At 70.9% G+C, this 227,961-nt stretch carries 202 protein-coding genes, 2 tRNA genes, 5 pseudogenes and 3 riboswitches (2 of these 212 running past the window's edge); of the genes and pseudogenes, 134 read left to right on the top strand and 75 right to left on the bottom strand.

Translation table 11 applies throughout. The annotated features are described in order from the left end of the window. The 9 genes from recF to CFK38_RS02755 all read left to right on the top strand — a co-directional run. Positions 1-1,187, top strand: the 3' portion of a protein-coding gene (gene recF / locus CFK38_RS02795) for a DNA replication/repair protein RecF (RefSeq protein WP_096801705.1). 73 nt of this gene lie to the left of the window's left edge; only the last 1,187 of its 1,260 coding nucleotides appear in the window; the start codon falls outside the window, past its left edge; its stop codon occupies positions 1,185-1,187. Then, on the top strand, positions 1,184-1,996 hold the full coding sequence (locus tag CFK38_RS02790) for a DciA family protein (RefSeq protein ID WP_096801704.1): 813 nt from the start codon (positions 1,184-1,186) through the stop codon (positions 1,994-1,996). The genes recF and CFK38_RS02790 overlap by 4 nt, the downstream gene beginning before the upstream one ends. A gap of 184 nt (positions 1,997-2,180) precedes the next feature. Further along, a riboswitch (FMN riboswitch) is annotated at positions 2,181-2,310 on the top strand. 124 nt (positions 2,311-2,434) lie between these two features. Next, positions 2,435-3,496 (top strand): bifunctional diaminohydroxyphosphoribosylaminopyrimidine deaminase/5-amino-6-(5-phosphoribosylamino)uracil reductase RibD, encoded by a 1,062-nt coding sequence (gene ribD, locus CFK38_RS02785; protein WP_096801703.1) that lies wholly within the window; start codon positions 2,435-2,437, stop codon positions 3,494-3,496. Between the two features lie 15 nt (positions 3,497-3,511). After that, positions 3,512-4,126 (top strand): riboflavin synthase, encoded by a 615-nt coding sequence (locus CFK38_RS02780; protein ID WP_096801702.1) that lies wholly within the window; start codon positions 3,512-3,514, stop codon positions 4,124-4,126. After that, entirely contained in the window at positions 4,123-5,373 is a 1,251-nt protein-coding gene (gene ribB / locus CFK38_RS02775) for a 3,4-dihydroxy-2-butanone-4-phosphate synthase (RefSeq protein WP_096801701.1), read from the top strand. Before CFK38_RS02780 ends, ribB begins: the two co-directional genes overlap by 4 nt. Beyond that, the gene (gene ribH / locus CFK38_RS02770; protein ID WP_096801700.1) at positions 5,370-5,861 is read left to right on the top strand and encodes a 6,7-dimethyl-8-ribityllumazine synthase; all 492 of its coding nucleotides are present in this window, start codon (positions 5,370-5,372) and stop codon (positions 5,859-5,861) included. Before ribB ends, ribH begins: the two co-directional genes overlap by 4 nt. A gap of 461 nt (positions 5,862-6,322) precedes the next feature. Then, positions 6,323-8,440 (top strand): DNA topoisomerase (ATP-hydrolyzing) subunit B, encoded by a 2,118-nt coding sequence (gyrB, locus tag CFK38_RS02765; protein ID WP_420835792.1) that lies wholly within the window; start codon positions 6,323-6,325, stop codon positions 8,438-8,440. A gap of 87 nt (positions 8,441-8,527) precedes the next feature. Continuing rightward, entirely contained in the window at positions 8,528-11,380 is a 2,853-nt protein-coding gene (gyrA, locus tag CFK38_RS02760) for a DNA gyrase subunit A (RefSeq protein ID WP_096801698.1), read from the top strand. Positions 11,381-11,383: 3 nt separating this feature from the next. Further along, a complete protein-coding gene (locus CFK38_RS02755; protein ID WP_096801697.1) occupies positions 11,384-11,980 on the top strand; it encodes a DUF3566 domain-containing protein in 597 nt (198 codons plus the stop codon). Positions 11,981-12,015: 35 nt separating this feature from the next. On the opposite strand, the pseudogene CFK38_RS02750 reads toward CFK38_RS02755, so the two are convergent. Continuing rightward, positions 12,016-12,432 (bottom strand): annotated as a pseudogene (locus CFK38_RS02750) (aminoacyl-tRNA deacylase); the annotation flags it as partial. Between the two features lie 17 nt (positions 12,433-12,449). On the opposite strand from CFK38_RS02750, the gene CFK38_RS02745 reads away from it, so the two are divergent. Then, complete coding sequence (locus CFK38_RS02745; RefSeq protein WP_096801696.1) at positions 12,450-13,256, top strand: hypothetical protein; 807 nt, start codon at positions 12,450-12,452, stop codon at positions 13,254-13,256. Positions 13,257-13,268: 12 nt separating this feature from the next. Here the strand turns inward: CFK38_RS02745 and CFK38_RS02740 are convergent, their stop codons facing one another. The 4 genes from CFK38_RS02740 to CFK38_RS02725 form a co-directional block, all read right to left on the bottom strand. After that, on the bottom strand, positions 13,269-14,837 hold the full coding sequence (locus CFK38_RS02740) for a molybdopterin-dependent oxidoreductase (protein ID WP_096801695.1): 1,569 nt from the start codon (positions 14,835-14,837) through the stop codon (positions 13,269-13,271). Then, positions 14,834-15,733 (bottom strand): anti-sigma factor, encoded by a 900-nt coding sequence (locus tag CFK38_RS02735; RefSeq protein WP_096801694.1) that lies wholly within the window; start codon positions 15,731-15,733, stop codon positions 14,834-14,836. The genes CFK38_RS02740 and CFK38_RS02735 overlap by 4 nt, the downstream gene beginning before the upstream one ends. Continuing rightward, positions 15,730-16,362: an ECF RNA polymerase sigma factor SigK gene (gene sigK, locus CFK38_RS02730; protein ID WP_096801693.1), complete on the bottom strand. Its 633-nt coding sequence runs from the start codon at positions 16,360-16,362 to the stop codon at positions 15,730-15,732. Before sigK ends, CFK38_RS02735 begins: the two co-directional genes overlap by 4 nt. A 91-nt stretch (positions 16,363-16,453) precedes the next feature. Then, positions 16,454-17,155 carry a fasciclin domain-containing protein gene (locus tag CFK38_RS02725; protein ID WP_096801692.1) on the bottom strand — a complete coding sequence of 234 codons (702 nt, stop codon included), beginning with the start codon at positions 17,153-17,155 and terminating at the stop codon, positions 16,454-16,456. A gap of 241 nt (positions 17,156-17,396) precedes the next feature. Here CFK38_RS02725 and CFK38_RS02720 point away from each other — a divergent pair. From CFK38_RS02720 to CFK38_RS02700, 5 genes are all read left to right on the top strand, one after another. Further along, positions 17,397-17,470 (top strand) — tRNA-Ile (locus CFK38_RS02720). A 21-nt stretch (positions 17,471-17,491) separates the two neighbouring features. Next, the gene (locus CFK38_RS02715; RefSeq protein ID WP_096801691.1) at positions 17,492-17,674 is read left to right on the top strand and encodes a DLW-39 family protein; all 183 of its coding nucleotides are present in this window, start codon (positions 17,492-17,494) and stop codon (positions 17,672-17,674) included. A gap of 12 nt (positions 17,675-17,686) precedes the next feature. After that, a tRNA-Ala gene (locus CFK38_RS02710) sits at positions 17,687-17,762 on the top strand. A 291-nt stretch (positions 17,763-18,053) separates the two neighbouring features. After that, the gene (locus CFK38_RS02705; RefSeq protein ID WP_096801690.1) at positions 18,054-18,833 is read left to right on the top strand and encodes a CHRD domain-containing protein; all 780 of its coding nucleotides are present in this window, start codon (positions 18,054-18,056) and stop codon (positions 18,831-18,833) included. A 1-nt stretch (position 18,834) separates the two neighbouring features. Continuing rightward, positions 18,835-19,626 carry a class F sortase gene (locus CFK38_RS02700; RefSeq protein ID WP_096801689.1) on the top strand — a complete coding sequence of 264 codons (792 nt, stop codon included), beginning with the start codon at positions 18,835-18,837 and terminating at the stop codon, positions 19,624-19,626. Between the two features lie 21 nt (positions 19,627-19,647). Here the strand turns inward: CFK38_RS02700 and CFK38_RS02695 are convergent, their stop codons facing one another. Further along, entirely contained in the window at positions 19,648-20,076 is a 429-nt protein-coding gene (locus CFK38_RS02695; RefSeq protein ID WP_096801688.1) for an Lrp/AsnC family transcriptional regulator, read from the bottom strand. A gap of 170 nt (positions 20,077-20,246) precedes the next feature. Here CFK38_RS02695 and CFK38_RS02690 point away from each other — a divergent pair, with 170 nt between their 5' ends. Beyond that, on the top strand, positions 20,247-20,858 hold the full coding sequence (locus CFK38_RS02690) for a LysE family translocator (RefSeq protein ID WP_157773323.1): 612 nt from the start codon (positions 20,247-20,249) through the stop codon (positions 20,856-20,858). Positions 20,859-20,917: 59 nt separating this feature from the next. Next, positions 20,918-21,076, top strand: a pseudogene (locus tag CFK38_RS17870) (hypothetical protein); the annotation flags it as partial. A 93-nt stretch (positions 21,077-21,169) separates the two neighbouring features. On the opposite strand, the gene CFK38_RS02680 reads toward CFK38_RS17870, so the two are convergent. From CFK38_RS02680 to fdxA, 3 genes are all read right to left on the bottom strand, one after another. After that, entirely contained in the window at positions 21,170-21,556 is a 387-nt protein-coding gene (locus CFK38_RS02680) for a YciI family protein (protein ID WP_096801686.1), read from the bottom strand. An 88-nt stretch (positions 21,557-21,644) separates the two neighbouring features. Further along, entirely contained in the window at positions 21,645-22,034 is a 390-nt protein-coding gene (locus CFK38_RS02675; protein ID WP_218192338.1) for a MerR family transcriptional regulator, read from the bottom strand. Between the two features lie 52 nt (positions 22,035-22,086). Then, positions 22,087-22,416, bottom strand: a complete 330-nt coding sequence (fdxA, locus tag CFK38_RS02670; RefSeq protein ID WP_096801685.1) for a ferredoxin — start codon at positions 22,414-22,416, stop codon at positions 22,087-22,089. Between the two features lie 84 nt (positions 22,417-22,500). On the opposite strand from fdxA, the gene soxR reads away from it, so the two are divergent. The 5 genes from soxR to CFK38_RS02645 all read left to right on the top strand — a co-directional run bounded on the left by soxR (position 22,501) and on the right by CFK38_RS02645 (position 26,934). Further along, positions 22,501-22,989: a redox-sensitive transcriptional activator SoxR gene (soxR, locus tag CFK38_RS02665; RefSeq protein ID WP_096801684.1), complete on the top strand. Its 489-nt coding sequence runs from the start codon at positions 22,501-22,503 to the stop codon at positions 22,987-22,989. 81 nt (positions 22,990-23,070) lie between these two features. Continuing rightward, a complete protein-coding gene (locus tag CFK38_RS02660) occupies positions 23,071-23,700 on the top strand; it encodes a superoxide dismutase (protein ID WP_096801683.1) in 630 nt (209 codons plus the stop codon). 253 nt (positions 23,701-23,953) lie between these two features. Next, positions 23,954-24,847, top strand: coding sequence for an SRPBCC family protein (locus tag CFK38_RS02655; RefSeq protein WP_157773322.1), 894 nt, complete (start codon positions 23,954-23,956; stop codon positions 24,845-24,847). Between the two features lie 90 nt (positions 24,848-24,937). After that, positions 24,938-26,272 carry a sensor histidine kinase gene (locus CFK38_RS02650; RefSeq protein WP_245851202.1) on the top strand — a complete coding sequence of 445 codons (1,335 nt, stop codon included), beginning with the start codon at positions 24,938-24,940 and terminating at the stop codon, positions 26,270-26,272. Continuing rightward, complete coding sequence (locus CFK38_RS02645; RefSeq protein ID WP_096801681.1) at positions 26,269-26,934, top strand: response regulator; 666 nt, start codon at positions 26,269-26,271, stop codon at positions 26,932-26,934. Before CFK38_RS02650 ends, CFK38_RS02645 begins: the two co-directional genes overlap by 4 nt. Positions 26,935-27,039: 105 nt before the next feature. Here CFK38_RS02645 and CFK38_RS02640 read toward each other — a convergent pair whose 3' ends face one another. From CFK38_RS02640 to pdxS, 3 genes are all read right to left on the bottom strand, one after another. Continuing rightward, entirely contained in the window at positions 27,040-27,588 is a 549-nt protein-coding gene (locus CFK38_RS02640) for an AMIN-like domain-containing (lipo)protein (RefSeq protein ID WP_096801680.1), read from the bottom strand. 239 nt (positions 27,589-27,827) lie between these two features. Then, positions 27,828-28,430 carry a pyridoxal 5'-phosphate synthase glutaminase subunit PdxT gene (gene pdxT / locus CFK38_RS02635; protein ID WP_245851201.1) on the bottom strand — a complete coding sequence of 201 codons (603 nt, stop codon included), beginning with the start codon at positions 28,428-28,430 and terminating at the stop codon, positions 27,828-27,830. Then, entirely contained in the window at positions 28,427-29,332 is a 906-nt protein-coding gene (gene pdxS, locus CFK38_RS02630; RefSeq protein WP_096801679.1) for a pyridoxal 5'-phosphate synthase lyase subunit PdxS, read from the bottom strand. The genes pdxT and pdxS overlap by 4 nt, the downstream gene beginning before the upstream one ends. Positions 29,333-29,515: 183 nt before the next feature. On the opposite strand from pdxS, the gene CFK38_RS02625 reads away from it, so the two are divergent. Further along, positions 29,516-30,835 (top strand): aminotransferase class I/II-fold pyridoxal phosphate-dependent enzyme, encoded by a 1,320-nt coding sequence (locus CFK38_RS02625; protein WP_096801678.1) that lies wholly within the window; start codon positions 29,516-29,518, stop codon positions 30,833-30,835. A 9-nt stretch (positions 30,836-30,844) separates the two neighbouring features. On the opposite strand, the gene CFK38_RS02620 is transcribed toward CFK38_RS02625, so the two are convergent. Then, a complete protein-coding gene (locus CFK38_RS02620; RefSeq protein WP_096801677.1) occupies positions 30,845-31,447 on the bottom strand; it encodes a sugar O-acetyltransferase in 603 nt (200 codons plus the stop codon). A 65-nt stretch (positions 31,448-31,512) separates the two neighbouring features. On the opposite strand from CFK38_RS02620, the gene CFK38_RS02615 reads away from it, so the two are divergent. Beyond that, the gene (locus CFK38_RS02615) at positions 31,513-32,319 is read left to right on the top strand and encodes a sulfite exporter TauE/SafE family protein (RefSeq protein WP_245851200.1); all 807 of its coding nucleotides are present in this window, start codon (positions 31,513-31,515) and stop codon (positions 32,317-32,319) included. 21 nt (positions 32,320-32,340) lie between these two features. On the opposite strand, the gene CFK38_RS02610 is transcribed toward CFK38_RS02615, so the two are convergent. Next, on the bottom strand, positions 32,341-33,252 hold the full coding sequence (locus CFK38_RS02610; RefSeq protein WP_096801676.1) for a LysR family transcriptional regulator: 912 nt from the start codon (positions 33,250-33,252) through the stop codon (positions 32,341-32,343). Between the two features lie 194 nt (positions 33,253-33,446). On the opposite strand from CFK38_RS02610, the gene CFK38_RS02605 reads away from it, so the two are divergent. From CFK38_RS02605 to CFK38_RS02570, 8 genes are all read left to right on the top strand, one after another. Continuing rightward, the gene (locus CFK38_RS02605; RefSeq protein WP_096801675.1) at positions 33,447-34,574 is read left to right on the top strand and encodes a tartrate dehydrogenase; all 1,128 of its coding nucleotides are present in this window, start codon (positions 33,447-33,449) and stop codon (positions 34,572-34,574) included. Positions 34,575-34,719: 145 nt separating this feature from the next. Continuing rightward, the gene (locus CFK38_RS02600; protein WP_096801674.1) at positions 34,720-35,700 is read left to right on the top strand and encodes a tripartite tricarboxylate transporter substrate binding protein; all 981 of its coding nucleotides are present in this window, start codon (positions 34,720-34,722) and stop codon (positions 35,698-35,700) included. Between the two features lie 66 nt (positions 35,701-35,766). After that, the gene (locus CFK38_RS02595; protein ID WP_096801673.1) at positions 35,767-37,332 is read left to right on the top strand and encodes a tripartite tricarboxylate transporter permease; all 1,566 of its coding nucleotides are present in this window, start codon (positions 35,767-35,769) and stop codon (positions 37,330-37,332) included. A gap of 1 nt (position 37,333) precedes the next feature. Next, entirely contained in the window at positions 37,334-37,807 is a 474-nt protein-coding gene (locus tag CFK38_RS02590; protein WP_096801672.1) for a tripartite tricarboxylate transporter TctB family protein, read from the top strand. A gap of 62 nt (positions 37,808-37,869) precedes the next feature. Further along, positions 37,870-38,949, top strand: coding sequence for a tartrate dehydrogenase (locus tag CFK38_RS02585; RefSeq protein WP_096801671.1), 1,080 nt, complete (start codon positions 37,870-37,872; stop codon positions 38,947-38,949). Continuing rightward, positions 38,946-40,112, top strand: coding sequence for a mandelate racemase/muconate lactonizing enzyme family protein (locus CFK38_RS02580; protein WP_096801670.1), 1,167 nt, complete (start codon positions 38,946-38,948; stop codon positions 40,110-40,112). Before CFK38_RS02585 ends, CFK38_RS02580 begins: the two co-directional genes overlap by 4 nt. Positions 40,113-40,327: 215 nt before the next feature. Further along, positions 40,328-41,347, top strand: a complete 1,020-nt coding sequence (locus tag CFK38_RS02575; protein ID WP_096801669.1) for a Gfo/Idh/MocA family protein — start codon at positions 40,328-40,330, stop codon at positions 41,345-41,347. Next, positions 41,341-42,348 (top strand): Gfo/Idh/MocA family protein, encoded by a 1,008-nt coding sequence (locus CFK38_RS02570; RefSeq protein WP_096801668.1) that lies wholly within the window; start codon positions 41,341-41,343, stop codon positions 42,346-42,348. The genes CFK38_RS02575 and CFK38_RS02570 overlap by 7 nt, the downstream gene beginning before the upstream one ends. Before the next feature lie 21 nt (positions 42,349-42,369). On the opposite strand, the gene CFK38_RS02565 is transcribed toward CFK38_RS02570, so the two are convergent. Further along, complete coding sequence (locus tag CFK38_RS02565; RefSeq protein WP_096801667.1) at positions 42,370-42,840, bottom strand: Lrp/AsnC family transcriptional regulator; 471 nt, start codon at positions 42,838-42,840, stop codon at positions 42,370-42,372. Between the two features lie 178 nt (positions 42,841-43,018). On the opposite strand from CFK38_RS02565, the gene CFK38_RS02560 reads away from it, so the two are divergent. The 8 genes from CFK38_RS02560 to CFK38_RS02525 all read left to right on the top strand — a co-directional run bounded on the left by CFK38_RS02560 (position 43,019) and on the right by CFK38_RS02525 (position 53,319). After that, on the top strand, positions 43,019-44,155 hold the full coding sequence (locus CFK38_RS02560; RefSeq protein ID WP_096801666.1) for a thiamine pyrophosphate-dependent enzyme: 1,137 nt from the start codon (positions 43,019-43,021) through the stop codon (positions 44,153-44,155). Continuing rightward, a complete protein-coding gene (locus tag CFK38_RS02555) occupies positions 44,152-45,147 on the top strand; it encodes an alpha-ketoacid dehydrogenase subunit beta (protein WP_096801665.1) in 996 nt (331 codons plus the stop codon). The genes CFK38_RS02560 and CFK38_RS02555 overlap by 4 nt, the downstream gene beginning before the upstream one ends. Next, positions 45,147-46,682, top strand: coding sequence for a dihydrolipoamide acetyltransferase family protein (locus CFK38_RS02550; RefSeq protein WP_096801664.1), 1,536 nt, complete (start codon positions 45,147-45,149; stop codon positions 46,680-46,682). The genes CFK38_RS02555 and CFK38_RS02550 overlap by 1 nt, the downstream gene beginning before the upstream one ends. Positions 46,683-46,685: 3 nt before the next feature. After that, positions 46,686-48,287: a carboxyl transferase domain-containing protein gene (locus CFK38_RS02545; RefSeq protein WP_096801663.1), complete on the top strand. Its 1,602-nt coding sequence runs from the start codon at positions 46,686-46,688 to the stop codon at positions 48,285-48,287. Positions 48,288-48,294: 7 nt separating this feature from the next. After that, on the top strand, positions 48,295-50,343 hold the full coding sequence (locus tag CFK38_RS02540; RefSeq protein ID WP_096801662.1) for an ATP-binding protein: 2,049 nt from the start codon (positions 48,295-48,297) through the stop codon (positions 50,341-50,343). A 287-nt stretch (positions 50,344-50,630) separates the two neighbouring features. Further along, positions 50,631-51,092, top strand: coding sequence for a MaoC family dehydratase (locus CFK38_RS02535; RefSeq protein WP_096804182.1), 462 nt, complete (start codon positions 50,631-50,633; stop codon positions 51,090-51,092). Further along, entirely contained in the window at positions 51,089-52,084 is a 996-nt protein-coding gene (locus tag CFK38_RS02530; RefSeq protein WP_245851199.1) for an HpcH/HpaI aldolase/citrate lyase family protein, read from the top strand. The genes CFK38_RS02535 and CFK38_RS02530 overlap by 4 nt, the downstream gene beginning before the upstream one ends. A gap of 65 nt (positions 52,085-52,149) precedes the next feature. Beyond that, a complete protein-coding gene (locus CFK38_RS02525) occupies positions 52,150-53,319 on the top strand; it encodes an acyl-CoA dehydrogenase family protein (RefSeq protein ID WP_245851271.1) in 1,170 nt (389 codons plus the stop codon). Between the two features lie 39 nt (positions 53,320-53,358). Here the strand turns inward: CFK38_RS02525 and CFK38_RS02520 are convergent, their stop codons facing one another. Together CFK38_RS02520 and CFK38_RS02515 are read right to left on the bottom strand one after the other, a co-directional pair. Then, positions 53,359-54,261, bottom strand: a complete 903-nt coding sequence (locus CFK38_RS02520; RefSeq protein ID WP_245851198.1) for a hypothetical protein — start codon at positions 54,259-54,261, stop codon at positions 53,359-53,361. A gap of 156 nt (positions 54,262-54,417) precedes the next feature. After that, a complete protein-coding gene (locus CFK38_RS02515) occupies positions 54,418-55,815 on the bottom strand; it encodes an MFS transporter (protein ID WP_096801660.1) in 1,398 nt (465 codons plus the stop codon). 225 nt (positions 55,816-56,040) lie between these two features. Between CFK38_RS02515 and CFK38_RS02510 the strand changes: the two genes are divergently transcribed. From CFK38_RS02510 to CFK38_RS02500, 3 genes are read left to right on the top strand one after another with little or no spacing between them, the layout of a single operon-like run. Next, the gene (locus tag CFK38_RS02510; protein ID WP_096801659.1) at positions 56,041-57,261 is read left to right on the top strand and encodes a thiolase family protein; all 1,221 of its coding nucleotides are present in this window, start codon (positions 56,041-56,043) and stop codon (positions 57,259-57,261) included. Next, a complete protein-coding gene (locus CFK38_RS02505) occupies positions 57,261-58,067 on the top strand; it encodes an enoyl-CoA hydratase/isomerase family protein (RefSeq protein ID WP_096801658.1) in 807 nt (268 codons plus the stop codon). The genes CFK38_RS02510 and CFK38_RS02505 overlap by 1 nt, the downstream gene beginning before the upstream one ends. Beyond that, a complete protein-coding gene (locus CFK38_RS02500; protein ID WP_096801657.1) occupies positions 58,064-58,927 on the top strand; it encodes a 3-hydroxyacyl-CoA dehydrogenase family protein in 864 nt (287 codons plus the stop codon). Before CFK38_RS02505 ends, CFK38_RS02500 begins: the two co-directional genes overlap by 4 nt. 12 nt (positions 58,928-58,939) lie before the next feature. On the opposite strand, the gene CFK38_RS02495 is transcribed toward CFK38_RS02500, so the two are convergent. Then, positions 58,940-59,359: a PaaI family thioesterase gene (locus tag CFK38_RS02495; protein WP_096801656.1), complete on the bottom strand. Its 420-nt coding sequence runs from the start codon at positions 59,357-59,359 to the stop codon at positions 58,940-58,942. Positions 59,360-59,469: 110 nt separating this feature from the next. On the opposite strand from CFK38_RS02495, the gene paaZ reads away from it, so the two are divergent. The 4 genes from paaZ to CFK38_RS02475 all read left to right on the top strand — a co-directional run bounded on the left by paaZ (position 59,470) and on the right by CFK38_RS02475 (position 64,664). After that, a complete protein-coding gene (paaZ, locus tag CFK38_RS02490; protein ID WP_420835787.1) occupies positions 59,470-61,614 on the top strand; it encodes a phenylacetic acid degradation bifunctional protein PaaZ in 2,145 nt (714 codons plus the stop codon). Beyond that, positions 61,595-62,656 carry a 3-hydroxyisobutyryl-CoA hydrolase gene (locus CFK38_RS02485; RefSeq protein ID WP_096801654.1) on the top strand — a complete coding sequence of 354 codons (1,062 nt, stop codon included), beginning with the start codon at positions 61,595-61,597 and terminating at the stop codon, positions 62,654-62,656. The genes paaZ and CFK38_RS02485 overlap by 20 nt, the downstream gene beginning before the upstream one ends. Before the next feature lie 155 nt (positions 62,657-62,811). Beyond that, positions 62,812-64,086, top strand: a complete 1,275-nt coding sequence (locus tag CFK38_RS02480) for an AAA family ATPase (protein WP_096801653.1) — start codon at positions 62,812-62,814, stop codon at positions 64,084-64,086. A gap of 14 nt (positions 64,087-64,100) precedes the next feature. Next, a complete protein-coding gene (locus tag CFK38_RS02475; RefSeq protein ID WP_157773321.1) occupies positions 64,101-64,664 on the top strand; it encodes a hypothetical protein in 564 nt (187 codons plus the stop codon). 46 nt (positions 64,665-64,710) lie between these two features. Here CFK38_RS02475 and CFK38_RS02470 read toward each other — a convergent pair whose 3' ends face one another. From CFK38_RS02470 to paaI, 3 genes are read right to left on the bottom strand one after another with little or no spacing between them, the layout of a single operon-like run. Then, positions 64,711-65,325: a TetR/AcrR family transcriptional regulator gene (locus CFK38_RS02470; protein WP_096801651.1), complete on the bottom strand. Its 615-nt coding sequence runs from the start codon at positions 65,323-65,325 to the stop codon at positions 64,711-64,713. Positions 65,326-65,355: 30 nt separating this feature from the next. Next, positions 65,356-66,672: a phenylacetate--CoA ligase family protein gene (locus CFK38_RS02465; RefSeq protein ID WP_096801650.1), complete on the bottom strand. Its 1,317-nt coding sequence runs from the start codon at positions 66,670-66,672 to the stop codon at positions 65,356-65,358. Between the two features lie 43 nt (positions 66,673-66,715). Continuing rightward, positions 66,716-67,114, bottom strand: coding sequence for a hydroxyphenylacetyl-CoA thioesterase PaaI (gene paaI / locus CFK38_RS02460; RefSeq protein WP_096804179.1), 399 nt, complete (start codon positions 67,112-67,114; stop codon positions 66,716-66,718). Between the two features lie 272 nt (positions 67,115-67,386). Between paaI and paaA the strand changes: the two genes are divergently transcribed. Genes paaA through CFK38_RS02430 form a run of 6 tightly spaced genes read left to right on the top strand, consistent with a single transcriptional unit; the run spans position 67,387 to position 72,082 of the window. After that, entirely contained in the window at positions 67,387-68,373 is a 987-nt protein-coding gene (paaA, locus tag CFK38_RS02455) for a 1,2-phenylacetyl-CoA epoxidase subunit PaaA (protein ID WP_096801649.1), read from the top strand. Positions 68,374-68,375: 2 nt separating this feature from the next. After that, a complete protein-coding gene (gene paaB, locus CFK38_RS02450) occupies positions 68,376-68,678 on the top strand; it encodes a 1,2-phenylacetyl-CoA epoxidase subunit PaaB (RefSeq protein ID WP_096801648.1) in 303 nt (100 codons plus the stop codon). 23 nt (positions 68,679-68,701) lie between these two features. Beyond that, the gene (gene paaC, locus CFK38_RS02445; RefSeq protein WP_096804178.1) at positions 68,702-69,538 is read left to right on the top strand and encodes a 1,2-phenylacetyl-CoA epoxidase subunit PaaC; all 837 of its coding nucleotides are present in this window, start codon (positions 68,702-68,704) and stop codon (positions 69,536-69,538) included. A gap of 17 nt (positions 69,539-69,555) precedes the next feature. Next, positions 69,556-70,053 carry a 1,2-phenylacetyl-CoA epoxidase subunit PaaD gene (gene paaD, locus CFK38_RS02440; RefSeq protein WP_172895758.1) on the top strand — a complete coding sequence of 166 codons (498 nt, stop codon included), beginning with the start codon at positions 69,556-69,558 and terminating at the stop codon, positions 70,051-70,053. Then, positions 70,050-71,255, top strand: coding sequence for a 1,2-phenylacetyl-CoA epoxidase subunit PaaE (gene paaE / locus CFK38_RS02435; RefSeq protein ID WP_096801646.1), 1,206 nt, complete (start codon positions 70,050-70,052; stop codon positions 71,253-71,255). The genes paaD and paaE overlap by 4 nt, the downstream gene beginning before the upstream one ends. A gap of 23 nt (positions 71,256-71,278) precedes the next feature. Next, positions 71,279-72,082 carry an enoyl-CoA hydratase/isomerase family protein gene (locus tag CFK38_RS02430; protein ID WP_096801645.1) on the top strand — a complete coding sequence of 268 codons (804 nt, stop codon included), beginning with the start codon at positions 71,279-71,281 and terminating at the stop codon, positions 72,080-72,082. Between the two features lie 33 nt (positions 72,083-72,115). On the opposite strand, the gene CFK38_RS02425 is transcribed toward CFK38_RS02430, so the two are convergent. Continuing rightward, the gene (locus CFK38_RS02425; RefSeq protein ID WP_096801644.1) at positions 72,116-72,565 is read right to left on the bottom strand and encodes an Lrp/AsnC family transcriptional regulator; all 450 of its coding nucleotides are present in this window, start codon (positions 72,563-72,565) and stop codon (positions 72,116-72,118) included. Positions 72,566-72,869: 304 nt separating this feature from the next. On the opposite strand from CFK38_RS02425, the gene pdhA reads away from it, so the two are divergent. From pdhA to CFK38_RS02400, 5 genes are all read left to right on the top strand, one after another. Beyond that, positions 72,870-74,126: a pyruvate dehydrogenase (acetyl-transferring) E1 component subunit alpha gene (gene pdhA / locus CFK38_RS02420; RefSeq protein WP_096801643.1), complete on the top strand. Its 1,257-nt coding sequence runs from the start codon at positions 72,870-72,872 to the stop codon at positions 74,124-74,126. Beyond that, entirely contained in the window at positions 74,123-75,199 is a 1,077-nt protein-coding gene (locus CFK38_RS02415; protein WP_096801642.1) for an alpha-ketoacid dehydrogenase subunit beta, read from the top strand. Before pdhA ends, CFK38_RS02415 begins: the two co-directional genes overlap by 4 nt. Before the next feature lies 1 nt (position 75,200). Then, the gene (locus CFK38_RS02410) at positions 75,201-76,577 is read left to right on the top strand and encodes a dihydrolipoamide acetyltransferase family protein (RefSeq protein WP_096801641.1); all 1,377 of its coding nucleotides are present in this window, start codon (positions 75,201-75,203) and stop codon (positions 76,575-76,577) included. A 256-nt stretch (positions 76,578-76,833) separates the two neighbouring features. Then, a complete protein-coding gene (locus CFK38_RS02405; RefSeq protein WP_245851196.1) occupies positions 76,834-77,337 on the top strand; it encodes an NAD-binding protein in 504 nt (167 codons plus the stop codon). 149 nt (positions 77,338-77,486) lie between these two features. Continuing rightward, a complete protein-coding gene (locus tag CFK38_RS02400; protein ID WP_096801640.1) occupies positions 77,487-77,816 on the top strand; it encodes a hypothetical protein in 330 nt (109 codons plus the stop codon). Positions 77,817-77,894: 78 nt separating this feature from the next. Here the strand turns inward: CFK38_RS02400 and CFK38_RS02395 are convergent, their stop codons facing one another. Beyond that, complete coding sequence (locus CFK38_RS02395; protein ID WP_096801639.1) at positions 77,895-78,683, bottom strand: SDR family NAD(P)-dependent oxidoreductase; 789 nt, start codon at positions 78,681-78,683, stop codon at positions 77,895-77,897. A 220-nt stretch (positions 78,684-78,903) separates the two neighbouring features. Here CFK38_RS02395 and CFK38_RS02390 point away from each other — a divergent pair, with 220 nt between their 5' ends. Genes CFK38_RS02390 through CFK38_RS02370 form a run of 5 tightly spaced genes read left to right on the top strand, consistent with a single transcriptional unit; the run spans position 78,904 to position 83,411 of the window. After that, complete coding sequence (locus CFK38_RS02390) at positions 78,904-79,779, top strand: fumarylacetoacetate hydrolase family protein (RefSeq protein ID WP_157773320.1); 876 nt, start codon at positions 78,904-78,906, stop codon at positions 79,777-79,779. Further along, positions 79,776-81,164: an enolase C-terminal domain-like protein gene (locus CFK38_RS02385; protein WP_096801637.1), complete on the top strand. Its 1,389-nt coding sequence runs from the start codon at positions 79,776-79,778 to the stop codon at positions 81,162-81,164. Before CFK38_RS02390 ends, CFK38_RS02385 begins: the two co-directional genes overlap by 4 nt. 12 nt (positions 81,165-81,176) lie before the next feature. Then, the gene (locus tag CFK38_RS02380) at positions 81,177-81,512 is read left to right on the top strand and encodes an L-rhamnose mutarotase (protein ID WP_096801636.1); all 336 of its coding nucleotides are present in this window, start codon (positions 81,177-81,179) and stop codon (positions 81,510-81,512) included. Further along, positions 81,509-82,546: an aldo/keto reductase gene (locus CFK38_RS02375; RefSeq protein ID WP_096804177.1), complete on the top strand. Its 1,038-nt coding sequence runs from the start codon at positions 81,509-81,511 to the stop codon at positions 82,544-82,546. The genes CFK38_RS02380 and CFK38_RS02375 overlap by 4 nt, the downstream gene beginning before the upstream one ends. Further along, positions 82,536-83,411, top strand: coding sequence for an amidohydrolase family protein (locus CFK38_RS02370; RefSeq protein WP_245851195.1), 876 nt, complete (start codon positions 82,536-82,538; stop codon positions 83,409-83,411). The genes CFK38_RS02375 and CFK38_RS02370 overlap by 11 nt, the downstream gene beginning before the upstream one ends. 131 nt (positions 83,412-83,542) lie before the next feature. On the opposite strand, the gene CFK38_RS02365 is transcribed toward CFK38_RS02370, so the two are convergent. The 7 genes from CFK38_RS02365 to CFK38_RS02335 all read right to left on the bottom strand — a co-directional run bounded on the left by CFK38_RS02365 (position 83,543) and on the right by CFK38_RS02335 (position 91,128). Further along, a complete protein-coding gene (locus CFK38_RS02365; RefSeq protein WP_096801635.1) occupies positions 83,543-84,235 on the bottom strand; it encodes a FadR/GntR family transcriptional regulator in 693 nt (230 codons plus the stop codon). A 37-nt stretch (positions 84,236-84,272) separates the two neighbouring features. Then, entirely contained in the window at positions 84,273-85,496 is a 1,224-nt protein-coding gene (locus CFK38_RS02360; RefSeq protein ID WP_096801634.1) for a toxic anion resistance protein, read from the bottom strand. A 51-nt stretch (positions 85,497-85,547) separates the two neighbouring features. Beyond that, complete coding sequence (locus CFK38_RS02355) at positions 85,548-86,546, bottom strand: hypothetical protein (protein ID WP_096801633.1); 999 nt, start codon at positions 86,544-86,546, stop codon at positions 85,548-85,550. Positions 86,547-86,885: 339 nt separating this feature from the next. Beyond that, the gene (locus tag CFK38_RS02350) at positions 86,886-87,797 is read right to left on the bottom strand and encodes a carbohydrate ABC transporter permease (protein ID WP_096801632.1); all 912 of its coding nucleotides are present in this window, start codon (positions 87,795-87,797) and stop codon (positions 86,886-86,888) included. After that, complete coding sequence (locus tag CFK38_RS02345; protein WP_096801631.1) at positions 87,794-88,789, bottom strand: carbohydrate ABC transporter permease; 996 nt, start codon at positions 88,787-88,789, stop codon at positions 87,794-87,796. The genes CFK38_RS02350 and CFK38_RS02345 overlap by 4 nt, the downstream gene beginning before the upstream one ends. A 2-nt stretch (positions 88,790-88,791) precedes the next feature. Continuing rightward, on the bottom strand, positions 88,792-90,081 hold the full coding sequence (locus CFK38_RS02340; RefSeq protein ID WP_096801630.1) for an ABC transporter substrate-binding protein: 1,290 nt from the start codon (positions 90,079-90,081) through the stop codon (positions 88,792-88,794). A gap of 51 nt (positions 90,082-90,132) precedes the next feature. After that, the gene (locus tag CFK38_RS02335) at positions 90,133-91,128 is read right to left on the bottom strand and encodes a carbohydrate kinase family protein (RefSeq protein ID WP_096801629.1); all 996 of its coding nucleotides are present in this window, start codon (positions 91,126-91,128) and stop codon (positions 90,133-90,135) included. Between the two features lie 202 nt (positions 91,129-91,330). Here CFK38_RS02335 and CFK38_RS02330 point away from each other — a divergent pair, with 202 nt between their 5' ends. From CFK38_RS02330 to CFK38_RS02305, 6 genes are read left to right on the top strand one after another with little or no spacing between them, the layout of a single operon-like run. Further along, a complete protein-coding gene (locus CFK38_RS02330; protein ID WP_157773319.1) occupies positions 91,331-92,152 on the top strand; it encodes a DeoR/GlpR family DNA-binding transcription regulator in 822 nt (273 codons plus the stop codon). Next, the gene (locus tag CFK38_RS02325; RefSeq protein ID WP_096801627.1) at positions 92,149-93,534 is read left to right on the top strand and encodes a family 4 glycosyl hydrolase; all 1,386 of its coding nucleotides are present in this window, start codon (positions 92,149-92,151) and stop codon (positions 93,532-93,534) included. The genes CFK38_RS02330 and CFK38_RS02325 overlap by 4 nt, the downstream gene beginning before the upstream one ends. A gap of 13 nt (positions 93,535-93,547) precedes the next feature. Then, complete coding sequence (locus tag CFK38_RS02320; RefSeq protein WP_096801626.1) at positions 93,548-96,649, top strand: alpha-mannosidase; 3,102 nt, start codon at positions 93,548-93,550, stop codon at positions 96,647-96,649. After that, positions 96,646-97,674 (top strand): alkaline phosphatase family protein, encoded by a 1,029-nt coding sequence (locus tag CFK38_RS02315; protein WP_096801625.1) that lies wholly within the window; start codon positions 96,646-96,648, stop codon positions 97,672-97,674. Before CFK38_RS02320 ends, CFK38_RS02315 begins: the two co-directional genes overlap by 4 nt. Then, positions 97,664-98,332 carry an HAD family hydrolase gene (locus CFK38_RS17345; RefSeq protein WP_096801624.1) on the top strand — a complete coding sequence of 223 codons (669 nt, stop codon included), beginning with the start codon at positions 97,664-97,666 and terminating at the stop codon, positions 98,330-98,332. The genes CFK38_RS02315 and CFK38_RS17345 overlap by 11 nt, the downstream gene beginning before the upstream one ends. A 31-nt stretch (positions 98,333-98,363) precedes the next feature. Then, positions 98,364-99,203 (top strand): endonuclease/exonuclease/phosphatase family protein, encoded by an 840-nt coding sequence (locus tag CFK38_RS02305; RefSeq protein WP_096801623.1) that lies wholly within the window; start codon positions 98,364-98,366, stop codon positions 99,201-99,203. Positions 99,204-99,279: 76 nt separating this feature from the next. On the opposite strand, the gene CFK38_RS02300 is transcribed toward CFK38_RS02305, so the two are convergent. From CFK38_RS02300 to iolD, 4 genes are all read right to left on the bottom strand, one after another. After that, positions 99,280-100,431, bottom strand: coding sequence for a Gfo/Idh/MocA family protein (locus tag CFK38_RS02300; RefSeq protein ID WP_338025024.1), 1,152 nt, complete (start codon positions 100,429-100,431; stop codon positions 99,280-99,282). 71 nt (positions 100,432-100,502) lie between these two features. Continuing rightward, entirely contained in the window at positions 100,503-101,468 is a 966-nt protein-coding gene (locus CFK38_RS02295; protein ID WP_096801621.1) for a TIM barrel protein, read from the bottom strand. Between the two features lie 85 nt (positions 101,469-101,553). Continuing rightward, positions 101,554-103,050, bottom strand: a complete 1,497-nt coding sequence (locus tag CFK38_RS02290; RefSeq protein ID WP_096801620.1) for a CoA-acylating methylmalonate-semialdehyde dehydrogenase — start codon at positions 103,048-103,050, stop codon at positions 101,554-101,556. A 70-nt stretch (positions 103,051-103,120) separates the two neighbouring features. Continuing rightward, on the bottom strand, positions 103,121-105,049 hold the full coding sequence (iolD, locus tag CFK38_RS02285) for a 3D-(3,5/4)-trihydroxycyclohexane-1,2-dione acylhydrolase (decyclizing) (protein WP_096801619.1): 1,929 nt from the start codon (positions 105,047-105,049) through the stop codon (positions 103,121-103,123). Positions 105,050-105,466: 417 nt separating this feature from the next. On the opposite strand from iolD, the gene iolC reads away from it, so the two are divergent. From iolC to CFK38_RS02260, 5 genes are read left to right on the top strand one after another with little or no spacing between them, the layout of a single operon-like run. Beyond that, positions 105,467-106,495: a 5-dehydro-2-deoxygluconokinase gene (iolC, locus tag CFK38_RS02280; protein ID WP_096801618.1), complete on the top strand. Its 1,029-nt coding sequence runs from the start codon at positions 105,467-105,469 to the stop codon at positions 106,493-106,495. Further along, positions 106,492-107,451, top strand: a complete 960-nt coding sequence (locus CFK38_RS02275) for a Cgl0159 family (beta/alpha)8-fold protein (protein WP_245851194.1) — start codon at positions 106,492-106,494, stop codon at positions 107,449-107,451. Before iolC ends, CFK38_RS02275 begins: the two co-directional genes overlap by 4 nt. Positions 107,452-107,491: 40 nt before the next feature. Next, complete coding sequence (gene iolB / locus CFK38_RS02270; protein ID WP_096801617.1) at positions 107,492-108,388, top strand: 5-deoxy-glucuronate isomerase; 897 nt, start codon at positions 107,492-107,494, stop codon at positions 108,386-108,388. Continuing rightward, the gene (locus CFK38_RS02265) at positions 108,385-109,470 is read left to right on the top strand and encodes a Gfo/Idh/MocA family protein (RefSeq protein ID WP_096801616.1); all 1,086 of its coding nucleotides are present in this window, start codon (positions 108,385-108,387) and stop codon (positions 109,468-109,470) included. The genes iolB and CFK38_RS02265 overlap by 4 nt, the downstream gene beginning before the upstream one ends. Continuing rightward, a complete protein-coding gene (locus CFK38_RS02260) occupies positions 109,460-110,248 on the top strand; it encodes a GntR family transcriptional regulator (protein ID WP_096801615.1) in 789 nt (262 codons plus the stop codon). Before CFK38_RS02265 ends, CFK38_RS02260 begins: the two co-directional genes overlap by 11 nt. 24 nt (positions 110,249-110,272) lie before the next feature. On the opposite strand, the gene CFK38_RS02255 is transcribed toward CFK38_RS02260, so the two are convergent. Beyond that, the gene (locus CFK38_RS02255) at positions 110,273-111,175 is read right to left on the bottom strand and encodes a cation-transporting ATPase (RefSeq protein WP_096804174.1); all 903 of its coding nucleotides are present in this window, start codon (positions 111,173-111,175) and stop codon (positions 110,273-110,275) included. Positions 111,176-111,418: 243 nt separating this feature from the next. Here CFK38_RS02255 and CFK38_RS02250 point away from each other — a divergent pair, with 243 nt between their 5' ends. Continuing rightward, positions 111,419-111,775 carry a GntR family transcriptional regulator gene (locus CFK38_RS02250; RefSeq protein ID WP_096801614.1) on the top strand — a complete coding sequence of 119 codons (357 nt, stop codon included), beginning with the start codon at positions 111,419-111,421 and terminating at the stop codon, positions 111,773-111,775. Positions 111,776-111,777: 2 nt separating this feature from the next. Then, positions 111,778-112,776 carry a DUF1648 domain-containing protein gene (locus CFK38_RS02245; protein ID WP_096801613.1) on the top strand — a complete coding sequence of 333 codons (999 nt, stop codon included), beginning with the start codon at positions 111,778-111,780 and terminating at the stop codon, positions 112,774-112,776. A 42-nt stretch (positions 112,777-112,818) separates the two neighbouring features. Here CFK38_RS02245 and CFK38_RS02240 read toward each other — a convergent pair whose 3' ends face one another. After that, complete coding sequence (locus tag CFK38_RS02240) at positions 112,819-114,450, bottom strand: M81 family metallopeptidase (RefSeq protein ID WP_245851193.1); 1,632 nt, start codon at positions 114,448-114,450, stop codon at positions 112,819-112,821. A gap of 50 nt (positions 114,451-114,500) precedes the next feature. Continuing rightward, complete coding sequence (locus CFK38_RS02235; protein ID WP_096801612.1) at positions 114,501-115,673, bottom strand: ROK family transcriptional regulator; 1,173 nt, start codon at positions 115,671-115,673, stop codon at positions 114,501-114,503. Positions 115,674-115,982: 309 nt separating this feature from the next. Between CFK38_RS02235 and CFK38_RS02230 the strand changes: the two genes are divergently transcribed. From CFK38_RS02230 to CFK38_RS02200, 7 genes are read left to right on the top strand one after another with little or no spacing between them, the layout of a single operon-like run. Beyond that, positions 115,983-117,770, top strand: a complete 1,788-nt coding sequence (locus CFK38_RS02230) for a peptide ABC transporter substrate-binding protein (protein WP_218192337.1) — start codon at positions 115,983-115,985, stop codon at positions 117,768-117,770. Between the two features lie 56 nt (positions 117,771-117,826). Beyond that, a complete protein-coding gene (locus CFK38_RS02225; protein ID WP_420835786.1) occupies positions 117,827-118,849 on the top strand; it encodes an ABC transporter permease in 1,023 nt (340 codons plus the stop codon). Beyond that, positions 118,846-119,778: an ABC transporter permease gene (locus CFK38_RS02220; protein ID WP_096801610.1), complete on the top strand. Its 933-nt coding sequence runs from the start codon at positions 118,846-118,848 to the stop codon at positions 119,776-119,778. Before CFK38_RS02225 ends, CFK38_RS02220 begins: the two co-directional genes overlap by 4 nt. Before the next feature lie 4 nt (positions 119,779-119,782). Further along, entirely contained in the window at positions 119,783-121,903 is a 2,121-nt protein-coding gene (locus tag CFK38_RS02215) for an ABC transporter ATP-binding protein (protein WP_096801609.1), read from the top strand. Beyond that, complete coding sequence (locus CFK38_RS02210) at positions 121,900-122,895, top strand: ROK family protein (RefSeq protein ID WP_157773318.1); 996 nt, start codon at positions 121,900-121,902, stop codon at positions 122,893-122,895. The genes CFK38_RS02215 and CFK38_RS02210 overlap by 4 nt, the downstream gene beginning before the upstream one ends. Before the next feature lie 5 nt (positions 122,896-122,900). Next, positions 122,901-124,361: a sulfatase-like hydrolase/transferase gene (locus CFK38_RS02205; protein WP_157773317.1), complete on the top strand. Its 1,461-nt coding sequence runs from the start codon at positions 122,901-122,903 to the stop codon at positions 124,359-124,361. Beyond that, positions 124,358-125,695, top strand: coding sequence for an alpha-L-fucosidase (locus tag CFK38_RS02200; RefSeq protein WP_096801606.1), 1,338 nt, complete (start codon positions 124,358-124,360; stop codon positions 125,693-125,695). The genes CFK38_RS02205 and CFK38_RS02200 overlap by 4 nt, the downstream gene beginning before the upstream one ends. A 23-nt stretch (positions 125,696-125,718) precedes the next feature. On the opposite strand, the gene CFK38_RS02195 is transcribed toward CFK38_RS02200, so the two are convergent. After that, positions 125,719-126,471 (bottom strand): TSUP family transporter, encoded by a 753-nt coding sequence (locus CFK38_RS02195; RefSeq protein ID WP_096801605.1) that lies wholly within the window; start codon positions 126,469-126,471, stop codon positions 125,719-125,721. A gap of 256 nt (positions 126,472-126,727) precedes the next feature. Here CFK38_RS02195 and CFK38_RS02190 point away from each other — a divergent pair, with 256 nt between their 5' ends. Both CFK38_RS02190 and CFK38_RS02185 read left to right on the top strand, forming a co-directional pair. Further along, complete coding sequence (locus CFK38_RS02190) at positions 126,728-127,561, top strand: aldo/keto reductase (protein WP_096801604.1); 834 nt, start codon at positions 126,728-126,730, stop codon at positions 127,559-127,561. A 261-nt stretch (positions 127,562-127,822) separates the two neighbouring features. Further along, complete coding sequence (locus CFK38_RS02185; protein WP_096801603.1) at positions 127,823-131,059, top strand: endo-alpha-N-acetylgalactosaminidase family protein; 3,237 nt, start codon at positions 127,823-127,825, stop codon at positions 131,057-131,059. Between the two features lie 81 nt (positions 131,060-131,140). On the opposite strand, the gene CFK38_RS02180 is transcribed toward CFK38_RS02185, so the two are convergent. Further along, on the bottom strand, positions 131,141-132,655 hold the full coding sequence (locus tag CFK38_RS02180; RefSeq protein WP_096801602.1) for a family 4 glycosyl hydrolase: 1,515 nt from the start codon (positions 132,653-132,655) through the stop codon (positions 131,141-131,143). A 16-nt stretch (positions 132,656-132,671) separates the two neighbouring features. Further along, entirely contained in the window at positions 132,672-133,442 is a 771-nt protein-coding gene (locus CFK38_RS02175; protein ID WP_096804171.1) for a DeoR/GlpR family DNA-binding transcription regulator, read from the bottom strand. A gap of 160 nt (positions 133,443-133,602) precedes the next feature. Here CFK38_RS02175 and CFK38_RS02170 point away from each other — a divergent pair, with 160 nt between their 5' ends. The 9 genes from CFK38_RS02170 (at position 133,603) to CFK38_RS02130 (ending at position 143,275) form a co-directional block, all read left to right on the top strand. Further along, a complete protein-coding gene (locus CFK38_RS02170) occupies positions 133,603-134,961 on the top strand; it encodes an ABC transporter substrate-binding protein (protein WP_096801601.1) in 1,359 nt (452 codons plus the stop codon). A gap of 127 nt (positions 134,962-135,088) precedes the next feature. Next, entirely contained in the window at positions 135,089-136,012 is a 924-nt protein-coding gene (locus tag CFK38_RS02165; RefSeq protein ID WP_245851191.1) for a carbohydrate ABC transporter permease, read from the top strand. After that, positions 136,009-136,812, top strand: coding sequence for a carbohydrate ABC transporter permease (locus CFK38_RS02160; protein WP_096801599.1), 804 nt, complete (start codon positions 136,009-136,011; stop codon positions 136,810-136,812). The genes CFK38_RS02165 and CFK38_RS02160 overlap by 4 nt, the downstream gene beginning before the upstream one ends. Then, positions 136,812-138,056: a carbohydrate kinase family protein gene (locus tag CFK38_RS02155; protein WP_245851190.1), complete on the top strand. Its 1,245-nt coding sequence runs from the start codon at positions 136,812-136,814 to the stop codon at positions 138,054-138,056. Before CFK38_RS02160 ends, CFK38_RS02155 begins: the two co-directional genes overlap by 1 nt. A gap of 86 nt (positions 138,057-138,142) precedes the next feature. Further along, positions 138,143-138,634 carry a MarR family winged helix-turn-helix transcriptional regulator gene (locus CFK38_RS02150; RefSeq protein ID WP_096801598.1) on the top strand — a complete coding sequence of 164 codons (492 nt, stop codon included), beginning with the start codon at positions 138,143-138,145 and terminating at the stop codon, positions 138,632-138,634. Further along, positions 138,631-140,334, top strand: a complete 1,704-nt coding sequence (locus tag CFK38_RS02145; RefSeq protein ID WP_096801597.1) for an MDR family MFS transporter — start codon at positions 138,631-138,633, stop codon at positions 140,332-140,334. The genes CFK38_RS02150 and CFK38_RS02145 overlap by 4 nt, the downstream gene beginning before the upstream one ends. Before the next feature lie 231 nt (positions 140,335-140,565). Next, positions 140,566-141,507 carry a metal ABC transporter substrate-binding protein gene (locus CFK38_RS02140; RefSeq protein WP_096801596.1) on the top strand — a complete coding sequence of 314 codons (942 nt, stop codon included), beginning with the start codon at positions 140,566-140,568 and terminating at the stop codon, positions 141,505-141,507. Continuing rightward, positions 141,504-142,238 carry a metal ABC transporter ATP-binding protein gene (locus CFK38_RS02135; RefSeq protein ID WP_096801595.1) on the top strand — a complete coding sequence of 245 codons (735 nt, stop codon included), beginning with the start codon at positions 141,504-141,506 and terminating at the stop codon, positions 142,236-142,238. Before CFK38_RS02140 ends, CFK38_RS02135 begins: the two co-directional genes overlap by 4 nt. Continuing rightward, entirely contained in the window at positions 142,235-143,275 is a 1,041-nt protein-coding gene (locus CFK38_RS02130; RefSeq protein ID WP_096801594.1) for a metal ABC transporter permease, read from the top strand. The genes CFK38_RS02135 and CFK38_RS02130 overlap by 4 nt, the downstream gene beginning before the upstream one ends. 14 nt (positions 143,276-143,289) lie before the next feature. On the opposite strand, the gene CFK38_RS02125 is transcribed toward CFK38_RS02130, so the two are convergent. Beyond that, positions 143,290-143,967, bottom strand: coding sequence for a metal-dependent transcriptional regulator (locus CFK38_RS02125; RefSeq protein ID WP_096801593.1), 678 nt, complete (start codon positions 143,965-143,967; stop codon positions 143,290-143,292). A gap of 88 nt (positions 143,968-144,055) precedes the next feature. Between CFK38_RS02125 and CFK38_RS02120 the strand changes: the two genes are divergently transcribed. Beyond that, a complete protein-coding gene (locus CFK38_RS02120; protein ID WP_096801592.1) occupies positions 144,056-145,276 on the top strand; it encodes a cation:proton antiporter in 1,221 nt (406 codons plus the stop codon). A 38-nt stretch (positions 145,277-145,314) separates the two neighbouring features. On the opposite strand, the gene CFK38_RS02115 is transcribed toward CFK38_RS02120, so the two are convergent. From CFK38_RS02115 to CFK38_RS17725, 8 genes and pseudogenes are all read right to left on the bottom strand, one after another. Beyond that, positions 145,315-145,818: an SRPBCC family protein gene (locus tag CFK38_RS02115; protein ID WP_096801591.1), complete on the bottom strand. Its 504-nt coding sequence runs from the start codon at positions 145,816-145,818 to the stop codon at positions 145,315-145,317. Then, positions 145,815-146,507: a DUF899 domain-containing protein gene (locus CFK38_RS02110; protein WP_096801590.1), complete on the bottom strand. Its 693-nt coding sequence runs from the start codon at positions 146,505-146,507 to the stop codon at positions 145,815-145,817. The genes CFK38_RS02115 and CFK38_RS02110 overlap by 4 nt, the downstream gene beginning before the upstream one ends. Before the next feature lies 1 nt (position 146,508). After that, positions 146,509-147,060 (bottom strand): dihydrofolate reductase family protein, encoded by a 552-nt coding sequence (locus CFK38_RS02105; protein ID WP_096801589.1) that lies wholly within the window; start codon positions 147,058-147,060, stop codon positions 146,509-146,511. A gap of 378 nt (positions 147,061-147,438) precedes the next feature. After that, complete coding sequence (locus tag CFK38_RS02100; RefSeq protein ID WP_096801588.1) at positions 147,439-148,176, bottom strand: sulfite exporter TauE/SafE family protein; 738 nt, start codon at positions 148,174-148,176, stop codon at positions 147,439-147,441. Positions 148,177-148,204: 28 nt separating this feature from the next. Next, positions 148,205-149,254, bottom strand: a complete 1,050-nt coding sequence (locus CFK38_RS02095) for a helix-turn-helix domain-containing protein (protein WP_218192335.1) — start codon at positions 149,252-149,254, stop codon at positions 148,205-148,207. Beyond that, positions 149,251-149,862, bottom strand: a complete 612-nt coding sequence (locus CFK38_RS17490) for a hypothetical protein (protein ID WP_245851189.1) — start codon at positions 149,860-149,862, stop codon at positions 149,251-149,253. Before CFK38_RS17490 ends, CFK38_RS02095 begins: the two co-directional genes overlap by 4 nt. 157 nt (positions 149,863-150,019) lie before the next feature. Beyond that, a pseudogene (locus tag CFK38_RS17865) lies at positions 150,020-150,622 on the bottom strand (amidohydrolase); the annotation flags it as partial. 189 nt (positions 150,623-150,811) lie between these two features. Continuing rightward, on the bottom strand, positions 150,812-150,946 hold the full coding sequence (locus CFK38_RS17725; protein ID WP_275542285.1) for a hypothetical protein: 135 nt from the start codon (positions 150,944-150,946) through the stop codon (positions 150,812-150,814). Between the two features lie 278 nt (positions 150,947-151,224). Between CFK38_RS17725 and CFK38_RS02080 the strand changes: the two genes are divergently transcribed. Further along, on the top strand, positions 151,225-151,407 hold the full coding sequence (locus tag CFK38_RS02080; RefSeq protein ID WP_096801584.1) for a hypothetical protein: 183 nt from the start codon (positions 151,225-151,227) through the stop codon (positions 151,405-151,407). Positions 151,408-151,559: 152 nt separating this feature from the next. Here the strand turns inward: CFK38_RS02080 and CFK38_RS02075 are convergent, their stop codons facing one another. From CFK38_RS02075 to CFK38_RS02065, 3 genes are read right to left on the bottom strand one after another with little or no spacing between them, the layout of a single operon-like run. Then, a complete protein-coding gene (locus tag CFK38_RS02075) occupies positions 151,560-152,489 on the bottom strand; it encodes an SDR family oxidoreductase (protein ID WP_096801583.1) in 930 nt (309 codons plus the stop codon). Continuing rightward, positions 152,479-153,087, bottom strand: a complete 609-nt coding sequence (locus tag CFK38_RS02070; RefSeq protein ID WP_096801582.1) for a TetR/AcrR family transcriptional regulator — start codon at positions 153,085-153,087, stop codon at positions 152,479-152,481. The genes CFK38_RS02075 and CFK38_RS02070 overlap by 11 nt, the downstream gene beginning before the upstream one ends. A gap of 12 nt (positions 153,088-153,099) precedes the next feature. Next, a complete protein-coding gene (locus CFK38_RS02065; protein WP_157773315.1) occupies positions 153,100-153,303 on the bottom strand; it encodes a hypothetical protein in 204 nt (67 codons plus the stop codon). A gap of 141 nt (positions 153,304-153,444) precedes the next feature. Between CFK38_RS02065 and CFK38_RS02060 the strand changes: the two genes are divergently transcribed. Beyond that, positions 153,445-154,215, top strand: coding sequence for a glycerophosphodiester phosphodiesterase (locus tag CFK38_RS02060; RefSeq protein ID WP_218192334.1), 771 nt, complete (start codon positions 153,445-153,447; stop codon positions 154,213-154,215). Positions 154,216-154,246: 31 nt separating this feature from the next. On the opposite strand, the gene CFK38_RS02055 is transcribed toward CFK38_RS02060, so the two are convergent. Beyond that, positions 154,247-155,050 carry an IclR family transcriptional regulator gene (locus CFK38_RS02055; RefSeq protein ID WP_218192333.1) on the bottom strand — a complete coding sequence of 268 codons (804 nt, stop codon included), beginning with the start codon at positions 155,048-155,050 and terminating at the stop codon, positions 154,247-154,249. 305 nt (positions 155,051-155,355) lie between these two features. On the opposite strand from CFK38_RS02055, the gene CFK38_RS02050 reads away from it, so the two are divergent. From CFK38_RS02050 to CFK38_RS02040, 3 genes are read left to right on the top strand one after another with little or no spacing between them, the layout of a single operon-like run. Next, on the top strand, positions 155,356-156,363 hold the full coding sequence (locus tag CFK38_RS02050; protein ID WP_096801579.1) for a DUF1177 domain-containing protein: 1,008 nt from the start codon (positions 155,356-155,358) through the stop codon (positions 156,361-156,363). Positions 156,364-156,365: 2 nt separating this feature from the next. Further along, positions 156,366-157,745, top strand: a complete 1,380-nt coding sequence (locus CFK38_RS02045; RefSeq protein ID WP_096801578.1) for a purine-cytosine permease family protein — start codon at positions 156,366-156,368, stop codon at positions 157,743-157,745. Beyond that, complete coding sequence (locus CFK38_RS02040; protein ID WP_096801577.1) at positions 157,738-159,084, top strand: M20/M25/M40 family metallo-hydrolase; 1,347 nt, start codon at positions 157,738-157,740, stop codon at positions 159,082-159,084. The genes CFK38_RS02045 and CFK38_RS02040 overlap by 8 nt, the downstream gene beginning before the upstream one ends. A 32-nt stretch (positions 159,085-159,116) precedes the next feature. On the opposite strand, the gene CFK38_RS02035 is transcribed toward CFK38_RS02040, so the two are convergent. Next, positions 159,117-159,776 (bottom strand): class I SAM-dependent methyltransferase, encoded by a 660-nt coding sequence (locus CFK38_RS02035; RefSeq protein WP_096801576.1) that lies wholly within the window; start codon positions 159,774-159,776, stop codon positions 159,117-159,119. 165 nt (positions 159,777-159,941) lie between these two features. Between CFK38_RS02035 and CFK38_RS02030 the strand changes: the two genes are divergently transcribed. Further along, positions 159,942-161,243, top strand: coding sequence for an acyltransferase family protein (locus CFK38_RS02030; RefSeq protein WP_096801575.1), 1,302 nt, complete (start codon positions 159,942-159,944; stop codon positions 161,241-161,243). 45 nt (positions 161,244-161,288) lie between these two features. Next, positions 161,289-162,251 carry an HNH endonuclease gene (locus CFK38_RS02025; RefSeq protein WP_096804168.1) on the top strand — a complete coding sequence of 321 codons (963 nt, stop codon included), beginning with the start codon at positions 161,289-161,291 and terminating at the stop codon, positions 162,249-162,251. Here the strand turns inward: CFK38_RS02025 and CFK38_RS02020 are convergent. Together CFK38_RS02020 and CFK38_RS02015 are read right to left on the bottom strand one after the other, a co-directional pair. Beyond that, complete coding sequence (locus tag CFK38_RS02020) at positions 162,232-162,726, bottom strand: (deoxy)nucleoside triphosphate pyrophosphohydrolase (protein ID WP_096801574.1); 495 nt, start codon at positions 162,724-162,726, stop codon at positions 162,232-162,234. The two genes, CFK38_RS02025 and CFK38_RS02020, sit on opposite strands and share 20 nt — an antisense overlap. A gap of 340 nt (positions 162,727-163,066) precedes the next feature. Further along, a pseudogene (locus CFK38_RS02015) lies at positions 163,067-163,632 on the bottom strand (transposase); the annotation flags it as partial. A 117-nt stretch (positions 163,633-163,749) separates the two neighbouring features. Here CFK38_RS02015 and CFK38_RS02010 point away from each other — a divergent pair. Continuing rightward, positions 163,750-164,784 carry an IS30 family transposase gene (locus CFK38_RS02010; RefSeq protein WP_096801573.1) on the top strand — a complete coding sequence of 345 codons (1,035 nt, stop codon included), beginning with the start codon at positions 163,750-163,752 and terminating at the stop codon, positions 164,782-164,784. 17 nt (positions 164,785-164,801) lie between these two features. On the opposite strand, the pseudogene CFK38_RS17860 reads toward CFK38_RS02010, so the two are convergent. Next, positions 164,802-165,585, bottom strand: a pseudogene (locus CFK38_RS17860) (transposase); the annotation flags it as partial. A gap of 524 nt (positions 165,586-166,109) precedes the next feature. Here CFK38_RS17860 and CFK38_RS02000 point away from each other — a divergent pair. The 5 genes from CFK38_RS02000 (at position 166,110) to CFK38_RS01980 (ending at position 173,075) form a co-directional block, all read left to right on the top strand. Further along, positions 166,110-167,642: a reverse transcriptase domain-containing protein gene (locus CFK38_RS02000; RefSeq protein WP_096801572.1), complete on the top strand. Its 1,533-nt coding sequence runs from the start codon at positions 166,110-166,112 to the stop codon at positions 167,640-167,642. Between the two features lie 234 nt (positions 167,643-167,876). After that, positions 167,877-168,680, top strand: coding sequence for a protein NO VEIN domain-containing protein (locus CFK38_RS01995; protein WP_157773314.1), 804 nt, complete (start codon positions 167,877-167,879; stop codon positions 168,678-168,680). A gap of 331 nt (positions 168,681-169,011) precedes the next feature. Further along, the gene (locus tag CFK38_RS17340) at positions 169,012-169,980 is read left to right on the top strand and encodes a hypothetical protein (RefSeq protein ID WP_177370998.1); all 969 of its coding nucleotides are present in this window, start codon (positions 169,012-169,014) and stop codon (positions 169,978-169,980) included. A 596-nt stretch (positions 169,981-170,576) separates the two neighbouring features. Continuing rightward, complete coding sequence (locus CFK38_RS01985; protein ID WP_096801570.1) at positions 170,577-172,112, top strand: purine-cytosine permease family protein; 1,536 nt, start codon at positions 170,577-170,579, stop codon at positions 172,110-172,112. Positions 172,113-172,199: 87 nt separating this feature from the next. Further along, on the top strand, positions 172,200-173,075 hold the full coding sequence (locus CFK38_RS01980; protein WP_096801569.1) for an arginase family protein: 876 nt from the start codon (positions 172,200-172,202) through the stop codon (positions 173,073-173,075). Between the two features lie 89 nt (positions 173,076-173,164). On the opposite strand, the gene CFK38_RS01975 is transcribed toward CFK38_RS01980, so the two are convergent. Continuing rightward, positions 173,165-173,989 (bottom strand): N-acyl homoserine lactonase family protein, encoded by an 825-nt coding sequence (locus CFK38_RS01975; RefSeq protein ID WP_096801568.1) that lies wholly within the window; start codon positions 173,987-173,989, stop codon positions 173,165-173,167. A 172-nt stretch (positions 173,990-174,161) separates the two neighbouring features. Then, complete coding sequence (locus tag CFK38_RS01970) at positions 174,162-175,142, bottom strand: LacI family DNA-binding transcriptional regulator (protein WP_096801567.1); 981 nt, start codon at positions 175,140-175,142, stop codon at positions 174,162-174,164. 128 nt (positions 175,143-175,270) lie between these two features. Between CFK38_RS01970 and CFK38_RS01965 the strand changes: the two genes are divergently transcribed. Further along, positions 175,271-176,023 (top strand): glutamine amidotransferase, encoded by a 753-nt coding sequence (locus CFK38_RS01965; RefSeq protein ID WP_096801566.1) that lies wholly within the window; start codon positions 175,271-175,273, stop codon positions 176,021-176,023. Between the two features lie 3 nt (positions 176,024-176,026). After that, positions 176,027-176,980: a ribokinase gene (locus tag CFK38_RS01960; RefSeq protein WP_096801565.1), complete on the top strand. Its 954-nt coding sequence runs from the start codon at positions 176,027-176,029 to the stop codon at positions 176,978-176,980. Positions 176,981-177,199: 219 nt separating this feature from the next. Here the strand turns inward: CFK38_RS01960 and CFK38_RS01955 are convergent, their stop codons facing one another. Beyond that, a complete protein-coding gene (locus tag CFK38_RS01955) occupies positions 177,200-177,346 on the bottom strand; it encodes a hypothetical protein (RefSeq protein WP_245851185.1) in 147 nt (48 codons plus the stop codon). A gap of 173 nt (positions 177,347-177,519) precedes the next feature. Here CFK38_RS01955 and CFK38_RS01950 point away from each other — a divergent pair, with 173 nt between their 5' ends. The 4 genes from CFK38_RS01950 to CFK38_RS01935 all read left to right on the top strand — a co-directional run bounded on the left by CFK38_RS01950 (position 177,520) and on the right by CFK38_RS01935 (position 184,476). Beyond that, the gene (locus tag CFK38_RS01950) at positions 177,520-181,065 is read left to right on the top strand and encodes a beta-galactosidase (RefSeq protein ID WP_096801564.1); all 3,546 of its coding nucleotides are present in this window, start codon (positions 177,520-177,522) and stop codon (positions 181,063-181,065) included. An 89-nt stretch (positions 181,066-181,154) separates the two neighbouring features. Continuing rightward, positions 181,155-182,075 carry an NADP-dependent oxidoreductase gene (locus CFK38_RS01945; protein WP_096801563.1) on the top strand — a complete coding sequence of 307 codons (921 nt, stop codon included), beginning with the start codon at positions 181,155-181,157 and terminating at the stop codon, positions 182,073-182,075. Positions 182,076-182,211: 136 nt separating this feature from the next. After that, on the top strand, positions 182,212-182,775 hold the full coding sequence (locus tag CFK38_RS01940; protein ID WP_096801562.1) for a hypothetical protein: 564 nt from the start codon (positions 182,212-182,214) through the stop codon (positions 182,773-182,775). A gap of 57 nt (positions 182,776-182,832) precedes the next feature. Further along, positions 182,833-184,476: a glycoside hydrolase family 31 protein gene (locus CFK38_RS01935; protein WP_218192332.1), complete on the top strand. Its 1,644-nt coding sequence runs from the start codon at positions 182,833-182,835 to the stop codon at positions 184,474-184,476. A gap of 63 nt (positions 184,477-184,539) precedes the next feature. Here the strand turns inward: CFK38_RS01935 and CFK38_RS01930 are convergent, their stop codons facing one another. Further along, positions 184,540-188,433 carry a hypothetical protein gene (locus tag CFK38_RS01930; protein ID WP_157773312.1) on the bottom strand — a complete coding sequence of 1,298 codons (3,894 nt, stop codon included), beginning with the start codon at positions 188,431-188,433 and terminating at the stop codon, positions 184,540-184,542. 128 nt (positions 188,434-188,561) lie between these two features. Here CFK38_RS01930 and CFK38_RS01925 point away from each other — a divergent pair, with 128 nt between their 5' ends. Then, a complete protein-coding gene (locus CFK38_RS01925; protein WP_096801559.1) occupies positions 188,562-190,001 on the top strand; it encodes a sulfatase family protein in 1,440 nt (479 codons plus the stop codon). Between the two features lie 72 nt (positions 190,002-190,073). Here CFK38_RS01925 and CFK38_RS01920 read toward each other — a convergent pair whose 3' ends face one another. Beyond that, on the bottom strand, positions 190,074-193,352 hold the full coding sequence (locus CFK38_RS01920) for a glycoside hydrolase family 2 TIM barrel-domain containing protein (protein ID WP_245851184.1): 3,279 nt from the start codon (positions 193,350-193,352) through the stop codon (positions 190,074-190,076). A 122-nt stretch (positions 193,353-193,474) separates the two neighbouring features. Here CFK38_RS01920 and CFK38_RS01915 point away from each other — a divergent pair, with 122 nt between their 5' ends. Both CFK38_RS01915 and CFK38_RS01910 read left to right on the top strand, forming a co-directional pair. Then, a complete protein-coding gene (locus CFK38_RS01915; RefSeq protein ID WP_172895757.1) occupies positions 193,475-194,530 on the top strand; it encodes a LacI family DNA-binding transcriptional regulator in 1,056 nt (351 codons plus the stop codon). 258 nt (positions 194,531-194,788) lie between these two features. Further along, complete coding sequence (locus CFK38_RS01910; RefSeq protein ID WP_096801557.1) at positions 194,789-196,240, top strand: sulfatase family protein; 1,452 nt, start codon at positions 194,789-194,791, stop codon at positions 196,238-196,240. A gap of 79 nt (positions 196,241-196,319) precedes the next feature. On the opposite strand, the gene CFK38_RS01905 is transcribed toward CFK38_RS01910, so the two are convergent. Beyond that, on the bottom strand, positions 196,320-196,994 hold the full coding sequence (locus tag CFK38_RS01905; protein WP_096801556.1) for a histidine phosphatase family protein: 675 nt from the start codon (positions 196,992-196,994) through the stop codon (positions 196,320-196,322). 98 nt (positions 196,995-197,092) lie between these two features. On the opposite strand from CFK38_RS01905, the gene CFK38_RS01900 reads away from it, so the two are divergent. The 3 genes from CFK38_RS01900 to CFK38_RS01890 all read left to right on the top strand — a co-directional run bounded on the left by CFK38_RS01900 (position 197,093) and on the right by CFK38_RS01890 (position 199,719). Further along, positions 197,093-198,091 carry a dihydroxyacetone kinase subunit DhaK gene (locus CFK38_RS01900; RefSeq protein WP_096801555.1) on the top strand — a complete coding sequence of 333 codons (999 nt, stop codon included), beginning with the start codon at positions 197,093-197,095 and terminating at the stop codon, positions 198,089-198,091. Between the two features lie 10 nt (positions 198,092-198,101). Next, entirely contained in the window at positions 198,102-198,770 is a 669-nt protein-coding gene (locus tag CFK38_RS01895) for a DAK2 domain-containing protein (protein ID WP_096801554.1), read from the top strand. A 130-nt stretch (positions 198,771-198,900) separates the two neighbouring features. Beyond that, the gene (locus CFK38_RS01890) at positions 198,901-199,719 is read left to right on the top strand and encodes a sulfite exporter TauE/SafE family protein (protein WP_096801553.1); all 819 of its coding nucleotides are present in this window, start codon (positions 198,901-198,903) and stop codon (positions 199,717-199,719) included. 357 nt (positions 199,720-200,076) lie between these two features. Here CFK38_RS01890 and CFK38_RS01885 read toward each other — a convergent pair whose 3' ends face one another. Continuing rightward, the gene (locus CFK38_RS01885; RefSeq protein WP_096801552.1) at positions 200,077-201,066 is read right to left on the bottom strand and encodes a helix-turn-helix transcriptional regulator; all 990 of its coding nucleotides are present in this window, start codon (positions 201,064-201,066) and stop codon (positions 200,077-200,079) included. 40 nt (positions 201,067-201,106) lie between these two features. Here CFK38_RS01885 and CFK38_RS01880 point away from each other — a divergent pair, with 40 nt between their 5' ends. The 5 genes from CFK38_RS01880 (at position 201,107) to CFK38_RS01860 (ending at position 205,656) form a co-directional block, all read left to right on the top strand. After that, positions 201,107-201,760 (top strand): mycothiol transferase, encoded by a 654-nt coding sequence (locus CFK38_RS01880; protein WP_245851183.1) that lies wholly within the window; start codon positions 201,107-201,109, stop codon positions 201,758-201,760. A 46-nt stretch (positions 201,761-201,806) separates the two neighbouring features. Continuing rightward, entirely contained in the window at positions 201,807-202,424 is a 618-nt protein-coding gene (locus CFK38_RS01875) for a DinB family protein (RefSeq protein ID WP_096801551.1), read from the top strand. A 91-nt stretch (positions 202,425-202,515) separates the two neighbouring features. After that, positions 202,516-203,229 (top strand): hypothetical protein, encoded by a 714-nt coding sequence (locus CFK38_RS01870; RefSeq protein WP_096801550.1) that lies wholly within the window; start codon positions 202,516-202,518, stop codon positions 203,227-203,229. Between the two features lie 4 nt (positions 203,230-203,233). After that, entirely contained in the window at positions 203,234-203,800 is a 567-nt protein-coding gene (locus CFK38_RS01865) for an SRPBCC domain-containing protein (protein WP_096801549.1), read from the top strand. Between the two features lie 74 nt (positions 203,801-203,874). Next, positions 203,875-205,656 (top strand): gamma-glutamyltransferase family protein, encoded by a 1,782-nt coding sequence (locus CFK38_RS01860; protein WP_096804165.1) that lies wholly within the window; start codon positions 203,875-203,877, stop codon positions 205,654-205,656. Between the two features lie 36 nt (positions 205,657-205,692). On the opposite strand, the gene CFK38_RS01855 is transcribed toward CFK38_RS01860, so the two are convergent. Both CFK38_RS01855 and CFK38_RS01850 read right to left on the bottom strand, forming a co-directional pair. Then, positions 205,693-207,012 carry an MFS transporter gene (locus tag CFK38_RS01855; protein WP_096801548.1) on the bottom strand — a complete coding sequence of 440 codons (1,320 nt, stop codon included), beginning with the start codon at positions 207,010-207,012 and terminating at the stop codon, positions 205,693-205,695. 108 nt (positions 207,013-207,120) lie between these two features. Further along, positions 207,121-207,570: a MarR family winged helix-turn-helix transcriptional regulator gene (locus tag CFK38_RS01850; RefSeq protein WP_096801547.1), complete on the bottom strand. Its 450-nt coding sequence runs from the start codon at positions 207,568-207,570 to the stop codon at positions 207,121-207,123. A gap of 140 nt (positions 207,571-207,710) precedes the next feature. Between CFK38_RS01850 and mgtE the strand changes: the two genes are divergently transcribed. Beyond that, positions 207,711-209,069: a magnesium transporter gene (mgtE, locus tag CFK38_RS01845; RefSeq protein ID WP_096801546.1), complete on the top strand. Its 1,359-nt coding sequence runs from the start codon at positions 207,711-207,713 to the stop codon at positions 209,067-209,069. A 20-nt stretch (positions 209,070-209,089) separates the two neighbouring features. Here mgtE and CFK38_RS01840 read toward each other — a convergent pair whose 3' ends face one another. Further along, positions 209,090-210,178 carry a Gfo/Idh/MocA family protein gene (locus CFK38_RS01840; protein ID WP_096801545.1) on the bottom strand — a complete coding sequence of 363 codons (1,089 nt, stop codon included), beginning with the start codon at positions 210,176-210,178 and terminating at the stop codon, positions 209,090-209,092. 220 nt (positions 210,179-210,398) lie between these two features. Between CFK38_RS01840 and CFK38_RS01835 the strand changes: the two genes are divergently transcribed. Together CFK38_RS01835 and CFK38_RS01830 are read left to right on the top strand one after the other, a co-directional pair. Next, positions 210,399-211,079, top strand: a complete 681-nt coding sequence (locus CFK38_RS01835; protein WP_096801544.1) for a maleylpyruvate isomerase N-terminal domain-containing protein — start codon at positions 210,399-210,401, stop codon at positions 211,077-211,079. Between the two features lie 172 nt (positions 211,080-211,251). Further along, entirely contained in the window at positions 211,252-212,823 is a 1,572-nt protein-coding gene (locus CFK38_RS01830) for an aspartate:alanine exchanger family transporter (RefSeq protein ID WP_096801543.1), read from the top strand. 33 nt (positions 212,824-212,856) lie between these two features. Here the strand turns inward: CFK38_RS01830 and CFK38_RS01825 are convergent, their stop codons facing one another. From CFK38_RS01825 to CFK38_RS01810, 4 genes are all read right to left on the bottom strand, one after another. Continuing rightward, positions 212,857-213,936, bottom strand: a complete 1,080-nt coding sequence (locus CFK38_RS01825) for a Gfo/Idh/MocA family protein (protein ID WP_096801542.1) — start codon at positions 213,934-213,936, stop codon at positions 212,857-212,859. Beyond that, positions 213,933-214,706 (bottom strand): ThuA domain-containing protein, encoded by a 774-nt coding sequence (locus CFK38_RS01820; RefSeq protein WP_096801541.1) that lies wholly within the window; start codon positions 214,704-214,706, stop codon positions 213,933-213,935. The genes CFK38_RS01825 and CFK38_RS01820 overlap by 4 nt, the downstream gene beginning before the upstream one ends. Further along, positions 214,703-215,920 (bottom strand): Gfo/Idh/MocA family protein, encoded by a 1,218-nt coding sequence (locus CFK38_RS01815; RefSeq protein ID WP_096801540.1) that lies wholly within the window; start codon positions 215,918-215,920, stop codon positions 214,703-214,705. Before CFK38_RS01815 ends, CFK38_RS01820 begins: the two co-directional genes overlap by 4 nt. Before the next feature lie 182 nt (positions 215,921-216,102). After that, the gene (locus tag CFK38_RS01810) at positions 216,103-217,317 is read right to left on the bottom strand and encodes an ROK family protein (protein ID WP_096801539.1); all 1,215 of its coding nucleotides are present in this window, start codon (positions 217,315-217,317) and stop codon (positions 216,103-216,105) included. 164 nt (positions 217,318-217,481) lie between these two features. Between CFK38_RS01810 and xylA the strand changes: the two genes are divergently transcribed. The 4 genes from xylA (at position 217,482) to xylB (ending at position 223,026) form a co-directional block, all read left to right on the top strand. Beyond that, entirely contained in the window at positions 217,482-218,675 is a 1,194-nt protein-coding gene (xylA, locus tag CFK38_RS01805) for a xylose isomerase (protein WP_096801538.1), read from the top strand. A gap of 75 nt (positions 218,676-218,750) precedes the next feature. After that, on the top strand, positions 218,751-219,908 hold the full coding sequence (locus tag CFK38_RS01800; RefSeq protein WP_096801537.1) for a MalY/PatB family protein: 1,158 nt from the start codon (positions 218,751-218,753) through the stop codon (positions 219,906-219,908). Positions 219,909-219,997: 89 nt separating this feature from the next. Beyond that, on the top strand, positions 219,998-221,518 hold the full coding sequence (gene nhaC, locus CFK38_RS01795; RefSeq protein WP_096801536.1) for a Na+/H+ antiporter NhaC: 1,521 nt from the start codon (positions 219,998-220,000) through the stop codon (positions 221,516-221,518). 116 nt (positions 221,519-221,634) lie between these two features. Continuing rightward, a complete protein-coding gene (gene xylB, locus CFK38_RS01790; protein ID WP_096801535.1) occupies positions 221,635-223,026 on the top strand; it encodes a xylulokinase in 1,392 nt (463 codons plus the stop codon). A gap of 45 nt (positions 223,027-223,071) precedes the next feature. Here xylB and CFK38_RS01785 read toward each other — a convergent pair whose 3' ends face one another. From CFK38_RS01785 to thiO, 4 genes are all read right to left on the bottom strand, one after another. Next, complete coding sequence (locus CFK38_RS01785) at positions 223,072-224,274, bottom strand: ThiF family adenylyltransferase (protein ID WP_096801534.1); 1,203 nt, start codon at positions 224,272-224,274, stop codon at positions 223,072-223,074. Then, a complete protein-coding gene (locus CFK38_RS01780) occupies positions 224,271-225,077 on the bottom strand; it encodes a thiazole synthase (protein WP_096801533.1) in 807 nt (268 codons plus the stop codon). The genes CFK38_RS01785 and CFK38_RS01780 overlap by 4 nt, the downstream gene beginning before the upstream one ends. Before the next feature lie 3 nt (positions 225,078-225,080). Next, positions 225,081-225,323, bottom strand: a complete 243-nt coding sequence (gene thiS / locus CFK38_RS01775; RefSeq protein ID WP_096801532.1) for a sulfur carrier protein ThiS — start codon at positions 225,321-225,323, stop codon at positions 225,081-225,083. Next, positions 225,320-226,483: a glycine oxidase ThiO gene (gene thiO / locus CFK38_RS01770; RefSeq protein ID WP_096801531.1), complete on the bottom strand. Its 1,164-nt coding sequence runs from the start codon at positions 226,481-226,483 to the stop codon at positions 225,320-225,322. The genes thiS and thiO overlap by 4 nt, the downstream gene beginning before the upstream one ends. After that, positions 226,476-226,579, bottom strand: a riboswitch (TPP riboswitch). (Overlaps the previous gene by 8 nt.) A gap of 118 nt (positions 226,580-226,697) precedes the next feature. Beyond that, positions 226,698-226,789: riboswitch (TPP riboswitch) on the top strand. 194 nt (positions 226,790-226,983) lie between these two features. Here thiO and CFK38_RS01765 point away from each other — a divergent pair. Together CFK38_RS01765 and CFK38_RS01760 are read left to right on the top strand one after the other, a co-directional pair. After that, a complete protein-coding gene (locus tag CFK38_RS01765) occupies positions 226,984-227,787 on the top strand; it encodes a 3-oxoacyl-ACP reductase (RefSeq protein WP_096801530.1) in 804 nt (267 codons plus the stop codon). Further along, positions 227,787-227,961: the 5' portion of an LLM class flavin-dependent oxidoreductase gene (locus CFK38_RS01760; RefSeq protein ID WP_096801529.1), read on the top strand. 1,136 nt of this gene lie beyond the right edge of the window; the window shows 175 of its 1,311 coding nt (coding positions 1-175); it begins with the start codon at positions 227,787-227,789; its stop codon lies off the right edge, out of view. The genes CFK38_RS01765 and CFK38_RS01760 overlap by 1 nt, the downstream gene beginning before the upstream one ends.

Here is a 227,961-nt window from a genome sequence, read left to right as displayed (position 1 = left end):
TCACGGTGCTCGTCGGCCAGAACGGCCAGGGCAAGACCAACATCGTCGAAGCGCTGTGGTACCTCGCGACGCTGTCCAGCCACCGGGTCCCCCACGACGCGGCTCTCGTGCACCGCGGGGAGAGCACTGCGATCATCCGGGCGAGCTTCGTGCGCGCCGGCCGGCCCCTGCAGGTCGACCTCGAGATCACCCCGGGCAGGTCCAACCGGGCGCGGCTGCAGGGGCAGAACGTCTCCCGGCTGCGCGATCTGCTCGGTGAGGTGCGGGCGGTGCTCTTCGCTCCCGAGGATCTGGGCCTGGTCAAGGCCGATCCCGAGGGACGGCGCCGCTTCCTGGATGAGCTGCTGTTCGAGATCGCCCCCCGCTTCGCCTCCGTCAAGGCTGATTATGACCGGGTGCTCAAACAGCGCGGCAACCTGCTCAAGCAGATGCGCTCCCTACGACGCGGCGGCAGCGGTCGCAGCGTGGCCGGTCTGGATCCGGCCGACTCCGCGGCCTCGACGCTCGAGGTCTGGGACCAGCAGCTGGCCCGCTTCGGTGCCGAGCTGCTGCGCGCCCGGCTCCATCTGGTCAACCGGCTGAGCCCTCATCTGGGCTACTCCTATCTGCGGGTGTCGACCGATGAAGGCGCCGATCCGGGGCTCGACCTGCCGCCTGACCAGCGCGGCGACGTGAACTCCCCGGCCTCGATCCGCTATCGCTCCTCGGTGCTCGAGGAGCTGGGCGCGCCTGTCGGCTCCCTGCCCGGGACCCGTGAGATCCAGGACGCGATGCTCGAGATGCTGGTGACCGGCCACGACGAGGAGATCGACCGCGGCGCGACCCTGACCGGGCCGCACCGCGATGACATGGAGATCCGGCTCCACGACTTCCCGGCCAAGGGCTACGCGAGTCACGGCGAGTCCTGGTCGCTCGCGCTCGCGCTGCGGCTGGCCTCCTACGACCTGCTGCGGCTCGAGGAGGGGGACCTGGGCGACGGCGAACCGATCCTCATCCTCGACGACGTGTTCAGCGAGCTTGACACCCGCCGGCGCGAGCGCCTGGGCCGGATCGTCACCAGCGCCTCGCAGGTCCTGATCACCACCGCCAACGACTCCGACATCCCCGACTCCCTCGACGGCGAGATCCATGTGATCGAGGTCAGTCTCGGCGACGCGGTCCCCCGCGGGAGCGGATCCCGGTCATGACCGGCAAGGGGGGTTCGCGCGCCGGCGAGGGCGGACGGGTGCGGCCGACCCTCGCCAATCCCTATGGCCTGGGCACCTGGTCCGGGACGGGCGCACCGGCCGAGGCAGCGCCGGAGCCGCCGCGGTCGACGGAGACCGGATCGACGGATCCCCGATCGCCGGAGCACCGGCCGGCAGAGGCGCGGCCGCCGGGCGAGCGGAGGAGGCGGGGACCTCAGGTCGATGCCGATCGCGGTGGGCCCTCGCCCGTCCCGGGAGAGGTCCTCTTCGATCCGCCGGAGCTGCCCTCGCTCGCGGATCCCTTCGAGCTCGCCCGCCGCACCGTGAATCGCTCCCGGGCGGCCGCCCGCGATCGCGGACTCTTCCCCATCTCGGCGAAGACGCAGGCCAGGGATGTGAGGGACCGTTCGGGCCGGGCACCTGGCTATTCCGGATCGCGCCCGGACCCCCGCGATCCGCAGGGCATCGAGAACGTGCTGAAGAAGGTGCTGGGCAACCTCGGCTGGAACGCAGGGATGAGCGCCGGGAGGGTGCTGGAGGAGTGGGACGACATCGTGGGTGAACGGCTCGCGACCCACTGCCGGCCGGTCTCCTTCGACGAGGGCGTGCTGGTGGTCAGTGCCTCCTCCTCGGCCTGGGCCGCGCAGCTGCGGATGCTCACCCCCCAGCTGATCACCACGATCGAGGAGCGCGTCGGCTCCCACGTGATCTCCGAGCTGACGGTCACCGGTCCGGCCGCCGCCCAGCGCAGCTGGAAGAAGGGCCGCCGCACCGTGACCTGGCGCGGCCCCCGGGATACCTACGGCTGATCGACGTGCTGCGAGGGACGAGCGGCAGGAGACCAGCGAAGGGGGTGCTGGCTGATCGACGTGCTGTGAGGGTCGAGCGGCAGGAGATCAGCGCAGGGGGCGCCGGCTGAGGTGAGGCGCCGGTCATATGAGGACATCGCGGCACCGCGCCCTGCTACGGTATGGCCAGACGAGCTGATGCAGCTCGCGTGCACTGGGGTCGGTGAAATTCCGAGCCGGCGGTGATAGTCCGCGACCCGATGGCCTCTGGCCCTCGGCTGACCAGGTGGAACTCCTGGACCGACGGTCAGAGTCCGGATGGGAAGCGCACGCGAACGACGTCCTCGGGCGCACCGTCGCCGCGCACGCTCTGCGCCGCACGACGACCCCCGGTGATGTGGTTCCCGTACCTCCTTCCTCTCCCTCCGGGTCCGCGAGCAGCGGAGTGGAGGAGAGACCATGTTGGACGCTGCCGAGCGGTGGGCACTGCGCCGTGCCCTCGAGATCGCGGCCGACCCCGCCGTCCCGCTGGGTCCGAACCCGCGGGTGGGCTGTGTGCTGCTGAGCCCGGCCGGTGAGGTCCTCGCCGAGGGCCATCATCGGGGTGCCGGCACCGCGCACGCCGAGGCCGATGCCCTCGCTCGGGCCCGGACCGACGGGGTCACCACCTCCGTGACCGGTGCCACCGCCGTGGTCACCCTCGAACCCTGCGCGCACCGGGGTCGCACCGGCCCCTGCGCCGATGCCCTCCTCGAGGCCGGCATCGGCCGGGTCGTCATCGCTCGGCAGGACCCGAACCCCGTCGCGACCGGCGGCATCGAGCGGCTGCGCGAGGCCGGGATCGAGGTCGACCTCGACGTCCCGGAGGAGCTCGCCGCGGCCGCGGAGACACTGAATCGAGGCTGGGAGCACGGGCTGCAGCATGCCCGCCCCCTGGTCACCGCCAAGATCGCCCTCACCCTCGACGGTCGTGCCGCCGCCGCGGACGGCACCAGCCAGTGGATCACCGGCCCGGCCGCGCGGGAGGAGGTCCACCTCCTGCGCACCACCTGCGACGCCGTGCTGGTGGGCACCGGCACCGCCCGCGCCGACGATCCCACCCTCACCGCCCGCCGACCCGAGGGCGCGCTGTATCCGCGCCAACCGCTGCGGGCCGTCATGGGTACCTCCACCGCGCCCTCGCTGCCCGATATCGACGGTGCCGGGGAGCAGGTCCGTCTGCTCACCCATGACCCGTCGGCCGCTCTGGAACTGCTGTTCGACCGCGGGATCCGGCACGTGCTGGTCGAGGGCGGACCGATCGTCACCGCCGCCTTCCTGCGCGCCGGCCTGGTGGACGAGCTGATCGTCCACCTCGCCCCGACCCTGCTGGGCGCCGGCCGCCCCGCGGTCGAGGACCTCTCGATCACCACCCTCGCGAACCGCCTCGACCTCGACCTGGTCGACGTCGTGATGCTGCCCTCCCCGGGCGGAGCCACCGACCTCCGCCTCCTCCTCCGCCCCCGCCGCCGCACCGCCTGACCAGGAAGGACCACCATGTTCACCGGCATCATCGAAGAGCTCGGCACCGTCGAGCAGCTCACTGCGGGCACCGATCCCACCCGCCTGCGGATCCGTTCCCCGCACGTCCTGGAGGGCATCGCGCTCGGTGACTCGATCGCCGTCAGCGGCTGCTGCCTGACCGTCACCGCGGTCGAGGGCGAGCACTGGACCGCCGACGTCATCTCCACCACGGTGGCCGCCACCTCCCTCGGGGACCTCACCCCCGGGGACACCGTGAACCTCGAGCGCTGCGTGCGCGCCGATCGGCGCCTGGACGGCCACATCGTCCAGGGCCACGTCGACGGGGTCGGCGAGATCACCGGCCGGGACGAGGAGGGTGGCACCACCCTGCTGCGTCTCACCCTGCCGGACGGCCTGGCCCGCTATGTCGTCGCCAAGGGCTCCCTCGCCGTGGACGGCGTGAGCCTCACCGTCGCCGCGATCGCCGGTGACGAGGTCACCCTCGGGCTCATCCCCGAGACCCTCGCCCGCACCACCCTGGGCCGCCGCAGGATCGGCGATCGGGTGAACCTCGAGGTGGACGTGCTGGCGAAGTACGTCGAGAAGCTCACCGCCACCCTGCTGCCCGCTGCCGAGGAGATCCGATGAACACCCTGCGACTGGACCCCATCGAGGACGCGCTCGCTGCGATCGCCGCCGGTCGCCCCGTCGTCGTCGTCGACGACGAGGACCGCGAGAACGAGGGCGACCTGATCCTGGCCGCCTCCGCCGCCACGCCCGCCCTGATCGGCTTCGCCGTGCGCCATTCCAGCGGACTGCTGTGCGCGCCGATGAGCGCCACCCGGGCCGATGCTCTCGAGCTGCCGCTGATGGTGCGGGAGAACGCCGACCCCCTGCGCACCGCCTACACGGTGAGCGTCGACGCGAGCGCGGGCGTGACCACCGGGATCAGCGCCTCCGATCGTGCCCGCACCCTCCAGGTGCTCGCCGGCCGGGACACCGTGCCCACCGACCTGATCCGTCCCGGGCACGTGCTCCCGCTGCGGGCCAAGGACGGGGGCGTGCTCGAGCGCCGCGGCCACACCGAGGCCGCCGTGGACCTCACCCGTCTCGCGGGTCTGCCCGCGGTGGGGATGATCGTGGAGCTGGTCCACGACGACGGCGAGATGATGCGGGGCCCTGCGCTGCGCGAGTTCGCCGACCGCCACGAGCTGCGGATGATCTCCATCGAGGACCTGGCCGCACACCGTCGGCGCACCGACCGCCCGGCCCTGGAGATCACCGCGCCGGTCCCGCTGCCCACCCCGCACGGCACCTTCGAGGCGCTCGCCGTGCGCGAGGGCACCGCGGAGCATCTGGTGCTGGTGCGCGGGGACGTCACCACCGCCGCACCGGTCCTGACCCGGGTGCACTCCGAGTGCGTGACCGGTGACGTGTTCGGCTCCCGCCGCTGCGACTGCGGTCCGCAGCTCCAGGAGTCCCTGGCCCGCATCGACGAGGCCGGTCGCGGGGTGCTGATCCTGCTGCGCGGGCACGAGGGCCGCGGCATCGGTCTGGTTCAGAAGCTGCGGGCCTACGCCCTGCAGGACGCCGGCCGGGACACGGTCGACGCCAATCTCGACCTCGGCCTGCCCGTGGACTCCCGCTCCTTCGCGGCCGTGCCCGGCATGCTCGCCCACCTCGGCGTGAGCGCGGTCGAGCTGCTCACGCACAATCCGGAGAAGGCCCACGCGCTGGTCGGCGGGGGCGTCGAGGTGGCCGGGACCATCGATCTCGACACCCATCCCACTCCGGAGAACCTCACCTATCTCACCACCAAGCGGGACCGACTGGGGCACCGTCTCCGTGATCTCCCGGCCCTGCCCACCATCCCCACCGAAGGAGAGACCGCATGAGCGGCCACGGAAGCCCCACCGCCCCGATCCCCGACAGCAGCGGCACCCGTCTCGCGATCGTCGCCGCGACCTGGCACGAGCAGGTCATGGACGGACTGCTCGCCGGTGCGCTGCGCGGCGCCGCCGAGGCCGGCATCGCCGAGCCCACGGTGGTGCGCGCGCCGGGCTCCTTCGAGCTGCCGGTCCTCGCCGACGCCCTGGCCCGCGATCATGACGCCGTGGTGGCGCTCGGCGTCGTGATCCGTGGCGGCACCCCGCACTTCGAGTACGTGTGCGCCGCGGCGACCGACGGATTGACCCGGGTCGGGCTCGACCACGGCGTCCCTATCGGGTTCGGTCTCCTGACCTGCGATGACGAGAAGCAGGCGCTGGATCGTGCGGGGTTGCCCGGCTCCGTCGAGGACAAAGGATATGAGGCTGCGTCCGCGGCGCTGACCACGGCGCACGTGCTGGCGGGCCTCGCCGCGAGGCGCGAGGGAGGAGCCTGACGGGCTCGAGCGGAGCGGCACGGGGGCCGACGACGCGCGAGCGCGACGGGATCATCACGAGAGAAGGCCCCTGTGCCGTCCGAACACCCCGGGCGGGGTACGGGACCTCGTCCCACGGCCCCCGGAGCCGGATTCGCGGCATCTCCGGGCCGCCTGAGGGGGATTGCACGTCGCGCCATCCACAGCTGTGACGGGTCGAATAGGTTCGGCGAGCGTTCTCCGCTAGAATCGAGGAGGTTCGGCCGACGTCTTCCGACGTCCCCGCGGACTTCTGCCGTCGGCATACTCGTCGGATCCGGTCAGTCGCCGCTCGCGCGCGTACGCGCGCGCGGCGATGAGTGGGTCCCGTGCGTTCGTCGACGCTCCTGCCCGTGAGGTCCTGCCGAACCGCCCCGCCGCATTCCGAGCGGGGGACCCTGGACTGCGAGGAGCCACATCAGGTGAGCGACAGCGACCGCCCCATGCCCGATCAGGACGTGCCCACCGGCACCCCCGACCCGTCCCCCGGAGCGGGCGAGGCAGCGGCAGCACCCTCGATCACGCCCACCACGGCCGGTGAGCGTGCGGCACATGCCCCGGAGCACTACGACGCCTCGGACATCACCGTCCTCGAGGGCCTCGAGGCGGTCCGCAAGCGCCCCGGCATGTACATCGGCTCCACCGGTGAGCGCGGCCTGCACCACATGGTCCAGGAGATCGTGGACAACTCGGTCGACGAGGCGATGGCCGGGCACGGGGACAGCATCGAGGTGACGCTGCGGGAGGACGGCGGCGTGCGCTGCGTCGATCACGCCCGCGGCATCCCGGTGGCCATGCACCCCACCGAGGGCAAGCCCGCCGTGGAGCTGGTGCTCACCGTGCTGCACGCCGGCGGCAAGTTCGGCGGCGGCGGCTACGCGGTCTCCGGCGGCCTGCACGGCGTGGGCTCCTCCGTGGTCAACGCCCTGTCCATCCGCATGGACGTGGAGATCCGCCGTGACGGGCACGTCTGGCGCCAGAGCTACTCCCGCGGCGTGCCGACCATGGAGCTCGAGAAGGGCGAGGCGACCGACGAGACCGGCACCACCATCACCTTCTGGGCCGATGACGAGATCTTCGACGAGACGATCTACGACTTCGAGACGCTGCGCAAGCGGTTCCAGCAGATGGCGTTCCTGAACAAGGGCCTGCGCCTGACGCTGACCGACGAGCGCACCCCCGAGGGCGACGAGGCCGAGGACGATGATCTCGACCCCGTCGACGTCGAGCACGAGGAGACGACGAAGGACTCCGGTCCCCGCACCGTCTCCTACCTCTACGAGCGCGGCCTGCAGGACTTCGTCGAGTTCATCAACACCACCAAGCGCGCCGAGGTCATCCACCCCGAGATCATCTCCTTCGAGTCCGAGGACACCGAGGCGAAGATCTCGGTCGAGGTCGCGATGCAGTGGACCGGTGCCTACTCGGAGTCGGTGCACACCTACGCCAACACCATCAACACCCACGAGGGCGGCACCCACGAGGAGGGCTTCCGCTCCTCGCTGACCTCGATCGTGAACCGGTACGGGCGGGCCCAGGGCCTGCTCAAGGAGAAGGACGCCAACCTCACCGGCGAGGACATCCGCGAAGGCCTGACCGCGGTGATCTCCGTGAAGCTGGGCGAACCCCAGTTCGAGGGCCAGACCAAGACCAAGCTCGGCAACACCATCGCCCGCACCTTCTTGGTCAAGGTGATGACCGATCAGCTGCAGGACTGGTTCGCCTCCAATCCCCAGGAGGCCAAGTCCATCGTCATGAAGGGCCAGGCCGCCGCGGCCGCCCGCGAGGCGGCCCGCAAGGCCCGCGACGCCACCCGTCGCAAGTCCCCGCTGGAGACCGGCGGGATGCCCGGCAAGCTGCGCGACTGCTCCTCCCGCAATCCTGCCGAGTCCGAGATCTTCATCGTCGAGGGCGACTCCGCCGGCGGCTCCGCGGTGATGGGCAGGGACCCGCGCACGCAGGCGATCCTCCCCATCCGCGGCAAGATCCTCAACGTCGAGAAGGCGCGACTGGACCGGGCCCTGGACAACCAGGAGGTCCGCTCGCTGATCACCGCCTTCGGCACCGGGATCGGCGAGGACTTCGACGCCACCAAGCTGCGCTATCACAAGATCGTCCTGATGGCCGATGCCGACGTCGACGGCCAGCACATCTGCACCCTGCTGCTGACGCTGCTGTTCCGCTACATGCGCCCGCTGATCGAGCTGGGCCACGTGTTCATCGCGATGCCGCCGCTGTTCCGGCTGAAGTGGACCAACGCCCCGCACGAGTACGTCTTCAGCGACGAGGAGCGCGACGAGCGCCTCGAGGCCGGCCGCGCCGCCGGCCGCCGCATCCCCCGGGACAACGGCATCCAGCGCTACAAGGGTCTGGGCGAGATGGACTGGAAGGAGCTGCAGTCCACCACCATGGATCCGACCACCCGCACCCTGAAGCAGGTCACGGTCGACGAGGCCGCCGACGCCGACACCATCTTCTCCGTCCTGATGGGCGATGACGTCGAGTCCCGCCGCCGCTTCATCCAGGAGAACGCCAAGGACGTCCGCTTCCTCGACATCTGACGACGGCCCCCGGGGCGGTGCCGGCCCGCCCGCGCACCCCCGGGGACCCCACGAATCCTCGGCCCCAGCTGAAAGGCCTCTTGCCCCATGAGTGACACCCCGCAGGACCCCACGAATCCCGGATCGACCCCGGAGGAGAGCACGAGCTCCGAGGAGACCCCGACGCCCGCGCAGAACGTCGGCGTCGGCGGCCAGGAGACGCCCGAGGGCGCCCACGAGATCTCCGCCGACGAGGCGGCCTCGCGCACCGTGACCCTGGTCGATCCGCTGGACGAGGACGAGATCGACCGCATCACGCAGGTCGACCTCAATCAGGAGATGCAGCGCTCCTACCTCGACTACGCGATGAGCGTCATCGTCTCCCGCGCCCTGCCGGACGTGCGCGACGGCCTCAAGCCCGTTCACCGCCGCATCGTCTACGCGATGTTCGACGGCGGCTACCGTCCCGACCGCTCCTTCTCGAAGTCCGCGAAGGTCGTCGGCGAGGTGATGGGCAACTACCACCCCCACGGCGACTCCGCGATCTATGACGCCATGGTGCGCCTGGTGCAGCCCTGGTCGATGCGCTACCCGCTGATCCTGGGCCAGGGCAACTTCGGTTCCGCCGGCGACGACGGCGCCGCGGCCCCGCGATACACCGAGTGCAAGATGGCGCCGCTGGCCCTGGAGCTGGTGCGGGACATCGAGCAGGACACCGTGGACATGCAGGGCAACTACGACAACACGGTCGACGAACCCTCCGTGCTGCCCGCCCGCTTCCCGAATCTGCTGGTCAACGGCTCTGCCGGCATCGCCGTCGGCATGGCCACGAACATCCCGCCGCACAACCTGCGCGAGGTGGCCGAGGCGGTCCAGTGGCTGCTGACCAACCACGAGGCCACCAAGCCCGAGCTGCTCGAGGCCTGCCTGCGCTTCATCAAGGGCCCGGACTTCCCCTCCGGCGCGACGATCGTGGGCACCTCGGGGATCGAGGACGCCTACCGCAGCGGCCGCGGCTCCATCACCCAGCGCGCCGTGGTCTCCACCGAGGAGATCAATGGTCGGATGTCGCTGGTGGTCACCGAGCTGCCCTACCAGGTCAACCCCGACACCCTGGCGCGCAAGATCGCGGAGATGGTGAAGCTGGGCAAGATCAGCGGCATCGCCGACATCACCGATGAGACCTCCGGCCGCACCGGTCAGCGCCTGGTCATCACCCTGAAGCGGGACGCCGTGGCGAAGGTGGTGCTGAACAACCTCTTCAAGCACACCCAGCTGCAGGAGAACTTCTCCGCGAACATGCTGGCGCTCGCCGGTGGGGTGCCGCGCACCCTGTCGATCGACTCCTTCGTGCGCGAGTGGACCAAGCACCAGATCGACGTCATCGTGCGCCGCACGAAGTACCGCCTGCGCAAGGCCGAGGAGCAGATCCACATCTTCCGCGGCTACCTCAAGGCGCTCGATGCGCTGGACGAGGTGATCGCGCTGATCCGCCGCTCGCCGGACGTCGACCAGGCTCGCACCGGGCTGATCGAGCTGCTGGAGATCGACGAGGTCCAGGCCAATGCGATCCTCGCGATGCAGCTGCGCCGCCTGGCCGCCCTGGAGCGCCAGAAGATCATCGAGGAGCACGACCGTCTGCAGGCCCTGATCGAGGAGTACACCGCGATCCTCGCCGACCCGCAGCGGCAGCGGGACATCGTCTCCGAGGAGCTGCAGGAGATCGTCGACAAGTACGGCGACGACCGCCGCACCGAGATCCTCCCCTTCGCCGGGGACATGGCGATGGAGGATCTCATCCCCGAGGAGGACATGGTCGTCACCATCACCCGGGGCGGCTACGTCAAGCGCACCCGGGAGGACCAGTACCGCGCCCAGAAGCGCGGCGGCAAGGGGGTGCGCGGCGCCTCGCTCCGCGAGGACGACGTGGTCGAGCACTTCTTCACCACCACCACGCACCGCTGGCTGCTGTTCTTCACCAACCAGGGCCGAGTCTACCGCGCCAAGGGCTACGAGCTGCCCGAGGCGCCGCGGGATGCGAAGGGCCAGCACGTGGCCAACCTGATGGCCTTCCAGCCGGACGAGCACATCGCCTCGGTGCTCGCGATCGACAGCTACGAGGATGCCCAGTACCTGGTGCTGGCCACCGAATCCGGACTGGTGAAGAAGACCGCCATGCCGGCCTTCGACTCCAGCCGCACCGGCGGCATCATCGCCATCAACCTGCGCGACATCGACGGCCCCGACGGCACGCAGCCGGACCGCGTGATCGCCGCCCGCGCCGTCGACGCCGACGATCAGATCCTGCTGGTCTCCCGCAACGGCCAGTCCGTGCGGATGCCCGCCGACGACGGCACGCTGCGCCCGACCGGACGTGCCACCAGCGGTGTCACCGGGATGAAGTTCCGCCACGACGACCGGCTGCTGGCCATGGACGTGGTGCGCCCGGACAGCTTCGTGGTCACCGTGACCGACGGCGGCTTCGCCAAGCGCACCAGCATCGACGAGTACCGCCTGCAGGGCCGTGGTGGCCTCGGCATCCGGGTCGCGAAGCTGCCGGACGACCGCGGTCACCTGGTCGGTGCCGCCGTCGTGGAGGAGTCCGACGAGCTGCTGGTGGTGATGGAGCGCGGCCGCGTGGTCCGCTCCAAGGTCTCCGAGGTGCCGGCCAAGGGCCGCACCACGATGGGCGTGGTCTTCGCCAAGCCCGACAAGCGCGACCGCATCCTGCTGGTCACCACCGGCCAGGAGTCCGAGGTCGACGAGGACGAGGCGGAGACGCCGGAGATCGTCGACACCGATCCCGCTGACGGCGCAGCGACTGCCGGCTCCGAGAGCGAGGAGGGTGTGGAGATCTCCGCTCATGACGCACCTGAAGGTGTGAGCGACGGGGACGATGTTCTAGGCTCTGACGAGTCCGACCAGTCGTCGACCGACGACGCCGACCCGAACGAGGAGTGATCCGTGAGCACCAGTGACTCCAGGACCACCTCCGGGCCCTCCAGCCCGGCAGAGTCCACGTCCACGCTCCCGGCCTTCACGGAGAAGCCGTCGCCGGAGTCCCCGACGTCGGCGGAGACCTCGACGACGGACGCCGGGGAGCAGACCATCGGCGCCGGCCGGGGCTCGGCGGCCCGGGGCGCCAGCCGCAGCCCGAAGAAGACCACCGGCATCGCCGACCCGGCGGAGACGGAGCGTCGCGGGCCGCGCCGCGTGCGCCTCACGCTGGCCCGCCTGGACCCGTTCTCGGTGATGAAGCTGTCCTTCCTGGCGGCGATCGCGATCGGGATCGCCACCGTGGTCGCGGTGATCCTGCTGTGGAACCTGGTCGAGGCGATCGGCCTCTGGGCCAAGATCGATCAGCTGGGCCGGGATCTCAACGGCGGCGAGCCGCTGCCGTTCATGGAGTTCTTCACCTTCTCGAAGATGACCAGCTACGGCACCATCGTCGCGGTGGTGAACGTCGTGATCATCACCGCGCTCGGCACCCTGGGGGCCTTCCTGTACAACCTGGTGGCGGCGCTGCTGGGCGGGCTGAAGATGACCTTCACCGACGAGTGAGGTGCGGACGGGCCGGTTCCGCGGAGTGATCTGCGCTCGGTGATGTCGGCGATCCGGGCGTCGAGGTGGACGAGGGTCGCCTCGGGCGGGACCGTGACGGCGACGCCATGGGCTCCGGCTCCGAGGGAGATCCTGCGCTCGGGATCGCCGGAGAGGTCGCTGTCAGCGACCACCGGCCAGGCGGTGCTCGCCCCGAAAGGCGTGATCGTGCCGCGCTCGTAGCCGGTGACCTCCTTCGCGACCTCCTTGTCCGGCATCGACAGTCGGTTCACGCCCAGCAGCGCGCGCAGCTTCGGCCAGGAGATCTCGCGGTCGCCGGGCACCAGCACGAAGAGGAAGTCGCCCTCCGCGCGCCGCACCACCAGAGTCTTGAGGAGGTCCCCGGGCTCCACGCCGCGCGCGGCCGCGGCCGGGTGAGGGTGGTCGCGGTGTCCTGGGACCGCTGGGGCGATCTCGCTAGGGTGAGGGGATGGCCTCCTCCTCGTCCGCCGCTGTCCTCGCCCGTCCCGATGCCCCGGCCCACCCCAGCGCACCTGAGGACTACCCGTGGCTGGGACCGGCGATCCGGTCGGCGCTGCTGCTGAGCGAGGAGATCGTGGATCTCGACCCCAGCGGCGGTGTCGACGCCCCGACGGAGCAGGTCGACGACGCGCTGGTGGACATCGCCGCCATCGAGCAGGCTCTCGCAGCGGAGGGGGTCGCGCCCCTGGCGGAGCGCACGCTGGTGCTTGCCGTCGGCTCCAACCAGACTCCGGAGACCATCGCCCGCAAGTACCGTCGCTCCGGCCGTGACATCCCGGTGACCACGCCATTCGTGCGCTGCACCGTGCACGACCTGGCCGTCGGGCATGTCGCGAGCATCGCCGCCCCCGGCTACCTGCCGGCCGCCCCGTACCGGGCCGAGGGGGAGCGCATGGAGCTGGTGGCGACCTGGTTCGACGAGGAGCAGCTGGCCGTGGTCGACGAGACCGAGCCGAACTATGACCGTCTCCGACTCTCCGCCGAGGAGTTCCCGCTCCATCTCGCCACCGGACAGGAGCCGGCGCACTTCGACGTGTATGCATCGCTCTGGGGCGTGATCGCCCAGGGGGACCTGCCGATCCCGCTCCGGCACCGCCAGCAGGAGCTGTTCGACGAGCTGGTGGGTCTGACCGGCTCCTCGTTGACCCGCGGTGATGCCGCGGAGGTCTGCGCCGCCCTCGCTGCGGCACCGTCAGCACTGCACGAGCTGGTCACCGGGCACGGACTGGTCGCGCCCGATGGGCTGCCGCGCTGAGCGGAGCGCTGCTCAGACCACGCTGAAGCGCACGGTGTGCCAGCCGCTGGCCCCGTTCGGTGCCGGGTTCGCCCGCTGGGAGGTCTGGAGCTCTCCCTCACCATCGGTGGCACGGACCGTGACGGAGTGGTCGCCGGGCGCGGCGTCCTCCCAGCGCAACGACCACTGCACCCAGGTGTCCTCGGTGACCTCCGCGCCGAGATCGGCCTCGCGCCAGTCCCCGTCGTCGATCCGCACCTCGATCTTGGCGATGCCGCGCTGCTGCGCCCAGGCGGTGCCGCCGAGCATCACGGCTCCCTCGCCGTCCGGACTCAGCTCCCCGAAGGAGCGGGGCACGTCCACGCGGGAGGCGATCTTGATCGGCCCGCGCTCGGACCAGCCCCGGGTGGACCAGTAGGCGACGTCGTCCGCGAAGCGGGTGACCTTGAGCTCGGTGAGCCATTTGGTCGCCGAGACGTAGCCGTACAGGCCCGGCACCACCATCCGCACCGGGTAGCCGTGCTGGGCCGGCAGCGGCTCGCCGTTCATGCCCACGGCGATCAGCGAGTCCCGGGCATCGGTCAGCGCCTCGAGAGGGGTGGAGGCGGTGAACCCGTCGATCGACCGGGACAGGACCATGTCCGCCCCGTCCTTGACCCCGGCCCGCTCCAGCAGAGTGCGCACGGGGACCCCGAGCCAGGTCGCATTGCCCGCCAGATCTCCGCCGACCGGGTTGGAGACACAGGCCAGCGTCAGATGCTTCTCGATCATCGGCTCCGCGAGCAGCTGCGCGAAGTCCATCGTGAGCTCCTGGTCCACCAGACCGTGGATCCGCAGCTGCCAGGTGGTGGGGTCCACGCGCGGTACCGCGAGGGCGGTGTCGATCCGGTAGAACTCGCCGTTCGGGGTGACGAAGGGCGGCATCCCCTCGAGCTGGACCTGGGCGTCCGGCGGGATCGGTGCCGCGGTGCTGCGGGGGGTCGGCAGCACGTACTGCGCGGTCCGCCGGGCGAGCTCGCGGCTCGCGGTGATGCTGCGCGCGGTCGCAGCGGCGACCACGGCGAGCAGGCCCACAGCGCCGATGCCGAGCAGGGAGCGACGACGGGTCCAGGCGGCGCCGGGGTCGTCCACGGCGGCGGGGGCGCGGACGGTGCGCAGCAGGAGCAGCAGGGTCGGGACCGCGACCACGGTGCCGATCAGGGTGGGCACCACGTCGAGCGCTGTGTTCTGGGCGCGGGTGAGCACGAGGACCATCGCGAGCACGCCGAGACCGGCGAGCAGAGCGGCCGCCGGGCGGGGTCGGGTGGCCCCCAGCCGGCCGATCAGCGCGGTCAGCGCCGCGTACACCACGATCATCGAGAGGAACAGCACCAGCTTGTCCCGGGTGCCGAACAGGCTGATCACCAGGTCCTTCACCCCGGGCGGGACGATGTCCACGAAGGCGCCGCCGACGGCCACGAAGGGCGCGGAGGAGGAGCTGAAGGCCAGCGAGAGCAGCTCGGCGACGGCCACCAGCACCAGCCCCGCGACCACCCCGGAGACCGCCGACCAGCCGGAGGCGGAGCGACGGGCCGGGGCGAGCCGGTGGGACGGGGAGCTCATGACAGCACCCCGGCCGCGATCGGATCCATCGTCGGCTGTGCCGAGCCGCCGGCGGGCTCGATGGTCAGACCGACGGTCACGCCCTCCGGGATCGCGCCGTCATGGATGACCGCGGCGGCCGGCTCCTCGAGCATCCCGGCGCTGGCGATACCGGAGTCGTCGATCATCCACAGCTGGTACGCCTTGTCCGCGGGCAGGGTGGGCAGGTCCGCGGCCTGCACGAACATCGCTCCCTGCTCTCGGGAGTACAGCAGCTGCAGGGAACCGCCGTCCTGGGAGGGGATGGCCAGATGCGCAGCATCGTCCGAGGCCAGGATCGTCGAGAGCATGGCGCGCTCCGCCTCGGCGCTCGCCTGCTCGGAGGCCATGGCCGCGAGGCTCGCGCGGGCCTCCTGCTCGGCGATGCGCTCGCTGTTCCACAGCCCGGCCCCGGCGATCGTGGTCAGCAGCAGCGCCGCCGCGGCGACCGCGGTCCAGCGGTTGCTGCGCCTGCTCGCCCGAAAACGGTCCAGGGAGACGACCTGCGCCGGCGGGCTCGGCGGCGCCGTGATGTCCTCGGCCGCACCAGCGACAGGTCGCGGGGACGGGACGTCGCCCGGCGCGACGGCGGGAGCCTCTCCCGAGGCTGCGTCGGTCTGCGGCGAGTCCTCCTCCTCCGGGAGCGGGGAGAGCTGGCGGGTGGTGCCGATGCGGGCCATCACCGCGGCCTTCAGCTCCGGACGCGGGGCGAGCGGGGGGAGGCTGCCGGCGAGCTCGGCGGCGGTCTCCTCGAAGGCGGCGGCCTCGGCGGCGGCCTCGGGATCCTCCGCGAGGTAGCGACGCACCTGTTCGCGCTCCTCGGCGTCCAGGGCGTTCAGCGCCCAGGCACCGGTCATGGTGTGCTTCTGCTCGTTCACGAGGTCACCCCCAATCGGTCTCGCAGCACGATCATGCCGTCACGGATCCGAGTCTTCGCCGTCCCGACGGGGACATCGAGCAGGGCTGCCACCTCGCGATGGCTGTAGCCGCCGAAGTAGGCGAGGCGGATCGCCTCGGCCTGTGCCGGGGTGAGCGCACCCATCGCGGTCTGCACGCGTTGGCTCTCGACCCTCATGATCCCCTCCTCCTGCACATCCACGACCTGCTGCTCCATCTGCAGCAGACCTTCCTCGGAATCCCTCCGCCGCGCCGCTTCGCTCGAGCGCACCGTGTCGACCGCGCGGCGGTGGGCGATGGTGCACAGCCATCCCCGTGCGCTGCCGCGGTGGGCATCGAAGCGGGTGGCCTGCCGCCATACCTCCACGAACACCTCCTGCAGCACCTCCTCGCTCATCGCCACGTCCCGCACCACGCGCCGGATCAGTCCGAACAGCAGCGGCGCGGTGTCGTCGTACAGGCGGGAGAAGGCGTCCTCGTCGCCGAGGGCGATGCGACCCAGCAGCTCAGCGGGCGCGGGGGCCCGGAGCTCCTCACCGTGCAGCGGGCGCAGGGCGGCATCACCGGGTGATCGGTGCGCCGGATCTGTGGGGATGGGCTCCGAAGGCATGCGGCTCCTTCTGTACGGGAACCCGAGCGGACGGAGATGGGTGAGAGGTCCATTCCTCGCCCGCTCGGGGCGACAATGCAGTCTGTCCCGCTCAGCCCTGCTCCGCCATGGCCGGAGGCATCAGAACGGTATCGATCAGGTAGACGGTCGCGTTCTGGGTCTGGACCCCGCCGCAGATCACGGCCGCATCGCCCACCATCAGGTCGTCACCGCTGCCGGTGACCTCGATGTCCTCGCCCTGCACGGTGGTGAGGGTCCCGGCGATCTCGTCGGGGGTGAGCTGACCGGGCACCACATGATAGGTCAGCACCTCGGTGAGGCCCTCCGTGTCACCGGCCAGGGCCGTCAGGTCCTGTTCGGGGATGGCCGCGAAGGCGTCGTCCACCGGGGCGAACACGGTGAACTCGTCACCGTCGAGGGTGTCGGCCAGGTCCACGTCCGGGTTCAGCTCGCCCGAGATGGCCGAGGTCAGCGTGGTGAGCATCGGGTTGTTCGAGGCGGCGACACTGACCGGGTCCTGGGCCATGCCCTCGACCGAGCCGGCACCGTCGGGCACCATCGCCGCGTAGTCCGCGCAGCCCGGGCCGACCAGGTTCGCCGCCGGGTCCATGCCCATCTCGCCGCCGCCGTCGGAGGCCATGCCGCCCTCCTCGGCGGACTGCCCCTGCGTGGCGGCGGGCTGCTCACCCTCGGAGCTGGGCGTGTCCTCGCCCATCCCGCCGGAGCAGGCGCTCATCAGAGCCGCGGTGGCGACGAGGACCCCGAGACGGGGAAGGATCGTGGATCTGCTCATGACGAACTCCTTGGAGATGCTGCGGGCACGCTCACGATGCGAGCGCCGGACATCCCCGGGAGGGGGAGTCACATCAGGGGTTCGGAGCCGGGAGGGGATCGGATGGGACGTGATCCGGTGCGGTGGGGGACGCTGTGACCTCGGAAACACCGACCCCCGCGAGGTGGACGCCGTGCCACGCTCGCCGTACAGTGGTGCGTCGGTGGTCGACATCCGGAGCTGCTCCGGCTGTGATCCCCATGGGCCTATAGCTCAGTCGGTTAGAGCGCTGTCCTGATAAGACAGAGGTCACTGGTTCAAGTCCAGTTAGGCCCACTTCGAGGATCGGAGGAACTCATGAAGAAGTTCATCACCGCCGCCGCCGTCCTGACCGGGACGTCGATCGCGGGACTCCTCGTATGGCGGAAGGTCGAATCCGACCACATCCGCAATGATCTGTGGAACGAGGCGGAGCGCATCTCCGCCGAGCAGGACGCCGAGTCGGCGACGGCACAGCCCGCACCGGCCCGCACCGCCTGATCTTCCGCGCACGGGGACTTAGCTCAGTTGGTAGAGCGGTAGCTTTGCAAGCTTCAGGTCAGGGGTTCGACCCCCCTAGTCTCCACCACGCACCAGACAGAGGCCCTTCCCCGGACACGGGGAAGGGCCTCTCGTCATCACCGCGCCGGTTCTCGCCCGGCGAGGACGGCCGCAGCGGCCGACCGATCGTTCGGCTCCGCCAGAATCTGCAGAAGCCCAGGTGAGGGACGAATCCCGGGGCGACGTCCGGCCCTGGGAGCGGCGCGCGGGATCGCGTGCAGGAATCCCTCCAATCCGCTCGCCGTCAGGCTCCGAACCCCTCCTGGATCGCCGCCCACGACGACCAAAGGGTCGTCCGGCATTCGACGAAGGAGTCATCATGCGTACGACGACGAAGCGACTGCTCCCCCTCTTCGCGGCCACGGTCGCCCTCGGCACGCTCGGCGCCTCCGGCGCTGCACTGGCCGACGACCACGACGGCGGGCAGGGTTCCGCCACCCTCGAGGCTCACCTCAGCGAGCTGAACGACTCCGGAGCCTCCGGCACGGCGTGGATCACGCTCGACGGCAACGAGGTCACCGTGAAGCTCGACAGCTCCGGCATGCTCGCCGAGGCCCCCCACGCCCAGCACATCCACATCGGCGGCACCAACCAGTGCCCTGACCCGAACATGGAGGGCACCGGGGTCGACGGCGCGATCCGCACCACGGACGCCGCCGGCTCCTACGGCGGTGTGCAGGTCTCGCTGACCAAGGAGGGCGATACCAGCCCCGACAGCGCCCTGGCCGTGGATCGGTTCCCGGTCGGTGACGCGACCTATGAGCGCACCTTCGAGGTCAACGACGACGTCGCCGCCAGCCTCGCCAAGGGTGATGGCTCCGTGGTGCTGCACGGCGTGGACCACAACGGCAACGGCACCTACGACGGCGAGCAGGAGTCCGATCTGGACCCGAGCCTGCCCTCGGAGGCCACCGATCCTGCCGCCTGCGGCACGCTCGACCTGGCCCAGATGGAGCAGTGGCCCGAGGGCGGTGCGGAGACCGGTGACGGCACCACCGCTGGCATCGAGCAGGCCGGCGCTCTGCTGGCCGGAGGCGGTCTGCTGACCGCAGCGGCTGCCGGTGGCTTCGCGCTGCGCCGTCGTCAGACCCAGAAGTGAGATGAACCCTCAGGGAGCATCCCGACAGGACGGCGGCCGTCGCACGGCGGCCGTCGTTCTGGCGGTCCTCGGCCTGCTCGGCGCTGCTCTTGTGGTGTTCGCGCTGACCAGCCAGGTCGGCGCCCCGCCGGAACCGCCGTTGCGCACGAACGACCCGCTGGCGGACAGCGGCGCAGTGGAGCCGTCGGACGGCGGCGGCGCGGAGCCCGCGGGCGAAGAGAGCGCGGAGCCCTCGGACGAAGGGAGCGCGGAGCCGTCGGCCGTCCCGAGCACCGCGGCGGCCGAACCGTCGCAGCAGCCGGCCACGGCCCCGCCGGAGACGCCCGTGGCGGCCCCACTGCCCGCGTCGGAGCCGACGGGGCTGCGGATCGACGCGATCGGCGTCGATGAGCAGGTGTTCCCGATCGGTCTCGGACAGGACGGACAGCTGCTCGCCCCGCGCGGTGAGCGGGCTGACCTCGCGGCCTGGTTCGAGGGCTCACCCACCCCGGGCGAGACCGGGCCCGCCGTCATCGAGGGCCACGTGACCTGGGGCGGTGTCCCCTCGGTGTTCTTCGAGCTCGGAGCCCTGGAGCCCGGCGACCGCATCGAGGTCGACCGCCAGGACGGGAGCGTCGCGACCTTCGAGGTGTACGACGCGGCCCGGTACCCCAAGGACGAGTTCCCCACCGTGGCCGTCTACGGCAGGACAGCCGGGCCGGAGCTGCGCTTGATCACCTGCAGCGGGGATCTGGACGAGGACGAGCACCACCTGGACAACACCGTGATCTCCGCCCGGCTCATCGAGGGGTGAGGCCGCGCCGCCGGTGCCTGACTACGCGGTGCGCAGCGAGCTGAACAGCAGACTCGTCTGGGTGGAGTTCACGCCCGGCAGGGCCCGGATGCGTTCGAGCACCAGATCGAAATCGGAGAGGTTGCGGCAGCGCAGCTGGATCACCAGGTCCCAGGTCCCGGTGGTCGAGTGGAACTGCTCGATCTCCGGATATCCGCGGATCTCGTGGACGATGTCGTGGTTGCGGCGGGTGTCGGTGGCCACGAGCATCACGCCCTGCACCGAGTCCTGCTCGAGGTCGCTGCTGACCCGGATCGTGAAGCCCTCGATCACCCCGGTGTCCACCAGGCGGTCGATCCGCGAGGTGACGGTCGAGCGATTGATCCCCAGCTCCCGCGCCAGGACCGCCACCGGGGTGCGGCTGTTGGAGCGCAGAAGGGCGATGAGGCGGTAATCCAGGTCGTCGAGCACGCAGTCAGCGTAACGCCACCAGACAGAGTGCTGGAGAATTCCGCATCCTGTCCGCAACTCGGTGATTGCGGCGCCGCATCGCCGACCACTATCTTCTCTCTTGGCCCAGGTGAGGGCCTGGTTTTCGGGAGTTCCTCCCGCTGAGAGTCGAAGGTGGCGAAGTGCTCGATGTGACCGTTCTGCCCGCGTTCCTCGTGGCGGTGCTGGTGATCCTGGTGACCCCGGGACCCGATATGGCGTTCCTGGTCGCGACCGGCATCAATCAGGGTCGGAGGGCGGCGGTGCGCGGTGCCTTCGGCGTGACCTCCGCGATGACCGTCTGGGTGCTCGTCGCGGCGACGGGGCTGGGCGTCGCGCTGACGCAACTGCCCGCCGCCCTCGATGCGATCCGGATCGCCGGCGCCGGCTACCTGGCCTACCTCGCCATCACCACCTGGCGCAGCGCCGGGGCGGAGATCGCGGAGGCGGGGGCGGTCCCGAACGTGTTCCGGCGCGGCTTCCTGGTGAACATCACCAACCCCAAGGTGGCGCTGTTCTTCGTGGCCTTCCTGCCTCAGTTCCTCGGCTCGGCGGGAGAGCACCCTCTCGCGCAGATGCTCATGCTCGGTCTGCTGCTCCAGCTCATCGGGCTGATCGCGGACATCACGATCGGCAGCACGGCCGGACTCTTCCGGGACGCCGTGCTCGGCCGGCGTCGCGTCCGCCTGTCCCTGGACGCCGTGGCGGGCACGGTCTACGGGGGGCTCGCCGTGCTCCTGCTGCTCGGGGTCGTGCGCGGATAGCGCCGAGGCGCTCTCACGCCCCGTCGGCCGCCCCCGTCGGCGCATGCCGCTCGAGGAACTCGATGCGCTACCTCGACTCCTGGCTGCAGGGGCAGGGAGCGGCGGCGATCGACCACCTGAGGGAGGACGCCGCGACCGCCGAGATCTCCCGCTCCCAGCTGTGGCAGTGGATCAACCAGGGGATGCTCACCGAGGAGGGCATGCCGATCCTCAAGGAGCGGTGCTGGGGGAGGAGTTCCCGGCCTTCCTCACCACTGCGGGCTGCGAGCGCCACCTCCGCTGACGTGCGATCTGCGGGGCCCGGGCGGCTCTCAGCCGAGGACGGGGCGCAGCTCGAGCCATTCGTGGATCGGCTCCCCGTCCTTCCCGGGCTCCGCGGAGAGCTCGGCCGCGAGCTCCAGGGCCCGGTCGTGATCGGCCACGTCGATGATCATCCAGCCCGCCACCAGATCCTTCGCGTCCAGCGCGGCGGAATCGGTGAGCGGGGGCCTGCCCACGCCGTCGTACCGCACGAAGGTGCCGCGGTCGGACAGCGCCAGGGAGTCGACGAACTCGCCGCTCTCCCGCAGCCGCTCGGCGAAGTCCTCCATGTACTGCAGGTGATCGGCGACATCGCGCTCGGACCACTGCTCCATGGGGACGTCGTTCACCCCGGCAGGGGCGCCTCGGTAATGCTTCAGGAGCACGTACTTGGCCATGGTGGCCTCCTTGGGCAGGGGCCACCCATTCTCCTCCGCTCCGGCGGTGGGGGGGAACACCTGCGGAGCACCTGAGGCGACGGTGGGGTCAGGTCCGTTCCTGGTACTCGATGACCTCGTCGAGGATGTCGACGGTGTCGAGCTGCCGAGCGATCTCCTGCTGCAGGCGGGAGCGGTGCTCGCGCAGCGTGGTCACCAGATCCCCGGTGCGGTGCTCCTCGTCGACCAGCCCGGGCAGCACCGGGCGGATCTCGGTGCTGGTGAGCCCGGCGGCGAACAGCCGCTGGACCAGGGCGACCCGGTCCACGGACTCCCGGTCGTAGCGTCGATGACCGGCCGGGGTGCGGCGGGCCGGCAAGAGGGACTGCTCCTCGTAGTACCGCAGGGAGCGAGGGCTCACACCGGTGTGAGAGGAGAGCTCCCCGATGCTCAAGAGCGTCTGCGGAGCAGAGCTCACACGGGTGACAGATGCGGTCATGCCCGCAGTCTAGGCAGCGGGACGAACCGGACCGGGGAACCTCCCACGCGTGTCAGGCCAGGGGGTTGGGCTGCAGCGGCAGCGCCTCGACGAGCGGATGGTCCTTGTCGATCACGCCCATCTTCGCCGCACCGCCGGGGGCCCCGAGATCGTCGAAGAAGTCGACGTTGGCGTCGTAGTACTCGGCCCACTGATCGGGGGTGTCGTCCTCGTAGAAGATCGCCTCGACCGGGCAGACGGGTTCGCAGGCACCGCAGTCCACGCATTCGTCGGGCTGGATGTACAGCATCCGATTGCCCTCGTAGATGCAGTCCACGGGGCATTCGTCCACGCAGGCGCGATCCTTCACGTCCACGCACGGCAGGGCGATCACGTAGGTCATGGGGAGGTCCTTCCTGAGGTGTTGTCCAGGAGCGTAGGATCTCAAGCACACTTGAGGTCAAGACGTGAGCGGGAGGGGTGAGGCGTGAATCCCACGCATGAGCCCGATGAGCTGCTGACCATCGGCGAGATGGGTCGCCGCACGGGCGTGGCGGCCTCCGCCCTGCGCTACTACGAGGAGCTGGGTCTGGTGGGATCGGTGCGCACCGGCGGGAACCAGCGCCGCTATCCGCGCCATATGCTGCGTCGGGTCTCGCTGATCTCCGTCGCCAAGCGACTGGGCATGCCGCTGGCCGACGTGAAGGAGGCGTTCGGCGAGGTCCCGATGGAGAGCACCCCCTCCCATGCCGACTGGCAGCGTGCCTCCAGGCAGTGGAAGAAGAAGCTCGAGGAGCGGCGGCGCGCGATCGAACGGCTCGAGCACGAGCTCACCGGCTGCATCGGCTGCGGCTGCCTCTCCCTGAAGGCCTGCGCACTGCTGAACCCTGATGACGCCCTCGCTGCGACCGGTGCCGGGCCGCGCCGGCTGGAGGACGTCGTCGAGGACGAGGAGTCCGCCGGTGACGAACGGTGACGGCCCGCGTTGACCTCTAGGGCGCTTGACGTTCTATGGTCGGGGCTCGGACCGAACGTCCACCCCACGAAAGGACCGATGATGGCTGAGTACACGCTTCCCGATCTGGACTACGACTACGGGGCGCTGGCTCCTTCGATCTCCGGCAGGATCATGGAGCTGCACCACTCCAAGCACCACGCGACCTATGTCAAGGGTGCGAACACGGCGCTGGAGAAGCTGGCTGCGGCGCGGGAGGCGAACGACTTCTCGACGGTGAACCAGTTCTCGAAGGATCTGGCGTTCAACCTGGGCGGCCATACGAATCATTCGATCTTCTGGAAGAACCTCTCGCCCGAGGGTGGGGACAAGCCCACCGGTGACCTGGCGGCGGCGATCGATGAGTTCTTCGGCTCCTTCGACGGCTTCCGGGCGCACTTCACGGCGGCGGCGCTGGGCATCCAGGGCTCCGGCTGGGCGGTGCTGGCGTTCGAGCCGATCGGCGGGAACCTGGTGATCGAGCAGTTCTACGATCAGCAGAACGGGGTGCCGGTGGCGACGATCCCGCTGTTCCAGCTGGACATGTGGGAGCACGCGTTCTACCTGGATTACCAGAACGTGAAGGCGGACTACGTCAAGGCGATCTGGGACATCGTGAACTGGGCGGATGTCCAGGCGCGGTTCGCGGCGGCGCGCTCGAGCGCTTCCGGGCTGGTCGTCCCCACGGCCTGAGCTCCGACTGCGCCCGTCCTGCTGTCCGTGCCTCGCGCCGGGTGCGGACGGGCCGCTGAGTGTCATGGACGGGCCGATGGTGGGGTGAGCTGGCAATAGTGCCGGCTCGCCGCACCATCGGCCCGTCCGCTGCACCCCCGGAGTCGATGCCCGGTCGATGTCCGTGTGTGCAGAGTTCCCGGCCGGTAGCGCTGGACAGCCGTCCCGGGTCGGAGAAGAGTGGTCCTCGACCGATCCCTCAGGAGGCTCCGGCGTGACTCCCCCCGAACCGCTGCTGCGCCGCGGCGCGCACCACCACGCCGTCGAGCTCGAGCGCACGCTCGGCCACCCGGTGGACCAGGTGTGGCGTGCCGTGACGGTGTCCGAGCTGCTCTCCCGCTGGTTCCCCGGCGCCCCGCAGTTCGAACTGCGCACCGGCGGCCGGGCCAGGTTCCCCGCATTCGCCGGCCTGCCGGCGGAGTTCGGTGAGGTCCTGGAGTGCGAGGCCCCGCAACTGCTGCGCTTCTCCTGGGGCACCGACGAGATGCGGATCGTCCTGGACCCGGTCGGTGAGAGCACCCGGCTCACCATCGTCCACGGCTTCACCGATCTGCCCGGGGCCGCCAGCTTCGCGACCGGTTGGGAGGCCTGCCTCGAGGGTCTCGATGCGGTCCTCGACGGTCGGGAGGTCGCGAACCCGGGGCCGCGGCGCGCCCGGCACGAGCAGCTCGCAGACAGGTTCGGGCTCGACGAGCCGGAGCTCGAGGAGGGGGCCGAGGGCTGGACCGTGCGCTTCGCACGGCAGCTCGTGTGCCCGGCGGAGACCGCCTGGCACCTCTTCGTCAACGGCGGCGACAGGCTGGTCGAGGAGCCGCCGGTGCTGGTGGTCGGAGAGGCGCTGCATGCCCCGCAGGCTCCCTCGGTGGTGCTGGGCCACCTCACCGAGGTCGACGCGCCGACCCTGCTCGCCTTCGACACGGCCGATGGCGAACCCGGCGACCACGTGCGGCTCGAGCTCCGCCCGGGCACCGGGCACGGCACGCGCCTGGTCCTCACGGTGAGCGGGCAGGTGGCCGAGGACCGTGAGGCCGCTGCGGCGCAGTGGGGACAGGGCGCTGTGCGTCCGCTCGCCGCCGCCGCTCTCGCCCACGCCGCCGACGGCGGGTGAGCCGCGGCCTCCGACCCCGGCGCACGCACCGGGATCCGCTCGACCGTTCGGACGATGCCGCACGCTCGGCCCCGCCTCTAGAGTGGCGACGTGACCTCCGCTCCCGCCTCCGACCCCGCCGGGCCCCGCGACCCCGCCGGGCCCCGCGACGTCGGCGACCGCGGCACCCCCGACGGCCTCGGCGATCGGGACCTCGATCTCGGCCCCGAGACGCCCCGCGAGACCGCCGCCGCGCTGGCCCGGACCCTGCGCGGCGCGATGCACGTGGCCTTCGCGGTGCTGCCTGCCGTGGGTGCCGTGCGCGCCCATGGCACCGGTGGCATCTCCCTGCCGCTCGCCCTGGTCACGGCCGCGGTGATCGTCGGGATCTACGTGATCGGCTCCCGGGTCGCACTGCACCGCGGGGAGGCCGGCCGCTCCGCCCGGACCGATCTGCTGCTGCCCTCCCGCGGGTGGGTGCTCGCCCTCGCCCTCGTCTGGATGGCCAGCACTTTCATCTCCTCGGCGTTCGTGTGGATCGCCTTCCCGCTGTTCTTCCTGGTGCTCTTCGCCCTCGGTCGCGTGACGGGCCCGCTGGCCATGGGCGCCGTCGCCCTGTGGGCCGTGGTCGCGCCACTGCTGGCGGAGGAGCCCCGCTCGCTCGCGATCGGCGAGGTCCTCGGTCCGGTCGTGGGTGCCGCCTTCTCGCTGATCGCGCATGCGGTCTACCGTCGGCTGCTGATCGAGACCGACCGCAATCGGCAGCTGGTCGCCCAGCTGCGCGCCGCCCAGAGCGAGCTCGCCGACTCCGAGCGCCGCAAGGGCGTCGCCGAGGAGCGCCAGCGCCTCGCCCACGACATCCACGACACCCTCGCCCAGGGGCTGAACTCCATCGTGCTGCTCAGCCGCGGGGCCAGGACCACCCACCCCGAGGCCGCCGAGTCCTTCTCCCGCATCGAGGACACCGCCCGCGAGAACCTCGCCGACGCCCGCCGCCTGGTGCGAGACCTCGCCGACCGCGCCCCCCGCACCACCCTCGAGCAGGCGCTGCGGGGCGTGATCTCCCGCGCCGAGATGCTGGGGGAGAGCCCCCGCTGGGAGCTGCGGATCGACGGGACCCCGCGCGAGCTCGCGCCGGCCCAGGTCGAGACCCTCCACCGCGCCGCCCAGTCCCTGGTCGCCAACGTGCAGCAGCACGCCGAGGCCCAGCGCTGCGTGCTGACCCTCGCCTGGTGGCCGGGACGGGTGAGCCTGGACGTGGTGGACGACGGCTGCGGCTTCGACCCCTCCGCCCCCACCACCAGACACGACGGCGGTGACGGGCTGCGCCTGCTGCGCACCCGCCTCTGTCGCGCCGGCGGCAGCGTGGCGATCGATTCGGCCCCCGGCGAGGGCACCACCGTCGGCCTCACCCTGCCGACCCACACCCAGGAGTCCGACGCATGAGCATCGCAGCAGACGGAGCAGCGAGCATCCGGATCATGATGGTCGACGACCACCCCGTGGTCAGGGCCGGGCTGCGCGCCCTGCTGGAGGCCGACGACGGCATCGAGGTGGTCGCCGAGGTCGGCTCCGGCACCGCGGCCCTGAGCATGATCGACGAGCTCGCCGCGTCCCCCGCCGGGGTCCCCGACCTGGTGCTGATGGATCTGAATCTCGGCGACGGCATCGGCGGCATCGAGACCACCCGTCGCCTGCGGGCCGCGCACCCCGGGGTGCAGGTGCTGGCCGTGACCACCTTCGATGCGGAAGCGGACATCGTCGGCGCGCTCGAGGCCGGCGCGACCGGCTACGTGCTCAAGGATTCGCCCACGGAGGCGCTGATCGACGCCGTCGGAGAGGCCGCCGCGGGGCGCAGCATCCTCTCGCCCGAGGTGCAGCAGCGCCTGGTGCAGCGGATGAGCAACCCGCACAGCGCCCTGTCCCCCCGGGAGACCGAGATCCTCGACGCACTCGCCACCGGCGCGACCAACCGCGAGGTCGCGAAGCTGATGTTCATCTCGGAATCGACGGTGAAGACCCACCTGGTGCACATCTACGACAAGCTCGGGGTGGACAGCCGCACCGCCGCGATCCGGGAGGCCCGTGACCGCCGCCTGATCCGCTGACCCGCTCCGTGCCCCGCAGCACCGCACCCGGACAGGGTCGGACCGGCGGTCCGGGAAGGGACCGCCGGTCCGGGGGCGGCGGGCGATGGTGCGCGCGCGGCGCACTCACCAGCGATGGGCCACGTCGATGACCAGGCGGGAGCCGTCACCGGGACCGTCCAGGGTGAACACCCGCATCGGGAGCCGGGCGCGCACGCCGAGCCCGATCAGGGTCTGTCCCTCGAAGCTGCCGCTGAAGGCGACCTGACGGAAGGTGCGATAGCCGTCCACATCGACCGCGTGCGAGGGATGGCGCGGGGAGTACGTCGCGTGGAAGTCGGCGTCGTATGCCGGGGCATGGACCAGGATCTCCAGATCGGCGCCGCCGCGGAGCGGGACGGCGAACCCGGAGCCGAGCTCGGAGACGCGGTGGACGTACGTCACCGAATATCCGGAGACGTCGCCCTCGAGATCGACGACGAGCCGGTCGAAGCAGGCGTGCCGACCGGTGCGGAGGTTCTCGATCTGGGCCGAGGACATCCCGGAGGCGGACTCGGGGAGCGAGCCCCAGTAGATGCCGCAGTACGGGGCGGCGACGGCCGAGGCCGGCGCAAGCATGGCCAGGCCGCACAGCATGGCGACGCTGGCGAGGAGAGAGAGGATGCGCTTCTTCACGGCTGCCTCCTAGGGCATCGGCGAAGGCCGGGTCGGCCGGGGCCGTCTACGTGCATTGTCCGCCCGTGCCCGGGACCTATCCAGTGACCGAGCAGTCATGACACCCGGATCGTGACCTTCGCCGACCCTCCGTCGTGAGCCGCGAGAGTGCGATCTGCCCGCCGTGAAGGCCGGGGGCCACGAGATCGCGCCGCTGCTGCGCGGCGGCGGCTCAGGAGCCATGAACCAGCCGCTGCGGCTCAGCGGCAGCGAACCTGCGCCAGGAGCCGGCGATGGAACCGCTGCTCCCCGGTCGCCTCGGGGTGGAAGGCGAGACCCTGCACCCTGCCCTGCTCGGCGGCGACGATCCGCCCGTCCGGCAGCGTCGCCAGCGCGCGCGCCCGCGGACCCAGCTGTGCGATCAGCGGGGCACGGATGAACGCGGTGCGCGCCGCCGGCGGGCCCAGGGCGGGGACCTCCAGATCGGTCTCGAAGGAGTCGGTCTGACTGCCGAAGGCGTTGCGCCGCACCGTCACGTCGAGCCCGCCGAGGGTCTCCTGACCGGGTGTCCCGTCCAGCAGGCGGTCCGCCAGCAGGATCAGCCCGGCGCAGGTGCCCAGCACCGGCAGCCCGTCGGCGATCACCTCCCGCAGGGGCTCGCGCAGGCCGGTGATCCGGGCGAGGCGGTCCATCACCCCGGACTCCCCGCCGGGCAGCACCAGGGCATCGATCGCGGCGAGCTCCGACGACCGACGCACCGGCGTGACGACGGCACCGAGCTCCTCGAGCAGCCGGGCGTGCTCGCGCACATCGCCCTGCAGCGCGAGCACCCCGATCCGCGGCCCGGGGCCGCCCGTGCTCACCAGCCGCGCTCGGCCAGGCGGTGCGGTGCGGGGAGGTCGGCGACGTTGATGCCCACCATCGCCTCGCCGAGCCCGCGGGAGACCTCGGCGATCACGGAGGGGTCGTCGAAGAAGGTGGTCGCCCTGACGATGGCGGCGGCGCGCTCGGCGGGATTGCCGGACTTGAAGATCCCGGAGCCGACGAAGACCCCGTCGGCCCCCAGCTGCATCATCATCGCGGCGTCCGCCGGGGTGGCGACGCCGCCCGCGACGAACAGCACCACGGGCAGCTCGCCGGCCTCGGCGACCTCCTTGACCAGGGCGTAGGGGGCCTGCAGCTCCTTCGCCGCGAGATACAGCTCGTCCTCGCTCCGGGCGGCCAGTGCCCGGATCTCGGCGTTGATGGTGCGGATGTGCTTGGTGGCCTCGGAGACGTCCCCGGTGCCGGCCTCGCCCTTGGAGCGGATCATCGCCGCGCCCTCGGTGATGCGGCGCAGGGCCTCGCCGAGGTTCGTCGCACCGCACACGAAGGGCACGGTGAAGCGGTGCTTGTCGATGTGGTGGAGGTAGTCGGCCGGGGAGAGCACCTCGGACTCGTCGATATAGTCCACGCCCAGCTCCTGCAGCACCTGTGCCTCCACGAAGTGGCCGATGCGGGCCTTGGCCATCACCGGGATCGAGACCGCCTCGATGATCCCGTCGATCATGTCCGGGTCGCTCATGCGGGAGACGCCGCCCTGGGCACGGATGTCGGCCGGGACCCGCTCCAGGGCCATCACGGCGACCGCGCCGGCGTCCTCGGCGATCTTCGCCTGCTCGGCCGTGACGACGTCCATGATGACGCCGCCCTTCATCATGTCCGCCAGGCCGCGCTTGACGGTGCCGGTGCCGGTGGCGGGGGTGGTGCTGTCAGTGGTGGTCATGGGGTGTCCTCGTCGCTCGCGCGGCGCGGGCCGACGGCATCCGGCTCGTCGACCCTCCCTGCACCACATTGGCCTAGGCCAAAACCTAGCACGGCATGGGTCGCGGGGCGAGGGGTGGTCCGCCACGCGGCACGGGTGCCGGAGCAGCCCGCCTAGACTCGAGCGGATGAGCACGGAGGAGAGCTGGTGATCCGCGGCGGGACCGCGGCGGAGATCGCCGACAGCGTGCGGGCCCTCGTGGACCGCGGGGAGCTGATCCCCGGGCAGAGCCTGCCCTCCGTGCGTGCCCTCGCCGAGCAGCTCGGCGTCAACCGCAACACCGCCGTGGCCGCCTACCGCACCCTCGCCCGCTCCGGGGTGGTGGTCTCCCGGGGGCGCGGCGGCACCCGGATCGCCCGACGCGCGCCCCTGGCCCAGGAGGGCTTCGCCGCCGCCGGCGCCCTGCGCGACCTCGGCACCGGCAACCCCGATCCGCGGCTGATCCCGGATCTCGCACCGGGCCTGGCCGCAGCGGCCGGACGCCCGGTGCTCTACGGGGAACCCGTCATCGACCCCGACCTCGAGCAGTGGGCACGGGACTGGATGAGCCCGGACGTCCCCGGCGACCCCGCTGCTCTGCACATCACCCTGACCAGCGGCGCCGTCGACGCCGTGGAGCGGCTGCTGACCCAGGCCCTGATGCGGGACGACGCCGTGGCGCTCGAGGACCCCTGCTTCCTGGCCAGCATCCAGATCGCCCACCTCGGCGGATACCGCGCGATCCCGGTCCCCGTCGACTCCGAGGGGATGACCGTCGCCGGCCTCCGGGCGGCGCTCGAGAAGGGGGTGCGCGCGGTGGTGTGCACGCCGCGCGCCCAGAACCCCACCGGTGCCTCGCTCAGCGCCCGCCGCGCCGCTGAGCTGCGCGAGGTCCTCGCCGATCATCCCTACGTGCTGGTCATCCAGGACGACTACTACTCGTTCCTGTCCCGATCGCCCTTCCACTCGCTCATCGGTCCGGGACATCGGCGCTGGGCGCTGCTGCGCTCGGTCTCGAAGTTCGTCGGCCCTGACATGTGCCTGGCCGTCACCGCCACCGACCCCGAGACCGCCGGCCGGCTCGCGCTGCGGCTCAGCCCCGGCACCACCTGGGTCAGCCACCTGCTGCAACGGATCACCCATGCCGTGATGACCGACCCCGACGCGCTGGCCCTCATCGAGCGGGCCGGGGCCCACTACGCCGCGCGCAACCACGCCTTCGCGGACCGCCTCACGGCACAGGGTCTGCCGGTCGCGGCCGGGGACGGGATGAGCCTGTGGGTGCCGGTGCCCGCCCCCGCGCGCGAGATCGCGGAACGGCTGAGGCGCCGGGGCTGGCTGGTGCGCACCGGGGACGAGTTCCGGCTCGAGCCCGGTGCGGAACCCTCCGGTCACCTGCGGCTGACCGTGCACGACCTGGAGGAGGATGCCGCCGCGGCGCTGGCCGCCGACCTCGCCGAGGCAGTGGCGGCGAGCGCCGGATGACGGCCGAGGTCAGAGCTCCCGGAGCACCCGCGCCGGGCTGCCCACGGCCACCACACCCGCCGGCACGTCCTTCGTCACCACGGCCGACGCACCGATCACCGAGTTGTCCCCGATCCTCACCCCCGGCAGCACGGTGACTCCGCCGCCGAGCCAGACGTTGTCCCCGATGACGATCGGCGCGGCCCGCTCCCACCGCTCCCGCCGAGGACCCGGCTCGGTCGGGTGGATCGGCGTCAGCAGCTGGACGTTGGGCCCGATCTGGCAGTCCTCGCCGATGGTGATCGGGGCGACGTCGGCCAGGGTGAGGTGATAGTTCACGAAGGTGCGCGCGCCGAGCACCACATTGCTGCCGTAGTCCACCGCGAACGGGGGCCGCACCACAGCCCCGTCGCCGAGGCCGCCCAGCAGCTCCGCGAGCAGGTCGCGCGCCTCGGGAGCGTCCTCCAGCCAGGCTCGGTGGTACCGGTCCGCCAGGCGGGCGGCGGAGAGCTGGAGCGCGCCCAGCTCCCGGTCGGAGAGGTACCAGTCGCCGGCGAGCATGCGCTCTCGCTGGGTGCGGGGGTCGGTCTCCGGCGGAGTGCGGACCGCGGACGGCTGAGGAGCATTGGTCATGGCATCGAGGGTAGCCATCGGGCGTCACGCCGCCGAGAGGTCGGGAGGTCGAGCAGTATCGTGACGTGGAGGCGCAGCGGCTGCGGCGCGAGCAACTCCGGGACGGGACGGTGCTGATGGAGGTCGCACTCCTGGTCGTGGTCGGCGCGGTGCTGCTCGGTGTCACCCTCCAGCGCACCAGCGGCATGGGCACGGGACTGGTGCTGTCGCCGGCGCTGGTGCTGGCGATCGGCCCGGTGACCGGGATCCTGCTGACGAACATGACGACCGTGGTCTCGGCGGCGTTCCTGACGCTCGCCGTGCGCGCCGACATCGACTGGGGCCGCTACCTTCGGATCGCGCCCGCGATCCTGGTCGGTGCGGTCCCGGCGGCGTTGCTGGTGCACTCGGTGGAGTCCGGCTGGCTCGATGTGATCATCGGGGTCACGCTGCTGGTCTCCCTGGCCGTCACTCCGCTCCTGCGGGGGCGCCGGGCCGAGATGTCGCCGGTGCCGGCCGGTCTCCTCGCCGGAGCCCTCGGCGGCTTCCTGAACACCGCTGTCGGCGTGGCTGCGGCCGCGATGCTCGCCTATGCGCAGGTGACCCGGTGGGATCAGCGCTCCTTCGCCGCGACGCTGCAACCGATCTTCCTCACCATGGGCCTGATCTCGGTGATCACGAAGCTGCTGGTGGGCACTGCCGGATCGGGAGGGGCCCCGCCCTGGCCGCTGATGGTCGCGGCGATCGGCTCCGTCCCGGTAGGAGTGCTCCTCGGGGGCGTGATCGCCAGAAGGGTGTCGTCGCGCACCGCTCGCGCAGTAGCGATTGGTGTGGTCGTCCTCGGGTCCGCCGCGACCCTGCTGCGCGGACTCGGTCAGGTCATCGGGATGTGAGCGGCGCGAGCCCGGCGCACCTCACGAGGCCTCTCGACCTCGCGTCGGTGCGCCCGTCAGCTGTGCGCCGGAGAGCAGGAGGAAGGCGCGCGCGGCCGGAGTGAGATCGACGTCGCGATGGACGATCGAGCCATCGAGGAACTCGGGGGTGTCGAGGTCGTGCACCACGAGACCCGACTCCTTGGCGAGGCCGCGCCAGGCATCGGCGATCACGGCGATGCCGGTCCCGTTGATCACCATGGGGAGGATCGCTTCGCGGTGCTCGGTCTCCACCACGGCGATCGTAGAGCGATTCGTGGCGATGACCTGGTCCGCGACGCGACGCATCCCCGTGCCGGGCTGGCCGATGATCAGGCGCTGGCCCTCCAGCTGGGCGTAGCTCAGCGGCCCCTGTGCGGGGAGATCGACGTTCTTGGACGAGATCACGATGAAGCTTTGTCGCAGGAGCGGGTGGAGGACGAGGTCCCCCGAATCCACGGGATCCGTGACGGCCATGATTCCCAGGTCGACACCACCGGAGCGGACCAGGGACATCACCTCCCGCGGGGTCCCGGCCGCCCGGATTGAGGTCTGGATCATCGGATACTTCCGCACATAGCGGTCGATGATCGACGGCAGGGGATAGACCGCCTGGGACGGCATCGTGGCCAGCACCAGACGCCCCGTGCGCAGCCCGTTCACCGCATCGACGTGCGCGCGCGACAGCTCCATCCAGTGCGTGACCTGGCGGGCCGGAGCGATGAGGGCTTCTCCCGCGGGGGTCAGTTGCAGTCGGCGTCCGGTGCGGGTGAACAGTTCGGTACCGAGGTCGCGCTGGAGCGATCTCAGTGCTTGGGAGACGGAGGGCTGCGCGACGAAGAGCTTCTCGGCCGCGGCCCCCACGCCGCCTTCGTCCACGACGGCGAGGAAGTACTCGAGCTGACGCGCATCCATGCTCCGACACTACGGGTTCCTTCGGAAACACGTATGCATTTCTCGAGGAACGCGCCGTCGACCAGCTCTTACGGATAGACGGACAGCACCGTCCATAGGGATCGCCTATGTGATGCATTGCATATTAGTCTTGGACCGTCCGCGACTCCGACCGCTTGAATGACGGGACCAACCCGCCACGACCCGGAGTCTCCATGAACAGCACGGCACGCATCTATCGGATCGCCTCCATCCCCGGCGACGGCATCGGCCGGGAGGTGATCGATGCCGGGCTGCAGGTTCTCCGGACGGTCTCCGAACTCTCGAACGGGGAGATCGCCTTCGAGGTCACTGAGTTCCCCTGGAGCTCGCACTACTATCTCGAGCACGGTCACTACGTCCCCGAGGGCGGCCTCGAGCAGCTCGCCGAGCACGACGCGATCTACTTCGGCGCCGTGGGCGGTCCGGAGGTGCCGGATCATGTGAGCTTGTGGGGCCTGCGCCTGGCGATCACCCAGCCCTTCGACCAGTGGGCGAACATCCGCCCGGTCTCGTTCCTGCCGGGAGTGTCCTCGCCGCTGCGCAAGGCAGACACCACGGAGCTGGAATGGGTGGTGGTGAGGGAGAACAGCGAGGGCGAGTACGCCGGATTCGGAGGACGCAATCTGAGCGGGCGCGGACCCGGCAACGAGGTCGCGGTCCAGACCAGCCTCCACACCGAGAAGGGCTGCGAGCGGATCATCCGCTTCGCCTTCGACCTGGCCAGGACCCGACCGGTCACGAAGGTCTCCAGCGTCACCAAGTCCAACGCACAGCAGTACGGGATGGTCCTTTGGGACGAGGTGTTCACTCGCGTCGCGAAGGACTATCCTGACGTCGAGACCGAGAGCGTCCTGGTCGACGCGATGAGCGCGAAGTTCGTGCTCCATCCCGAGCAGCTCTCGGTGGTCGTCGCCTCCAACCTCCACGCCGACATCCTCTCGGATCTGGGGTCGGCACTGGCCGGCAGCCTCGGCATCGCCGCCAGCGCGAACCTTAATCCGGATCGACGCTACCCCTCGATGTTCGAGCCGGTCCACGGGTCGGCTCCCGACATCGTGGGGCAGGGCATCGCGAACCCCATCGGCGCGGTCGCCAGTGCGGCACTCATGCTCGAGCATCTCGGAGAGCCGGCAGCGGCTCGCGCCGTCCTGGCAGCGATCGACGCGACGACCGGGGCCGGCATCCTGCCGAAGGACCTCGGAGGGGTCGCGACGACGGCTCAGGTCACCGAGGCTCTGGTCTCCGCGCTGCGAGAGGACCAGCGCGCATCGGAGACGGAGGAGGTGGTCGCCCTGTCTTGAGGCCCGGCGCCTGCCCGAGCTCGACCGCACCACCTGATCGACCACCCAGCAACTCGCCGGCACCGATCCGAGGACGGATCACCGGACCCGCTGTGCGCATGCACCGGCTCCGGAGCGCCGACAACGATCCAATGGAGGATCACGGATGAAACGCATAGCCAAGGCCACCATGGCCACCCTGGCCACAGGTGCACTCCTCGTCGGCTGCGGCTCCTCAGCCGGAGGCGGCGAGGAGGCCGCCGCGAACTATCCCGAGCGTCCGATCGACTACGTCATCGCCTTCGACGCCGGCGGCGAATCCGACATCACCGCCCGACTGCAGCAGGCACCGCTCCAGGAAGCCCTCGGCGTGGACATCTCGATCACCAATAAACCGGGAGGCGGTGGTGCACTCGGTTGGTCCGAGCTGACGCGGACGGCGCCTGACGGCTACACGATCATGGGACACAACCTGCCGCACATCATCGTGCAGCCCATGATGCGCGACGACGCGGGATACGAGACCGAGCAGCTCAAGCAGGTCTACATCTTCCAGTCGACGCCGAACGTTCTCATGGTCCCCGCGGACAGCCCGTACAAGACCCTCGACGACTTCATCGCCGCGGCGAAGGCGGACCCGGGTGCGATCTCAGTCGGCGGCAGCGGGACCTACGGGGCCAACCACATCGGCGTGCTCCAGCTCAACGAGGCCGCGGGCATCGACACGACCTACACGCCGTTCTCGGGCACCGGTGCCGCCACCCCGGCACTGCTCGGCGGTCACGTCGATGCGCTGATGACGTACACCCCGATGATCAACCAGCTCGGCGATCAGGTCCGGGTGCTCGGTGTCGCGACCGAGGAGCCGATGGAGCAGATCCCGGACATCCCCACCTTTACCTCGCAGGAGGTCGACCTGGTGGGCGGCGCCTATCGAGGCGTCGCAGTGCCTCCGGACACCCCGGACGCCATCGTCGGGGAGCTCGCTGCGGCGATCGAAGAGGTCAATCAGGATCCCGAGCTGGTCGAGAAGTTCAACGAGCAGCTGTTCGTGCTGGAGAACATGGGGCCGGAGGAGGCCACCGAGTTCACGCAGGAGCGCAAGGAGGTCCTCACCGAGCTCCTCGGAGACCTCGAAGAGGCCTGACCGACCCTGCCCACCCCCCTGTCGTCCCCGCGCGGAAGCGCGGGGACGACCCCGATCGGAGACCTCATGTTCGAACTCCTCGGCGTCGGCATCGCCAACAACCTGGCCCCGTCGATGCTCCTGCTCGTACTGGTCGGCACCGTCGCCGGAATGGCCATCGGCGCCATGCCCGGCCTCAGCGCCACCATGGGACTGGCGCTCCTGGTCCCCTTCACCTTCGTCATGGATCCGACCGCCGCCCTGGTCCTCCTCGGGGCCTTCTACATGGGCGCCATCTACGGCGGATCCTTCACCGCGATCCTGGTCAACGCCCCCGGCACCCCGTCATCGGTCGCCACCGCGCTCGAGGGCTTCCCGATGACGAAGAAGGGCAAGAGCGAGCTCGCCGTGGTCGGCGCGACCATGGGCTCCTTCTTCGGCGGCATCATCGGCGTCATCGCACTGATCTTCCTCGCGCCGCCGCTGGCAGAGTTCTCTCTGCGCTTCGGCCCGCAGGAGTACTTCTGGGTGGCGGTCTTCGGACTGACGATCATCATCTCGATGTCCGCCGGCTCGAGCCTCAAAGGGCTGATCGGCGGTGCCCTGGGACTGATGCTCGCGCTGATCGGCATCGCCCCCGTCGGCGGCGATGTCCGCTTCACCTTCGGCGAGCCCATGCTCCAGGGCGGGATCCCGCTGGTCCCGGCCATGGTGGGCCTGTTCACCATCCCGGAGGTCATCCGCCTCATCGCCCGCAAGGGCCGCTCCGCGGAGATGCTCGACGTCGACGAGGACCGTCAGGGCCTCGGTGCGATGCTCCGTCGGGTCCTGTCGAAGCCCGGCAACCTCATCCGGTCGAGCATCATCGGGACCGTCGTCGGCATCATGCCCGGCGCCGGTGGCAGCGTCGCCAACCTCGTCGCCTACAGCGAGGCCAAGCGCGTCTCCCCGCATCCGGAGACCTACGGCAAGGGCGAGGTCGATGGCGTCGTCGCGGCGGAGTCCGCGAACAACGGCACAGTCGGCGGCGGTATGATCCCGACTCTGACTCTGGGGGTTCCCGGCACCCCGCCGGACGCCATCATCATCGGCGTGCTGCTGCTGCACGGGCTGCGTCCCGGCGCGGAGCTGTTCACCTCCTCCGGCGACCTGGTCTACACCTTCATCATCGCCCTGGCCGTCTCCGCCGTGATGATGGTGCCCGTCGGCCTCATCGGCGGGCGCGCCCTGCAGCGCGGGGTGGTCGCGATGCCCACCCGGTATCTCGCCCCGTTCATCATGGTGCTGACCATCGTCGGCTCCTACGCTGTGCGGAACTCCCTGGTCGATGTGGTGATCATGCTGGTCCTCGGGGTGCTGGCGTACTTCCTCTCCCTCGCGGGGATCAGCGCCGCCCCGATCGTCCTCGGCCTGATCCTCGGCACCATCGCCGAGACCGGATTCGTGCAGGGCCTGCTCACCGCGAAGGGCGAGGCGATCCCGTGGCTGACCTTCTTCACCCGCCCGCTCAGCATCGTGCTGATCGTGCTCACCCTGGCGAGCGTCCTGCTGCCGATGCTGAGCGCCCGCCGCAAGCGCCAGAGGGCGGACGGCGGAGCGGAGCCCACCTCCGCGAGCGACGCGCACCTCTCCGACTCCACCACGAAGGAGTGACATGGACACCCCCATGACCAATACGGACAGGATCAACATCGCCGTCGGCGTCGTGACCGTCGGCATCGCCGCCGCTTTCTGGATCCAGCGGAGCCACACCACCGAGTTCGGTGGAGCCTGGGCGGATCCGATCATCATCATCTTCGGTGCGCTGGGTGTGCTGCTGCTGGTGCTCGGAGTGCTGCGCCGTCACGTCGGCGGCACCGATGCGGACGAGGAGGAGGACGCCCTGCCGGTGCGCGGGCTGGTGACGGCCGGCGTGCTGCTGGTGGCCTGGATCGCCGCGCTCCCCTTCCTCGGCTACGTCCTCAGCGGCGTCGTCTTCTTCCTGTTCACGGCGCTCGCGATGCGACGGAGCAGGCCCGGGATCCGCGGCCTCCTGCTGGATGTCCTCATCGCCGCAGTCGTCGTCGGCGCCGTCTATCTCGTCTTCACCGAGGTTCTCTACGTCAGGCTCCCGGGCCCCGCGTTCTGAGCCGTCCCTGCACCGCACCGGCGCCTGCCGGACGCCATCCCACCCTGAGGAGAAAACTCATCATGACATCCACGTATCGGATCGCCACGATCCCAGGCGACGGCATCGGCACCGAGGTCGTGCCCGCCGCCCAGCAGGTCCTCGACGCGGTCGGCTCCCGTCACGGCATCCGCTTCGACTGGAACGAGTTCGACTGGTCCTGCGAGTACTACGCCCGCACCGGGCGGATGATGCCCGAGAACGGCCTCGAGGTCCTCGCCGAGCACGACCAGATCTTCCTCGGGGCCGTGGGCTACCCCGGGGTGCCGGACCACGTCTCCCTGTGGGGGCTGCTGGTCCCGATCCGTCGCGCCTTCCGCCAGTACGTCAACCTGCGGCCGGTCACCCTCCTGCCGGGGATCGACAGCCCGCTGCGTGATGTGCCCGCAGGCGGCATCGACTTCCTGGTGGTGCGGGAGAACAACGAGGGGGAGTACTCGGAGACCGGCGGCCGGCTCTACCGGGGAACGCCCGAGGAGCTCGCGATCCAGGACTCGGTCTTCACCCGTCGGGGAGTGGACCGGGTGATGCGCTACGCCTTCGACCTCGCGCAGTGCCGGAGCGGGAGGCTGGCCTCGGCCACGAAGTCCAACGGGATCATCCACACGATGCCCTTCTGGGACGAGATCTTCCGGGAGCTCGCGGCGGAGCATCGCGACGTCGAGACCAGCGAGTACCACATCGACGCGCTGGCGGCGATGTTCGTGCTCGATCCGGGCCGGTTCGACGTGGTCGTCGCCTCGAACCTCTTCGGTGACATCCTCACCGATCTGGGGGCGGCGATCATCGGCAGCATCGGCATCGCGCCCTCGGCGAACCTCAACCCGGAGGGGGAGCACCCCTCGATGTTCGAGCCCGTGCACGGCTCGGCACCGGACATCGCCGGGACCGGCGCGGCCAACCCGCTCGGGCAGGTCTGGACGGGCGCCATGATGCTCGACCATCTCGGACACCCGCAGGCAGCGGCCGACGTGATGGCGGCGATCTCGAGCGTCCTCGCCGACACCGGTGCCCGCACCCCGGACCTGGGCGGCACCGCCTCGACGCAGGAGGTCACCGCCGAGCTCCTCACGGCCCTCGCCCGGACGGAGGTGGCGGCATGAGGATCCTCGACATCCGGGAGCAGACGTTCCCCATCAGCTCACCGATCCGCAACGCCTTCATCGACTTCAGCCGGATGAACCTCAGCCTGGTCGCGGTGGTCACCGACGTGGTCCGCGAGGGCAGGCCCGTGGTCGGCTACGGGTTCAACTCCAACGGCCGCTACGGCCAGGGATCGATGATGCGCGAGCGGTTCATCCCCCGCGTGCTCGAGACCGAGCCCGAGGAGCTGATCGACTCCAGCGGCGAGAACCTGGACCCAGCGGCGATCTGGTCCGCGATGATGCGCAACGAGAAGCCCGGCGGGCACGGGGAGCGCTCGGTGGCGGTCGGCACGATCGACATGGCCGTGTGGGACGCGGTCGCCAAGATCGCGGAGAAGCCGCTCTACCAGCTGCTCGCCGAGCGGTACGGGCAGGGCACGCCCGACCGGGAAGTCTTCGTCTATGCGGCGGGCGGCTACTACTACCCGGGCCAGGACCTGAAGGCCCTCCAGGACGAGATGCGTGGGTACCTCGACCGCGGCTATTCGGTGGTGAAGAAGAAGATCGGCGGTGCCGATCTCGACACCGATCGTCGGCGCATCGACGCGGTCCTGGACGTCCTCGGCCCCGGTCAGCGACTCGCGGTGGACGCCAACGGGCGCTTCGATCGGGAGACCGCGCTGCGCTACGCGGAGGCGCTCTCGGACTACGACCTGTTCTGGTATGAGGAGCCCGGCGATCCGCTGGACTTCGAGCTGCAGGCCGCGGTCGCCGAGGTCTACCGGGGCCCGCTCGCGACCGGCGAGAACCTGTTCTCCATGCAGGACTCCCGCAACCTCATCCGCTACGGAGGGATGCGCCGGGACCGGGACTGGCTGCAGTTCGACTGCGCGCTGAGCTACGGGCTCGTGGAGTACCTGCGCACCCTCGAGATGCTCCGGGAGAACGACTGGTCACCGGGCCGCTGCGTCCCGCACGGCGGCCACCAGATGTCGCTGAACATCGCCGCGGGCCTGGGCCTGGGCGGGAACGAGTCCTATCCGGACTTGTTCCAGCCCTTCGGCGGCTTCCCGGACGGGGTCCAGGTGCAGGACAGCCGCATCGTGATGCCCGAGCTGCCCGGCATCGGGTTCGAGGGCAAGTCGGATCTCTTCACCCATATGGCAGGGCTGGTCGCCTGAGCTCGGAACCGCGTGTGTGGGCCGGGACGGCGACTCCGTGGGCAGGGACCGTCCCGGCCACGCCACGCCCACCTCTGATTCCACAACCGGGTTACATAAACTGTCCACGCTGGTAGCGTGCTCTCATGCATGGCATGGTGGCCGCGTCGCGGTCGCACCGTCGGGCACCCTCGACCGGGGTGCCGGCGCCCTCTTCGAGGAAGGACCGCTCGCGCATGACCACCTCTCCACATCCCGGGAGCCCCGCCCCGTCGGCCGCTCCGGGTCCGCTCCGCGTCGGGATCGTCGGCACCGGTGGGATCGCCCGCGCTCACCTGCCCGGCTGGAGGGAGGTCGGCGCCGAGCTGCACTGCCACAGCGAGGTCGGGGCCCAGCAGTTCGCGGCCGAGGCCGGCGCCACCGCGCACGACAGCCTCCAGCAGCTGCTGGCCGCGGTGGACGTCGTCGACGTCTGCACCCCCACCCCCTCGCATCCCGGGATCGTGCGGGCCGCGCTGGACGCCGGCAGGGACGTGCTCTGCGAGAAGCCGCTGGCCCTGGATCCCGCGGAGGCCCGCGACCTCGTCGAACAGGCCGACCGTGCCGGCAGACTGCTGTTCCCGGCGCATGTGGTGCGCTACTTCCCCCAGTACGCCGCGGCCAAGCGCGCGATCGACACCGGCGCCGTGGGCACCCTCGCCGTCCTGCGCTTCGAGCGCACCGGCTCCCTGCCGGACCGCTCCTGGTACGCGGACGACGAGCTCTCCGGCGGCATCGTCATGGACCAGATGATCCACGACATCGACCAGGCGCTGTGGATGGCCGGCCCGGTCCAGCGGGTCTTTGCCCAGCAGTCGATCGCCGCCTCCGACAGCGCGGTGCGCACCGCGCATGTGGTGCTCACCCACCGGTCCGGTGCGCTCTCCCATTGCCGCGGCTTCTGGGGCCCGCCGGGCACGCAGTTCCGCTATACCTTCGACCTCGCCGGGGACGCCGGGCTCCTGCAGTACGACAGCGCCGGCGACCCGGGGATCGTGTTCGACGCCGTCGCCGCCGCCCGCCACACCACCGGGGACGGCTTCCTGCCGGACGTCTCCGCTGTGAGGGACCCCTACACGGCCGAGATCGTCGACTTCGCGACCGCCCTCGCCGGAGGTGCTCCCGCCCGGGTGGAGGCGGCCGACGGCGCCCTCGCCGTGGAGATCTCCCACGCCGCCCTCGAGTCCCTGCGCACCGGACGGAGCATCACATGCTGACCGCACCACCCACCGACCCCGCTGCGCCGCTCAAGGTCGCGCTGATGAGCTGCGCCCACACCCACGCGGGCTCCTATGCCGCCCTGCTCGAGTCCCGCACCGATGTGGAGCTGGTGGTCGCCGATCCGGACGGCTACGGCGATGTGCGCGGGGTGCGGGTGGTCCCCTCCTACGCCGACGCCTGGGACGCCTGGCCCGGGGGCCCGGACGCGATCGTGGTGACCAGCGCCAACGCCCATCACCGGGATCTCGTGCTGGAGGCCGCTCGTCGCGGCGCGCACGTGCTGTGCGAGAAGCCGCTGGCCACCTCCATCCCCGACGCCGAGGCGATGGTGGCGGCCTGCCGCGAGGCCGGCGTGGTGCTGATGACCGCCTTCCCGGTGCACTTCTCGCCCGCCGTCGAGACGCTGCGCACCGCACTGGCCGACGGCGCCCTCGGTGAGGTGATCGGCCTGACCGGCACCAACAACGGCAAGCTGCCCACCGCTCGGGACTGGTTCACCGACGTGGAGCTGGCCGGCGGCGGCGCGATGGTGGATCACACCGTCCACCTCGCCGAGATCCTCGACTCCGTCCTGGGCCCGCCCGCGACCGTCCACGCCACCACCAACCGCATCCTGCACGCCGAGCGGGCCGGAGAGGGCGCCGAGACCGGCGGACTGGTCACGCTCACCTACGGCTCGGGCCTGGTGGCGACGATCGACTGCTCCTGGTCGCTGCCCGAGGATGCCCCCACCTGGGGCGGGCTGCGCCTGCAGGCCGTCGGCACCGGTGGTCAGCTGCAGATCGACGCCTTCGCCCAGCACGTGGGCGGGCCCGGCCAGTGGCTGCCCTACGGGAGCGACCTGGACGCCCTGCTGCTGGACGCCTTCCTGGGGGCCGTGCGCGAGGGCCGTGCCGTCGATCCCACCGGTGAGGTGGGGCTGCGGACCGTCCGCGTGGTCGCCGCCGCCCAGGAGTCCGTGCGCACCGGCCAGCCGGTAGCGCTCGCCGAGGGCTGACCCGCTGACCCGCTGAGCTGCTCAGCGGCGCAGGTCGCGCTCGAGCACCGGCGCCAGGCGGAAGGGGATCAGCTCGCCCATCGCCAGCGAGGTGTCGGTGCGGATCACGCCCTCGCAGCCCAGCACCAGCTTGTTGACCCGATAGAGGTCATCGGTGTCGCGGCACACGCAGCGCACCAGGATGTCCTGCAGGCCGCTCAGCCCGTGCACCTGCACCACCTCGGGGATCTCCCGCAGCTGCGCGATCACCTGCTCGAGCCGGGGCTGGTCCACCTGCGTCTCCATGAACGCGGTCAGCGGATACCCGAGGGAGGCCGCGTGCAGGCGCCGGTCGTAGCCCTGCAGCGCCTGCCCGGCCTCCAGGGCGGCCAGGCGCGACTGGACGGTGTTGCGGGACAGGCCCAAACGCTCGGCGAGGGAGACGATCGTCGAGCGGGGGTTCTCCGTCATGGCCAGCAGAAGTCGACGGTCGGTGTCATCCACGATGCGCATAACGCCCAATTCTACGGCACCGTAGCCTGAGATGTTGAGCATTCTGCTGAACTTGCTCCGTATTTGTTGTACGCCTTGCACTCCGGACGTAACGTGGATCACGACGACGACGTCACGGCACCCACCCGGTGCGGACGTCCCATGCGCCCACCAGGCGCTGCGGATTCTGGAGGTCCGAATGTTGACGACCACGTCAGCTCCCGACCACGACCTGGTCGCTGGACTCGACACGCCCCTGCACGTCCTCCGCGAGGACGGCACCCGACGCCCCGATGCCACCCTGGACCCGCTGCTGGCCGACGTGGACCGGGAGCTGCTGACGAGCCTGTACCTGGACATGGCCGTGGTGCGAGCGATCGACGAGGAGGCCGTCGCCCTGCAGCGGCAGGGCGAGCTGGGCCTCTGGCCCCCGCTGCGCGGCCAGGAGGCCGCCCAGATCGGTCTGGGCCGGGCCCTGCCGGAGACGGACTTCCTGTTCACCTCGTACCGCGAGAACGCCCTGGCCTGGTGCCGCGGGGTGGGCCCGGCGGAGATGCTCTCCGTCTGGCGCGGCACCACCCTGTCCGGCTGGGGCCCCTTCGCCCACCACATGGCCACCCCGCAGGTGATCATCGGTGCGCAGACCCACCATGCCGTCGGCTACGCGATGGCCACCCAGGCGCAGGGCAAGGACGACCTCGCCGTCGCCTGCTTCGGCGACGGCGCCCTCAGCCAGGGGGACACGAACGAGGCCATGGTCTTCGCGGCGTCGTTCCAGGCGCCGGTGCTCTTCTTCTGCCAGAACAACCACTACGCGATCTCCGAGCCGGTGGACGTGCAGGCAACCGTGCCGATCGCCCTGCGACCCACCGGTTTCGGGATCCCCTCCCTCCGGGTCGACGGCAACGACGTGCTCGCCGTCCGAGCGGCCAGCCTGCTCGCCGCCCAGCACATCCGCGCCGGCAAGGGGCCGATGTTCATCGAGGCCGTCACCTACCGTCTCGGCCCCCACACCACCAGCGACGATCCCACCCGCTATCGCGAGGAGAAGGAGCTGGAGCACTGGCGCCGGCGCTGCCCGCTGGGGCGGCTGGAGCGGCATCTCGAGCAGCTCGGCGCCCCCGTCGGGGAGCTGCGCACCGAGGCGGAGCAGCGCAGCCAGGAGGCCACCACCGCCATGCAGGAGGCGGTGGCCGCACTGCCCTCCCCGGCACCGGAGAGCATGTTCGAGAACGTGCTGTCCACCGAGCATCCGGGCCTGCTGCGGCAGCGGGAGCAGTTCCGCGCCTTCACCGACTCGCTGGCCCCCGAGCAGACGGAGGGATCATCGGCATGAGCACCACCATGACCATGGCCGCCGCACTGAACGCCGCACTGCGCGACTCCCTCGAGGCCAGCGAGGACGTGGTGCTGATCGGCGAGGACATCGGCACCCTCGGCGGCGTCTTCCGGATCACCGACGGGCTGAAGGAGCGTTTCGGCGCCTCCCGCGTGATCGACTCGCCGCTGGCGGAGTCCGGGATCATCGGCGCCTCCGTGGGCATGGCCTACCGCGGGATGCGCCCGGTGTCCGAGATCCAGTTCGACGGCTTCGTCTACCCCGGCTTCGACCAGATCGTCGCCCAGGTCGCCCGTCTCCACTACCGCACCAGCGGCGCGGTGCGGATGCCGCTGACCATCCGGATCCCCTTCGGCGGCGGCATCGGTGCCGTCGAGCACCACTCGGAGAGCCCCGAGGCGTACTTCGCGCACACCCCCGGCCTGCGGGTGGTCACCGTCGCCGACCCCCAGGACGCCTACTCCACGATGCGTGCCGCGATCGAGTGCGACGACCCGGTGATGGTGCTCGAGCCGAAGCGCCGCTACTGGTCCAAGGGCGAGGTCGACACCTCGGTGACCGCCGATCTCTCCTCCGCACGGGTGCTGCGCGAGGGTCGGGACGCGACCCTGGTCGCCTACGGGCCGCTGGTGGTCACCGCGCTGGAGGCGGCGGTGGCCGCGGAGGACGACGGCATCGACCTCGAGGTCATCGACCTGCGCTCCCTGTCCCCGCTGGACCGGGACACGGTCGCCGCGAGCGTGCGCCGCACCGGCCACCTGGTGGTCGCCCACGAGGCACCCGGCAACGTCTCGCTCTCCTCCGAGGTGATCACCTCCGTGGTCGAGGACTGCTTCGCCCATCTGGAGGCGGCCCCCGAACGGGTGACCGGCTTCGACATTCCCTATCCGCCGGGCGTGCTGGAGGACCACTACCTGCCCGGCATCGACCGGATCCTGGACGCGGTGGATCGCACACTGGGCCGGCGCAACTCGAGGGAGGCAGCCTGATGAGCGACTTCATGCTCCCGGACCTGGGAGAGGGCCTCACCGAGGCGACGATCGTGACCTGGAACATCGCCGTGGGCGACGAGGTCACCCGGAACCAGGCGATCGCGGAGGTGGAGACCGCCAAGGCGCTGGTCGAGCTGCCCAGTCCGCGCGCCGGGCGCATCACCGCCCTGCATGCCGCGGAGGGGGAGACCCTCGCCGTCGGCGCGCCCCTGATCGGTCTCGAGGAGGCCGGTGCGGCGAGGGCCGGCGGGTCCGGTGCCGACTCCGCCGACTCCGCCGACGCCCCCGACGCCCCCGACGCCCCCGCCGAGTCCGCCGCTGCGCCGGCAGCTCCCGCCGGGTCTGCTGAGACCGCTGGGTCTGCTCATTCCGCCGACACCGCTGACTCCGCCGACTCCGCTGACTCCGCTGACTCCGCTGAGTCCACTGAGTCCGCCGCTGCGCCGGCAGCTCCCGCCGGGTCTGCTGAGACCGCTGGGTCTGCTCATTCCGCCGACACCGCCGACTCCGCCGACTCCACTGAGTCCGCCGCACCGCAGCGTCAGCAGGTCCTGGTCGGGTACGGGCCCATGCTGCCCGGCACCGGACGGCCCCGCCGTCGGCCGCGCTCCTTCGAGACCGTCCCCTACGAGGGCCGCAGCGAGCAGGAGGCCGCCCGGCAGACTCCGAAGGCGATGCCGCCGGTGCGGCGGCATGCTCGTGACCTGGGCGTGGACCTGGCCGCGGTGCGCGGGACGGGACCCGGCGGCAGGATCCTGCGCGCTGACGTCGACGCCAGCGCGCAGGGTGGGACCACCGCCCCCGGTGGTGCCGCCGTGCAGGACGGTGCCGGCAGCAGCTGCGGGCGGGCCTCCACCCGCCGGCCCGTCACGGGCCTGCGCCGCGAGACCGCCCGAGCCATGGCCGACTCCGCCTTCACGGCCCCGCACGCCTCGGTGCACACCACCCTCGATGTCACCGACACCCTCGAGCGGCTGCGCCGCACCGACCGGGACGGACGCAGGACGTCCTTCCTCGCCGCGGTGTGCCGGGCGATCGTCCCGGCCGCCGCCCGGACCCCCTCGGCCAACGCCCGCTTCGACGCCGAGGCCGGGGAGATCGAGCTGTTCGAACAGGTCTCCCTCGGCGTGGCCGTGGCCACCGAGCGGGGACTGGTGGTCGCCACCGTCCCCGACGCGGCCACCCTGGAGGGCGCGACCCTCACCGAGCGGATCGCCGAGCAGGCCGGGAAGGCCCGCGAGGGCACCCTCACCCCCACGGAGCTGACCGGCTCCACGCTCACCGTCACCAACGTCGGCGTGTTCGGTGTCGAGGGCGGGGTGCCGATCCTCAACCCCGGTCAGAGCATCATCCTGGCGATCGGAGCCCTGCGCACCCAGCCCTGGGAGCATCATGGAGAGGTAGCCCTGCGCACCGTCGTCACCCTCACCGTCTCCTTCGACCACCGGGTGCTCGACGGCGCGGAGGCCTCCCGGTTCCTGATGGACGTCGCCGACGTCCTGTCCGATCCCGCGATCCTGCTGACGAGGTAGTCCATGGATGTACTGCGCACCGCCGTCCCCCCGCACAGCGCCGCCACCGACCGCGCCGACGCGATGGAATCCCTGGTCGCCGAGCTGCGGCGGCGCCTCGCCGTCGCGGCCGACGGCGGCTCCGCCTCCGCTCGGGAGAAGCACCGCTCCCGCGGCAAGCTGCTGGCCCGTGAGCGCATCGACCGCCTGCTCGATCCGGGCACGCCCTTCCTCGAGATCGCGCCGCTGGCGGCGGAGGGGATGTACGACGGCTCCGCCCCGGGCGCCGGGGTGGTCGCCGGGGTCGGGATGATCCAGGGACGGCACTGCCTGATCCTCGCCAACGACGCCACCGTCAAGGGCGGCACCTACTTCCCGATGACCGTGAAGAAGCACCTGCGGGCCCAGGAGATCGCGCAGGAGAACCGCCTGCCCTGCGTGTACCTCGTGGACTCCGGCGGCGCCTACCTGCCGATGCAGGACGAGGTGTTCCCCGACCGCGACCACTTCGGGCGGATCTTCTACCACCAGGCCCGGATGAGCGCCGCAGGGATCGCGCAGCTCTCCGCCGTGATGGGCTCCTCCACCGCGGGCGGCGCCTACGTGCCGGCGATGAGCGACCAGACCGTCATCGTCCGCGAGCAGGGCACGATCTTCCTGGGCGGACCGCCGCTGGTGAAGGCCGCCACCGGCGAGGAGGTCAGCGCCGAGGACCTCGGCGGCGGGGTGATGCACACCGAGGTCTCCGGCGTCGCCGACCACCTCGCCGAGGACGACGAGCACGCCCTGTCGATCCTCCGCGACATCGTCGACACCCTCCCGGACCCCGCCCCGGTGCTGCCGCGCGAGGAGGCGCGCGAGCCGGTCGTCGACCCGGCGACCATGGGCGCCGCGGTGCCGACGGACCTCTCCACCCCCTACGACGTGCACGAGGTGATCGCCCGGGTCGTCGACGCCGGGGAGTTCTCCGAGTTCAAGCCCACCTACGGCACCACCCTGGTCACCGGCTTCGCCCGGATCCACGGCCACCGCGTCGGCATCGTCGCCAACAACGGCGTGCTGTTCAGCGAGTCCGCGCTCAAGGGCGCACACTTCGTCGAGCTCTGCGATCAGCGCGAGATCCCGCTGGTGTTCCTGCAGAACATCGCCGGGTTCATGGTGGGTGCCGAGTACGAGCGCGGCGGCATCGCCAAGGACGGCGCGAAGATGGTCACCGCCGTCGCCTGCGCCCGGGTCCCCAAGCTCACCATCGTCATCGGCGGCTCCTTCGGCGCCGGGACCTACTCGATGTGCGGCCGCGCCTACTCGCCGCGCTTCCTGTGGCTGTGGCCGAACGCGCGGGTGTCCGTGATGGGCGGCGCGCAGGCCGCCGCCGTGCTCGCCACCGTCAAGCGCGACCGGATCGAGGCGGGCGGCGGCACCTGGAGCGAGCAGGAGGAGGCCGAGTTCACGCGCCCCATCATCGAGGAGTACGAGACCCAGGGCAGCCCCTACTACTCCACCGCCCGGCTCTGGGACGACGGGGTCATCGACCCCGCCGACACCCGCACCGTGCTGGGCCTGGCCCTGGACGTCGTCTCCCGCGCCCCGCTGGCCGAGCCCAGCCACGGCGTCTTCCGGATGTGAGGTACTGATGATCCACGCTGTCCTGATCGCCAACCGCGGCGAGATCGCGATGCGGATCCTCCGCACCCTGCACCGGCTCGGCCTGAGAGGCATCGCCGTGCACACCGACGAGGACGCCGGCGCCGCCCATGTGGCCGCCGCCGACCGGTCCGTGCGCATCGGCTCCTACCTCGACGGCGCCGGGATCATCGCCGCCGCGCGAGCCACCGGAGCCCACGCCGTCCACCCCGGCTACGGCTTCCTCGCCGAGCGCGCCGACTTCGCCCGTGCCTGCGACGAGGCCGGACTGGTGTTCATCGGCCCCCCGGCCGCCGCGATCGAGACCATGGGCGACAAGATCGCCGCCCGCACCGCGGTCACCGCCCGCGCCGTGCCCGTCGTGCCCGGCATCGCCGACCCCGGACTCGACGACGCCGCCCTGATCGCCGGTGCCGCCGAGATCGGGTTCCCGGTGCTGGTCAAGCCCGCCGCCGGCGGCGGCGGCAAGGGGATGCACGAAGTCACCACGGCGGAGGAGCTGCCGGCCGCGCTCGCGGCCGCCCGCCGCGAGGCCGCCGGCGCCTTCGGTGACGACACCCTCTTCCTCGAGCGGCTGATCACCGCGCCGCGCCATATCGAGGTGCAGGTCCTCGCCGACAGCCACGGGAACGTGATCCACCTGGGCGAGCGCGAATGCTCCCTGCAGCGCCGTCACCAGAAGGTGATCGAGGAGGCGCCCAGCCCCTCCCTCACCCCCGCGCAGCGCGAACGCTTCGGGCAGGCCGCGGTCGCCGCCGCCCGCGCGGTGGACTACCGCGGCGCCGGCACCGTCGAGTTCATCATCGACGCCGCCGCCCCCGAGGAGCCCTTCTTCCTCGAGATGAACACCCGGCTGCAGGTCGAGCACGCCGTCACCGAGGCCGTCACCGGGATCGACCTGGTCGCCGAGCAGCTCCGCATCGCCGACGGCCGGCCGCTGTCGCTGACCCAGGACCAGGTGCACCTGGAGGGCCACGCGATCGAGGCCCGCGTCTACGCCGAGGACACGGCCGCAGGGTTCCTGCCGACCGGCGGCACGGTGCTGGCCCTCGCCCTGCCGGAGCACGCGCGGGTCGACCACGCCCTGGAGGTCGGCACCACCGTCTCCAGCAGCTACGACCCGATGCTCGCCAAGGTGATCGCCCACGCCCCCACCCGCACCCAGGCGCTCGCCGCCCTGGACCGGGCCCTCGCCGCCACGCATGTGCTCGGCGTGGTCACCAACACCAGCTTCCTGCGCACCCTGCTCGCCCTGGACGAGGTGGCCAGCGGCGACCTGGACACCGGACTGATCCAGCGCCGCCTGCCCGAGCTCGCCCCGCCCCCGGTCACCGTGCAGACGCTCGCGGTCGCGGCCCTGCTGCACTGGGACCAGGTGGCCCGCTCCCGGCCCGACGACCTCTGGCACCGCCCCTCCGGCTGGCGGCTCGCACAGCCCGCCCCGTTCGTGGTGCGCCTCGACGGGCACGACGGGGAGCTGCAGGAGATCGCGCTGACCGGCACCCCGAGCCGCGCCCGGGCACGCCTCGGCGAGGTCGAGGTCGACCTCGCCCTGCACGCCGGCGCCGTCACCGTCGACGGCTGCCGCCTCCCGCTGACCCACCACGTCGCCGAGGAGGCGGTATGGCTCGGGCTGCCGGGCCAGGACCGCGAGCTGATCCTGCACCGCCGCATCCACAGCGCCACCGGACAGGGGGCGGCACCCACCCTCGAGTCACCGATGCCCGGCACCGTCACCACCGTGCTGGTGGCCGATGGCGACCGGGTCGAGGCCGGTGATCCGGTGCTGGTGGTCGAGGCGATGAAGATGGAGCACACCCTCCGCGCCCCCGGCGCCGGCATCGTGCGCCTGCACGTCGGTGCCGGCCACCGGGTGGCCCGCGGCGAAGAGGTCGCCCAGGTGCTGCCCGAGGAGCCGACGGAAGCCCCCCACGACGATGCTCCTGCGGAGGCCCGTGCTCCCGCATCCGCCGCAGACCGGGCTCCATCCGCCACGGACCCGTCCACCCATCTCACCCCGCAGGAGGCCCGCTCATGACCGACCACGCCCACGCCCACACGCACGAGCCCGTCCCCGGTCCCGGCGCCGATTCCGTCCATGAGCCGGCCCCCGGCCATGAGCCCGTGCACGGTCCCGGCCCGGACTCGGTCCATGAGCCGGCCCCCGGCCACGACCCGGTGCCCGGCCCCGGTGCCGATTCGGTCCACGACTCCGGCGAGGACGCCGGCTCCGGTCCGGTCCACGACTCCGCCGAGGGTGTCGGCCCCGGTCCCGGCCCCTCCCTCCCGGACCTCCCCGACGGCCCCCGCATCGTCCAGCGAGGGATGTACGCCGACGAGCTGCAGAGCGGTGCGACCTACGTGCACCGCCCCGGCCGCACCATCAGCGAGGCGGACAACGTCCTGTTCTCCACCATGACGATGAACCCGCAGGCCCTCCACCTCGATGCCGCCTGGAGCGAGACCACCGAGTTCGGGCAGCGCCTGGTGAACTCGATGCTCACCCTCGCGACCGTCGTCGGCGCCTCGGTCGCCCAGATCACCCAGGGCACCCTGGTGGCGAACCTCGGCTTCGGGGAGATCTCCTTCCCCCACCCGCTGCACCACGGCGACACGCTCTACAGCGAGACCACCGTGCTCGGTGTCCGCGCCTCCGGCTCCCGGCCCGGTCAGGCGGTCGTCTCCCTCGTCCACACCGGCCGCAACCAGCACGGCGAGGTCGTGGTCCGCGCCGCCCGCACCACCCTCATGCACTACCGACCCACGCCCGACCAGGAGATCTCATGACCATGACGCACGAGCACCTGACCCCCGGCAGCCGGGTCACCTGCCGCGAGCGGCACGGCGCCCCGGACGCCCACCCGGGCGAGGGCCACGAGACCTTCCCGCTGGGCCCCTCCCTGCTGTTCTGCCCCGGGGATCGGCCCGACCGCTTCGCCAAGGCCGCGGACCGGGCCGACGCCGTGATCCTCGATCTCGAGGACGCCGTCGCCCCGGAGAACAAGCGTGCCGCCCGCGAGGCCGTCGCCGCCCACCCGCTGGACCCGGCGCGCACCATCATCCGGGTCAACGCCCCCGACGGGCCTGACTTCGACGCGGACCTGCGAGCGCTGAGCGCGCACCGTCCCCGCTGGGTGATGCTGCCCAAGGCGAGCAGCCTCTCCGCCGTGGACCGCCTCGTCGGCGCCCTGCCCGGCGTGCAGGTGGTGGCGCTGTGCGAGACGGCTCGCGGCATCCTCGCCGCACCCACGCTGGCCGCCCACCCGGATGTGGCGGCGCTGATGTGGGGCGGGGAGGATCTCATCGCCTCCCTCGGCGGCACCTCCTCCCGCCACGCCGACGGCAGCTACCGCGACGTGGTCCGCCACGCCCGCTCCAGCGTGCTGCTGGCCGCCCGCGCCCACGGCCGCAGCGCGATCGACGCCATCCACATCGACCTCGCCGACGAGGACGGCTGGCGCACCGAGGCCGAGGACGCTGCGGCCAGCGGCTTCACCGCCACCGCCTGCATCCATCCCGCCCAGGCCGCCGCCGTCCGTGCCGCCTATGCGCCGAGTCCCGCCGAGGCCGCCTGGGCCCGCGGGGTCCTCGCCGCCGCCGAGCGGCACAGCACCGGTGTGTTCGAGCACGAGGGACGCATGGTCGACGGACCGATCCTGCGCCATGCCCGCTCACTGGCCACGCGCAGCCTCGCGAGCGCCCTCGACCCGCGGACCCCGGCTCCGCACAGCCCTGATCAGCAGAGCCCCGATCAGCAGAGCCCCGCGCAGGACTCATGAGCACCGCAGCCCCCGAGAAGGAGACCTCTGTGAGCACCACCCCCACGCCCCCGCCCGGCACCGACATGCTGAGCGAGGAGCACCAGCGCCTGGCCGCGCAGGTCCGCGAGTTCGCCGACGAGGTCGTCGCCCCCGCCAGCTACGAGTACGACACCGCGCGGCGCCTGCCGATGGAGATCATCGCCCAGATGGGGCAGCTGGGACTGTTCGGGCTGCCGATCCCGCGCGAGTACGGCGGGCAGGGCAGGGACTACCTCTCGCTGTGCCTCGCGGTGGAGCAGCTGGCCCGGGTGGACCAGTCCATCGCCGTCACCCTCGAGGCCGGACTGGGCCTCGGCGCGATGCCGATCCTGACCTTCGGCACCGACGCCCAGAAGGAGCGCTACCTGCCGGCGCTGGCCCGCGGTGAGGAGCTCGCCGGCTTCGGGCTCACCGAGGCGGACGCGGGCTCCGATGCCGGCGGCACCCGCACCACCGCTCGTCTCGAGGACGGCCAGTGGGTGATCGACGGGACCAAGCAGTTCATCACCAACTCCGGCACCCCCATCACCTCCCTGGTCACCGTCACCGCCGTCACCGGGCAGCGCCGGCGCAGCGACGGATCCAGCACCCCGGAGCTGACCAGCATCATCGTCCCCACCGACACCCCCGGATTCACCGTCCTGCCCGACTACGACAAGGTGGGCTGGCACACCTCCGACACCCACCCGCTGCTGCTCGAGGACGTGCGCGTGCCCGAGGAGAACCTGCTGGGGGCGCAGGGCCGCGGCTTCTCCAACTTCCTGACCATCCTCGACCAGGGCCGGGTGGCGCTGGGCGCGCTGTGCGTGGGCGCCGCCCAGGGCTGTGTCGAACAGGCCGTGGACTACGCCCAGCAGCGCGTGGTGTTCGGCAGGACCCTCGGCGAGAACCAGCACATCGCCTTCACCATCGCCCGCATGCAGTCCCGGGTCGCCGCCGCCCGCGCCGTCGTGCACGAGGCCGCGCGCCGCCTGGATGCCGGGATGCCCTTCAGCAACGAGGCCTCCATCGCCAAACTGGTCAGCAGCGAGGCCGCCGTCGCCAACGCCCGCGACGCCTGCCAGATCTGGGGCGGCAACGGCTTCATGAACGAGAACGTGGTGGCCCGCCACTACCGCGACTCCCGCATCCTCGAGGTGGGGGAGGGCTCCACCGAGGTGCAGCTCGGGATCATCGCCAAGCATCTGGGGTTCCCGAACGCGCTGACCGGGTGAGGGCGTCCGCGGGCCGCGGCGTCGAGACGCCGCGGCCTCTCAGCGGTCGATGAAGGGGTCGCTCGAGGGCTCGGGGAAGCGCGCCCGGAGGAACTCGGAGTGCACGTCCAGGCTGCGGCTGACGCCGGCGACGATGTCGTTCTCCAGCCGGTCGATGCTGCCTGCGAGCACGGTCAGCTGCTCATCGATGCTGTGCAGGTTCTCGATGGCCCGCTCTCGCGCCCCCTCGGTGGTGGTGGGATCGAGGAAGCCGACGGTGTCCTCGAGGGCATCCACGAGGTCCGGGACGTAGCGGTCGGCCATCCCCTCGAGCAGCATCACGTCGGCGTCCGAGGCGCGGCGCGACTGGATGGCCGCAGAATCCAGCAGGGCATCGATCCGCAGCAGCAGCGTCTCGGCCCGGTGCAGGATCTGCGAGACGGTCGAGCCGCGGGCCCGCCGCTGCATCCGCTGCAGCCGTCGCCGCTGCTGGCGGGAGTCCTTGACGACCTTCTCGAGCATCGTGCGGGTCGCGGCGGGGATCTCGGTGGTGCTGCGTCCCAGTCGCACCGGGCGCGGTGCGCGGTTGCGGAGCAGGAACGCGCTGCCGCCCCCGACGACGGCGGCGATCCCGAGCCCGGCCAGCAGCGGGCCGAGCAGTCCGGCGCCGCCCACCAGGCTGCTCACGCCGAGGGTGATGAAGCTGCTGAGGCCGACCACGCCGGCGAGCACGGTCGGCACGCCGTGGGTGAGCCAGCGACCACGGCGTCGGCGGGGCACGACCGTCGTCGAGAACGGGGCATGGACCTTTCCCTCCAGCGGGCGCTGACCCGGCGCCCACGGCGCGGCGCGTCGCGGGGCCCGCGGGATGCCGGAGCCGCGCCGGGCGGAGGGGTCCGGGCGCGGAGGCATGCCGGTCCGTCGCACCGGCTGCTGCCGTGGCGGTCGGTTCTGAGCATTCATGGGCATCCGCGCACCTCCCGGCGGGAGCTGAGGGCGACGACGGAATGTCTCCGCCGGTCTCCGCGAGGGTGGCCTCGGCTCCTCACCATCGACGACTTCCAGGGTATCGCGAGGCTCCGGGAAGGGGCTGGGGGCTATCCCCCGACCTGGTGCGGCTCACTCCTCGCGCTTGACCTCCGCGGCGAGGGCGGCGTCCTCGGGATGCTCCTGCAGGTACTCCCGCTCGGCCTCCTCGACGTGGAGGTCCTTGCCCTCGATGGACTTGGGCACCATCGACACGGCGATGAACGAGATCAGCGCGAGCACCGCGATGTAGACACCGATCGTCCATCCGGATCCGGTCCGGTTCAGCAGCAGCTGCGCGATCATCGGTGCGAAGGCGCCGCCGACGATGGAGCCGAGGGCGTAGCCGATGGACACCCCCGAGTAGCGGACCCGGGCCGGGAACATCTCGGCGTACAGCGCCGACTGCGGGCCGTAGGACGGGCCGAGACCGACGGTCAGCAGCACGATCGCCAGGGTGAACAGGGGCAGGGAGGCGGTGTCCAGCAGGAACCACATGGGGATGGCCCACAGGATGATGATCCCGTAGCCGATCTGGAAGGTGAGGATCTTGCCGATCCGGTCGCCGATCCAGCCGCCGAACATCGTGAAGACCAGCCAGCTGACGCCGCCGATGAAGCTCGCGATGAGCGTCGAGGTGCGGGACATGTCCAGCACGTTGGACCCGTACGAGGCGAAGAAGGCGATCACCAGGTAGCCGGCCGCATTGTTGGCCGCGAAGATCAGGGCCGCGAGGATGACGTTCTTCTTGTGGTCGCGCAGCAGGACGCGCAGCGGGGCGGCGGATTCCTTCTTCCGCAGCTGCATCTCCTTGAAGACGGGCGACTCCTCGACGGCGCGGCGGATGATGTACCCGATCAGGATCAGCACCGCGGAGGAGAGGAACGGGATCCGCCAGCCCCAGGTCTGGAAGGCCTCGGGGCTCATCGAGCTGGTCAGGATGGTCATGAAGGCCGTGGCCAGCAGCATGCCGATGGGCACGCCGATCTGCGGGTAGGAGCCGAAGGCGCTGCGCTTGTTGCGCGGAGCGTGCTCGACGGACATCAGGGCCGCGCCGCCCCATTCGCCGCCGGCGGAGAAGCCCTGCACCACACGCAGCAGGATGAGGATGATCGGTGCCCAGATGCCGATGGTCGCGTAGGTGGGCAGCAGACCGATCAGGGCGGTCGCGCCGCCCATCCCCACCAGCGTGACGACCAGGACCATCTTGCGGCCGAGCCGGTCACCGAGATGACCGGCGACGACGGCGCCGAGCGGGCGGAAGAGGAAGCTGATGCCCAGCGAGGCCCAGGAGATGACCTGGGCGAGGCCGGGGTTGTCATCGGCCACCGGACCGAAGTACAGCGGCGCCAGCACGAAGGCGGCCGCCTGGGCGTAGATGAAGTAGTCGTACCACTCGATGGTGGTGCCTACCAGGGTGCTGGCCAGCACCTTCTTCTCTTCGGCGCTCCGTCTCGGGGCGGGTGCAACATCGTTGTCGCGGGTACTCATCGGACGCTCCTGTCGCGGCGTCGGAGGTCTCGCGCCTCGATGCACGGGACCCGGGGGCATGAACGAACGTTCGGTCGCTATCGCTATCGGAGTGTAGGGCATCGATGGCGCGCTCGTTTGACCGACCTGCCCCGAGATGGGACTCTGGGCGCACGCGGTGAATGAACGGTCGGTAAGCGATGGCGGCGTCGGTCCGCGTCGTCGACCGAGGACGGAGGACCCGACGTGTCAGAAGCATTCCTGGTGGGCGGGGCGCGCACGCCCGTCGGACGCTACGGCGGCGCCCTGTCCTCCGTGCGCCCGGACGATCTGGCCGCACTGGTCGTGCGCGCCGCCGTCGAGCGCGCCGGCATCGACCCCGCCGCGGTCGACGAGGTGATCCTCGGCAACGCCAACGGCGCCGGCGAGGAGAACCGCAACGTGGCCCGCATGGCCTGGCTCCTGTGCGGATATCCGGACGCGGTCCCCGGCATCACGGTGAACCGCCTGTGCGCCTCCGGCATGAGCGCGATCCTCATGGCCTCCCAGATGATCCGCGCCGGGGACGCCGACCTCGTCGTCGCCGGCGGCGTGGAGTCGATGTCCCGCGCCCCCTGGGTGATGGAGAAGCCCGCGCAGCCCTTCGCCCGCCCCGGGGCGGTGGTCGACACCTCGATCGGCTGGCGCTTCACCAATCCCGCCTTCCTCTCCGGGCAGTGCTCCCGGGACGGGAAGGCCACCTTCTCCATGCCCGAGACCGCCGAGGAGGTCGCCCGCCGCTACCGGACCAGCCGCGAGGACTGCGACGCCTTCGCCGCCCGCTCCCATCAGCGAGCCCTGGCCGCGATCGATGCGGGTCGCTTCTCCGCGGAGATCGCCCCGGTCACCGTCGCGGACCGCAAGGGTCGCGAGAGCGTGGTCCAGGACGACGAGGGGCCGCGCCCCGGCTCCACGCCCGAGGTCCTCGCCGGGCTGCGCCCGGTGGTGCCCGGCGGCTCCGTGGTGACCGCCGGCAACGCCTCCTCGCTCAACGACGGCGCCTCCGCGATCGTGGTCGCCTCCGAGGCGGCGGTGGACAAGTTCGGCCTGCGGCCCCGTGCCCGGGTGCTCGCCGGCGCCTCCGCAGGGCTGGCGCCCGAGATCATGGGCATGGGGCCGGTCCCCTCGACCCGGAAGGTGCTCGAGCGCACCGGGCGGGCGGTCGAGGATCTCGCGGCCGTCGAGCTCAACGAGGCCTTCGCCTCGCAGTCCCTGGCGAGCATGCGGGAGCTCGGGCTCGACCCCGCCACCGTGAACAACGACGGCGGTGCCATCGCCCTCGGCCATCCGCTGGGCTCCTCCGGCTCCCGCATCGCACTGACCCTGCTGGGGCGGCTGGAGCGGGAGGCGTCTCCCGGCGACCTCGGCCTGGCCACGATGTGCGTCGGCGTCGGCCAGGGGTCCGCGATGCTGGTGGAGGCCGTCTGATGACCAGCGTGACCCCGCCCCGTCCCGTGCTGGATCCTGCGGCCTTCACCGCTCTGCGGCTCGAGGAGCGCCAGGACCGGCTGCTGGCCAGGCTGGACCGCCCGGCGGTGAAGAACGCGATCGACCAGACCATGGTCGACGAGCTCCACGCCGTCTGCGCCCACCTCGAACGCACTCCCAAGATCCTGGTCCTGGCCGGCACTCCGGCCGATCCGCAGAGGGGGACGAAGGGCGTCTTCGCCTCCGGGGCGGACATCTCCCAGCTGCGCGAGCGGCGCCGCGACGATGCGCTCGCGGGCATCAACTCGTCCGCCTTCGAGCGCATCGCCTCCCTGCCGATGCCCGTCATCGCCGCCCTCGACGGTCATGCCCTGGGCGGCGGCGCGGAGCTCGCCTACGCCGCTGACTTCCGGCTCGGCACCCCGCAGCTGCGGATGGGCAACCCGGAGACCGGGCTCGGCATCATCGCCGCCGCCGGCGCGATGTGGCGCCTCGCCGAGCTCGTCGGGGAGCCGACGGCCAAGGAGATCCTGCTGGCCGGCAGGATCCTGACCGGTGAGGACTGCCTGCGCATCGGCCTGATCACCGAGCTGGTCGAACCCGCCGAGCTGCTCCCCGCGGCCGACGCGCTCGCCGATCGGATCGCCGCCCAGGACCCGCTGGCCGTGCGCCTGTCCAAGCAGGTCTTCCACGCACCGCGCGAGGCGCATCCGATGATCGACACCCTGGCCCAGGGGATGCTCTTCGACTCCGACGCCAAGTTCGACCGCATGCAGGCGTTCCTCGACCGGAAGCAGGCACGATGACCGCTCCGTCCCCCTCCCTGCCCGCCACGGTCGGCGTCCTCGGCGGCGGCCGCATGGGTGCCGGCATCGCGCACGCCTTCCTGCTCGGCGGTGCCGACGTCCTCGTCGTCGAGCGGGACGCCGCGGCTGCCGCGGCGGCCCGGGACCGCGTCACCCGCTCCACGCACGCCTCGCAGGAGCGCGGACTGCTCGAGGGCTCCGTCGAGGACGCCCTCGCCCGGCTGCGGGTCTCCGTGGACGCCGCGGACCTCGCCGACCGCCAGCTGGTGATCGAGGCGGTGCCCGAGGACCGCGCGCTGAAGGTCGCCTCCCTGCAGCGCGTGGAGAGCCACCTGCGCCCCGACGCGGTCCTGGCCTCGAACACCTCCTCGCTGTCCGTGACCGACCTGGCGACCGTGCTGGAGCGCCCGGAGAACTTCCTGGGCCTGCACTTCTTCAACCCCGTCCCCGCCTCCGACCTGATCGAGGTGGTGGTGGGGGAGCGCACCGGTCCGGAGCTCGTGGACGCCGCCCGGGCGTGGACCGAAGCGCTCGGGAAGACCGCCGTCGTGGTCCGCGATGCCCCCGGCTTCGCCTCCTCGCGCCTCGGAGTGGCGATCGCCCTGGAGGCCATCCGCATGGTGGAGGAGGGTGTCGCCGCGCCCGAGGACATCGACAACGCCATGGTGCTCGGCTATCGGCACCCGACGGGTCCGTTGCGCACCACCGACCTCGTCGGGCTCGAGGTGCGCCTGGGGATCGCCGAGCACCTCGCCTCCACCCTTGGGCCCCGCTTCGAGCCGCCGCAGCTGCTGCGCGACAAGGTCGCCCGGGGGGAGCTCGGCCGCAAATCGGGCACGGGGTTCTTCGACTGGAGCTGAGGGTCCGTGGGCTCAGCCGTGCTCGGGGTCGATGAGCATGCTGGTGATCCGCAGCGTGCACAGGCGCTTGCCCGACTCGTGCTCGATCACGACCTCGTGCGTGGCGATCCGCCGCCCCAGATGCAGCGGGGTGGCGGTCAGGGTGACCATCCCGTCCCGGGCGCCCCGGTGATGGGTCGCGGAGACGTCGACGCCGACGGCGACCTTGCCCATCGTGGAGGCATGCTTGACGGCGGCCCAGGAGCCGACGGCCTCCCCGGCGGCGAGGGAGGCACCTCCGTGCAGGCGGCCCAGCGACTGCCGGTTGCCCTCGACCGGCATGGTGGCCACCACCTTCTCGAGGGACTCCTCGAGGATGCGCACCCCCATCTTCTCGTCGAGCTCTCCCAGGGTGATCGTCCAGATGTCGCCCGTGGCGGCGTCCGCGTCCATGTCTGCTCCTCCCGTGGTGACGGGCGTGACCCATGCCACCGTGTTTGCTATGGTCCCTATGCTGACCGAACGTTCAGAAAGGTACCAGCCGGATGAGTACACAGACCAGCATGCCGACCGCCGCCGCCCACGACGCCGTGGACGCGCCCGTGGTCCCGAGCTACGTGCGCGACGGCTGGTGGCTGCCCGCGGAGGACTCCCGACTGGCCGTCGTGGCCGATGCCAGCACGGGGGAGCCGGTCGCCCGCTTCGGTGCCGAGGGGCTGGACCTCGGTGAGGTCGTCGAGCACGCCCGCACCGTGGGCCGCCGCACGCTGGGGGAGATGTCCCTCCACGAACGGGCGCTGCGCCTGAAGGAGCTCGCCAAGCACCTCTTCGGGCAGCGCGAGGAGCTGTACGAGATCACCGTCAGCTCCGGCGTCACCACCAAGGACAACCTGGTGGACGTCGACGGCGGCATCGGCACCCTGTTCACCTACTCCTCCAAGGGCCGCCGCGAACTGCCGAACTCGAACGTGGTCACCGAGGGCCCCATCGAACAGCTCTCCGCGGACGGCTCCTTCCTGGGCGGCCATGTGCTGACCCGCATCCCGGGCGTCGCCGCGCAGATCAACGCCTTCAACTTCCCGGTCTGGGGCATGCTGGAGAAGTTCGCGCCCGCCTTCATCGCCGGGGTCCCCACCCTCGTCAAGCCCGCGACCCCCACCGGCTACATCACCGCGGCGGCGGTGCGGATGATGGTCGAGTCCGGCCTGCTGCCCGACGGCTCGCTGCAGCTGATCTCCGGCTCCGCGCGGGGCCTGCTGGACGTCCTGGACCACCGCGACATGCTCTCCTTCACCGGTTCGGCGGACACCGCCGGCGCACTGCGCTCGCACCCGCACGTGGTGCACGGCGGCGTGCGCTTCACCGCCGAGGCGGATTCGCTCAACGCCGCGGTCCTGGGCCCCGACGCCACCGAGGGCACGCCGGAGTTCGACGCCTTCATCCGCGCCGTGGTCACCGAGATGACCGTCAAGGCGGGCCAGAAGTGCACCGCGATCCGCCGCGTGATCGTCCCCGAGGCGCAGCGGGAGGCCGTGACCGCCGCCCTGGGCCGACGGATCCGGGACAAGGTCGTCCTCGGCGATCCCCGCGCCGCGGGCGTCACCATGGGTGCCCTGGCCTCGCGCGATCAGCTGCGCGACGTGCGCGGCGCCGTCGAGGAGATGCTCGCCGCCGGCGGCCGGATCGCCCACGGCGCGCTCGAGACCCCCGTGGTGCGCACCCTCTCCGGGGAGGACGCCACTGCCGACGAGGGTGCCTTCCTGGCACCGATCGTGCTGACCTGGGAGGACCCGGGCGCCGAGGCCGTGCACTCCCGGGAGGCCTTCGGCCCCGTCACCTCCGTGCTGGGCTACCGCGACCTGGACGACGCCGTGCGCCTCGCCGCCCGCGGCGGCGGCTCGCTGGTCGCCACCGTCTGCACCCATGACCCGGACACCGCACGCGAGCTCACGGTCGGGATCGCCGGCCACCACGGGCGCGTCCACCTCCTCGACCGCGACACCGCCCGCTCCTCGACCGGGCACGGCGCGGCCATGCCCCAGCTCGTGCACGGCGGACCGGGCCGTGCCGGCGGCGGCGAGGAGCTCGGCGGCACCCGGGCGGTGAAGCACCACATGCAGCGCACCGCCGTCCAGGGCTCACCCGATCTCCTCACCGCGGTCACCGGCCTGTGGCACACCGGGGCCGCCCAGCGCCTGGCGGGGGACCCGGAGTTCGGCGGGAGCGCCGAGGAGATCCACCCCTTCCGCAAGTCCCTCGCCGAGCTGCGCCTCGGCGACGGCGTCGCCTCGGGACTGCGGACGGTCTCCGAGGAGGAGATCAGCGCCTTCGCCCAGACCACCGGCGACACCTTCTACGCGCACACGGACCCGGAGGCGGCCGCGGCGAACCCGTTCTTCCCCGGGATCGTCGCGCACGGATACCTGCTGGTGTCCTGGGGCGCCGGGCTCTTCGTCGACCCCGCCCCCGGGCCGGTGCTGGCCAACTACGGGCTGGAGGACCTGCGCTTCCTCACCCCGGTGGCGGTCGGCGACTCGATCCGCATCACCCTGACCGCCAAGCGCATCACCCCGCGCGTGACGGACGAGCACGGCGAGGTCCGCTGGGACGCCGTCATCCACAACCAGGACGGCGAGGTCGTCGCCACCTACGACGTGCTGACGCTGGTGGAGAAGGAGAACACGACCTATGCCGGCTGGAACGCCTGACATCGCCGCCGACGACGAGGTCCTGATCCGCCGCTCCGGGCACCTGGCAGAGCTGATCCTGCACCGCCCCCGGGCCCTGAACGCCCTGAACCGGGGGATGATCGACACCGTCCGCGCCCAGCTGGACGCCTGGCGCGAGGACGACACGGTGGCCACCGTGCTGCTGACCGGTGCGGGGACCAAGGGGCTCTGCGCCGGCGGGGACGTCCGCTCCGTGCACGGCGCGATGGTCGAGGGCCGGTACCAGGAGTGCGACGGACTGTTCGCGGCCGAGTACGCCATGAACGCGATGATCGCCGACTACCCCAAGCCCTATGTCGCGTTCATGGACGGCATCGTGCTCGGCGGCGGGCTCGGGATCTCCGGCCACGGCTCGCACCGCATCGTCACCGAGCGGACGCGCCTGGGGATGCCGGAGACCGGCATCGGCTTCTTCCCCGACGTCGGCGGAGCGCATCTGCTGGGGCGCGCGCCGTTCGGCGCCGGACTGCACATGGCGCTCACCGGCGCCCACATCACCGGCGCGGATGCCCTGGCGTTCGGCATCGCCGACCACTACGTGCCCGCCGCCCGCCGGGCGGACCTGGCGCGGGCGCTGGAGACCCTCCCGGCCGATGCCGCCATCGCCGAGGTCGCCGAGCAGGCACCCCCGGCCCCGCTCACCGAGCGGCGCCGCTGGATCGAGTCCTGCTATGCGCACGAGAGTGCGGAGGAGATCGTCGCCGCCCTGCACGCCGACGGGGACCCGGAGGCGGTCGCAGCGGCGGGGACGATCCTTGCCAAGTGCCCCACCTCCGTGAAGATCGCCCTCGCCCACGTGCGGGCCGCCCGCGGGGCCGGCTCCGTGCACGAGGTGCTGGAGAGGGATCTCCGCCTCGCCCACCACCTGGTCCGCGGTCCGAACTTCCGCGAGGGCGTGCGAGCGCTGCTGGTGGACAAGGATCGCAGCCCCCACTGGGAGCCGGCCGCCCTCGAGCAGGTCCGCGCGGAGGACATCGCCGGGGGTCTCGTACCGTTCGCCACGCGCGAGTCGAGGCGGTGACGCTGCGGAGGGGCCGGACCTCGATTCGTGCACGCCGTCGAGCTATGGAGCCGGTCCGGGTACGCCGTGGCCGATGATCACCACTGCTAGGCTCGTCGAGGCTGCCAGGAGATGCTCCGCTGCCGCACACCGAGGAGATCCGAGAGGGACACTCCATGTTCACCCAACTCCGCCTGCAAGATTTCAAGAGCTTCGAAGACACCACCTTCGCGCTGGACGCATTCACACTGCTGATCGGCTCCAATGCGAGCGGCAAGTCGAATGTGCGTGACGCGTTGCGGATCCTCCACGGCGTGGGCCGCGGGTACTCGGTGGCCGAGATCCTGGGCGAGAAGTGGGCCGAGGGCGGCGTGCGCGTGTGGACCGGGGTACGCGGAGGGGCCCGGCAGGCGGTGCGCTACGGCGTCGAGGACCACGCTTTCCAGATCACGGCGGACTTCACCATCCCGAGCGGTGCCGGATCGGCCCGTCCCATTCCGATGAGCTACCGCATCACCTTCAGGGTCGAGGAGAACACGCCCGAAGTTGTCGGCGAAGCCTTGATGGAACGCGGAAAGTACGTGTTCGAAACCCATCCCGACGGTGTCGGCCTGGGATCGGGCGCTGCGCACCGAACGATCAAAGCGCGGGTTCGTTCGCGGGGCGGCCGCCCCCCGGAGCAGGCATTTCTCACCGACCGCCCGCTGCTCACCCAGATGCTGGAGCCGGGCGCAGCCACCGAGAGCAATCGATGGGCCGCACAGCGGGCGCAGCAGTTCCTCGGCGCGATGCGTTTCCTCGACCTCGACCCAGATGCCGCTCGCCGGAGCAGCCAACGCGGCATCACCACCCTGGGTGACCGCGGGGACAACCTTTCCTCGGTACTTGCTGACCTGTCCGACTCCGACTCCGCCCGTAACGTACTCACCTCGTGGATCCGTGCCCTCACGCCGATGGATGCCGTGGACCTCCGCTTCGATGATGATCTGAACGGCAATACCCTTGCCGTGCTCATCGAGGGCAATGGGCATGAGACTCCCCTGGTCTCCGCATCGGACGGCACCGTCCGTTTCCTTGCGATGGTGGCGGCGATGCTTCACGAATCCACTCCGCGTGTGCTGTTCTTCGAAGAACTGGAAAACGGCATCCACCCTCATCGGGTGGACCTCCTGCTCGACCTCATCGAGACCAGCGTCCGCGACAGCGGGGCCCAGGTGATCGCCACGTCCCACTCGCCGCAGCTGCTCGAGCACGGCTATCACGCGGAGGACGCCCGCCCCATCCTCATCGCCCGCTCCGCGGACGGCATCAGCGTTGCTCGCGACGTGAAGAGTGAGAGCAGCATGACCGAGGTCATCGATCAGGACGACCTCTCAGACCTCATGAGCGACGGTTGGTTCGAGGACATGGCCGCGCTGTCCGCTGAACCCGAGTCGGAGGAGGGGCGATGAGCTTCAATGTCATCGTGATCCCCGAGGATGATCGCCTCGACACCTACGTCCTCACCCCCGTGTTGAAGGCAGCTTTGACCCATATCGGAAAAACGCAGGCCACACTGCGAATGGTCTCCAACCCTCATCCTCGCGGAATTGACATCGTGCTCACGATGGACTTCTTCGACCAGGTGATGCGGCGGTACGGGACCGCTGATCTCTTCTTGTACTGCATCGACCGCGACGGCAGTGCGCGCAATGATGCCCGCCTGCGTTCCACGGTGCTGAGTGCCTCCGAGAGAGTCCGTGCCAGGCAGCGCGTCGATGGTCGCACAGCTCACCAAGAGGTCGAGGTGTGGGGACTCGCCGGTTGCGATCGTGAACTGCTCGCGGACCCTTGGGCGAGCATCCGTGCGCATCGGGACCCCAAGGAGGCGTACTTCGATGGGGTCGCGGAGGCGCTGGGTGTCCACCGGGGGCCAGGCCGCGGCCGTGAGCACATCGGCCGTCTGGCGGGTGCCAGCTACGGTCGCGTCAGACAGCTGTGTCCCGAACTGCAGGAGATCGAGACCATATTCCTGGATGCGGCAGGCTGAGCGCGGTCCGCGGCCGCAGTGCCCGGTGGCCCTCGAGCCTCAGGGGCTAGGGCCGCGCCCGCAGCCCGTCCAGCGCCATCGCGACCACCAGGTCCTCCACCTGCGCCGCGGGGACGGGGCCGTCCGCCCGGAACCACTCGGCCATCGAGCTGATCATCCCGAACAGCAGCCGGGTGCTGGTGCGGGCATCGACGTCCTCCCGCAGCACGCCCTCCTGCTGGGCCCTGCCCACGAGCTCGGCAGCCATCACGTCGATGTCGCGGCGACGGCGCAGCGCGTCCCGCTCGACGTCGGTGTTGCCCCGCAGGCGCAGCAGGAGCGTCACGTACGGCTGCCGATCGATCAGCACCCGCACGGTGGCGCGCAGCATGTGCTCGAGCCGCTCCGCCACCGGTCCGGTGCGGATGGAGTCATCCTCCGTGAGCGCCTCGAGCGGGACCAGGGCCTCGTCCAGAGCCAGCCGCAGCAGGTGCTCCTTGGACTGCACATGGTGGTAGATCGCCGATTTGCTGACCCCCAGCTCTCCCGCCAGCATGCCCATCGACGTCGCGTCGTAGCCGTGCCGATTGAACACCTGGACGGAGAGAGCGAGCACCGACTCCTGGTCGTAGCCGGGACGCCCCGGACGGGACGCCCCCACAGGGGCGGGGGTCGACGGCACTCGGTCCTCCTCGGGGCAGGGGCGCGGGGCTCAGAGCCCGCGCAGGTCGTGAATCCGCTTCAGCTTACCGACCGACCGGGGCAGGACGCCCGGGTCGACCACCTCGATGCGGCAGCTGGATCCGATGCCCTTCTTGATCCGCGCGCCCAGCTCGGCAGCGGCCTCCCGGGCACGCTCGCCCGAGCACTCCTCGCGCCGTTCGATCCGCACCGCGAGCTGGTCCATCCGGTCCGGACGCGTCAGCTCCAGCTGGAAGTGCGGGGAGAGCCCGTCGACGGTCAGCGCGATCTCCTCGATCTGGGTGGGGAAGAGGTTCACGCCGCGCAGGATGATCATGTCGTCGGACCGCCCCGAGATGCGTCCCATCCGGCGGTGGCCCGGGTACGCGCTGCCCGGGTGCAGCGTGGACAGATCATGGGTGCGGTAGCGGATGATGGGCAGGGCCTGCTTGGTCAGAGCGGTGAGGACGAGCTCCCCGGGCTCCCCGTCCGCGAGCACGCCCGCGTCGAAGGGGTCGATGATCTCGGGTCGGAAATGGTCCTCCCAGACGTGATTGCCGTCCTTGGTGAGGATCGACTCGCCCGCCACCCCGGGTCCCATCACCTCCGACAGCCCGTAGATGTCGCAGGCATCGATGTCGAACATCTCCTCGAGCTCGGTGCGCATCTCCTCGGTCCAGGGCTCGGCGCCCAGGACCCCGACCTTCAGCGAGGTGGTGCGCGGATCGATCCCCTGGCGCCTCATGGCGTCCCCGATGGTCAGCAGATAGGTCGGGGTGCACAGGATCGCGTCCGGCGCGAAATCGCGGATGAGGGTGATCTGCTTGTCCGTCTGCCCGCCGGACATCGGGATCACGGTGGTGCCCAGGTGCTCGGCGGCGTCATGGGCCCCCAGCCCGCCGGTGAACAGGCCGTACCCGTAGGCGTTGTGCACCTTCCATCCCGGCTGCACCCCGGAGGCGTGCAGGCAGCGGGCGCCGAGCTTCGCCCAGTCGTCCAGGTCCTGGCGGGTGTAGCCGACCACGGTCGCCCGGCCGGTGGTCCCGGAGGAGGCGTGGATGCGGGCCACCTCCTGCTGCGGGACCGCGAACATCCCGAAGGGGTAGGACCGGCGCAGGTCCTCCTTGTCCGTGAAGGGGAACTTCGCGAGGTCGGAGAGCTCTCTGAGGTCGTCGGGGTGGACGCCCGCGGCATCGTACTTCTCGCGGTACAGCGGCACCCTGGCGTAGGCGCGCGCGATCGTGGAGCGCAGACGTTCGAGCTGCAGGGCCTCGATCTGGTCGCGGCTCATGGTGAGCTCGGGATCCGACGGGCTGGTCGCCGGAGTGGAGGCGGGGGCGGTGGTCATCGGGAACCTTCCGGTCGGGAGTGGGGGAGGGGGCGCCGCGGCGTCAGGGACGACGCACGGTCCGGGAGCGGCCCCGGAACTCGGCGATGACCTCGGTGCTGCCATCCGTCCGTCGCTGGTGGACCCGGACGTCGTAGATGCCGCTGCGGCCCGCCTGCTGGCGACGCTCGGCGACCGCGGTCAGCAGGCTCCCCGCCACTCCCTGTCCCAGGAAGTCGATGTCGGCCCCGGAGGCCACGGTCACCGTGTCCGGGGAGCTGCGGGCAGGATTGCAGGCCATCGCGAACGCGGTGTCGGCCAGGGAGAAGATCATCCCCCCGTGGGCGATCCCGAAGCCGTTGAGCATCTCGGGGCGCAGCGTCATGGTGATGACGGCATGGCCGTCGGAGACCTCCTGGACCTCGATGCCCAACCATTCGGAGGTGCGGTCCCCGGCCAGCATCTCGTGGTGGCGGGCCCGCTCGCGGGTGGCATCGGCGGTGTCGGTCACGTGTCCTCCGGTGAGTCGTCGTCGACTGCGATTCAGCATACTGAACGTTCATGAGGGAATCGCACGCAGTGATCCCCGTCAAGTCCGGGGGCGCGGTTGACGGCGCCCCGCGGACTCCGTAGTGTAACTTACCGAACGATCAGTCAGCACGGCGGGCGCGACAGCCCGAGAGCTGACCGTCCGCAGCGCCCCCGGCGCGCAGCGCCCGTAGCAAGGAGGAGACGATGGCCGAGCAGAGCAGCGTCGGCGCGACCGGTGTCCTGTCCCCGCAGGAGGTGGCCGGTCGGGAGGCGTTCGAGGAGCTCATCGCCGAGGACTCCCGGGTCGAGCCGCGCGACTGGATGCCCGCGGACTACCGCAAGAGCCTCACGCGCCAGATGTCCCAGCACGCCCATTCCGAGATCATCGGCATGCAGCCCGAGGCGAACTGGATCACGCGCGCCCCCAGCCTGAAGCGCAAGTCGATCCTGATGGCGAAGGTGCAGGACGAGGCCGGCCACGGCCTGTATCTGTACTCCGCCACGGAGACCCTCGGCACGAGCCGCGACGAGCTCACCGACCAGCTCATCTACGGCTCGGCGAAGTACTCCTCGATCTTCAACTATCCGGCCCGCAGCTGGGCGGACATGGGCGCCATCGGCTGGCTCGTCGACGGTGCCGCCATCGTCAACCAGGTGCCGCTGTGCCGCGCCTCCTACGCCCCCTACGGGCGGGCCATGGTCCGCATCTGCAAGGAGGAGTCCTTCCACCAGCGGCAGGGCTGGGAGATCCTCTACGAGCTCTCCCACGGCTCCCCTGCGCAGAAGCAGATGGCGCAGGACGCGGTGGACCGCTTCTACGCGCCGGCCCTGATGATGTTCGGCCCGCCGGATGCCGACTCCCCGAACTCGCAGCAGTCCATGGCCTGGAACATCAAACGCTTCAGCAACGACGAGCTGCGCCAGCGCTTCGTGGGGATGATCGTCGAGCAGGCCGAGGCCCTCGGCCTCACCCTCCCGGATCCGGAGCTGCGCTTCGACGAGGAGTCGGGCCAGTGGATCCACCAGGACCTGGACTGGGACGAGTTCATGCGCGTGATCAAGGGCGGCGGTCCCTGCAACGCACAGCGGATGGCCCGTCGCCGCGACGCGCACGAGGACGGCGCCTGGGTGCGCGAGGCCGCCGCGGCCTACGCCCGCGACCGGGCCGACGAGATGGACGAGGTGGCCTGACCATGACCGAGCAGATCCCCGCCTCGGCCGGATGGCCGCTGTGGGAGGTGTTCGTGCGGTCCTCGCGCGGCCTCTCCCACGTCCACGCCGGATCGCTGCACGCCCCGGACTCCGAGATGGCCGTCCAGAACGCCCGTGACCTGTACACCCGTCGGAACGAAGGGGTCTCCCTCTGGGTGGTCCGCTCCCGCGACATCACCACCTCGGATCCCGATGCGAAGGGTCCGATGTTCGAGTCGGCGAAGGGCAAGGACTACCGTCACGCCACCTATTACACGAAGAGCCAGGGGGTGAAGCACCTGTGACCGCCTCGACCAGCACCCCGTCCATGGAGGGCTCGGGCGATGCCACCGCCTCCGCGACCCGCATCACCCCGGGCAACGCGCTGCGCCCCGAGGACATCGCCCAGCAGGGCGACGTCCCCGGCGACGAGAACGTGGCCGCCTACGCCCTGCGCCTGGGGGACGACGCCCTGATCCTGGCCCAGCGCCTGTCCCACTGGATCTCGCGCGCCCCCGAGCTGGAGGAGGACGTGGCCCTGGGCAACATCGCCCTGGACCAGCTCGGTCACGCCCGCTCCTTCCTGACCTACGCGGGCCGGTTCGACGGCCGCACCGAGGACGATCTCGCCTATTTCCGCGAGGAGGAGGAGTTCCGCTGCCTGCACCTGGTCGAACAGCCCAACGGCGACTTCGCGGTGACGATCGTGCGCCAGCTGCTGCTGGCCGTCTACCAGCACCTGCTGTACTCGCGGCTGGTGGACTCGCAGGACGCCACCCTGTCCGCCATCGCCGCCAAGGCGATCAAGGAGGTCGACTACCACCTCGAGCACGCCCGCCTGTGGACCCTGCGCCTGGGCCGCGGCACCGAGGAGTCCGCGCGCCGCATGCGCCGCGCCCTGGAGCGGCTGTGGCCCTACACCGAGGAGCCCTTCGGCGACGAGCCGCTGCACGACGAGCTCGACTCCATCGCCGTGCGCCCCTCGAGCCTGCGCGGGGAGTGGGAGGCCCGCGTGCAGGAGATCCTGGCGGAGGCCGGACTCGAGGCCCCGCAGGTGGCCGCCGCCTGGTGCGCCGGCCGCAGCGGGGAGCATTCCGAGCACCTGGGCTTCCTGCTGGCCGAGATGCAGTCGCTGGCCCGCAAGCACCCCGGCGCCACCTGGTGAGCACCCGAGGAGACATCATGATCACGAGCGCACCACGCTCCGCCGTCCTGCACGACATCGCCTCCCGCGTCGCCGATCCCGAGATCCCGGTCCTCTCGATCGCGGACCTGGGGATCCTGCGCAAGGTCACCGAGGACGAGCACGGCACGGTGGTCGTCACCATCACGCCCACCTACTCCGGCTGCCCCGCCCTGGACGCGATCAGCCAGGACCTGGTCACGGAGTTCTCCCGCGAGGGCTACGAGCAGGTCCGGGTCGAGACGGTCCTGTCCCCCGCGTGGACCACGGACTGGATGACCGAGGAGGGCAGGGCAAAGCTCGAGGAGTACGGCATCGCCCCGCCGACGGGCACGGGCCACCGCGGTCCGGTCACCGTCGGCATGAGCGTGAAGTGCCCGCTCTGCCACTCGCTGCGCACCCGGGAGCTCGCCCGCTTCGGCTCCACCTCGTGCAAGGCCCTCTACGCCTGCCGCGACTGCCTGGAGCCCTTCGACTACTTCAAGGTCCTCGCATGAGCGCGCCCGAGTCGGTGACCGACGCGGCGACGGCGGACCATCCCGGCACCGGCGAGCCCAGCGGCCGCCGCCGCGCGGTCTTCCACCCGCTCGAGGTCTCCTCGGTGCGCCGACTCACCGCGGACTCCGTGGAGGTCGGCTTCACCGTGCCCGAGGAGCTCGCCGACGAGTACGACTACGCCGCCGGGCAGTACGTCGCCCTGCGCAAGCAGATCCCGAACGCCGACGGCGAGCTCCAGGAGCTTCGCCGCAGCTACTCGATCTGCACCGAGCCCCGCCGCGGCCGCCTGGAGATCGCCATCAAGCGGGACCTGGGCGGGCTCTTCTCCACCTGGGCGAACGACGAGCTGTCGGTCGGGGACCGGATCGACGTGATGAGCCCGTCCGGCGCCTTCATCTCGAAGCACCGGATGACCGGGCTCAACGACCCCGAGAGCATCGACACCAGCCGCGAGCACACCTTCGTGGCCGTCGCCGCCGGCTCCGGCATCACCCCGATCATGGCGATCGCCCGCACGGTGCTGGCCGCGGACAGCGCCGTGCGCTTCGACCTGATCTTCTCGAACCGGGCGGCGATGGACGTCATGTTCCTCGAGGAGCTCGCCGACCTCAAGGACCGCTACCCGGACCGGTTCGGCCTCCACCACGTCCTCACCCGCGAGCAGCGGATCTCCCCGCTGCTGTCCGGCCGCATCGATGCCGAGAAGCTCTCCACCCTGCTCACCCGCACGCTCCGCGCCGAGACGGTCGACGAATGGTTCCTCTGCGGTCCCTTCGAGATGGTCCAGCTGGTGCGCGACGAGCTGGAGGAGCTCGGCGTCGAGGCCGAGAAGGTGCGCTACGAGCTGTTCACCACCGGCCGGGAGAACACTCCCGGCGGGCAGGTGGGGCGCCCCGTCGAGGTCGACGACACGGGCGACAACGTGCAGATCTCCTTCCGGCTCGACGGCGTGGAGGGCGAGGTCGCCTCGCCCCGCGCGGCCCGCGAGACGGTGCTCAACGCCGCCCTGCGGGTCCGACAGGACGTCCCCTTCGCCTGCGCCGGAGGGGTCTGCGGCACCTGCCGCGCCAAGCTGGTCGAGGGTGAGGTCGAGATGTCGGAGAACTTCGCCCTCGAGCCCGAGGAGATCGAGCGCGGCTACGTGCTGACCTGCCAGTCCCATCCGACGACCGACGCCGTCCGCGTCGACTACGACGTGTAGGCACGACGACCTCCAGGAGAGACATGATCGAGCTGACCATCACCGACGGCGTCGCCGAGGTGGTCCTCGCCGCACCGAAGACGCTCAACTCCCTCGACATCGCCGGGATCGACGAGCTCGCGCAGGTCTACGACGAGGCGGCCGACGCCGCCCGGCGGGGTCAGGTGCGGGCCCTGCTGCTGCGCGGCGAGGGCCGTGGCTTCTGCGCCGGGCGGGACATCTCCGGGGTCGACCCGGCCGAGGACGACGTCCCCGGATATCTCGACGGCCGGGTCCAGCCCCTGCTGCAGTCCATGGCCGCCTTCCCCGCCCCCACCTTCGCCGCCGTCCACGGCGCCTGCCTGGGCGTCGGCCTGGGCCTGGCGATCGCCACGGATGTCGTCTACGTCGCCGAGGACGCCAAGATCGGGTCCCCGTTCGCGAACCTCGGCGCCACCCTCGATTCCGGAGGGCACTGGCTGTTCACCGAGCGCCTGGGACCGCATCGCGCCCTGGACCTGATCTATACGGCGGAGCTGATGAGCGGTGCGGAGGCCGTGGCGGGAGGGCTGTTCGCCCGCGCGATGCCGTCGGACACCCTGCTCGAACAGACCCGCGCGATCACCACGAAGGTCGCCTCCGGGGCCACCGGAGCGTTCCTGGCCTCGAAGGAGCTGGTGGGACAGATTCGCGATCAGCGTCTGGGGCTGTGGGAGTCGATGGCCGCCGAGAACCGGGCGCAGGCCGCTCTCTGCGCCTCCGCCGACTACGCCGAGGGGTTCGCGGCCTTCCAGCAGAAGCGTGCGCCCGTGTTCCGCGGCCCCGCGGCCGCGCCGACGGAGTCCTGACGCCGGACGGCGCCGGTCACCGGGCGGACACCGTCACCGGGTGTCCGCATCCTCGAAGATCACGAAGGTCTGCGTGTCCAGCACGCCCGGCAGCGGCTGGATGAAGTCGAAGACGACCCGCCGCAGGTCCAGGTTGTCGCGGGCCCGCACCAGCAGCAGCACGTCGAAGTTCCCGCCCACCAGGGACACGTGATAGATCTCCGGGATCTCCTTGAGCGCTTCCTTCACGTCCCGCCAGCTGTGCTGGCGCAGCTTCAGGGTGACGTACGCGGAGGTGCGCATCCCGGCGCGGACGGGGTCCACCACGGCGCTGAACCGTGTGATGACCTCCTCGTCCTGCAACCGCCCGATGCGTGCATAGGCGTGGGCGCGGGAGATGTGGAGCGTCTTCGCCAGTGCCGTCTCGGACTGCCGGCCGTCGCGGGTCAGCTCCTCCAGGATGCGCTCGTCGAGCTCGTCGAGATGCACGGGGTCCCTCTCCATGGGCAGACCTCCCTGGCGGCGTGATGACTGTGCGGCGTGATGAGCGTGCGGCGTGATGGCTGTGCGGCGTGGTGGTGGTGCGGGGAGAGGCGCCGGAGGGCTGGGAGACGCCCGTGCGCATGCTCGGCGCCGACGCCGCGACCGTCGCGTCGGATCGTCGCCAGACTACGCACCGGAGATCAATTCGTCCATGATTCTGCGCAACCTGCTGTGCGAACTGTCCCTGAGTGGCAGGGTCTCAGATACGGAATGCCCGCGGACTGTCCGTCCCGGCGGGCCGAACCACACCGGTGTGGGAGGAACGATGAGCGACGACGTGCGCGACAGGGTGCGACACGGCACCGACGAGACCGCCGGCAGCGCCGGCGGGGCCGTCGGCGGCCCCGACGAGACCGCCGCCGGCGCGGAGCAGCCGACGAACCGGGTGCGGGCGGCGGCCCGCAGCTTCGGCATCACGCCGGAGGACTACATGCTCCCGGCACGGCACCTGATCCGGATCGTCGGGCCCGACGGGCGCGTCTGCCGCTCCGCGGGCGAGGACCCGGAGCCGGGGCACGACTACCCCCTGCCCGCGGACGAGGACCTGCTGGCGGCCTACCGCCGCCTGGTCACGGGGCGACGGCTGAACGAGCAGAACTCGGCGCTGGTGCGCCAGGGCCGGATGGCCGTCTACCCCTCGAGCTACGGCCAGGAGGCCTGCCAGGTGGCCGCCTCGGCACACCTGGAGCCGCAGGACTGGCTGTTCCCCACCTACCGCGATGCCGTCGCGGTCATCTCCCGCGGCGTGCCGCCCGAGGAGGCCATGACGCTGTTCCGCGGTGACTGGCACAGCGGCTACGACCCCCGCGAATACCGGGTGGGCATCGAGTCCACCCCGCTGACCACCCAGCTGCTGCACGGAGTGGGCTTGGCGCACGCGGCCCGTCTGCGCGGGGAGGACACCGTGGTGGTCGCTCTCTGCGGCGACGGCGCCACCAGCGAGGGCGACTTCCACGAGGCCCTGAACTTCGCCGCCGTCTTCCACCTGCCCGTGGTCTTCTTCGTGCAGAACAACCAGTACGCGATCTCGGTGCCGCTGGAACGGCAGACCGCCGCCCCCTCGCTGGCGCACAAGGCCGTCGGCTACGGGATGGCCGGTGAGCGCGTGGACGGGAACGACCTCGTCGCCCTGCTCGCCGTGTTCGAGCGCGCGGTGCGCCTGACCCGCGAAGGGTCCGGTCCGCTGCTGATCGAGGCGCTGACGTACCGGATCGAGGCGCACACCAATGCGGACGACGCCACCCGGTACCGCACCGACGAGGAGGCCGAGCACTGGCGGACCCTCGACCCCGTCACCCGGATGCGCACCTACCTGAGCGACCGCGGCCTGCTCACCGACGACCTGCAGGCGGAGGTCCAGGCCGCGGCCGAGCAGGCCGCCGCCGAGCTGCGCGAGGGCATGAACGCCGAGCAGGAGCTGGACCCGCAGGAGCTCTTCGCCCACGTCTTCACCGTCCCCACCCCGCAGCTGGTCGAGCAGTCGGCACAGCTGGCGGACGAGCTCGCCCGCGAGGAGGCATGATGAGCACCACCGCCGAGACCACGACTCCGGTCACGATGGCCACCGCGCTCAATGCCGCGCTGGCGGACGCGCTGACGGCCGATCCCGGAGTGCTCGTGTTCGGCGAGGACGTCGGCATCCTCGGCGGGGTCTTCCGCGTCACCGACGGTCTGGCCGAGCGCTTCGGGGCGGACCGCTGCTTCGACACCCCGCTGGCCGAGTCCGGGATCGCCGGGACGGCCGTCGGGATGGCGATCGGCGGGCTGCGCCCCGTGATCGAGATGCAGTTCGACGCCTTCGCCTATCCCGCCTTCCAGCAGGTCGTCTCCCACATCGCGAAGATGCGCAACCGCACCCGCGGCGCGCTGGCGATGTCGATGGTCATCCGGATCCCGTACGCCGGCGGGATCGGCGGGGTGGAGCACCACAGCGACTCCTCCGAGGCGTACTACGCCCACACCCCAGGGCTCAAGGTCGTCACCCCGGCCACCGTCGCCGATGCCTATCTGCTGCTGCGGGCGGCCATCGATTCGGACGACCCGGTCGTCTTCCTGGAGCCCAAGAAGCTCTACTTCGCCAAGGACCAGGTGGACCTCGCCGCGCTGCGGGCCCGGTACGAGGCCGGCGCCGGCGCGACGAGCACGAGCGACGGCAGCGAGGGCGGGGGAGATCCGCGCGCAGCGCTGGAGGCGGGAGGCGCCACCATCGCCCGCAGCGGCACCGACGCGACGCTGGTCGCCTACGGCCCCTCCCTCCCGGCGGTCCTGGCAGCAGCGGCGGCCGCCGAGGCGGACGGGCGATCCCTCGAGGTCATCGACGCGCGCACGATCGTCCCCTTCGACGACGCTGCGGTCGTGGCCTCCGTGCGCCGGACCGGGCGCGCGCTGGTCGTCTCCGAGGAGTCCGGCTTCGGCTCGGTGGCCGGCGAGATCGCCGCCCGCATCCAGGAGCGCTGCTTCCACTCGCTGCGCGGCCCTGTGCTGCGGGTGACCGGCTTCGACATCCCCTATCCGCCGCCCAAGCTGGAGCAGCACTTCCTGCCCGGCGTGGACCGGATCCTCGACGCCGTCGACGACCTGCAGTGGGAGGACTGAGATGACCATCCGCACGTTCGCACTCCCGGACCTGGGGGAGGGACTGACCGAGGCCGAGATCGTCCAGTGGCTGGTGGCCGCGGGTGACACGGTGGCCGTGGACCAGCCCATCGTCGAGGTCGAGACCGCCAAGGCCGCCGTCGAGGTGCCCTGCCCGTTCGCCGGCACCGTGACGACCCTGCACGCCGAGGCCGATACGGCGCTCGCCGTCGGCGCACCGCTGATCTCCGTCGAGGACGGCATCGGCGCCGCGCCCACCGGTGCCGACGCCGGCGGTGAGGACGGCGCCGACGAGGAGGCCTCGGTCGGGGCCGCGGACGAGGGATCCGGCCAGGTCCTGGTCGGCTACGGCACCACGACCGCCTCGTCCCGGCGCCGCCGTCGGCCGCGCGAGCGCGACGGAGCGGAGGTGGCCGAAACAGCGCCGGAGGCGGCCGAGACAGCGCCCGCGGTGGCACCCGAGGACCCACCGGCGCAGGCGCCCCGGGTCATCAACCCGCTGGTGCGACGGCTGGCCCGCGAGCAGGGCGTGGACCTCACCGCCGTGCGCGGGACCGGCCCGACCGGGCTGATCATGCGGGCCGATGTCACCGCCGCGGCGGCGAGCCCCGGGACTGCGGGCCCCGCAGCCGCTCAGGCGCAGCCGAGCTCCGAGGTCGACGACAGCACCGGGCTCCGGATCGTCGGGACCGAGAAGGTCACCGGCATGCGCAAGGCGACCGCCGCCGCCGTGTCCCGCTCCCGCCGCGAGATCCCGGAGGCGACCGTCTGGGTGGATGTCGACGTCACGCCGCTGCAGGAGCTGCGCGCCGATCTGGCCGCCCGGGACGGCACGGCGCCCGGCCTGCTGGCCTTCGCCTCCCGCTTCGCCCTGGCCGGGCTCACCCGGTACCCGCAGCTCGCGCAGCGCTTCGAGGAGGATGCCGAGGGAGCGCAGCAGATCGTCTCCTTCGACGGCATCAACCTCGGCGTCGCGGTCCAGACCGACCGCGGCCTGGTGGTCCCCTCGGTGCGCGGTGCCCACACCATGACCACCCGGCAGCTGCAGGACGAGCTGCGGCGGCTCACCGAGCTGGCACGCTCGGGCGAGGCCACCGCGCAGGACCTGACCGGCGGCACCTTCACCGTGAACAACTACGGGGTGTTCGGGGTGGACGGCTCGGCCGCGATCATCCCCCAGGGCCAGGCGGCCATGCTCGGCATGGGCCGGATCGTCGAGCGCGGCTGGGGCGTGGACGGCGAGCTGCGGCTGCGTCAGATCATGCAGCTCTCGCTGGTCTTCGACCACCGCATCTGCGATGGCGGGACGGCCGGAGGCTTCCTCCGCTTCGTGGCGGACTGCTTCGAGCACCCGGCGGGGGTGCTGGCGGATCTGTGAGGGGGCCGGGCGGGGACGGTGCCGCCCCGCCCGGTTCGGGATCGCGTGCGCAGCCCGAATCGGATAGACCCTCGGCGAGAGACAGCTCCTCGCCGTCACCATTGCCCGCAACGCGTGTCAGGTCTGGGCGGCAACGGCTTCATGAACGAGAACGTGGTGGCCCGTCACTATCGCGAGTCCCGCCTGGGTCGTCGCCAAGGGCGGCATCACCTCCCATGAGGTCGCGGCCTCCGGCCTCGGCATCCGTCGCGCCCGGGTGGAGGGACAGTTCTGCCCCGGCAACGTCGGCGGTGAGCAGGCCCTGGCCGACGTCGCCGCCGTGCGGCCCGTGCTCGATGCCCTGGCCGCGAACGCCCCGGTCGTCGGCCCCCGCCCCGGTGACGGACAGCGCTTCAAGATCGTCAACCAGCTGCTGTGCGGCGTGCACATCGCCGCAGCCGGCGAGGCGCTCGCCCTCGCCGACTCGATGGGCCTGGATCTGAAGCAGGTCCATGAGGTGCTCGGCACCGGTGCGGCGGCCTCCTTCATGTTCGGCGATCGCGGCCGGCGCATGGTCGATCACGATTTCGACGACGTCCGCTCCGCGCTGACCATCTTCGTCAAGGACATGGGCCTGGTCGCAGAGGCAGCGGCGGAGGTCTCCCAGGAGGTGCCGCTGGCATCCTCCGCCCAGGAGATCTACCAGCGCGGCAGCGAGCTGGGCTGGGACCGCCGCGACGACTCGATCGTCTACCAGGTGCTGCGGGGAACGACCGACTGAGCGAGCCGCGTGCCGTGGGACCGCCGCGACGACTCCGCAGCGCTACTGCCGCCGTGCCATCCCCGACGATAGTCGGTGCCCCGGCCCGACCGACTCTGATGGCATGGAGGTCGCAGAGCCATGGAGGTCGCAGAGCAGAGGAGCGCGGCATGACGACGCCGGATGATCACCTGGACCACGGCGAGGCCCCTGGGGATCGCCCCTCCCCGAGACCGCGCAGGCGCCCCGGGGCAGGGGAGCGCAGGACGCCGCTGTGGAGCCGAGGAGGCATCCTCACCCTGTGGATCGTGCTGGGAGCGCTGTTCTGCGGCGCTGTCGGCCACCTCGTCGGACAGGCCCTGCCGGGAGACTTCGTGTACGGCGCGGGGATCGGGCTCGGCGCGGGCGTCGCTCTCGGCTCAGCGGTGGGAACGCGCCGGGCGGATGCGAACGATCGGGAGATCGCGCGCCGCACGGAGGAGGAGCCCGACGCCCGGTGACCGGGGACGCCGATCCGATTCTCGGCTCCGGGGCCGCGTAACCCCGTGCGGAGCCCGCGTCCCACCTTCCACCGCCGCTCAGGACCGGGTGCGCACCCCGGTGACGCCGCCGTCGATCGACAGCAGCACGCCCACGGTGGAGCCGTTGCGCGGCGAGGCGAGGTAGCAGTGGGCCTCGGCGACCTCCTCGGGGGAGACCAATCGGCCGTGCGGCTGCCGGGCCTCCAGTGCCGCCCGCTCGGCGGCGGGGTCCTCGGCCTTCTCCAGCAGCCGGCCGATCCAGGGGGTGTCCGCGGTGCCGGGGAGCACGGCGTTGACGCGGATCCCCTCGCCCACCAGATCCGCGGCCATGGCCAGGGTCATCGACTGCACGGCGCCCTTGGTGGCCGAGTAGAGCACCCGCTGCGGCAGGCCCACCGCGGAGGCGATCGAGGCGGTGTTCACGACCGCGGCGTGCTCGGAGCGGCGCAGATGCGGCAGGGCGGCGCGGATCACCCGGGCCACCGAGGTGACGTTGACGTCGAGCACCCGGGCCCATTCGGCGTCATCGTTGCCGGTGACATCGCCCTGCGCGCCGATCCCGGCGTTGTTGATCACGATGTCCACGCCGCCGAGCTGGGCAGCGGCCTCGGTCACCGCCGCCTCGACGCTCGCGGTGTCCGCCACGTCACAGCGCAGGGCGAGGGCGCCCTCGGGGCCGCCCTCCGGGTGCAGGTCCAGCACCGCCACCTGAGCGCCCCGACCCAGCAGGGCGGTCGCGGTGGCGGCGCCGATCCCGGAGGCGCCGCCGGTGACCAGGGCGCGCAGGCCGGAGAACTCGCCGTGCGGGTCCGGGGCGGTCGATGGTGCGGCGGGGGTCTGGGACACGGGTGGGCTCCTCGGGATGGGGGTGGATGACTCTGCCCAGTCATCCTAGCTCTGTGCACGCGCCGCGCGTCCAGGCCGCGGCCTGATCCGCCGTTTTCCGGGATGAATGCCACCCAGACTTGTTTCCTCGCCTCAAGACATAGGATGATAGGCGTGCCGACGAGGTTCGGGCTCTCGTTGACGGCGGAGGAGACCGTGCCCGATGAGGAATGGAGTGTCCGTGGAACTGCGACGTCTCGGCCCGGTGGGTCAGGAGAAGCCGGCTGCCGTCTCCGAGGGGGTGACCTATCGCCTCGCACCGCTGACCGACGAGATCGACGGGGAGTTCCTCGCCGGCGGCGGGATCGCGCGGGTGCGCGAGGCGCTCACCGCCGGGGAGCTGCCGGTCTGGGAAGGCGTGGAGCAGGAGCGCATCGGCGCCCCGATCGCGCGCCCCATGGCGGTGCTGTGCATCGGCCAGAACTACGCCGAGCACGCCGCGGAGTCCGGCGCGGAGCCGCCCACGGTGCCGATCCTGTTCCACAAGCACCCCAACACCGTCGTCGGCCCGCACGACGACGTCGAGATCCCGCCGGGCGCCGAGAAGGTCGACTGGGAGGTGGAGCTGGGCGTCGTGATCGGGGCGGAGGCCGCCTACCTGCCCGATGAGCAGGCCGCGCTCGACGTCATCGCCGGGTACGTGACCAGCCACGACCTCTCCGAACGGGACTTCCAGCTGGCGGAGTCCGGTGGTCAGTGGTCCAAGGGCAAGAACTCCCGCGGCTTCAATCCGCTGGGACCCGGCCTGGTCCCGGCGGACGAGGTCGACCCCCAGGCGCTGCGGCTGTGGTCCGCCGTGAACGGCGAGGCCCGCCAGGACTCCACCACCGCGGACATGATCTTCACCGTCGCCCGGATCGTCCAGCACCTCTCGCAGTACATGGTGCTCTCGCCCGGCGACGTGATCAACACCGGCACCCCGCAGGGCGTCGCCCTGTCCGGCCGCTTCCCGTACCTCGGAGCCGGCGACGTGGTCGAGATCGGCATCGAGCATCTCGGCACCCAGCGCACCACCTTCGTCCCGGCCCAGGCCGCCTCGCAGAGAGCCCTCCCATGAGCACCTTCACCGCCCTGGACGTGCAGGACGTCCGCTTCCCCACCAGCCGCAGCCTCGACGGCTCGGACGCCATGAACCCCGATCCGGACTACTCGGCGGCCTACCTCACCGTGCGCACCGACGCCGGCGATGCGGGCACCGCCCTGGTGTTCACCATCGGCCGCGGCAACGACGTGCAGAGCGCCGCGATCGCGGCCCTGGCCCCGCATCTGCTGGACCGGGACGTCGAGGAGGTCCTCGCCGATCTCGGCGGGATCTACCGCGAGCTCAGCTACGACTCGCAGCTGCGCTGGCTGGGCCCGGAGAAGGGCGTGATGACCATGGCGATCGGTGCCGTGGTCAACGCCCTGTGGGACCTGCGCGCCCGCCGCGAGGGCAGGCCGCTGTGGCTCACCCTCGCCTCGCTCAGCCCTGAGGAGCTGCTGGACCTGGTGGACCTGCGCTATCTCGAGGACGCGCTGACCCGCGAGGAGGCGCTGGGGATCCTGCGCCGCGGCGCCGAGGGCAAGCAGCAGCGGATCGCCGCGCTGCGCGAGACGGGCGTGCCCGCCTACACCACCACCCCCGGCTGGCTCGGTTACAGCGACGAGAAGCTGGTCAGGCTGCTGCGCGAGGCCCGCGAGGACGGCTTCGAGATGGTGAAGCTGAAGGTGGGCGCCGACGCCGCCGACGACGAGCGCCGCCTGCGGATCGCCCGCGAGGAGATGGGCCCCGGCTTCCCGATCGCGATCGACGCCAACCAGCGCTGGGGCACCGCCGAGGCGATCGAGGCGATCCGCGCCCTGGCCCCGCACGACCCGTACTGGGTCGAGGAGCCCACCTACCCCGATGACATCCTCGCCCACGCCGCGATCCGCGAGGCGGTCACGCCCGTGCGCATCGCCACCGGCGAGCAGGGCGCCAACCGGGTGCTGTTCAAGCAGCTGCTGCAGGCCGGCGGCATCGACGTGCTCCAGGCCGACGCCACCCGCGTGGCCGGGATCAACGAGAACCTCGCGATCCTGCTGCTCGCCGCCAAGTTCGACGTGCCCGTGTGCCCCCACGCCGGGGGAGTGGGCCTGTGCGAGATGGTCCAGCACGTGGCCTTCCTGGACGCGGTCGCGATCGCCGGGGACGACGAGCGACGCCGGATCGAGTTCGTGGACCACCTCCACGAGCACTTCGAGGTGCCGGTGCGGATCGAGAACGGTGCCTACATGGCGCCCGAGGAGCCCGGCAACGGGGCCCGCATGCTCGACGCCTCGATCCAGGATCACCTGTTCCCGGACGGTCCCTTCTGGGCCGCGGAGCTGGTGACCCCGTGGGCAGCGTCGCAGGCCGGTTCGGCACGGGCCGGCGCAGAGCAGTCCGGCTCCACCATCCCCGCCCCGACCGCCGCTCACTGAGAGGATCCCGGCATGGAACAGATCGCCCTGCACACCCGCATCGCCGAGGGCCGCGAGGCGGACTACGACCGTGAGCACGCCCGCATCCCCGACGAGCTCGATGCCTCGCTGCGCGCCGCGGGCGTGCACGCCTGGCGGATCTGGCGCGACGGCCGCGACATCTTCCACCTGGTCGAGGTGGAGGACTACGCCGCGATGCGCCGGCAGCTCGCCGCCGAGCCGGCGAACCAGCGCTGGCAGCAGCACATCAACCAGTTCCTCGAGGTGGTCGACGACTACGGCGGCGACGACTCCGGGATCAGGCCGGTGTGGTCCCTGCCGGCGCAGGCACCCGGGGTGACGGCATGAGCGCCGCCGACGCGCCCGCCGCAGCCCCCGGCGGCGGGCCGCTCGTGCTCCCGCCCCTGGGCTTCGGCGCCGCCCAGCTCGGCAACCTCTACCGGGCCACCACCGACGAGGAGGCCGACGGTGCGGTGCGCGCCGCCTGGGACGCCGGGATCCGCTGCTTCGACACCGCCCCGCACTACGGGATCGGCACCAGCGAGCGCCGTCTCGGCCGGCGCCTGGCCGGCTATCCCCGTCAGGAGTACCTGGTCTCCACCAAGGTGGGGCGCCTGCTGCTGCCCGGCCCCGGCACTGGCGACGACCTGGCTAATGGCTTCGCCGTGCCGGACGACCACGTGCGCGCATGGGACTTCTCCGAGGCCGGGGTGCGCCGCTCCCACGCCGAATCCCTCGAACGCCTGGGACTGGACTCGGTGGACATCCTGTTCGCCCACGACCCGGAGGAGGGCCCGACGCAGCAGGCCTTCGCCGAAGGGCTGCCGGCTCTGGCCCGGATGCGCGAGGAGGGGCTGGTCCGCGCCGTCGGCGTCGGCTCCAAGGATGCGGACGTGCTCACCCGCGCCGTCCGCACCGGACTGATCGACCTGGTCATGCTCTCGGGCCGCTTCACCCTGCTCGAGCAGGACGCCGCCGCCGAGCTGCTGACGGCCTGCGTGGACCACGGGGTGGGGATCGTCGCCGTCTCCGTGTTCAACTCCGGGCTGCTCGCCCGGCACCGGGTCGCCGATGACGCCACCTACGAGTACGACCAGGCACCCGCCGAGATGATCGCCCGGGCCCGCGAGCTCGCCGGCATCGCCGAGCGGCACGGGGTCACCCTCCCGGACCTCGCCGTCCAGTTCCCGCTGCGCCACCCCGCCGTGCGCTCGGTGGTGCTGGGGATGCGCACCGCGGAGCAGGTGCGCTCCAACGCCCAGCGGATGGGCGTCGAGATCCCGGCCGCGGCCTGGGAGGACGTGCAGCGCACCGAGGATGCCGCGCGCCGCGCGGATGCCGAGCGCGCCCAGAGCACGGAGGGCGCCGACGGTGGCCGCTGAGCCGGTCACCGACGCCCACCTGCATCTGTGGGACCTCGCCGAGAGCCCCTACGCCTGGCTCGCCGGCGCCCCGACGCCGCTGCGCCGCACCGTCGGCATCGACGAGGTCCGCGGCCCCCTGGGGGAGCTTGGGGTCACCCGGGTGGTGCTGGTCCAGGCCGACGACACCGCCGAGGACACCGCTCACCTGCAGCGCACCGCCCGCGCCATCGAGGGTGGGGCCGGAGCCGGGATCATGCGGGCCGATGTGGTCGGCTGGCTGCCGCTGACGGATCCGGACGCCGTGCGCGCCGCGCTCGCGGACCCGCAGCGCACCGACCATCTCGTCGGCGTGCGCCACCTGGTCCACGATGACCCCGATCCCGGCCTCCTGGACCGGCCCGAGGTCGCACGGTCCCTGGATCTGCTCGCCGAGGCCGGGCTCCCGCTGGATGTTCCCGACGCCTTCGAGCGGCACATGGAGCAGGTGGTGCGCGTGGCCCGCCGCCACCCCGGCCTCACCGTGGTGCTGGACCATCTGGGCAAACCACCGCTCGGCGACGACGAGGCGATGGCCCGCTGGCGGGCGCAGCTCGAGGCGATCGCCGCCTGCCCGAACGTCGTCGCGAAGGTCTCCGGCCTCGCGACCAGCGGCAACGGGGACTTCGCCGCCGCGGCGGACCTCGCTCTCGCACTCTTCGGGCCGGAGCGGCTGATGATCGGCTCGGACTGGCCGATCGCCCCGCAGCACCTGGACCTCGGCAGCGGTTTCGCGCCCCTGCTCGCCCACGTGCGCAGCTGGGCGCAGGCCGACGTCCGCGCCCTCACGCAGGGGACCGCGGCGCGGGTCTACCGGCGGCTCGGCGAGGCGTCGTCGACCGCGTGACCGTGCGGTGAATGCTCGCGGCACCGCTGTCCGCTAAATGAGCTTTGATAACTTTATCAACGACGTGCGCTGTCGATAATTTTATCAACGCCAAGCGACGGGGCTGGCCTTGCCCATTCGTCGTATAGAGATCACTCGGCCGGCGGCTCCCCCTTCTGCAGCAGCCAGGACTCGACCCCGGCGACATGGGCCGCCGCATAGGTGCGGGCGAGGTCCGGGCGGCGGGCCTGCAGCGCGTCGAGGATCCGGCGGTGCTCGGCCAGGGTGCGCTCCACCGCGGAATCGTCCGTCAGGCCGCGCCACACCCGGGCCCGGGCGGTCGAGCTCGCGAGGCTGTCCAGCAGCGAGCTGAGGTAGTCGTTGGGGCAGCGGACGTTGATCTGGTGGTGGAAAGCGATGTCCGCCTCGACCAGCTCCTCGATGGTGGAGCTGTCGTCGAGGTCCGCCATCGTCTGCTCGAGCCTGTCGAAGTCGTCGTCGGTCAGGTGCGGGCAGGCCTGCTCGACCGCGGCCGGCTCCAGCAGGCGCCGGATCTCGATGATCTCCACATAGCTGGAGTCGTGGTGGAGGTCGAGCACGAAGGCGAGGGACTCCAGCAGCTGCTCCGGCTCGAGGGCCGTCACATAGGTGCCGTCGCCCTGGCGCACGTCGAGCACCCGGATCACGGACAGCGCCTTGACCGCCTCGCGCAGCGAGTTGCGGGAGACCCCGATCCGTTCGGACAGCTCGCTCTCGGTGGGGAGCCGGTCCCCGGGCCTCAGCGTGCCGTCCACCACCATCTGCTTGATCGCGCTGATCGCACGATCGGTGACCGCGGAGGCCATCAGAGCACTCCTTCCCTCGCCGGGGCGTGAGCGGTGCTCATCGCCGATCCTCGATCTCGAGCAGATCCATCGCACTGGCCTTCTCGATCTGCTCGTGCTCGGGCTGCTCGTTCTGCATCCGTTCCAGGTAGGGCTGGGCGCGCTGGACCTGCTGCTCCAGGTTCGTCACCGTGGTGAGGAAGTTCTGGTTGGCCTGGGTGCGGAAGGCGTCGATCCCGTCCATCGTGGTGAACAGGTTCTCGAAGGCCTTCTGCAGCGTCTCCTCGGAGACCCCGGAGGTCGCGGCCTGCTCCTGGATCTTCACCGAGTTGTCCGCCAGCATCTGCGAGGTGCGGGAGATGAGATTGTCGGTGGTGCGGTTGACCGCGTCGATCTGGTCCAGCACGATCTTCTGGTTCTCCAGCGCCTGGGCGGTGATCACCGCGGTGCGCAGCGCGGTGACGGTGGTGGTCCGTGCCCGCTCCACCCCCTGCTGGAGCTTGGTGTTGTTGTCCTCGATGAGGCCCATCGACAGGTAGGCCTGGACGGTGACGGCGATCTGCGTGGCCACGTCCTGGCGGCGCTGCCGCACCGCGAACAGCACGTCCCGCTCCAGAGCATCGGCCTCGGCGGCCCTGCCCTCGGCGCGGGTCTGCTCGGCCCGCCGCACCGCCCGGTCATCGAGCAGGCTCAGCAGGTAGGAGGCCTTCTTCAGGGAGGCGAGGTCCTCCCACAGCGCCCGACGCTCCACCGACAGCTCGGCGTTGTCCTTCTGCAGCATCTCCTGGCCGCGGCTGAGCGCGCCGAGCACCTGGTCGAGCTGGTCCTGATTGGATTCGAAGCTGCGGAAGTAGCGCTTGGCGACGTTGCGGCCCGGCAGCCAGCCCAGCGCCTTCTCGGCGAAGGTCTCGTCCTTCGGGGCGAGGTCCTCCATGGTGGTGCGCAGCTCGGAGAGGGAGTTGGCGACCGACTCCTGCGCCGTGCCCTTCTCCTTCGACTCCCGCAGCGACTGCTGCATGAACCGGGAGGAGGTCTGGCTGGTGCGCTCGAAGGTGCGCCGGGCGACCGCGCCGAGCGCGTTGACCTGGGCGGTGTACTCCTGCGAGTGGGGGTTCAGCTGGGCGACCTGCTCGACCCAGGCGTCGGCGCGCTGCGCGAGCTCGGCCTGCTGCTCGGGGGCCAGGTCCGGCAGCATGTCGCCGGCCTGGTCGTCCTCGATCGACTCGACCGGCTCGGCCGGGGTGATCTCCTGCTCGGGAACGGGTGGTTGGAGCTTGTCCATCGGGGCCTCCTGGGCGGTTCGCGGTGGGATGCGGGCAGGGTCGGGATGCGATCACACGTCGATGATCGGGTTCAGGTGCTGGTCGGCGAAGCGGGCGCGCAGGAACTCGGCGTGCACCTCGAGGGACCGGGAGACGCCGCCGACCAGGTCGGCCTCGATCTGCTCGACCCCCTCCTCCAGCACGTTCAGCTGCCGGCCGATGCTCTCGAGGTTCTCCAGCGCCTCCTGGCGGGCGGAGCCCTCGAAGGTCTGCAGGAAGCCGATGGTGTCGCTCGCGGCCCCGACCAGATCGGGCACGTAGCGGCAGGCGATCCCCTCGAGCATCGTCACCTCGCCGGCCGAGGGCCGCAGCGATTGCAGCTGTTCGGTGGCGACCAGCGCGTCGATCCGGGTCACCAGGGCATCGACGTCCTCCAGCACGCTCGCGGCCGACGGAGTGCTGCTCGCCTGCGGGCGCAGCTGCGCGAGCTGCTCGCGGGTGGTGGCATCGGCCTCCAGGATCGTCGAGAGCACGGCCCGGGTGCTGTCCGGCACCGAGGCATCCAGCACGGGACGCTCAGCCTGGTGGCGACGCGGAGCATTCAGGAGAGCGCCGCTGCCGCCGAGGGTCACCACGCCGACGCCGGCCGCCGCGGCGAGGGCCAGCAGGGGACCGGCCAGTCCGGTGCCGAGCCCGACCACGAGGGTGAGGACCGCGGCGAGCCCGCCCAGCAGCACCGGGGCACCGAAGCGCACCAGCGGCGAGCGGCGGGGCCGGCCGACGGCCTTCGAGGCGGGGGAGTGGACGGTGCCCTGCAGCGGGGTGCGGAGCGGACCCCACAGGTCGCGGCGCTCGGCGGTGGCCTTCCACGGCAGGTCCTGGTCGCCGGGGGCGGGGGACCGGGCGGGATCGGCAGCTCGGTCCGCGGCCTGACCGGCGGCCGGCTGCCCGGTGCCGCCGGCCGGCCGGGAGCCGGAGGGAGAGTCCGCAGAAATGGGCGCGAAAGGATCCGGGAACCGGTTGGTCCCGCTGGTCGGCTGCTCGGCCGACGGATCGTGCTGTGCGCTCACTGGATCCCGCAGTCCTCCCCGAGACGATGACGAGAGCCTCTGCGTGGAGGTGCTGGGCAGGTGCGTTGCTGCCACCGTGCCCGGCGTCGTGCAGGCGCCTCGTCCTGGGCGTGCTGAAAGGCTATCGCGAGGGACTGGGCGTCCGCCGAAGGTTTCTCCGGCGCGTGATGAGGGTGCGCACCGCAACCAGGGAACACCAGTGGTCGACGAGCGTCCTTCGCCCCGACCACTGATCCTGGAGACACCGAGGTGATTCCTGGGCCGAGGTGGTGTGGCCGTCTCTCGGCAACCTGTCCTGCGGCGCGCTGGGGCCCACATGACCCTGTGCTTCGACGTCGCCTACTTCAGCGCGCCTTCGGTGATCCCGTCGATGAACTGCTTCGCACCGATGAAGAAGACGATGATCAGCGGGACCACTGCGATCAGGGCGCTCATCATCAGCATCCCGTAGTCCGTGCCATGGGTGGTCTGCAGCTGGGACAGCGCCACCTGGAGCGTCAGACGACTGGGGTCGTTCAGCACGATCAGCGGCCACATGAAGTCGTTCCACGAGCCGATGAAGGTGAAGATTCCCAGGAACGCGAGCGCTGGGCGGGCTGAGGGCAGTGCCACGTGCAGGTACTGGCGGAAGAAACCGCAGCCATCGATCGTGGCTGCCTCGACCAGCTCGACTCGTACCGAGTTCTGGAAGAACTGCCTCAACCAGAACACCCCGAAGGCGCCCGCCAGGGACGGCACGATGACGGCCTTGAGCTCACCCACCCATCCGAGCTCGGTCATGATGACGAACTGCGGGATAGTGGCCAGCTGTGAGGGCAGCAGGAAGGTCAGCATCACCACCAGGAAGAGGATCCGCTTGCCGGGGAAGCTGAACTTTGCGAACGCGAAGGCAGCGAGCGAGTCGATGAGCAGGACGAAGAACGTCACCGTGGTCGCGACCAGGAACGTGTTCGCCATGGCGGCCCACACGTTGATCGTGCTCATCACCGCTTCGAAGTTCTCCCGGAACCTGTTGCCGGGCAGCAACGGTGGCGGGAACTCGTAGATGGCGGCCGAGCGGTGCGTGGACAGCACGAACATCCAGTAGAACGGGAAGAACGAGACCAGCGCACCGGCTGACAGCAGCAGATGGCGCAGCAGGCGGCCGGCTGTGCGACGAGCAGGGGGTCGGCGTCGGCGCGGTCGGGAAGGCGTCACCTCGGTGACGGGGCCGTCGGCATGAGCGACGTCGGGAGTGGTCGTGGTGGTCATCGAGAACGCTCCCTCGTGGCGAACCAGTTGATGAGCGTGAAGAGGATGACGATGACCATCACACCCCACGCGATGGTCGCGCCGTACCCGTAGCGGTTCTCCTGGAAGGCTACCGAGTAGAAGTACAGCACCAGCGTCAGCCCGGAATTGCCGACCCCACCGGCGCTCGCGGATCCGCCGCCCTGTGAGGACGTCATCACCTGCGCCTCGGTGAAGCTCTGCAGCGAACCGATGGTCGACATGATCGTGATGAACATGATGATCGGCCGCAGCATGGGCAGGGTGATGGTGAAGAAGGTCCGCACCGGGCCCGCTCCGTCGAGCTGAGCGGCCTCGTAGACCTGCTTCTCCACCGACTGCAGGCCGGCCAGGATGATCATCGCGTTGTAGCCCACGAAACTCCATGCCGTGAGGGTGGAGATCGCGACCTTGATGCCCCATTCCGACTGCAGCCATCGCACGGACTCCAGTCCGACGGAGTTCAGCAGCGCGTTCATGATGCCGAAGTTCGAGGAGAAGATCGAGCTGAACAGGATGCCCATCGCCACCAGCGAGGTGATGTTCGGGACCAGGTAGGCGACCCGGTAGACGGTCGAGAAGCGCACTGCGGAGTTCAGCCCGAGCGCCACCAGGGTCGCGAGTGTGAGGCACGGGACCGTCGCCATCACCCAGAGGATGAGCGTGTTGCTCAGTGCTTTCCAGAACAGCGGGTCCTCGAGCAGATAGCCGAAGTTCGTCAGGCCCACCATGTTCCAGTCGCCGATCCCGCGCCAGTCGGTGAAGGCGAGGAACATCGTGAAACCGATGGGAAGTGCGCTGAATGTGGCGAAGAGCAGGAAGTACGGTGCCAGCGCCACGTACGCGGGACGGGCGCGGCGAGGACCGAGAGGGATGGTGTCCGGGTCCGTGCGCCGCTCCTGCCCCCGCCCGCGTGGACCGGGCGCAGGCGGGGTGTCGGTCGCGGTGAGCTTCTGGGTGAGCGAGGTCGACATCGTCAGGAGACCGTGACGCCGTTCTGCTCCGCCAGCCGCTCGGCCTCGGAGACCGCATCCTTCCAGGCCGTCTCCGGATCCTTGCCGCTGGCCTCGACGAGGGCGAGCTCGGCGTAGTAGGGCCCGTTGACGATGCCATCCCGAGCGTCCTCATAGAGGGGTCGCACGTACTCGGCGGCTCGCGAGAAGACCTCCGCCGCCACCTGGCCGCCCAGGAACTCGACCTCACCGCTCAGCTCCGGCGAGCCGAAGGCCCCGGTGTTCGCGGGGAAGTTCCCCGAGTGGGTGTACTCGGTGGCGAGGTTCTCGGCATTCAGCAGGCGCAGGATGATCTCGAAGGACTGCTCGTGGTTCTCGGAGCCGGCGGGGATCCCGAGGAACGAACCGCCGAGGTTGGTGGCGTCCCCGGGATGCTCGCACACGTGCCACTTGCCGGAGGTGTCGGGGGCGTCGACGATCAGGTCGGCCAGGTGCCAGGAGGCTCCGAAGTCCACGGGGAGCTTCCCGGCCGCGACCGCCGCGGCGACGTCAGGGGTGTTCGACTCGAGTGCGGCGTTGATCCCGGCGTCGTGAGCCGCGATCGCGAGGTCCCAGGCCTTGCGGATGTGCTCGTCGGCGCCGATGAAGACGCCGTCCTGGTCGATGAAGGCCGAACCGGACTGGCGCCAGGCGATGTCGAAGACCGCGGAGAGGTTGCGGATGATGTAGGTGTCGGGATCGGCGGCGTTGAGCTGCTTGCCGAGATCGAACAGCGACTCCCACTCGCGCACGGCCGCAGCGAGATCCTCCGGGGTGGACGGGAGGCCGTGCTGCTCGAAGATGTCGAAGCGGTAGAACAGGGCGGTCGGTCCGATGTCGATCGGGATGCCCAGCTGACGACCGTCCTGGGTGGTCGCCTGCTCCCACTTCCAGGGGACGTAGTCGCCTTTGTGCTCCTCGGCGCCCAGGGTGTTGAGGTCGACGAAGAAGTCGGGGACCTCGGCGAAGTGTGCGATGTCCTCGCCCTTGATCCCGGTGAGGTTCGGCAGCCCGGAACCCGCCTGCAAAGTGGTCTGGAGCTTCTGCTTGAAGTCGCCGCCCTGGATGGTCTGCTTGAAGTTCGCGTCGGGGAAGGTGGTGCGGATGTCCTCGACGATCTCGTCCGCGAAGCCCTCGGGCCAGTACCACAACGTGGCCCCCTCGCCGGTGGCCTCCCCGCCGGCGCTGGTCGAGCAGGCGGAGAGCAGGGCGAGCGAGCCGGTGGCGGCGCCGAGGCCCAGGGCGGTGCGGCGGGTGAGTGGGGTGCGGATCATGGAACTCTCCTTCGAGACTGTTGCAGCAGGTTTATTGGGAGTTGAGGGAGGTCAGGCGTCGGGTACGGACGTTGCGGCGAGCGCCTCGAGGGCTTCGGTGCATCCCAGCCGGTGCTGCCGGGCGAGAGCCGCAAGTTGTGACGGGCTCGGGGTGATGCCCGGGCCGGCCAGCCCCGCGGCCCGGGCGGAGGCGGCAAGGCACGCAGCCTCCAGGGCATCGCGGAAGCCCAGCCCCCGATCGCGGAGCACGATCAGCGCGGCGCCGAAGGTGTCGCCGGCGCCGGTGGGGTCCACAGGACCGAGTGCTGGCGCACCCACTGCGACCTCGAGCCCCGACCGGGCGTCGATCCCGAGCGCGCCCTCGGCCCCGCAGGTGACGACGACGATCGGCACCCTCTCGGCGAGACGATGCGCGGCGGCCGAGGGGGAGTCGGTCCGGGTGTAGGCCATCGCCTCGTCGGCATTGGGAAGGAAGCCCTCGCAGTGCTCGAGGTGACGCAGCAGGCCGGGGTCCCAGGCTCCGCTCGCATCCCAGCCGACGTCAGCCCAGATCCGGGCGTCGGAGGCGGCGAGCCAGGGCATCTCCTCCGGCCCCAGATGCAGGGCGATGGAGGCGGCGCCGCGTGGGTCCGGGGCTGCGGCCGCTGCGATCGTGGGAGCGGACCCGCCGGTGACCAGGGCCCGATCGCCCGCATAGGGGAGGGCCGAGGTGATCTGGAGGTCCCAATCGGGGGTGACCAGGAGGCGCGTGGTGTCGATGCCGGAGCCCTCGAGCAGCGTGCGGGTGATTCGGCTGATGGGGCCGTCGCCGATTCGGGCGGCGATGGCGGTGCGAGCCCCGAGCGCCGAGCCGGCCGCGGCGAAGTTCGCTATGCCCCCGGGCAGGAGCGCTGCTCTGTCGGTGAAGACCTCCTGGCCGGGGCTCGGTGCCGCGGGGAGCACCCCGTAGAGCACGTCGAGGAAGAGCTGGCCCACCGCGAGCAGGTCGATGCTCGGCGGCGCGGCTGGGAGGCGCCTGGCCGCTGTCCGGGTCGGTGAGGGGTGCATCCGGAATCCGTTCCTCGTCGGCTCGTGCCACACCACTGTGACCCGAGAATGTGACGCCTATTGTGTGCGGATGATCATGAATGGTCAAGGATGATTAGCTAATAGGGCGTGAACTGGACGTGAACCGTTGGGCTTGCCCCCGAGTGAGCGCAGATGATCGAAAGTGTTGCTTTGAGGAGGGGGCGGGGATACCGTGTCCCGTGTGATCAGAGTTGCCCGCCTCGATGCGATCGAATTCATGCTGCACAAGCAGAAGGTCGTCTCCACCCACGAGATCGTCGACGTCCTCGGCGTGTCCGGGGCGACCGCCCGGCGGGACCTCGATGATCTGGTCGCCGAGGGGCGCGTCGAGCGCGTCCATGGAGGCGCGAGGCTTCCGGAGCACGAGGATGAGGCGGATCCCGCGCCCGGTGCCGTGCCGGACGAGGATCTGTCCGCCGAGGAACCCCCGGAGGTCGACGAACTGTTCCACGAAGTGCTGGCCAGGAACTCCGCTGTCAAGCGTGCTCTCGCCCGCGCGGCCGCCGCGCTGGTGGGGGATGGCGAGACCCTCTTCCTGGACATCGGCACCACCACCTACGAGCTGGCCAGCTGCCTCGTGGGTCGCCAGCTGACCGTGGTCACCAATTCTCTCGGCGTGGTGGACGCGCTGTCCGCCTCGCAACGCGGCAACCTCGTGGTCCTCGGCGGCGAGTACAACCGCGAATACCGCTGCACGCAGGGACGCAGCGTTCAGCAGGAGCTTCGCGAACTCCACATCGACCGCGCCTTCCTGGGCTGTGCCGGCATCACCGACCTCGGCGTCGTCCGCGACAATGATGCCCGACAGGCCGTCATCAAGCAGGCCGCCGCCGAGTGCAGCGGCGAGACCACGGTGCTCGCCGACTCCTCGAAGATCCCCGGGATCGGTGCGTACACCGCCCTCGAGCTGGCGTCCGTGGACCGGCTCGTCATCGACCGCCCCCTGCCGACGGCGCTCGCGCGCCTCTGCGCCGACGCCTCGACGGAGGTCCTCGTCCCATGATTCTCGCCCTGCTCGGGGGAGGCGGCTTCCGCGTCCCCCTGGTCTTCCGCACCCTGCTGGCCGATCGCACCGACGGCCGTGTCACCCAGGTGCGCCTGCACGACACCGACGGGGTGCGCCTGGCTGCGATGGAGAAGATCCTCGTCGCGATGGCCGAGGCCGTCCCCGATGCGCCGCGGATCATGATCTGCTCCGAGCTCGCAGACGCCGTGCGGGGTGCCGACTTCGTGTTCTCCGCCATCCGCGTGGGGGGCACCAAGGGACGTGCTGCAGACGAGAGGATCGCGCGCGAGCTGGGGATCCTCGGACAGGAGACCACTGGCTTCGGCGGCATCAGCTATGCCCTGCGCGGACTGCCGGTTGCGCTGGACATCGCGCGTACCCTGGCCGACGTGAACCCCGAGGCATGGCTCATCAACTTCACCAACCCGGCCGGGATCGTCACCGAGGCCAGTCGGGAGATCCTGGGCGACCGGGTGATCGGTATCTGCGACTCTCCGATCGGGCTCGCCCGGCGGGTGCTCGGAAGCCTGGAGACCGCGGGTCATGTCCCGGCGGGCACGGCCCTCGATGTCGGCGTCGGTGGCGGGGACGTGAGGCTCGACTACGCCGGCCTCAACCATCTTGGCTGGCTGCAGGGTCTCCAGGTGCGCGGCGAGGACGTGCTGCCCCGACTGCTCGAGCGTCCCGACCTCCTCGAGAGCTTCGAGGAGGGGAGGCTCTTCGGTGCTGAGTGGCTGCGGACCCTGGGAAGCATCCCCAATGAGTACCTCCACTACTACTACTTCGCGCGCGAGACGGTGGAAGCCGACGGACGCAGCGAGGCCACCCGCGGCGTCTTCCTGGAGCAGCAGCAGGACGGCTTCTATCGAGCCGCCGACGGAGTTGTGCCCGCGGAGGCCGCCCTGCTGTGGGAGCGCACGCGCCAGCGTCGTGAGGAGACCTATATGGCTTCCAACCGGGAGGCCGCCGGGGTGGCCGAGCGCGACGAGGAGGACCTCGAGGCCGGCGGCTACGACCGGGTGGCCCTCGCGATCATGCATGCCATCGCTCATGACCGCCCAGCACAGCTGGTGCTCAACGTCGCCAACCGAGGGACCCTGGAGCACCTCCCGGAGGACGCGGTGATCGAGGTGCCCTGCCTGGTGGACGCCGCGGGGCCGCGACCGCTTCCCGTCTCCCCGCTGCCCGCGCACGCCCTCGGGCTGGTGCAGACCGTCAAGCATGTCGAGCGCACCGTCATCCGTGCGGTGACGGAGTCGCGCCGCGACCTCGCGATCGAGGCGCTCGCCCTGCACCCGCTGGTCGACGGTGTCGGCGTCGCCCGGCGCGCGTTCGACCTTTCTCGCGCCGAGTTCCCCGAGCTCGTCGCCCTGCGCTGACCAGGAGGCCACCGTGTTCCAGGACGACACCCGGATCCTCGCACGCGTCGACAGAGCCCATCGCGAGCGCATCCTCCCCGCGCTCCAGCGCGACCTCGGCCCGCTCTCCGTGAGCTCCTGGGTCGTGCCGGGTGACGGCGAACCGGTCCCGCCCGGTACGGTCCCCGCCCAGGACCACGTCCCCGTCTCGCTGCCCCACGCCTGGGGCGCGCCGTGGTCCACCACGTGGTTCCGACTTGAGGGCATCGTTCCCGCCGTCGCGCAGGACGCCGTGCTGCGCCTCGAGGTCGACCTCGGCTTCAAGGACGACTGGCCCGGCAACCAGTGCGAGGGCCTCCTCTTCGATGCCACCATGACACCGTTGAAGGCCATCAACTCCCGCAACCGCTCGGTGATCGTGCACGCGACCGTCGGGGACGGGGTCCGGTTCCACCTCGAGGCCGCGGCGAACCCCGACATGATGGAGCGCGGGACCGAGCCGACCGAGCTCGGGGACCGTCTCACTGCTCCGCAGGACCCGCTCTACTCGCTCCGCAGCGCCCGCTGGGTGGTGCGCGACGAGACCGTCTGGGGGCTCTGGCACGATGTCGACGTGCTGCGTGGGCTCGCCGGCGAGCTGGGACGGGACTCGGTCCGTCGGGCCCGGGTCCTCAGCGCCCTCGACGACGCGATCGACGCTCTCGACCTCCACGATGTCCCCGGCACCGCCGCCGCGGCCCGTGAGGTGCTCGCCCCGGCCCTCGCCGCCCCCGCCGCCGCCTCGGCGCTGCGGATCACCACCATCGGCCACGCCCACATCGACTCCGCCTGGCTGTGGCCGGTCCGCGAAACCGTCCGGAAGGTGGCGCGGACCTTCTCCAACGTCACAGCGCTGATGCAGGAGTACCCGGAGCTCACCTTCACCGCCACCAGCGCCCAGCAGTATGAATGGCTCCAGGAGCACCAGCCGGACGTCTTCGAGCGGGTGCGCTCGGCCGTCGCCGACGGACGTTGGTTCCCGGCGGGCGGCATGTGGGTCGAGTCCGACGCGACGATGCCCGGCGGGGAGGCGCTCCTGCGCCAGTTCACCTACGGCACCCGATACTTCGAGACCGAGTTCGGGATCCGTTCGCGCACGCTGTGGCTGCCGGACTCCTTCGGGTACTCCGCCGCGCTGCCGCAGATCGCGCGCCAGCTCGGGATGGACGGCTTCCTGACCCAGAAGATCTCCTGGAACCGCACCAATCAGCACCCGCATTCCACCTTCTGGTGGGAGGGGCTCGACGGGTCGCGCCTGTTCACCCATTTCCCGCCCGTGGACTGTTACGACTCGATGCTCACGGCAGACGAGATCGCCCATGCCGAGCGCACTTTCCAGGAGAAGGGACGGGCGAGCCATCAGGTGATCCCGTTCGGCTACGGCGACGGCGGCGGGGGCCCCACCGCGGACATGCTCGAGCGGGCCCGTCGGCGGGCGGATCTCGAGGGCTCGCCGCGGCTGCGCATGGGCGACCCCGATGCCTTCTTCGACGCCGCACGGGCGGAGTACGCCGAGGCGGCGCCGACCTACCGCGGGGAGCTCTACCTCGAGTTCCACCGCGGCATCTTCACCTCGCAGCTGGAGATGAAGCAGGGCAACCGCCGTGCCGAGCACTCCCTGCGTGAACTCGAACTGGTCTGGACGATGGTGGGCCTGGCCGGGCTCGGCACGCTGGACCGGTCCGCGGTCGACGCCCTCTGGAAGCGGACCCTGCTGCTGCAGTTCCACGACATCCTCCCCGGCAGCTCGATCGCGTGGGTCCACCGGGACGCCCGGGCCGACCATGCGGAGATCCTCAGCGAGACCGCGAGGCTGACCGGGGAGGGCCTGGCGCTCCTCGCCGCCGGCCCCGAGGCGATCGGACTGCTGAACCCCGGCCCTCACCCGCGCCGCGAGGTGATCGAGCTCGGTGGGACCACCCAGCTGGTGGAGGTGCCCGCCTCCTCTCTCACCCCTCTCGAGCAGGTGATCGCCACACCGCGGGACGTCGCGACCGCCGTCGAGGACGGCTCCGGCGGCGCGATCCTGCGCAACTCCCGCCTCGAGGTCCACATCGACCCCGACGGGGCCCTGCGCCGCGTCCACGACCGGGAGCACGACCGCGAGGTCCTCGCCCCAGGAGCCCGCGGCAACGAGCTCCAGCTGTTCGAGGACGTCCCCAACGAGTTCGACGCATGGGACATCGATCGTCACTACCGCGGGAACCACCGTGCGCTCGTCCCCGCGCAGGTGCCGACCCTCCATGTCCTCGAGGACGGCCCGCTGCGCGCGAGCGTCCGCATCCAGCGGGTCCTCGGCGAGTCACCCGCGATCATGACCATCAGCCTGGATGCGGAGAGCCCACAGATCAACGTCTCTCTCGATGTGGACTGGCACGAGCGGGAGACGCTGCTCAAGGCCGCATTCCCGCTCGCCGTCCGGGCGGAGCGCACGCTCGCCGAGACCCAGTTCGGGCACGTCGCCCGGGAGCTGCACGAGAACACGTCCTGGGAGTTCGCGAAGTTCGAGACGGTGATGCACCGCTGGGTGCTCGCCGCCGGGCCCGGCGAGGGCGCGGCGCTGATCACCGACTCCACCTACGGCTACGACGCGATGCCCTGGTACGGGGACGACGGGACCGGCACCTTGCTGCGGCTGAGCCTCATGCGGAGCCCGAACTGGCCCGACCCGCGCGCGGACCGCAGCCGACGCCGGCTGCGGTACTCGCTGCTGGTCGACCCCGATCCCGTCGCGGCGGCGCATGCCGGTTACGCCCTGAACCAGCCGCTGCGCGTCACCACGGCACCTGCCCGAGCCTGCACCCTGGCTCAGATCGAGGATCCGGGCGTGCATGTCGAGGCGGTGCTCCCGGCGCACGACGGCTCCGGGGACGTCATCGTGCGCCTCTACGAGGGGCGCGGCGTCCGCACGCGCACCACCCTCCGTCCCGGATTCGCCGTGCAGCGGGCATGGGAGGTCGACCCTCTGGACGAGCCCCTCGAGCAGCCCCAGGTGGATCTGCACCCCGGCGCTCTCGTCGATGGGGCGGGCATCCCCCTCACCCTGCACCCTTTCCAGATCGTCTCGCTGCGTCTGACCCCGGAGGCCGCCTCATGAAACTCCTGCTGATCGGCCTGGACGGCGTGCGCATCGACGTCGCCCTCCCCACTGCCATCGCCCTGCACGAGGGCTTCGACCGTCCGGACCGACCCGCGGACCCGCGCTTCGCCGCGGAACCCCGTCCCGCCGACCCACCGCAGATGCCCGCACCGGGCGATGCCCCGGCGGCACCCACCCTGGCCCGTCTGCTCGAGGGCGGCGCCGTGCTGCCGGTCTGGATGACCCCGCCCACCGACTCCGGGCCCGGCTGGGCCTCCCTCCTGACGGGCACCACGCACGAGCAGAACAATGTGTGGTGGAACGAGTTCGTCGGCCATCGGCTCGCCCGCACCCCGGACCTGCTCTCACAGGTGTTCTTCGCCGACCCGTCGGCCCGCACCTTCGCCGCTTCGACCTGGGATGCGTTGGTCGCCGCCGGGAGCGCGGGGCCGGTGATCCACCAGCGGGTCGACCAGCAGCTGGGCGGGCAGCACCAGCTGATGACCGCCACGGACTTCTCGCGCGGCTGCGTCAGCGCGGACGTGCAGGTGCGCACCCGAGCCGCCTGGGTGCTCAACCACGAAGGACCCGACGCGGCCTTCGTCTACTTCGAGGGGGCCGACGAGGCCGGTCACGCCCATGGCGCCGCCTCCGCGCAGTACAGGGCGGCGATCACCGCGGTCGACGAGCATGTGCGATACCTGGTCAAGGCGGTCAGCGAGCGCTACGAACAGCTGGGCGAGGAATGGCTGATCGCCGTCGTCACGGACCACGGGCACAAGCCCGAGGGCGGCCACGGGGAGGACGAAGAGGACGTGCGCCGTTCGTTCCTGCTCCTGCACCGGGTGGGACCGGACGGCTCCCACGCGTGGACGAGGCAGCGGGCCGCAGGGGTCCCCGCCCTGCACAGCGAGGACGTCGTCCCCCTGCTGCTGGAGCTGATCGGTGTCACCCGCGGCAGCTGGGACGCCGGGCACGAGGTCGGGGTGCGGCGAGACATCCCCTCCGTCGGCCCCACCAGGGATCTGACCCATGAGTGGTGAAGGCTCCGGCGTGGAGCACGCGGTCGCCCTGCTCCGGGACGCCGACGCCGTCCTGCTCGACTTCAACGGCACCCTGAGCCTCGACGAGGACCTGCTCGAGCCCTGCTACGGCGCCGCCCTCGAGCACCTCGGCCTGCCACGACTCGGCCCCACGGAGTACGCGGACCTGTTGGGGCTCAGCGAGATCGACATCGCCGAGCACCTGCTCCGCGCACGCGCCGTCACGGGGCGCCGGGACGTGCTGTTGGACGTGGTCGCCGGGGAGTACGGCCGACACTGCCGCGAACGGCCCCGCATCCCCGCCGCCCACGTCGAGGTCGTCCGCGCCCTCCACGACCGTGGGCTGAGGTCGGCGATCGCCACCGGCACCTTGCGCGCCATGATCGCCCCGGTCCTCGCGGCCAGCCCGCTCGGAGCGATGATCGACGTGCTGGTGACGATCGAGGACGTCCGCCGGGGCAAGCCTGACCCGGAGGGTTTTCTCCGGGCCGCGGAACTGCTGGGCGCGGACCCGGCCCGGACCGTCGTCCTCGAGGACTCCCGGGCCGGTGTCGCCGCGGCCCGTGCCGCCGGAGCGGCGGTCATCGGATGCGGAGACCCGACCTTGCCCGCCGACTGCGTGATCACCTCGCTCGGCGCACTGCACGGCCGACTGTGACCCCGCCCGCGACATCACCCAGGAGCAGCTCATGTCCCGACCCTCGCCGACCCTGATCGGACCCACGACCCCCGAGCAGGTTCACGTGATGAGCATCAACATCCGCTGTGACCGCTCCGGTGATGAGGGCACGCGGCCCGGAGACGCCGACCATTGGCCGGAGCGTCGGCCGGCGCTCATCGGCCTGCTCACCCGTGAACAGCCCGCGGTGCTGGGTGTCCAGGAGGCTCTGTACGGCCAGCTCTCCGCGATCGAGGAGGCTCTGCCGGGCCATCGCCGCGTCGGCTGCGGCCGCGAGGGCGGCAGCCACGGCGAGCATGCCGCGATCTTCTATGACGCAGAGCGCTTCGAGGCGCTCTCCTGGGACCAGTTCTGGCTCTCGGACACTCCGGAGATGATCGGCTCGACGACCTGGGGTCACACCGTCCCCCGCATCGTGGTCCGAGTCCAGCTGCGCGACCTCGCCACGCGCCGTGAGCTGACCGTGCTGAACACCCACTTCGACCACGAGTCCGAGTCCGCCCGGCGCAGGAGCGCCCGGGCCCTCACCGACCTCCTCGCCGGAGGCTCGCTGCCCGCCATCGTCACCGGTGACTTCAACGCGGCCGCCCACGGATCCGGTGCGTACACCACTCTGGTCACCGACGGACCGATCGTCGACACCTGGGACACCGCGGAAGCGCGGCTCACCCCGGCCTGGGGCACCTTCCCCGACTATGGGGCACCCGTCGAGGACGGTGAGCGCATCGACTGGATCCTCACCTCGGAGGACATCACCACAGTGCGGGCGGCCATCAACGTCTCCAGCGGCGGCGAGGGCCGCTTCCCCTCCGACCACGCCGCCGTCCAGGCGCTGCTCGCTCTGCCCTGAAGGTGAGGGCCTCGTGGTGATGGAGCGTCTCGAACTCCCAGTGCCACCCTGGTGGGGGTCTGGGACGTGATGTACGTCAGGTCTGCGGCACGCTCTCCCAGGCTCGCGATGCGGCCGAGCGCACCACCGCCTCGCAGATCTCCGCCGCGCTGAGCCCGTCGGCCGCGCTCGGAGCGAGGCGCGTGCCATGGACGACGTCGGAGAGGAACGCGGCCGCCTCGATGGTCTTGAGATCGTCGAAGCTCATGGGGATGCCGGGGCTGGGCTGGAAGCGGGAGTACTCGCCATGGCCGGCGGCGGCGAGGACCGTGGTGAAGCCGTGCTCGGTGCCGCCCTCGCCGAGCATCACCTCGAACTCGTTCATCCGGGTGAAGGACCAGCGGGCCGAGCCCTCGGTGCCGAACACCTCCAGCGCGTAGTCGCTGCGGTGCCCGCGCGCCACCCGGGAGGACTCCAGAGTGGCGTGCGCGCCACCGGACAGGGTGCCGAGCGCCGCCACCCAGTCCTCGTTCTGCACCGGACCGCGCTCGTCGCCGATCTCGAAGCCGCCGTGGCCCACTCCGACCGTCGTGGGGAGCGGGCGTTCGGGGATGAAGGTGTCGGAGGTGGCGGTGACCTCGGTCAGTCGCTGTCCGGTGACGTGCTGGACCAGGTCCGCGCCGTGGGAGAGCAGGTCCCCGATCACGCCGCTGCCGCCCTTGTCCCGGTCGTACCGCCAGGTCAGCGGGCCGTCGGGGGAGGAGGCGTAGTCGGCGATCAGCCAGCAGCGCACGTTCGTGATCCGCCCCAGCCTGCCCTCGGCGATCATCGCGCGCAGATGGGCGACGGCCGGGGCGTGGCGGTAGTTGAAGCCGACGGCCGTGGCGACCCCGGCCCCGCCCCTCGCAGTGGCCGCAGCGTCGTGGATCTCGCGGGACTGCGCGGCGGAGACGCCCATCGGCTTCTCGATCCAGAAGGGCTTCCCGGCCCGGGCCGCGGCGACGGCGAAGTCACGGTGCAGGAAGTTCGGCGCGCAGATCGAGAGCGCCTCGACCTCGGGATCGGCGAGCACCTCCTCGATGCTCGCCACCGCCCTCTCGACACCGAACTGCTCCACCGCGGCCTGCTGGTTCTCCTCGATCGGATCCGCGGCCACCACCAGACGGGGACGGATCCCGAGCTCGGGGAAGCGCGAGGGCAGGCGCTGATAGGACGTGGCGTGCAAGCGCCCCATCCAACCCAGGCCCACCAGGCCGATGCCGATCTCGCGGGGACGGGGAGCCGGTACGGGCCTGGTCCGCCCCTCAACACGCCGGGCGCTCACTTCACACCCAGGCCGCACTCGGCCAGGAACTCGCGGGTGGCGATGGCGTTGGGCAGCGGCAGGCCCGGATCGCAGGGGTAGAGGTCCTGCTCGCAGATCACGTACAGCTCACGGTCCAGGGTGGTGAGCTTCGCGACCAGGTCCCGCATGTCCGGCAGACCCTGCGGTGGGCGGACCGAGGCGCCCTTGGCCACGGCCTCCCCGAAGGGCCAGTCCTTCTCATGGGCCTCGCGGGTGATGTCCGGGTCGAACGCCTTGATGTGCACGTAGCCGATCCGCTCGGGGTACTCCTCGATCATCTGCAGCGGGTCGCCGCCGCCGTACACGATGTGCCCGGTATCCAGGCAGAACGAGACCAGCTCCGGGTCCGTCGCCTCGAAGACGCGGGCGATCTCCTCGGGAGTCTCGATGTGGCTGTCCCCGTGGGGGTGCAGCACCATCGTGAGCCCGTAGTCCTCCTTCATGATCCGGCCCAGCTCGTTGGCGTGGGTGACGTACCGCTTCCACGCCTCACCGGTGAGCTCGCGATCATCCGTGAACTCCCAGGTCTTCTCGTCGCGGTACATCGGCGGCAGATGCACCATGTACTCCGCGCCGACGGCCGCATGGGTCTCGGCGATCGCGCGGAAGGTGCGCTCGGTCTCCGCCCAGGCCTCCTCCTTGTGCAGGATGCCCCAGCCGGTGCCGGCCACGACCCGGAAGCCGTGCTCGTCCATGACGGACTGCAGCTGCTTCGCGTCCTGGGGGAAGTAGCCCCAGGGACCGGTCTCCATGACGGAGAAGCCGGCCTCGGCCATCTCGCCGAGGGCGGTGCGCCAGGGGATCTGCTGCACGTCCTCGGGGAACCACACCCCCCACTGGTCCGGGCACACGCCGATGGTGAGCTTGTCGAACGGAGCCGCGGGGTTGCGGGAGCGGTCGCTGCGGACGGTCGGGTCCGGGAACCCGGCGGTGGTGGTCATAGCTCTGCTCCTTCAAAGGTCATGCGAACTGAGGGGCGGCACCGGGCACTGCACTCCGAGGGCCGCGCGGCACCGGACGGTGTGATCAGTCGTGGGTCGGGAAGCTCATCGAGCTCTCGACGCTCTCGTTCTGGGCGGGCCAACGGGTGGTGACGGCCTTCTGGCGGGTGTAGAAGCTGACGCCCTCGGGGCCGTGGGCGTGGTGCTCACCGAACAGGGAGTCGTTCCAGCCGCCGAAGGAGTAGTAGCCCACCGGGGTCGGGATCGGCACGTTGATGCCGATCATGCCCACCTGGACCTCGTCCTCGAAGCGGCGCGCGTAGTGGCCGGAGTCGGTGAAGATCGCGGTGCCGTTGCCGAAGGGCGAGGAGTTGACCAGCTCGATCGCTTCGTCGAAGTTGTTCACGTGCATGACCACCAGCACCGGCCCGAAGACCTCCTCGGTGTAGGTGGGGTGGTCGGCGGCGAGGTCGGTGATGATGGTCGGGCCCACGAAGTTGCCGTTCTCGTGGCCCTCGACGACCAGGCCGCGACCGTCCACGACGATGGTGGCGCCGGCCTGTTCGGCCTCGTCGGTCATGCGGATGACCCGCTCACGCGCCTCGGGGGTGATCAGCGGCGGCATGTCCGTGCTCGGGTCATCGCCCGGGCCCACCACCAGCCTCGTAGCCTCGGCCGCGATCGCCGTCATGAAGGCCTCGTGGGCGTCGCCCACGGTGACCGCGACCGGGACCGCCATGCAGCGCTCGCCGGCGGAGCCGAAGGCCCCGGAGGCGACCTGCGAGGCGGCGAACTCGATGTTCGCATCCGGCATCACCACGGCGTGGTTGTTCGCCCCGCCCAGGGCCTGGACCCGCTTGCCGGCCGCGGAGGCGACGCGGTGGACGTGCTGGGCGATCGGGGTGGAGCCCACGAAGGACACCGCGGAGACGCCCTTGTGGGTGCACAGCGCGTCGACCACGATCCTGCCGCCGTGGACCACCTGGAAGACGCCCTCGGGCAGGCCCGCCTCCTGGTAGAGCCGAGCGACGAGGTTCGAGGCCGACGGGTCGCGCTCGGAGGGCTTGAGGATGAACGCATTGCCGGTCGCGATCGCGACCGGGTGCATCCAGAAGGGCACCATGGCCGGGAAGTTGAAGGGGGTGATCCCGACGGTCACGCCGAGCGGCTGGCGCAGGGTGTGGGCGTCGACCCCGGTGGAGACGTTCTGGGAGAACCCGCCCTTGAGGTCCTGGGTGATGGAGGTGGCGAACTCGAGGGTCTCCAGGCCGCGGGCGATCTCCCCCTTCGCATCCCCGACGGTCTTGCCGTGCTCACGGGAGATCACCGCGGCGATCTCCTCGGTGTGCTCGATCATCAGCTCCCGCATGCGGTAGAGGATCTGGGTGCGCCGGGCGAGCGAGACCTTCGCCCACTCCTTCTGCGCGTCCGCGGCGACCTGCACGGCGCGGTCCACGGTGGACTCATCGCCCAGGTGCAGGGTGCCGACCTCGGCGCCGGTGGCGGGGTCCATGATCGGCTGGGTGGAGCCGCCGCCGGTCTCTTCGCGGCCGTCGATCCAGTGCTGGACGTCGTATCCCATGGGTGCTCTCCTTGCAGGTCGGGAGGTGGATGAAGTCGTAGGGCGGCATCGCGGTGGGCGCTAGAGCCGGTCAGAGATAGTGACGCTGCGGGGACCGCTGGTCCTCGTAGGCGGAGCGGGCGGCCTGGGTGGACTCGAGGGTCGAGACCTCCGAGACCGGCACGTCCCACCAGCTGGTGCCGGGCGGGTTCGGGCCGTACAGGTTCGTGTTCACCACGATCGCGGTCGCCGCGGCGGAGGCCTCGGCGCGGCGATAGGCCTCCCGGAAGGCCGCGGTGTCCGAGACCTCCTGCACCTCGATGCCGTAGGAGCGGATGTTCGCGGGGATGTCCAGCGGGACCAGCCCGCCGTCCAGCAGGCCGGAGTCCTGGCCGCGCATGCGGTACCTGGTGGCGAAGCGCTGGCTGCCGTGCGACTCGGAGAGCGAGCCGATCGAGGCCCAGCCGTGGTTCTGCAGGATCACCAGGATCACCTTCACCCGCTCGGCGACGATCGTCGCGATCTCCTGCGGGGCCATCTGGAAGGTGCCGTCGCCGATGAGCGCGACCACCTCGGAGCCGGGAGCGGCCAGCTTCGCGCCGAGGGAGGCCGGCAGCTCGTACCCCATGCACGAGTAGCCGTACTCGAGGTGGTACTGCCGCGGCGAACGGGCCTTCCACAGCGCCTGCAGGTCACCGGGCATGGAACCGGCGGCATTGATGACGATGTCCTCATCGCCCATCAGCTCGTTCAGCGCGCCGAAGATCTCGGTCTGGGCCGGCAGCTCCTGGTCGTGCGGGGCGAAGCAGGGCTCGATGAGCGTCTCCCACTGCGCGCGCAGGGCACGGGCGCGCTCGGCATGCTCGGCGGGCGCCCGGTGGCCCGTGAGCGTCTCGCGCAGCGCGTCCAGGCCGGCGCGGGCATCGGTGACCACCATGCTCGCGGAGTGCTTGGCAGCATCGAACGCCGTGATGTTGAGGTTCACGAACCGCACGTCGGGGTTCCGGAAGGCGGTGTGGGAGGCGGTGGTGAAGTCGGTGTAGCGGGTACCCACGCCGATCACCACGTCGGCCTCGGCGGCCAGGTCGTTGGCGGCGTTGTTGCCGGTCGCGCCGACGCCGCCGATGCACAGCGGATGGTCGGCGCTGAGCGCACCCTTGCCGGCCTGGGTGTCCAGCACCGGGATCGAGGTGGCGTCGGTGAAGGCCTCCAGCGCCGCACTCGCCTCGGAGTAGATCGCGCCGCCGCCGGCGATCAGCACAGGCGTCCTCGCGGAGCGGATCACCTCGGCGGCGCGCTCGAGGGCGGCGGGCTCCGGGACCGGACGGGCCACGTGCCAGGTGCGCTCGCGGAAGAACTCCAGCGGCCAGTCGAAGGCCTCGGCCTGCACGTCCTGCGGCAGGGACAGGGTCACCGCGCCGGTCTCCGCCGGATCGGTGAGCACCCGCATCGCCTGCAGGGCCGCCGGGATCAGCTGCTCGGGGCGCGAGATGCGGTCGAAAAAGCGCGAGACGGGGCGGAAGGCGTCGTTGACCGAGACGTCGCCGCCGGTCGCGTCCTCCAGCTGCTGGAGCACCGGGTCCACGGTGCGGGTGGCGAAGATGTCGCTGGGCAGCAGCAGCACCGGGATGCGGTCCACGGTCGCCAGCGCCGCGCCGGTGAGCATGTTCGTGGAGCCCGGGCCGATCGACGCGGTGCAGGCGAAGGCCTGCAGGCGGTTCTTCGTGCGGGCGTAGGCGACGGCCGTGTGCACCATGTTCTGCTCGTTGCGGGCCATATGGAAGGGCAGCGGCGCTTCCCCGTCGGCCGGGTCCAGCGCGTTCTGCAGCAGCGCCTGGCCGACGCCCGCGACGTTCCCGTGGCCGAAGATCCCGAAGGCGCCCGGGACGAAGCGCTCGCGGATCCCGTCCCGCTCGGCGTACTGGACGGACAGGAACCGCACCAGCGCCTGGGCGACGGTGAGGCGCAGGGTGCCGGAAGGGACCGTGCTCCCGGCAGGGGCAGGGGACGTCTCGCTCATGCTGCCTCCGTTGTGCAGTCCCACCGCCCGGGGCGGGACGTCAGCGGCACCGCCGAAGAGGGCTCCTCGTCGGTGAGTTCTTCTGGGCCCAGCATGGACCGGCATCGCAGGCATGTCAAGACAATGTCGCGACGGCGAGTGGACGGTGTGCGACCAGCTCGTGAGCCCGACGGCCGGGGATCTGGCCACCGCTCCGGGTGAGCTCGGTGCCGGTCGTGACGCGCGGAGGCTCGACGATTTTGTCTGGACAAAGCGGTCCCCGCGTGGGAGCATGGCCGCACTCGTCGGCTCGCCCGGCACTGTCGCACCGTCGCGCATGGCGATCGTCGCACCGTCGCGCACAGCGGCAGCCGCCGACGGCACCGACCCAGGTGCTCGACCCAGGCAGGTCCTCGACGCAGGGAGGCAGGGAGACCCATGGCAGCAGACCTCGACATCATCACGTTCGGACGCAGCGGCGTGGACATCTACCCCTTGGAGATCGACAAGGGGCTCGAGGACATCCACAGCTTCGGCAAGTTCCTCGGCGGCAGCCCCACCAATGTCGCGGTCGCCGCGGCCCGGCTCGGCCATCGGCCGGCCGTGATCACCGGGGTGGGGGACGACCCCTTCGGCCGCTACGTGGTCAAGGAGATGGAACGGCTCGGCGTCTCCGGCCGCTTCGTGGTGACCGACGACGAGCTCAACACCCCGATCACCCTGTGCGAGATCTTCCCGCCGGACGACTTCCCGCTGTACTTCTACCGTCAGCCCAGCGCCCCGGACCTCCAGGTCGCCCCCGAGCACCTGGACCTCGAGGCGATCCGGGAGGTGCCGCTGTTCTGGTTCTCCGGCACCGGCCTGTCCGAGGAACCGAGCCGCTCCGCCCACCTCGCCGCGCTCGAGGCCCGCGGCCGCACCGCGCACACCGTCTTCGATCTCGACTTTCGGCCGATGTTCTGGTCCGACCCCGAGGAGGCCCGCGCACAGTACCGCGAGGCGCTGACGTTCGCCACGGTCGCCGTGGGCAACAAGGAGGAGTGCGAGGTCGCCGTCGGCGAGACCGAGCCCGAGCGGGCGGCCGATGCGCTGCTCGAGGCGGGCGTCGAGATCGCGATCGTCAAACAGGGCCCCCAGGGCGTGCTCGGCAAGACCCGCGACGAGCACGTGGTCGTCGCCCCGAACCTGATCCAGGTGATCAACGGCCTCGGCGCCGGGGACAGCTTCGGCGGCTCCCTGTGCCACGGCCTGCTGGTCGGGCAGGACCTGGAGACCATCCTGACCCGCTGCAACGCGGCCGGCGCGATCGTCACCAGCCGCCTGGAGTGCTCCACCGCGATGCCCACCGGCGAGGAGATCGACCTGCTCATCGCGGGCGGCGACCCCAACCACGGCCGGACCGTCGAGGAGATGCTCGGCGCGCTGCGCGGCCGCGGCGCCGTCGAGCCGGCGGGGGAGCCGGCATGAGCGCCGCCGCCTCGCGGGCCGCCGCGCTCGGTGATGCCACCACGGCCTCGTCCACGGCCCCCGCCGCGGAGTTCGTCTCCACCTACGAGGACGTCACGCGGGTGCGGATCGAGGATCCGGGCCGCTTCGCCCGCCTCGCCGCGACCCGTCGGCGCCGCACCGTCGCCGACACCGACGGCAGGATGATGATCATCGCCGCCGACCATCCCGCGCGCGGCGCCCTCGGCGTCGGCCCCCGCGGCCAGGCGATGGCCAGCCGCACCGAGCTGCTGGACCGCCTGCGCGAGGCGCTCGCGGTGCCCGGGGTGGACGGGGTGCTCGGCACCGCCGACATCCTCGAGGACCTGCTGGTCATGGGCGCGCTCGAGGACAAGATCGTGTTCGCCTCGATGAACCGCGGCGGCCTGCAGGGCGGGTCCTGGGAGATCGAGGACCGCTTCACCGCCTACGATGCCGCCTCGATCCGGGCGGCCGGCTTCGACGGCGGCAAGATGCTCACCCGCATCGACCTCGACGACGACCGCACCGCCTTCATCCTCGAGGCCAGCGCGCACGCCGTCACCGACCTCGCCCGCCACGAGCTGATCGCGATGGTCGAGCCGTTCCTGTCGGGGCGGCCCGGGGGGCCCGGCACGAAGATCATGAACGATCTCTCGCCGGAGGCCGTCATCAGGTCCATCCATATCGCCCAGGGCCTGGGGTCCACCAGCGCGTTCACCTGGCTGAAGCTGCCGGCGGTGGAGGACATGGAGCGCGTCATGGATGCCACCACCCTGCCCACGCTGATCCTCGGCGGTGACCCCACCGATGACGACCCCGTCGCCCTGCGCGCCTCCTGGAAGCGCGCCCTGGACCGGCCCAACGTGCGCGGGCTGGTCGTCGGCCGCACCCTGCTGTACCCGGCCGGCGACGACGTCACCGCGGCGGTGCGCGCCTCGGTCGACATGCTCCGCTGACCCCCACCGCCGAGAACTCATCCCGAGAAGGAGAGCACACATGACCACCGGCTCCGAGTTCCATCTGCCCGCCGGTTCCACCGGCCGCGGCCCCTATGAGACGCTCATCGACCCCGGCGCGCGCGAGGGCTGGGTCCACACCGGCCTGCGCGTGCTCGCCCTCGAGCCCGGCGGCAGTGAGGTGGTCACCGCGAACGGGGTCGAGGTGATGGTCGTGCCGCTGAGCGGCAGCTGCGACATCTCCGTCGACGGGCGCACCCACACCTTGCGCGGCCGCGCGGACGTCTTCGCCTCGGCGACCGATGTGCTCTACGCGCCCGTCGGCTCCCAGCTGACCATCGCCTCGCCCGGCGGCGGCCGGTTCGCCCTGGCCACGGCCGTGGCCACCGGCGCCCACCCGGTCGCGCTGATCCGCGCGGAGGACGTGCCCGTCGAGATCCGCGGCGGCGGGACCATGACCCGCCAGGTGCGCAACTTCGGGACGGTCGGCGCCTTCGACGCGATGGACAGCCTGATCGCCTGCGAGGTCATCACCCCCGGCGGCAACTGGTCCAGCTACCCGGCCCACAAGCACGACCAGACGATCGACGACGGCGAGCACCGCGAATCGGAGCTCGAGGAGATCTACTACTACGAGATCCAGGACGCACCCGACGGCGGCCCCGGCTTCGGCTTCCACCAGACCACCGCGAGCGGGGACGAGAAGCCCATCGACGTGCTCACCGAGGTGCGCAGCGGCGACACCGTGCTGGTGCCGCACGGCTGGCACGGCCCCTGCGCCGCCGCCCCCGGCCACGACATGTACTACCTCAACGTGATGGCCGGCCCGGAGGCCGAGCGGGCCTGGCACATCACCGACCATCCCGAGCAGACCTGGGTGCGCGGAACCTGGGACGGGGCCGGGATCGACCCCCGACTCGCAGGAGAGGCCCGATGAACGCACCGCAGAGCACGCCGCAGAGCACTGCCGCCGCAGTCCCGCATGACATCCGCGTCGGCGTCATCGGCGTGGGCCGGATGGGCGCCGACCACGTCGAGCGCATCTCCCGCCGGATCAAGGGCGCCCGCGTGAGCGTGGTCAGCGACTATCTGCGCGAGAGGGCCGAGACGGTCGCCCAGGCCGCTCCCGGCGCACGCGTCGTGGACACCCCTGAGGAAGTGATCGCGGCCGACGACGTCGACGCCGTGCTGATCGCCAGCCCCGGCCAGTTCCATCGCGAGCAGGTGCTGGCCTGCATCGCCGCGGGCAAGCCGGTGCTGTGCGAGAAGCCGCTGGCGATGAACCCGGCCGACGCCCACGACGTGGTCCGCGCCGAGCACGAGTCCGGCCGCGCCTCGGTGTCCCTGGGTTTCATGCGCCGCTTCGATGCGGGCTACGGCGAGCTGAAGGACGCGCTCGAGGCCGGGGAGCTGGGCACCCCGCTGCTGCTGAACTGCAAGCACCGCAACGCCGACGTGCTGCCCGGCTTCACGAACGTGCACATGGTCCACGACTCGGCCGTCCACGAGATCGATGCGATCTCCTTCTTCCTCGAGGAGACGGTGGTCTCGGTCCAGACCCTCACCGGCCGCAGCACCGAGAACGCCCCCGAGGGTCTCAGCGACCCGATGCTGCTGCTGCTGCGCACCGCCTCCGGCACCCTGGTCACCGACGAGCTGTATGTCAGCACGAGATCTGGCTACGAGGTGCGCACCGAGCTGGTCGGCTCGAAGGCCACCGCGACCATCGGTCAGGACACCGGGCTGGTCACCACCCAGCAGGCCGGCGGTTGCTGGGGCGGGGCGGTCCCGGCCGACTTCCGGCCCCGCTTCGCCGCCGCCTATGACGCCGAGGTCCAGGCCTGGATCGCGGCCGTGGCCGACGGCTCCCTCGTCGCGCCCCGCTCGGCGACCGCCTGGGACGGGTACGTCGCCGCGGCCGTCTGCGAGGCGGCCGAGCAGTCCCTCACGGTCGACGGCGCGGTCGAGGTGACGATGCTCGAGCGTCCCGGACCCGAGGGAGCACGTGATGAGCACTGAGCGTCCCACCGCTGACGCGGACACCGGCCCGGTCGTGAGCGGCCCGATCACGCTCGATCTCGCGATCGACCGTGACAGCCCCACCCCGCTGTATCTGCAGCTGGCCGGCGGCATCGAGGGCGCGATCCGCAGCGGTGTGCTCGGTCCCGGCAGCCGGCTGGAGAACGAGCTGACGCTCGCGAAGCGGCTGCGGCTGTCGCGTCCGACGGTGCGCCAGGGGATCCAGGAGCTGGTGGACAAGGGCATGCTGGTGCGCAAGCGCGGCGTGGGCACCCAGGTGGTGCAGGCGCCGGTGAACCGGCAGGTCGCGCTGACCTCCCTGTACGACGACCTGCGCACCGCCGGGAAGGCGCCGCGCACCGAGGTCGTCGAGTACCGGATCGGGCGTCCGTCCCCGGAGGCCGTGGACCGCCTGCAGCTCGCCCCGGGGGAGCAGGTGCTGGACCTGATCCGGGTGCGCTACGCCGACGACGAGCCGCTGGCGGTCATGCGCAACACCATCCCCGAGCGGATCGCCCCCACCCGCCAGGCGCTCGCCGCGAACGGGCTCTACGCCTGCCTGCGCGAGGCCGGGATCACCACCGTCCTCGCCCATGAGCGGATCGGCGCGACCGTTGCGGACGAGGAGCACGCCGAGCTGCTGGACGAGGAGCTCGGGGCGGCGCTGCTGACCATGGAGCGGAAGTCCTTCGCGAACGACGGCTCCGTGGTCGAGTACGGCTGCCACGTCTACCGCGCCTCGCGCTACTCCTTCGAGGTCACGCTGGTGGATTCCTGAGGGGCGGCGCTCCGTCCCACGGGCTCAGCGACCGAGGAAGTCTCCGAGGCCGAGGTCGGAGATCCGATCGCCGAGCCCGGAGACCTGCTCACCGGCGCCCGCGACGGCCCCGCCGACGCCATCGGACATGCCCTCCATGCCCGTGACGCCTTCGAGCCCCTGCATGTCCGAGAGGCCGCCGAGCCCCCCGACGCCCTCGAACATCCCACTGAGGTCACCCGCGAGATCGGGGGACAGGGCATCGATATCGATGCCGGAGCCGAGGGCGTCCTGCAGCAGAGAGCCGCCGACGGAGGTGACGACCGCGCCGCCCGCGACCGCGGCCAGCAGGCCCCCGACGCCGAGCGCGCCCGCGCCGACAGCACCGGCGCCCATCGCGGCGGCGCCGGCACCTCGTCGGCCGCCTCCGCCGGAGCTGCCCAGCAGGCGGGTCAGCCGACGGGGGTCGAGCGCCCCGAGCCGGGTGGCGGAGCGGGCGAGATCCTGCGGTGCGTCGGTGCGGGGACGCTCGCCCTCGGGCAGCTCCGAGCGCATGGTCGCCGTCAGCTGGGTGCGCTGCTGCGGGGTGAGCTTCTCGAAGGCCTCGCGATGGACCCGTTCGAGCTGATCCGGCTCCGCGGTGCGCACCAGGTAGTCATAGCGTGCGATCGCCCGACGGTCGGTGTCGGAGAGAGGGGCACCCGTGGACTCACCGCGGGCGGACGGCGCGGTGCCCGGTGCAGACGCGGTGGGAGCGCTGCTCGGCGCGGGGGAGGCGTCTCCGCTGGCTCGCGGCGCCGAGGACGAGGTGCTGTCTCCGGTCAGGGAATCGGCGGCGCTGCGCACGAGCGAGCGCCAGTCGGAGCCCTGTCCTGAGTGGGAGGAGCCGGAGCTCTTCGCGTCGAGGGCCTTCTGTGCAGTGCCGAGGAGGCGGCGGAACGTGCTCACGTCGGTCCTTCCGGTGGAGGGCATGCCCGATGCTCCAGGCATCGCACGAGCGTGACGGCTCAGCCTCCGCGTGCGCCGGGTCCGAGCCTGGAACTCCCTGGGAACCGGTGCCCGAACACGTCTCGCGAGCCGACTCACTACGCCTTCTTCCTCCCCACAGCCCGGACCGCTCCTGCCCGCCTGGCCGAGAACCCACCACGGCACGAAGCTTGACGAGACTGCTTGTTCTAGTACGATGCAAACATGTTGTTCAGGATCGATCCGGCCAGCTCGCAGGGATTGGCCGACCAGATCGCGGCGCAGGTGCGCCGCGCTCTCATCGAGGGTCGGCTCTCGCCCGGGGATCGTCTTCCCGCCGCCCGTGAGCTTGCCGAGGGGCTGGACGTGAACATGCATACGGTGCTTCGGGGCTATTCCCAGCTGCGCGAGGAGGGCCTGGTCGAGGTGCGCCGGGGCCGGGGCGCGCAGATCCGCTCGGGGGACCGGGCGGTGCTCCGCCAGGAGGCGGAGCTGACCTCCGCCATCACTGAACTCAAGGAACTGGCCGCGCGCCTGGGGATCGACCGCGACCAGCTCGCCGACCGCATCAGGAGGGCCTGACCATGACCTCGTCACCCCGTACCGCCCCCGATGTCCCGTGGCGCCGCCACCTCTCCGCCGGGGTGCTGCTGCTCCCCTTCGTGCTCACCCTGAGCGCCGCCGTGATCCTGTGGGGCCGTCTGCCCGATCCGATGCCCTCCCACTGGAATGTCCGCGGCGCGGTGGACGGGACCATGCCCCGACCCCTGTTCCTCGGGCTGATGCTGCTGGGCGGCGTTGCCACCGGCGGCATCGGGGCGGTGATCGTGGGGACCGGCAGGGCCGACCGCGCCAGATCCTCACTGACCCTCGTGATGGGGTTCCTGGCCTGGCTGTTCTGCGGGATCGCGATCAGCGCCATGGTGGTGGCCGCCGGCTCCGGCGACGCAGACGAGGCGGTGCTGCCGACGTGGCTGCTGGTGCTGCTCACGGTCGGCCCGGTGCTGCCGGCGCTCCTGCTGCACACCGTGCTGCCCCGCTCTGAGGCTCGCCCCGGCCCCGACACCGGCCGTGTCCCGATGCTCGACCTGAAGCCGGGGGAGCGCGCCGTCTGGGTGGGGAGGACGCGCTCGCTGCCCCTCCTGCTGATCGGCCTCATCCTGGTGGCACTCGGTGGTGGGCTCCTGCTCACCGCCCCGGCCGCCGGGGTGCCCGTGCTCGTCGTCGGACTCGTGCTCATCGCGGCCCACCAGATCACGGTGCGTGCCGATCGCAGCGGGGTCCGGGTGTCCTGGGGGCCGCAGCAGTGGCCACGGCACACCTACGCCCTGGAGGCCATGACCGCGGCAGAGCCCGTCGACATCGACCCCCTGCAATGGGGCGGATGGGGGTACCGTCGCTCCCGCCGCGGCATCGGCCTCGTGCTGCGGCGCGGGCCCGGGCTCCTGCTCCGCCGCGACGGTCTCAGCGATGTCGCGATCACCGTGGACGATGCCAGCAGTGCTGCGGGCCTGGTCAACGCCCTGGCACAGCGCTCCCGCGATAGTGGGACCACGGGCTCGGCACCGCCCGATGGAGTCTAGGGATCCGAGCGCCGGCGTGACGCGGCGGCGGACCGGCGGCGTCTACGCCCCGCCCCCGACCACCACGTCGGCCGCCGTCGGCGCCGGGATCTCGGCATCGAAGGGGATCATCGGCCGGCCGATGCGGGAGTGGCCGAGCCGCAGCAGGTCCTGGTCCACACCGCCCGGGGTGAGGGCGAGCAGCCAGTCCGCGGCGGCCTCGTACTGCTCGGGCTCGAGGTAGCCCATCTTCACGGTGACCACGTCGAAACCGGTCATCGACAGCCCGAGCCGCGCGAACATGTCGCGGGTCGCCCACTGGGAGCGGCGGGCGGTGACCACCACAGTGAGTCCCGTGGCCCGGGCGGCGGCGAGCTCCTCGGCGGCGGTCGCCCCAGAGGCCGACGGCCCGTCCACGTCCAGCACCCGCAGCGCGGCGGACCGCCCCGTCGACCGGGCCTCGTCCAGCGCCGTCACCTCGACGGCCAGCGGTACCGGGCCGGGCTCGCGGGCATCGATCTTCCCGCCCACCCGTGCCGTGAGCCGACCGCCCACACCCGCTGCCCAGGCGGCGTCGGTCGTGGCCGGATCCACCAGCGAGACCATCAGCGCGCTCACGTCGTCCGCGCGGATCTCCTCGCGGCGAGCCAGCTGAGCCAGGGCGTGCGTGGTGTCGTCCGCCCCGCCGGCGCCGGGGTTGTCCCCGGAGTCCGAGATCCAGAAGGGTCGGGCCGAGGAGGCGATCGCCTGGTCGAGACAGTCCTCGAAGGTGCCGGTGGGGGCGACGAACTCGAAATCGTGCCGCTTCTCCCAGACGGCGGTGGCGAGCTCCCTCGCGGCGGCCGCGACCGCTTCGGCCCCGTCCCCGAAGGCGACGATCGCGGCCTGGCAGCGGGGCTGGTCCGCCCAGGCGAAGCCGATCCAGTAGGACACGTCGGTCACGCCGGGCCGCTCGGTCATCTCCGGGATCCGGGCGTAGAGCGACTTCGCCGGCTCGATGCGGGTGGAGGTCTTCTCCCCGGGCAGCAGGATCGGCACGTGCACCAGCGCCTTGTGGGGGCGCGGCCCGCCGTCCCGCACTCGGACGGTCGCCGCGACCAGGTCCCGCAGGCCCCGCTCGCGGGTCTCCCAGGCGTCGATGTGCGGGGCGTGGCGGTAGCAGGTGAGCAGGTCACAGGCCTCGAACAGGGTGTGCGAGACATTGCCGTGCAGGTCCATCGCGGTGCCCACCACGACCTCCGGCCCGATCACGGCGCGGATCGCGGTGATCAGGTCGCCCTCGGCATCGTCCAGCCCCACCACGCTCATCGCGCCGTGGATGTCGAAGAAGAAGCCGTCCAGGGGCGTCTCCGCCATCGCGGCCGCGAGACCCTCGACGATCTCCGCCTTCCAGCCCTCGTACACCTCGCGGTCCAGCTGCCCGCCGGGCAGGGCGCGGGCGTGGAGGACGCCGAGGTAGTCGGCCGCGTCCCGCAGGGCTGATCCCGAGGCGCTCGGTGCCGTCGCCTCTCCGGTCGCAGCGGGCGGGCCGGGGGTCGATCCCGGATCGTGCGCGCCGGTGAAGAAGGGATAGCGGTCCAGGATCTCGGCAGTGCCGCGGCGCACCTCGAAGTCGGCCTCGCCCGAGCGGTACGGGGTGAAGGTCGAGGACTCGATGGCGATGCCGGCGATGCCGATGCGGGGCAGGGCGGTCACGGTGTGGTTCCTCCAGTGGGGTCGTGCGGTGGTTCCGGGGTCGACGCAGGTCACGGTGTGGAGCTGCGGGGCATGGGCAGCGGCGCTGATCGCCGGGCGATCCGGGTGAGTCCGATCAGGGCGGCATCGCTGCCGGCGCGGGTGGTCTCGATCAGCAGCTGCTGCGTGGTCATCGCCAGGCTGGAGTCGTAGATCGCGCTGCGCACCGCGGCGACATAGGCATCGACGCCGGAGAGCGCGCCGCCGATGATCACCGCGGAGGGGTTGAGGAAGTTCACCAGGGAGGACAGGGCCGTTCCCAGCTGTTTGCCGGAGCGGCGGACGGCGGTCGCCGCCTCCGGCTGGAACGTCATGGCGAAATCGGCGACGTCACCGATCGACGAGACCTCCAGGCCCTGGTCGATGAGTTCGCGCCGGATCGCGGCGCCGCTGGCGACGGTCTCGAGGCAGCCCGTACGGCCGCAGGAGCACTGACGGCCCTCCGCGCCGGGTGCGGGCACATGGGTGATGTCACCGGCGACGCCGGACCCGCCGTGGACGAGCTGTCCACCGGAGATGAGCCCGGCGCCGATCCCCGTGCCCGCCTTGACGTAGATCAGATCGGGGATCGATTCGTTCCGGGCGATGAACTCGCCGAGAGCGGCGGCCCGGGCGTCGTTCTCCACCTGGACCGGGATGCCCAGGGCCTCCTGGAGCTCGTCCACGATGTGCGTGCCGTGCCATCCCGGCATGCGGGCCGGGGTGATCAGTTCGCCCGTCAGTGCGGAGACGGGACCCGGCAGTGCGATGGCCGCGGAGAGGATCCGCAGCTCGGGGAGGTCCTCGACGAGCGCGGCCAGGTCGTCCCGGAGAGCGGCGAACGTCGCCGCAGGACCGTCGGCGATGTCCAGGCGGGACTCCCGCACCTGGAGCAGGCTCTCCTTCGCCGTGCTGATCCCGAGGCGCAGATGACCGCCCCCGAGCTCGGCGACGAGCCACGCCGCGTCGTTCTGGATCACCTGGAGCCGTGCGGGACGGCGCCCTCCGGTCGACGGGCCGTCCGCCACCTCCTCGATCGCTCCGGCGTCCAGCAGGCGACGCACCAGGCTCGACGCCGACGAGGCCGAGATGCCCAGCTGAGCGCGCAGCTCGGCGCGGGAGGAGACCGTCCCGTCCACGATTAGTGCCAGGGCGCGACGAGAGGCCTCGGACGTTCTCGGACTGTGCGCGGCGTCGGACGACATGGGAACACCTTCTCACGGCAACGGGATCAGTTCGTACGATCCACATTATGCAGAATCGGCAGAAGTAATGTGTTAAAACGATAACGCTTTGATAACAGCGGCCAGATGTGGCTGAAGTGGCGCGGCCCACGTGATCAGATAGGCGATGTTGCGTCAGTGACACGACAGAGGTCGCCGTCACTCGTCACGCGGTGTCGAACGCCCGGGACGCACGGCGCGGCATCGGTGGCACCCCGGCGAAGCCGAGGGGCGCCGCTCACCGGCCCGCACGAGCGGGCAGGTTCGGACAGGACAGAGGAAGGGACAGCGATGATGACGTCGACCCCGAGGCTCACACATCGGATCGCGGCCGGAGCGGCCGCCTTGATGCTCGCCCTCGCCGGGTGCTCGGAGACCAGCTCCGCACCCGAGGGCGCCGCCGCGGAGGGCGAGTCGGTCTCGGTCGCGATGACGACACCGACCTGGATCCTCCCGATCTCCCAGCCGGGCAAGACCCAGGGGGAGAACGCCATCTTCATCAGCGGCCTGTACCCCTCGCTCTTCTCGTACGAGCTCGGGGGCGAGGACGAGTTCAACCTCGATCGCGAACGGTCGATGGCCGAGAGCGTCGAGGTCTCCGAGGACGGTCTGACCTACACGATCACCCTCAAGGATCTGCAGTGGTCCGATGGGGAGCCCATCACGACCCGCGATGTGGAGTTCTGGTTCAACCTGGTGGCGGCGAACAAGGAGGACTGGGCCTCGTACACCGAGGGCGGTTTCCCGGACAACGTCGAAGCGTTCGAGACGATCGATGAGAAGACCTTCACCCTCACCACCACAGAGGCCTACGCGCCGGGCTGGTACATCGGGAACCAGCTCAATGCGCTGACCCCCATGCCCCAGCACGTGTGGGACAAGACCTCGGACGATGGCGAGATCGGCGATTTCGACCGTGAGGCAGAATCGGCGAAGAAGGTCTTCGAGTACCTCATCACCGCCGCCGAGGATCCGGCCTCGTACGCCTCGAACCCGCTCTGGGACACCGTCTCCGGTGCCTGGGAGCTGGGCGAGTTCACGCCCGGCGGTCAGTTCTCGTTCGTCCCGAACGACGCGTACGAGGGCGAGGACCAGCCCACGCTCTCCGAGGTCGTCTTCAAGCCGTTCACCGACGACAACTCGCAGTTCAACGTGCTGCGCTCCGGCGGGATCGACTACGGGTACATCCCCCCGGGTGCTCTGGACCAGAAGCCGGTGATCGAGCAGGCCGGGTACACCGTCGAACCGTGGCACGGCTGGTCGATCACGTACATGGCGCTGAACTTCGCCAATCCCGAGACGGGCCCGCTCTTCGAGCAGAAGTACCTCCGCCAGGCGATGCAGCAGCTCATCGACCAGGAGAGCATCTCCGAGGTCGTCTGGAACGAGACCGCCGCTCCGACCTGTGGTCCCGTCCCGCAGGAGCCCGGCTCCGCCGGAACGATGGAGGGCTGCGCCTACCAGTTCGACCCTGAAGCTGCGATCCAGCTGCTGGAGGACAACGGCTGGAACGTGGTGCCGGACGGTGTCAGCACGTGCGCCGACCCCGGCACGGGCGAGGGCCAGTGCGGCGAGGGCGTCGAGGAAGGGGACGAGCTCTCCTTCACCCTGGTGAGCCAGTCGGGCTTCACCGCCACCTCTCGGATGATGGCGGAGATCCAGAGCCAGTTCGCGCAGGCCGGCATCGAGCTGAACATCCAGGAGGTGCCCGACTCCGTCGCGGTCACCCAGGCGTGCGAGCCGGGCGCCGAGTGCACCTGGGACATGTCCTTCTTCGGGTCCCAGGGATCCTGGTACTACCCGGTGTACGCCTCGGGCGAGCGCCTCTTCGCGAGCGATGCGCCCGTGAACCTCGGCAGCTATTCCGATGAGAGGGCCGACGAGCTGATCAAGGCCACGAAGTTCTCCTCGGACCCCGCAGCCCTGGAGAAGTACAACGACTACCTCGCCGAGGATCTGCCGGTGCTGTGGATGCCGAACCCGGTCAACCGCGTCAGCGCGTTCAAGTCCGACATCAAGGGCATCTCCCCGCAGGACCCGATGCTCTACATGTACCCGCAGGACTGGTCGCGAGACTGATCCGCCCTCGGGGGCGGGCTCGGTGACCGTGCCGCAGCCCGCCCCCTGCCCTCCCGATGATCGGCCGTGACGACCGGTCGTCGACACGACCAGCGATACGGAAAGGAAGAGCACAGCCGATGTGGCAGTACGTCCTTCGCAGGTGTGGTCAGGCGGTCGTGGTCGTCATCCTGGTCACCTTCCTCACCTTCCTCCTCCTGCACAATCTCCCCGGCGGGGCCGCCCGGAGCGCGCTCGGTCTCGGCGCCACCCAGGCCCAGATCGCCGCCTACAACGAACAGATGGGCTACAACGAACCGTTCATCACCCAGTACGTGCTGTACCTGTCGCGTCTGGTGTCGGGCGATCTCGGCTTCTCCTTCCAGATGAATCAGCCGGTCGCCGAGCTCATCGTCCAGCGGCTCCCCAAGACGGTGCTGCTCTCCGTCCTCGCGGCGGCGGTCGCCCTGGTCATCGCGGTGCCGCTCGGCGCGCTGCAGGCCACGCGCCGAGGAAAGCTGCCCGACTACCTCGTCACCTGGGTGGCGCTGCTCGCGTACGCGACGCCGCTGTTCTTCTCCGGGATGCTGCTGATCGTCCTGTTCTCCCAGACGATCCCGATCCTGCCACCGCAGGCACCGCAGGGATTCGGGGTGCGGGACATCCTCTCGGACTGGCAGGGCCTGATCCTTCCGGTGGGCACGCTCGCCATCGCGACGCTCGCCGCCTACACGCGGTACGTGCGCTCCACGATGATCGACAACCTGCAGGAGAACTACATCCGCACCGCGCGGGCGAAGGGGCTGCCGGGATCCCGGGTCGTCATCCGCCATGCGCTGCGCAACAGCCTGTTCCCCGTGATCTCCCTGCTCGGCATGTACATCCCCGTGCTCTTCTCCGGTGCGCTCGTCGTCGAGCAGCTCTTCAACTATCCGGGCATGGGCCTGATGTTCTGGCAGGCGACCCAGACCCGTGACTTCCCGATCCTGCTGGCGACGACCACCATCGTCGCGATCGCCACCGTGCTGGGGTCGCTGCTGGCCGATATCGCCTATGCCGTCGCCGATCCCCGAGTACGTCTCAGCGGAGGTGGAGAATGACCAGTCCCATCGCTCCTTCGGACCCGGGCCCGGAGGCTCACGAGCCTCCGCCCGCGCCTCACCTCAGACGGCGACGCCGCAGCAGCCTCGGACGCCAGGGCGTCGAGGTGTTCGTCGAGAACCGTCTCGCCGTCGTCGGCCTCCTGCTCATCGTCGGGCTGGTGAGCTTCAGCTTCCTGGGCCCGCTCCTGCACCAGACCGACCAGGTGCACACCGATCTCGCCAACGCCTATGTCGCTCCCGGCATCGCCGGGTACATCCTGGGATCCGATGGTGTCGGGTACGACCAGCTGGGCCGCCTCATGCTCGGTGGGCAGACCTCGCTGATCGTCGGCCTCTCCGCCGGGCTGCTGGCCACGGCCATCGGCACCGTCTGGGGAGCGACCGCCGGATTCGTGGGCGGCTGGGTCGATGCCGTGATGATGCGCGTCGTCGACTCGCTGATGTCCATCCCGGCCCTGTTCCTCTTCATGCTCATCGCCACGATCGTCACCCCCACGGTCCCGATCCTGGTGCTGATCATCGCCGCCTTCGCCTGGCTCAACCCCGCACGCATGGTGCGGGGGGACGCCATCGCACTGCGGTCCAGGGACTTCATCGTCGCCATGCGCGGCATGGGCGGAGGTCCTGCACGGGCCGTGCGCAAGCACATCGTGCGCAACGCCATCGGGACGGTGATCGTCAACGCGACCTTCCAGATCGCCGACGCGATCCTGTACGTCGCCTACCTGTCGTTCCTGGGGCTCGGGGTGCCGCCGCCGGCCGCCAACTGGGGCGGCATGCTCTCCTCCGGCCTCTCGGAGATCTATTCGGAGCACTGGTGGCTGATCTATCCGCCGGGCATCCTCATCATCGTGCTGGTCCTCGCGTTCAACTTCGTGGGGGACGGCCTGCGCGACGCGTTCGAAGTCCGACTGAGGAAGAGGTGACGACATGAAGCAGGACACGCACCACGAGCACCGCGCCGGGAGCGCCGACGCCGCCAGGCCGCTGCTGCAGATCTCCGACCTCCACGTGTCGATCCCCCAGCGCAAGGGAACGGTCACCCCGCTGCGCGGGGTCGACCTCACCCTCGAGGCCGGACGGACGATCGGCATCGTCGGGGAGTCGGGCAGCGGCAAGACCATGACGTCCCTGGCGATCATGGGACTGCTGCCGGGGAACGGACGCGTCACCTCGGGGACCATCGAGTTCGACGGCACCGATCTGGCGGCGGTCGACGAGGACCGGGCGCGCCGCCGCCGCGGCAGCGACATCGGGATGATCTTCCAGGACCCGATGACCTCGCTGAACCCGACGATGACGATAGGCGAGCAGGTCAGCGAAGGAGCGCGCGTCCATGAGCGGCTGTCGAAGCGGGCGGCGCACGCTCGCGCGGTCGAGATCCTCGACCGGGTCGGCATGCCGCGACCGCAGAGCATCGCGCGCGACTACCCCCATCAGCTGTCCGGAGGCATGCGCCAGCGCGCAATGATCGCGATGGCGCTGGTCAACCACCCCAAGCTCCTCATCGCCGACGAGCCGACGACGGCTCTGGACGTGACCACCCAGCGCCAGATCCTCGATCTCATCGAGGACATCCAGGAGGAGTTCGGCTCGGCGGCGATCCTCGTGACCCACGATCTCGGGGTCGTGGCCGGTCGTGCCGACGATGTGGCGGTCATGTACGCAGGCCGCGTGGTGGAGCAGGCCCCGGCCAGAACGCTGTTCGAGGAACCCGCCCATCAGTACACCCGCGCATTGCTGGCGGCCCTCCCGGAGCGCGCCGTCCAGGGCAGCGGGCGGCTCTACGCGATCCCGGGGATGCCGCCGAACCTGGGCGACCAGATCGAGGGCTGCCCGTTCGCACCGCGGTGCCACGGTGTCCAGGACGACTGCCTGACCGGGACCGTCCAGCCGGTGGTCATCGGCGACGGGCACGTCGCCGCCTGCCTCCACCCCGGGGGTGAGGAGATCGGCGGCACCGCGGACGGGACTCCCGCCGAGGTCGCGCCCACCGGGGACGGCCCCGGCGAGAGGGCGTCGGCCGATGGCGCCGATCAGGACGTGCTCGAGGTCTCGGGCGCGACCAAGGAGTACCCGGCGCTCGGCGGATCGATCGTGCGCCGGAAGGTGGGGACGATCAGCGCGGTGAGCGATGTCAGCTTCACCGTGCGCCCCGGGGAGACGTTCGGTCTGGTCGGGGAGTCCGGATGCGGGAAGTCGACGCTGGGACGCCTGGTGGCGATGCTGGAGACGCCGACGTCGGGGTCCCTGCGCCTGGAGGGGTCCGACATCACCGGGCTGAAGGGTCGAGAAGCACGCACTGCGCACCGACGGATCCAGATGATGTTCCAGGACTCGACCGCCGCGATGGACCCGCGGATGAGGATCGACGAGATCCTCACCGAGCCCCTGGACATCCAGAAGGTGGGCTCCGCCGGCTCCCGCGCCGACCTGGTCGAGGACCTCGTGAGCGACGTCGGGCTGGCCGATGACGCACTGGAGCGCTACCCCCACGAGTTCTCCGGTGGACAGCTGCAGCGCGTGGGCCTGGCCCGCTCGCTCGCGCTGGAACCGCGCTTGGTGGTCTGCGACGAGCCCGTCAGCGCCCTGGACGTCTCCGTGCAGGCCCAGGTGCTGAACCTGATGAAGGACGTGCAGGCCGAGCATGCCCTGGCCTACCTCTTCATCAGCCATGACCTCTCGGTGGTCAGCTACATGTCGGACCGCATCGGGGTGATGTACCTCGGTCACATGGTCGAGCAGGGACCGGCCGAGGAGATCAGCGCCCGGCCCCGACACCCCTACACCCGGGTGCTCATCGACGCCGTCCCCACGGTCGACCAGCAGGAGGACCGTGAGCGCCTGTTCGTGGAGGGCGAGCTGCCGAGTGCCGCCGACCCGCCCTCCGGGTGCCGCTTCCGGACCCGGTGCCCCTTCGCCCAGGAGATCTGCGCGACCGCCCCGCCCGTCCACGAGTTCGGCACCGAGGACGACTCCCACACCGTCGCATGCCACTTCCCGCTGCCGGCGGACGGCTCGTTGCCGGTCCGTGCCGGGGCCGCGAGGTGAGCGCCGAGAGCGTCGTCGGGGTCGACATCGGGGGCACGTCGGTCACCGCAGACCTGGTGACCCGCGAGGGCGAGCTGATCGCGACGCTCAGCCGCCGCACCGGTCACGGCGAGGTCGCGGTGGAGACCGTCCGCTCCCTCCTCGCCGAGACGGTGGAGACAGCGGCATCCCTGGAGAGCGAGCTGCGCGGCATCGGAGTGATCTCCCCCGGCCATGTCGAGGAGGAGACGGGTCTGGTGCGCTTCGCCTCGAACCTGGGCTGGAACGACATGCCCCTGGCGGACACCCTGCGCCGGATCCCCGGGATCGCCGAGGTGCCGCTCGCAGTGGGCCACGACGTGCGATGGGCCGGTATCGCGGAGGGAGCCTTCGGCGCGGCCCGGGGCGTCCGCGACTATGCCGTGCTGTCGATCGGCACCGGGATCGCAGCCTGTCTGGTCGTGGACGGTGCCGTGCTCGCCGGCGCGACGGGCAGCGCGGGGGAGGTCGGACACGCCACCGCAGTACCCGGCGGCGATGAGTGCGCGTGCGGCCGGATCGGCTGCTTGGACGCCTACGCCTCCGGAGCCGGGCTGCTCCGACGCTACGCGAGGCGGAGCGGGCGCACGGACGTCGAGTCCGTCGCCGAGCTGCTCGCCGTGCTCGGCGAGGATCGCCATGCCCGCGCCGTCTGGGACGAGGCGATCGATGCCCTCGCCGCCGGCCTGTGCACCATGATCATGACGACGGACCCCGCCATGGTGAGCCTGGTGGGCGGGGTCTCGCAGGCAGGGGAGACGCTGACCTCGCCGCTGACCGGACGGCTGGCCGCCGAGCTCGGCTGGAAGTCCGTGCCGCCGCTGGTGGTCAGCCCGCTGCAGGCGATCCCGGGACGCGCCGGTGCCGTGCTGCTGGGGATGCGCAGCGCCGGGAGGAGCCGGGAGGCGACCGCGTGGTCCACGGAGTCCGTCGCCGGGTGGGCGCACGCCCCCGTCCTCGAGCGGACTCCATGACCCCCGTGAGCGCTCCCACGGGGGACGCGGACCTGCCGGACATCGTCGTCATCCTCGCCGACGACCTGGGCCACGCCGATCTGTCGTGCTACGGCGCGACCGCCTTCAGCACACCCGCCCTCGACGCGCTGGCGGCACGGGGGCTCCGCTTCACCGATGCCCACGCGGCCTCAGCGGTCTGCACACCGAGCCGGTACGCGCTGCTCACCGGTCGTCACCCCTGGCGGTCCCCGCTGCGCTCCGCAGTCCTCGGCGGGACCGATGGCGCCCTGATCGCCGAGGACGTCCCGACCCTCGCCGGCACGCTGCGCGAGCGCGGCTACCTGACGGCGGCCATCGGCAAATGGCATCTCGGGCTCGACTGGCAGCTGCGGGACGGGACCCGGCGACGGATCGCTCCCGAGGCGGGCTTCCGACCGTCCATGGAGGCCGACGGCTGGGACGTCGACTTCACGGAGCCGTTCGAGAACGGTCCCCTGGAGCGGGGCTTCGACCATTTCGTCGGGATCTCCGGGTCGCTGGACATGCCGCCGTACTGCATCCTGTCCGGCGACCGTGCGGAGACCGTCCCCACCGAGGAGAAGACACCGCGGGTCACCTCCCAGCGCCCCGGGCCGGCCGCTCCGGGATGGGTGGACGCGGATGTCGATCCGCGCTTCGCCCGGGAGGCCGTCGACTGGCTGCGGCGGACCACCCCGGTCGGTCCGCAGGACCCGCCGCGCTTCCTGTACCTGGCCACCGCCGCTCCGCATCGGCCGTGCCTTCCGCCCGAGGAGCATCGCGGACGCTCCGGAATCGGGCCGCGAGCGGACGCGATCCTGATGATCGACGACATCGTCGATCGCGTGGAGGCGGCGCTCGAGAACTCCTCGCGACCGTGTCTGGTCGTCTTCGCCTCGGACAACGGCGCCCCGACCTGCTACCCGGAGGACGGCGCGCTCGAGGACCACCTGCCCAACGGTGCGCTGCGCGGGCAGAAGGCGGACGTCTACGACGGCGGGCACCGGGTGCCGCTCATCGTCAGCGGGGACGGTCTGCCGGCGCGCGTCGACGAGCGACTGGTGAGCCTGCTGGACCTGTTCCCGAGCCTGCTCGCGCACGTGGAGGCGATCGCGGAGGCCCAGCGGGCACCCCGCCGCCCCGGGGAGCGGGCAGTGCTGGACCTCGACGGTGCCGCGGACCTGCTGCGTCCCTCCTCCGGCCCGTCCCGTGTGGTGGGTGCGACCGCCTTCGACGGCTCCCTCGTGCTCATGCGGGAGAAGGAGACAGCCTGCTTCTCGACGGGATCCGGCGGGTTCAGCGAGCCCGTCGGCGTCCCCACCCGCACCGACGGCGAGGAGGGGCAGTTCTACGACCGTGCCGCTGATCCGCGGCAGAGCACCGACCTCTGGGAGGCCGCGGGCGCCCGTCGCCGCGAGATGGTCGCCCAGTTCATCGACGAGACGGGATATGGAGATCTCCCATGATCAGCTTCGACGACCGCCACGGGCCGGATGATGCCGCCCCCGCCACCGCCTACCCCGACCTCGCCGTCCCGGACTGGTACCGCGACGCGAAGCTGGGGATCTTCGTGCACTGGGGCCTGTACTCGGTCCCCGCCTGGGCGGACGTGCTGGATCGCAGCGATGTCACCGCCGAGAACGCCTACGCCCGCCACCAGTACGCCGAGTGGTACGCCAACACCGTGCGCCTGGACGGTCCCACCAGGCAGCGGCATGAGCAGCGCTTCGGCGTGGGTCATTCCTACGAGGACTTCGCCGATGACTGGCATCCCGCCGCGGGAAGCGCCGAGGGGATCGTCGACCTCGCGGTGCGCGCCGGGGCCCGCTACCTCGTCCCCACCACCAAGCACCACGACGGCTTCTGCCTCTGGGGCTCGGCGACCACGCCCTTCACCGCGGCCCGGCGCGGACCGGGCCGTGACCTGATCGCCGAGTTCGCCGCCGCCGTGCGGGAGGCGGGGCTGCGGCTGGGGCTCTACTACTCCGGTGCGCACGACTGGCATGTCTCCGACTTCCCGCCGCTGACCTCGAACGATGAGCTGTTCGCGCTGCGTCGCAACGATCCCGCCTTCGCCGAGCTCGCCGCCGCCCAGCTGCGCGAGCTGATCGACCGCTTCGGACCGGACCTGCTGTGGAACGACATCGACTGGCCCGATGCCGGCAAGTACGACGGCCGCGACGCGCTGCAGCAGCTGTTCCGCGAGCACCTCGCCGCGGTGCCGGACGGCATGGTCAACGACCGCTGGGGCGTGCCCGTCCACGGCGTGCTCACCCGCGAGTACCAGGACATCGACGCCGTCCAGGATCAGGTCTTCGAATCCACGCGCGGGCTGGGGCTCTCGTTCGGATTCAACGCCGACGAATCCGCCGAGCATGCGCTGGACGGCGCGGAGCTGATCCGGCTGCTGGTGGACGTCGTCTCCAAGAACGGGAACCTGCTGATCAACATCGGACCCCGTGCCGACGGGTCGATCCCGCCGCTGCAGGCCACCGCCCTCGAGCAGCTGGGGGAGTGGCTCGGTGCGCACGGCGCGACGATCTACGGCACCCGGCCCTGGTTCCACGAGGCGGTCGCGACGCCGCCCGAGGGGGTGCGCTTCACCCTCGGGGAGACGGCTGAGGGGCAGCGGGCGCTGCACGTGCTGCTGCTGGACCCCTCGGCCGGGCCGGTGGAGCTGGCTCCGCGGGTCTCCGCAGCCGTGCGCGAGATCGCGCAGGTACCCGGCGAGGGTCAGGTCGTGCTGGGGCCGGAGCCGGGGGCGCGGACGGTCGCCGTGGTCACGCTGCCGCTGCGGTGACGGGCGGCCGGCGCGGGCCGAGCTCAGCTCAGCAGCAGCCGCAGACCGGTCCACAGCGACAGCAGGGCGCCGACGAAGCCGAGCACGATCACCAGGCGATGGATGCCGCTCTCGCGCAGCCGCTTCTGCACCAGCTCCCCGAGGCCGACGGCGACCACCACGGCCGCGAGCATCGCGCCCCACACCCACCACGGCAGCTCGGGCAGCTGGCCGTCGTCCCACGCCCATTTCGTGCCGAAGGAGACCCAGGAGACCAGGATCCACAGCGGCTGCAGCGTCGCGACCATGGGCAGCGCCGGCCACCGCGAGAGCACTGCGTAGACGGTCGCGGCCGGGCCGCCGACGCCGCCGAGCACGGTGCCCAGCCCGATCCCGACCCCCGTCGCGACCTGCGCGGATCGTCCGTCCACCGTGGTGTCCACGCGGGCCAGCGCCACCGAGATCACCAGGCTCAGCAGCACCAGCGTGGCCACCACCAGGTACAGCGGAGCGGGTGGTGAGATCGTGGAGAGCCAGGCCGCGCCGGGCATCACCGCGATCGCGGGCAGCCCCAGCCAGAGCACCTTGCGCCATTCGATCTGCGACCAGATCCGCGGCAGCATCACGATGGGCATGAGCCCGCCCAGGAAGTTCGCCAGCATGATGCCCTCGTGCGCACCGATCAGCACCACGGCGTACGGGGCGAAGACGATGCCCAGGCCCATCCCGGCGACCCGCTGGATGACCGCACAGACCAGCACCAGGGCGATGAGGGCGAGGGTCAGGGTGAGGGTCACGGAGCATGCTCGATTCGGGACGGAGTTCTGTGCACGGATCGGGCCACGCGAGCGCGGGTGCTCCGGGCCGACGGTGCGGGGGCATCCGTGCGGTGCCTCGGCCACCGTATCGGGCCGTGCAGAGGCTCGGACCCGCGGTCCATCGAGCAGCGTGCACGCACGTCGGCAGCGGGACCTACCGAGCGGACGAGGTCTGTCGAGCAACGGCGCACGGTCGTACCGTGGACGGGTCGACAGCTACCGAGGAGGTACTCGCATGACCACTGTTCCCGCTCTGCCCTTCCACGACGGCGCATCGGTCCCCCAGCTCGGCTACGGCGTCTGGCAGGTCGAGGACGAGGTCGCCGAGGACGTCGTCGTCCAGGCGATCCGGGCCGGGTACCGGCACATCGACACCGCCGCCGGCTACCAGAACGAGGGCGGCGTGGGCCGCGCCGTGAAGGACGCCGGCGTCCCGCGCGAGGACCTGTTCATCACCACCAAGCTCGCCAACGGCGACCAGGGCTTCGACGCCGCGAAGCAGGCGCTGGAGACCTCGCTCGCCGAGCTCGCCACGGACTACGTGGACCTCTACCTCATCCATTGGGCGAGCCCTCAGCGCGGGACGTACCTCGAGTCCTGGAAGGCGCTGATCGAGCTGCAGAAGGAGGGGAAGACGAGGTCGATCGGCGTCTCGAACTTCCCGATCGCGCAGCTCGAGGAGATCATCGCCGAGACCGGGGTGCTGCCGGTGATGCACCAGATCGAGCTGCATCCCGACTTCCAGCAGCGGGAGCTGCGCGACCACCACGCGGACCAGGGCATCCTCACCGAGGCCTGGTCCCCGCTCGGCCAGGGCGGGGACATCCTGCGCCACCCCGTGATCACCGAGATCGCCGAGGCGCACGGGGCCGACGCCGGCCAGGTGATCATCGCCTGGCACCTCGCGATCGGCAACGTCGTGATCCCGAAGACCGTCACGCCCGAGCGGATCGTCTCGAACTTCGCCGCTGCCGACCTCCAGCTCACGGACGAGGAGATCGAGAAGATCAACGGTCTGGACCGCGCCGACGGCCGGATCGGCCCGGACCCCGCGGATCCCGGGTTCTGAGAGACCAGGACGACAGACGAGGGCTCGCGGCCGCACGGCAGCCGCGGGCCCTCTTCTCCGTGCGCGAGCTCTCCACCGAGCACCCGTGCGGTCGGGCGACGCGCCGGGTCGTCTCCGGCGGTGGCCCCCACGGTGTGAGGTAGGGTCCACAGCGGTACGTGTCAATCGTTTCACACTCCTGCGCCGCACCGTGGCGCGGCAGTGGACGGCGCCGATGCTGATCGGCGCCCGGACAGAACACCGCAGCACAGAGGAGTGCACATGGACCGCAGGATGTTCCTTCTGACCTCGGGAGTCGCCGCAGGCGTCACGGCCCTGGCGGGGCCGCAGGCCGCGCTGGCCGCCCCGGACGGGGCCGAACCGGGCCCGATCATCGCCGAGGCGCCCGAGGACGCGCTCGTCATCACCGACGGCACCTTGCAGGTGCGCCTGCACCCGGAGTTCCCGCAGGTCGTGGACTACCGGCTGGACGGGGCGCAGCTCGCCGGCCGGCTCGGCGACGCGCACAGGAGCGTGATCGTCGACGAGGTCGAGCGCGATGTCGAGGTCTCCGCCCCGGAGCTCACCGACGACTCGAGCGCCACCTATCACCTGAGCATCCCGGACCTGCCCGGCGTCGAGTTCGACGCCGTCCTCTCGGTCGAGGACGGCGTGTTCACCTGGCGGCTCACCGAGATCGCCGACCCCGACGGCCACATGCACCGCCTCCGCGTGCCCCGCCTCGACCTCACCACGGTCGACGGCGGGCAGTCCGGAGCACAGGTGGTCGCGGCGAACCTGTCCGTCGACCGCGACAGGAGCGGCGACACCTTCTTTGACCTGGCCTCCCAGGAGGAGGATGTCACCGCCCTGACGCACGTCGCGCTGATCGTGGGCTCCGAGCTCGCCGCGGGCTTCGAGACCAACGCCGTGGAGGACAACACCGCCGGCGGCGAGACCGCCGAGCGCGTGAGGACCGACAACTCCCGGTACATCGTCACCGTCGCCACGGAGGAGCGGGCCACCATCGGCACCGTGTCCCCGGGGACGTTCGTGGTGCGCGGCTCGACCGCCGAGCTGGGCCTGGGGCCGGACGAGGACCCCTACGTGAAGGTGCGCCCGGTCGCCGACATCAACGACGACGGCGCCGTGACCTGGCAGGACGCCGCGATCGCGGCCCGCGACATCGCCGAGCCGGTCACCGGCTCCGAGAGCGTGCCGCAGGAGGTGATCAAGAGGATCCCCTTCAACATCGTCTCCCAGGCCACGCACCCCTTCCTCCGCACCCTGGACGACACCAAGCGGATCGCGCTCGCCACCGACGGGCTCGGGCAGTCCGTCATGCTCAAGGGCTATCAGGCCGAGGGGCACGATTCGGCGCACCCGGACTACGCCGGTCACTACAACCACCGTGCCGGCGGCAAGACGGACCTGACGACCCTGGTCACCGAGGGCGAGACGTGGAACGCGACCTTCGGCGTCCACGTCAACGCCACCGAGGCCTATTCCGAGGCCCACGCGTTCAGCGAGGACCTGCTGCGCGATCCGATCCAGCCCGGGTGGGGCTGGATGAACCAGGCGTACATGATCGACGGGCCGAAGGACCTGGGCACCGCCGAGGTGCTGCGGCGCTTCCAGGAGTTCCGCGACGAGATCTCCGAGAACCTCTCCTTCCTCTACGTGGATGTGTACTATCCCAGCGGCTGGGAGGGGCAGCGCCTCTCCCGGGAGCTCGAGAAGCAGGGATGGGCGATCTCCACCGAGTGGGCGAACAAGATGCCCCGCAGCTCGCTCTGGTCGCACTGGGCGGCCGACGAGAACTACGGCGGCTCCTCGAACAAGGGCCTCAATTCGCAGGTCATCCGGTTCATCGACAACTCCCGCAAGGACGTGTGGAACCCGGACCCGCTGCTGTCGAACGCGAACGTGCAGGAGTTCGAGGGCTGGACGGGCCACCAGGACGCGAACGCCTTCTTCGCGACCGTGTGGGCCCGCAACGTGCCCACCAAGTTCCTGCAGCGCTCGCCGATCGTCTCCTGGTCGGCGGCCGGCGAGCAGGGTCCCGGGCGGATCGTGCTCGCCGACGGGACCGAGGTCATCTCCGACGTCGAGTCCGTCGGCGGCGAGGAGATCCCCACCGACCGCACCATCACCACGGACGGCGCGACCGTGTACGAGGGCGGGAAGTACCTGCTGCCCTGGGCGGACGGGTCCGAGAAGCTGTACCACTGGAACCCCGACGGCGGCAGCTCCACCTGGACGCTGACCGACGCGTGGTCGGACCACCGCTCGCTGACCATGTTCCGTCTCACCGACTCCGGGCGGACCGACGAGGTCACGGTGCCCGTCCGCGGCGGTGAGGTGACGCTCGAGGCGAAGGCCGGCAGCGCCTACGTCCTCTTCCCCCCGCAGGGCGTGCCGGAGCAGGCGGATCCCCGGTGGGGCTTCGGCACCCCCGTGGCCGATCCCGGGTTCTTCTCGGGCACGCTGGATGCCTGGAAGGCCAAGGGCGAGGTCTCCGTGGAGACCGACGAGCACCTGAACCGCCAGGTGCTGTTCGGCGACGGGAGGTCGTTCATCGAGCAGAAGCTGCGCGATCCCGCACGCGCGCACCGGCACCTGCCCGCCGGCACCTGGTCCGCCTGGGCCTGGGTCGAGATCGATCCGAGGAGCACACGGGAGGTGACGGTCTCCGCGACCGGGCCCCATGTGGAGGCGCTCGGCTTCCAGGCGGCGGTGAAGCGCGGGGTCGCGACGACGGTCACCGCCTCCACGGTCATCAACGCCACCGCGTCGGACACCAAGCACGGCCGGCACTTCCAGCGGGTGCGCGTGACGTTCACCAGCGACGGCACCCCGGTCACCTTCCGCGTCGAGGCGGGCGAGGGTGAGGCCGAGGTGCGGGTCGACGACGTGCGGGTGGTCCCCTTCACCGCGCCCGTGGATCCGGAGCCGACGGCGGAGACCGTCCTGTTCGAGGATTTCGAGAACGTCGACATCGGCTATTGGCCGTTCGTCACCGGTGCGGGCAACAGCGGAGGCGATGCCCGCACGCAGCTCGCCGAGCGCCACCAGCCGTTCTCGCAGGCCGGCTGGTACGGGGTGAACCAGGAGGGTGAGGCCGTCGAGGGCGGCAAGCTGACCGACAACGTGCTGCGCGGGACGTGGTCGCTCATGTGCAACGAGGAGCGCGTCGGGCTGGTCCTCAGCACCACCGGGTCCTCGCTCCCCCTCACGCCGGGGCACCGCTACCGCCTGACCCTCGACCATCAGACGGCCTTCGCCGACACCTACCAGCTGGTGGTGGGGGAGGACACGGTGGGCGATCCCGTCGCCTCGACGAGGGTGGGCGCCAAGCCCTTCCCGCAGGCGCGGGCGACCGAGCGGATCAGCCTCGAGTTCACCGCCTCCGAGAAGGCCGACACCACGTGGATCGGCGTCGAGAAGCTCGGAGGCGGGCGCCAGGCGAACCTCACCATCGACGACCTGCGCCTCGAGGACCTGGGAACCGTCGACTGATCGTTCCCGGCATCGGCCCGCGGGCCGGGGCGGGCGTCCTCTGCGCCCGTCTCGGCCCGCGTCGCTCGCCGAAGCCGGGGCCTACCGGCCCTGACCCAGCAGCGCCGCGATCTGCGGGTGCCCGGCCTCGTACCCCTCGAGCAGCTGTCGGCCGAGCGTGGGGGAGCTGACCAGCGGGTGCGTGGAGAAGCCGCGCCAGGCCGCCTCGCGGGACCCGGTGGTCGCGGCCTCGAGGATCGCCCGCTCCGAGGCGCGCAGCGCGCTCATCATCCCGAGTCTGCCCAGCTCCACCGGGGCCACGGGCTGCGGGTGCACGCCCTCGCCGTCGACCAGGCACAGCACCTCGAGCACCGCATCGGCCGGCAGCTCGGGCACGATCCGCTGCTCGGGCGGGGCCTCGCTGCCAGCGGGGGCGTTGCCCACGTCGAGGATCATCCGCTCGCTGCGGCCGGTGGCGATCGCGGTCATCAGCCGCAGCGCCACCTCCTGGTAGCCGCCCCCGGCGACGTCCTCCTCGCGCCGCTCCTCGTCCCGGGACTCGGCCATGTAGGTCGCCTCCCGCTCGTGGAGCGTCTCGCGCCACAGCTCCAGCGGGGAGCGGCAGCAGCGGTCGGGGTCGGCCCTGGCGGATCGGCTGCTGCGTTGGGCACGGTATTCGGGCGCGAAGGGGTGCTGGGCGTCGCAGTCGGTGGCCGCCCCGGTGGCCCCGCCCGCCCTGGCCTCCGCCGCGGCGAGGTAGAAGTCGCCCTGCTGCTTGGCGAGGAACTCGCCGCGGGTGGTCGCGGCGCCGGTGATCCGCTCGATCGCGGCGGCGGTGTGCAGGTAGTAGAAGAGGTACTCGTTCGGCAGTGCGGCGTCGGCGCGCACCCAGTCCTCGCCGATCAGCCGGGCCTCCTCGATCTCCTCGAGGGCGGCGTCGTCGGCGAGCAGCCCGGGCAGGCGGTCGGTGCCGTCCACCGTCACCGAGCGCAGCCAGCCCAGATGGTTCATCCCCACGTAGTCGAAGCGCGCGCCGCGCTCGCCGGCCACCAGGTCCACGCCCAGCAGGCGGCCCACGCGCCGCACCAGCCCGATCGGGGTGTCGCAGATGCCCACCACGCGGTCCCCGAGCACGGTGCGCATCGCCTCGGTGACGATCCCGGCGGGGTTGGTGAAGTTGATGACCCAGGCCTGCGGTGCGACCTCGGCGATCATCCGGGCGATCTCCAGGGCGACGGGGATCGTGCGCAGCGCGTAGGCGAGGCCGCCGGGACCGATGGTCTCCTGGCCCAGCAGGCCCAGGCCCAGCGCGACCCGCTCGTCGACCGTGCGGGCCTCGGCGCCGCCCACCCGCACTGCGGAGAACACGAAGTCCGCGCCGGTCACGGCCTCGCGCAGGTCCGTGGTGGCGGTGAGGTGGGGCAGGGTCGCACCGTGCCCGTCGCCCCGCAGGCGCTCGGCGATCCCGTCGATCACGGCGCTGATGGTGCGCAGGCGCGCGGGGTCGACGTCGTGCAGGGAGACCTCGTCCACGGCGAGCCCGGTGGCGGCGGTGGCGACCGCCTCGTACACCAGCGGGACGCGGAAGCCTCCGCCTCCCAGGATGGCGAGCTTCATGGCAGCAGCACTTCCTTCATGGCAGCAGCACCTCCACGTCCTCCCCCTCGGGGAGCGCGATGCCGGAGGGCAGCGGTGAGCGGTCGGTGATCAGGGCGGTGAAGCGCGACAGCGGCGCGATCTCCAGGAACCCCGACCCGGGGAACTTCTCATGGTCGGCCAGCAGGTAGGAGGCGGCGGCGACATCGAGCAGGCCGCGCTTGATCGGCACCTCGCTGGGGGTGGAGTCGAGCACCGCGCCGTCGGGCCGCACCCCGGCGGCGCCGAGGAAGGCGCGGTCCACCCTCACCTGGCCGAGCGCGGACTCGGTGAGGGTGCCGACCATCGAGTCGTAGTTGGGACGCAGCAGCCCGCCGAGGATCACGATGTCGATGCCCGGGGCGGCGGCCAGGGAGCGCACCACCGCGAGCGAGGCGGTGACCACGGTGAGGGAGCGCTCCGCCAGCAGCGGGCACATCGCCGCGACGGTGGTGCCGATGTCCAGGGCGACCACCTCGCCGTCCCGCACCTCGGCGCAGGCGCGCGCCGCGATCGCTCGTTCGGCGACGGTGGCGGTGCCGGCGACATCGGCGAAGGAGCGCAGATCCGCCTCCGGGCGCACCGAGCCGCGCACATCGGTCGCTCCGCCGCGCACCCGTCGCAGCGCACCGGCCGTCGCCAGGAGGTCGAGGTCACGACGGATCGTCGCCTCGGAGACCTCGAGCTGGGCGCTGAGGACGGCGACCGTGACGGCCCCGCTGCGGCGCAGGGCCGCAGCGATCGCCTGGTGACGCTCTTCACTCAGCATGGCGTCACCGTAGCACCGACCGAACATCTCCATGCATCTCCGAGCAGGAGCGTGCAGAGACGAGCAGGACGTGTCACCATGGTGTCACGCACCACAGCTGCTGGTGGCGGAGACGGGCGGCAGTGCGGCGCGGATCTGCGGACCCCTTCAGGAGGACATCATGCTTCGACGGAACTTCCTCGGCGCGACGGTCGCGCTCGGCGGCCTCGGCGCCCTGGCCGCCTGCGCCCCCGGCTCGGACACGGGCGGCGGTGCGGAGACCGCTCCGGCGGCCGACGAGGTCGAGACCGACATCGCCTCCCTCGGCGACCTCACCCTGGTGGTGTGGGACCAGGAGGTGCGCGGTGCGCAGAACGATGCGATCGAGGCGCTGATCGGCAGCTTCCAGGAGAAGTTCCCCAACGTCACGATCGACCGGAACGCCCAGTCCTTCGACGACCTCCAGCAGCAGACGGGCCTGGCGCTGTCCGGCAACGACGTCCCCGACGTGCTCCAGGTCAACAACGCCCGCGGCGACATGGGCACCTTCGTGGCCGACGGACTGCTCACCGATCTCACCGGCTATGCGGAGACCTACGGCTGGGCGGACCGCTTCAGCCCCAGCGTGCTGAGCAAGATGAGGTATTCGAGCGACGGCGTCACCTTCGGCGAGGGCTCCCTCTACGGCCTCGCCCAGACCGGCGAGGTCTGCGGCATCTTCTACTCCCAGGCGAAGCTCGACCAGCTCGGGCTGACGCCCCCGGCCACCTGGGAGGAGCTGTTCTCCCTGGTCGACGCCGCAGCGGAGGCCGGTGAGCGGCCGATCATGCTGGGCAACCTCGACCAGTGGCCGGCCCTGCACGTCTTCGGCCCGCTGCAGGCGAACTTCGTGGACGCCCAGACCATCATCACCCTCGGCATGGGCAACGCCGGCGCGGACTGGACCAGCGAGGACAACCTCGCCGCCCTCACGCAGTTCGGCGAGTGGGGTGCCAGCGGCGCGCTGGGGGAGTCCCCGAACGGGCTCGCCTACGACGACGCCTGGCCGATGTTCACCGAGGGCGAGGGCGTGCTGCTGATCGGCGGCAACTGGCTCGGCCCCGACATGGAGGCCGTGATGGGCGAGGACCTGCACTTCATGGCCCCGCCGCCCGGGGCCGACGGGAAGGTCGCCACCACCGGCGGCACCGGCATCCCCTTCTCGATCCCCGCCGCGGCGAAGAACGCGGCCGCGGCCGCCGCCTACATCGACTTCATCACCAGCGATGACGCGATGGCGATGATCGCCGAGAACGGCGGCATGCCGGTGAACCGCACCGCCGAACTCGCTCCGGAGTCCGGCGTGAACAAGGACATCTACGAGGCGTTCGACGCGGTCACCACCGAGGGCACCCTGCTGCCCTACCTCGACTACGCGACCCCGTCCTTCGCGGAGACCGCCGGAGCCACCCTGCAGGAGCTCATCGGCGGCCAGACCGACGCGGCCGGTGCCGCAGCGGCTCTGCAGGAGGACTACAGCGCGTTCACCGAGGGATCCTGACCCCATGGCGTCGGGCAGGTCGGGGGGCGCTGTCGCCGACGGGCCGATGGCGACGCGAGGTGGCAGATATGCCACCTCACCTCACCAGCGGCCCGCGCAGGACAGGGGCCGACGCCGGACGAGGAGGGTGGGCAGCGGCACCTCGCCGGGAGCCGTGCCCGGCGCCCGTCGCGGCAGGCCCTCCGCGGTCGCCCGCGGCCCCCTGACCCCGTACCTGTTCATCCTCCCGGCCTTCCTGGTCTACGGCGCGTTCGCGCTGTACCCGCTGGGTCGCGCGGCGCAGTTCTCCCTGTTCGAGTGGAAGGGCTTCGGCGCCTCCACCTTCGTGGGGCTGAGCAACTACGTGGACCTGGCCGCAGATGCGGACTTCCGCGCGGCGATCGGCAACGCCCTGGTGCTGATCGTCTTCTACGCGGTGGTCCCGCTGGTGGTGGGGCTGGTGCTGGCGGCGATCCTGCGGCGCGGGCAGGTGCGGGGGATGGGCTTCTTCCGCTCCGTGATCTTCCTGCCGCAGGTGATCGCCCTGGTGGTGGTCGCGGTGGCGTGGCGGCAGATCTACTCGCCCAGCGGACTGCTGAACGAGCTGCTGGGGATGGTGGGGCTGGGGGCGCTGACCCACGGCTGGCTGGGGGACCCCGGCACGGCACTGGCCGCGGTGGGGTTCATCGGCACCTGGGTGGAGATGGGGCTGGTGATGCTGCTGATGCTCTCGGGCATGAGCCGCATCCCCGCCGAGCTGTTCGAGGCCGCGCGGCTGGACGGCGCGGGCGCGGTGCGGGAGTTCTTCGCGATCACCCTGCCGGCGGTGCGCGGCGAGATCACCGTCGCGCTGGTGCTGACGATCATCGCGGCGCTGAAGACCTTCGACCTGGTCTACCTGACCACCTCCGGCGGTCCCGGCAACTCCACCACGGTGCCCAGCTACGAGGTCTACTTCCGGGCCTTCGACCTGCGCGAGGTGGGCTCCGCCTCGGCGGTCGCGATCGTGCTGACGGCGCTGATCTTCGTGATCAACGTGGGCGTGACCCGCATCGGCGAGCGTGAGTCATGAGGGTCTCCCGCGCCGAGACGGTGATGAACTACGTGATCCTGGGGGTCTTCGCCCTGTTCGCGCTGGGCCCGGTGCTCACCATCCTCGCCACCTCCGTGTCCGCCCCGCTGGGGCAGCCCGAGGGGCTCTACCTCTCGAACTTCGTCGAGGCCTGGACCGTGGGCGGGTTCGGCAGATCGCTGGGGAACTCCGTGGTGGTCGCCGCGATCGTGGTGAGCCTGGCGACCGTGCTCGCGATCGGTGCCGGCTACGCCTTCGGCACCATGCGCTTCCGCGGCTCCACGCCGCTGTTCTACCTGTTCCTGGTGGGGATGATGATCCCCAGCGAGGCGACGATCATCCCGCTGTTCTTCGACCTGCGCGCCCTGGGCCTGACCGACACCTATTTTGCGATCGCGATGCCGCAGGTGGCGCAGTCGATCGCCTTCGGCACCTTCTGGCTGCGGGCGCAGTTCCGGGCCCTGCCCACCAGCTTCACCGAGGCCGCCGCGCTCGACGGTGCGGGCCCGCTGCAGGCCCTGGTGCGGATCCTGGTGCCCGCCTCCCGGCCCGCGATCGTGACGATGCTGGTGCTGGTGTTCATGTGGACCTGGAACGAGTTCCTCATCGCCCTGATCATGGCGCCCGGCGGCAGTCTGCGCACCGCCCCGCTGGGTTTGGCGAACTTCCAGGGCCAGTACACCTCCGAGACCGCGCTGCTGGCCGCAGGCGCGGTCATCGTCGCCCTGCCCACCGTGATCCTGTTCCTGTTCCTGCAGCGTCATTTCCTCCGCGGAATGCTCGAAGGAGTCGCCAAGTGATGACCGATCCGACCACCGACCCTGCTCGCTCTGCCGAGGCAGCGCACGTCACCGGGTCCGCACGACCCGTCGGCCCCGGCACCCCGGCGCCCGTGCGGCCCGGCGACCGTGCCGCCGGGGCCTCGACCCCGGCCCCTGCCGGGGCCGCGGAATGCCAGGACTGGGACCCCTTGGCCGCCCAGCGCACCCCCGGGGACCCGCCACTGGACGTGCTGCTCTCGGGCACGGTCTTCTTCGACATCGTCTTCACCGGCATGGAGCGCCTGCCCCGGCCCGGCGAGGAGCTGTGGTCCAAGGGCCTGGGCTCCAGTCCCGGCGGGATCGCGAACCTCGCCACCGCCGCCGCCCGGCTGGGGCTGCGCACCGGACTGGTCGCCGGGTTCGGGGACGACGCCTACGCGGACTGGATGTGGCACACCATGGCGCACGAGGAGGGCATCGATCTCTCCGCCTCCCGTCGCTTCACCGACTTCCACTCCGCCCTGACCGTCTCCATCGCCGCCGAGGGCGACCGCGCCATGGCCACCCACGGCCATGAGCTGCCCGAGCCGCTGTCCACGCTGATCGCCGCGGCGCCCGCCGCCCGGGCCGCCGTGGTGGACCTGGCGGGGGAGACCTCCTGGTGGGCGCAGCTCGCCCAGCGCGGCTCGCTGGTCTTCGCCGACATCGGCTTCGACGAGACCGGCCGCTGGGACCCCGCCGACCTCGCCCCGCTCACCCACTGCCACGCCTTCACCCCCAACGCCCTCGAGGCGATGGCGTACACCCGCACCGACAGCCCCGATCAGGCCGTGCGCGCGCTCGCCGAGAAGGTGCCGCTCGCGGTGGTGACCGACGGCGCCCACGGCTCCTACGCGATCGACTCCAGCACGGGGGAGGAGGCGTACTGCCCTGCCGTCCCGGTCACGGCGATCGACACCACCGGCGCCGGGGACGTGTTCGCCGCGGCGATGGTGCTGGGAACCCTCGCCTCCTGGCCGCTCGAGGAGCGCCTGCGCTTCGCCTCCCTGTGCTCGGCCCTGGCGGTGCAGCAGTTCGGCGGCTCCCTCGCCGCCCCGGGCTGGGGTGACCTCACCGACTGGTGGCGCTGCATGAGCGACGCTGCTGACGGCGGCGACCTGCGCGCCGCCTACACCCGCAGCGGGTACCGCTTCCTGGACGCCCTGGTCCCCGACCACCCCGTCCAGGGTCGCCGCCGCGCCCAGGGGACCTTCGCACTGCGCTCCGACGCGGGACGGCACTGACCGCAGCCGCTCCGCCTCGACCCGGGCGGTGCCGCCACGCCCGGGGCAGGGGTTGACATCTCGGAGCGAGGCCCTAAAGTACTTGCATGCCACAAACAACTATAGGTCGGGGCGATCCCGACGACGCCGGCGCCATCCTGCGCGAGCTGGTGACCACCTTGCGGGTCTTCCGCCATGCCGGGCAGCAGGCGGGGCAGCGCACGGCCTGGAGCACCGCCAGCGGCGTGCTCCAGTTCCTGGACCATCATGAGGCGCGGCTGAGCGATCTCGCCCGGGAGATCTCGGCCTCCGTGTCCGTCACCTCCCGCGCGGTCGACGCCCTCGAGCAGGACGGATTCGTCGAACGACATGTCGATGAGTCCGACGGCAGGGCCTGCGTCGTCAGCCTCACCGCGCGCGGACGCACCCACCTGCACGAGACCCAGCGCGAGATCGCCGCGGAATTCTCCGATGTGCTGCACGAGTGGACGCCGCAGGAGATCCATCAAGCCCTCGAGGTCCTGCAGAAGCTGAACCTCGGCCTCGCCGACCTCACCTCCCGCCTGCACGGCGGGCAGGGGAAGGGACACACCCGATGACCGCCACCCTCTCCTCCCCGCCGAAGACCCTGTCGCACCGCGAGGTCCTGCAGGTGATGACCGGCCTCCTGGCCGCGCTGTTCACGGCCCTGCTCTCGAACACGATCGTCTCCACCGCGCTGCCCACGATCATGGCGGATCTGGACGGCACCCAGCGGCAGTACACCTGGGTGATCACGGCCAGCCTGCTGATGATGACGATCAGCACCCCGATCTGGGGCAAGCTCTCCGACCTGTTCGACAAGAAGCGCCTGGTGCAGCTCGCGATCGTGCTGTTCGTCGGCGGCTCGCTGATCGCCGGATTCGCGACCTCGATCCCGATGATGATGACCGCGCGCGTGGTCCAGGGCATCGCCATGGGCGGCCTGATGGCGCTCGTGCAGTCGATCATGGGCGCGATCATCTCCCCGCGCGAGCGCGGCCGGTACGCGGGCTACATGGGCGGGGTCATGGGCATCGCGACCGTCTCCGGACCGCTGCTGGGCGGCGTCATCACCGATGAGCTGGGATGGCGGTGGACCTACTTCGTCTGCGTGCCGCTGGCGGTGGCCTCGCTCGTGCTCATCCAGCTCAAGCTCCGGGTCCCGCCGCAGCCGGCCCGGCGCGTGCAGATCGACTACGCCGGCGGCGTCCTGATCGCGCTGACGGCCGCGCTGCCGATGCTGTGGGTCACCTTCGCCGGCAGCAGCTATGCCTGGATCTCCTGGGAGTCGGCCGCGTTCGTCGGCGGCTTCCTCCTCACCGCGGTCCTCGGTGTCATCGTCGAGCTGCGCGCCCCGGAGCCGATCGTGCCGATCCGGCTGCTGCGCAACAACACCGCCGCGCTGATGATCGTCGCGAGCGTCGCGGTGGGCGTGGCGATGTTCGGGCCCGCCGTGTTCCTCACCCAGTACTTCCAGCTGGGCAAGGGGCATTCCCCGACCGAGGCGGGGCTGCTCATCCTGCCCATGATCATCGTCCAGACGTTCTCCTCCGCCATCGGCGGCATGATCGTCAGCCGCACCGGCAGGTGGAAGCCGATCATGCTGCTGGGCAGCGTGCTCATGGTCACCGGCCTCGCCGGACTGGGCGCGGTCGACCACACCACGGGGTACCTCTGGGTGGCGGTCTCGATGGCGCTGGCCGGCGCGGGCGTGGGTGCGCTGATCCAGAACATCGTCCTGGCCGTGCAGAACACGGTCGACGTCACGGACGTCGGAGCCGCCTCGGCCACCATCGCGTTCTTCCGCTCCCTGGGCGGAGCGATCGGTGTCTCCGCGCTCGGCGCGATCCTCACCAACCAGGTCGCCGCAGGCGTCCAGGAGCGGCTGGCCGAACAGGGCATCTCCGGCGGCGCGGCCGGCGGGCAGGGCTCGGAGACGCAGCTGGACCTCTCGGATCTGCCCGGTCCCGTGCGGGAACTGGTCCACGATGCCTACGCCGACGGCTTCGGGCACATCTTCCTGCTCGCCGCGATCGTCTCGCTCATCACCCTCGTCGCGGTGCTGGTCGTGCGGGAGACGGCGCTGCGCACCACCATCGGGCTCGCTCCGAAGGAGACGGGAGAGCAGCCTGCGGCCGAGGAGGCGACGACCGACCAGCCCCATGGCGCCGCTGTCCCCGTCGCCGCCGGTGGCGGCCATGGCGGATCCGACCCGGCGCAGAGGGAGAGCGCCGCGGAGGGAGGCCGCTCGGCGGAGCAGCCGTCCGGCAGAGCCTGACGCCTCCGCCTGCCCGCCCCCGGGCCCCCACCGCTGAGGCGGCGAGGGCCCGGGGGCGAGCGCATCTCCGGCGCGGCGTCGGGCCCGCGCCCGTGGTTCGTAGGCCCGAAGCCTGAAGTGTGCCGGCCCGAAGTTCACCGAGTCGCGCCGTGCAGCAGGGAGCGGTATGCTCTCAAAAGTTCGGAGCACCGAACTTCATGAGAGCGGCGCAGAGAAGATGCAGGTGACGGAGTGGCGGGGAACCGGTCGACCAGGACGAGGACGGCGGTCGCGGGAGCGCTGGTGGCGCTGCTGGCGCTGGCCGGCTGCGGGGGAGCCGCGCCCTCGGCGCGCGGCGACGGCGACGTGCCCACCGTGCTGACCACCTTCACGGTGCTGCAGGACATCGCCCAGAACGTCGCCGGTGAACACCTGGAGATCGAGTCGATCACGAAGATCGGCGCGGAGATCCACGGCTACGAGCCGACCCCGCGGGACGTCGCGAAGGCGTCGGAGGCGGATCTGATCCTGGACAACGGGCTGCATCTGGAAGCGTGGTTCGCGCAGTTCGTCGACTCCGCCGAGGTCCCCCACGTGGTGGTCTCCGAGGGCATCGAGGTGCTGGACATCACCGGCGACGCCTATGCCGGGACTCCGAACCCGCACGCCTGGATGAGCCCGGAGAACGTCGAGATCTACGTGGACAACATGGTGACCGCCTTCAGCGAGCTGGACCCCGAGAACGCAGCGGCGTACGAGGACAACGCCGCCGAGTACAAGGGCGAGCTGCGCACGATCCAGAAGGACCTCAGCGCGGAGATCGAGACCCTCCCCGAGAGCGAGCGGGCCCTGGTGACCTGCGAGGGGGCGTTCTCCTATCTCGCGCGGGACGTGGGGCTCGAGGAGCACTACCTCTGGCCGGTCAACGCCGAGCAGCAGGCCACCCCGCAGCAGATCGCCGGCATCATCGAGACCGTGCGCGCGCAGGGGATCCCCGCGGTGTTCTGCGAGTCCACCGTCTCGGACAAGCCGATGCAGCAGGTCGTGGAGGCGACCGGGGCCCGCTTCGGGGGGACCCTCTACGTCGACTCCCTCTCCGAGGCGGACGGTCCGGTGCCCACCTACCTCGAGCTGCTCCGCCACGATGCGGACGTCATCGTCTCGGGCCTGACCGGTCAGGAGGCGGCGGCATGAGCATCGAGGTCAGCGGGCTGACGGTGCGCTACGGCGCGGTCACCGCCGTGGAGGGGGTGGACCTCCGGATCCGCTCCGGCGAGGTGACCGGCCTGGTCGGGATGAACGGCTCGGGGAAGTCGACCCTGTTCAAATCCATCATGGGCATGGTCACTCCCAGCGCCGGGGGCGTGCTGATGGACGGGAACGATCCGGCCCGTGCCCGCCGCCGCGGCCTGGTGGGGTATGTGCCCCAGAGCGAGGACGTGGACTGGTCCTTCCCCGTCTGCGTGCGCGATGTGGTGATGATGGGCCGGTACGGCCATCAGGGCCTGACCCGGCGGCCGCGCCGCACCGATCACGAGGCCGTCGCCGCCGCGCTGGAGCGCGTCGAGCTCACCGACCTCGCCGATCGACAGATCGGCCAGCTCTCCGGCGGCCAGCGCAAGCGGGCGTTCGTCGCGCGCGGCCTGGCGCAGGGCGCCTCCATCCTGCTGCTGGACGAACCCTTCGCCGGCGTCGACAAGCGCAGCGAGGCCACGATCGTGGGCCTTTTGCGCGAGCTCGCCGCGGCCGACTGCACCGTCCTGGTCTCCTCCCATGACCTGCACGCTCTGCCCCAGCTCGCCGATTCCGCGATCCTGCTGCGGCGCCGCGTCCTGTTCCACGGCGACGTCGCCGAGGCGCTCGCACCGCAGATGCTGGGCCGCGCGTTCGGCCTGGACCCGCTGACCCGCGAGGAGGCACGATGAATCCGCTCGATCTGATCCTGGAACCTCTGCAGTACGAGTTCATGGTGCGGGCGCTCGCCGCGACGGTCGCCGCGGCGATCGTGTGCGCGCTGCTGTCGTGCTGGCTCGTGCTGGTGGGCTGGTCGCTGATGGGCGACGCCGTCTCGCACGCCGTGCTGCCCGGCGTGGTGCTCTCGTACATCGTCGGGGTGCCCTTCGCGGTCGGGGCGATCGTGTTCGGGATGCTCGCCGTGGCGCTCATCGGGACCATCCGCGGCACCAGCCGGATCAAGGAGGACGCCGCGATCGGGATCGTCTTCACCACCCTGTTCGCCCTCGGCCTGGTGCTGATATCGGTCACGCCCAGCCATACCGACCTCGGACACATCCTGTTCGGCAACGTCCTGGGCGTCTCCTCCAGCGACCTGATCCAGATCGGCGTCCTCGCCGGGATCGCGTTCGTGGCACTGCTGCTGAAGCGGCGCGATCTCACCCTCTACGCCTTCGACCCCACCCACGCCCAGGCCATCGGTCTCTCCCCGCGCCGGCTGGGGGCGCTGCTGCTGGGCCTGCTGGCGGTGACCGCCGTGGTCGCGCTGCAGATCGTGGGCGTGGTGCTGGTGGTGGCGATGCTGATCGTCCCCGGTGCCACCGCGCACCTGCTCACCGACCGCTTCGGGCGGATGCTGCTGATCGCACCGACGATCTCCGTGCTCGCCTCGGTGACGGGGATCTTCCTCAGCTACTGGGTCGATGCCTCCTCCGGAGGGCTGATCGTGCTGGTCCAGGGCGCCCTCTTCACGCTCGTCTACCTGCTCGCCCCGCGGTACGGGATCCTGCCGCGCCTGCTGACCGCGCGGCGTCGCCGCAGCCGTGGCGCGGGCGGCGAGGGCGCTCGCCCTGACGAGCCGACGGGCGGCGGCGAGCCGACGGGCGGCGGCGAGCCGGCGGGCGCGGCCGGCGGGACCGGCGCGCTCGGCACGGACGGAGCGGCCGGCCGGGCAGGCACGGCCGAGGCGAGGGGCGGGACGCAGATCCCGGCGACGCCGCGCCTCTGAGCTCGGGAGCTGCCTCAGGCGGGGGTGCTCACCCAGATCGCATCCGTCGCGGAGCGTCCCAGCGGCACCCGGGCCGAGGCCCCGGGCACGGAGACCTCGAGGGAGTCGGAGAACGCCGGGCCGGTGCGCACCTCGAGGACCGCGCCGACGGTGATGCCGTGCTCGGCGCAGAAGGACAGCAGCCGCGGGTCGGCATCGGAGATGCGCTCGACGACCACGGAGGTCCCGACCGGGACCTCGCTCAGCAGGCGGGCGTCGGGGAGCTCGACCTCGCCGTCGGCGGAGGGGATCGGATCACCGTGGGGATCGCGCGCGGGGTGGCCCAGGAGCGCATCGATCCGGTCCACGAGCAGGTCGGAGACGGCGTGCTCGAGATGCTCGGCCTCGTCGTGGACCTCCTCCCAGCCGAAGCCGAGGGTCTCCACCAGGAACGTCTCGATCAGGCGGTGGCGTCTCACCATCGACAGCGCGTATGCGCGGCCCGTCGTGCTGAGCCCGATCGCGCCGTAGCGGGTGTGCTCGAGCAGACCCTGATCGGCGAGCTTCCGCACCGCGTCGGAGACCGTCGACAGCCGCACCCCCACGCGCTCGGCGATGGCGGAGGTGGTCACCGGCTCCTTCGACCATTCCCCGAGGCTCCAGATCGCCTTGAGATAGTTCTGGGCGCTGGTGGAGAGCTCTGAGACGGACATGCCCCCACCGTATCCAACTCTCCGCTTCGTCTCCCCGAACTCCGCAGGGGCACGTCGTGAACTCCGCGGAGGCACATAGTCTTCGCCCATGCACGAATCCACGATCCTCATCGAGAACCTGCAGTCGATGTGGTGGATCGCCGCGGCGGCGGTGCTCGCCCCGGTCCTCGCCCTGCTGACGCGCCGCACCATCCCGGACGTGGTGTGGCTGCTGGTGCTGGGCATGGTGATCGGTCCGCATGCGCTGGGACTGGCCGAGAGCACCGAGGCCGTCGCCTTCCTGCGCGAGCTCGGGCTCGGGTTCCTGTTCCTGCTGGCGGGTTTCGAGGTGAACACCTCCGACATGCGCAGCCGCGCGGGGCGCAGCGCCGCGCTGACCTGGCTGCTCTGTGTGGGCCTCGGCGTGGGTGCCGGGCTGCTGATCGCCGGGGGCGACTGGCAGGTCGCCGCCGTGCTGGGCATCGCCGCGACCTCCACGGCGCTGGGCACCCTGCTGCCGATCCTCAAGGACTCCGGCGTGCTCGGTGCCCCGCTGGGCAAGGCGACCATGATCCACGGCGCCTTCGGCGAGCTGCTGCCCGTGGTCGCGATGTCCCTGCTGCTGACCACGCGCGCCACGATCCAGGCGGCGGCCGTGCTGGTGCTGTTCGCGGTGCTGGCGGTGGTGATCGTGGCCGTCCCCGCCCGGCTCTTCCGCAAGGTGCCGCTGCTGGGCCGGGCCTTCGCCGCCGCCTCCGACTCGACGATGCAGACCATCGTGCGGATCACGGTGTGGGTGATGATCTCGCTGATGCTGCTGACGGCGGTGCTGGAGCTCGACGTCGCCCTGGGGGCCTTCGCCGCCGGTCTGCTGCTGCACGCCGCGCTGCGCGGCGGCGCACCGGAGCACGTCGAGGAGATCATGCACAAGGTGGAGGTGGTGGGGTTCGGCCTGCTGATCCCGGTCTTCTTCCTCACCAGCGGGATGAGCATCGACGTTCTCGCCGTGCTCGGCGTCTGGCCGCTGCTGCTGGGATTCGTGGGGATGATCGTGGTGGTGCGAGGCCTCCCGGTGCTCGCCCGCGAGCTGTGGACCTCCACCAGGTCGGGCCTGGACACCACGCGGGAGAAGGTGGCGCTGGGCCTGTACGCCGCGACCGGGCTGCCGATCATCGTGGCGGTCACCCAGATCGCCTCGAGCTCGGGACTGATCTCGGTCACCGTGGCCTCGGCGATGGTCACCGGCGGGGCGATCACCGTGCTGGTGTTCCCGCTGCTGGCGTCCCGACTCTCGCAGCGCCCGCAGGCGCCAGGGAGCGCGCAGAGCTGACGCTCAGCCGCCGATGGGCGAGGCCGCCGTGTGCCGGGCTATCCCGCGACCACCGCCCTCTCCAGCGCCGCCAGCGAGTCCTCGAGGAAAGCCGGCGGGAACGGCGGCAGCCCGAACTCCGCCCGCAGGGACTCAGGCACCGCGCTCCAGTCGTAGGTGAGGGTCACGCGGGTGCTCTCTCCCACGATGGCGAGGTCGTACCGCCAGGTCCAGCCGCCGGCGCCCCAGCTGCCGTCGGGCCCGTACTGGCCGGGCTGCCAGGCGATGGTGCGCTCGGGTTCGAAGACGATCACCCGGTTGTGCATGTCGTAGCGGCCCCCGGCGTTCTCGTGGAACATCTCGATGCCGAAGATCTGGTCGACCTCGGTCAGCGGTGCCGGCTCCGTCTCCAGCGGGCCGCGCACCCAGTCGGTCGGTTCGGTCTCGTGGTGCCGCGACGGATCGGTGAGCAGCGCGAACACGGCGGACCGGTCGGCGTCGACGATGCGGGTGATGACGTAGTGGTCCCTGCCGGGGACCGGTGCTGCGGAATCGGTGGTCATGAGCGGGCTCCTGGTCCGTAGAGGGCTGCGATCTCCTCGGAGCCGAGCCACTTGTCATAGGTGCCGGACTGCGGCCAGCCGGTGGGGGAGTCCTGCCAGTCCTCCTGACGACCGTAGGGGAGGATGTCGACGAGGGGGAAGGTGTGGCTGAGCTGCTCGGTGCCGCGCCCGTCGGTGTGCCAGGTGCGGTAGACCCGGTCCCCGTCGCGCAGGAAGACGTTCACGGCGAAGCCGCCCCCGGGAGGGGCACCGACGTCGGCCCCGAACTCGCTGCCCGCGGTGGAGTACCAGTCCATCCGGTTGCCGACCTTCTCGCGGTAGGCGAGGGCCTCGTCGATCGGGCCCTGGGTGACGATCACGAAGCGGGCGTCGTACCTGCGCAGGAAGTCGGTGCGGGTGAACTGCGAGGTGAAGCCGGTGCAGCCGCCGCACTGCCACTCGGAGTCCTCGAACCACATGTGGCTGTAGGTGATCAGCTGGGTCGCGCCGTCGAACAGATCCACCAGGCGCACCGGGCCGTGCGGGCCCTGCAGCGTGTACTCGGGCAGCTCGACCATCGGCAGGCGCCGTCGCTGGGCGGCGATCGCGTCGAGCTCGCGGGTGGCGGCCTTCTCCCGCACGCGCAGCGCGTCCAGCTCGCGCCGCCAGGTCTCGGGATCGGTGACGGGTGGGAGGGCGGAGGTGGTCATGTCAGTCCTTCCTGGGGGCCCAGCGGGTGTAGGTGACGCCGGAGTCGAAGGCGCGGTGCTCGAGCAGCTCGAGCCGTTCACGGTGGCCGTCCGGGAACAGCCGACGTCCGCGCCCCTGGACGTAGGGGTAGGTCCACAGCCGGTACTCGTCCACCAGGCCGGCGGCGATCAGGGGGTGGCACAGGGTGATCGAGCCGGTCAGCGAGATCTCGGCGCTCTCGCCCTGCTTCAGGTCGCGCACCGCCTCGACGGGATCGCCGGGGATGATCGTGGAGTGCTCCCAGGCCGGGTCGGTCATGGTCGAGGTGACGACGTACTTGGTCAGCTGGTTCAGCTCATCGGTGATGCCGGTGGTGTCGTCGGTCCGGGCCGGCCAGTAGCCGCGGAAGTCCTCGAAGGTCTGCCGGCCCAGCAGGATCGCGTCGCAGGCGGCGCTGTCCCGCTGCAGGATCGCGCGCTGGTCGGCGGGGGAGTCGGCGGGGTCGAACCAGTCATCGAGCATCTCGATCGCGCCGTCGGCGGTGATGTTCTGGGTGATCACGAGCGGGCGCACAGGGCCTCCTCGATGGTCGTGGAGCAGTGTCTCCTGGCCCCGGCGCGCGACCTCCACGAGTACCGCCGCGGGGTTGTGCAGTCTAGACCCCGGTGCGCCGCACCACCATGGGTGGGCCGGTGGATCCGGGGGCGGCTGCGGATGGGGAGTTCTCCCCGGGGAGTTCTCCCCGGTCAGTTCGACCCATCGCGCTCCTGGTCGGGGGCCCGTAGCTTTCAGGTGGCGGGTGCGGGGCTCCCCTCGGGGGAGAGGCACCGGCACGAGGCTCGCGCGGGCGGGAGCTGCGGGATCGGCGGTGGGGGCCGACGATCCGGCGGTGAGGAGCGCTCCGCTCCGGGCCTCGTGTCCGGTGCGTGGGAAGCAGCACCAATCAGCGGCTCACAGCTGCACGAGACCCTGGATGAGCGAGAGGGTCGCTCCGGCCATCGCGATCACGATCACCCAGCGCATCGCCCGGGGCCCGTGCACCCTGCGCGCGAGTGCCGTGCCGCCGATCAGCCCCACCACCAGCATCCCCAGCAGCAGCGCCCAGCCGGCCACCGGCAGCGATGGCAGCGCCCCCTTCGCGAGCAGCGCTGCGACGCCGAGCACCGCGAAGTGCAGCTGGGCGGTGGCGGCGAAGCTGCGGTGCTCCCACTGGGTGGCCAGCGCATAGACCACCAGGCCCGGCCCGCCCACGCCGGCGGTCACCGTCATCACCCCCGAGGCGAATCCGCCGCCCGCGCCCACCCAGAAGGAGTTGGGCACCTGCAGCGACCGCGACCCGATGGTGAACAGCAGCCCGGTGATCACCAGCAGGCTGATCGCGATCGCCAGCACCGGCGCGGGCAGCCACAGCACCAGCAGCGCCCCGGGGATGGTGCCCACGATCCCGGCCGGCACCACTTTCGCGGCGCGTCGGAGGTCCAGGTCCTGGTGGATCACGATGAGGTTCAGCAGGGCGGCGACGATCCCGCACACATTGGTGACCAGGATGCCCTCGAAGGGCCCCAGCGCCATCACCAGGAACGGCGAGGACAGCAGCGCGAAGCCCATCCCGGTGGTGCGCACGGAGACCGCACCGGCCAGGACGGCCAGCGCGGCCAGGCCCAGCGGCCACCACTGCGGATCGATCACTCAGGCCACGGTACGCCAGCCGTGCACGTCACGTTCGGACGGCACGGAGCCGTGACCGTGCCGAGGCGAACGGCGTCACAACATCGTCGCTCGCGCCGATGAGTCGCTGTACCTCCGCGTCAGAAAGTCCGAGTTCTCGCAGGCCATCTCCGATGTTTCGGGCGAGATGTGGAGTCTCGTCGGGCAGCTGGTCCGACCCCGGCTCCCGCATTCGCCATCCCCGTTTGGACATCTGCTTGTAGAAGGAGGACCTTTCCTGCGAGGTGACCTTCCCGAGCTGGAACGCTCGCTCGTGAAGGGCCTGCATCGACACGCCCCAGACAGCTTTCAGATCGAGGAGCTTGCCGAGGGTGAGGTTCCGAAGATCGGGGCCGATCGCTGCCTCCGGCATGAGGAAGGCGGCCGCGAATGCATTGGCCTGCTCCTCGACGTCGATGCCCACGTACTGCCCGTGGAGCACCAGGTGCCCGAGCTCATGGGCCAGAGTCAGTCGTCGGCGGTCGATCGGGCGCGACGAGTTCACCAGGATCACTGCGTGACTTCCTGCCCATTGCGACATGCCATCGATGCGAGCCGTGCCGAAGTCCTCTTCGAGCACGATGATCCCAGCGGACTCCATCCATCGGGTCAGGTTTCGGACGGGGCCGATCGGCATTCGCCAAGCAGCCCTGAGCATGGCTGCTGCGTCATCGGGCGGAGTATCGTCCGGATCGATCTGGATGACGTGATTCTTCGGGTGCATCGGCATTCGCTCGAGCAGGAACGAGGAGTGCATCCGATGCGCGTTGAGGCGGGATTCGACGTGCTTCCAGTCCGCAGGGCGAGCCGTCTTCTGCCGTCGCATGTGCGCATCTGCGGCGATCGCTCCCTCCATCTGGAACTCATGCAGAAGGAATGCGGCGGTGACCCCCAAGGCGGGCGCGAGCCTCTCTGCGGCATCGCGGTCAACGTCACGGAGCTCGTTCTCGTACCTGGAGAGCGTTGCCTGCGTGATCCCGACGCGCTCGGCGAGCTGTTCCTGAGTGAGGCCGGCGGCTCGACGCAGGACCAGGAGCGCATCTCCCATGCCAGGGCTCACGCGAGGCCCTCCTCCTCGTCCTCGATCGCGATCTGGCTGAGGTCGAACTCGGGCAGACCGGGCTCGACTGGAGCCCATTGGATCGCCGTGGGCTGGGCTGCATCTCGATGGAGGGTGATGCCCCAGACCGGCTTGTCCTTCTCCTCGCGCAGGGAGAGGACCGGAGCGCCGATGTCGCGAGTCTCTTCGTCCCAGTAGTAGCCGGCCGCGAGGCTGATCGACTCGAGCCCCTCGAGCGTCAGTGCGCGGTTGGACCAGTGGGCGAGGGAGCCAGTTGTGGGATAGGCCGAAATACGGTCCCCGGGATGGTGACGCTTCACCCTGGTGACGAATGCTGTGCCGCTGAGGATCTCACGGACGGGCTCTTCGTCACGGATATGGATCCCTGGTGCACCGTCGATCTCTCGTATCAGGCGGGCCCAGATGCGCTCGTGAGCAAAGTTGGCGATGAAGCGGCTCGAGTAGCTGGGAGCCCACTCGGGCCGCCACGCCTTGAGGTCGGCGTAATCCTCGCGTGCGCCGTCGACCGCATCGACAAGAGCCTCCACGAAGTCGTCGCCGAGGCGGTCGATGACCTTCTGCGGATCGGGGAATCCAAGGGATTTCATGCCAGAGAATATACCATTCGCAGGTCAGGTCCGCCAAGATCTGTGCCTGGTGGAGTCGCCACCGGTGCCATGGTCTCCACCCGCTCCGGTCCGAACTGCTCCTCGAGGCCGCCCGCACCCGGACCGCGATCTGTGGGTCGTTGTCGGTGACGGGATAGTGGCCCCACAGCTCGAACTCCGGCTCCTGCGGGGAGCGGGTCGCGACGCACTCGGCGCGCACCATCCGCTGGACCCCGTCGACCAGGTGATCGAGGATCTCCTTGCTGTAGGCGCGGAAGTTCAGGGCCAGCTCGGCCCGGTCCGAGATGATGTTCGCGCTGGACCCGGCGTGCAGCGCGCCCACGGTCACGACCCCGAAGTCCGCCGGGGAGATCTGGCGGGCCACCAGGGTCTGGATCCGGCCGACGATCGCGGAGGCCAGCACCACCGGGTCCACGCCCAGGTGCGGCATCGAGCCGTGGGAGCCGGTCCCATGCACGAGCACCCGCATCGAGACCGAGGAGCTCAGCACCGGCCCGGGCGCGACCGCGATCCTTCCCGCCGCCGGGCTGGTCAGCAGGTGCAGGTCCAGGCGCACCTGCGGCGTGGGGATCCTGTCCACCAGGGAGTCGGCGACCATCGTTGCGGCGCCGGCAGCGATCTCCTCCCCGGGCTGGAACAGGGCGATATAGGTGCCCCGCCAGTCCTCACGGTGTTCGGCCAGCAGGGCTGCCGCGCCCAGGCCCGCGACCGTGTGGAAGTCGTGCCCGCAGGCGTGCATCGTGGGCTGGACCTGCCCGGCGGTGTCGGGCTGGGTGTGCACGGAGGCGTAGGCAGCCCGGAGGCCTCCTTCGCGGGCAGCCCGTCCATGTCCACGCGCAACAGCACGACGGGGCCCTCACCGTTCTCGAGCACGCCGACGACGCCGCCGCCGATGTGCTGGACGTCAAAGCCGCTCTCGGTCAGATGCTCAGCGATGATCCCGCGGGTGCGCTCCTCGAGCATCGACAGCTCGGGATGACGGTTGGAGGTCCGTCAGCAGCGGCTCCTGCCAGGTCGAGTACTGCTCCAGGGTGGTGGTCATGCGGTCGGTCAGGGTGGTCATGACGGATCCTCTCCCGGCGCCGCGCCGCCGGTCGGGACGGCCGACGGAACCGAGCACTGCACGGCGCGCGATGCCCCCGAGCGTAGCGTCGCAGGGCACTGTCCGGAGGTGGGGAATGTGATTCCGGTGACCACCGGGTCATCGCTCTGTTCAGGGGGTCACCAGCGGATCTATTCTTGTCGTGAGCACCGAAGGCGCGCGAGGACACCGCGTCTGATCAGGCCGCGATCAGGCCTGTGCGATGTGCTCCTACCACTGTGAGAAGGAGGGACCCCCGTATGGATCCGCGTCATGACGTCACCGTCGGCCACGAACTGCAGGCCGCTGCCGAGACCGGCCAGATTCCGGTGGTCCCTGCGCACGGCGATGCCGGCGAGCAGGCCCCCACCTGGCGCAGCAACCTGGCCGTCGCCCTCTCGCTGGCGCTGACCTTCGTAGTGGTCGCGCTCGTCAGCCTCTGAGGCAGATCTCCTGATGCCGGGCGGGGCTCCGGTCCCGCTCGGTCATCGGCGTCGCGACGTGGACCGGCTCAGCCTGACGTCCACCTCCGGCGGTCGCGTCGCGCTGCGGGGCGCTCTCGTCCCGAGCCGGCCCCGTCCCGTGTGATGACGGTCTACCGGAACTGTTCGATGTCATGCCCGGTGTGGTTCTCGATCCCGTAGGCGCCGATGTAGCCCCAGCAGTCCGGCCGTGAGCCATCGGTATCGACCAGATCGTAGGTATCGGCCAGTTGGCGGGAGGTGAGGACGCGACCGGCGAATGCTGATACCTGCTCGTCGCCGGCCAAGGCGGTGACGCCGCGAGCGACATATGTGGGCGACTCCGAGATCGCGAAGCCCGGGACACGATGACAGGCATCGCGCCAGTTCCTCTCGCTGACCCCGAACCCGTCGAGCATGTTCTCTGACCGCAACCAGCCCGGAGTGACGCCGACCGCGGTGACCGGGTGGTCCGTGAGCTCGGCGGTCAAGCTCGTGACGATCCGATCCACGCCTGCTTTCACCAGGTCGTAGAAGAAGCCGACCCCTTCGCGGTGGTTCGCATTGAACTCCGAAGGCCCGTCGGTCATCTCCACGACCAGCCCGCCACCGCGGCGCAGCATGAGGGGTATGGCGGTGGCTGCGGTGATCAGGTGGGTGTCGATGCCCATCCGGAGCATCCGCAGGCCGCCGGAGAGGTCGTGCTCCCACAGCGGCTTGTCGAACTGTGCGTAGCGGTCACCGCCGAAGATGTCGTTGACCAGCACATCCAGCTGCCCTTGGTCGGACTCGATCCGTCGAATCAGTTCTTCGACCGCCGCCTGGTCCTCGTGGTCGACGACGAGCGCCCTGCCGCGACCACCGGCTCCCTCGATCAGGTCACCTGTCTCTTCGATCGTCTCGGGACGATCGATCTCGGACCGCCCCGCGACACGGCTGCTGCGCCCGGTCGCGTACACGTAGGCACCTGCTCGTGCCATCTCGACGGCGATCGCGCGGCCGGCACCACGGGTGGCACCGGCCACGAGTGCCACCTTTCCGGTGAGTGGTCTGTCAGCAGTCATGAGGCACGCTCCCTTCGCGTCTCCATCCCGACAGCAGCGCGTCGAGGTCCGCGGTGAGCCGGCTGATCAGTGATCCTTCGGGGTGGACCGACCACGCCAGACAGCCGCCCTCCATCGCGGTCATCACGAGCCTGGCCAGCTGAGCCGGTGGTGGTGCGCCGCACAAGTCTCCGGCGGCCACTGCGGAAACAGCGTGCCGCTCCAGATGCCGGCGCACGTGCCCCCATCCGACGTGCAGCCAGCCGCGCATCTCGTCGTTCTGAAGATCGATCGCCAACGCGGCTGCTTGTGTGGAGGCGGTCACCGGATCGTCCATGCCGTGGTAGTTGTACAGCGCCACCACCTGCAGTCGTCGCAACGGCCGGTCCACACCTCGAGTCGCCGTCTCGAGGCCGGAATCCAGCGAGGCGACCCAGCGCTGGCTCAGCCTGAGGAAGACGCGCTCCTTCGAGCCGAAGCGCTTGATGAACGTCGCCGCCGACACCCCGGCTGACTCCGCGGCCTTGGCCAAGGTGAAACCAGAGGGCCCCTCGGTCATCAGGACCCGATCCGCGGCATCCAACAGAGCATCATCAGGGGTGGCGATCGGGCGCGCCATCACGAACCTCCGCTACCCCTGCCACGCCTCCTCGCTGCCCTCGTTGTAGTCGACGAACGCCTGTCGCAGACCGCCGATCACCTCGGCTCCCGTCTCCAGGGCCGCCTTCAGCTGAGGTTCATCGACACGTCCGATGGTCTCGCGCATCTCATCGCGAAGGTGTGCGAGCTTCGCCGCTGTCGCCTCCGCCTGCTGGGCATCGTGCTGTGTTGTCATCTCTGCCTCCTGATCGACCATGTGAGATCGACACAGTGAGTGAACCGCCGTTGACTAACCGTGTCAACCAGTCGGCCGCACTCGCCACCCGCACTGCGAGCAGACGGCCCGCGCAGGGCCGGGGCTGAGAGGATGGCTCCCATGAGGAGCACCGACACCGGACCGGCCACCGCGCGGGGCGAGCTCATGATCGTGGCGCACCGCGGCGCGATGACCCACGCGCTGGAGAACACGATCGCCGCGTTCCAGCTGGCAGAGCAGCTGGGATGCCGGGAGCTCGAGCTGGACCTCCGCCCCAGCGCCGACGGCCGCATGGTGGTGATCCACGACGCGACGCTGGACCGCCTCGCGGCCCACGAGGACGGGCGCGGCCTCGGCGCCGTCGCCGCCATGACCCTGGAGGAGCTCCAGCGGGTGCCGCTGCGGGACGGGCATCGCCTGCACACCTTCGAGGAGGTCTGCGCGGCCACCACGGCGGGCCTGGAGGTGGAGATCAAGGACCCGGCGGTGGTGCCGCTGCTGGCCGCATTCCTCAAGACCCGCCCCGAGGTGGTCCAGCGCATGCGCCTGACCAGCTTCCGCGCCGAGGCGCTCGTCCAAGCGCGCGAGCTGCTGCCGCAGATCCCGCGCGGCATGATCGTGCACCGCCTGCCGGTGACGGAGAAGCACCCCGAGGGCCTGGACGCGCTGCTCGAGCGCACCGGCGCCTCGACGCTGCTCAGCGGCTGGGAGGGCCTCACCGCCGACGCCGTTGCAGCCCAGCACGCCGCCGGCCGGCGCGTGCACGGTTGGCCGCTGCGCACCGCGGAGCAGATGGCCCGCGCCGTGGCGATCGGCGTGGACGGCACCACCGTGGATGACCCGCAGGCCGCGTTCGAGTGGTACCAGCAGGTGCTCGCCGCGCGGGGCTGAACGAACTAGGAGGGGAGCGGGCCCGGCACGCTCACCGAGAACGCCCGACCAGCGTCAGCTCGATGTCCCGGCGCGCTTCTTCAAGCCTGCGCACCAGCGCCGGGACATCCGTCATGAACTCGCCGTGCCGGCCGAGGCTGAGACTGCCGAAGGGCTCGTTGCGCAGTCGCACGACCATGGCCACCGTCGATACGTCAACGTCGTACTCCCCGGAACTCGTGGCGTAGCCCTGGCGACGGATCCTCTCGAACTGCTGTTCCAGAACAGCCGGGTCGATGGTGGTCGAGGGGGTGAAGCGCGCCATCGGGCGGTCGGCGAAGGTGCGCCGACGCTCGAGATCGGGCAGATGGGCGTAGTACGCCTTGCTGGTGGCACCGGCGTGCGCGGGAAACAGCTCCCCCACCAGGGGGTACGTCCGCAGCGGGCCCTCCGTGCCGGTCGCAGCGGCGATCGCACGCATGTGGAAGGCGTCGGGGATCGCGAAGATGGCGGCCAATCCGGTCTCCTCCGCCAGCTGTGCGAGGACGGGCTGCACGAGCAGCCGCAGGGACTGCGACCCGGCCCAGATCCGACCCACCGTCATGGCAGCGGGGCCGATCCGGTAGCGGCGCGTCGACGGGTCGGCGATGAGGAAGTCCCGATGGGTGAGGGTCGCCAGGAGCCGATGCGCGACCGAGGTCGAGAAGCCGAACTCCGCGGAGACCTCCGTGACGCTCCAGCCGTCGTGCTCACGATCGGTGGCGAGCAGGATCTGCAGGGCGCGGTCGACGGTCTGCAGCATTCCGCTGGGAGTGGAGGAGCCGTCGTCCTCGGGCGTCTCCGGTTCGTCGGGCACGTCAGGTCTCCTCACCTGGGCGGGCGGCACGCTGCGTCGCGATGCTCCATCTCCCGCCGCGATCCCGTGGCATTGCATATAGCGGGAAGATCTTGCGCGTGATGCTACGTGGTCGAAGACTGACGCCACGCCAGCGGAGCCCGGCGGTGCGATCCACCGGAGGTTCCCGCCCAGTTCGATCCCTTGCGCCACGACGCCGCAGGAGGACGATCAGACGTCATCACGTCCCGTGTCACCGGGGCGACACCGTGTGCCCTCTGCGGGCCGCGCGACCCCTCCTTCTACGCCAGCATCGGAGTCCCTGCATGCTTCGCCATGTCCTCGAGGTCCTGGACCTCCTCGATTCACCGACGGTCGACGGCCCCCGCACGCTCGCGATGCTCGAACGGGTCCTCGACGCCCCCGAGGCCGCAACCCCGCCGGCCGGGTCCGTCCGGCCTGTCCTGGAGACGAAACGGGTCGGTGGTGAGAGGGGCAGCACGGACTTCCTCACCGTGACCGTCCCCGGGCTCCGGGGCCGGATCGCAGGCGGCCAGGCGCCGACGCTCGGCATCATCGGCCGTCTCGGCGGGATCGGCGCCCGGCCCGAGGTGGTCGGCTTCGTCTCCGACGGGGACGGCGCCGCAGCGGCACTGTCCGCCGCGGTCTCCCTGCTGCGCATGTGGAGGCGAGGGGACCGCCTCGAGGGGGACGTCATCATCTCGACGCACATCTGCCCGGACGCACCGACGCTCCCGCACGACCCGGTCCCCTTCATGGATTCCCCCGTCGACATCGCGACGATGAACCGCCACGAGGTGCGCCCCGAGATGGACGCCGTCCTCTCGATCGACACCACCAAGGGGAACCGCCTGATCAACCATCGGGGCATCGCGCTGTCCCCGCCGGTGAGGCAGGGATACATCCTCCCGCTGCCCGATGATCTGCTGCGGATCCAGGAGATCGTGACCGGTGGGCCGGCCGTGACGTTCCCGCTGACCACCCAGGACATCACCCCCTACGGGAACGGGCTGCGGCACATCAACTCGATCCTGCAGCCGGTCACGGCGACGGACGCCCCCGTCGTGGGCGTGGCGATCACCTCCGCCGCCGTGGTGCCCGGCAGCGCCTCCGGCGCCAGCCATGAGGTGGACATCGCCCTGGCGGCACGGTTCGCCGTCGAGGTCGCCAAGGAGTTCGGCGCGGGGACCGCGGTCCTCCACGATGCCGAGGAGTTCGCACGGGTGCGCGATCTCTACGGCTCTCTCGCACATCTGCAGACCCTGGACGGCGCACGGACCGCGCGCGAGCTCGACACCATGGAGGTGCACTGACGATGGCCGCAAAGGGATCTGACGACTACGCGCTGGCTCGCGTCCCCCGCTCCGAGCGCTACGGCTTCGTGTCCGTGCTGCTGCAGTGGGTGGGGAACTCGGGATCGCTCAGCCAATTCGTGCTGGGCGCCACGATCGGCCTGAGCCTGGGGTTCTGGCAGGCCGCGGCCGCCTTCACCCTCGGTGCGGTGCTGCTGGAGATCGTGATCTTCTTCGTCGGCTTCGCGGGGCAGCGCGAGGGCCTCTCGATGGTCATGCTCACCCGGTTCACCGGCTTCGGCCGGAACGGCAGCGCTCTGGTGTCGCTGGTCATCGCCACCAGTCTCATCGGCTGGTTCGGGGTGCAGAACGGCATCTTCGGCACCTCGATGACCGCGCTGGTCGGAGGACCGGTCTGGCTCTGGTGCATCGTCTCCGGCGTCGCGCTGACGCTGCTGGTGATGTACGGCTTCAAGGGGATGCTGTGGATCTCCCGCATCGCCGTGCCGCTCTTCTTCGGCCTGATCGGCTACACGATCATCACGACCCTGTCCCAGCACTCGCTCTCCGAGCTCATCGCCCTGCCGCCGCCCGAGAACGAGCTGACCATCGCCTCCGCCGCGACGATCATCGCCGGAGGCTTCATGACCGGCGCGATCATCGCCCCGGACATGACCCGCTACAACAACAAGGGCTGGCACGTCGCCGTGCAGTCCGGCACCTCGCTCGTGATCTCCGAGTACCTCGTGGGACTGACCGGCGTGCTGCTCGGGCACCTGGTGGGCACTGCCGACGTCACCAGCATCGTGCTGGGCACCAGCGGTGCCGTGGGCCTGGTCATCGTGGTGCTGGCCACGATGAAGATCAACGACAACAACCTCTACTCCGGCTCCCTCGGGATCGTCAGCTTCGTCGAGACGGTCTTCGGCAAGCGGATCCACCGCGGGGTCGTGACCGTGGCCTTCGGGCTGCTGGGCACCCTGCTCTCCGCGATCGGGTTCCTCGACCATTTCAAGGACTTCCTGAGCCTGCTCGGCGTCGCGATCCCCCCGATCGGCGGCATCATCGTGGCCGAGTACTATCTCGTCCGCCGCCAGACCAGGGCCCTTGATCGCACGCGCGAGCAGGAGATCCTCCCGCCCACGGTCGCGGGATGGGTGCCGGGCACGCTCGCGGTGTGGCTGCTCGCCTCCGGGATCGGCTGGCTCACACAGCAGTTCTCGATCGGGATCCCCGTGATCAACTCCCTGCTGATCGCGATGGTCCTCTACCTGATCGCCTCCAAGGCGGGGCTGATCCGCAGCGCCGGCGACGTGAGCCTTCGCCCCGAGGACACCACAGCGACGGAGCGCACGCACGGCGTGCCCTCGACCGTCGGGAACCAGGAGATGCAGGATGACTGACGCACGCAGCACGCTGGACGGACGGCCCGAGGAGATCTCTCCCGGCCTCACCACGGCCCAGGACGAGGTCGTCGACCTCTGTCGCACCCTGATCCGCTTCGACACCTCGAATCCGACCAGCAACGAGCTCGAGGCGGCGCAGTGGGTGCGCGAGCAGCTCGCGGAGGCCGGACTGAGCGCCGAGCTCATCGAGTCCGAGCCCGGCCGAGCGAGCGTGGTCTGCCGGGTGGCCGGTGAGGACAGGGCGCGCGGTGGGCTGCTGCTGCACGCACATCTCGATGTGGTGCCCGCCGAGCCCTCCGAATGGACGCACCCTCCTTTCGAGGGAGTCATCGAGGACGGCTTCCTGTGGGGCCGCGGCGCCATCGACATGAAGGACACCGTCGCGGTGTTCCTTGCGGTCGCCCGCCACCTGGGCCGCACCGGCATCGTGCCGCCGCGCGATCTGGTCTTCCTCTTCGTCGCCGACGAGGAGGCAGGCGGCGTCCACGGGTCGAAGCACCTGGTGGAGCATCGCCCGGACATCCTCGACGGCGTCACCGAAGCGATCGGCGAAGGCGGAGGATTCTCCTTCCCGATCGACAAGACCCGACGCCTCTACCCGATCGAGAACGCCCAGCGCGGGCAGGCCTGGCTGCGACTCACAGCGACCGGCCGCTCCGGTCACGGCTCGTCACCGAACTCCGAGAACGCCGTGACCCGGATCGCCGATGCGATCAGCGCGATCGGGCACCATACGTTCGCCTACCACCTGGTGGACTCGGTGCGCGGCCTGGCCACCGAGTATGCGCGTCTGCGCGGCATCGAGTTCGATCCCGCGGACGTGGCCGGCTCCTTGGACCGGCTGGGCCCGCAGGGGCATGAGCTGCTGGACGTGATCGTGCGCAACTCCGCGAACCCCACGATGACCGAGGCCGGCTATCAGATCAACGTGATCCCCGGCCGCGCGGTCGCGGCGATCGACGGACGGTTCCTCCCCGGGCAGGAGCAGGCGTTCCTCGCAGAGATCGATGCTCTGCTGCCGGACGGGGTGACCCGGGAGTTCGTGCACCATGACGTGGCCATGGAGACCCCCTTCGAGGGACCCTTCGTGGACGCCATGCAGGCGGCGATCCTGGCGGAGGATCCGGACAGCTCCACCGCGAGCTACTGCAATCCCGGCGGCACCGACGCGAAGGCCTTCGCCACCCTGGGGATCCGGTGCTATGGCTTCAAGGCGCTGAAGCTGCCTCACGACCTCGAGTACGTGCGGCTCTTCCACGGGGTCGACGAGCGGGTGCCGCTGGACGGTCTCACGTTCGGGGTCCGGGTCATCGGTCGCCTGGTGCTGAGCGCATGATCCGCTGACACCGTAGGGCTGCGGCGCGCAGGTCAGCGCCGGCGCAGCACCAGCAACGCGTCCAGGTGCTCGCCCGCATGCCCCTCGGGGTCCAGAGCGGGGCGTGGCCGCTCCTCGGCGGTCACCACGTCCCAGTCCTCGGCGGGCTGGGCGAGCTGCTGGACCTCCTCGTCGATGCTGACCATCCTCGCCGGATGGTCAGAGGCCCAGGAGGGCGGCGCCGCATGGGAGGTGACCACCAGGTGCCCGCCCGGGCGCAGCGCAGCGGCGGCCCGGCGCAGGATCGCGGTGCGGTCCAGCGCCACGGTGGACTGGAAGAACGAGGCGGTGACCAGGTCGAGGCTGTGCGGCTCCGGCTCCCAGGTGCTGAGGTCCGTGGCGGTGAAGGTGGCGGTCTCGAGCCCGCGAGCGGTGGCGGCGGTGCGGGCGCGGCCGACGGCGGTGACGGAGATGTCCAGGCCGCGTGCCTGCCAGCCCTGCTCGGCCAGCCACAGCACGTCCCCGCCCTCCCCGCAGCCGAGATCGAGTGCTGTGCCCGGGGTGAGGTCGCGGACCACGGACGCCATGGTCTCGTTGACTTTCCCGGACCAGATCGGCTCCCGGCCGGAGTAGCGCTGTTCCCAGTACTCGGTGGGGGAGAGGTCCTCCGAGGGGCCGGCGTGGGCGTGCTCTGCATGATGAGGTGCTGACATGCGGCGAGCCTGGCAGATCCCACCCCGGCGCGGAAGCGCTCTTGCCCAGACGGCACAGCGGAGCCAGGGGCGCGTGCCGCTCGCGCCGCTACGGTAGATTGCGGTCACAGCCAGCGGCCCCGTCCCGACCGGGACGGGTCGGGGCGCCGACGAGGGGGCAGGCCGATGACGAGCACCCGCCTGAGCCGCGCCGAGAAGGTCGATGCCGCCACGCCGGCCAGCCGGAACCGCGTGGTCGACTTCCTGCGCGCCGCCGCGATCACCGTGGTGGTGCTCGGGCACTGGACGATCATCGGGGTCGACGCCGACGGCGGCATCCAGCCCCACGGCGTGCTCGACGGCGCCGTCTGGACCCACCCGCTGACCTGGGTGTTCCAGGTGATGCCGATCTTCTTCCTGGTGGGCGGCTACTCCAACGCCCTCTCCTGGCGCTCCGCCCGCCGCAAGGACGTCGGCTACGCCCAGTGGCTGCGCGCCAGGCTGCGACGCCTAGGGATCCCGCTGATACCGCTGCTGCTGGCCTGGCTGGTGATCGGGGTGGTGGCCGTCGCCGCCGGGGCACCGCACGCCACCGTGCAGCTCGCCTCCCAGATGGCGCTGATCCCCACCTGGTTCCTCGCCGCCTACCTGATGGTGATCCTGGTGGCCCCGCCCTGCCTGCTGCTGTGGGAGAGATTCGGATGGTGGTCGATCATCGGCGCGCTCGCGCTCGCCGGGATCGTGGACGCAGTGAGCCTCGTGGCGGATCAGCCGCTGCTCGGCTACCCGAACTATCTGCTGGTCTGGGCCGCGTTCCACCAGTTCGGCTTCGCCTGGCTGGACGGCCGCCTCGCCGGCGCCGGCAGGCGCCTGCTGCTCGCCGGGACCGGCCTGGCCGGACTGCTGCTGCTCGTGAGCGCGGGCCCGTACCCGGTCTCGATGATCACCTCCGCCGCGGATGACATCTCCAACTCCAGCCCCACCCGCATCACCATGGCGTTCCTGGGCATGATGCAGGCCGGCCTGGTGCTCTCCCTCGAGAAGCCGCTCACCGCGCTGCTGGCCAGGGCTCGGCTGTGGTTCGTGACCGTGCTGGTGAACCAGCGGATCATGACCTGGTTCCTGTGGCACCTCACCGTGATGGTGGGGCTCGCGCACCTGCTGCTCGCCCTCGACGCCCGGGCGCTGCTGCCGGAGCCGCTCACCGGGGTGTGGTGGGCGACCAGGCCGCTGTGGGCGCTGGTGCTGCTGGCGCTGACCGGGGTGGTGGTGCTGGTGATGGGACGGTTCGAGGACCCGCGGGCCGACGACAGGCCGCCGCCGGCGATGTGGAAGCCGATCTTCGCCGCGGTCACCGTCATCGCGGGGCTCGCCGTGATGGCCTCGGTGGGTGTGGTGGGGGAGAGCGGCGTGACCTGGTGGTGGGTGTTGCTGCCGGTGGCGGGGATGGTGGGGTTCGGGGTGGTGCGGTTGCCGATGGGTCGGTAGCCAGTTTCTTGCTCACCAGCGGCCGCGATGTGCGACTATCGGGTCATGTGGTCCGATGTTGACGAGGTGGCGCTTCGCGCGGAAGCGATGGAATGGCTCGCCGCATGGACGAATGATGGACTCGATGCAATCTCGTACGAGGACCTCGATGACTTCCGTTTTCGCGGCGATAAATTTCCGCTGAGAGATCGCCAGCTCGGTATTCGAAAACCGGCAGGGATGTCCAGTGCGTTCTCCATAACAACCACTTACCGAGCGCCGGGTCAGGAACGTCCTTACGATGATCGCTTGGGAAGCGACGGTCTCATGCGGTACAAGTGGGATGGCGACAATCCCGAAAAATACACGAACCGGGGATTGCGTGCAGCGATGGAGCAGAAGCGGCCTCTGATTTGGTTCTGGGGTGTCGCGCAGGGGATATACAAGCCGATATATCCGGTCTACATTGTCGCAGAAGAGCGGGAGCATCAGCAGTTTGTCGTAGCCACCGATGGGCTTCAGAATATTGAGTCGACGGGCCGGGACGTCGACGAGGTGACCAAGCGATATGTACTGCAGGAGACTCGTCGGCGCCTACATCAACCTGTTTTTCGGGGGCTCGTGATGCAGGCGTACGGCACTCGATGCTCAATTTGTATGTTGCGACACTCCGCTCTACTGGACGCCGCACATATCGTTCCTGATGCTGACCCGGCCGGGGTGGCGGCGGTACGTAATGGGCTAGCGCTGTGCAAAATCCATCACGCTGCGTACGACGTAGGAATCATTGGCATTTCGCCCGGTTATAAAATCGGAGTGCGAGAGGATGTGCTGAATGAGGTCGATGGGCCGATGCTAGAGTTCGGCTTGAAGGGACTCCACGGAAACAAGCTCAGCGTGCTTCCTTCGGTGAGGAAAGAGCGCCCCGACCAATCGCTGTTAGAACGTCAATATCGTCGTTTCGAGAATGACTCAGTTTCTCGGAGGCTTCGGGCCGATTTCTTGCATCCTACTGATTCGCCCGGCTAGCGTGGTCCGCCTGGGGTGCGTCTAGGTCGCCCATGGCGAGTCCCGCAGTGTAGGCGGGCGTCACACCGGTAGCTCGAAGAGATTGCGGGAGTCGCTCAATGATGGGTATATCTGCCGGCGCCCAGTTGAGGGATAACAGCTGATCAAGTCGGACCCACCTCATCGCATCGTGATCTGTGCTGCGCTCGGGGCCGGACCCAGCAAGAGTGGCTGCGTAGCAGGTCATCTTGAGCGGTTCCCCGTTGACGGACGTCCAGTTTCGATCAACGAAATCTCCGATGCTGGCTTCGACGGCTAGCTCTTCCCTGAGTTCTTGATGTAAGGCTTCCTTGGGAGCTTCCCCTGGCTCAACCTTTCCGCCCGGGAATTCCCATAGGCCGCCGGAGCTACGATCCTTATCTCGCCGTGCAACGAAAACCGTGCCGGCGCGCTCGAGGATCGCGGCAACGACGCGTACGGTCTGGTAGGCCGTCATGCAAGCTTCTCAAGGTTGGGCACGTTGAAGATCGTACCGAGCGAGGCGGGGTCGCTACAGCCTGGACAGAGAGCCGCCTCAGCGCTGGCGGCGGGGTGGCATTGTGCCGGCTGCTGTCCGCCCGCGCGCACCGCGGTCAGCCCGGTTGCTCCGTCCTGGCATTCCGTGGCTAGTCTCGATGTTTCATTGGGCTGGTGAGCGGGGGCGGTCAACGTCTTTGCCGGTGTTCAGCTGCTGATTCTGGCATGCGGGAGCGACAGATTGTCGCAGTGTCTGTTGCGGGCGGTCGGGTTCAACTCCCGAGAAGGTGCTGGGGGTCGTAGGGACGGGGGCTCGCCACTCAGGTCTGCGCGACGGCGGTGCGGAGCCGGTTGACGCCGGTCAGGACTCTCACGGCGTCGGGAGGGTGCCGGGCGATGTGGAGAACCTTGTGCCGGCAGCGGCGCACGAGGGTCGCGGGGATCTCGAACAACCGCGCGCGGAGCCGTTTGGGCTCTCACTTCCTAGCGTCGTCACTGGTGAAGGCGATGGTCTGCATCCAGGCGACCAGCTCGGAGGCGAGCTGGATGATCTGGCACCAGATCTGGTTCTGCGCGAAAGACTGCAGCGGGAACTTCAGCAGTCCCATGTCCTGGCGTTACGGAGCCGATCCTCGCAGCGTACTCGGCGGCGGTGACGCAGCTCCAGGGTCGGGAGCTGGTCGCGTGCGGTGTTGGTCGCGAACGCGGTGATGCGGATGCCCTCGTGGTCGGTGATCCGCAGCCGCGCTCCGGGATGGGGACGTTCCTTGCGCACGATCACTCGCATCCTCTCGGGCCAGCCGGAAAGGTCCAGCAGCCCGGTCAGTTCCGCCACGAACGCCCCCTCACGGCTCCTGTCGTCCCCGCTGTCGTAGGCGGGAATCCACGTCTTCGACTCATCGATGCGTTTCAGCAGCTCGGGAACATGTGTGGGGAGGGGGTGGTGTCATAGCGTCGTAGCAACACTCCCGGTCGGTGGGAGCCCGAGGCGAGGAGACCTGGGATGGTGCGGCGGCGACTCACGTTCACGGAGCGGATGGAGATCTCGACGGGATCGAAGGCCGGGTGGGGAGTCCGGAAGATCGCTTCTCACCTGAGTAGATGCCCTTCGGTGGTCTCCAGAGAGCTGCGCCGGAACTCAACGAAGACGCGCGGCTATCAAGCGGTGACCGCGGACGTGAAGGCGCAGCGCCAGCGCTCGCGCCCACAGGTCCGGAAAGTGGCGAAGGACCCGGTGCTCGAGGCGCGTGTCAACGCCGATCTCGCAGCGTCGTGGACGCCGAACGAGATCGCGGGTCGCTTGCGTCTGGAGGCCGCAGACCCGACCGTTGAACGCATGGCGAACTCTCCCGACGCTCAGGGCCGCACCGTCAGCGGAGAAGCGATCTACCAGTACATCTACGCGATTCCCCGCGGGGAACTCGCCAAGCGTGGGATCTTCTTGCAGTCCAAGCGGACCAAGCGCCGGACACGCACCACTGGCCGCTCCAGGGGTGGCCCGATCGTGGGCATGGTCCCGATCGCGGAGCGGGGCGAGGACGCCGCGAAGCGGCGGGTGCCCGGGCACTGGGAGGGCGACCTGATCATCGGGAAGAACGGGTCCTCGTGCGCGGCGACGCTGGTGGAGCGGATGAGCGGGTTCACCGGTCTGCTCGCCCTGCCCTCGAAACACGCCGAGGGCACCGCGGATGCGGTGATCGAGTACTTCACCGAGCTGCCACGGATGATGCAGGCCTCACTGGCATGGGACCAGGGCAGCGAGATGGCGCACCACGCGAAGGTCTCCCTGGCCACGGACATGCCGGTCTACTTCGCCGACCCTCACTCGCCGTGGCAGCGGCCCTCGAACGAGAACACGAACCGGCTCTACCGCGAGTACCTCCCCAAGGGCACGGCGATCCCCGACCACCAGCCCTACCTCACCACCATCGCGGAGGAGATCAACAACCGGCCCCGCCGGCGGCTGGGCTTCCTGACACCGACAGAATCCTTCGCACGACTACTGGCCGGCGAACCCCATGTTGCTTCCACGCTTTGACACCACCGGGTGAATCAGACCGAATAGGCCAGACGCCGCCGCTGAAGCCAGCCCATGAAGTCCTTGGTGCCGCCGGCCCCGTCGGTGCGGATCAGGATCTTCTTCGAGCCCCGCCCGCTCCGGCCCAGCAGCGCCGGTGGGAGCTGGGCCAGGGCCTGACGGGTGACGGTGATGTGATCGGTCGCGGTGTTCGATCCCGCGTTGCCGGGGCGGAGGTGGATCGCCGGCGGCTCGCCGGTCCCGGTCTGGCCGTGGTCCAGGAACGCGCACAGCGGGTGGTAGCCGAAGCCGCGTTTGAACGTCGGTGCGGCCTGCTACTTCTCTGTGGGCGGTGATCAAGGTGGCGTCGAGGTCGATGACTAGCGGGTTCTTCGCACTGGCCTTCGCGGCTGGGGAGTGGTCGCCGGCGAGAGTCCAGGTCCGCTCACGCGCGGTCCGGCGGGCTGTCGAGATCGCCTCGATCACGGCGGGTGTGTCCTCGGCGGGTGTGGTGAGCATGCGGGAGATCGTCGGAGGTGAGGCGACGTCGCCGAACACGCCCGGCTCGCACCGCAGCAGGTTGGTGTCACGGGCGACTTCCCCGCCGACTGCGAGAGTCATCGCGAGGTCCAGCTGGACCTTCGAGGCGTGATGCTCGGCCAGTGGCTTCGTCCACGGCTCCAACGCTTCGCGCAGTGAAGCGGCCAGGCCGGTGGGGTGGATCGTGTCGGTCAACAGCACCGCGCCGACATGCGAGACCGCCGGGGCCTCAGCGATGTCCACGCGCGGACGTGGGTAGGAGAACAAGGTAGGGTGGGACATCTGAAAGGTGCTCCTTCCAGCGGATGAATGCGAGTCTCGACAACCCGTATTATCCCTGGCCACGAGCGCCTTTCGCTATCTGGTCCACCCTCCAAGACCGCGCCCCCATGAAATTTCACGGTTGAGTTCTAACACCTTGTATTTCGCGGTTCACGCTAGGTCATTATCCACCCAAGACGAGCGTTCAGCTATTTCACGTCAGTGACGTTACAAGATATCTGATGGCGAATAGTTGCTTTGGAATAAGTTTTTATTTTACATAAAGGCAATCCCCCAACGGGGAAAGTATTCCCAGTGTCGCCGGTGCAGCACGCACGCTGAAGACTCTGCTATAGTCGAGCCCAGGTCACCAGTGTGACTAGTCCGCGGTCAGTCGAAGCTTGCGGTAGGTGCGCCAACCGACGAGCCCATGAGATCGAGCGTGCGAGCGTGCGATTGCGTGAAGCGTATTTTATCTTGACCGGGGATGCGCTGCCGGTGGCGACGTTCTCGCTATCGGCAGCTATAAAGTTTACGGAGCTGTGATGTGGGAGTCATTAGAGGCCGATATCATTATCGCCGCAAAGGTTCGCATTCGTCGACATGAGCGTTATGCTCAGTGGGTCAGTGATGAAAATAAGCGGAGGGCGCGTCGAGAAAATGGTGCGACCGGCGCAGTTCTTTTGAAGACTCCGAGCCTTTGGGAGCGGGGGTCCGCATTCAATCCCTATAAAGTTCATTCCAGTGCAGGTCGATTAGCTTCCGGTATTCGTAGCGCGATCGTAGAGAGACGCTACAAGCCTCTTTCTCCGGAGATTATAAAGCTGGATAAGCCCGGCGGCGGAAGTCGCGCCCTTTCTGTGCTTTCTATAGCTGATGAGGCCGTATCGCGTCGACTAATGAAGTCGCTCCTTCGTCGAAACCAAGCAAGTTTTAATGGCCGCTCGTACGCATATCGGGAAGATCGCGGTCCACATGATGCGGTTGAATATGTTGCGAAAAGCTGGAGCGGCACGAATCGGATCTTTGTTGCACAGTACGATTTTTCCAAATTTTTCGACAAAGTTTCGCACAAATACTTGCTTCATGCACTTGATGAGCATGGAATAAGGCGAACCAGGCTAGAGCAGTACCTGATCCAAGAGTTCCTACGAATTCCGGTCTATGACGAGCGCGAAGAAAAGCTTCTCGACCGCGCGAGCGGCCTTCCTCAGGGAACCTCAATCAGCTTGTTCTTGGCCAATGTGGCCGCTACGGAACTTGACAATTTGCTGGAGCGAAGAGCCCTAAACTTCGCACGGTATGCTGACGACACCGTAATTTGGAGTGAGAGTTACGATGAAATTTCAAGAGCCGCGGACATTCTGCACCACTTCGCCTCAAAGGCCGGGACGCCGATAAATCTTGAGAAGAGTCCAGGAATACAGCTCTTGGTGCAGTCTTCCCGGTCCGCCACAGAGTTCACCTCAATCCAGTCAACCGATTATTTAGGGCATACTATTAGCAGTTCGGGGGTGTCCATTAGTGACGCTCGCGTTCGAGAGATTAAACGTCGAATTCGGCAACTGATCTACTCCAACCTGCTTCGTGCCCCTTTGCGTGGTCGCCAAGACATGGGTCGCATTACTGCGAACGATCGAGACTATGTTGCTTATATTTGGCAGGTTCGAAGGTATCTTTATGGGGGTCTTTCGGAACGGGATCTGCGTAGGTACCATGGAGGCTACGTCCCGCCTCGGTCTTTTAAGGGCCTTATGGCCTTCTATCCGAGCGTCGATAACTATCAACAGTTGAGGGCGTTGGACGGTTGGATGCTAAACCAGACGATTCTGGCACTTAAGCGCCGGGCTGATATTTTAGGGCTTAGCGGTGTGCTTCCTAGTCCGCATGGGCTTGCAGGCGATAAGCTCCTGAAACTTGAGGTCCCATCGTCCAGGACCGGGAATCCAATTGACCTTCGGTTTCCAAGCTTCTTAAGGATGGCGCGCGTAATCCGGTCTGCGGTGGAGGCCAATGGCTTCGATGTGCTTTCAGGACGACCCGATGTTTACAACTACTCTGCGGAGCTTATTGGCTGATTCATGTCGATACGTGTAAAGGCTAGAATCGGCCGTTTTGGGGCAGAGCGCTCCTCGGCTCGACCCCACCGTGCTGGCGATCTCCGGCTGTCTGCTCGCGGAATTGGAGGCGGCCACGGTGAAGGGCGGCTCCGAACAAGGCGCCAATTCCGGTGAATCGGGGCCGGCGCGACGCCGCACACCGATTTCCCCGAAGGCGCCCTCGTGTGGGGCCCCACATGGCACGCTCCTGTCATGCCGCCGAAGAAGCTCCTCGCTATGTCCAACTACGAGACCGAGAATCGCGCGATCGCCTACGTCATCGCACACGAGCGCACGGCCGGCCGCACCGCCACCGACGCCCGCCACATCCCCGGCAGCAAGGTCGACGTCGAGAGCATCGACGACGTCACGGGTGAGAAGCGGCTGATCGAGATCAAGGCCTTTGGCGGGGCGGGCCGGGGCGACGTCCTCTGGCTCGAGCCGAACCAGATCGAGGCGCTTGAGCAGGTTCCCGGCCCCCATCTCTACCTCGTCACCGATGTCCGCTCAGTCGACTCCTCGAACATCCGCATCCTCGACCTCACCGGCGAACAGTTGCGCGCACGCCTCGAGGCGAGACGGGAGAAGCACTATTTCGAGGTCCCCCTGCCCACCGCCCTCTACGACGACTTGCACAGCAAGGCTGCTTCCCCGCCCTCAGCCACCGGCACCCAGTTCAGCCTCCAGGTCCTCGAAGCCGTCACGGTGCTGCACCGGCGCGGCTACCACCGGATCCGCTTCGTGGCGATGTGGTCGCCCAACGGGCTCGGTGTGCGCATGTTCGTCGGCCGCCAGAGCGAGGTTCCGGGCGGCCACCCGCGCGAGGAGTTCCTCGACCGGATCGCCTACACCTCGCTGAACGACGCTGACGAGCCCGCCCGCGACTTCGCCGACACCTCGATCCCCGCATGGTGGAGCGCCGAGATGATCGCCGACCAGCTCCTCGCTGTGCTCCCGCCGACCCAGCCGCTCGCGGACGATCCCACCTATGTCGCCGAGCTCCAGGAGCTCTTCTAGCATCACAGAGCTCACGGCACGGTCGCGCTCACCGAGAAGGACGATTACTGAGGGGTACAGGAAGCGCGACTGACTCCGTGCCCCTCGGGGCATGTTTTTGCCGCCTGTACAATTGATGGTTCAATCTTCTTGTGTGTCGGCGTGGGCTCGGCACTGCTCGCCTGCACGCTGGGCCCAACTCTTGGAGGAATAGATGACTCTGACCACTGTGGGCGACCGGGCTGACTCCGTGCGCCGCCGCCTTGGTCGTCGTGCGGGTGGCGTCGTGCTTGCGGTCGTGTTCGCAGGAACGCTCGCTGCCTGCGGCTCGACGGACGCTCCGGAAGCTCCGGTGAACTCGGCTGCTGCGGGTGCGAGCGAAGCGGCCGAGCCCGCTGAGGGCAAGGCTGAGGCGCCTGATCTCACCGGCGTCTGGCATTCCACCGAGGACAGCGTCTTCGTGCAGCGGGCGACCATCGCGGGTACAGCGATGACCATCGATTGGGTGCCGCAGGACGGGAGCCCGGACTCGAGGCTCTACTGGGTGGGGACGTACGAGGCTCCCGAGGCCGAGGGCTCGCATGCGTGGACCTCCACCAATGACCACAGCCGTACCCGCGCTGAGCTCCTGGCCTCCAGTGCGGACACCAAGGACTTCACCTACGAGGACGGGAAGATTAGCTACGAGGTCTCGGCCCTGGGGGAGTCCGGGACCGTAGCCCTTGAGCAGACGTCAGCGGAGGTTCCCGCTGATGCGGCCGACTCCGTCGCGGCCCCGGGCGAGATCGAGGTGCTCGAGTCCGGGATCGCTGTCGACGGTGACTACGTCTGGGTGAGCGCGGTGGTGAGGCATGAGGGTCTGACCGGCGAGTTCGCCACCGTCCTCTACAACGTCTACGACGACGAGGACAACCTCATTGTCTCCCAGGAGCAGGTCGAGGAGCTCGGGACAGAGGGCGCCACTTTCCCGATCGGTACGCAGCTCGAGATCCCCGCAGGCAGCGCCCCGGCGCGTGTCGAGGCCACGGTGAGCGTGAGCGACTATGGAAGCAACAGCGAAGCACGGGCAGGTGTCGCCCCGATCCAGGCGTCGGCCGACGATCCGCAGTTCCTCATCCAGAACACGACCGATGAGAACTGGGAGGACCCGCGCATCCAGATCCTCTGCCGCGATGATGCGGGTGAGATCGCCGGCGGGGGCTCGGAGTATCCGAACATGATCCCGGCCGGCGGCAAGTTCCTGCTCTCGGACGCGCACCTGATCACCAGCGACGATGCCGCCAGCTGCGAGGCATACGTCCTGCTGCCGCTGGCGATGTGACGACTGGTCTGCTCCGCCGCTGAGCATTCCTCAACGCCCTCCCTCCGGCTGCGCCGCAGGGAGGGCGTTCGGCTGCCAGCGCCCTGCCGAGCTCTCATCGAAAAAGGTGCTCACGCGACGCATCTACTCAGTGTCTCGGGTTCCGGTGGTCTGCTCGACGATCGAGGTGATGATCGGGGAGGTTCGCGGAAGATCAGTTGAGCGTGCCGGCACCTCGGACGCGCCATTCGCACTGTCTGCTGCGCCGCTCACGGCTAACGACGAGGCCGTCGCCACGGCCGCCGGATCCCGCAATGATCCGTACCGGATCGATACCGGACTTGCGGACGCCGCCGCAGCGCTGGCGCGAATCGCTCGGCTGCGGGAGCCCCCGCGGTTGCTCGCAGACTCGATTCCGTTCCTCTGGCTCAGGCTTGATCTGGACGCGCAAACCACCACCGCTTCGATCTCACGCAGAAGAAGGGTGTTGCCTACTGCGCAACGTTGCGCAATACTGTGCCGACATCAACGCCGGGACATCGACCGAGCAGGTCGTGGGAGACCCGGGCTGAGGACGTCGGCACTGCCGGCGTCATCTCGACGAAGAGAGGCAGCACATGGACACAACACCTCGTCAGGACGGAGGCGCTGGCCGCCCGAATCCCGATGTCCCTACGTCGGGTGAGCGGACGGGGCCCCCCACTCCCGTACTCGAGGGCCGGTCGTTCGACTACGTCCCTCCGCGCGAACGGCACGGCTCTCTGACGTCCCAGACCCAGCTCTGGTTCATGCTCAACGCCTCCTTCCTCACCGCCGCCACCGGCACGCTCGGCGTGCTCACGGGCCTGAACCTCGCCTGGTCGATCGTCGCGATCGTGCTGGGCAGCGTTTTCGGCACATTCTTCCAAGCGTTCCACGGCGCCCAGGGCCCCGTCATGGGCCTGCCGCAGATGATCCAGTCCCGCGCGCAGTTCGGCTCGCGCGGCGCGGCGATCCCTCTCGCGGCCGCTGCTGTCGTGCAGTTCGGGTTTGCGTTGTTCTACATCCAGACCGGCGCGAACTCGGTTGCCAGCGTGGTCGAGGCTGCGCCGATGAGCCTGCTTCAGGTGCTTGTGGGCGTCGTGGCGCTGCTGGTGGCGCTCGTCGGCTACCGTCTCGTGCTCCGCGCCGAGACCACCGTGTCGTATTTGATGGTGGCCACGCTGCTCTTCCTCACTGTCGCGATGATCGTCAAGCTGCCCATCGGTGAGCTGCTTGGCCAGGGGAACTTCGTGCTCGCGCCGTTCCTGCTCCAGTTCGCGGCATCGGCGACCTTCCAGGTGGCGATTGCGCCCGTCGTCTCCGACTACACCCGCTACCTTCCCGCGAAGATGTCCGGAAAACTGATCTCCGCCTCGGTGTTCGTCGGAACTCTCACCTCGGCCATCTGGATCGAGGTTCTGGGTGCGACGCTCGCCGCCTACGACCCGATGGTCGATACCGTCCGCGCCTTCGCAGTCCTGGCAGACAGCGTCGCCCCGGGCCTCGCGGTCCCCGTCATGATCGTCTCGTTGCTGACCTGCTTGAATGCCGTGGCGGTCGCTCTTTACAGCGGATCGGTCGCCGTGCTGTCCGCCGTCGACGGATTCCGCGAGCTGGTGAGCTCCTTCGCACTGCGAGCGCGCACCCTCTCGATCGCGGGTGTCCTCATCATCATCGGCAGTCTTGTCGTCCCCAACAGCATCCTGGGGTCGTTTGAGATCTTCCTGGCCCTGCTGGTCTACTTCCTCATCCCGTGGACCTCGGTGAACCTCATCGACTACTACGTGGTGCGCAAGGGCGTCCTGTCCGTCTCCGACATCCTCGACACCGATGGAGGGATGTACGGCCGCTGGGGCCGGGCCGGAATCGTCAGCTACGCCGTAGGCTTTGTCGCCATGATCCCGTTCTTCAGTACTTCCATCTGGTCGGGGCCGGCGGCTGAGGCCCTGGGAGGAGCGGACTTCTCGTTCATCGTCGGACTCGTCGTCTCGGGCTGCCTGTACCTGGTGCTCACACGCCACTTGGACCGTGCCAAGGAGCTCGAGATGGTGCGTCGCGCACCGATCAACACCCTCGACGCCCTGAGCCAGGGCCACCGACGCGTCGAGGAAGAGGATCAGCTCGTCAGCTGATGAGCACCGCGCCGGTCGCCGCTCCGGCGGCGGCTGGCGTCTTCGGCTGTCGGCCACCGGCGGCCCCGATCGTAAGGAGGCGGAGGCATGACGACGATCCGACTGGACTGGCCGCAGTATCGCGGGGGAGACCCTGACGGCGTCATGGAATTCCTCCCGGGTCTGACTCGCCCCGAGGGACGGATCGCCTACGGTATCGGTGGACAGGTGGCCGCGATGCTCGCGCCCGACGCCCTCGAGGCCGTGCGGATCCCGGTCGATCCCGATGGCGGTGACGGGAGCGTGGTCGACGGCATCGTCGACAAGCCGGAGATCCTCCGACAGCAGCGCCTCGTCCTGGACACCCTGCGCGAGCGGGACGCAGATCGGGTGGTGACGATCGGGGGAGACTGCTCCGTGAGCGTCGCCCCCTTCGCTCATTTGCTGGAGCGACACGGCGAGGACCTGGCAATCCTATGGCTCGACAGTCATCCTGATTGTAACCAGCCGGGTGCCGACGGGAACCAGGGGTACAACACCATGGCCGCTGCCCACCTGCTGGGCCACGGCGACCCTGAGATCCTCGACCAGCTCGGCATTCACGTGGCCGCCGAGCGCTTCGCGCTGGTAGGAACGCACTCCTGGGCGGATCAGGACCCCACCGCGGCACTCGAGGAATGGAAGCTCAACCAGATCTCCCCGGCCGAGGAGACCCCGTTCGTGATCGCCGTTCTCGACTGGCTCGCCGCGACCGGTTGCTCGAAGGTCGCGATCCACTTCGACCTCGATGTGATCACCAGCGGTGAGGTCGCCTTCGGTATGGCCCCCGAAGCAGGAGGGATCTCGCTGGACACCGCGGTCGCCACTGCCGCTGCCGTTGCCGAGCGTTGCGAACTCGTGGGCCTTACCATCTCTGAGTTCGTCTCCTCTGAGGCGGTGCGGCTGCACTCCCTGCTGCGCCGGCTGCCGCTGCTGAACCCCTGAGGAGTGCCTCCGCAGCACACGCTTGGAGGCACAGAAGGAAGGGCGTCGAGACCGCAGTCTCGACGCCCTTCGCGTTCGCCGGATCGGGGTCAGCCGATGGTGCCGCTGGGGTGCTCCTCGAGGAACTTCCAGTCGTGCTCGGGGATGATGATGTCCGCTTCGCGGTGCAAGCGGTCGTAGCCCTCCATGAGCTCGGGCAGGTCCCAGTAAGAGCCCATCGGCCAGTTCAGCTCGAGGTTCTTGTAGTTGTACATGATGTCGCTGGTCAGGCAGACGGTGCCCACGTCCGTCTTCACCATCACGACCATGCAGCCCGGGGTGTGCCCGCCGATCTTCACGAGCTTCACGGCCGGGTCGATCTCGACGTCGCCGTCGATGATCTCGAGCCGGTCGCGGACCGCGTCGATCTTGTAGGAATATTCGGGGTAGTAGAACATGCAGAAGTGCGGAGGATTCTCTGCCTGCGGAAGCTCCTCCTTCTGCACGATGAACTTGGCGTTGGGGAAGAGTTCGTTGTTCCCGACGTGGTCGAAATGAAGGTGCGTGAGGATCACGACGTCGATCTCCTCGGGCGTGACCCCGTGGGCGGCGAGCCCGGCGACGAGGTCCTGGTCCTCAGAGCGCGACGCGACATAGTCCACGCCATAGCGGGACTGCATCTCCGCAACCTCGTCGATGTCGCCCAGGCCTGTGTCCACCAGGATCTTCGTGTCGGTGCCCTCCAGCAGCCATACGGGAACGGGCACCATGACACCGGAGTGGACGGAGCCGTCCTTACGGACGATGTCATCGCGGAAGCCGAACGGCAGTCGGTCCTCCGGCGCGATGTCCGGGTGAATCCCCGAGTTGAGCACCGAGGTGGCGAGGCCGCTCTCGAGCTCGCCCGTCACGATGTGATGAATTTTGACGCCCATGGCGGTGCCTCCTGATCTGTGCGCGATCGTTGCGCAACGTGTGGCTCCACTCTGCCTCACTTTTTGGTGCGACGCCAGGGCGGTTCCCGAAATGGACAAGCGGAGGCTCCGCGCGCACGGCTTCCGGGCGTCGTGGTGCGTCCGGCGGCAGGTGGGTGAGAAGTGGTGATTCTCAACGGGTCGGCGGTGGAGCGACGGACCCGGCGACCCGAATCTGCATCGGCAGTCGCACCTCGGCCGCCTGCCCGCTGGTCGGGCCGGACTCGATCGTCTCCAGCACGCGACGTGCGAGCGCCTCGATGGGCTGCGTCACCGTGGTCAGGCGGGGGGTGACCCATTCGCCCTGCGGGATTCCGTCGAAGCCGACCAGCGAGAGATCGCGAGGGATGCTGACTCCATACATCGGCGCGGCCGCGATCATTCCGATCGCGACGATATCGCTGCCGCAGAACACGGCCGTGGGCGCATCGTCGAGGCGCAGCAACCTCGTCAGCACGCTCTCACCGAAGGCTTCTGCATAGGGGCCCTCGATGATCAGGTTCGGGTCCGCCTCGATGCCTCGGTCGCGGAGCGCGGTCCGGTATCCCTCGAGACGGTCCCGGGCGGAGTCGAGAGTGGATGGGCCGGCGGCGTGGACGATTGACGTGTGGCCGCGGCTGAGCAGGTACGAGGTGGCCTGGTAGGCACCGCCGAAGTTGTCGACGCCCACGAAGGGACGGCTCGACTCGTCATGGATGCGCTCATCGAGGATCACCACCGGGAAGTCCCCGGGCAAGGAGCGGAGAGGGCTGGCGCGGCCGGTCATCGACACCAGCATCACGCCGTCCACCTCGGGGGATGCGGCACACTCCGCCATGAGCGCGGTCTCCCGGGAGGCGAGCCCGTTGGAGACCAGGACCTGGAGGCCGAGCCCCCGTGAGGCAGTGGCATTGGCGATCGCCTGGGCCAGCTGGGAGAAGTAGGGGTTAGCCAGCTCTGGGACGATGAGCGCCAGGCGGCGCAGCCCGAGGCGAGGCGACTCGAATCCCGTGTGCTCCATGGCGCCGAGAATGCGGGCCTCCGTGTCCGGGTTGACCCGCAACTCCCCTCGGAGGTACCGCGACACCGTGGAGACGGAGAGATCGGCTGCTCTCGCAACGGCTGAGATCGACACCAGGGGCTCCTTCCGGGGGCGGGATCGTCAGTGTACGGGGGCTTGCGCACGATGGCGACCCCAGCTAGCCTCACTTAGAGCAACGTTGCGCAAAGCGTTGTGTAAGGTCTGTCAACGGAGGTCGTCGCATGTCTCGTGTCCTACTCGCCGGTGAATCCTGGGTGAGCGCCGTCATCGACCACAAGGGGTACGACCCCTTTTCCCACACCCAGGTCGCCATCGGCTGTGCCAAGCTCCTCGAGGTCCTCGCCGAGCGCGAGCACGACGTCACCCACCTGCGCTCGCACGATGTCGCGGAATTCTTCCCGCAGACCCGTGAGGAGCTCGATGCCTACGACGTCGTCATCCTCTCGGACATCGGTGCCAACACCCTCCTGCTCTCCCCGCAGGTCTTCGAGCGGGGCCGCCCCGCCCCCAATCGTCTCCACCTGCTGCGTGACTGGGTGCGCGACGGCGGCGGACTCATGATGGCCGGCGGCTACCTCTCCTTCCAGGGCTTCGAAGGAAAGGCCGCATACGCTGGGACCGCCATCGAGGAGATCCTTCCCGTCAGCATCTCCCGCTGGGACGACCGCATCGAGTCCCCGCAGGGTGTCAACGGCACCCTCACTGACGTCGAGCACCCCGTCACTGCGGGCCTCGACGCGACCTGGCCGATCCTGCTCGGCTACCAAGACCTCGCCGCCAAGGAGGGGGCCACCGTCCTCGCCGAGGTCGAAGGCCGCCCGCTGCTCGCCGTGATCGAGGAAGGGGGCGGCCGCACGCTCGCCTTCGCCTCCGATATCTCCCCGCACTGGGCCCCCGAGGAGTTCATGGAGTGGGCCGGCTACGGCCAGCTCTTCGACGGTGCAATCCGCTGGCTCGCCGGGGAGAACGGCTGAACCATGGGGGCCGCTGATCGCACGAGCCGCCAGGCAGAATCGTCCACCGAGATCCTCGTTGTCGGATCGGTGAACCTCGACCTGGTCCTCACGCTGGACGCTCTCCCGCTGCCGGGGGAGACGCTCTACAGCCGGAGCTCTCGTCGCAGCCCCGGCGGCAAAGGCGCCAATCAGGCCCTCGCCGCCGCACGGTTGGGCGGGAGGGTCCGCCTGGCGGCTCGCGTCGGTCAGGATTCCGAAGCCGACCAGGCCCTGGCGCTGCTCCGCGAGGACGGGGTCGACCTCTCGGCCGTCGAAGCCCTCGCCGAGCACGCCACCGGTCTCGCCATCGTCGAGGTCGACGCGCAGGGGGAGAACTCCATCGTGCTCGTCCCCGGTGCGAACCTCGTCTGGAACGACCTCGGACAGACCGTCGCTCTGGTCGCCGACGCCGATATCTTCGTGTGCCAGGGCGAGATCCCCGCCGAGGTCGTCGATGCGGTCTCCTCCGCCTGCAGCCCGGCGCAGAGGTTGCTGCTGAACCTCGCCCCGGTGATCCCGGTCCGTTCCGAGACGCTGCGGTGCGCGGATCCCCTCGTGGTCAACGAACACGAAGGCCGCGCCGTGCTCGCTCTGCTCGGCGGTGACGCCGTCGAGGAGGCCGACGTTATGCGCGACCTTCTCGACGCCGGGGTCCGTTCGGTTGTGATGACCCTCGGACCTCGTGGGGCACTCCTCGGCGATGCCGACGGACTTCGGCAGGTCCCTTCTCCGCAGGTCGAGGCGGTGGACACCACCGGGGCGGGCGACGCCTTCGTCGGAGGTCTCGCCCTGAGGCTCGCTGCCGGGGACGATCTCGACCAGGCGGCGCGGTTCGCCGCCCGCCTCGGAGCGGCGGCCGTTACTCGGGACGGCGCACAGCCCTCCTATCCGCGGACCGTGGACGGGTTGCCGAGTCCCACTGGAATCGCTGGATAGTCACCGCGCGGAAGGGCATCAACAGCCCAGTTCACGGTGTCCGTCCCTGAACGTGCGCGTCGTGTCGTACGGATCGCCAGCCGCGCGACACGATGCGGTGAACCAGTTCTCGCGGCCCGCCGTCGTCTATCGGTCCCACCTGCCACTCTCTTGCCCTGCCGCCGAAGAAGCTCTTCGCGATGACCGACGGCGAGATCGAGAACCACGCGATTGCCTAGGTCATCGCGCACGAGCGAACGGCCGCCCTGACCGCACCCCGAATACCCACACCATCACCAGCGCCACCACGATCCCGTTCAGCTGCGTGATCCCGATCCCCACCTCGTTGGACACCCACGCCACCACGCAGCCCAGCATGTACGGCACGATCGCCTGCCACCGCGCCTGCTCGGTCAGCGTCTCCAGCGCGGGCTGCTGCGCGGGCGTGAGGCAGACCGATCACTGTCACCGCACGCCCCGATAGCGGAACGCCGCCTACGCCTGTGAACCGATTTGCTACCGTCGGCTGTCACGACAACCCGCTCGACGAGGAGTCCCGCATGCCGCAGTCCGAACCGCCCGCCTCCGCCCTGAGCCGTCAGAGCTTCCTGCGCCTGGGGGCCTGCACCGCCGGAGCGGCCCTCGCGGCTCCGGCGGTGCTCGCCGCAACCCCCGCCGATGCGCTCGGGCCGGCCGCTCCGGAGGGCCGGGAGGCGACGGACGACCTGCTGCACGGCACCTCGTCCTTCCCCGGCAACGACGGCCGCGCGCACACCGTCACCTGGGACGAGCACTCCTTCTTCGTCGATGACCAGCGGCTGCTGATCTACTCGGGCGAGATCCACCCCTGGCGGGTGCCCGCACCGGCCCAGTGGCGCGATCTGCTGCAGATCGTGAAGGCCGCAGGATTCACCGCGGTCTCCTTCTACTTCTTCTGGGGACTGCACCAGAGCGCCCCGGGCGGCGACTTCGACTTCCGCGGGATCCGGGACCTCGACCTGCTGCTGACCATGGCGGCGGAGGAGGGGCTGTATGTCATCGCGCGGCCCGGGCCCTACGTCAACGCCGAGATCTCGATGGGCGGGCTGCCGGCGTACCTGACCAACCGGGCGGCGCCGCTGCGCTCGATGGACCCGGAGAACTTCGCGGACTCCTGTGCATGGCTGAGCGCCGCGAACGAGATCATCTCCCGCCACCAGGTGACCGACGGCGGTGGCAGCGTGCTGATGTACCAGGTCGAGAACGAGCTGTTCGCCGAGAACCCGGAGAGCTCCGCGTTCCTGCGCGGCCTGGCCGATCACGTGCGCTCCACCGGCATCACCGTGCCCGTGTTCCACAACGACTACGGGCTGGGCGGTCGCTTCGCCGACACCGAGAAGCATCACACCGACTTCTACGCCTACGACAACTACCCGCTGGGATTCAACGCCGGCGGTCCCCGGGCGCGGATCGGCGAGTCCGAGCAGACCTACCGCGAGATCAGTCCCGACACCCCGCAGTTCATCACCGAGTCCCAGGGCGGGGCGTTCACCCCCTGGGGGGCGTCGTTCGACTCCCATCAGGCCTACGAGTTCACCGACCCCGCCTTCACCCGGCAATGGGGGGTGCGCAACCTCGCCAACGGCGTCACCGCCTTCAACTACTACATGGTCTTCGGCGGCACCAACTGGGGATACACCGGCTCCCCGTCGTCGGGATTCACCAGCTACGACTACGGCGCGGCGATCACGGAGGACCGCGAGCTGACCGAGAAGCTCGCCGTCCAGAAGGAGCTCGGCTACCTGCAGCAGGCCCTGCCGCAGATCGCGTCGATGACACCGGTCGCCCCGCAGGCCCTGCGCGAGGTCGACGGGGGCCAGCTCCAGGCCTACCAGCGCGCGAGCACCGGCGACGAGAGCTCGGCGACCGACGACGGCCGGCCCCGGCTGCTCGCCTTCCGCCTGGCCGACTCCAACGACGAGACCGACACCCGCTTCGCGACCGCGCTCGTGCTCGGGGACCCCGAAGAGGCCGGTGCGCACGCCCCGACGGCCGACGACCGCGACGCCGCGATCACCTACCAGGGCGACTGGGAGCAGATCGAGGACCCCACCGCCTCCGCGGCGACCCTGACCCGCACCGAGACGGCCGGCGCCACCGCGAGCTGGACCTTCACGGGCACCGCGGTCGATGTCATCACCGCCACCGGCACCGACCACGGCCGGGCCCGCGTCCTCGTGGACGGGCAGGAGCACGGCACCTTCACCAGTCACGTCGACACGGCACAGAACAAGCCCTCCCAGGTCGTCAGCTACCAGGTCCACGACCTGAGCGCGGGGGAGCACACGATCGTCGTGGAGGCCCTCGGCGAGCCCGCCGAGGGAGCAGAGGGCACCGTCGTCGCCCTCGACGGCTTCGACGTCCCCGCCGGCGGCCAGGACGGGAGCGTCGAGATCCCCGAGGGCGTGGTGGGCTGGGCCCGAGTGCCCCAGGACGAGTCCACGTTCCTGCATCTGCACGGCCGGGATGCGCTGACCGTCGTCGCCGACACCGTGATCGGAGACCATGGCCTGCTCTATTCGACCAGCGCCCTGTTCGGCCCGGCCCTGCCGCGGCGGAAGGGCCACCTGCAGTACCTGATCGGCCACGACGGGGACCCGGGCGAGATCGTGCTGCGCTACGCCGCCGAACCCGAGGTCACCGCCCCCGAGTCCGTGCTCACCACCTGGGACGAGGGGACCGGGCAGCTGCGGATCAACCTCGTCCACGGCGACCAGCCGGTGCAGGTGGAGATCGCCGGCCGCCCCCTGACCTCGGCGGGCAGCGGTGGGAAGAGCCGCCTGGTGCTGCGTGCGATCTCCCGCACCGCGGCCACCACCACCTGGTTCCTCGGTGGCCGCCCGGTGAACCGGAGCACCGTCACCCCCGGCGGCACCGATGCGCACGTCGTCGTCGAGGGCGCGGAGCTGGCTCGCACCGTCGCCTTCGCCCGGGCCGACGCGGAGATCGTCCTCGGCTCGACGGACCTGGCCGAGGTGCGTCTCGACGTGCCCGACGGGATCCGCCGCGTCATCGTCAACGGGCAGAGCCGGCCGGTCTCCGACGGCATCGCCACGCACACGCTGTCAGCGCCGGCCGGCCCGACCGTCCCGGATCTGACCTTCCGGGTCGCAGAGGGCGCGCCGGAGGCCGCGGCGGACTTCGACGACTCGGCGTGGACGGTCGCCGACTCCACGGAGGGGTCCACCACCTTCCAGGGCCCCGGGCGCGGAGGCGTCGTGCTCGACTCCAACCACTACGGCTACTTCGAGGGCAGCATCTGGTACCGCGCCGTCTTCACCGCCGGGGAGAGCCGAGAGCTCGTGCTGCGCGGCAACGGGGGCACCGGCCAGCCGCCCCAGGGCCAGCAGCCGGCGTTCCTGCAGGCCTGGGCCGACGGCTCCTACCTCGGCGCGGCGCCCGCCGTGGGGAAGGACCAGACCTTCACGCTGCCCGAGGACGTCGCCGTCCCGGGCGCGACGACGGTGCTCAGCGTGCTGGTGCACAACCTCGGCCAGAACCTCGACTGGAGCGACAACGGTCTCTCGAAGCAGAACCGCGGGCTGTTCGATGCGGTGCTGCCCGCCACCGGGGAAATCACCTGGCGAGTGCAGGGGGCAGCGGACATCGACTCCCGCCGCACGCTGTACAACACCGGCGGCCTGCACGGGGAGCGTCACGGCTGGCATCTGCCCGGCCACGACGACTCCGCCTGGGAGGAGGCCTCGTCCCTGGTGGCGGACGCGCCGGGCGTGCGGTGGTACCGCACGAGCTTCGAGCTCTCCACGCCCGACGGCGTGGACATCGCCTGGCGCTTCGCGCTGCGCTCGCCGCGCTTCGAGGACGGTCGCCGCGATGCCTGCCAGGCGGTGCTGTATGTCAACGGCTGGAACACCGGGATCTATATCGGGGACATCGGCCCCCAGAGCGAGTTCACGATCCCCTCCGGCTTCCTCGACCACCACGGACCCAACACGCTCGCCGTCTGGGTCGCGGCGAAGGAAGCGGGGGCCGGACCGGAGACCATCGAGCTGGTCCCGGTCTTCGCCCGCACCGGATCGATCGGGACGGCCCCGCCGCTGCTGTGAGCGAGGGGCCCCGGCCCGGCTCCGCTGCAGGATCGGCCGGGCCGCCCGGGTCCATCTCGTCCGTCCAGGTCCCCGGGTACCGTGACCCCATGAAGGCCTATCTGCTGACCGCCCCGGACTCCGAGACCATCACGCTCACCGACGTGCCCGTACCCGAGCCCGGTCCCGGGGAGCTGCTGGTGCGCCTCCAGGCGATCGGGGTCGGGATCCACGACTCCTATTTCCTGCCGCCGGACGCCGCCGGCTCCCTCCCCATCGGGATCGAGGGCGCCGGGGTGGTCGAGGAGGTCGGCAGCGAGGTGGCGGGACGACATCGCCGCGGGGACCGGATCGCGTTCGTCAACGTCATGCAGCCCAAGGGCGGGACCTGGGCGGAGTTCGCGGTGGTCGACGTGAACTCGCTGATCCTGCCGATCCCCGAGGGACTCGACATGGTGCAGGCGGCGGCGCTGCCCGTGGCCGCCAACACGGTGCTGCGCGCCCTCGCCACGATCGGCGACATGCCCGCAGGCGGGAGGCTCTTCATCGCCGGCGGGGCCGGAGCGATCGGGACCCTGGCGCTGCAGGTCGCACGTCGACGCGGGTGGCAGGTCGCGGCCTCGGCGTCCGCCCACAACCATGACTTCATGCGCTCGTTGGGCGCGGAGATGACAGTGGACTACCACGATGCCGGGTGGGTCCAGGAGATCCGTGACTGGGCACCGCAGGGTGTCGATGCGGCGCTGGCCGTGCACCCGGGCACCAGCGCGGACAGCATGCGGGTGGTGAAGGACGGAGGGAGCGTCATCACCATCTCGGGCGATTCCGTGCCCACCGAACGGGGCATCACGCCGGTGATGATCGACTACGTCGCCGATGTGCGCGCCGAGCTGCTCGCGATGCTGGAGGATGTGGCCACGGGCGCGGTGCATCTGGAGATCGAGCGCGTCCACCCGTTCGCGGAGGCCGCCGTGGCGCTGGACCGGGTGCGCACCCGGCACGTGCGCGGGAAGCTGGTGCTGCGGCTCTGAAGCGGGGGCGCGGGGGCGCCGTCGAGCGCGACCGGAACCCATGGTGTGAGCAGTCGTTCACGTCGCGCACGCATCCGCCCAGGTGGCGTGCTGTGCCGAGATGCGAACGCCTGCACAGGCGTGCTAAGTATCAATCATGCTCACAACACGTCACCTCCGCACCGGTGCGGCCGCCGCCGCCCTCATCCTCTCCCTCGCCGCCTGTGGCGCCTCGCAGGACGAGAGCCCCACGGCGAGCAGCGACAGCGGCGGCGCCGAGGCGGGCGAGACCACGCAGGCCGCACCGGAGCAGTCGCCCGAGGACTCCGAGGAGTCGGCGACCGAGGACGGCTCCGCCGCCGAGGAGCAGGACTCCGCGGACGAGGGCGACGACGCCGCCGCAGGCGTGGAGGCCGGCACCCTCACGATCACCCTGGACGGCGAGGAGACCACCCTCACGCCGGACATCGTGCGCTGCAACGGGGAGCCCGGCACGATCCGCAACGTCATCATCAAGGGGCAGGAGGGCGAGCTCCCGCTGATCAAGGTGACGCCCGGAGAGTTCGCCATGGTGAAGCTCGACGATCAGGGCGAGCCGGAGAAGAGCTCCTCCACGACGGACATCACCGCCGAGGACGACACGATCACCTTCGCCGAGGCGACGATCGGCGACGCCGTGGTCGACGGCACCGTGCCGTGCCTGCAGGGCGAGGACGACTGAGCGTCCACCACGGGGACGACCCCGCGCCGCGGCGCGGTCTTTTCGTAGACTTCCCGGGTGACCAGCGACGCGACCAGCCCTGACCATGCGCCCGAGCCCGCCTCGACGCTGCGGATCCCTCTGCAGGATCACGAACGATGGTGGGGCGGTCGCGCTGCCGACGCCCACGCCATGCCCTACGGCACTGCGGAGTTCGCTCGCGATCTCGCCGGTGCCGAGCCCGTTCCGGGCCGTCCCGCCGAGGGCTGCAACCAGGCCTCGCCGCTGCTGATCTCCAGCACGGGACGCCGGGTGCAGGCCGACGGCCCCTTCCGCTTCCGCTTCCGCGAGGGCGAGCTCGAGGTCACCGGGGCGGGAGTGCGCCTGGAGACCAACGGGCAGAGCCTGCGCTCGGCGCTGCAGGGCGCCGCCGATGCCACCGGCCCGGTCGACAGCGCCACCACCTCCGCGGACGGCGCCGCCCCCGCCGATGCCGCCGCACGTCGCGGCGGCACCATCCGGGTCGGCGGCCCGCTGCCGGACCGTGCGCTGTTCACCGGCCCGCAGTACAACTCGTGGATCGAGCAGCCCTTCCTGCCCACCCAGGACGGGGTGCTCGACTACGTGCGGCGCCTGCTGGACGCCGGCCTGCCGCCCGGGGTCGTGATGATCGACGACATGTGGTCGGCCGACTACGGCAACTGGACCTTCGACGCGGCCCGATTCCCCGACCCCGCCCACCTGGCGCGCACCCTGCATGACTGGGGATGCCGCCTGATGCTCTGGGTGGTGCCCTACATCAGCCCCGACTCTCCCGCCTTCCGTCGGCTCGAGGGCGCGGGTCTGCTGCTGCGCGGGGCCGACGGCCACACCGCCCTGCGCCGCTGGTGGAACGGGGTCAGCGCCGTCCTGGACCTCTCGGAGCCGCAGGCCGTGCAGTGGTTCCACGAGCAGGCGGACGCGCTGTGCGCGCTCGGCGTGGACGGCTTCAAGTTCGACGGCGCCGACGTCGGCGACTTCCGGGACGACGACCTCACCGGCGGGCTGAGGCCCGTGGACATGTGCCGCCAGTGGTCGCGCCTGGCGGCGCGCTACCCGCTCAGCGAGATGCGCGCCAGCTGGGACATGGGCGGGCAGCCGCTCGCGCAGCGCGTCCAGGACACCCCGCCCGCCTGGGGCGAGGCCGGCATCGTTAGCCTGATCCCGCGGATGATTGCCCAGTCCCTGATGGGCTACGCCTACTGCTGCCCGGACATGGTCGGCGGCGGCGAGATCAGCGCCATGCAGAGCCAGGGCGACATCGACCAGGAGTTCTTCGTCCGCTACGCGCAGGTCGCGGCGCTGGCACCGATGATCCAGTTCTCCGCCTCCCCGGCCCGGGTGCTGGACGAGGAGCACCTCGCCGCGGTGCGGGCCGCCCTCCGGCTGCGCGAGCACCACCTGGGCCGCCTCCTGGACCTCGCCGAGCACGCCGCTCGCACCGGGGAGCCGATCCTGCGCCCCATGGCCTACCACCATCCCGGCCTGGAGGACGTCCGGGACCAGTTCATGCTCGGCGAGGACCTCGTGGTCGCCCCGGTGCTCGAGCGGGGGGCGCGCTCGCGCCGCGTCATCCTCCCCGCCGGCACCTGGACCGATGCCCAGGGACGCCGGCACGAGGGGCCGACGACGATCGAGGTGGACGCCCCGCTGGAGGCGCTGCCCGTCCTGCTGCGGGCCTGAGGCCCGCGCGGGCGTGAGGACACCCCGCCCCTGCCCGCGCGGCGCGCTCTCAGCCCCCGCAGCTCACCAGGCCTCCACGGCGGCTGTGACGAGGTCCCGCAGCGTGCGCAGGTCCGCGGGCGAGGTCCCCCACCAGTCGGCGCCGTGACGGTGGACGAGGCGCTGCGCCTGGTCCAGGAAGTGCTCGACCTTCTCCCGGGCCGACTCCTCGCCGCCCCGCCAGGTGATCGCGGAGGACTGGGCCTTCTCGAGCCGCTGCTCCAGCTGCGAGGCGCGATTCGGGGTGATCGCCCCGTCCTCCTGCAGGGTGCGCAGGTGCAGGAGCGTGCGGGTGATCCCCGAGGTCGCCCGGGCCAGCGTCGGGTCGTCCAGGAAGGCGGTCAGCCGAGGATCCTCGTGGTAGAGCCGGAGCAGATCCGCGAGGGCGGCCGCCTGCCAGTCGCCGGAGGCCGCCAGGGCGTCCCCGTAGCTGTCGCGCAGTCCTGCCTTCCGCACGGTGTCGAGATCCCTGGTCGCGGTCATGCGCTCGCGCCACGGCTCGCGGCGCGTGAACTCGAGGTTCCACACCCCCCGATAGTGCTGCAGCATCTCGTCGACCACGAAGCCCACCTCGTCCGGCCGCGGGGTGGAACGGGGCAGGACCATCAGGCTCTGACCCACGATCGCCTGGCGCGCCGGGTCCTCGCGCGTCGGGGTGGGGAACAGCAGCACCGCGACATCGTCGGGAGCCAGGGGATGCTCCCCGCCGGGCCGGGCCTCGGCCGTCACGGTCCACTCCTCATCCTTCGGCCAGGTCATGGTCTGCACGCCCCAGTCCGCGATCTCCCGCACGGCCCGCTCCGTGTTGTCGTGGTAGACGAAGTAGGGGTGGCGGTACGCCTCGATGCTCCGGTACGGGCGCACCATCATCGCGATCTCTCCGCGGCCGAACATCGCCTCGGCCTCGTCCGCATCCTCCACGCGGACCAGGACCCCCCGGCCGCGGAGATGCTCATAGGTCTCCATCGCGCGGCGGAGCGGCTCGCCCTCCAGGCCCTCCCACCGGGTCTCGACGCCGCAGGAGATCAGCAGCTGGCGGAAGAAGTCGTCGGTGTCGGCCAGCAGCGGTGTCCCCTCGGGGACGGCGTCGGCGATCTGCAGCAGGTCGGCGAGCACGGTGCCGCCGGAGCGCTGCGCGCCGCCCAGGTCGCGCGTGACACCCAGGGCGCGCAGCCGAGCGCGGTGCACGAAGAGCGCCAGGAAGTCCGTGGTGTGGTCCTGCGCCAGCCCCCAGGTGGCTCCCGCGGTGGTCGCGAGGTCGAGGGCGGGCCGCTTCCACTTGTCCTCGTCGAGGTCGACGGTGCCCACCTCGTCCCAGGCGCGCAGGGCCTCGGCGTCCAGGAGGTTCTCGGCGTGGTCCCACAACCAGGTATCGGGGACCACGACCGCGTCCACCGCCAGCGCGCCGGAGCGGATCTCCTCGACCAGCTGTGCCACGTCGTGCTCCAGCTCGACGATCTCGATCGTGCAGTGGCCGTCGCGCTGGATCCGCTCGAGCCGGAACTCCCAGATGTCCTGGGTGTAGTACCGCTCGCCGATGGCGCCGATGTCCCCGCCCCGCGTGAGGGTGAGCGTCCGGCCGTCGTGGATCTCGCTCTCGGGCGGCAGGCCGGGGTTGCGGCCGATCTGCGGGCGGGGAGCCGGCGACTGCGCCCCGGCGACCACCCCGATCCGCACCGTGCGACCACCGAGATCCCGCTGGGGGAGCGGAGTGCTCAGCGCCGGATCACCGACCAGTCGGGGATCGTCCGACGCCTCCTCGGTGGGCTCGCTGACGCTGGACCGGGCGCCGCCGAGCTCCCAGAAGAAGAGGTCGCCGAGGCCGCCGCCGAGGTCCGTGCTCAGCTCGTAGCGTCCCGAGCCCAGGGAGCGCAGCGGCACCTCGGCGATGCCGCCGTCGATCCGCGAGACCCTGCGCAGCCGCGAGGCCGTGCTCGCCTCCGGCAGCTGGAACTCCAGAGCGACCGTCTGCCGGGTCTCGAAGGAGGACCCCTGCTGCATCTCGGCCGGCAGGCCGTCGCCCGCGGTCATGCCGTTGAGCACCATGAAGTAGCGCGGATCCGTGGACGTGAACACGGACCGGTCCTCCTCGGACAGCCCGGTCAGAGGATCGAAGAAGCCGACGAAGACGTCCCCCTCGAGCCCGTCGTTCGCGCCGCCGGGGTTCGTCGCGCTGATCCCGGTCAGGAAGATCTGCTGGGCCGCCTCGCTGCCTAGCACCGTGTCCAGGACGGGGGTGTCCGGATCCGCCGCGTTGGCGACGGTCCGCCCCTCGGAGTCCAGGTGCCGGCCCAGCACCACCGCGACCTGCGTGTTCTGCAGCCGCAGCAGATGCGGGGCGACGGCCTTGGTCTGGGCGATGGTGTTGCGGAACCAGTCGAAGTGCCGGTAGCGCTCCGAGGCGCCGTCGGGACTCACCCGGTAGTCGGTGAAGAGGTAGGCGGGCGCGTCGTGGATCCAGCGGAAGTTGCTGAGGAGCTTGGCGCCGAAGGTCAGGGCCGCGAAGCTGTACAGGTGGATCTGGGACTCGGTGAGCTCGTACCAGCCGTCCCCTCGGCGCAGGTCGGTCGCCGCTCCCGGGCCGGTGCGCCAGGCATAGGTGTAGTGGCCCCACGGGATCGGCTGCCGCCCGGTGCCGTCATGACCCGCGGCGGCGGCGAGCCGGTAGCGGTTCAGGTCGCCGATGAGCCCCAGGGTGGTCCCGCCGACCGTCTGGCCGACCCGCCGTTCGCGGAAGTAGTACATGTCGAAGGAGAGCAGATCCGGTCTCGCGACGGACAGGTACTTGGCGAGCTGGTCCCGGCCGAAGGTCGAGATCGGCGCCATCCCCGGGCGCGGCGTGGTGCCCACCTCGTTGTGATAGGCGAGGACGTCGGGGTAGCGCGTCCGGACCACCTCGAACCACGACTTCAGGTTCTGCACGAGGGTGTCGGACCAGTTCTCCTCGTCGCCGATGCACATCGCCGCCAGGCTCTCGAGGTCGGCCAGGCCGTTGTGCTCGTCCAGGAACCCCGCCTCGCGGATCTCCGGGGTCGGGGAGCCGGTCAGCCGCCTGCCGTCCACGTGATCGAGGTCCTGGTAGGTGGAGGAGAGGTGACGGGCGTAGGGGCCGAAGGCCGAGGCCCATGTGATCGGATTGTCGATGCCCGCGCTCTCGACGAGGAACTCGGGGCTGTAGTTGGGGGCATCGTTGAACTGCGCGCCGGTGTATCCGATCTCCGCGAAGTCCTCCGGGGTGGGCTGGACCATCCATGCCCGCTGCGCGGAGGCCTCCTCGGTGGGCATCCAGGTCATGAACTGGAATCCGTGGTCGAGCAGGAGGCGATGGCCCCGGGAGAGCTCATCGATCGCCGGGAGCGGCGCGGGGTCCTCGCCGAGGGAGGAGCGCACCACGATCCCCACCCCGTCGATCTCGACGGGCCCGTCGGCGACGGTGAACACGGCGCGCGCCGTCGAGGGGTCGGCCTCGCCCGTGGTGAAGTCGTACCGGAACTCGAGCCATTCGTCCCGCCCGATGGCGAGATGCTCGAGCCAGTTCAGGAGGTTGTCCCGCCCCTCGGGGGCGGTCTCCCACGAGCTCAGGTCGCCGGTGCCGTCGTGGTAGTCCAGGATCTCCGGGTTCTTGAAGCCGGAGAGCCGGAAGGACGTCGTGCCGGCGGACTTCAGACGGAAGCGGACCGTGTGCTCGGTGCGGGGCGCGAGATCCTCGAGCAGGAGGGTCCAGGACCCGCCGGGCTGCACGAGGACCCGGGGTCCGCCGTGCGAGGACTCCTCGGCGAGGATCTCCACCGGTCCCGACGCGGAGTTGCCCGCCCCCGAGGTCGGCTGGGCGTGGGCCGGCTCGCGCCACAGAGCCACGGTCGCCGCCCCTCCCAACGCACTGGTCAGCACGGCACGACGTGAGGGCGACAACTGCATGTCCATCTCCTGGGCTCGGGGGACAAGCGCGTCCTCGCAGCTTGCCTGGCGGGTACTGTAGGGGAGCTAGAACGAGTTAGCAAGGGTGGCCCGCGCCCCCGTCCCTCCACCGATCGACCGAGGACACCATGTCTCCCACCCTGGCCGAGCGCCCCCACATCCTGCTGATCATCTCCGATGACCACGGCTACGCCGACCTCTCCTCGCGGGGCAGCGCGGACGCCCGCACCCCGCACCTCGACCGGCTCGCCGCCAGCGGCATGAGCTTCGACAGCGCCTACGTCACGGCCCCCATCTGCTCTCCCTCGCGGGCCGGCCTGATCGCAGGCGCTCACCAGCAGCGCTGGGGCGGTCACTGGTTCTCCGACGCCTCCTTCCCGCCCGAGCAGCAGCCCGTGCTGCCCGAGCTGCTGGGAGAGGGCGGGTACCGCACCGGCTACTTCGGGAAGGTCCACTACGGTTTCGAGCAGCCCGGGGACCGCGCCTGCCCCGAGCGCCACGGCTTCGACTCCTCCTTCTACGGCATGACCTCCACCAGCGCCGGCCGCCTGCACTACCTCCACCATTCCCGGGCGTCGCGCGAGCGGCTGGGCGACGAGTTCCACGCCGTGCACGGGGTGAACCCGATGTTCGAGAACGGTCGGGAGACGGACTGCGAACGGCACCTCACCAGCGAGTTCGCACAGCGGGCGATCGACTTCATGGGCCCGGCCCCCGAGGCGGCGGCCGACGGGGCACCGGCGGAGGACCCGTTCTTCTGCATGGTCGCCTTCAACGCCGTGCACAACTTCGCCTGGCAGCTGCCGGAGGACGAGCTCGCCGTCCGCGCCCTGCCCTCCCACGACGACTTCGACCCCGACACCGACAAGTACATCGACTGGTACGACGGAGCGATCTCCCCGCACCTCGAGAACGGCCGCGGCTACTACCTCGCGCAGCTGGAGATCATGGACCGCGAGATCGGGCGGATGCTCGACCACCTCGAGGCCACCGGGCGCAGGGAGCACACCCTGGTCGTCTACCTCACCGACAACGGCGGCTCCGCCTGCAACTACGGAATCAACGCCCCGCTGCACGGCACCAAGTACAGCCTCTTCGAGGGCGGCGTCCGAGTGCCCCTGATGGTCTCCTGGCCGGGCCGGATCCAGCCCGGCTCACGCAGCGACGTGCTGATCTCCTCCATGGACCTGCTGCCCACCTTCCTCGCCGCCGCCGGCCTCCGCCCTCCCCGGCCCGAGCAGATCGACGGCCGGCCCCTGCAGGACTGCTGGGAAGGGGACGGCACCGGCCACGAGCTGCTGCACTTCGACACCGGCTTCCAGTGGGCGGTGCGGGACCGCGAGTGGAAGCTGCGCTGGGTGGACGAGGAGGACACCACCTACCGCGACCGGCTGCTGCGCAACGAGCACACCGACATCGGCGCGGGCCTGACCCTGGTGCCGATCGGCACGGACCTCGACGAGAGCCCGCAGGCCGATGTCGCGGACCAGCACCCCGAGGTGGTCGCCGCCCTGCTCGAGGCCCACCGCGACTGGTCCGCGCGGATGCGCTCCCACGCCTCCGCCTGAGGAGCGCCCCGCCCCCGCCGCCGGTAGCCCCGGGCCCGCAGGACCGGGGCCCGCCGCGCGGCGGGGGAGCGCTCACGCCCCCGGGCCGCCTCCGGTGCGGAACCGGAAGGCCGCGGTGACGGGGCCGGGCCGCAGCTGGTGCTCGGGGCGCACGTCGGGCCCGCAGGAGCGGGACCCGAGGCCGTGCTGGGCGAGGTCCAGGTGCAGATGCCAGCTCCCGGAGGCCGGCAGCTCGTCATGATGGGCGACCTGCAGCTCGTGCGGGGCCCATGGGGAGAGGGTGAAGCCCGGGGCGCCCTCCAGGGTGCGGACGGTGAGCGTGCGGCCGTCCGGACGCCGCACGGTGAGCTCGCGCAGGTCGCTGCGGTGCCCCGTGGTCTGCGGCCGCACCCGCGGATGGTGCAGCGCGGTCAGCGGCAGGCGGTGCCGACCGGCCCAGGTGACCACCCGCAGATCCGACCACGACTCCTCCGGGCCCAGGCCGAACCACTCGGCCTCCCACTGCTGGGGCTCCTCATCGGCGGGCAGGACGAGGTGGAGGCCGACCCGCGGCCAGGTGCCCTCCCAGCTGCCCGCGGGCGAGACCTCGATGCGGCAGTCCAGCACGAGGCCGGCCTCCGGCCCCGCCGTGAGCCGCCGCGCGGTCCAGACCAGGCGGGTCTCCACTCCGAGGGCGCTGCCGGCCGGGGCCAGCCGGCGCCGGACCACCAGCTCCCCGGCCTCCAGGGCCACACCGGCGGTGGTGGTCACCAGGCGGTCCAGGCCCCGCGCTCGCCAGCGGTCCGCCGAGGACGGGCCGCGGGCGCCGCCGCCGGCGCCGCGGGTGAGCGCCGGATCCGCCGCCTCGTAGTCGAGCGCTCCGTGCCCCTCATCGTTGTCGGTCGGGGCGCGCCACAGCTCGATCCCGTGCTCGGCCAGCTCCAGGCCCCCGCTGCCCGCCAGGAACCCGTCGGCCGTGAAGCGGAACCCGGGCCCCGGCGCCGTGGCACCGTCCTCTCCGACGGCAGGGGGCGCGGCGATCACGAAGCTCGCGCCCTCCTGCACGATCGGCACGAGCTGCGCGGCGGGCGCCGGGGCGGCGGGCCGACGGGGCGGCTCGACCGGGTGCTGACGCCGGCTGACCAGGTGCCCGGCCGCGGCCCAGGGAGTCTCGCGCACCAGGCGCACCTCGAGCAGCAGCAGGCACTCCGCGGCCTCGCTCTGCGGATGCCGGATCGCCGCCGCCAGGGAGTCCGGAGCGGCCAGGGTGTGCGTGGTGGCGGGAGCGAGCGGCCCCAGTGGGAGCGTACCGCTGCCGATGACCTGCCCGTCGACCTCGTACCGCCAGGCCAGGCCGAGATCCTCGGTGGTGGTGAACTGCCTCCGGGACTCGATCATCAGCTGACCTCGGCCGGGGCCGTCGCTGCGCCAGCGGGCGCGCACCGGCGCCACGGACTCGGCCCAGTGCCGCAACCCCGGGTGCGGGGCGTTCTCGGCGTCCGCCAGCCCGTCGATCACGAAGTTGCCGTCGTGCAGCGGCTCCCCGAAGTCGCCGCCGTAGCGCCAGCGGCGCTGACCGTCGGCCGTGCGGACCGCGACCGCGTGGTCCTTCCACTCCCACACGAAACCGCCCGCGATCCGCTCGTGCTCCTCGATCAGCGCCGCGTACTCCGCGACCCCGCCCGGACCGGTGCCCATCGCATGCAGGTACTCCACCAGGATCAGCGGCTTCGCGCGCACCCGGGCCGCCTCCTCGGCGGTGATCCGGGAGGCGGCGTGATGGGCGACGGCCACGGGCCCCTCGGGCGCGAGCCAGCTGCGGATCTCCTCGAGCGCCGGGTACATCCGGGCGTAGACGTCCGTATAGGCGCCGGCGTAGTCGCCCTCGTAGTGCAGCGGCCGGCGGGGATCGCGGGCGTGGACCCAGTCCGCCATCGCCGCCAGGTTCTGCCCGGTCGAGGACTCGTTGCCGAGCGACCACAGGATGATCGAGGGGTGGTTCTTGTCCCGCTCGACGGTGCGGGCGATGCGGTCCACGAGCATGTCGCGCCAGGCCGGATCGTCGGTGGGATTGCCCTCCCAGCCCCGGACGTCGAAGCCGTGGGTCTCGAGGTCCGATTCGAGCATCACCCACATGCCGATCTCATCGGCCAGGTCCAGCCAGCGGGCATCCGGCGGGTAGTGGGCCGTGCGGACCGCGTCCACGTTCGCCCGCTTCATCGCCAGCAGCTCCTCGCGCGCGACCTCGAGGTCGATCACCCGCCCGGTGCGCGGATCCCACTCGTGCCGGTTCACACCGCGCAGGATGATCGGGCGACCGTTGACCCGCAGCACCCCGTCGACCACCTCGACGCGGCGGAACCCCACCGTGATCTCGACGGTCTCCGCCCCGGAGGAGACCGTGGCGCGGTAGCGGCGGGGGTTCTCGGCGGTCCAGGGCTCCACGCCCGGCAGCACGATCGGGGCGATCGGCCCGGGCCCGGGCACCTCCCACTCCAGGCCCAGCTCGGGGAGCGCGACGGTGAGCGGCCACGCCTGCGGCGGGGCCGAGAGCTCCACGTGCAGCAGCCCGGTGCCGTCCTCGGCGAGATCGCCGTCCAGCCAGGCGTCATCGATCCGCGCGGCCGGACGGTGGCGCAGCGAGACGGAGCGGAAGATGCCCGGCAGCCACCACTGGTCCTGGTCCTCGACATAGGAGCCGGCCGACCACTGGATCACCCGGATCACCAGCACGTTGTCCCGCTCGTGCAGGAGCCCGGTGACGTCGAAGTCCTGGGTGAGGCGCGAGCCCTGACGGGTGCCCACCTCGGTCCCGTTCAGCCAGATCCGCGCGAAGGACTCGATGCCCTCGGTGCGCAGGTGCACGTCCCCGGCGCGGGGCCAGTCGCCGGGCAGGTCGAAGACCCGCCGGTGGTCGCCGGTGGGGTTCGCATCCGGCACGTGCGGGGGGTCGACGGGGAAGGGGTAGAGGACGTTGGTGTACTGCGGGCCGTCGGGGCCCGGCTGCTCCGGCATCGACCAGTGGGCCGGCAGCGTGATGGTGGTCCAGTCCGGGCCGAGCCGCTGCGCGCCGAGCATGTCGATCGGGGCCGCGGGGGACGGCGACCAGCGGAAGTCCCAGTCGCCGTCGAGGTCGAGGACCGGGGTGTCCGTGCGCAGCGCCGCGGTGGGGGCGAGCCGGCGCCCCGTGCCCGGGCCGATCACCTCATGGGCGGGCGGGCAGTTCATGGGCGGGCGGGCAGTCGCGGTGCTCGCGGGCTCCGGGGGCCGGGCGTTCTCGGCGGTCGCCACCGCCGTGGTGGCGCCGCCGTCACCGCGGGGAGGCCCCTGGGAACGGTCACCGACGGGAGACTTCTCGAACCGGACCACCATGGCTGCACCTCCGCAGGCCGGGCCCCACGGCCGCGCCGCAGCGCACCGGTGCCCGGGAAGACGTTGTCGACCCGACGCTAACACGAGTTTGGTACGGGGCGCCGATGTGTGAGACTTGGCGGGTGGCCAGATCCAATCGCAATGACGTCGCACGGCGGGCCGGTGTCGCCCCGTCGACCGTCTCCAACGTGCTCAACGGTCGTGCGGCCGCGCTCCGCATCGCCGACACGACCGCCGAGCGGGTGCGCCGCGCCGCCCATGAGCTCGGGTACATCCCGCAGGCCTCGGCGCGCTCCCTGCGCTCGGGCGGCTCCTCGACCATCGGCCTGATGCTCGCCCCGCTGCCGCCCAGCCCCTTCGTGCCGATCGTGCACGAGGTGGTCACCGCCGCGATCACCGGCACCCAGCGACGCGGGAAGCTGGTGCTGCCGTTCGCGGACCCGGGGGAGGGGGGCGAGGACACCGCCTACGTGGACCGCGTGATGGCGGACGTCGACCTCGCGGGCGTCATCTGCGAGCTCTCCGCCCACAACCTCGCCGCCGGGCGCCGCCTCCATCAGCTCGACGTCCCGGTGGTGTGGATGTCCCTGGCCCCAACCGCGCAGCGCCCGCCGGGCATCGCCCACGTCATGGTGGACCAGGCGGCCGGCTGGGCGCCCCTGCTGGACTCCCTCGAGATCGAGGACGACAAGGAGATCGCGATGCTGGTCGGGCCGATGTTCCGCCCCGCCCGCCTGGACCTGGTCGCCGAGCGGTTCCCGGGCCGGACCCGCCTGCTGGAGGCCTCCTCGTGGCTGCCCGACGGCGGCGCCCAGGCGGTGCACCAGCTGCTGGCCGACCGCGCGGACATCGGCGCGATCGTCTGCGCCGACGACTCCCTGGCCCACGGCGCGATGCTCGCCCTGCGCGACGAGGGGATCGACGTGCCCGGCGAGATCTCCGTGGTGGGCTTCGGCGGCTGGGAGGAGCCGGTCACGGGCGTGGGCACCCTCGCCACGGCCTCCTGGCCGGTGCGCGCACTGACCGAGTCCGCGGTGGGCACCCTGCTGGACCACCTCGAGGGCGTCCACCGCCGCGAGCTCGCGGCGGAGGCCCCGGTCACCGAGGTGCTGGCCGGGATCCCGCTGCCGGGACCGAGCGCCCGGCTCGGGCGCGCCTCGGCGATGCGGGCCGAGTGATGCGAGCACTCCATCGGCCGCCGGCCCGGCGCGCCGGGGCTCCCGAGAGATCGGGTCTCTGGGCCGGAAACACGAGTCCGGACTCGTGATAGTCCGCGAGATCGTCTCGTCACCCGGGCCGGACATCGGTAGTCTGGTCGGGCGGCTCCGAGGCCGACGAGCAGTGCGCGGGCACGCGCACGAGACTGGGTCGGTCATCGCAGTCGTCGATGCCGCCGCCGTCCCCGACCCCGTCCACCCCTCCAGGAGCCCTCTTCCATGACCCGCCCGAACATCGTCTTCGTGATGAGCGACGACCACGCGGCCCACTCGATCTCCGCCTACGGCAGCCGCGTGAACACCACCCCGCACCTGGACCGCCTGGCCCACGAGGGCGCCCGCATGGACGCCGTGTACTGCACCAACGCGATCTGCACCCCCTCGCGCGCCTCGATCCTGTCCGGCACCTACAGCCACATCAACCGCGCCCCCTCGATCTACTCCGAGTTCGACTACCGGGTGCGCACCTTCCCCGAGGTGCTCCAGGAGTGCGGGTACCAGACGGCGCTGTACGGCAAGTGGCACCTGGGCCACAGCGAGGTCTCCCGCCCCCGCGGCTTCGACGACTGGCGGATCTTCCCCGGCCAGGGCGCCTACCACGACCCCGTGATGACCGGCCCCGACGGCGAGGAGCAGATCACCGGCTACGCCACCGACATCGTCACCCGCCAGAGCCTCGACTTCCTCGAGGCCCGCGACCCGGAGCAGCCGTTCTGCCTCCTGGTCCACCACAAGGCCCCGCACCGGCCCTGGCTCCCGCACCCCCGCTACGAGGGCCGGTACGAGGCCGGCACCATTGAAGAGCCGGAGACGATGTGGGACGAGCACACCGGCCGCGCCCAGGTGGTGCGCGAGGTCGCGATGCAGCTCGACGACCTCCGCCCCACCGACTACAAGGACCAGCTGCCCGCCGAGCTCGAGGGCGACGGCGAGGACTCGCGCCGTGAGCGGATCTCCTGGAAGTACCAGCGGTACATGCGCGACTACCTGCGCTGCGTGCAGGCGGTCGACGACTCCGTGGGCGAGATCCTCGACTACCTCGAGGAGAACGGACTGGCCGAGGACACGCTCGTGATCTACACCTCCGACCAGGGCTTCTTCCTCGGCGACCACGGCTGGTTCGACAAGCGGCTGATGCTCGACGAGTCGCTGACCATGCCGATGCTGGTGCGGTGGCCCGCACAGATCGCCGCGGGCTCCCGCGTCACCGACATCGTCTCCAACGTGGACTTCGCCGCCACCCTGCTCGAGGTCGCGGGCCAGGACGCGGAGGCGCTGCCGGACCAGCAGGGACGCAGCTTCCTGCCGCAGCTGCGCGGCGAGCAGGTGGAGGACTGGCGCCAGGCCGTCTACTACCGCTACTGGGAGCACGACGATCCCGAGCACCACGCCCCGGCCCACTACGGCGTGCGCACCCCCACCCACAAGTACATCCGCTACTACAACGACGGGCTCGGCACCCCCGGCTCCTCGACCCGGATCATGCCCGTCGAGGACGAGCTGTACGACCTGGTCGCGGACCCGCAGGAGATGACCAACGTCGCGGGCGACCCCGCCTACGCGGAGGTGCTCGGGGCGCTGAAGTCGCTCACCGCCGAGCTGCAGGCCGAGTACGGGGACGCCCCCTACGAGGGCCCGGACACCCCGCGGCTGGAGTGGCCGACCGCCTGACGCGGACGGAGAGCCCGGGGCGGGCGGCGGCGCCCGGCGGGGCGCGGCCGCCCCCGCCCGCCCCGCGGAGCGAGGGGCCTCAGACGGCGGCGTCGGCCTCCTGATCGGCGGTGACGTCATGCGAGGTGTCGCCGAGCAGGTGCGCGCCGCCGACGGGGTCGCTGCTCCAGTCCTCGAGCACCCAGCCCCGGTCGGGATGGCCGACGAGGGTGACCATGCCGGTGTTGAACAGCGGACGCTCCTCGAGCGTGGCCGCCCCGATCCCGCCGACCACCGCGGCGAACACGCGGATCGCGGCGCCATGGCTGACCACCACGACCGTCGCGTCCTCGGCGTACAGCCCGGCGATGTGGCGCAGCGCCCCGGTGTAGCGGTCCCAGAACACTCGCCCCGTCTCCCCGCCGGGCACGCCGTCGTCGAACTCTCCCGTGCTCCAGCGGGAGTGCATCTCCTGGTAGGCGGTGATGGCCGACCGGTCCCGTCGCATCTGGAGGTCCCCGGCGCTGATCTCCTCGAGACCCGCGGTCAGGCGAGGGCTGAGATCCAGCGCGGCGGCCAGCGGCGCCGCGGTCTCATGGGTGCGCAGCAGGCGCGAGACGTGCATCCCGGCGATGTCCTCGCGCGCGAGCGCGCCCGGGATCGCCTCCGCCTGCCGGCGCCCCAGCGCGGTCAGTCCCGGACCGGGGTACCCGGCATCGAGGATCCCCTCGACGTTGCTGGGGGTCTGACCATGACGGAGGAGGAGCAGGCGCATGGCTCGCACCGTACGCGATCCTGCGCCGACCCTCTGCGGTGCGGCTCACAGCGGGATAGCGTGGGGGCATCGGCCCCGCCCGGAAGGAGCGCACCACCATGCGTCGCAGCATCGTCAATGATCCCGAGGATCTGGTCCCCGAGGCCCTAGAGGGGCTCATGCTCAGCCATCCGCTGATGCTCGACCTCCACGAGGAGCACCGCTTCATCACCCGGCGCCGGCCCGCCACCGACAAGGTGGGCCTGGTCTCCGGCGGCGGCTCCGGCCATGAGCCGCTGCACGCCGGCTTCGTGGGCACGGGCATGCTCGACGTCGCGGTCGCCGGTGCCGTCTTCGCCAGCCCCACCGCCCTGCAGGTGCTCGAGGCCACCAAGGCGGCCGACGCCGGCCGCGGCGTGGTCCAGATCGTCAAGAACTACACCGGCGACGTGCTGAACTTCCGCATCGCCGGGGAGATCAGCGGCGACGACGCCGTCGAGACCGAGATGGTGCTGGTCGACGACGACCTCGCCACCGACACCGGGGTCGCGGACGGCCCCGGGCGCCGCGGCACCGCCGCCACCGTCATCGTCGAGAAGCTGTGCGGCGCCGCCGCCGAGGCCGGGGCGAGCCTGCAGGAGGTCGCCGCCATCGGCCGCCGCGCCGCAGGCCGCGCCCGCACCATGAGCCTCGCCCTCTCCGCCGGGACCCACCCCGGCGACAGCGAGCCCCAGTTCACGCTCGAGGACGACGAGGTCGAGCTGGGCGTGGGCATCCATGGCGAACGCGGCCGGGACCGCGTCCCCTTCCGCGACGCCGACGGCCTCACCGAGCTGCTGCTGGAACCGCTGCGCGCCGAGCTCGCACTGCACCGCGGCGACGAGGTGCTCGCGATCGTCAACGGGCTCGGCGGCACCTACCCGCTGGAGCTGAACGTGGTGGCCCGCTCCCTGCACCACCACCTGGCCGATGCGGGGGTGTCGATCGCACGCTCCCTGGTCGGCTCCTTTGTGACCAGCCTCGACATGCACGGCATCTCGATCACCCTGATGCCGCTGGACGACGAGCAGGCCCGACTCTGGGACGCCCCTGTCCGCACCCCTGCCCTGACCTGGTGAGGAGACCGAGATGACCAGCAACGAGACCCTGCCCGACGACTTCGGCCGCGCCTTCATCCGCGGCGTGCACGAGCACCTCGGCGGCGCCGCCGACGCGCTCGGCGACCTCGACCGCCGCGCCGGAGACGGCGACTTCGGCGCCAACGTCCGCACCGCCCTGAAGCTCGCCGCCGAGAACATCGAGGCCGACCATCCCGCCACCTACCGCCAGTGGGGGACCACGATGTACATGGGCTGGCTCGGGGTGGGCGGCACCAGCGGGCCTCTGTTCGGCATGTTCTTCCGCGACCTCGCCAAGGCCGCCGACGATGAGGCCGAGCCCACCCTCGCCCAGTTCGCCGAGGCGCTCGGGGCCGGGCAGGCCACGATCCAGAAGTACGGCGAGGCGACGGTGGGGGACAAGACCATGGTCGACTCCCTCGACCCGGCCGTGACCGCGCTGCGCACGGCCGTCGAGGCGGGAACGCCGGCGGGCGAGGCGCTCGCCGCCGCGGAGAAGGCCGCGGTCGAGGCCGCCCGGACGACGGCCGAGACCACCGCGCGACGGGGCCGCGCCAGCTACGTCGGTGACCTCGCCAAGGGCGTCATCGACCCCGGCGCCGCGGCGATGGCCCTGGTCATCGGTGCCGCCCGCGCCGCCGTCGACGGCGCAGAGGTGGGCGCCGACTGGATCGGGTGAGCCGAGGCGGCCATCGGGGTGCTGAGGTTCTCGCGTCTCCGTCGCTCCTCTCGGCGGTGCGATGGGCGCGCCTCGACGCCGTGTGGACCGACGGGCCCGACACCGACGTGCGCTGATAAGTTCACCCACCATGCCCGATCTCGCCGCGCTCATCCCCGCTCTGGGCGTCGGCCCCTGGCTGCTGGTGGCTCTCGGCGCGCTGATCGTCGGCTTCTCCAAGACCGCCCTGCCCGGCGCCGGGACCATCGCCGTGGGCATCTTCGCGCTGGCCATGCCGGCCAAGGAGTCCACCGCCGCGCTGCTGCTCCTGCTCATCGTGGGCGACATGACCGCGCTGTGGGTCTACCGGCGCGAACCGGATTGGCGCACCCTGCTGCGCCTGCTGCCCAGCGCGATGATCGGCGTGGTGATCGGGGTGTTCTACTTCGCGCACGTGGACGGTGAAGGGGTGCGCCTGACCATCGGCGTCATCCTGCTGGCCCTGGTGATCCTCACCCTGTGGCGTCGGCACCTCACCCGCCGCCGCGCCGCCGCCGCGGCCCGCGCCGGAGAGCTGCCGGCAGCTGTGGTGGCGGGCTTCCAGCCCGGTGCCGCGGCCGCTGCGCAGGGCATCGGCTACGGCCTGATGGGCGGATTCACCACCATGGTCGCCAACGCCGCCGGACCCGTGATGTCGCTGTACTTCTATGCGATGCGGATGCCGGTGCTGACCTTCCTGGGCACCTCCGCCTGGTACTTCGCGATCATCAACCTGTTCAAGGTGCCGTTCTCGGCCGGCCTGGGGCTGATCACCCGCGACACCCTGGTGATGGACGCGATGCTGATCCCCGTCGTGCTGCTCGGCGCATTCGTCGGCGCGAAGGTCGCCCGGCGCATCCCGCAGCAGGTGTTCGAGAACCTCATCCTCGTGCTCACCGTCGCGGCCGCGCTCAGCCTGCTGGTGATCTGAATCTGCTGGTGCTCTGAATCTGCTGGTGCTCTGATCCTGCTGGTGCTCTGATCCTGCTGGTGCTCTGATCCTGCTGGTGCTCTGATCCTGCTGGTGCTCTGATCCTGCTGGTGCTCTGAGCCTGCTGGTGCTCTGAGCCTGCTGGTGCTCTGAGCCTGCTGGCGATCTGGAAAGGTGGGACGGTGCGGGGGCTCACGGAATTGCGGATACGCAACTGCGTGAACGTTCGGACATGGTCACCCGCGGCACGGTCGAGCGCGGCCGCTGGGTCCGCGGCTGCTGGGTCGGCGGCCGCTGGGTCCGCGCTGCTGCCCGGCCCTCAGCGCGCCGCGGGGGCGGAGGGCAGCGTGCTCTGCCTCAGCGCCGTGGTGGATCCGGGGCAGCGGAGGAATGCTCCGGCGACCACCGGGCCCGGCCGGCCCACCGGCCCAGCTGCTCGATCAGAGTCAGCAGCTCGGGCGGGTCGATCACCTCGATCGGGGCGCCGATCCAGGCCAGGTGCATCGCGATCCAGTGCAGCTCCGCGGTCCCGGCGCGCAGGAGGCAGGCGTCCGGGCCGTCGGCCGTGACCGTCGCCGCCCGCGCCGGGACCTGGGGGGCGACCTCCTCGAACGGGGCCAGGATCCGCACCGTCGCCGACTGCGGGTAGGCGCCCACGGTGATCGACTCCCGCACGGCGGCCTCGATGTCCGGAGTGGGCCGCTCGGTGATGGTGAAGGTCGAGGCGTGCACCGCGTGCATGCGGTCCAGCCGGAAGGTGCGCCAGTCCTCCCGGACCAGGTCCCAGGCGAACAGGTACCAGCGCCCCTCCATCGACAGCACCCGGTGCGGTTCCAGCCGTCGCTCGGCCCGCTCCCCGTCGGCCCGCCGATAGTCCACCCGCACCCGGACCCCGTCCCGCACCGCCGTCGCCAGAGTCATCAGCACCTCGGAGCGGATCCCGGCGGCAGGCCGGGAGATCACCCCCATCGCCTCGGTGATCGCACCGACCTCGGTGCGCACCGGCGCCGGCAGGATCCGGTCCAGCGCGGCCAGAGCCCGCAGCGCTTCCTCGTCCAGTCCGTCCACGCCGGAGGAGGCCGCCAGCCGCAGCCCCACCGCCACCGCGACCGCTTCGCTCGAGCTCAGCAGCAGCGGCGGGAGCGCCTGGCCCGCGCCGAGCTGGTAGCCGCCGCCGTGTCCCGCCGAGGTGAGCACCGGATAGCCCAGCGCCCGCAACCGATCCACGTCGCGACGCACCGTCCGCGTGGTCACCCCCATCTCGGCGGCGAGCTCCGGCCCGGTCCACACCGCCCGCGACTGCAGCAGGGCCAGCAGCCGCAGCGCCCTCGTGGTCACATCGCTCATGGACGTACTCTGCCTCACTTCGCGGACAGGATCTGTCCGCATGGACACGAACAGTGGGACTCGACCACCCACCAGGGCCGCGCAGAACACGGCGGTCCGCACCGAGGAGACGATCACGATGCCCTTCCTGACCGCAGAGACCACCGACGAGCGCGACAGCCTCGCCACCTTCGCCCAGCAGCAGATCGAACAGGTCGCCACCACCCTCCACGGCCTCGACCGCGCGCAGCTCGCGCAGGTCCCGAGCGCCTCCGGGATGAGCCTCGGCGCGCTGGCCCGGCACGTGCTGCTGGTCTCGAGCCGTGCGGTCGAGGCCGTCACCGCCGCTCCGGCCGCGCCCCCGGCTCCCGCCCGCGCCCCGCAGCAGCTCCAGGCCGAGGGCACCATCGCGCCGGAGGCCCTGCGTGCGGAGGACACCGCCGAGTCGCTCGCCGAGGAGCTCCGCCGGGCCGGCGAGTCGCTCGCCGCTGCGATCCGTGACGCCGATCCCGAGACCCGCGGGCCCGTCCCCGGCGAACTCTGGTTCGAGGGCCGCCCGACGTGGAGCCTGCGCTGGTACGCGCTGCACCTGGTCGAGGAGAACGCCCGCCACGCCGGCCACGCGGACATCCTGCGCGAGTCCCTGGACGGCAAGGGCGCCTACGAGCTCAACGCGCTCGTGGCCGGACAGTCCTGGCCGCCGGCCGGTTGGTGAGCGCACGCCCCGGACCCGACCCGCACATCTCTTCGAGGAGAACCACATGACCAGCAATGAGACGACCCGGAACGACCAGAGCCGCGGTGTCGGCGGCGACCTGCCCACCGTGCTGCTCGACCAGATCGAGCTCCATGTCCGCGAGCAGCTGCGCCCCCGGCTCGAGGGGCTCACCGACGAGGAGTACTTCTTCGACCCCTCCGGCGCCGGCCGCGCCTGGACGGTCCATCCGCGGACGCCGGCCGGCGAGCAGCCGCCCACCCCGGTCCAGGGCGGCTCCGGCGCGATGACGATCGACTTCGAGATCCCCGCACCCGATCCCGCACCCCTGACCACGATCGCCTGGCGACTGGGCCACATCATCGTGGGCCTGCTCGCGATGCGCAGCCACAGCCACCTCGGCGGCCCGCCCGCGGACTACATCAGCTGGGACTACGCCGCGACCGCGACGGAGGCGCTCGCCCAGTTCGATGCGGAGTACGAGCGCTGGATCACCGGTGTGCGCGCCTGGGACGCCGAGGACCTGCAGGTCGCCGCCGGCGAGGCGGAGGGGCCGTGGGCCGAGCACTCCCGCGCCACGCTCGTCGCCCACATCAATCGCGAGCTCATCCATCATCTCGCCGAGATCGCGCTGCTGCGCGACCTGTGGACGCATCGGGGGTGAGGGGCGGCCAGTTGCCCGCGCACGGTCCCGAGCAGATCCCGATTCGGTGAACACCTCCCCGCTCCGGGGCCGCAGGGGGGACGATATGACCATGTCCTTCGACCTGGTCCCCGCCGAGCTCCTCGCGAGCGCGCTGACCGCCGTGCTGCTGTCCATCCCGATCGCCTTCGTCCTCGCCGGCGCCGCCATCTCCGGTCCCCGGCGCACCTGGAACCGGGCCGGTCTGGGGATGGGCATCGGTCTGCTGATCGGCGTGCTGCTCGCCGCGACGGGTCTGTTCATCGCGCTGCCCGGGACCGTCACGGTGCTGCTGGACGTCGGCATGCTGCTGGGCCTGGCGCTCGCGATCGCCGCCGCGGTGCTGGTGATCGTGCAGGACGAGGGCACGTGGCTCTCCACCCTCCTGGCCATCGCCGCCTGCGTGCTGATCGCCCTCGCCGTGCCGGCGGACGCGATGCGCGCGATCCTCGGCCTCAGCTCCTCGCTGCTGGTGCTGATCGCCGCCATGGTCATCGAAGCGGTCGCGCTGGTGGCGATCGTCGGCTTCCTGGTCGCCGGCGCCGGCCGCGTGCGGGCCCTGCAGCTCGGGGTGGCGGCCGCCGGCATCGTCTCCGCCGTGCTCCTCGGGGCGGGAGTGCTGGCGGTCGTGCTGCGCGAGGCCGCGGGGATCGACCTGCCGCAGGCCACGCTCACCGCAGTCCTCATCGCGGCGCTGGTGGCCCTGGTGATCGGCAGCGTGGTGGGCGGCGTGCTCGACACGCTGCGCGGCCGGCGGCAGGACAGCGCCGTCACCGAGGCACATTGAGCAGATGACGATCACCGGATCCCTCGACGCGAGCGGCCGCGAGCTCGCACTCACGCGCACGGTCCCCGTCCCCGCCCGCTCGCTCTGGGAGCACCTCAGCCGCTCCTCGCTCCTGGCCACCTGGTACGGGACCTTCACCGGCGACCCCGCCACCGGCACCGTCCAGGTCACCATGACCGCCGAGCCCGGCCAGGCCGTGGCCGCCGAGTACACGATCCACGCCTGCGACCCGGAGCACGTGCTGACGGTCAGCTCCTCGATGGGCGAGGGCACCTGGCGGCTGAGCCTCGAGCTGGAACCCGCCACCGTGTCCGACGCCGACGCCGACGCCGACGCCGACGCTGACCCCGACGCCATGTCCGACGCCGTGTCCGACGGACGCCGGGCCACGCGGATCGTCCTGCGCCACCATGACGTCCCCCGCGAGATGCTGGCGTACATCGGGCCGGGCTGGGAGTGGTACCTGGACCGTCTCACCGGCGTCGTGACCGGGGGCGACATCCCCGGGATGGACGTCTGGGACAGCGAATACATGCCCCTGTCCGAGTCCTACGCGGCGCTCGCCGAGTGAGCACCGAACCCACCACCGCGTTCGTCGTCCCGCCCGGACCGACCACACGGCCCACCCTCGAGGGCACCTTCGGGATGTCCGCCTCGACCCACTGGATCGCGACGGCCTGCATGCAGAGCGTGCTCGAGCGCGGCGGGAACGCCTTCGACGCCGCCACCGCGGGCGCCTTCGTGCTGCACGTGGTGGAACCGCACCTCAACGGCCCCGGCGGGGACATGACCGCACTCCTGGCGACCGCCGAGGACCCCACCCCCGTGGTGGTGATGGGGCAGGGCCCCGCCCCGGCCGGCGCGAGCATCGAGCACTTCCGTGCCCAGGGGCTCACCGCCGTGCCCGGCACCGGCGCCCTCGCCGCCGCCGTGCCGCACGCGGTGGACGCCTGGCTGCTGGTGCTCGAGGAGCAGGGGACCTGGGAGCTCGCCGACGTCCTGGCCTACGCGATCGACTGCGCGGAGGACGGGCACCCGGTGCTCGCCCGGGTCAGCGCCCAGATCCGGACGGTCGCGCGGACCTTCACCGAGCACTGGCCCAGCTCCGCCGCGCTGTGGATGCCGGACGGTGCGCCGCCGAAGCCCGGCGAGCTGCTGCGCAACCCCGAGTACGCGGCCGTGCTGCGGGACCTGGTCACCGCCGGTGACGACATCCGCGAGGGCGCCGCCGACGAGCACGGAGCCCAGGACGGTCGTACGGCCCGGATCGCCGCCGCCCGGGAGCGCTGGCGCACCGGCCCCGTCGCCCGCGCCATCGCCGAGTTCGTGCGCACCCCGCACCGCCACTCCGACGGCGCCGACCACGCCGGGGTGCTGACCCGGGAGGACCTCGCCGGAGCCGTGGCCCGCTTCGAGCCCGCGGCCACCCTCGCCTTCCGCGGCTGGACGGTCGCCAAGACCGCCGCCTGGGGGCAGGGTCCCGCTCTGCTCGAGGCCCTCGGCATCCTCGACGGCGTCCCGGACGACCAGCTCGACCCCTCCACCGAGCGCGGCGCCCACACCATCCTCGAGGCCCTCAAGCTGGCGCTCGCCGACCGCGACGTCCACTTCGGGGACGCGGACGTCGACCTCGAGCAGCTGCTGCGCCCGGAGCACCTCTCCGCCCGCCGCGCCCTGCTCACCGAGGAGGCCTCCCACCAGTTCCGTCCGAGCCCGCTCGGTGACGGCCCCTCGGCCCTGCCGCCGCTGCTGACCGACGAGGAGCACTCCCGGCTCCGCGGCGACCCCGTCGACCACGGCGGCTCCGGGGAGCCGACGGTCCGGGCGACGGGGGAGGCGCGCGGGGACACCTGCCATCTGGACGTGGTGGACCGGTGGGGCAACATCATCAGCGCCACCCCCTCCGGCGGCTGGCTCCAGTCCTCGCCCACCATCCCCGGCCTCGGCTTCTGCCTCGGCACCCGCCTGCAGATGATGTGGCTGGACGAGCGGATGCCGTCGGCGCTGCGACCGGGCCGGCGCCCGCGCACCACGCTCACGCCGACGCTCGTGCTGCGTGACGGCGAGCCCGTCCTCGCCTGCGGCTCCCCGGGTGGTGACCAGCAGGATCAGTGGCAGCTGCTGTTCCTGCTGCGGGTGCTGGTGGGCGGCCTCGAGCTGCAGCAGGCGATCGACGCCCCGGCCCTGCACACCCTCTCGATGCCCGGCTCGTTCTGGCCCCGCACCTGGTCCCCGGGCCGAGCGGTGGTCGAGGACCGCCTGGGCGAGGAGGTCATCGCCGCCCTGGAGGCACGCGGTCACGAGGTGGTCCGCGCCGGCGACTGGTCCCTGGGGAGGCTGTCCTGCGTGATGCGCGACCCCGGGACCGGGATCCTCCGCGCCGCCGCGAACTCCCGGGGAGCCCAGGGCTACGCCGCCGGGCGCTGACGGCGGCCCGGGCACCGCGCAGCATCGAGCAGCGGGTCAGACCTCGTCGCCGGCGGTGATCGCCTCGGCCTCCTGGACCTCGGTGAGCGCCTCGTGCGAGCCGACGGCGGCCAGGTGCTTCCGTCCCATGATCAGCATGAGGATCGACAGCACCAGTGCCCCTGCGGCCAGCGCGTACGGGGCGCCGACGGTGGTCGCCGCGGCGAGCGGGCCGGCCACGGCCGGGGCGATCGCACCGCCCAGGAACCGCACGCCCGAGTAGGCCGAGCTCGCGACCCCGCGCGGGAGGTCGGTGGCCTCCATGACCGTCTCGGTGAGGGCGGTGTTCATGATGCCCAGCAGGAGCCCGCCGATCACGATCAGCACGATCAGGCCGGTCATCGAGGAGTGGGCGAGGCTCATCACCGCCATCAGCACGGTGAGCAGCCCCAGCGTGGTCACCAGCGTGGGGATCAGCCCCAGGCGACGGGTGAGCAGCGGTGCGACGAACACCGAGGTGATCGCCAGTCCCGTGCCCCAGCCGAAGAACACGCCGCCGATGCCCAGCGCCCCGAACTCCATCCCGTGCGCGGCCGCGGCCGCCTCGAGCGGGAACGGCGAGTAGGCCAGCAGGGTGAAGAACGCGAAGTTGTAGAAGATCGCCGTGAGCGCGAGGGTGCGCAGCGCCGGGTGGGACAGGGCGCGCAGCGCGGCCAGCGGGGAGACGTGCGCGGGCTTCGCCTCCTTGCGCAGCAGCACGACGATCGCCAGCACGCCGATGCCCATGAGCACCGCGGTGCCCGCGAAGGGGGCGCGCCAGGAGACGGCGCCGAGCAGCCCGCCGATCAGGGGGCCGACGGCCAGGCCGATGCCGAGCGCGGTCTCGTACAGGATGATCGCGCCGGCACTCGGGCCGGTGGTGGCACTGACGATCGCCGCCAGCGCAGTGGAGATGAACAGGGCATTGCCCAGGCCCCAGCCGGCCCGCAGACCGATGATCTGCTCGACGCTCCCGGCGCCGGAGGCCAGCGCCGCAAACGCCACCACCAGCAGCAGGCCCACCAGCAGGGTGCGCTTGACGCCCACCTTCGAGGCGAACCAGCTGGTGAAGAACATGGCGATCGCGGTGATGAACAGGTAGCTGGTGAACAGCAGCATCGCCTGCGAGGGGGTGGCGTCCAGCTGGCTGCTGATCGCGGGCAGGATCGGATCCACCAGGCCGATGCCCATGAAGGACACGGTCGCGGCGAACGCGATGGCCCACACCGACTTCGGCTGACGGAACGCCTCGCGCAGGGAGGGGGTGGAGTTCTTGGGGGTGCTCGGCGCGGCGGCCGGAGCGGGCGGCGCCGAGGAATCGGTGAGCTGTGAGGTCATGCGTGGTGCCCTTCGTGCGTGGTGGGATGGCGGGAGGAGGGGACGGGGGAGGAGACGGTGCAGGGGCCCGGCGGCGGCCGCTCGGAGCGGCGCGCGGCCGGGTCCGCCTCATCCGTCGTGGGCGTCGACGAGGCGCGAGAGGATCTCGGCGGCCCGTTCGAGGGCTGCGTGATCCTCCGCGGGGAGCTGATCGAGCAGCCCGCCCACCCCGTGGGCCAGCTGCTCCCGCCAGGCGGCGAGCTGGGCGGAGCCCTGGGCGGTGGTGCTGATCAGCGAGGAGCGGGAGTCGGTGGGGTCCGGGGTGCGCCCCACGAGCCCTTCCTCCTCGAGGCGCTTGATCACGGTGGTGGCCGTGGGGCGGGAGACCCGCTCGCGGTCGGCGATCTCGCTCAGGCGCAGCGGTCCGTGCCGCTCGATGGTGGCGACCACCCGCCAGGACACGCTCCCGACGCCGACGTCGGAGCGCCGTGCGGCCAGCCGCGAGAACTGGGAGCACACCAGCGCCAGGTGCTGGGGGAGCTCGCCGGGCGCATCGGGAGCAGGAGGAGTGGTCGTCATGGGACCCACTATAGTAAGCAATGCTCACTACATTCCAGGAGATGTGAGCTGTGGATCTTCCCCGCGGCCATCGCAGCCCTCGCAGCCCTCGCGCCCCGGCGCCGAGGCCCGGGCTCGGCGCCGTCGGCCACAATGAGGTGGTGACCAGTACCAGCACGACCGTCGAATCCGTCCTCGCCCTGCTGCGCAGCGCCCCGCACGGCGACTTCCAGCTCGAGCAGCTCGGCCGGGAGGCGCGGGCGCTGCCGGTGGGCGAGCTCGTCTACCTGGTCGAGACGCGGCCGTCGACCGAGGCGGCGGTGCTGTTCCGGGTGCTCGACAAGGAGCGCGCGCTCACCGTCTTCGAGGCATTGCCCGCCCCGCACCAGGCCGAGCTGATCTCCGCGCTGCGCACCCCGCAGGTCGCCGATCTCATCGGCGACCTCGACCCCGACGACCGCGCCTCCCTGTTCGACGAGCTGCCGGCAGCGGTCGCCGAGCGGCTGATGCACGGCCTGGACGCGGACGAGCGGGCCATGACCACCGCGGTCCTCGGCTACCCGCGCCATGCGATCGGCCGGTACATGTCCCCCGAGGTGCTCACGCTCAGCCCCGCGATGAGCGTCCGCGAGGCGCTCGCCCACGTGCGCGCCCATGCCGTGGGGCCCGAGACGATCTACCTGCTGCCCGTCGTCGACGGCTCCCGCGGGCTGCTCGGTGTGGTGGGGCTGCGGCGGCTGCTCGTGGCCGACGAGCAGAGTCTCGTCGGCGAGATCGCCCACCCCGCGGTCCACGCCGTGGCCACCGATGACCGTGAGCTCGTCGCCCGTCGATTCTCCGCGGCCAAGCTCCTGGCGATGCCGATCGTGGACGGGGAGGACCGCCTGGTGGGCATCCTGACCGTCGACGACGCCGTCGGCATCCTCGCGGAGGAGGACCATGAGGACACCGCCCGCACCGGTGGTGCGGAGCCGCTGCCGCGCTCCTACCTCTCCACCCCGATCCTGCGCGTGGTGCGCAGCCGCATCGTGTGGCTGCTGGTGCTCGCGGTCTCCGCGATCCTCACCGTGCAGGTGCTCGAGGTCTTCGAGGACAAGCTCGACCAGGTGGTGATCCTGGCGCTGTTCATCCCGCTGCTGACCGGCACCGGAGGCAACACCGGCAACCAGGCGGCCACCACCGTCACCCGTGCGCTCGCCGTGGGCGAGGTGCGCGTGCGCGACCTGCCGCGCGTGGTGTGGCGGGAGCTGCGCGTCGGCATGGTGCTCGGCGTGGTGCTGGGGGCCCTCGGCTTCCTCGTCGCGGGGCTCGTCTACGGGGTCGCGATCGGCACCGTGATGAGCCTGACGCTGCTGTCGATCTGCACCATGGCCGCGATCGTGGGCGGCCTGATGCCGCTGGTCGCGAAGAAGGTCGGTGCGGACCCCGCAGTGTTCTCCAACCCCTTCATCTCCACCTTCTGCGACGCCACCGGGCTGATCATCTACTTCACGATCGCGACGGCCGTGCTGGGGCTGTGAGGCGCCGCCGGGGGCCGCGCTCAGACGGTGCGGCCGGTGAGCTCCCGGGCCTGCTCCTGCGCGGCCAGCGCCAGCTCCACGGCCTTGAAGGCGTGCTCCTGGGTCATGGCGTTCTCGGTGCGGTGCAGCACGTCGAGGATCAGCTCACCGAAGAAGGGGTAGCCCACCTCGCCGGTCGCGTCCAGGCGGTGCTCGCCCTCGCCGTCGACCAGGATCACCTGACCGCCGCCGTTGTCGGTGGTGACGTCGAGGTACTTGCGCAGCTCGAGGTAGCCCTCGGTGCCGAGGATGAAGGTGCGGCCGTCGCCCCAGGTGCGCAGCCCGGCCGGGGTGAACCAGTCCACGCGCACGAAGCCGGTCGCCCCGCTGGACAGGGCGATATGCGCATCGCCGTAGTCGTCGAGCTCCGGGTGCTCGGGGTTGGCGAAGTTGCCGATCGAGCTGGAGAGGATCTCGGCGTCGTCGGAGCCGGTGAAGGCGAGCATCTGCTCGAAGTTGTGGCTGCCGATGTCGGTGAGGATGCCGCCGTAGCTGGCGCGCTCGAAGAACCAGTCCGGACGGGTGGCGGGATCGCCCATGCGATGCGGGCCCATACCCTGGACCTGCAGGACCCTCCCGATCGCGCCGCGCTCGATGAGCTGACCGGCCAGCACCGCCGCCTCGACGTGGATCCGCTCGGAGTAGTAGACGGCGTACTTCCGGCCGGTGCGCTCCACCGCGGCCTTCGCCTCGGCGAGCTGCTCACGGGTGATCAGCGGGGTCTTGTCGGTGAAGTAGTCCTTGCCGGCCTCCATCACGCGGATGCCCAGCGGCGCACGGTCCACGGGCACCGCCGCGGCGGCGACCAGGTGCACTGCGGGATCGGAGAGCACCTCCTCCTCGCTGGAGGCGATCGCGACCTGCGGGAACTTCTCCTGGAAGGCGGCGGCGCGCTCGGGCTGGGTGTCGAAGACCCACTTCAGGGTGCCGCCCGCATCGAGCAGCCCCTGGGTCATGCCCCCGATGTGGCCGTGGTCGAGGTGCATCGCGGCGAAGACGAACTCGCCGGGCTCGACGACCGGCTTCGGCATCGAGTCCGGGGCGTAGTCGGCTCCTTCGGAGACAGCCATGGGGGTCCTTCCAGCAGGTGATCGGGAGCGATCAGGGTGAACGGGGACGGCAGCGGCGTGACGCACCGCGGGGGAGAGGCGGCGCTGCTGCCGCTGGTCGCGGCCGCGCCATCGCGGGCTGAGCACCCCCGGTCCCCTCGGCGCACTGCACAGCAGTCTCCTGCACCCCGCGGCCGACGGCAGGGGAGTGCCGGATGTTGCCACTTGCTACCGTGCCTGCGTGGACCTCTTCACCCTCAGCTGGACGGCGCTGCGCACCGCCGCGACCGGGCTCCCGGACGCCGCCCTGATGCGTCCCTCCGGCTGCCGGGGCTGGCTGGTGCGCGACCTGCTCTGCCACCTGATCAGCGACGCGCAGGACGTGCTGATCACGCTCTCCACCCCGGCGGAGACGACCCCCTCCGCCGACGCCCTCAGCTACTGGACCCCGCACCCCATCCCGCCCGACGGGAGCGAGCCGCTGGACGCGCTCACCGTGCGCCTGGCCGCCGCCTACCAGGACCCCGACCTGCTGCGCGGCCACCTCGAGGAGGTGGGCGCCGCCTCCGGCCGGGCCGCGCTGCTCGCCCACCCCGACCTGCCCGTCGCCACCCGGGGCAAGACCCTCACCGTGCGGGACTACCTCGGCGCCCACGTGCTCGAGTGGACGCTGCACCACCTGGACCTCGTCGCTCACCTGGCGGATGCGGGGGAGACCATCGCTGACGGCCCGCCCACGAAGGGCCTGGCCGCGGCACGGGACTCGGTCGAACGGCGTCTGCGCATCCGGCTGCCTGCGACCTGGGCGGACGCCGACGCGCTGCGGGTCGCGACCGGCCGTCGCCCGGCGACCCCGGCCGAGCAGGAGGAGCTGGACGCCCTCGGCCCGCGCGGACAGATGCTGCCGCTGTCCTTCGGCTGAGCCCAGCCGGCCGCACCGTGCGCAGTGCGCGCCGACACTGCCGTGACCTCGCACAACTCCACTTCGTGAGCACCTCGAGCCGGGGCTAGGGTGGAGCGCAGTCCACACAGCGGTGCCCGCGCACACCGCCTCCGGACCCGGTGCCCCGCCGCGGGCGCGGGAAAGGTACACCGTGATCGAGGCCCTCGAGGGGAGCCCGCTCCTCACGCTCTTCCTGGTCGTCGCCACCGGTGCCGTGCTGGGCGCGATCCCCTTCGGCCGCATCCGGCTCGGGGCCGCCGGCGCCCTGTTCACCGGCCTCGCCCTCTCCGCGATCGCCCCGCACCTCGGCGCGGGCATGGAGATCGTCCAGACCCTGGGCCTGGCCCTGTTCGTCTACACCGTCGGGATCTCCGCCGGCGCCGCGTTCTTCAGCTCCCTGCACCGCCAGCTGCCGCTGCTCGCCGCCGCCACCCTCGGCACCGCCCTCGCCGCCGCCCTCACCCTGGTGCTCGGGGAGGCGCTGGGCCTGGCCCGGGACCTGTCGCTGGGCCTGTTCACCGGCGCGCTCACCGCCGCCCCCGCCCTGGACGCCGCCTCCCGCCTCACCGGCACGCCCGGGCCCTCGGTGGGCTACGCCTTCGGCTACCCGATCGGCGTGATCGTCGGGATCGTGCTGGTCTCGAGCATCGTCAGCCGCACCTGGCCGGGCCGGAAGGACACCGCATCCCTGGCCGGCACCAGCCTGGCCTCGACCACCGTGCACGTGCAGCGCTCGGTGAACCTGCGCGACGTCCCGCAGTGGCACCACCAGCAGGTGCGCTTCTCCTACCTGCGCCGCGAGGGCAGGGTGCGGGTGATCGTGCCGGGGGAGGACCTCCTGGTCGGGGACGAGGTGGTCGCCGTCGGCATGCCCGAGCAGGTCGAGGCGGTCACCGCAGCGCTGGGGGAGACCAGCGACCGCCACATCGCCCACGACCGCTCGCTGGTGGAGTTCACCCGCCTCACCGTCTCCAATCCCGATCTCGCCTCCCGCTCCATCGCCGAGCTGAACCTGCCGGTGCGCTTCGGCGCGGTGGTCACCCGGGTGCGGCGCGGTGACCTCGAGCTGCTGGCCCGGGACGACCTGGTCCTCGAGCCCGGGGACCGGCTGGCCGTGGTGGTGGAGCGGCGCCGGCTCGACGCCGTCCACACCTTCCTCGGCGACTCGGACCGCCAGGCCGGCGAGCTCGACGTGCTCTCCCTCGGGCTCGGCCTCATGCTCGGCGTCGCCCTGGGCCTGGTCAGCCTCCCGATGCCCGGCGGAGGCAGCTTCTCCCTGGGACCGGCCGCCGGCCCGCTGCTGGTGGGCATGGTCCTGGGCGCCCTGCGCCGCACCGGGCCCGTGGTGTGGAGCCTTCCGGGCAGCGCCAACCGCACGCTGCGCCAGCTGGGGCTGCTGCTCTTCCTCGCCGGGCTGGGCCTCACCGCCGGGCCGGAGGTCGCCTCCATGCTCGCCTCGCCGACCGCCTGGCGCGCGGCCGTGCTCTCCGCGGCGGTCGCCGCGCTCAGCTGCCTCGCACTGGTGATCGCCGGGCGCTGGGTGCTGGACCTCTCCGCCCCGCGAGCGGCCGGCGCGGTGGCCGGCTTCCTCGGCCAGCCGGCGGTGCTCGAGGCCGCGAACGCCCGACGCGCCGACGAGCGGATCGAGGCCGCCTACGCCACGCTGTTCGCCTTCTCCATCGTGGTGAAGATCCTGCTGGTCCCCGTCCTCTGGAACCTCTGACGCCGCTGTGGGCCCGGCCCCGCCCCTGCGACCTCAGGTCGCCGCGCGCACGTCCTCCAGCGCGACGGCCTCGGGCCGGGCCACGTGGCTCGCGATCTCGATCCGGGCACCGCTGTGCGCGGACTCCAGCACCGCGTTCATCACCTCGAGCGCGTGCTGGCCCAGCTCACCGCTGGCCCGCAGCTCCGGGCCGCGCACCGCCATGTCGTGCAGGCCGATGCCGCGCCCGGCCTCCTCGTAGCCACCGGCCGTCGGCACCGGCTCCCACCCCTCTCCGCCCAGACGGTGCACCGTCACGTCACCGGAGAAACGATTGGGATCGGGGACCGCGAGGGTGCCCTCGGTGCCATGGATCTCGATCGGATGCGCCGAGGTGGCGACCGCGTCGAAGCTCATCACCAGGGTGGACAGCACTCCGCTCTCGTGCACCAGCACCCCGGTGACGTGGGTGTCGGTGCTGACCGGGATGCTCTCCCCGGCCCGCGGCCCGGAGCCGATGGTGCGCACATCCCGGGTGCGGCTGGCCGCACCGATCACCGACGCGACCGGACCCAGCAGCGTGACCAGGGCATGGAGGTAGTACGGGCCCATGTCCAGCAGCGGGCCGCCGCCGGGGGTGTAGTAGAAGTCCGGCTGCGGATGCCAGCGCTCATGGCCGGGGGTGACCATGGTGGCGGTCGCCGCTATCGGGGAGCCGATCAGGCCCTCGTCGATCGCCGCGCGGGCGGTCTGGGTGCCGGTGCCCAGCACCGTATCCGGGGCGGAGCCGACGAGCACGCCTGCCGCCAGGGCCGCGACCAGCACCTCGGCGCCCTCCTTCGTGGTCACCGCGAACGGCTTCTCCGAGTACACGTTCTTTCCCGCCGCGATCGCGCGCAGGTCCACGTCGGCGTGCGCCGCGGGAATGGTGAGATTCAGGATCGTGTCCACCGCGGGGTCGGCGATGAGCTCATCGACGCTCAGCGCACGCACCCCCTCGCGGCCCTCGGCGGCGGCCGCGGCGCGGGCGGGGTCGAGATCTGCGACGGCGACCAGCTGCACGTCCGGCAGCTGGTCGAAGCTCGCCAGGTACTGCTGGGAGATGACACCGCAGCCGATCATGCCGATCCTCATCGGGTCGCCCCCTCAGCGGTGGTGGAGGCGGCGGCGCGGCGGGGAGCGTGCTCGCCGTAGGGCTGCCCGGAGCCGCGGGCGGCCCACAGCAGGCCGCGCTCGATCACGGTGCGCACGGACGGATCCTTGAGCACCTCGACCCGGTGGCCGGGGGTGGCCACGAAGATCCGCCCCTTGCCCCACTGGCGGGTCCACAGCGCCGGCGAGGTCACCTCGCGGTGCCACGGATCCCAGTCCCGCACCTTCTGGGTGGTGGTGGCCAGCACGTCGATGTAGTCGTCGGACAGCACCCAGTACTGCTCGGTGACCAGGTCGAAGTCGCTGATCCCCGCGGTGATGGGATGCTCCGCGGCGGCGGGCAGCAGGTTCACCGTGTAGGGGACGTAGTTGTCCGCCTGCTCGCCCTGGCGCTCATCGGGATGCGTGCCCGGATGGCAGCCGAACTGGCCGCCGATGAGGGTGAGGTAGTCGGATTCGTTCCGGTAGGAGTCGGCGATGCCGCCGTGCCAGCCGGCCATGCCCGTGCCCGCCTCGATCGCGGCGCGGAGACCCTCGAACTGGGGCCGCTCGATGGTGCTCATGGTGTTGCACTGGAGGATCAGATCGACCGTGGCCATGTACTCGGCGTCGGCGTAGATCGCGGGGGAGTCCTCGATCCGCACCGCGAACCCGTTCTCCTCGAGGAACGGGATGAACAGGTCGGTGGCTTCGACGGGCTGGTGCCCGTCCCAGCCGCCGCGGACGACGAGGCAGGTGCGAGGGGTGGTCATCGGGTGCTCTCCTGGGTGGTCTCGGGATCGGTGCTCCTCCAGCTGCTGCCATCGCTAGCGCTGGCCTCGACGGCGGCCAGGACGCGCTGGACCTGCAGCGCCTCCTCGAAGGAGGGCGAGGGGTCGGTGCCCTCGCCGATCGCCGTGACGAGGTCGGCGATCTGGTGGGTGAAGGTGTGCTCGTAGCCCAGCCCGTGGCCGGTTGGCCACCAGTGCGCCGCGTAGGGGTGCTCGGGCTCGGTGGTGAGGATGCGGGTGAAGCCCTGCCGGCCCGCCGGGGCGGTGGCGTCGTAGACCTCCAGCTCGTTCATCCGCTCGAAGTCGAAGGCGATCGAGCCGGCCGAGCCGTTGATCTCCACGCGCATCGCGTTCTTGCGGCCCTGCGCCATGCGGGTGGCCTCGAAGGAGCCGAGCACCCCGGAATCGAAGCGGGCGGTGAACAGGGCGAGATCGTCCACCGTCACCTCACGGCGCTCGCCGGAGGCTTCGCCCGTGCCGCCGAGGCCCTGCGCGGTGCCGGCCGCCGGGCGGGTGGGGACCACGGTCTGCAGGGTGCCGGAGACCGAGGCGATCTGCTGGCCGGTGATCCACTGGGTGAGGTCGACGATGTGGGCGCCGATGTCGCCCAGCGCCCCGGAGCCGGCCTTGTCCCGGTCCAGCCGCCAGGTCATCGGGGCGTCGACGTCGGAGAGCCAGTCCTGCAGGTACTGGGCACGGACCTGCCGGATCTCGCCCACGGCACCCTCGGCGACGAGCTGACGCGCATACGCCAGCGCCGGGGTGCGGCGGTAGGAGAAGCCGCACATCGTGCGGGCGCCCTGCGCGCGGGCTTGTGCCGCGGCGGTGGTCATCTGCTCGGACTGCTCGACCGAGTTCGCCAGCGGCTTCTCGCACAGCACGTGCTTGCCGGCCGCGAGCGCGGCGATCGCGATCTCGACGTGCGTGTCACCGGGGGTGCAGATGTCGATGACGTCGATCTCGGGATCCTCGACGAGGTCCTGCCAGCGGGTGGTGGTCTGTGCGAAGCCGAAGCGCTCGGCGGCCGCGACCAGGGTGGCCTCGGTGCGTCCGGCGAGGGTCGCGAGCACCGGGGTCAGCGGCAGCTCGAAGAAGCGGTGGGCGGTGCGCCAGGCGTGGGAGTGGGCGGCGCCCATGAAGCCGTAGCCGACCATGCCGATGCGCAGCGGTCGGGGTGACGTGGAGGGGGTGGTCATTGCGGGTCTCACGACTCCTCGAAGAGTGGGTGGGTCGATCCGGGTCAGGCATAGGTCCAGGTGCTGCCGACGTCACGTGCCGGAGCCTGCGGTAATGATCACCGGCACGTCCTCGACATGCTCGCGCTGTTAGCTCCACGGTGCCAGGGGCAGGGTGCGCTTGTCAGGATTCCGGGGCGGGATCAGGAGGCATCGGCAGCCGTTCCATGACGTCGACCAGTGGTGGACGGCCCCCGCCCGATCCACGCCCCCGGATCGCTGAACACCGACTGCAGCGCGGCCCGCGCCGCGCCGCGCAGGGCCGGGTCGCTGAGGCCGTCGGACCGCTCGATGCGCACCGGACCGGCCTCGACGGCCAGTGCATGGCGTTCCACGGTCTCGCGCACCACCGGCTCCAGCTCCTCCGCGATGGGGGCCAGGTATCCCGACAGGACCACGGTGGTCAGGTCCAGGATGTTCAGGGCATTGGCGATCGCGAGCCCGAGCGAGCGTCCGATCATGCCGATCACCTCGGTCCGGTCCCGGGTGAGCGCGAGCGCGTCGACCAGGTCCTCGATGAGGGTGTCGTCGCCGAGGCCCGCGCGCTCGCGCAGTGCGTGATAGGAGACGTAGGCCTCGAGGCAGCCGCGACGGCCGCAGCGGCACAGGGCGCCCCCGGGCTCGATGACGGTGTGCCCGAATTCGCCGGCCCAGCCGTGGGCGCCGGTCATCAGCGCTCCGTCGATCACGACCGCACCGCCGATCCCGGTCGAGCCGCGCAGGTAGATGAAGGACGCGCCCGGTCGGTGGTCGATCTCGGTGAGGACCGACAGGCGGTTGTCGTTCTGGGCCCGCACCGTCAGGCCTGCGAGCTGCGGATGATCGAGCAGTCGGCGGACCAGGGGCACCTCGGTCCAGTCCAGGTTCGGGGCCGAGAGCACCCGGCCGTCGTCCGGGGCGATGCGCCCGGGGACGGCGACGACCACCTCGACCACCGGCGGGTCGCCCGCCTCGGCGCGCACCTCGCCGACCAGCTCGGCGGCGAGATCGATCGCCTCCTCGGCGGAGGCCGCGGTGACCGGTCGGTACTCGATGCGGTGGCCGAGCACCTGGCCCGCCAGGTCGATCCCGAGGCAGGCGACGTGGTCGGCGGCGATCTCCAGGCCGATCGCGAGCAGGGTGCCACGGGCGGGGGTCAGCGGCACCATCGGCCGACCGGCGCCGGTGGAGAGCGGTGCGCCCTCCTCGACGAGGTCGGCCTCCACCAGCTCCTCGATCAGCTTGGAGACCGTGGGTTTGGTGAGCCTGGTGAGCTTGGCGAGCCCGGCGCGGGAGGTGGGGGTGGAGCTCGCCGAGGCCGCCGCCAGGGCGATGAGGATCGAGGACAGGTTGTGCTCGCGCAGATGTGTGGACTGCATCCGGATCCCTTCCTCGGCTTCCTCGCGCTCGGGTGGGCCAGGCTGCCGCTCCAGCTCCAGCTCCAGCTCCAGCTCCGGCCCCGCGAGCAGCGTGGCATATCTCCGTTAGTTACAGTACCTTACTAACAGCGGCAGACGCCGATCGACGATGAAGGAGCACTCCGATGACCGCCCCCACCCCCACCCGTGATGACAAGTTCTCCTTCGGCCTGTGGACCACGGGCTGGCAGGCGCAGGACCAGTTCGGCGCCGCGACCCGCCCCCCGCTCGAGCTGAGCGCGCACATCCGCAGGCTTTCCGAGCTCGGCGCCTGGGGCTTCACCTTCCACGACAACGACGTGATCCCCTTCGATGCGACCCCCGCAGAGCGCCGGCAGGTCATCGACCAGCTGAAGTCCGTCACCGAGGAGACCGGCCTGGTGATCGAGATGGTCACCACCGACACCTTCGCCCACCCCGTCTTCAAGGACGGTGCCTTCACCTCCAACGACCGCGACGTGCGCCGCTTCGGCCTGCGCAAGGTGCTGGCGAACGTGGACCTCGCCGCCGAGCTCGGGGCGAGCACCTTCGTGATGTGGGGCGGCCGTGAGGGCTCGGAGTACGACGGCTCCAAGGACCTCTTCGCCGCGCTCGAGCGCTACCGCGAGGGCCTGGACACCGTGGCCGGGTACATCAAGCACAAGGGCTACGACCTGCGCATCGGCCTCGAGCCGAAGCCGAACGAGCCCCGCGGCAACATCTTCCTGCCCACCGTGGGCCACGCACTGGCCTTCATCGAGCAGCTCGAGCACGGCGACATCGTGGGCATCAACCCCGAGACCGGCCACGAGCAGATGGCGACCCTGAACTACACCCACGGCCTCGCCCAGGCGCTGTGGAGCGAGAAGCTGTTCCACATCGACCTCAACGGCCAGCACGGCCCGATGTACGACCAGGACCTGGTGTTCGGCCACGGTGATCTGATCAGCGCGTTCTTCACCGTCGACCTGCTCGAGAACGGCTTCCCCTCCAAGCCCGGCGCCTACCAGGGTGCTCGTCACTTCGACTTCAAGCCCTCGCGCACCGAGCACGAGACGGGCCAGTACGATTCCGCCGCGGCGAACATGGAGATGTACCTGATGCTCAAGGAGCGTGCCGTGGCGTTCCGTCAGGACTCCGAGGTCCAGGAGGCGCTGTCCTACTCCGGCATCGAGGAGCTCGCCGAGCCCACCCTCGCCGAGGGCGAGTCCCTCGAGGACCTGCTCGCGGACCGCTCCACCTTCGAGGACTTCGACGCGGACAAGGCCGGCGCGCGCAACTTCGGCTTCGTGCGCCTGCAGCAGCTGGCCATGCAGCACCTGCTCGGCTTCCGCGCCTGAGGACCGACCAGCCGACGGGGAGGGTGGGACCAGCCCGCCCCGTCGCCGTCATCGACTGAACGAGGATGTCGCCTGATGATCCAGGACCCGAGAATCGACAGCTCCGTCCACGGACGTCTGCTCCGCGGCGGCGACGAGACGACGATCCCCCTGCACGTCGCGGAGCTCCAGTTCCCCACAGCGGAACCGATCATCGAGGAGCTCACGGCTCTGGGGAGGACGGGCGAGTACGGGTACACGGAGTCGCACGAGGACTTCGAACTCATCGTCCAGGACTGGTGTCGCCGACGGCACCGGTGGGAGATCGAGCCGCAGCACGTCCTGTTGGTCCCGCGAGTGGTGCACCTCCTGGCCCTTCTCGCGCGCACGAGGTTCCCGCGGCCGCCGGTGGTGGTCACGCTGTCGCCGCAGTACGGCCCGACCCTCGAGGTGCTGCAGCGCAATGGCTGCGAGATCCGAACGGTCCCCCTGGTCGAGTCCGACGGGACCTGGGCGATCGATATGGACGGTCTGGCAGCGGAGCTGGTCGGAGCGGATGTTCTCCTGCTGTGCTCGCCCCACAATCCGACGGGAACGGTCTGGCCACGCGAGGTGCTCGAGTCCGTCGCCGGGCACTGCGCGGCGCACGACGTCCTGGTGGTCGCGGACGAGGTGCATTGCGATTCCGTGCGGGAGGGGGCCCATGTCCCCTTCGGGGCCGTGGCGCGGAACGGGCAGCGGTGGCTCAGCTGCATCGCGCCCGGCAAGGCGTTCAACCTCGCTGGACTGGAGACCAGCGCGGTGATCTGCTCCGATCCGGAGCTCGTGCACTGGCTGAAGACGTCCCTGCGGGCGGGTGGATTCCACAACGCAGGCGTGTTCGGTCTGCGAGCACTGAAGGTGGCGTGGACGGAGTGCGACCAGTGGTTGGACCGCACTCAGGCGCGACTGCAGTCCGTGATGGATCGAGCCTGCGCACAGCTCCGCGAGAAGCTGCCGGGCCTGCGCCCGGTTCCGACCGGAGGCACGTTCCTGCTGTGGATCGATGCCCGTGCTGTCGGCGATGAGCACGAACTGCGCAGATGGTTCGTCGACGAAGCCCGGGTGATCCCCGGCTTCGGCTCGGATTTCGGCGCCGCCCACGACGGCTGGTTGCGACTGAACCTCGGGGTCACGGAGGCCGCGCTCGATGACGTGCTCGAGCGGCTGGTGCGAACGGCTCCGGTGGCCGCGCTCCCGACGCGAGCCGGCTGACGTCACCACAGAGAGTCCGCCCGCACGCGGGCGCCCATGGACCGCCGGAAGTGCACCGCTGTGCCCGATGGAACACACGAGAGGAACTGATGAACGACACGCACGACGCGAGCGAAGGGGGAGCAGGGGCGGCTGAGCTCCAGCAGTCCGCGACAGGCACGCACCGCAGACCGACACTCCTGATCGCCTTGATCCCCATCGTCGGCATGGCCGTATTCCTCGGTGTCGGGTACCTCGCCTTCGGGTTGAACGCCGAGCCGATGATCATCCTCTCTGCGATCGTCGCAGGGATCGTCGCCAGATCCCTGGGGTGGTCCTGGGACGAGATGATCGACTCTGTCGCGGACAAGATGAGGAAGACATGGCCCGCGATCCTGATCCTCGTCTGCGTCGGGCTCCTCATCGGTGCGTGGATGGCCGGGGGAACGATCCCGATGATGATCTATTGGGGGCTGAAGCTCATCAGCCCTAAGTTCATCGGGCTCACTGCCCTGTTCGTCACGTCGATCGTCGCGCTGGCAACCGGCACGTCATGGGGTGCTGTAGGCACGATCGGCGTGGCCTTCATGGGAGTCGCGATCGGGATGGACGCCAGTCTTCCCCTCGTGGCCGGGGCCGTCGTCGCGGGCGCGTACTTCGGCGACAAGATGTCGCCGCTGTCGGACACGACGAATCTGGCGTCGATGATCACTCAGGTCAATCTGTACGAGCACATCGCCAATCTTCTCTGGACCACTCTTCCAGCGTATGTCGCGTCGGCCGTGGTGTTCCTCTTCGTCGGCCTGAGCACGTCGGGCGCCGGCGGTGTCTCCTCGTCGACCGTCGAGGGGATGCTGGTCGCGCTCGACAGCGGGTTCGAGTTCAACCTCGTGATCCTGCTCCCCGTGCTCGTGATCCTGGCCGGGTCGCTGCTCCGGCTGCCGACGATCCCGGTGATGCTGACGGCTTCTGCGGTCGCGATGATCAACGCTCTCGCCTTCCAGGGCATCGCGCTGCAGGACGTGTTCGACGCGATCGTCAACGGGTTCGATCTGGAGATGATCACCCGTGGAAGGTTCGATGCCGCGGCCGGGGGCGAGGACCTCGCCACCCTCCTCAACCGCGGAGGGATGAACTCGATGATGGGGACGCTCCTGATCGCGTTCTGCGCGATAGCGTTCGCCGGGATCGTCGACGTCACGGGATCGCTGCAGGTCCTCGTGGAGCGTCTTCTCTCCGGCGTGAGGAACACCTTCGGTCTGGTGGCTGCCACGGTGGTCACGTGCCTGACCACGATCGGAGTGACGTGCAACGGGCAGATCTCGATCATCTTGCCGGGGGAGATCTTCCACCCCGAGTACGTGAAGCGCGGTGTGCACCCGAAGGTGCTGGGCCGGACCATCGAGGACTCGGCGAGCGTGATCGAGCCGCTCCTGCCTTGGACCGCGGCCGGTGCGTACATGGCCGCCACGCTCGGCGTCCCGACGATCGAATACCTCCCCTGGGCAGTGCAGAACTGGGCGGCCGTGCTGGTCGCGCTCGTGCTGGCCGCCACGGGCCTCGGCATCACCCGGCTGAGGGGACGCGACGCAGGGAAGGAGGAGCGATCCGAGCTGCCGACCACCACCTGACTGCTCTCCGCACCGCCAGCTCGGGACCCGGCCACCGAGACCAGGCCGCCGGACCACCTCGCCACCCACCCACACCTACCGCCCCACCGGGCCCCATCCACCGCAAAGGACGCCAGATGACCACCACGGTGCTCGGCATCGACTCCTCCACCCAGGCCACCAAGGCCCTCCTCGTCGACGCGGCCTCCGGTGAGGTCCTCGAGGAGCGCCGCGCCTCTCATCCCGACGGCACCGAGGTCGATCCCCGGGCCTGGCTCGCCGCGGTCGACGAGGCCGCCGGCCCGCTGCTGGAGCGGGCGGAGGCCGTGGCCGTGGGCGGCCAGCAGCACGGCATGGTGCTGCTGGACGCGCAGGGTGAGGTGGTGCGCGACGCCCTGCTGTGGAACGACACCCGCTCCGCCCCGCAGGCCCGGTCACTGATCGAGGAGATGGGCGGGCCCGAGGCGAGCGTCGCCGAGATCGGCAGCCTGATGGTCGCCTCCTTCACAGCCTCCAAGCTGCGCTGGGTGCGGGACGAGGAGCCCCAGAACGCGCAGCGGGCCGCGCGCGTGCTGCTCCCGCACGACGTCGTCTCCCTCCACCTCGCCGAGCAGGGCACCACCGCCTTCACCGACCGCGGCGACGCCTCCGGCACCGCGTACTACTCCACAGCGACCGAGGAGTGGAAGCCCGAGCTGGTCGAGCTCGCGCTGGGCCGTGCACTCGATCTCCCGCGCCTGCCCGGCAGCCCGCAGGAGGTCATGGCCCGCACCCCGGGCGGTGCCGCGATCGCGGCCGGCACCGGCGACAACATGGGCGCAGCGCTCGGCCTGTCCCTGAGCGAGGGTGACGTCTCCGTCTCGATCGGCACTTCCGGGGTGTGCGCGATGGTCAGTCCCACCCGGCCGAACGACGCCACCGGCGCGGTCACCGGCTTCGCTGACGCGACCGGCCGCTTCCTGCCGATGACCACCACCATCAACGCCGCCCGCATCCTCGAGGCCGGCCGGGCCCTGCTCGGCGTCTCCCACGAGAAGATGGCGCAGCTGGCGCTCGCGAGCGTGCCCGGCGCGCACGGGGTGACCCTGCTGCCCTACTTCGACGGCGAGCGCACCCCGAACCGTCCGGACGCCCGCGCCACCCTCACCGGGATGACCACCTCCACCACCCGTGAGGACGTGGCCCGCGCCTACGTCGAGGGCCTGCTGTGCTCGCTGGCCGACGGGATCGCCGCGCTCGAGGACCGCACCGGCACCGCGGCCGCGCGCATCACCCTGATCGGCGGCGCCGCCCGCAGCCAGGCCGTCCAGCAGCTGGCGCCCGCGATCTTCGGCCGCGAGGTCACGATCGCGCCCGAGGGGGAGTACGTGGCCCTCGGCGCCGCCCGCCAGGCCGCCTGGGCGCTCGCCGGGACTCAGGAGCCGCCCACCTGGGCGCTCAGCGGCTCCCGCACCGTCGGCGCGGAGCCCACGCCCGAGGTGCTGGGTGCCTACCGCGCGCTGAGGGACCGCACCGCGGACTGGAGCTGAGCCCGGGCGCCTGCCCGGGCATCGCCGCGGCCCGCCCCCGGGCAGTCACCGCGGGCGTCCCGGAGTGGTCCCCGGCGGCGTCGGCGCCGTCCAGGCCGCGTAGCCGCCGTCGAGGTGCCTCACTCGGCCCTCGCGTCCCTTCCATGCGGGTCGCAGGCGTTCCAGTGCGGTGGCGGAGCGGGTCCCGGCCTGGCAGTACAGCACGATCTCGCCCCCGCCTCGTCCCGTGGGAAGTGCGTGCTCGCCGTGCTCGAGGATCTGCGTCAGCGGGAGCGGGATCGCGCCCTCGATCATCCCGGCGGCATGCTCCCAGTCCTCGCGCACGTCGATGAGCGTGACGTCGGCTCCCGAGGCGAGAAGCGACCGCAGTGCGGGCACGTCGAGCGTCTCGCTCGCAGCGGGCACGCCGGATCGGCATGAGGGGTCGGCGGCGGCCGGCACCTCCACCCGGGTGGACCTCGTGCGGTGCGGGTCCGGTACGAGCCGCAGGGTTCGGGAGGTGCTGGTGGCCTCGTCCCAGAGCAGCAGCCTGCCGACCAGCGGTGCACCGGTGCCGGTGACCAGCTGGATCACCTGCGCCCCCATGATCATCCCGAGCAGGCCCGGCAGCGTGCCGAGCACTCCGCCTTCCGCGCAGGAGGGCACCTCGCCCGGGGCCGGGGGCTCGGGGAAGACGTCGCGGTAGTGGGCGCCGCGTCCCGGCCAGAACACGCTGACCTGCCCTTGGCCTCGCAGCACAGCGGCCCAGACCACCGGCACCCCGGTGATCTCGCTGGCGTCGGCGACGGCATAGCGGGTGGCGAAGTTGTCGCTGCCGTCGAGCACCAGGTCATAGTTCTCGACGAGGCCGGTGACCGTTTCGGGGGTGAGCCGCTCGGGATGAGTGCGCACCCGGACCTCGGGGTTGAGGGCGTGGACGGCTGCGGCCGCGGAGGCCGTCTTGGGCGATCCGATGGCCGGGGTGGTGTGGATGACCTGGCGGTGCAGATTGGAGGTGTCGACGAGGTCGTCGTCGACGATCCCGAGAGTGCCGATACCGGCCCCGGCGAGGTACTGCAGCGCCGGGGAGCCGAGCCCTCCCGCGCCGACCACCAGGACCGAGGCCGCGCGCAGGCGTCGCTGTCCGAGGGTGCCGATCTGCGGCAGCGTGATCTGGCGGCGGTAGCGCTGCAGCTGCTCCGGCGCCAGCTCCGGGCCCGGGGCGACCAGCGGCGGCAGGGACTGCGCGGCCGGGGCGGTGGCGTTCATGCAAAGTCTCCTCGGGGGCGATCGGTCGTGATGCGACCTTCGTGGCTCGAGGAGGCCAGCGCCAGGCTCCGGCGCGGGATCCGGCCGGCGCCCGCCGCGAGATGGCCCGCCTGGACGGCGTGGGCCATCGCGCGGGCCATGGCCTCGGGGTCGCGTGCGCGTGTGATGGCACTCGCGGCGAGCACCGCGTCACAGCCGAGCTCCATCGCCAGCGCGGCATCGGAGGCCGTGCCAATCCCGGCATCGAGCACGACCGGCACCGAGGCCCGGGAGGTGATCATCTCGATGTTGTGGGGGTTCAGCACTCCGAGGCCGGTGCCGATCGGAGCTCCCAGCGGCATCACCGCGGCCGCGCCGACGTCCTGGAGGCGCTGCGCCAGGACCGGGTCGTCCGTGGTGTACGGCAGCACGGTGAAACCGCGATCGACGAGCATGGCGGTGGCCTCGACGAGCTCGACACCATCGGGAAGCAGGGTGTCCTCATCCGCGATGACCTCGAGCTTCACCCAGTCCGTCTCGAGGGCCTGACGACCCAGCTCCGCCGTCAGCACGGCGTCGCGGGCGCTGAAGCAGCCGGCGGTGTTGGGCAGGGTGCGGATCCCCAGGCGGCGGATCATCGTGAACACGGAGTCCCGCGTCGTCGGGGAGAAGCGGCGCAGGGCGACCGTGGTCATCGCGGTGCCGGAGGCGAGCAGGGCACGCTCCAGCGCCGCCAGGTCCGTGATGCCACCGGTGCCCATGACCAGGCGGGAGGTCAGGGTCTCCCCGGCGATGACGAGATCTGTCTCGGGCAGGTCGGCCATGGGTCATCCTCCTTGGACGGCGGTGACGAGCTCGTACCGGGCATCGGGGGTGAGCGGGGTGTGGGCCCAGCTGCTGCGCGGCAGGACGGCCTCGTCGACGGCGATGGCCACGCCGAGCGGGGTGCCGTCGCACGCTCGCCCGTCGTCGCCGACAGCGCGACCGAGGCGGTCGGCCACCAGGTCGCGGACCGTGACGGCGTCGGGCAGGTCAAGGTTCTCGCCGTTGACGTGGACGACGATGCTCATGAGGCCTCCTGGAGTGGGGACGTGGTGGTGAAACGGGCTGGATCGACGGCTGCGAGCTCCCCGGCCATCTCCGCGGGCGGCGGCGCCCCGGGGTCGGCCTCGAGGAGATCGGCGGTGCGAGCCGCCGCCCAGGCCGAGAGCAGGATGCCGTGGCGGTGATAGCCGGTCGAGACGATCACGTCCGGGTGTCCCGGCACCGGTCCCAGCAGCGGGAGGTCATCCGGGGTGCCGGGACGGGCGCGAGCGGTCACCTCGCGCAGTTCGGTGTCCCGGATCGCGGGAAGGATCTCGGCCGCATCCTGCAGCAGAGTCAGCACGCCGCCGGCCGATGCGCCGGTCATGGCGTCCTCACGGCTGGTGGCTCCGAGCACGAGGCCGCCGTCGCGCGGCACCAGGTAGAGGGGACGACCGCGGACCAGGGCTCGGACCGTGTGGTCCAGCAGGTTGTCCTCCCCGGGCAGCAGGGCGGAGTCGGGGACGTGCAGGCGCAGGATGTCACCGTGGACCGGTCGCAGCGACAGGTCGAGCACCCGATGGGGTCCGTCGATCGCGGAGGTGCCGAGGCCGGCAGTGAGAACGATCCGGTCGGCGTCGATCTCGTCGGTGGAGGCGACGCGGCTGCCGGTCGTGAGGGGGACGGGCGGCCCGTCGCCCGGTCGGCCCGGGCCGGTCAGGGCATCGAGGACGGCGGCGACCAGGGTGCGGGGGTCCACCTGGTGGTCACGGGGGACGAGCATCGCGCCGGCCACGTGCCGGGCCAGCGTCGGGGCGCGGCCACGCAGCTGCGCGGAGGTGAGCTCCTCGACCTCGGCACCCGCCGCGCACTGCTCCTGCGCGAGAAGCCGCAGGGCCTCGAGGTCGGACCGGTCGCGGCCGACGACGAGGGTCGGAGTATCGCGGTAGCCCAGCGGCTTCTCGGTGCGCAGGCCGAGCTCGGCGGCCAGCGCGCGGTGGTGGCTCGCGGCCTTCCTCATCAGAGGCCCCAGCGAGTGCTGGCCGAACTGGACCTCGCTGGTGGGGGCGAGCATCCCGGCCGCCGCATGGGTGGCCTGCTCGGCCACGCCGATGGAACGGATCTCGACCCGGTGACCGCGGCGTCTCAGCTCCAGTGCGGTGAGCAGTCCGATGATCCCGGCGCCGACGACGGCGATGTGCTGCATGAGCGGTCCTCCTGACGGCGGCATGACCCGCATCCAGTGCTGGTGGTCGGCACGAGGCCCTCTCAGCCCGACGATCGGGCTCCCACGGAACCGGGCCAGCCTACCCGCAGCGGAACGCGCCGCGCACCGGGGCGGAGACCGCTCCCTCCGCACGACCGCTGCGGCTGCTGAAACGGGACGCGCCGCCCCGCCGCCGCGGCCATGGGTATAGTCGACGACCGACACGGGGTGCCCGACAGGGCTGAGAACACACCCGGTGAACCTGATCGAGTTCGTACTCGCGGAGGAATGTCGTCGATGAACTGCTGCGCGCTGGCCACACCCGCGCCGACGCCACGTGCCATGACGCTCCCGCGCCCACCGTCCTCGAGAACGGGATCAGAGCCGACCCCCGTCGATCCGCCCCTCCACCCGAGGAGCGCTCTCCCTCCCCTGCCCGGATGCCGGTCCCGCCGGCATCCCGGGGGCTCGCATCCCGTCATCGAAAGGACGAACCACCCATGACCACCCCCTCCTCCGCACCCGCGCCGTCCCAGAGCATCCCCGCCCTCGCCGACCAGGTCGTCCTGGTCACCGGCGGCGCCCGCGGCCTCGGCCGCGCGATCACCGAAGCCCTGCTGCGTGAAGGCGCTCGCGTCGTCATCAACCACCTCACCAGCGCGGACGCCGCCCGGGACCTCGCAGCCCCCCACCCCGGCCGAGCGGTCGCGGTGCGCGCCGACGTCAGGGACCGCAGCGAGGTGGAGGCGCTGTTCGAGGCGGCCCAGGCCGAGTTCGACGCCCCCATCAGCACGGTCGTGAACAATGCGCTCAGCGGCTTCTCGTTCGACGGGGACGCGAGGGCGAAGGCGCACGAGATCGACTACGACGCCTTCTCGGCCCAGTTCTCGAGCGCCGTGCAGGGGGCGCTGAACACCATCCAGGCAGCGCTGCCGGGCTTCGACCGGGCGGGCTCGGGCCGCGTCATCAACATCGGGACCAACCTCTTCCAGCATCCGGTGGTGCCCTACCACGACTACACCGCGGCCAAGGCGGCGCTGCTGTCGCTGACCCGCACCTTCGCCGCCGATCTCGGCCCGCGCGGCGTCACGGTGAACATGCTCAGCGGCGGCCTGCTGCGCACCACCGACGCGAGCTCCGCGACACCCGAGGCCGTCTTCGACGCGATCGCCGCGAGCACCCCGCTGCAGTCGGTGACCACGCCCACCGAGTTCGCCGATGCCGTGCTGTTCTTCGCCTCGCCCTGGTCGCGGGCGATCACCGGGCAGAACCTCGTCGTCGACGGCGGGCTGGTGAAGGACTGATGCCGGCACCCGCTCGCCGCCACGTGCGGCTGAACCTGTTCGCGCACGCGGTCGGTCACCACGGTGCGGCCTGGCGCGCGCCCGGCTCCGCGGTGTTGCGCCTGGGCGACATCACCTACTGGGAGGAGCTCGCGCAGATCGCCGAGCGCGGCCGGCTCGATGCGATCTTCCTCG

Source organism: Brachybacterium vulturis, assembly GCF_002407185.1.
GTDB classification, from domain to species: domain Bacteria; phylum Actinomycetota; class Actinomycetes; order Actinomycetales; family Dermabacteraceae; genus Brachybacterium; species Brachybacterium vulturis.
Note: the sequence above shows the minus strand (reverse complement) of the source record. Positions and strands in the feature narration are given on the sequence as shown.

Excerpts from the sequence above, each read along its gene's own strand:
- CFK38_RS02340 (WP_096801630.1), bottom strand. The coding sequence starts at position 90,081 with ATGATCCGCACCCCACTCACCCGCCGCACCGCCCTGGGCCTCGGCGCC.
- CFK38_RS01920 (WP_245851184.1), bottom strand. The coding sequence starts at position 193,352 with ATGGTGGTCCGGTTCGAGAAGTCTCCCGTCGGTGACCGTTCCCAGGGG.
- CFK38_RS01800 (WP_096801537.1), top strand. The coding sequence starts at position 218,751 with ATGATCCAGGACCCGAGAATCGACAGCTCCGTCCACGGACGTCTGCTC.
- CFK38_RS02365 (WP_096801635.1), bottom strand. The coding sequence starts at position 84,235 with ATGGCCTCCGCGGTCACCGATCGTGCGATCAGCGCGATCAAGCAGATG.
- CFK38_RS02220 (WP_096801610.1), top strand. The coding sequence starts at position 118,846 with ATGACCAGTCCCATCGCTCCTTCGGACCCGGGCCCGGAGGCTCACGAG.
- paaB (WP_096801648.1), top strand. The coding sequence starts at position 68,376 with ATGACCGAGCAGATCCCCGCCTCGGCCGGATGGCCGCTGTGGGAGGTG.
- CFK38_RS02790 (WP_096801704.1), top strand. The coding sequence starts at position 1,184 with ATGACCGGCAAGGGGGGTTCGCGCGCCGGCGAGGGCGGACGGGTGCGG.
- CFK38_RS02740 (WP_096801695.1), bottom strand. The coding sequence starts at position 14,837 with ATGAGCTCCCCGTCCCACCGGCTCGCCCCGGCCCGTCGCTCCGCCTCC.
- CFK38_RS02565 (WP_096801667.1), bottom strand. The coding sequence starts at position 42,840 with ATGCGCATCGTGGATGACACCGACCGTCGACTTCTGCTGGCCATGACG.
- CFK38_RS02230 (WP_218192337.1), top strand. The coding sequence starts at position 115,983 with ATGATGACGTCGACCCCGAGGCTCACACATCGGATCGCGGCCGGAGCG.
- CFK38_RS02290 (WP_096801620.1), bottom strand. The coding sequence starts at position 103,050 with ATGGGATACGACGTCCAGCACTGGATCGACGGCCGCGAAGAGACCGGC.
- paaC (WP_096804178.1), top strand. The coding sequence starts at position 68,702 with ATGGAGGGCTCGGGCGATGCCACCGCCTCCGCGACCCGCATCACCCCG.
- CFK38_RS02175 (WP_096804171.1), bottom strand. The coding sequence starts at position 133,442 with ATGCTGAGTGAAGAGCGTCACCAGGCGATCGCTGCGGCCCTGCGCCGC.
- paaZ (WP_420835787.1), top strand. The coding sequence starts at position 59,470 with ATGCCGACCGCCGCCGCCCACGACGCCGTGGACGCGCCCGTGGTCCCG.
- paaI (WP_096804179.1), bottom strand. The coding sequence starts at position 67,114 with ATGCTGGCCGGGGACCGCACCTCCGAATGGTTGGGCATCGAGGTCCAG.
- CFK38_RS02680 (WP_096801686.1), bottom strand. The coding sequence starts at position 21,556 with ATGGCCAAGTACGTGCTCCTGAAGCATTACCGAGGCGCCCCTGCCGGG.
- CFK38_RS01890 (WP_096801553.1), top strand. The coding sequence starts at position 198,901 with ATGCCCGATCTCGCCGCGCTCATCCCCGCTCTGGGCGTCGGCCCCTGG.
- iolC (WP_096801618.1), top strand. The coding sequence starts at position 105,467 with ATGGCAGCAGACCTCGACATCATCACGTTCGGACGCAGCGGCGTGGAC.
- CFK38_RS02675 (WP_218192338.1), bottom strand. The coding sequence starts at position 22,034 with ATGACCGCATCTGTCACCCGTGTGAGCTCTGCTCCGCAGACGCTCTTG.
- CFK38_RS01940 (WP_096801562.1), top strand. The coding sequence starts at position 182,212 with ATGCTCACAACACGTCACCTCCGCACCGGTGCGGCCGCCGCCGCCCTC.
- CFK38_RS02265 (WP_096801616.1), top strand. The coding sequence starts at position 108,385 with ATGAACGCACCGCAGAGCACGCCGCAGAGCACTGCCGCCGCAGTCCCG.
- CFK38_RS02575 (WP_096801669.1), top strand. The coding sequence starts at position 40,328 with ATGACCACCTCTCCACATCCCGGGAGCCCCGCCCCGTCGGCCGCTCCG.
- CFK38_RS02645 (WP_096801681.1), top strand. The coding sequence starts at position 26,269 with ATGAGCATCGCAGCAGACGGAGCAGCGAGCATCCGGATCATGATGGTC.
- CFK38_RS02545 (WP_096801663.1), top strand. The coding sequence starts at position 46,686 with ATGGATGTACTGCGCACCGCCGTCCCCCCGCACAGCGCCGCCACCGAC.
- sigK (WP_096801693.1), bottom strand. The coding sequence starts at position 16,362 with ATGCCTTCGGAGCCCATCCCCACAGATCCGGCGCACCGATCACCCGGT.
- iolD (WP_096801619.1), bottom strand. The coding sequence starts at position 105,049 with ATGAGCGAGACGTCCCCTGCCCCTGCCGGGAGCACGGTCCCTTCCGGC.
- CFK38_RS17490 (WP_245851189.1), bottom strand. The coding sequence starts at position 149,862 with ATGAAATCCCTTGGATTCCCCGATCCGCAGAAGGTCATCGACCGCCTC.
- CFK38_RS02030 (WP_096801575.1), top strand. The coding sequence starts at position 159,942 with ATGACGAGCACCCGCCTGAGCCGCGCCGAGAAGGTCGATGCCGCCACG.
- CFK38_RS02585 (WP_096801671.1), top strand. The coding sequence starts at position 37,870 with ATGACATCCACGTATCGGATCGCCACGATCCCAGGCGACGGCATCGGC.
- gyrA (WP_096801698.1), top strand. The coding sequence starts at position 8,528 with ATGAGTGACACCCCGCAGGACCCCACGAATCCCGGATCGACCCCGGAG.
- pdhA (WP_096801643.1), top strand. The coding sequence starts at position 72,870 with ATGAGCGACGACGTGCGCGACAGGGTGCGACACGGCACCGACGAGACC.
- CFK38_RS02425 (WP_096801644.1), bottom strand. The coding sequence starts at position 72,565 with ATGGAGAGGGACCCCGTGCATCTCGACGAGCTCGACGAGCGCATCCTG.
- CFK38_RS02700 (WP_096801689.1), top strand. The coding sequence starts at position 18,835 with ATGAACCCTCAGGGAGCATCCCGACAGGACGGCGGCCGTCGCACGGCG.
- CFK38_RS01810 (WP_096801539.1), bottom strand. The coding sequence starts at position 217,317 with ATGCAGTCCACACATCTGCGCGAGCACAACCTGTCCTCGATCCTCATC.
- paaD (WP_172895758.1), top strand. The coding sequence starts at position 69,556 with ATGATCACGAGCGCACCACGCTCCGCCGTCCTGCACGACATCGCCTCC.
- CFK38_RS02180 (WP_096801602.1), bottom strand. The coding sequence starts at position 132,655 with ATGAAGCTCGCCATCCTGGGAGGCGGAGGCTTCCGCGTCCCGCTGGTG.
- CFK38_RS02155 (WP_245851190.1), top strand. The coding sequence starts at position 136,812 with ATGACCGATCCGACCACCGACCCTGCTCGCTCTGCCGAGGCAGCGCAC.
- CFK38_RS01880 (WP_245851183.1), top strand. The coding sequence starts at position 201,107 with ATGGACACGAACAGTGGGACTCGACCACCCACCAGGGCCGCGCAGAAC.
- CFK38_RS02325 (WP_096801627.1), top strand. The coding sequence starts at position 92,149 with ATGATTCTCGCCCTGCTCGGGGGAGGCGGCTTCCGCGTCCCCCTGGTC.
- CFK38_RS01870 (WP_096801550.1), top strand. The coding sequence starts at position 202,516 with ATGTCCTTCGACCTGGTCCCCGCCGAGCTCCTCGCGAGCGCGCTGACC.
- CFK38_RS02515 (WP_096801660.1), bottom strand. The coding sequence starts at position 55,815 with ATGAGTACCCGCGACAACGATGTTGCACCCGCCCCGAGACGGAGCGCC.
- CFK38_RS01975 (WP_096801568.1), bottom strand. The coding sequence starts at position 173,989 with ATGGGCGTCAAAATTCATCACATCGTGACGGGCGAGCTCGAGAGCGGC.
- CFK38_RS02400 (WP_096801640.1), top strand. The coding sequence starts at position 77,487 with ATGACGACGCCGGATGATCACCTGGACCACGGCGAGGCCCCTGGGGAT.
- ribH (WP_096801700.1), top strand. The coding sequence starts at position 5,370 with ATGAGCGGCCACGGAAGCCCCACCGCCCCGATCCCCGACAGCAGCGGC.
- CFK38_RS02295 (WP_096801621.1), bottom strand. The coding sequence starts at position 101,468 with ATGACCACCACCGCCGGGTTCCCGGACCCGACCGTCCGCAGCGACCGC.
- ribD (WP_096801703.1), top strand. The coding sequence starts at position 2,435 with ATGTTGGACGCTGCCGAGCGGTGGGCACTGCGCCGTGCCCTCGAGATC.
- CFK38_RS02305 (WP_096801623.1), top strand. The coding sequence starts at position 98,364 with ATGTCCCGACCCTCGCCGACCCTGATCGGACCCACGACCCCCGAGCAG.
- CFK38_RS02335 (WP_096801629.1), bottom strand. The coding sequence starts at position 91,128 with ATGCACCCCTCACCGACCCGGACAGCGGCCAGGCGCCTCCCAGCCGCG.
- CFK38_RS01860 (WP_096804165.1), top strand. The coding sequence starts at position 203,875 with ATGTCCGCCTCGACCCACTGGATCGCGACGGCCTGCATGCAGAGCGTG.
- CFK38_RS02235 (WP_096801612.1), bottom strand. The coding sequence starts at position 115,673 with ATGTCGTCCGACGCCGCGCACAGTCCGAGAACGTCCGAGGCCTCTCGT.
- CFK38_RS01895 (WP_096801554.1), top strand. The coding sequence starts at position 198,102 with ATGACCAGCAACGAGACCCTGCCCGACGACTTCGGCCGCGCCTTCATC.
- paaA (WP_096801649.1), top strand. The coding sequence starts at position 67,387 with ATGGCCGAGCAGAGCAGCGTCGGCGCGACCGGTGTCCTGTCCCCGCAG.
- CFK38_RS02485 (WP_096801654.1), top strand. The coding sequence starts at position 61,595 with ATGCCGGCTGGAACGCCTGACATCGCCGCCGACGACGAGGTCCTGATC.
- CFK38_RS02595 (WP_096801673.1), top strand. The coding sequence starts at position 35,767 with ATGTTCGAACTCCTCGGCGTCGGCATCGCCAACAACCTGGCCCCGTCG.
- CFK38_RS02150 (WP_096801598.1), top strand. The coding sequence starts at position 138,143 with ATGCCACAAACAACTATAGGTCGGGGCGATCCCGACGACGCCGGCGCC.
- CFK38_RS17725 (WP_275542285.1), bottom strand. The coding sequence starts at position 150,946 with ATGACCACCCTGACCGACCGCATGACCACCACCCTGGAGCAGTACTCG.
- CFK38_RS02260 (WP_096801615.1), top strand. The coding sequence starts at position 109,460 with ATGAGCACTGAGCGTCCCACCGCTGACGCGGACACCGGCCCGGTCGTG.
- CFK38_RS01820 (WP_096801541.1), bottom strand. The coding sequence starts at position 214,706 with ATGACCACCCCTCGCACCTGCCTCGTCGTCCGCGGCGGCTGGGACGGG.
- CFK38_RS02725 (WP_096801692.1), bottom strand. The coding sequence starts at position 17,155 with ATGAGCAGATCCACGATCCTTCCCCGTCTCGGGGTCCTCGTCGCCACC.
- CFK38_RS02380 (WP_096801636.1), top strand. The coding sequence starts at position 81,177 with ATGGAACAGATCGCCCTGCACACCCGCATCGCCGAGGGCCGCGAGGCG.
- CFK38_RS02020 (WP_096801574.1), bottom strand. The coding sequence starts at position 162,726 with ATGACGGCCTACCAGACCGTACGCGTCGTTGCCGCGATCCTCGAGCGC.
- CFK38_RS01765 (WP_096801530.1), top strand. The coding sequence starts at position 226,984 with ATGACCACCCCCTCCTCCGCACCCGCGCCGTCCCAGAGCATCCCCGCC.
- CFK38_RS02525 (WP_245851271.1), top strand. The coding sequence starts at position 52,150 with ATGCTGAGCGAGGAGCACCAGCGCCTGGCCGCGCAGGTCCGCGAGTTC.
- CFK38_RS02190 (WP_096801604.1), top strand. The coding sequence starts at position 126,728 with ATGACCACTGTTCCCGCTCTGCCCTTCCACGACGGCGCATCGGTCCCC.
- CFK38_RS02660 (WP_096801683.1), top strand. The coding sequence starts at position 23,071 with ATGGCTGAGTACACGCTTCCCGATCTGGACTACGACTACGGGGCGCTG.
- CFK38_RS02025 (WP_096804168.1), top strand. The coding sequence starts at position 161,289 with ATGTGGTCCGATGTTGACGAGGTGGCGCTTCGCGCGGAAGCGATGGAA.
- CFK38_RS01995 (WP_157773314.1), top strand. The coding sequence starts at position 167,877 with ATGCCGCCGAAGAAGCTCCTCGCTATGTCCAACTACGAGACCGAGAAT.
- CFK38_RS02530 (WP_245851199.1), top strand. The coding sequence starts at position 51,089 with ATGACCATGACGCACGAGCACCTGACCCCCGGCAGCCGGGTCACCTGC.
- CFK38_RS02135 (WP_096801595.1), top strand. The coding sequence starts at position 141,504 with ATGAGCATCGAGGTCAGCGGGCTGACGGTGCGCTACGGCGCGGTCACC.
- CFK38_RS02250 (WP_096801614.1), top strand. The coding sequence starts at position 111,419 with ATGTTGTTCAGGATCGATCCGGCCAGCTCGCAGGGATTGGCCGACCAG.
- paaE (WP_096801646.1), top strand. The coding sequence starts at position 70,050 with ATGAGCGCGCCCGAGTCGGTGACCGACGCGGCGACGGCGGACCATCCC.
- fdxA (WP_096801685.1), bottom strand. The coding sequence starts at position 22,416 with ATGACCTACGTGATCGCCCTGCCGTGCGTGGACGTGAAGGATCGCGCC.
- CFK38_RS02375 (WP_096804177.1), top strand. The coding sequence starts at position 81,509 with ATGAGCGCCGCCGACGCGCCCGCCGCAGCCCCCGGCGGCGGGCCGCTC.
- CFK38_RS02610 (WP_096801676.1), bottom strand. The coding sequence starts at position 33,252 with ATGGATGCGCGTCAGCTCGAGTACTTCCTCGCCGTCGTGGACGAAGGC.
- CFK38_RS01960 (WP_096801565.1), top strand. The coding sequence starts at position 176,027 with ATGGGGGCCGCTGATCGCACGAGCCGCCAGGCAGAATCGTCCACCGAG.
- CFK38_RS02045 (WP_096801578.1), top strand. The coding sequence starts at position 156,366 with ATGGCCGCAAAGGGATCTGACGACTACGCGCTGGCTCGCGTCCCCCGC.
- CFK38_RS02580 (WP_096801670.1), top strand. The coding sequence starts at position 38,946 with ATGAGGATCCTCGACATCCGGGAGCAGACGTTCCCCATCAGCTCACCG.
- CFK38_RS02540 (WP_096801662.1), top strand. The coding sequence starts at position 48,295 with ATGATCCACGCTGTCCTGATCGCCAACCGCGGCGAGATCGCGATGCGG.
- CFK38_RS02550 (WP_096801664.1), top strand. The coding sequence starts at position 45,147 with ATGAGCGACTTCATGCTCCCGGACCTGGGAGAGGGCCTCACCGAGGCG.
- CFK38_RS02120 (WP_096801592.1), top strand. The coding sequence starts at position 144,056 with ATGCACGAATCCACGATCCTCATCGAGAACCTGCAGTCGATGTGGTGG.
- CFK38_RS02170 (WP_096801601.1), top strand. The coding sequence starts at position 133,603 with ATGCTTCGACGGAACTTCCTCGGCGCGACGGTCGCGCTCGGCGGCCTC.
- xylA (WP_096801538.1), top strand. The coding sequence starts at position 217,482 with ATGACCGCCCCCACCCCCACCCGTGATGACAAGTTCTCCTTCGGCCTG.
- CFK38_RS02500 (WP_096801657.1), top strand. The coding sequence starts at position 58,064 with ATGACCGCTCCGTCCCCCTCCCTGCCCGCCACGGTCGGCGTCCTCGGC.
- CFK38_RS02145 (WP_096801597.1), top strand. The coding sequence starts at position 138,631 with ATGACCGCCACCCTCTCCTCCCCGCCGAAGACCCTGTCGCACCGCGAG.
- CFK38_RS01985 (WP_096801570.1), top strand. The coding sequence starts at position 170,577 with ATGGACACAACACCTCGTCAGGACGGAGGCGCTGGCCGCCCGAATCCC.
- CFK38_RS02275 (WP_245851194.1), top strand. The coding sequence starts at position 106,492 with ATGAGCGCCGCCGCCTCGCGGGCCGCCGCGCTCGGTGATGCCACCACG.
- CFK38_RS02520 (WP_245851198.1), bottom strand. The coding sequence starts at position 54,261 with ATGAATGCTCAGAACCGACCGCCACGGCAGCAGCCGGTGCGACGGACC.
- CFK38_RS02060 (WP_218192334.1), top strand. The coding sequence starts at position 153,445 with ATGAGGAGCACCGACACCGGACCGGCCACCGCGCGGGGCGAGCTCATG.
- CFK38_RS01930 (WP_157773312.1), bottom strand. The coding sequence starts at position 188,433 with ATGCAGTTGTCGCCCTCACGTCGTGCCGTGCTGACCAGTGCGTTGGGA.
- CFK38_RS02065 (WP_157773315.1), bottom strand. The coding sequence starts at position 153,303 with ATGACAACACAGCACGATGCCCAGCAGGCGGAGGCGACAGCGGCGAAG.
- CFK38_RS01910 (WP_096801557.1), top strand. The coding sequence starts at position 194,789 with ATGACCCGCCCGAACATCGTCTTCGTGATGAGCGACGACCACGCGGCC.
- CFK38_RS02160 (WP_096801599.1), top strand. The coding sequence starts at position 136,009 with ATGAGGGTCTCCCGCGCCGAGACGGTGATGAACTACGTGATCCTGGGG.
- CFK38_RS02715 (WP_096801691.1), top strand. The coding sequence starts at position 17,492 with ATGAAGAAGTTCATCACCGCCGCCGCCGTCCTGACCGGGACGTCGATC.
- pdxS (WP_096801679.1), bottom strand. The coding sequence starts at position 29,332 with ATGACCACCACTGACAGCACCACCCCCGCCACCGGCACCGGCACCGTC.
- CFK38_RS02185 (WP_096801603.1), top strand. The coding sequence starts at position 127,823 with ATGGACCGCAGGATGTTCCTTCTGACCTCGGGAGTCGCCGCAGGCGTC.
- CFK38_RS01980 (WP_096801569.1), top strand. The coding sequence starts at position 172,200 with ATGACGACGATCCGACTGGACTGGCCGCAGTATCGCGGGGGAGACCCT.
- CFK38_RS02080 (WP_096801584.1), top strand. The coding sequence starts at position 151,225 with ATGGATCCGCGTCATGACGTCACCGTCGGCCACGAACTGCAGGCCGCT.
- CFK38_RS02705 (WP_096801690.1), top strand. The coding sequence starts at position 18,054 with ATGCGTACGACGACGAAGCGACTGCTCCCCCTCTTCGCGGCCACGGTC.
- CFK38_RS02125 (WP_096801593.1), bottom strand. The coding sequence starts at position 143,967 with ATGTCCGTCTCAGAGCTCTCCACCAGCGCCCAGAACTATCTCAAGGCG.
- CFK38_RS01925 (WP_096801559.1), top strand. The coding sequence starts at position 188,562 with ATGTCTCCCACCCTGGCCGAGCGCCCCCACATCCTGCTGATCATCTCC.
- CFK38_RS02410 (WP_096801641.1), top strand. The coding sequence starts at position 75,201 with ATGACCATCCGCACGTTCGCACTCCCGGACCTGGGGGAGGGACTGACC.
- xylB (WP_096801535.1), top strand. The coding sequence starts at position 221,635 with ATGACCACCACGGTGCTCGGCATCGACTCCTCCACCCAGGCCACCAAG.
- CFK38_RS02110 (WP_096801590.1), bottom strand. The coding sequence starts at position 146,507 with ATGACCACCTCCGCCCTCCCACCCGTCACCGATCCCGAGACCTGGCGG.
- CFK38_RS02535 (WP_096804182.1), top strand. The coding sequence starts at position 50,631 with ATGTACGCCGACGAGCTGCAGAGCGGTGCGACCTACGTGCACCGCCCC.
- ribB (WP_096801701.1), top strand. The coding sequence starts at position 4,123 with ATGAACACCCTGCGACTGGACCCCATCGAGGACGCGCTCGCTGCGATC.
- CFK38_RS02075 (WP_096801583.1), bottom strand. The coding sequence starts at position 152,489 with ATGACTGCTGACAGACCACTCACCGGAAAGGTGGCACTCGTGGCCGGT.
- CFK38_RS02360 (WP_096801634.1), bottom strand. The coding sequence starts at position 85,496 with ATGGACAAGCTCCAACCACCCGTTCCCGAGCAGGAGATCACCCCGGCC.
- CFK38_RS02620 (WP_096801677.1), bottom strand. The coding sequence starts at position 31,447 with ATGACCAATGCTCCTCAGCCGTCCGCGGTCCGCACTCCGCCGGAGACC.
- CFK38_RS01865 (WP_096801549.1), top strand. The coding sequence starts at position 203,234 with ATGACGATCACCGGATCCCTCGACGCGAGCGGCCGCGAGCTCGCACTC.
- CFK38_RS02000 (WP_096801572.1), top strand. The coding sequence starts at position 166,110 with ATGTGGGAGTCATTAGAGGCCGATATCATTATCGCCGCAAAGGTTCGC.
- CFK38_RS02465 (WP_096801650.1), bottom strand. The coding sequence starts at position 66,672 with ATGACCACCGCCCCCGCCTCCACTCCGGCGACCAGCCCGTCGGATCCC.
- CFK38_RS01785 (WP_096801534.1), bottom strand. The coding sequence starts at position 224,274 with ATGAACGCCACCGCCCCGGCCGCGCAGTCCCTGCCGCCGCTGGTCGCC.
- CFK38_RS02130 (WP_096801594.1), top strand. The coding sequence starts at position 142,235 with ATGAATCCGCTCGATCTGATCCTGGAACCTCTGCAGTACGAGTTCATG.
- CFK38_RS02480 (WP_096801653.1), top strand. The coding sequence starts at position 62,812 with ATGTTCACCCAACTCCGCCTGCAAGATTTCAAGAGCTTCGAAGACACC.
- CFK38_RS02245 (WP_096801613.1), top strand. The coding sequence starts at position 111,778 with ATGACCTCGTCACCCCGTACCGCCCCCGATGTCCCGTGGCGCCGCCAC.
- CFK38_RS01950 (WP_096801564.1), top strand. The coding sequence starts at position 177,520 with ATGCCGCAGTCCGAACCGCCCGCCTCCGCCCTGAGCCGTCAGAGCTTC.
- CFK38_RS01850 (WP_096801547.1), bottom strand. The coding sequence starts at position 207,570 with ATGACGACCACTCCTCCTGCTCCCGATGCGCCCGGCGAGCTCCCCCAG.
- CFK38_RS02430 (WP_096801645.1), top strand. The coding sequence starts at position 71,279 with ATGATCGAGCTGACCATCACCGACGGCGTCGCCGAGGTGGTCCTCGCC.
- CFK38_RS02050 (WP_096801579.1), top strand. The coding sequence starts at position 155,356 with ATGCTTCGCCATGTCCTCGAGGTCCTGGACCTCCTCGATTCACCGACG.
- CFK38_RS01885 (WP_096801552.1), bottom strand. The coding sequence starts at position 201,066 with ATGAGCGATGTGACCACGAGGGCGCTGCGGCTGCTGGCCCTGCTGCAG.
- CFK38_RS02590 (WP_096801672.1), top strand. The coding sequence starts at position 37,334 with ATGGACACCCCCATGACCAATACGGACAGGATCAACATCGCCGTCGGC.
- thiS (WP_096801532.1), bottom strand. The coding sequence starts at position 225,323 with ATGAGCATCGTCGTCCACGTCAACGGCGAGAACCTTGACCTGCCCGAC.
- CFK38_RS02570 (WP_096801668.1), top strand. The coding sequence starts at position 41,341 with ATGCTGACCGCACCACCCACCGACCCCGCTGCGCCGCTCAAGGTCGCG.
- CFK38_RS02560 (WP_096801666.1), top strand. The coding sequence starts at position 43,019 with ATGTTGACGACCACGTCAGCTCCCGACCACGACCTGGTCGCTGGACTC.
- CFK38_RS02315 (WP_096801625.1), top strand. The coding sequence starts at position 96,646 with ATGAAACTCCTGCTGATCGGCCTGGACGGCGTGCGCATCGACGTCGCC.
- CFK38_RS01825 (WP_096801542.1), bottom strand. The coding sequence starts at position 213,936 with ATGAGGATCGGCATGATCGGCTGCGGTGTCATCTCCCAGCAGTACCTG.
- CFK38_RS02385 (WP_096801637.1), top strand. The coding sequence starts at position 79,776 with ATGAGCACCTTCACCGCCCTGGACGTGCAGGACGTCCGCTTCCCCACC.
- gyrB (WP_420835792.1), top strand. The coding sequence starts at position 6,323 with ATGCCCGATCAGGACGTGCCCACCGGCACCCCCGACCCGTCCCCCGGA.
- CFK38_RS02215 (WP_096801609.1), top strand. The coding sequence starts at position 119,783 with ATGAAGCAGGACACGCACCACGAGCACCGCGCCGGGAGCGCCGACGCC.
- CFK38_RS01900 (WP_096801555.1), top strand. The coding sequence starts at position 197,093 with ATGCGTCGCAGCATCGTCAATGATCCCGAGGATCTGGTCCCCGAGGCC.
- CFK38_RS02555 (WP_096801665.1), top strand. The coding sequence starts at position 44,152 with ATGAGCACCACCATGACCATGGCCGCCGCACTGAACGCCGCACTGCGC.
- CFK38_RS02745 (WP_096801696.1), top strand. The coding sequence starts at position 12,450 with ATGGCCTCCTCCTCGTCCGCCGCTGTCCTCGCCCGTCCCGATGCCCCG.
- CFK38_RS01840 (WP_096801545.1), bottom strand. The coding sequence starts at position 210,178 with ATGGCTGTCTCCGAAGGAGCCGACTACGCCCCGGACTCGATGCCGAAG.
- CFK38_RS02495 (WP_096801656.1), bottom strand. The coding sequence starts at position 59,359 with ATGGACGCGGACGCCGCCACGGGCGACATCTGGACGATCACCCTGGGA.
- CFK38_RS02600 (WP_096801674.1), top strand. The coding sequence starts at position 34,720 with ATGAAACGCATAGCCAAGGCCACCATGGCCACCCTGGCCACAGGTGCA.
- CFK38_RS01905 (WP_096801556.1), bottom strand. The coding sequence starts at position 196,994 with ATGCGCCTGCTCCTCCTCCGTCATGGTCAGACCCCCAGCAACGTCGAG.
- CFK38_RS02505 (WP_096801658.1), top strand. The coding sequence starts at position 57,261 with ATGACCAGCGTGACCCCGCCCCGTCCCGTGCTGGATCCTGCGGCCTTC.
- CFK38_RS02200 (WP_096801606.1), top strand. The coding sequence starts at position 124,358 with ATGATCAGCTTCGACGACCGCCACGGGCCGGATGATGCCGCCCCCGCC.
- CFK38_RS01780 (WP_096801533.1), bottom strand. The coding sequence starts at position 225,077 with ATGGCCGACCTGCCCGAGACAGATCTCGTCATCGCCGGGGAGACCCTG.
- CFK38_RS02415 (WP_096801642.1), top strand. The coding sequence starts at position 74,123 with ATGATGAGCACCACCGCCGAGACCACGACTCCGGTCACGATGGCCACC.
- CFK38_RS02780 (WP_096801702.1), top strand. The coding sequence starts at position 3,512 with ATGTTCACCGGCATCATCGAAGAGCTCGGCACCGTCGAGCAGCTCACT.
- iolB (WP_096801617.1), top strand. The coding sequence starts at position 107,492 with ATGACCACCGGCTCCGAGTTCCATCTGCCCGCCGGTTCCACCGGCCGC.
- nhaC (WP_096801536.1), top strand. The coding sequence starts at position 219,998 with ATGAACGACACGCACGACGCGAGCGAAGGGGGAGCAGGGGCGGCTGAG.
- thiO (WP_096801531.1), bottom strand. The coding sequence starts at position 226,483 with ATGCAGCACATCGCCGTCGTCGGCGCCGGGATCATCGGACTGCTCACC.
- CFK38_RS01855 (WP_096801548.1), bottom strand. The coding sequence starts at position 207,012 with ATGACCTCACAGCTCACCGATTCCTCGGCGCCGCCCGCTCCGGCCGCC.
- CFK38_RS02035 (WP_096801576.1), bottom strand. The coding sequence starts at position 159,776 with ATGTCAGCACCTCATCATGCAGAGCACGCCCACGCCGGCCCCTCGGAG.
- CFK38_RS02345 (WP_096801631.1), bottom strand. The coding sequence starts at position 88,789 with ATGTCGACCTCGCTCACCCAGAAGCTCACCGCGACCGACACCCCGCCT.
- CFK38_RS02040 (WP_096801577.1), top strand. The coding sequence starts at position 157,738 with ATGACTGACGCACGCAGCACGCTGGACGGACGGCCCGAGGAGATCTCT.
- CFK38_RS02350 (WP_096801632.1), bottom strand. The coding sequence starts at position 87,797 with ATGACCACCACGACCACTCCCGACGTCGCTCATGCCGACGGCCCCGTC.
- CFK38_RS02070 (WP_096801582.1), bottom strand. The coding sequence starts at position 153,087 with ATGGCGCGCCCGATCGCCACCCCTGATGATGCTCTGTTGGATGCCGCG.
- CFK38_RS02010 (WP_096801573.1), top strand. The coding sequence starts at position 163,750 with ATGGTGCGGCGGCGACTCACGTTCACGGAGCGGATGGAGATCTCGACG.
- CFK38_RS02115 (WP_096801591.1), bottom strand. The coding sequence starts at position 145,818 with ATGACCACCGATTCCGCAGCACCGGTCCCCGGCAGGGACCACTACGTC.
- CFK38_RS17345 (WP_096801624.1), top strand. The coding sequence starts at position 97,664 with ATGAGTGGTGAAGGCTCCGGCGTGGAGCACGCGGTCGCCCTGCTCCGG.
- CFK38_RS01875 (WP_096801551.1), top strand. The coding sequence starts at position 201,807 with ATGACCAGCAATGAGACGACCCGGAACGACCAGAGCCGCGGTGTCGGC.
- CFK38_RS02605 (WP_096801675.1), top strand. The coding sequence starts at position 33,447 with ATGAACAGCACGGCACGCATCTATCGGATCGCCTCCATCCCCGGCGAC.
- CFK38_RS01945 (WP_096801563.1), top strand. The coding sequence starts at position 181,155 with ATGAAGGCCTATCTGCTGACCGCCCCGGACTCCGAGACCATCACGCTC.
- CFK38_RS01965 (WP_096801566.1), top strand. The coding sequence starts at position 175,271 with ATGTCTCGTGTCCTACTCGCCGGTGAATCCTGGGTGAGCGCCGTCATC.
- CFK38_RS02225 (WP_420835786.1), top strand. The coding sequence starts at position 117,827 with ATGATCGGCCGTGACGACCGGTCGTCGACACGACCAGCGATACGGAAA.
- CFK38_RS01815 (WP_096801540.1), bottom strand. The coding sequence starts at position 215,920 with ATGACCACCCCCTCCACGTCACCCCGACCGCTGCGCATCGGCATGGTC.